184 protein-coding genes, 1 tRNA gene and 1 pseudogene (1 of these 186 running past the window's edge) are annotated in these 222304 nt (G+C 64.2%); 98 read left to right on the top strand and 88 right to left on the bottom strand.

Annotated features, from left to right (window positions below):
- Positions 1–150: 150 nt before the first annotated feature.
- The 3 genes from HXX15_RS17350 (at position 151) to HXX15_RS17340 (ending at position 2745) form a co-directional block, all read left to right on the top strand.
- Positions 151–1026, top strand: a complete 876-nt coding sequence (locus HXX15_RS17350; RefSeq protein ID WP_296517593.1) for a protein-glutamate O-methyltransferase CheR — start codon at positions 151–153, stop codon at positions 1024–1026.
- Between the two features lie 14 nt (positions 1027–1040).
- Entirely contained in the window at positions 1041–1367 is a 327-nt protein-coding gene (locus tag HXX15_RS17345; RefSeq protein ID WP_296517592.1) for a PilZ domain-containing protein, read from the top strand.
- A gap of 145 nt (positions 1368–1512) precedes the next feature.
- Positions 1513–2745: an EAL domain-containing response regulator gene (locus HXX15_RS17340; protein ID WP_296517591.1), complete on the top strand. Its 1233-nt coding sequence runs from the start codon at positions 1513–1515 to the stop codon at positions 2743–2745.
- A gap of 22 nt (positions 2746–2767) precedes the next feature.
- Here the strand turns inward: HXX15_RS17340 and HXX15_RS17335 are convergent, their stop codons facing one another.
- Both HXX15_RS17335 and HXX15_RS17330 read right to left on the bottom strand, forming a co-directional pair.
- Complete coding sequence (locus HXX15_RS17335; protein ID WP_296517615.1) at positions 2768–5356, bottom strand: hybrid sensor histidine kinase/response regulator; 2589 nt, start codon at positions 5354–5356, stop codon at positions 2768–2770.
- 11 nt (positions 5357–5367) lie between these two features.
- Positions 5368–6252 carry a tripartite tricarboxylate transporter substrate-binding protein gene (locus HXX15_RS17330; protein ID WP_366558594.1) on the bottom strand — a complete coding sequence of 295 codons (885 nt, stop codon included), beginning with the start codon at positions 6250–6252 and terminating at the stop codon, positions 5368–5370.
- A 444-nt stretch (positions 6253–6696) separates the two neighbouring features.
- Between HXX15_RS17330 and HXX15_RS17325 the strand changes: the two genes are divergently transcribed.
- Positions 6697–7329: a response regulator gene (locus tag HXX15_RS17325; protein WP_296517589.1), complete on the top strand. Its 633-nt coding sequence runs from the start codon at positions 6697–6699 to the stop codon at positions 7327–7329.
- 41 nt (positions 7330–7370) lie between these two features.
- On the opposite strand, the gene HXX15_RS17320 is transcribed toward HXX15_RS17325, so the two are convergent.
- Positions 7371–8153, bottom strand: a complete 783-nt coding sequence (locus tag HXX15_RS17320) for an SDR family oxidoreductase (protein WP_296517588.1) — start codon at positions 8151–8153, stop codon at positions 7371–7373.
- 121 nt (positions 8154–8274) lie between these two features.
- Complete coding sequence (locus tag HXX15_RS17315; RefSeq protein ID WP_296517587.1) at positions 8275–8790, bottom strand: CvpA family protein; 516 nt, start codon at positions 8788–8790, stop codon at positions 8275–8277.
- A 121-nt stretch (positions 8791–8911) separates the two neighbouring features.
- Between HXX15_RS17315 and HXX15_RS17310 the strand changes: the two genes are divergently transcribed.
- Positions 8912–9673: an SDR family NAD(P)-dependent oxidoreductase gene (locus HXX15_RS17310; protein ID WP_296517586.1), complete on the top strand. Its 762-nt coding sequence runs from the start codon at positions 8912–8914 to the stop codon at positions 9671–9673.
- A gap of 7 nt (positions 9674–9680) precedes the next feature.
- On the opposite strand, the gene HXX15_RS17305 is transcribed toward HXX15_RS17310, so the two are convergent.
- Positions 9681–11285 (bottom strand): choline dehydrogenase, encoded by a 1605-nt coding sequence (locus HXX15_RS17305; RefSeq protein WP_296517585.1) that lies wholly within the window; start codon positions 11283–11285, stop codon positions 9681–9683.
- Between the two features lie 81 nt (positions 11286–11366).
- Positions 11367–12800, bottom strand: coding sequence for a coniferyl aldehyde dehydrogenase (locus HXX15_RS17300; RefSeq protein WP_296517584.1), 1434 nt, complete (start codon positions 12798–12800; stop codon positions 11367–11369).
- A gap of 311 nt (positions 12801–13111) precedes the next feature.
- On the opposite strand from HXX15_RS17300, the gene HXX15_RS17295 reads away from it, so the two are divergent.
- A tRNA-Met gene (locus HXX15_RS17295) sits at positions 13112–13188 on the top strand.
- A 99-nt stretch (positions 13189–13287) separates the two neighbouring features.
- Here the strand turns inward: HXX15_RS17295 and HXX15_RS17290 are convergent.
- The 9 genes from HXX15_RS17290 to HXX15_RS17250 all read right to left on the bottom strand — a co-directional run bounded on the left by HXX15_RS17290 (position 13288) and on the right by HXX15_RS17250 (position 25948).
- The gene (locus HXX15_RS17290; RefSeq protein ID WP_296517583.1) at positions 13288–13974 is read right to left on the bottom strand and encodes a response regulator transcription factor; all 687 of its coding nucleotides are present in this window, start codon (positions 13972–13974) and stop codon (positions 13288–13290) included.
- Positions 13971–16691, bottom strand: coding sequence for a sensor histidine kinase KdpD (locus HXX15_RS17285; protein ID WP_296517581.1), 2721 nt, complete (start codon positions 16689–16691; stop codon positions 13971–13973). The genes HXX15_RS17290 and HXX15_RS17285 overlap by 4 nt, the downstream gene beginning before the upstream one ends.
- Before the next feature lie 31 nt (positions 16692–16722).
- A complete protein-coding gene (locus HXX15_RS17280; protein WP_296517580.1) occupies positions 16723–17337 on the bottom strand; it encodes a K(+)-transporting ATPase subunit C in 615 nt (204 codons plus the stop codon).
- Positions 17338–17347: 10 nt separating this feature from the next.
- The gene (gene kdpB, locus HXX15_RS17275) at positions 17348–19474 is read right to left on the bottom strand and encodes a potassium-transporting ATPase subunit KdpB (RefSeq protein ID WP_296517579.1); all 2127 of its coding nucleotides are present in this window, start codon (positions 19472–19474) and stop codon (positions 17348–17350) included.
- Between the two features lie 23 nt (positions 19475–19497).
- Positions 19498–21201: a potassium-transporting ATPase subunit KdpA gene (kdpA, locus tag HXX15_RS17270; protein ID WP_296517578.1), complete on the bottom strand. Its 1704-nt coding sequence runs from the start codon at positions 21199–21201 to the stop codon at positions 19498–19500.
- Positions 21202–21213: 12 nt separating this feature from the next.
- Complete coding sequence (locus HXX15_RS17265) at positions 21214–21303, bottom strand: K(+)-transporting ATPase subunit F (RefSeq protein ID WP_296517576.1); 90 nt, start codon at positions 21301–21303, stop codon at positions 21214–21216.
- 10 nt (positions 21304–21313) lie between these two features.
- Positions 21314–21463 carry a hypothetical protein gene (locus HXX15_RS17260; RefSeq protein WP_296517573.1) on the bottom strand — a complete coding sequence of 50 codons (150 nt, stop codon included), beginning with the start codon at positions 21461–21463 and terminating at the stop codon, positions 21314–21316.
- Positions 21464–21911: 448 nt separating this feature from the next.
- Positions 21912–25466, bottom strand: a complete 3555-nt coding sequence (locus tag HXX15_RS17255; RefSeq protein WP_296517571.1) for a molybdopterin cofactor-binding domain-containing protein — start codon at positions 25464–25466, stop codon at positions 21912–21914.
- The gene (locus HXX15_RS17250) at positions 25466–25948 is read right to left on the bottom strand and encodes a (2Fe-2S)-binding protein (protein ID WP_296517570.1); all 483 of its coding nucleotides are present in this window, start codon (positions 25946–25948) and stop codon (positions 25466–25468) included. Before HXX15_RS17250 ends, HXX15_RS17255 begins: the two co-directional genes overlap by 1 nt.
- Positions 25949–26283: 335 nt before the next feature.
- Between HXX15_RS17250 and HXX15_RS17245 the strand changes: the two genes are divergently transcribed.
- Genes HXX15_RS17245 through HXX15_RS17210 form a run of 8 tightly spaced genes read left to right on the top strand, consistent with a single transcriptional unit; the run spans position 26284 to position 34392 of the window.
- The gene (locus tag HXX15_RS17245; RefSeq protein WP_296517567.1) at positions 26284–27735 is read left to right on the top strand and encodes a 6-hydroxynicotinate reductase; all 1452 of its coding nucleotides are present in this window, start codon (positions 26284–26286) and stop codon (positions 27733–27735) included.
- Positions 27732–28643 carry a UPF0280 family protein gene (locus HXX15_RS17240; RefSeq protein WP_296517565.1) on the top strand — a complete coding sequence of 304 codons (912 nt, stop codon included), beginning with the start codon at positions 27732–27734 and terminating at the stop codon, positions 28641–28643. Before HXX15_RS17245 ends, HXX15_RS17240 begins: the two co-directional genes overlap by 4 nt.
- A gap of 33 nt (positions 28644–28676) precedes the next feature.
- Positions 28677–29261 carry an amino acid synthesis family protein gene (locus HXX15_RS17235; protein ID WP_296517563.1) on the top strand — a complete coding sequence of 195 codons (585 nt, stop codon included), beginning with the start codon at positions 28677–28679 and terminating at the stop codon, positions 29259–29261.
- A 25-nt stretch (positions 29262–29286) separates the two neighbouring features.
- Complete coding sequence (locus HXX15_RS17230; RefSeq protein ID WP_296517562.1) at positions 29287–30492, top strand: ABC transporter substrate-binding protein; 1206 nt, start codon at positions 29287–29289, stop codon at positions 30490–30492.
- A 54-nt stretch (positions 30493–30546) separates the two neighbouring features.
- Positions 30547–32430, top strand: a complete 1884-nt coding sequence (locus tag HXX15_RS17225; RefSeq protein WP_296517561.1) for an ABC transporter permease — start codon at positions 30547–30549, stop codon at positions 32428–32430.
- Complete coding sequence (locus tag HXX15_RS17220; protein ID WP_296517560.1) at positions 32427–33218, top strand: ABC transporter ATP-binding protein; 792 nt, start codon at positions 32427–32429, stop codon at positions 33216–33218. Before HXX15_RS17225 ends, HXX15_RS17220 begins: the two co-directional genes overlap by 4 nt.
- Positions 33215–33919 (top strand): ABC transporter ATP-binding protein, encoded by a 705-nt coding sequence (locus HXX15_RS17215; RefSeq protein WP_296517558.1) that lies wholly within the window; start codon positions 33215–33217, stop codon positions 33917–33919. The genes HXX15_RS17220 and HXX15_RS17215 overlap by 4 nt, the downstream gene beginning before the upstream one ends.
- A 17-nt stretch (positions 33920–33936) precedes the next feature.
- Positions 33937–34392, top strand: a complete 456-nt coding sequence (locus HXX15_RS17210) for a MarR family transcriptional regulator (protein ID WP_296517557.1) — start codon at positions 33937–33939, stop codon at positions 34390–34392.
- A 175-nt stretch (positions 34393–34567) separates the two neighbouring features.
- Here HXX15_RS17210 and HXX15_RS17205 read toward each other — a convergent pair whose 3' ends face one another.
- Positions 34568–35764 carry an amidohydrolase family protein gene (locus HXX15_RS17205; RefSeq protein WP_296517556.1) on the bottom strand — a complete coding sequence of 399 codons (1197 nt, stop codon included), beginning with the start codon at positions 35762–35764 and terminating at the stop codon, positions 34568–34570.
- A gap of 168 nt (positions 35765–35932) precedes the next feature.
- On the opposite strand from HXX15_RS17205, the gene pncA reads away from it, so the two are divergent.
- Positions 35933–36565, top strand: a complete 633-nt coding sequence (gene pncA / locus HXX15_RS17200; RefSeq protein WP_296517555.1) for a bifunctional nicotinamidase/pyrazinamidase — start codon at positions 35933–35935, stop codon at positions 36563–36565.
- 154 nt (positions 36566–36719) lie between these two features.
- Here the strand turns inward: pncA and HXX15_RS17195 are convergent, their stop codons facing one another.
- The 6 genes from HXX15_RS17195 to HXX15_RS17170 form a co-directional block, all read right to left on the bottom strand.
- The gene (locus HXX15_RS17195) at positions 36720–37472 is read right to left on the bottom strand and encodes an IclR family transcriptional regulator (RefSeq protein WP_296517612.1); all 753 of its coding nucleotides are present in this window, start codon (positions 37470–37472) and stop codon (positions 36720–36722) included.
- Positions 37473–37776: 304 nt separating this feature from the next.
- A complete protein-coding gene (gene ugpC / locus HXX15_RS17190; RefSeq protein ID WP_296517554.1) occupies positions 37777–38829 on the bottom strand; it encodes a sn-glycerol-3-phosphate ABC transporter ATP-binding protein UgpC in 1053 nt (350 codons plus the stop codon).
- Positions 38830–38916: 87 nt separating this feature from the next.
- The gene (locus HXX15_RS17185; RefSeq protein ID WP_296517553.1) at positions 38917–39777 is read right to left on the bottom strand and encodes a carbohydrate ABC transporter permease; all 861 of its coding nucleotides are present in this window, start codon (positions 39775–39777) and stop codon (positions 38917–38919) included.
- Entirely contained in the window at positions 39774–40613 is an 840-nt protein-coding gene (locus HXX15_RS17180; protein ID WP_296517552.1) for a sugar ABC transporter permease, read from the bottom strand. The genes HXX15_RS17185 and HXX15_RS17180 overlap by 4 nt, the downstream gene beginning before the upstream one ends.
- Before the next feature lie 96 nt (positions 40614–40709).
- Positions 40710–41915, bottom strand: a complete 1206-nt coding sequence (locus tag HXX15_RS17175; protein WP_296517551.1) for a sugar ABC transporter substrate-binding protein — start codon at positions 41913–41915, stop codon at positions 40710–40712.
- A 483-nt stretch (positions 41916–42398) separates the two neighbouring features.
- Entirely contained in the window at positions 42399–42908 is a 510-nt protein-coding gene (locus HXX15_RS17170) for a 2,4'-dihydroxyacetophenone dioxygenase family protein (RefSeq protein ID WP_296517550.1), read from the bottom strand.
- A 180-nt stretch (positions 42909–43088) separates the two neighbouring features.
- Between HXX15_RS17170 and HXX15_RS17165 the strand changes: the two genes are divergently transcribed.
- The 8 genes from HXX15_RS17165 (at position 43089) to HXX15_RS17130 (ending at position 52988) form a co-directional block, all read left to right on the top strand.
- Entirely contained in the window at positions 43089–44705 is a 1617-nt protein-coding gene (locus HXX15_RS17165; RefSeq protein WP_296517549.1) for a long-chain fatty acid--CoA ligase, read from the top strand.
- A 7-nt stretch (positions 44706–44712) separates the two neighbouring features.
- Entirely contained in the window at positions 44713–45219 is a 507-nt protein-coding gene (locus HXX15_RS17160; RefSeq protein ID WP_296517548.1) for a thioesterase family protein, read from the top strand.
- A 38-nt stretch (positions 45220–45257) separates the two neighbouring features.
- The gene (locus HXX15_RS17155) at positions 45258–46352 is read left to right on the top strand and encodes a glycerol dehydrogenase (RefSeq protein WP_296517547.1); all 1095 of its coding nucleotides are present in this window, start codon (positions 45258–45260) and stop codon (positions 46350–46352) included.
- Between the two features lie 310 nt (positions 46353–46662).
- Complete coding sequence (gene tcuA / locus HXX15_RS17150) at positions 46663–48153, top strand: FAD-dependent tricarballylate dehydrogenase TcuA (RefSeq protein ID WP_296517546.1); 1491 nt, start codon at positions 46663–46665, stop codon at positions 48151–48153.
- Entirely contained in the window at positions 48150–48563 is a 414-nt protein-coding gene (locus tag HXX15_RS17145; protein ID WP_296517545.1) for an aldehyde dehydrogenase family protein, read from the top strand. The genes tcuA and HXX15_RS17145 overlap by 4 nt, the downstream gene beginning before the upstream one ends.
- A gap of 145 nt (positions 48564–48708) precedes the next feature.
- Positions 48709–49929: an ABC transporter substrate-binding protein gene (locus HXX15_RS17140; RefSeq protein ID WP_296517544.1), complete on the top strand. Its 1221-nt coding sequence runs from the start codon at positions 48709–48711 to the stop codon at positions 49927–49929.
- A gap of 65 nt (positions 49930–49994) precedes the next feature.
- Positions 49995–50891, top strand: a complete 897-nt coding sequence (locus tag HXX15_RS17135) for an NAD(P)-dependent oxidoreductase (RefSeq protein ID WP_296517543.1) — start codon at positions 49995–49997, stop codon at positions 50889–50891.
- Positions 50892–51569: 678 nt separating this feature from the next.
- On the top strand, positions 51570–52988 hold the full coding sequence (locus HXX15_RS17130) for a TolC family outer membrane protein (RefSeq protein ID WP_296517542.1): 1419 nt from the start codon (positions 51570–51572) through the stop codon (positions 52986–52988).
- 28 nt (positions 52989–53016) lie between these two features.
- Here the strand turns inward: HXX15_RS17130 and HXX15_RS17125 are convergent, their stop codons facing one another.
- From HXX15_RS17125 to HXX15_RS17115, 3 genes are all read right to left on the bottom strand, one after another.
- The gene (locus tag HXX15_RS17125; RefSeq protein ID WP_296517540.1) at positions 53017–56130 is read right to left on the bottom strand and encodes a CusA/CzcA family heavy metal efflux RND transporter; all 3114 of its coding nucleotides are present in this window, start codon (positions 56128–56130) and stop codon (positions 53017–53019) included.
- Positions 56131–56163: 33 nt separating this feature from the next.
- The gene (locus tag HXX15_RS17120) at positions 56164–57408 is read right to left on the bottom strand and encodes an efflux RND transporter periplasmic adaptor subunit (protein WP_296517539.1); all 1245 of its coding nucleotides are present in this window, start codon (positions 57406–57408) and stop codon (positions 56164–56166) included.
- Between the two features lie 231 nt (positions 57409–57639).
- Positions 57640–58995, bottom strand: a complete 1356-nt coding sequence (locus tag HXX15_RS17115) for a carbohydrate porin (RefSeq protein WP_296517538.1) — start codon at positions 58993–58995, stop codon at positions 57640–57642.
- Between the two features lie 491 nt (positions 58996–59486).
- On the opposite strand from HXX15_RS17115, the pseudogene HXX15_RS23190 reads away from it, so the two are divergent.
- Together HXX15_RS23190 and HXX15_RS17110 are read left to right on the top strand one after the other, a co-directional pair.
- Positions 59487–59570, top strand: a pseudogene (locus HXX15_RS23190) (hypothetical protein); the annotation flags it as partial.
- A gap of 6 nt (positions 59571–59576) precedes the next feature.
- The gene (locus tag HXX15_RS17110) at positions 59577–60011 is read left to right on the top strand and encodes a hypothetical protein (protein WP_296517537.1); all 435 of its coding nucleotides are present in this window, start codon (positions 59577–59579) and stop codon (positions 60009–60011) included.
- 208 nt (positions 60012–60219) lie between these two features.
- Here the strand turns inward: HXX15_RS17110 and HXX15_RS17105 are convergent, their stop codons facing one another.
- The gene (locus tag HXX15_RS17105) at positions 60220–60579 is read right to left on the bottom strand and encodes a hypothetical protein (protein WP_296517536.1); all 360 of its coding nucleotides are present in this window, start codon (positions 60577–60579) and stop codon (positions 60220–60222) included.
- A 148-nt stretch (positions 60580–60727) separates the two neighbouring features.
- Positions 60728–61543, bottom strand: coding sequence for a transglutaminase-like cysteine peptidase (locus tag HXX15_RS17100; protein WP_296517534.1), 816 nt, complete (start codon positions 61541–61543; stop codon positions 60728–60730).
- A 444-nt stretch (positions 61544–61987) separates the two neighbouring features.
- Between HXX15_RS17100 and HXX15_RS17095 the strand changes: the two genes are divergently transcribed.
- From HXX15_RS17095 to HXX15_RS17070, 6 genes are all read left to right on the top strand, one after another.
- On the top strand, positions 61988–66547 hold the full coding sequence (locus tag HXX15_RS17095) for a cadherin-like domain-containing protein (protein ID WP_296517532.1): 4560 nt from the start codon (positions 61988–61990) through the stop codon (positions 66545–66547).
- A 136-nt stretch (positions 66548–66683) separates the two neighbouring features.
- Positions 66684–68441, top strand: coding sequence for a type I secretion system permease/ATPase (locus HXX15_RS17090; RefSeq protein ID WP_296517611.1), 1758 nt, complete (start codon positions 66684–66686; stop codon positions 68439–68441).
- Positions 68438–69748: an HlyD family type I secretion periplasmic adaptor subunit gene (locus tag HXX15_RS17085; RefSeq protein ID WP_296517531.1), complete on the top strand. Its 1311-nt coding sequence runs from the start codon at positions 68438–68440 to the stop codon at positions 69746–69748. The genes HXX15_RS17090 and HXX15_RS17085 overlap by 4 nt, the downstream gene beginning before the upstream one ends.
- A 50-nt stretch (positions 69749–69798) precedes the next feature.
- A complete protein-coding gene (locus HXX15_RS17080; protein ID WP_296517530.1) occupies positions 69799–72018 on the top strand; it encodes an adenylate/guanylate cyclase domain-containing protein in 2220 nt (739 codons plus the stop codon).
- Between the two features lie 133 nt (positions 72019–72151).
- The gene (locus tag HXX15_RS17075) at positions 72152–72286 is read left to right on the top strand and encodes a hypothetical protein (RefSeq protein ID WP_296517529.1); all 135 of its coding nucleotides are present in this window, start codon (positions 72152–72154) and stop codon (positions 72284–72286) included.
- A gap of 78 nt (positions 72287–72364) precedes the next feature.
- Positions 72365–73519: a DUF3095 domain-containing protein gene (locus tag HXX15_RS17070; RefSeq protein WP_296517528.1), complete on the top strand. Its 1155-nt coding sequence runs from the start codon at positions 72365–72367 to the stop codon at positions 73517–73519.
- A 25-nt stretch (positions 73520–73544) separates the two neighbouring features.
- On the opposite strand, the gene HXX15_RS17065 is transcribed toward HXX15_RS17070, so the two are convergent.
- Together HXX15_RS17065 and HXX15_RS17060 are read right to left on the bottom strand one after the other, a co-directional pair.
- Positions 73545–73988, bottom strand: coding sequence for a DUF2147 domain-containing protein (locus HXX15_RS17065; RefSeq protein ID WP_296517527.1), 444 nt, complete (start codon positions 73986–73988; stop codon positions 73545–73547).
- 143 nt (positions 73989–74131) lie between these two features.
- Entirely contained in the window at positions 74132–74656 is a 525-nt protein-coding gene (locus HXX15_RS17060; protein ID WP_296517526.1) for a GNAT family N-acetyltransferase, read from the bottom strand.
- Positions 74657–74769: 113 nt separating this feature from the next.
- Between HXX15_RS17060 and HXX15_RS17055 the strand changes: the two genes are divergently transcribed.
- The 4 genes from HXX15_RS17055 (at position 74770) to crcB (ending at position 79285) form a co-directional block, all read left to right on the top strand.
- Positions 74770–76011 (top strand): MFS transporter, encoded by a 1242-nt coding sequence (locus HXX15_RS17055; RefSeq protein ID WP_296517525.1) that lies wholly within the window; start codon positions 74770–74772, stop codon positions 76009–76011.
- A gap of 89 nt (positions 76012–76100) precedes the next feature.
- The gene (locus HXX15_RS17050) at positions 76101–78014 is read left to right on the top strand and encodes a caspase family protein (protein ID WP_296517524.1); all 1914 of its coding nucleotides are present in this window, start codon (positions 76101–76103) and stop codon (positions 78012–78014) included.
- Between the two features lie 140 nt (positions 78015–78154).
- Positions 78155–78751, top strand: coding sequence for a superoxide dismutase (locus tag HXX15_RS17045; protein WP_296517523.1), 597 nt, complete (start codon positions 78155–78157; stop codon positions 78749–78751).
- Positions 78752–78907: 156 nt separating this feature from the next.
- Positions 78908–79285 carry a fluoride efflux transporter CrcB gene (gene crcB, locus HXX15_RS17040; RefSeq protein WP_296517521.1) on the top strand — a complete coding sequence of 126 codons (378 nt, stop codon included), beginning with the start codon at positions 78908–78910 and terminating at the stop codon, positions 79283–79285.
- A 9-nt stretch (positions 79286–79294) separates the two neighbouring features.
- Here the strand turns inward: crcB and HXX15_RS17035 are convergent, their stop codons facing one another.
- Together HXX15_RS17035 and HXX15_RS17030 are read right to left on the bottom strand one after the other, a co-directional pair.
- The gene (locus tag HXX15_RS17035; protein ID WP_296517610.1) at positions 79295–79780 is read right to left on the bottom strand and encodes a CinA family protein; all 486 of its coding nucleotides are present in this window, start codon (positions 79778–79780) and stop codon (positions 79295–79297) included.
- Between the two features lie 17 nt (positions 79781–79797).
- Positions 79798–80700, bottom strand: coding sequence for a transcriptional regulator GcvA (locus HXX15_RS17030; RefSeq protein ID WP_296517519.1), 903 nt, complete (start codon positions 80698–80700; stop codon positions 79798–79800).
- Positions 80701–80833: 133 nt separating this feature from the next.
- On the opposite strand from HXX15_RS17030, the gene HXX15_RS17025 reads away from it, so the two are divergent.
- Both HXX15_RS17025 and HXX15_RS17020 read left to right on the top strand, forming a co-directional pair.
- A complete protein-coding gene (locus HXX15_RS17025) occupies positions 80834–81037 on the top strand; it encodes a DUF1127 domain-containing protein (protein WP_296517517.1) in 204 nt (67 codons plus the stop codon).
- 53 nt (positions 81038–81090) lie between these two features.
- Positions 81091–81708 (top strand): GNAT family N-acetyltransferase, encoded by a 618-nt coding sequence (locus HXX15_RS17020; RefSeq protein ID WP_296517516.1) that lies wholly within the window; start codon positions 81091–81093, stop codon positions 81706–81708.
- A gap of 7 nt (positions 81709–81715) precedes the next feature.
- Here the strand turns inward: HXX15_RS17020 and HXX15_RS17015 are convergent, their stop codons facing one another.
- Entirely contained in the window at positions 81716–82426 is a 711-nt protein-coding gene (locus HXX15_RS17015; RefSeq protein ID WP_296517515.1) for an SDR family NAD(P)-dependent oxidoreductase, read from the bottom strand.
- A gap of 28 nt (positions 82427–82454) precedes the next feature.
- Positions 82455–83453 (bottom strand): glutathione S-transferase family protein, encoded by a 999-nt coding sequence (locus tag HXX15_RS17010; protein WP_296517514.1) that lies wholly within the window; start codon positions 83451–83453, stop codon positions 82455–82457.
- Positions 83454–83546: 93 nt separating this feature from the next.
- Between HXX15_RS17010 and HXX15_RS17005 the strand changes: the two genes are divergently transcribed.
- Both HXX15_RS17005 and HXX15_RS17000 read left to right on the top strand, forming a co-directional pair.
- Positions 83547–85337 carry an acyl-CoA dehydrogenase family protein gene (locus HXX15_RS17005; RefSeq protein ID WP_296517513.1) on the top strand — a complete coding sequence of 597 codons (1791 nt, stop codon included), beginning with the start codon at positions 83547–83549 and terminating at the stop codon, positions 85335–85337.
- 55 nt (positions 85338–85392) lie between these two features.
- On the top strand, positions 85393–86481 hold the full coding sequence (locus tag HXX15_RS17000; protein WP_296517512.1) for a Zn-dependent alcohol dehydrogenase: 1089 nt from the start codon (positions 85393–85395) through the stop codon (positions 86479–86481).
- Between the two features lie 25 nt (positions 86482–86506).
- Here the strand turns inward: HXX15_RS17000 and HXX15_RS16995 are convergent, their stop codons facing one another.
- Both HXX15_RS16995 and HXX15_RS16990 read right to left on the bottom strand, forming a co-directional pair.
- Positions 86507–87001 carry a GDSL-type esterase/lipase family protein gene (locus HXX15_RS16995; protein WP_296517511.1) on the bottom strand — a complete coding sequence of 165 codons (495 nt, stop codon included), beginning with the start codon at positions 86999–87001 and terminating at the stop codon, positions 86507–86509.
- Between the two features lie 58 nt (positions 87002–87059).
- A complete protein-coding gene (locus HXX15_RS16990) occupies positions 87060–88532 on the bottom strand; it encodes an amidase (RefSeq protein ID WP_296517510.1) in 1473 nt (490 codons plus the stop codon).
- Positions 88533–88880: 348 nt separating this feature from the next.
- Here HXX15_RS16990 and HXX15_RS16985 point away from each other — a divergent pair, with 348 nt between their 5' ends.
- The 3 genes from HXX15_RS16985 to HXX15_RS16975 all read left to right on the top strand — a co-directional run bounded on the left by HXX15_RS16985 (position 88881) and on the right by HXX15_RS16975 (position 92103).
- On the top strand, positions 88881–89159 hold the full coding sequence (locus HXX15_RS16985) for a high potential iron sulfur protein (RefSeq protein WP_296517509.1): 279 nt from the start codon (positions 88881–88883) through the stop codon (positions 89157–89159).
- A 457-nt stretch (positions 89160–89616) separates the two neighbouring features.
- Positions 89617–91305, top strand: a complete 1689-nt coding sequence (locus tag HXX15_RS16980) for a cytochrome C (protein WP_296517508.1) — start codon at positions 89617–89619, stop codon at positions 91303–91305.
- A gap of 96 nt (positions 91306–91401) precedes the next feature.
- The gene (locus HXX15_RS16975; protein WP_296517507.1) at positions 91402–92103 is read left to right on the top strand and encodes an outer membrane beta-barrel protein; all 702 of its coding nucleotides are present in this window, start codon (positions 91402–91404) and stop codon (positions 92101–92103) included.
- Positions 92104–92201: 98 nt separating this feature from the next.
- On the opposite strand, the gene HXX15_RS16970 is transcribed toward HXX15_RS16975, so the two are convergent.
- The 4 genes from HXX15_RS16970 to HXX15_RS16955 form a co-directional block, all read right to left on the bottom strand.
- Positions 92202–93014, bottom strand: coding sequence for a hypothetical protein (locus tag HXX15_RS16970; RefSeq protein WP_296517506.1), 813 nt, complete (start codon positions 93012–93014; stop codon positions 92202–92204).
- A 104-nt stretch (positions 93015–93118) separates the two neighbouring features.
- Complete coding sequence (locus HXX15_RS16965; RefSeq protein WP_296517505.1) at positions 93119–94285, bottom strand: alpha/beta hydrolase; 1167 nt, start codon at positions 94283–94285, stop codon at positions 93119–93121.
- Positions 94286–94454: 169 nt separating this feature from the next.
- Positions 94455–95999: an acyl-CoA synthetase gene (locus HXX15_RS16960; protein ID WP_296517504.1), complete on the bottom strand. Its 1545-nt coding sequence runs from the start codon at positions 95997–95999 to the stop codon at positions 94455–94457.
- 239 nt (positions 96000–96238) lie between these two features.
- Entirely contained in the window at positions 96239–97411 is a 1173-nt protein-coding gene (locus HXX15_RS16955) for an acetyl-CoA C-acetyltransferase (protein WP_296517503.1), read from the bottom strand.
- Positions 97412–97542: 131 nt separating this feature from the next.
- On the opposite strand from HXX15_RS16955, the gene HXX15_RS16950 reads away from it, so the two are divergent.
- The 9 genes from HXX15_RS16950 to HXX15_RS16910 all read left to right on the top strand — a co-directional run bounded on the left by HXX15_RS16950 (position 97543) and on the right by HXX15_RS16910 (position 107928).
- A complete protein-coding gene (locus tag HXX15_RS16950; protein ID WP_296517500.1) occupies positions 97543–98208 on the top strand; it encodes a TetR family transcriptional regulator in 666 nt (221 codons plus the stop codon).
- Between the two features lie 425 nt (positions 98209–98633).
- Positions 98634–99392 (top strand): SDR family NAD(P)-dependent oxidoreductase, encoded by a 759-nt coding sequence (locus HXX15_RS16945; protein ID WP_296517498.1) that lies wholly within the window; start codon positions 98634–98636, stop codon positions 99390–99392.
- Between the two features lie 98 nt (positions 99393–99490).
- Positions 99491–100297 (top strand): enoyl-CoA hydratase-related protein, encoded by an 807-nt coding sequence (locus HXX15_RS16940; RefSeq protein WP_296517497.1) that lies wholly within the window; start codon positions 99491–99493, stop codon positions 100295–100297.
- Between the two features lie 54 nt (positions 100298–100351).
- Positions 100352–102226 carry an AMP-binding protein gene (locus tag HXX15_RS16935; RefSeq protein WP_296517496.1) on the top strand — a complete coding sequence of 625 codons (1875 nt, stop codon included), beginning with the start codon at positions 100352–100354 and terminating at the stop codon, positions 102224–102226.
- Between the two features lie 46 nt (positions 102227–102272).
- Positions 102273–103400: an acyl-CoA dehydrogenase family protein gene (locus HXX15_RS16930; protein ID WP_296517495.1), complete on the top strand. Its 1128-nt coding sequence runs from the start codon at positions 102273–102275 to the stop codon at positions 103398–103400.
- A 134-nt stretch (positions 103401–103534) separates the two neighbouring features.
- Positions 103535–104782 carry an acyl-CoA dehydrogenase gene (locus HXX15_RS16925; protein ID WP_296517609.1) on the top strand — a complete coding sequence of 416 codons (1248 nt, stop codon included), beginning with the start codon at positions 103535–103537 and terminating at the stop codon, positions 104780–104782.
- Between the two features lie 20 nt (positions 104783–104802).
- Positions 104803–106050, top strand: coding sequence for an acyl-CoA dehydrogenase (locus HXX15_RS16920; protein WP_296517493.1), 1248 nt, complete (start codon positions 104803–104805; stop codon positions 106048–106050).
- Positions 106051–106154: 104 nt separating this feature from the next.
- The gene (locus tag HXX15_RS16915) at positions 106155–106847 is read left to right on the top strand and encodes a nitroreductase (protein ID WP_296517492.1); all 693 of its coding nucleotides are present in this window, start codon (positions 106155–106157) and stop codon (positions 106845–106847) included.
- 148 nt (positions 106848–106995) lie between these two features.
- Complete coding sequence (locus HXX15_RS16910) at positions 106996–107928, top strand: 2-oxo acid dehydrogenase subunit E2 (RefSeq protein WP_296517491.1); 933 nt, start codon at positions 106996–106998, stop codon at positions 107926–107928.
- 35 nt (positions 107929–107963) lie between these two features.
- Here HXX15_RS16910 and HXX15_RS16905 read toward each other — a convergent pair whose 3' ends face one another.
- Positions 107964–108749, bottom strand: a complete 786-nt coding sequence (locus HXX15_RS16905; protein WP_296517490.1) for an enoyl-CoA hydratase/isomerase family protein — start codon at positions 108747–108749, stop codon at positions 107964–107966.
- Positions 108750–108791: 42 nt separating this feature from the next.
- Positions 108792–109904 (bottom strand): cyclic nucleotide-gated ion channel, encoded by a 1113-nt coding sequence (locus HXX15_RS16900; protein ID WP_296517489.1) that lies wholly within the window; start codon positions 109902–109904, stop codon positions 108792–108794.
- A gap of 301 nt (positions 109905–110205) precedes the next feature.
- Between HXX15_RS16900 and HXX15_RS16895 the strand changes: the two genes are divergently transcribed.
- From HXX15_RS16895 to HXX15_RS16885, 3 genes are all read left to right on the top strand, one after another.
- Positions 110206–110883, top strand: coding sequence for a cyclic nucleotide-binding domain-containing protein (locus tag HXX15_RS16895; RefSeq protein WP_296517488.1), 678 nt, complete (start codon positions 110206–110208; stop codon positions 110881–110883).
- Between the two features lie 38 nt (positions 110884–110921).
- Positions 110922–111794: a DUF6537 domain-containing protein gene (locus HXX15_RS16890; protein WP_296517487.1), complete on the top strand. Its 873-nt coding sequence runs from the start codon at positions 110922–110924 to the stop codon at positions 111792–111794.
- A gap of 293 nt (positions 111795–112087) precedes the next feature.
- Positions 112088–112492 carry a DUF3307 domain-containing protein gene (locus HXX15_RS16885; protein ID WP_296517486.1) on the top strand — a complete coding sequence of 135 codons (405 nt, stop codon included), beginning with the start codon at positions 112088–112090 and terminating at the stop codon, positions 112490–112492.
- 4 nt (positions 112493–112496) lie between these two features.
- On the opposite strand, the gene HXX15_RS16880 is transcribed toward HXX15_RS16885, so the two are convergent.
- Positions 112497–112976: a GNAT family N-acetyltransferase gene (locus HXX15_RS16880; protein ID WP_296517485.1), complete on the bottom strand. Its 480-nt coding sequence runs from the start codon at positions 112974–112976 to the stop codon at positions 112497–112499.
- A 109-nt stretch (positions 112977–113085) separates the two neighbouring features.
- On the opposite strand from HXX15_RS16880, the gene HXX15_RS16875 reads away from it, so the two are divergent.
- Positions 113086–113967, top strand: coding sequence for a haloalkane dehalogenase (locus HXX15_RS16875; protein ID WP_296517484.1), 882 nt, complete (start codon positions 113086–113088; stop codon positions 113965–113967).
- A 112-nt stretch (positions 113968–114079) separates the two neighbouring features.
- Here HXX15_RS16875 and HXX15_RS16870 read toward each other — a convergent pair whose 3' ends face one another.
- The gene (locus HXX15_RS16870) at positions 114080–114472 is read right to left on the bottom strand and encodes a hypothetical protein (RefSeq protein WP_296517482.1); all 393 of its coding nucleotides are present in this window, start codon (positions 114470–114472) and stop codon (positions 114080–114082) included.
- Positions 114473–114775: 303 nt separating this feature from the next.
- Here HXX15_RS16870 and HXX15_RS16865 point away from each other — a divergent pair, with 303 nt between their 5' ends.
- Together HXX15_RS16865 and HXX15_RS16860 are read left to right on the top strand one after the other, a co-directional pair.
- Entirely contained in the window at positions 114776–116992 is a 2217-nt protein-coding gene (locus HXX15_RS16865; RefSeq protein ID WP_296517480.1) for a sensor domain-containing diguanylate cyclase, read from the top strand.
- 155 nt (positions 116993–117147) lie between these two features.
- A complete protein-coding gene (locus HXX15_RS16860; RefSeq protein WP_296517479.1) occupies positions 117148–117558 on the top strand; it encodes a hypothetical protein in 411 nt (136 codons plus the stop codon).
- Positions 117559–117584: 26 nt separating this feature from the next.
- Here HXX15_RS16860 and HXX15_RS16855 read toward each other — a convergent pair whose 3' ends face one another.
- The 3 genes from HXX15_RS16855 to HXX15_RS16845 all read right to left on the bottom strand — a co-directional run bounded on the left by HXX15_RS16855 (position 117585) and on the right by HXX15_RS16845 (position 119233).
- Positions 117585–117902: a YkgJ family cysteine cluster protein gene (locus tag HXX15_RS16855; protein WP_296517477.1), complete on the bottom strand. Its 318-nt coding sequence runs from the start codon at positions 117900–117902 to the stop codon at positions 117585–117587.
- Between the two features lie 86 nt (positions 117903–117988).
- Positions 117989–118612 carry a pyridoxamine 5'-phosphate oxidase family protein gene (locus HXX15_RS16850; RefSeq protein ID WP_296517475.1) on the bottom strand — a complete coding sequence of 208 codons (624 nt, stop codon included), beginning with the start codon at positions 118610–118612 and terminating at the stop codon, positions 117989–117991.
- 69 nt (positions 118613–118681) lie between these two features.
- The gene (locus HXX15_RS16845; protein ID WP_296517474.1) at positions 118682–119233 is read right to left on the bottom strand and encodes a carboxymuconolactone decarboxylase family protein; all 552 of its coding nucleotides are present in this window, start codon (positions 119231–119233) and stop codon (positions 118682–118684) included.
- Positions 119234–119358: 125 nt separating this feature from the next.
- Between HXX15_RS16845 and HXX15_RS16840 the strand changes: the two genes are divergently transcribed.
- Positions 119359–120258 (top strand): LysR family transcriptional regulator, encoded by a 900-nt coding sequence (locus HXX15_RS16840; protein WP_296517472.1) that lies wholly within the window; start codon positions 119359–119361, stop codon positions 120256–120258.
- Between the two features lie 8 nt (positions 120259–120266).
- Here the strand turns inward: HXX15_RS16840 and HXX15_RS16835 are convergent, their stop codons facing one another.
- The gene (locus HXX15_RS16835; RefSeq protein WP_296517471.1) at positions 120267–120686 is read right to left on the bottom strand and encodes a PaaI family thioesterase; all 420 of its coding nucleotides are present in this window, start codon (positions 120684–120686) and stop codon (positions 120267–120269) included.
- A 97-nt stretch (positions 120687–120783) separates the two neighbouring features.
- Positions 120784–121218, bottom strand: coding sequence for a response regulator (locus tag HXX15_RS16830; RefSeq protein WP_296517469.1), 435 nt, complete (start codon positions 121216–121218; stop codon positions 120784–120786).
- A 202-nt stretch (positions 121219–121420) separates the two neighbouring features.
- Between HXX15_RS16830 and alkB the strand changes: the two genes are divergently transcribed.
- Both alkB and HXX15_RS16820 read left to right on the top strand, forming a co-directional pair.
- Positions 121421–122071 carry a DNA oxidative demethylase AlkB gene (gene alkB, locus HXX15_RS16825; RefSeq protein WP_296517467.1) on the top strand — a complete coding sequence of 217 codons (651 nt, stop codon included), beginning with the start codon at positions 121421–121423 and terminating at the stop codon, positions 122069–122071.
- An 88-nt stretch (positions 122072–122159) separates the two neighbouring features.
- Entirely contained in the window at positions 122160–123392 is a 1233-nt protein-coding gene (locus HXX15_RS16820; RefSeq protein WP_296517465.1) for an MFS transporter, read from the top strand.
- 16 nt (positions 123393–123408) lie between these two features.
- On the opposite strand, the gene HXX15_RS16815 is transcribed toward HXX15_RS16820, so the two are convergent.
- The 6 genes from HXX15_RS16815 to hpaH all read right to left on the bottom strand — a co-directional run bounded on the left by HXX15_RS16815 (position 123409) and on the right by hpaH (position 129860).
- Positions 123409–125034, bottom strand: coding sequence for a thiamine pyrophosphate-dependent enzyme (locus HXX15_RS16815; RefSeq protein ID WP_296517464.1), 1626 nt, complete (start codon positions 125032–125034; stop codon positions 123409–123411).
- A 25-nt stretch (positions 125035–125059) separates the two neighbouring features.
- A complete protein-coding gene (locus HXX15_RS16810; RefSeq protein ID WP_296517463.1) occupies positions 125060–125932 on the bottom strand; it encodes a fumarylacetoacetate hydrolase family protein in 873 nt (290 codons plus the stop codon).
- Between the two features lie 135 nt (positions 125933–126067).
- A complete protein-coding gene (gene hpaD / locus HXX15_RS16805; protein WP_296517462.1) occupies positions 126068–127051 on the bottom strand; it encodes a 3,4-dihydroxyphenylacetate 2,3-dioxygenase in 984 nt (327 codons plus the stop codon).
- 44 nt (positions 127052–127095) lie between these two features.
- Positions 127096–128637, bottom strand: a complete 1542-nt coding sequence (hpaE, locus tag HXX15_RS16800) for a 5-carboxymethyl-2-hydroxymuconate semialdehyde dehydrogenase (protein ID WP_296517461.1) — start codon at positions 128635–128637, stop codon at positions 127096–127098.
- A complete protein-coding gene (locus tag HXX15_RS16795; RefSeq protein WP_296517460.1) occupies positions 128630–129028 on the bottom strand; it encodes a 5-carboxymethyl-2-hydroxymuconate Delta-isomerase in 399 nt (132 codons plus the stop codon). Before HXX15_RS16795 ends, hpaE begins: the two co-directional genes overlap by 8 nt.
- A gap of 25 nt (positions 129029–129053) precedes the next feature.
- A complete protein-coding gene (gene hpaH, locus HXX15_RS16790) occupies positions 129054–129860 on the bottom strand; it encodes a 2-oxo-hept-4-ene-1,7-dioate hydratase (RefSeq protein WP_296517459.1) in 807 nt (268 codons plus the stop codon).
- Between the two features lie 189 nt (positions 129861–130049).
- Between hpaH and hpaR the strand changes: the two genes are divergently transcribed.
- The 18 genes from hpaR (at position 130050) to HXX15_RS16700 (ending at position 156828) form a co-directional block, all read left to right on the top strand.
- Positions 130050–130511, top strand: a complete 462-nt coding sequence (gene hpaR, locus HXX15_RS16785) for a homoprotocatechuate degradation operon regulator HpaR (protein WP_296517608.1) — start codon at positions 130050–130052, stop codon at positions 130509–130511.
- A 215-nt stretch (positions 130512–130726) separates the two neighbouring features.
- A complete protein-coding gene (locus HXX15_RS16780; RefSeq protein ID WP_296517458.1) occupies positions 130727–131872 on the top strand; it encodes an ABC transporter substrate-binding protein in 1146 nt (381 codons plus the stop codon).
- Positions 131873–132023: 151 nt separating this feature from the next.
- Complete coding sequence (locus HXX15_RS16775) at positions 132024–132899, top strand: branched-chain amino acid ABC transporter permease (RefSeq protein WP_296517457.1); 876 nt, start codon at positions 132024–132026, stop codon at positions 132897–132899.
- Positions 132896–134671, top strand: a complete 1776-nt coding sequence (locus HXX15_RS16770) for a branched-chain amino acid ABC transporter ATP-binding protein/permease (RefSeq protein WP_296517456.1) — start codon at positions 132896–132898, stop codon at positions 134669–134671. Before HXX15_RS16775 ends, HXX15_RS16770 begins: the two co-directional genes overlap by 4 nt.
- On the top strand, positions 134671–135414 hold the full coding sequence (locus HXX15_RS16765) for an ABC transporter ATP-binding protein (RefSeq protein ID WP_296517455.1): 744 nt from the start codon (positions 134671–134673) through the stop codon (positions 135412–135414). Before HXX15_RS16770 ends, HXX15_RS16765 begins: the two co-directional genes overlap by 1 nt.
- A gap of 12 nt (positions 135415–135426) precedes the next feature.
- Positions 135427–136515: a malate/lactate/ureidoglycolate dehydrogenase gene (locus HXX15_RS16760; protein ID WP_296517454.1), complete on the top strand. Its 1089-nt coding sequence runs from the start codon at positions 135427–135429 to the stop codon at positions 136513–136515.
- A gap of 154 nt (positions 136516–136669) precedes the next feature.
- Entirely contained in the window at positions 136670–137446 is a 777-nt protein-coding gene (locus HXX15_RS16755) for an aldolase/citrate lyase family protein (RefSeq protein WP_296517453.1), read from the top strand.
- Positions 137447–137688: 242 nt separating this feature from the next.
- Positions 137689–139212 carry a UxaA family hydrolase gene (locus HXX15_RS16750; RefSeq protein WP_296517452.1) on the top strand — a complete coding sequence of 508 codons (1524 nt, stop codon included), beginning with the start codon at positions 137689–137691 and terminating at the stop codon, positions 139210–139212.
- A 430-nt stretch (positions 139213–139642) separates the two neighbouring features.
- A complete protein-coding gene (locus HXX15_RS16745) occupies positions 139643–142915 on the top strand; it encodes a DUF2126 domain-containing protein (RefSeq protein ID WP_296517451.1) in 3273 nt (1090 codons plus the stop codon).
- A gap of 210 nt (positions 142916–143125) precedes the next feature.
- Positions 143126–145627: a circularly permuted type 2 ATP-grasp protein gene (locus tag HXX15_RS16740; RefSeq protein ID WP_296517449.1), complete on the top strand. Its 2502-nt coding sequence runs from the start codon at positions 143126–143128 to the stop codon at positions 145625–145627.
- A complete protein-coding gene (locus tag HXX15_RS16735) occupies positions 145624–146502 on the top strand; it encodes a transglutaminase family protein (protein ID WP_296517447.1) in 879 nt (292 codons plus the stop codon). The genes HXX15_RS16740 and HXX15_RS16735 overlap by 4 nt, the downstream gene beginning before the upstream one ends.
- Positions 146499–147686 carry an NAD(P)/FAD-dependent oxidoreductase gene (locus HXX15_RS16730; RefSeq protein ID WP_296517446.1) on the top strand — a complete coding sequence of 396 codons (1188 nt, stop codon included), beginning with the start codon at positions 146499–146501 and terminating at the stop codon, positions 147684–147686. Before HXX15_RS16735 ends, HXX15_RS16730 begins: the two co-directional genes overlap by 4 nt.
- Before the next feature lie 260 nt (positions 147687–147946).
- On the top strand, positions 147947–148390 hold the full coding sequence (locus tag HXX15_RS16725; protein WP_296517607.1) for a cache domain-containing protein: 444 nt from the start codon (positions 147947–147949) through the stop codon (positions 148388–148390).
- A gap of 41 nt (positions 148391–148431) precedes the next feature.
- Positions 148432–150138 carry a HAMP domain-containing methyl-accepting chemotaxis protein gene (locus HXX15_RS16720; protein ID WP_296517445.1) on the top strand — a complete coding sequence of 569 codons (1707 nt, stop codon included), beginning with the start codon at positions 148432–148434 and terminating at the stop codon, positions 150136–150138.
- A 73-nt stretch (positions 150139–150211) separates the two neighbouring features.
- Positions 150212–151594 (top strand): ethanolamine ammonia-lyase subunit EutB, encoded by a 1383-nt coding sequence (locus tag HXX15_RS16715; RefSeq protein ID WP_296517444.1) that lies wholly within the window; start codon positions 150212–150214, stop codon positions 151592–151594.
- Between the two features lie 273 nt (positions 151595–151867).
- On the top strand, positions 151868–153454 hold the full coding sequence (locus HXX15_RS16710; protein ID WP_296517443.1) for a B12-binding domain-containing radical SAM protein: 1587 nt from the start codon (positions 151868–151870) through the stop codon (positions 153452–153454).
- A gap of 4 nt (positions 153455–153458) precedes the next feature.
- Entirely contained in the window at positions 153459–154244 is a 786-nt protein-coding gene (gene eutC, locus HXX15_RS16705) for an ethanolamine ammonia-lyase subunit EutC (protein WP_296517442.1), read from the top strand.
- A gap of 217 nt (positions 154245–154461) precedes the next feature.
- Positions 154462–156828 (top strand): MMPL family transporter, encoded by a 2367-nt coding sequence (locus HXX15_RS16700; RefSeq protein WP_296517441.1) that lies wholly within the window; start codon positions 154462–154464, stop codon positions 156826–156828.
- Positions 156829–156900: 72 nt separating this feature from the next.
- Here the strand turns inward: HXX15_RS16700 and HXX15_RS16695 are convergent, their stop codons facing one another.
- Positions 156901–157401, bottom strand: coding sequence for a hypothetical protein (locus HXX15_RS16695; protein WP_296517606.1), 501 nt, complete (start codon positions 157399–157401; stop codon positions 156901–156903).
- A gap of 446 nt (positions 157402–157847) precedes the next feature.
- Here HXX15_RS16695 and HXX15_RS16690 point away from each other — a divergent pair, with 446 nt between their 5' ends.
- From HXX15_RS16690 to HXX15_RS16665, 6 genes are all read left to right on the top strand, one after another.
- Positions 157848–158081 (top strand): cysteine rich repeat-containing protein, encoded by a 234-nt coding sequence (locus tag HXX15_RS16690; protein WP_296517440.1) that lies wholly within the window; start codon positions 157848–157850, stop codon positions 158079–158081.
- Between the two features lie 217 nt (positions 158082–158298).
- Positions 158299–159177 carry a squalene synthase HpnC gene (hpnC, locus tag HXX15_RS16685; RefSeq protein ID WP_296517439.1) on the top strand — a complete coding sequence of 293 codons (879 nt, stop codon included), beginning with the start codon at positions 158299–158301 and terminating at the stop codon, positions 159175–159177.
- Positions 159174–160013: a presqualene diphosphate synthase HpnD gene (hpnD, locus tag HXX15_RS16680; protein WP_296517438.1), complete on the top strand. Its 840-nt coding sequence runs from the start codon at positions 159174–159176 to the stop codon at positions 160011–160013. Before hpnC ends, hpnD begins: the two co-directional genes overlap by 4 nt.
- The gene (gene hpnE / locus HXX15_RS16675) at positions 160013–161266 is read left to right on the top strand and encodes a hydroxysqualene dehydroxylase HpnE (protein ID WP_296517437.1); all 1254 of its coding nucleotides are present in this window, start codon (positions 160013–160015) and stop codon (positions 161264–161266) included. Before hpnD ends, hpnE begins: the two co-directional genes overlap by 1 nt.
- 70 nt (positions 161267–161336) lie before the next feature.
- Positions 161337–163301 (top strand): squalene--hopene cyclase, encoded by a 1965-nt coding sequence (gene shc, locus HXX15_RS16670; RefSeq protein ID WP_296517436.1) that lies wholly within the window; start codon positions 161337–161339, stop codon positions 163299–163301.
- Complete coding sequence (locus tag HXX15_RS16665; RefSeq protein ID WP_296517435.1) at positions 163298–164044, top strand: phosphorylase; 747 nt, start codon at positions 163298–163300, stop codon at positions 164042–164044. The genes shc and HXX15_RS16665 overlap by 4 nt, the downstream gene beginning before the upstream one ends.
- On the opposite strand, the gene hpnH is transcribed toward HXX15_RS16665, so the two are convergent.
- Complete coding sequence (hpnH, locus tag HXX15_RS16660; RefSeq protein ID WP_296517434.1) at positions 163973–165133, bottom strand: adenosyl-hopene transferase HpnH; 1161 nt, start codon at positions 165131–165133, stop codon at positions 163973–163975. The two genes, HXX15_RS16665 and hpnH, sit on opposite strands and share 72 nt — an antisense overlap.
- Before the next feature lie 51 nt (positions 165134–165184).
- Positions 165185–166129 (bottom strand): 4-hydroxy-3-methylbut-2-enyl diphosphate reductase, encoded by a 945-nt coding sequence (gene ispH / locus HXX15_RS16655; protein ID WP_296517433.1) that lies wholly within the window; start codon positions 166127–166129, stop codon positions 165185–165187.
- 296 nt (positions 166130–166425) lie between these two features.
- On the opposite strand from ispH, the gene HXX15_RS16650 reads away from it, so the two are divergent.
- Positions 166426–169014, top strand: coding sequence for an MMPL family transporter (locus HXX15_RS16650; protein WP_296517432.1), 2589 nt, complete (start codon positions 166426–166428; stop codon positions 169012–169014).
- On the opposite strand, the gene HXX15_RS16645 is transcribed toward HXX15_RS16650, so the two are convergent.
- Complete coding sequence (locus HXX15_RS16645; protein WP_296517605.1) at positions 168982–169629, bottom strand: DUF2147 domain-containing protein; 648 nt, start codon at positions 169627–169629, stop codon at positions 168982–168984. The genes HXX15_RS16650 and HXX15_RS16645 overlap by 33 nt on opposite strands.
- Before the next feature lie 103 nt (positions 169630–169732).
- Here HXX15_RS16645 and hpnO point away from each other — a divergent pair, with 103 nt between their 5' ends.
- Positions 169733–171124, top strand: coding sequence for an aminobacteriohopanetriol synthase HpnO (gene hpnO / locus HXX15_RS16640; RefSeq protein WP_296517431.1), 1392 nt, complete (start codon positions 169733–169735; stop codon positions 171122–171124).
- A 3-nt stretch (positions 171125–171127) separates the two neighbouring features.
- Here hpnO and HXX15_RS16635 read toward each other — a convergent pair whose 3' ends face one another.
- From HXX15_RS16635 to HXX15_RS16610, 6 genes are all read right to left on the bottom strand, one after another.
- The gene (locus HXX15_RS16635) at positions 171128–171895 is read right to left on the bottom strand and encodes an anti-sigma factor (RefSeq protein WP_296517430.1); all 768 of its coding nucleotides are present in this window, start codon (positions 171893–171895) and stop codon (positions 171128–171130) included.
- On the bottom strand, positions 171892–172395 hold the full coding sequence (locus HXX15_RS16630) for a sigma-70 family RNA polymerase sigma factor (RefSeq protein ID WP_296517604.1): 504 nt from the start codon (positions 172393–172395) through the stop codon (positions 171892–171894). The genes HXX15_RS16635 and HXX15_RS16630 overlap by 4 nt, the downstream gene beginning before the upstream one ends.
- Before the next feature lie 130 nt (positions 172396–172525).
- A complete protein-coding gene (locus HXX15_RS16625) occupies positions 172526–172855 on the bottom strand; it encodes a cupredoxin family copper-binding protein (RefSeq protein ID WP_296517429.1) in 330 nt (109 codons plus the stop codon).
- A 9-nt stretch (positions 172856–172864) separates the two neighbouring features.
- A complete protein-coding gene (locus tag HXX15_RS16620; RefSeq protein WP_296517428.1) occupies positions 172865–173800 on the bottom strand; it encodes a metallophosphoesterase in 936 nt (311 codons plus the stop codon).
- 139 nt (positions 173801–173939) lie between these two features.
- Complete coding sequence (locus HXX15_RS16615; protein WP_296517427.1) at positions 173940–174848, bottom strand: alpha/beta hydrolase; 909 nt, start codon at positions 174846–174848, stop codon at positions 173940–173942.
- On the bottom strand, positions 174845–176470 hold the full coding sequence (locus tag HXX15_RS16610; RefSeq protein ID WP_296517426.1) for a GMC family oxidoreductase N-terminal domain-containing protein: 1626 nt from the start codon (positions 176468–176470) through the stop codon (positions 174845–174847). The genes HXX15_RS16615 and HXX15_RS16610 overlap by 4 nt, the downstream gene beginning before the upstream one ends.
- A gap of 156 nt (positions 176471–176626) precedes the next feature.
- Here HXX15_RS16610 and HXX15_RS16605 point away from each other — a divergent pair, with 156 nt between their 5' ends.
- Positions 176627–177799 (top strand): M20 aminoacylase family protein, encoded by a 1173-nt coding sequence (locus HXX15_RS16605; protein WP_296517424.1) that lies wholly within the window; start codon positions 176627–176629, stop codon positions 177797–177799.
- Positions 177800–177817: 18 nt separating this feature from the next.
- On the opposite strand, the gene HXX15_RS16600 is transcribed toward HXX15_RS16605, so the two are convergent.
- Positions 177818–178633, bottom strand: coding sequence for an RMD1 family protein (locus HXX15_RS16600; RefSeq protein ID WP_296517422.1), 816 nt, complete (start codon positions 178631–178633; stop codon positions 177818–177820).
- 339 nt (positions 178634–178972) lie between these two features.
- Between HXX15_RS16600 and HXX15_RS16595 the strand changes: the two genes are divergently transcribed.
- Positions 178973–179473, top strand: coding sequence for a ferritin-like domain-containing protein (locus HXX15_RS16595; RefSeq protein WP_296517420.1), 501 nt, complete (start codon positions 178973–178975; stop codon positions 179471–179473).
- 110 nt (positions 179474–179583) lie between these two features.
- On the opposite strand, the gene HXX15_RS16590 is transcribed toward HXX15_RS16595, so the two are convergent.
- The 8 genes from HXX15_RS16590 to HXX15_RS16555 all read right to left on the bottom strand — a co-directional run bounded on the left by HXX15_RS16590 (position 179584) and on the right by HXX15_RS16555 (position 188023).
- Positions 179584–180813, bottom strand: coding sequence for an ABC transporter substrate-binding protein (locus tag HXX15_RS16590; RefSeq protein ID WP_296517419.1), 1230 nt, complete (start codon positions 180811–180813; stop codon positions 179584–179586).
- Between the two features lie 159 nt (positions 180814–180972).
- Positions 180973–182202, bottom strand: a complete 1230-nt coding sequence (locus tag HXX15_RS16585; protein ID WP_296517418.1) for an ABC transporter substrate-binding protein — start codon at positions 182200–182202, stop codon at positions 180973–180975.
- Positions 182203–182365: 163 nt separating this feature from the next.
- Entirely contained in the window at positions 182366–183601 is a 1236-nt protein-coding gene (locus HXX15_RS16580; protein ID WP_296517417.1) for an ABC transporter substrate-binding protein, read from the bottom strand.
- Positions 183602–183679: 78 nt separating this feature from the next.
- Positions 183680–184693 (bottom strand): branched-chain amino acid ABC transporter permease, encoded by a 1014-nt coding sequence (locus HXX15_RS16575; RefSeq protein ID WP_296517416.1) that lies wholly within the window; start codon positions 184691–184693, stop codon positions 183680–183682.
- A gap of 3 nt (positions 184694–184696) precedes the next feature.
- On the bottom strand, positions 184697–185575 hold the full coding sequence (locus HXX15_RS16570; protein WP_296517415.1) for a branched-chain amino acid ABC transporter permease: 879 nt from the start codon (positions 185573–185575) through the stop codon (positions 184697–184699).
- Between the two features lie 10 nt (positions 185576–185585).
- A complete protein-coding gene (locus HXX15_RS16565; protein ID WP_296517414.1) occupies positions 185586–186299 on the bottom strand; it encodes an ABC transporter ATP-binding protein in 714 nt (237 codons plus the stop codon).
- Positions 186296–187093, bottom strand: a complete 798-nt coding sequence (locus HXX15_RS16560) for an ABC transporter ATP-binding protein (RefSeq protein ID WP_296517413.1) — start codon at positions 187091–187093, stop codon at positions 186296–186298. Before HXX15_RS16560 ends, HXX15_RS16565 begins: the two co-directional genes overlap by 4 nt.
- A 60-nt stretch (positions 187094–187153) precedes the next feature.
- Positions 187154–188023, bottom strand: a complete 870-nt coding sequence (locus HXX15_RS16555) for an IclR family transcriptional regulator (protein ID WP_296517603.1) — start codon at positions 188021–188023, stop codon at positions 187154–187156.
- A 118-nt stretch (positions 188024–188141) separates the two neighbouring features.
- Here HXX15_RS16555 and HXX15_RS16550 point away from each other — a divergent pair, with 118 nt between their 5' ends.
- From HXX15_RS16550 to pimD, 5 genes are all read left to right on the top strand, one after another.
- Positions 188142–190238, top strand: coding sequence for a 3-hydroxyacyl-CoA dehydrogenase NAD-binding domain-containing protein (locus tag HXX15_RS16550; protein ID WP_296517412.1), 2097 nt, complete (start codon positions 188142–188144; stop codon positions 190236–190238).
- Positions 190239–190419: 181 nt separating this feature from the next.
- Entirely contained in the window at positions 190420–192099 is a 1680-nt protein-coding gene (gene pimA, locus HXX15_RS16545; RefSeq protein ID WP_296517411.1) for a dicarboxylate--CoA ligase PimA, read from the top strand.
- The gene (locus HXX15_RS16540) at positions 192096–193283 is read left to right on the top strand and encodes an acetyl-CoA C-acyltransferase (RefSeq protein ID WP_296517410.1); all 1188 of its coding nucleotides are present in this window, start codon (positions 192096–192098) and stop codon (positions 193281–193283) included. The genes pimA and HXX15_RS16540 overlap by 4 nt, the downstream gene beginning before the upstream one ends.
- A gap of 203 nt (positions 193284–193486) precedes the next feature.
- Entirely contained in the window at positions 193487–194677 is a 1191-nt protein-coding gene (gene pimC, locus HXX15_RS16535) for a pimeloyl-CoA dehydrogenase large subunit (protein ID WP_296517409.1), read from the top strand.
- A gap of 174 nt (positions 194678–194851) precedes the next feature.
- A complete protein-coding gene (pimD, locus tag HXX15_RS16530; protein WP_296517408.1) occupies positions 194852–195994 on the top strand; it encodes a pimeloyl-CoA dehydrogenase small subunit in 1143 nt (380 codons plus the stop codon).
- A gap of 197 nt (positions 195995–196191) precedes the next feature.
- Here the strand turns inward: pimD and HXX15_RS16525 are convergent, their stop codons facing one another.
- From HXX15_RS16525 to HXX15_RS16480, 10 genes are all read right to left on the bottom strand, one after another.
- On the bottom strand, positions 196192–198885 hold the full coding sequence (locus tag HXX15_RS16525; RefSeq protein WP_296517407.1) for a nitrate reductase: 2694 nt from the start codon (positions 198883–198885) through the stop codon (positions 196192–196194).
- Positions 198885–200498, bottom strand: coding sequence for a sulfite reductase subunit alpha (locus HXX15_RS16520; RefSeq protein ID WP_296517406.1), 1614 nt, complete (start codon positions 200496–200498; stop codon positions 198885–198887). The genes HXX15_RS16525 and HXX15_RS16520 overlap by 1 nt, the downstream gene beginning before the upstream one ends.
- Complete coding sequence (locus HXX15_RS16515; protein WP_296517405.1) at positions 200495–202252, bottom strand: NirA family protein; 1758 nt, start codon at positions 202250–202252, stop codon at positions 200495–200497. Before HXX15_RS16515 ends, HXX15_RS16520 begins: the two co-directional genes overlap by 4 nt.
- A 7-nt stretch (positions 202253–202259) precedes the next feature.
- A complete protein-coding gene (locus HXX15_RS16510) occupies positions 202260–203483 on the bottom strand; it encodes an FAD-dependent oxidoreductase (RefSeq protein ID WP_296517404.1) in 1224 nt (407 codons plus the stop codon).
- Positions 203480–203896 (bottom strand): globin family protein, encoded by a 417-nt coding sequence (locus HXX15_RS16505; protein ID WP_296517403.1) that lies wholly within the window; start codon positions 203894–203896, stop codon positions 203480–203482. Before HXX15_RS16505 ends, HXX15_RS16510 begins: the two co-directional genes overlap by 4 nt.
- A 124-nt stretch (positions 203897–204020) precedes the next feature.
- Positions 204021–204815 (bottom strand): ABC transporter ATP-binding protein, encoded by a 795-nt coding sequence (locus HXX15_RS16500; RefSeq protein WP_296517402.1) that lies wholly within the window; start codon positions 204813–204815, stop codon positions 204021–204023.
- 11 nt (positions 204816–204826) lie between these two features.
- On the bottom strand, positions 204827–205720 hold the full coding sequence (gene ntrB / locus HXX15_RS16495) for a nitrate ABC transporter permease (RefSeq protein WP_296517401.1): 894 nt from the start codon (positions 205718–205720) through the stop codon (positions 204827–204829).
- 59 nt (positions 205721–205779) lie between these two features.
- Complete coding sequence (locus tag HXX15_RS16490; RefSeq protein WP_296517400.1) at positions 205780–207090, bottom strand: CmpA/NrtA family ABC transporter substrate-binding protein; 1311 nt, start codon at positions 207088–207090, stop codon at positions 205780–205782.
- Between the two features lie 507 nt (positions 207091–207597).
- Entirely contained in the window at positions 207598–208764 is a 1167-nt protein-coding gene (locus HXX15_RS16485; RefSeq protein ID WP_296517399.1) for a CmpA/NrtA family ABC transporter substrate-binding protein, read from the bottom strand.
- Positions 208761–209345 (bottom strand): ANTAR domain-containing protein, encoded by a 585-nt coding sequence (locus tag HXX15_RS16480; protein WP_296517398.1) that lies wholly within the window; start codon positions 209343–209345, stop codon positions 208761–208763. Before HXX15_RS16480 ends, HXX15_RS16485 begins: the two co-directional genes overlap by 4 nt.
- Before the next feature lie 178 nt (positions 209346–209523).
- Here HXX15_RS16480 and glpK point away from each other — a divergent pair, with 178 nt between their 5' ends.
- Both glpK and HXX15_RS16470 read left to right on the top strand, forming a co-directional pair.
- The gene (glpK, locus tag HXX15_RS16475) at positions 209524–211026 is read left to right on the top strand and encodes a glycerol kinase GlpK (protein ID WP_296517397.1); all 1503 of its coding nucleotides are present in this window, start codon (positions 209524–209526) and stop codon (positions 211024–211026) included.
- 936 nt (positions 211027–211962) lie between these two features.
- Complete coding sequence (locus HXX15_RS16470) at positions 211963–212817, top strand: extracellular solute-binding protein (protein WP_296517396.1); 855 nt, start codon at positions 211963–211965, stop codon at positions 212815–212817.
- A 4-nt stretch (positions 212818–212821) separates the two neighbouring features.
- Here the strand turns inward: HXX15_RS16470 and metH are convergent, their stop codons facing one another.
- The 3 genes from metH to metF all read right to left on the bottom strand — a co-directional run bounded on the left by metH (position 212822) and on the right by metF (position 218066).
- Positions 212822–216682, bottom strand: a complete 3861-nt coding sequence (metH, locus tag HXX15_RS16465) for a methionine synthase (RefSeq protein WP_296517395.1) — start codon at positions 216680–216682, stop codon at positions 212822–212824.
- Between the two features lie 11 nt (positions 216683–216693).
- On the bottom strand, positions 216694–217095 hold the full coding sequence (locus HXX15_RS16460; protein ID WP_296517394.1) for an endonuclease domain-containing protein: 402 nt from the start codon (positions 217093–217095) through the stop codon (positions 216694–216696).
- A gap of 83 nt (positions 217096–217178) precedes the next feature.
- Entirely contained in the window at positions 217179–218066 is an 888-nt protein-coding gene (gene metF, locus HXX15_RS16455) for a methylenetetrahydrofolate reductase [NAD(P)H] (protein ID WP_296517393.1), read from the bottom strand.
- Positions 218067–218505: 439 nt separating this feature from the next.
- Between metF and HXX15_RS16450 the strand changes: the two genes are divergently transcribed.
- Positions 218506–219522: an LLM class flavin-dependent oxidoreductase gene (locus tag HXX15_RS16450; protein WP_296517392.1), complete on the top strand. Its 1017-nt coding sequence runs from the start codon at positions 218506–218508 to the stop codon at positions 219520–219522.
- A gap of 18 nt (positions 219523–219540) precedes the next feature.
- Here the strand turns inward: HXX15_RS16450 and HXX15_RS16445 are convergent, their stop codons facing one another.
- On the bottom strand, positions 219541–220401 hold the full coding sequence (locus HXX15_RS16445) for a prephenate dehydratase (protein WP_296517391.1): 861 nt from the start codon (positions 220399–220401) through the stop codon (positions 219541–219543).
- A gap of 19 nt (positions 220402–220420) precedes the next feature.
- Positions 220421–221161 (bottom strand): 3-deoxy-manno-octulosonate cytidylyltransferase, encoded by a 741-nt coding sequence (locus tag HXX15_RS16440; protein WP_296517390.1) that lies wholly within the window; start codon positions 221159–221161, stop codon positions 220421–220423.
- 223 nt (positions 221162–221384) lie between these two features.
- On the opposite strand from HXX15_RS16440, the gene HXX15_RS16435 reads away from it, so the two are divergent.
- The gene (locus tag HXX15_RS16435) at positions 221385–221936 is read left to right on the top strand and encodes a cytochrome c family protein (protein ID WP_296517389.1); all 552 of its coding nucleotides are present in this window, start codon (positions 221385–221387) and stop codon (positions 221934–221936) included.
- Positions 221937–222146: 210 nt separating this feature from the next.
- Positions 222147–222304, top strand: partial view of an extracellular solute-binding protein gene (locus tag HXX15_RS16430; protein ID WP_296517388.1) — the 5' portion only. 1738 nt of this gene lie beyond the right edge of the window; only the first 158 of its 1896 coding nucleotides appear in the window; its start codon is at positions 222147–222149; the stop codon falls past the right edge of the window.

Genomic DNA, 222304 nt, shown 5'->3' with positions numbered 1-222304 from the left:
TCCTCGACGTCGACCGTGTCCTCGAAATCGGAACCGCAAAATTGGCAGCATGACGGGCACGGTGAAACGAAATTCCGCGCGATTGCCGCGAAAAGCCTCGTTGCTCCTAACGCGCCTGCGATCGCCAGGAATTTCTCCAGGAAACAAACCATGACCCCCCTCGATTATGAGTATTTGCAGAAGCTGCTGAAGGAACGGTCGGGGTTGATGTTGTCGGCCGACAAGAAGTACCTGCTCGAGAGCAGGTTACTTCCGCTCGCGCGCAAGGCCGCAGTGCCTGGAATCAGCGAACTCGTGCAGAAGATGAGGGCCGGTTCGGAGGCGCTCATTCACGATGTCGTCGAGGCGATGACCACCAACGAGACCTTCTTCTTTCGCGACAAGACCCCGTTCGATCATTTCAAGGATTCGGTGATCCCCGAACTGATCCAGGCGCGCGCCGGCCGTCGCAGTCTGCGGATCTGGTGCGCGGCGGCGTCCACCGGGCAGGAGCCGTATTCGCTGGCGATGATCTTGAAGGATATGGCGGCGGCGCTGTCGGGTTGGCGTATCGAGATTATCGCGACTGATCTGTCGCCGGAGGTATTGGAAAAATCCAAGGCCGGGCTCTATACGCAGTTTGAAGTTCAGCGCGGCCTGCCGATCCAATCTCTGGTCAAGCACTTCAAGCAGGTCGGCGCGATGTGGCAACTCAATGCCGACACCAAGGCGCTGGTTCAGTTCCGCCAGTTCAACCTGCTGCAAGACTTCACGTCGCTCGGAAAATTCGACGTGATTTTCTGCCGCAACGTCCTGATTTACTTTGATCAGGCCGCCAAGACCGACATTTTCAACCGCCTGATGCGGGTCAATGAGCCGGACGGCTACCTTTTCCTCGGCGCCGCGGAGACCGTGGTCGGTCTCACCGACAGCTATCGGGTGTGTCCGAAGCGCCGCGGCGTCTACCTTCCGAACGCGATCCGCGCGCCCTCGATCGTTCCAGGGGCCGTCGGAGGAATCAAGGCCGTATCCGGCACGGGTCGGTAGAACTGGAATGTGTTATGGCAGCTGAAAATTCCGGGCCGGAACGGGTCACCTTCGGGCGTGGATACAACGTCTGGATCATGGCGATCGACGGTACCTGGCGTCGTAGTTGCGTGCTGAAGGCGATTTCCGCGATCGATGCTGAACTCGGCCTCGAAGGATCGATCGAGGGACTCAACCTGAAAGAGTTCTTTCTGCTGCTGTCCTCCACCGGTCTCGCCTATCGCCGTTGCGAATTGGTGAGGGTCAACGGCTCTGATATCGATGTCCGTTTCCTGAAGGCAAAGAGCAAGAACTCGAAGGCGGCCGGCGCGACCAAGCGGGACGAAAGCATTGATGCCTAATCTATGACGCGGCGGTAACTATCCTCGGCCGGAAGGCGACGAGTCGGGTTCCGGACAACGCTTCGTTCACATCACTCTGTGCAGAGTCGTGCGATCGCAGGATCGTACGCGCCCGGTCGAGGGGCATTTGAAGACGAGAACTCCGATGCTCGCACTCACTGACACTACGCCTGCCTATCGAGTCCTCATCGTCGATGACGATTTGATCCAGGGCGTGATCATCTGCGGTGTTTGCACAAGGATCGGTTACGAGGCGCGCTCCGTGTCGTCGTTCCAGGCGGCCGAACAGTTGATCCCGACGGAGCCGTTTGACTGCATCACCATCGATCTGTCGCTCGGCGATCGGGACGGTATCGGGTTGCTTCGGCTGATCGCCGGACTCGATCCGGTGCCGCGTGTGGTCGTGATCAGCGGCTGCGAGAGCCGGATCCTCAACGCCACCGTGCGGATGGCGCGCGCGGCCGGGATCTTCGACGCGATCTCGCTTCCCAAGCCGATCGACCTTGTTCTGCTGCGCGAAGTGCTGACGGCACGTTGCCAAGACGGCCATTCGCGGCGGCGATCGAACGATCGACAGAGGGTCGACATCACCGCTGAGCACCTTCAACAGGCCTTACAGCGCCGCGAGATCTATCCGGCATTCCAGCCCAAGATCCAGCTGTCGACCGGCAGGGTGGTCGGCTGCGAGGCTTTGGCGCGATGGGACAGCCCCGACTTCGGTTCGGTCGGCCCGGATGTCTTCATTCCGCTCGCCGAACAGGGCGGCTGCATCAAGGCAATGACCTGGCAGATGCTGCGCGATTCGATGGAAATGGCGCGGGCTTACATCGGCGCAGATTCGGATTTCGTGGTGGCAGTCAATCTCTCCGCGACGCTGCTGTCGGACGCCACGATTCCAGAGGAGATCGAGCGGCTGTTGAACGAGACCGGCTTTCCCGCCAAGTCGCTGATGGTTGAAGTAACAGAGACAATCGCAATGGCCGACGTATTCCGGGCGATGGACATTCTGTTGCGGCTGCGGATCAAGGGCGTCGGCGTGTCGATGGATGATTTCGGCACCGGCTATTCATCGATGTCGGCATTGGCAAGGATGCCGTTTTGCGAATTGAAGATCGATCGATCCTTCGTCAAGGACTGCCTGACCGATGCCGACATGTGGAAGGTGGTAGCGTCCTCCGTCGCGATTGCGCACGAATACAACATGAAGGTCGTTGCCGAGGGCATCGAGGACGTCGATACTTGGCAGGCTCTGGACGCCATCGGCTGCGATGTCGGTCAGGGATTCGAATTTTCCCGCGCGCTGCCGTTGGATGCGTTTGCCGCTTGGTATGACGCCTGGCACCTCCGGCTGAACGCGACCTTGGCGGCTCGGGGATAGCGTCCACCGAGGCGCGATGGCGTCAGGTCGAGAACTCGACCATGCGACGGTCAGCGCCGGGCTGGTCGTGCGCTGCCGCAAAGGCGAGCTTGATGCGTCCGACCAGAGCGAGAAAATCCTCGTCGCTTGCGTGCGGCGCGGTTTGCTCCAGTGCTCGCGCCAATTCGGCCAGTTGATCGAGCCCGAAGGTTCCAGCCGCACTCTTCAGGGAATGCGCTTCTCTCTCGATGCGGCGCCGATCCGTGCTGACGTGCAATGAGTCCAGCAGCGTGAGCCGAGCCCTGGTCTCCCTGACGAACACACCGAGGATTTCGAGAGTGGCGGTTTCGCCGATTTCCTGCAGCAGATGGTCGAAGGCCTTGCCGCCGACGAACAGTCGCGACGTTGGCGTTGCTGCTGGGTCCGGCGCGAGCGGCGGGGCCCCAGCGAGATCGTCGATGCGGGGCGCCAACTGATGATCCGGCAGCACGCGCAACAACGCCTCGACCAGGACCTTCTTGCGGACCGGTTTGGCGACATAGTCGTTCATCCCGGCTTCGCGGCAGGCGGTGGCGTCTTCGGCAAAGGCGTTCGCCGTGAACGCGATGATTGGCACGTTCGTCAGGTTGCCGCCATGAGCCCGGATCGCACGGGTGGCTTCCAGCCCATCCATCTCCGGCATTCGCATGTCCATCAAGATGACGTCGTAGCTGAAACGGGTGGCCGCGGTGACCGCCTCGGTTCCATCGCACGCCATGTTGGTCTGGATCGGGAAATCCTGCAGCATCCGCGCGGCGATCAAGCGATTGGTGGGATTGTCGTCGACGATCAGAACGCGGAGCGGGCGCCCGTATGCTTCGATCCGGGTTTTCAGTTCGACATGGACGGCCTGGTCGTCCATGTCCAAGGGCGCCGGTTGTTCGGAGATCGGCAGCGTCAGCGAGAACCGGAATGCAGAGCCGCTTCCGGGAGTCGAGACGACGGCGATCCGGCCGCCCATTTGCTCGATCAGCCGCTTGCAGATCGCAAGCCCCAATCCGGAGCCGCCGAAGCGGCGGCTGATCGAATTGTCCGCCTGGACGAAATCGTTGAACAGCGAATCGATCTTGTCCGCGGCAATGCCGATTCCGGTGTCTGTCACCGTCCATTGAATCGTCGCGCAGGTCTCATCGCGCGAGAGGCACTGTGAGGATATGGTGATTTCGCCTGCCGGGGTGAACTTGATCGCGTTTGAGATCAGATTGATCAGTACCTGTCGAATGCGACCGGCATCCCCCAGCAGCACCGGCGGAACCGCCGTATCGATCTCATTTCGGATCTTGAGATTTTTGGCGGCTGCGCGCGGTCCGATGATGCTGAGCGCGTTGTCTACCAAGGAATGGGACGAGAATGCGATCGATTCGAGTGACAGGCGACCGGCTTCCAGTTTGGAAAAGTCCAGGATATCGTCGAGAATCCCGAGCAGGTTATCACCGGCGTTGTGGATTCCGACGACAGCCTGGCGCTGCTCGGCATCGAGCTGGGTTTCCAGCAGATTGGTGGCGAGGCCCAGGACGGCATTCATCGGAGTGCGAATCTCGTGGCTCATCATGGCGACGAAGGTGGACTTGGCGGCGCTCGCGGCGGCCGCGGCCTCAGCAAAATGGTTCTGTTTGTTCCACCAGCGGGCGATGGCGAAGCTTCCGATCAACACCACCACGGCGCTGATCAGCGACATCGCGATCATCAGCGCCGCCATGTTTTGCCAATTGCGCAGCACGCTTTGCTCGGTTTGCGTGACGGTGACCATGGTCGGATAGTTCGGGAGCATTCGCGCCGAGCGAAGCCGCATCTTCCTGTCTGAGGTTCCGGGCTCGCGGAGGCTGCCGCCAGCGGCGAGCGCCCGCCGGCCAGCGCCCGATGATGCCTTGCCGATGTCTGCGGAGCGCGGGTAGCGCGCCAGCAAGGTGTCGTCATCGCGCACCAACGAAATCGATGTTCCGGTTCCAAGCGTTGTCGCGCCGAAGAAGTTTTCGAAATATTGCAGCGACATCGCGCCCAGCAATAGCCCCATGAAATGGCCATCGGGATCGTTCAGACGTCGGGCCAGATAGATATTCCAGGTGCCAGTGCCGCGGTTGTTCACGGGCGCGCTGACGAATGTCTCCAGATTGGCGTCGCCCTTGAGCGCCTGGAAGTAGTCCCGGTCCGAGACGTCGACGTCGGGAATCGGCCAATAGCGCGAGAAGTTGAGCAGCTTACCCTTGCTGTCGATCATCGTCACGGCATCGATCTGTGGCAGGCCGGTAATTTTTTCCTTCAGCAGGAAGTGAGTTTCCTGATCCGACATCATGGCCTGATAGGACGCGCTGTCGGTGACGCCCCTGCGGGCAAGATAGTCGCCCACACTCGACAGCACGAGGTCGAGCGACTTGAAGGAGCGATCGGCCTCCTCCGCCAGCGTCAGATTATAGCGTGTTAGATTGATCTCCGCCGTTTGCAGTGTGCTCTCGCGAAGGTTGCCTAGGAAGATGAGGTTGGTGCCGATGATGGTGGCGACCAGCGCAAAGCTAGTGAGGCTAAGAACGGCCAGGGATCGCTTCGGGTTGGGATGGGTGCGGGCGGCGCCGTTCAGCAGCGATGGATCTGTCATGAGGGGTTCTCTCAACGGCCGGTAACCGTCACCGAATGGGTGACCGGCATCCATTTGACGATTTCGCTGTTGACCAGATTTGTCAGGGCGCCCGGCGTGCGCCCGTCGGTGCCGGGGATCTCGCTTCCGAGTTCCAGCAATTGCTTGCGCGTTAGCGGATCGTCCAGCGCCTGGCCCAACGCGTCGTTCAATTGAGTGATGATCGTTGGCGGCGTCCGCTTCGGCGCGAACAGCGCGTTCCATGCAGACACTTGGAATGCCTCAAGTCCGGCCTCGGCCGCCGTCGGAACGTCGGGCAGAATTGGGCTTCGTTGCGGACTGGCGATCGCGAACGACTTGATCATACCGGCGCCAATCTGGGGCGCGGCGCTGACGATCTGGTCGCACATGTAATCGATCCGGCCGGCGATGAGCGCTTGCATTGCCGGGCCGGTTCCCTGGAAGGCGACCATCGCCGGATGGGCGTCGATGATCGAGTTGAACAACAGGCAGGTTGCGAACGAGACCGAGCCGAGTCCGGCATGCGCCATGGTGAGGGGAAATGCGTGGTCACGCAAATATGCGATGAATTCCGTGAGATTTTCTGCCGGGAGCTTCTTCCTGACCAGGATCAGCACCGGCATGCCGACGGCCATTCCGATCGGCTCGAAATCATGCGAAGGGCTGTAGCCAACGGTCGGATTCAGCGCCACCGCCGCGCCATGGGTACCCATGTGGCCCATCATGATTGTGTATCCGTCAGGCGTGGAGCGCATTGCGCGGATCGCCGCCGTGGTCCCTCCCGATCCGACCACGTTCTCAATGATGATCTGTTGGCCGAGCGTGGCTGCCATATGCCCGGTGACGATCCGGGCGACGATGTCGGTCGGCCCGCCCGCAGCGAACGGCACGATCACGGTGATCGGGCGCGACGGATACGCGGACTGTCCGAGGCTCGGGGGCGTGGTAAGCGCCAAGCCGAGCAGGCCGAGTGCGGCGATGCCAGCAGGCTGCATGACACGCCGTATCAAATTGATCACGGTGCGCGGGCCGATGCGGCTTGCGGTTCTTGCTCGAATCCGCTTCATGATGGTACTGCGGATTTGGTATAATAAGTGAAGCAATTACAAAGAGGGCGACTGCCCTCGATCGGTTTGAGTTCCGGGGTTCGATTTGGGATCAGATTGCTCACGGAGACATTCTTCCGCTAATCGACAGAGCTTGCTTCGCTCAAATTTCGTATGGCTTCGTCTCCTAATAATAGCGATCTCGGGTGTTGCGTTTAGTTAACACAAGACCTCGTAAAGTTACGCGGCAACCCAGAAAATGATGTATGATCAAGGTTCTGTTAGGAGCATTGGATGACTGAAAATCCGTCGGGACAAGAAATCTTTGTGGTCGATGATGATCCGGCAGTGCGGGAAACGCTGTCGATCGTCCTGTCGGCAGCGGGCTACCAATCGATTTGCTTTGCCGACGGCGAGGCGCTGCTGGCCGTGGCGCGAACCCGCAGCCCGGCCTGTATCCTGCTCGACGTGCATATTCCCGGCCGGTCGGGACTCGACATTCTGCAGGAGTTGCACGCCGAGGACTATCCCGCGCCTATATTCATGATTTCGGGAAAAGGCGATATCGCCATGGCCGTCAATGCCATCAAGAACGGCGCGCTCGACTTCATCGAAAAGCCGTTTCGTGGTAAGGAAATCGTAACCAGGGTTGAGGAGGCCATCTCGGCCTTTGCCCGCCGGCAGTCCGGCGGGATGACGGCGAAGGTGCCCTCGCTCAATTTTCCGGGACGGGAACCGTTAACGTTGCGCGAGCGCGAGGTGCTTGATCTGTTTTCATCGGGAAATACCAACAAGGAAGCAGGGCGACAGCTTGGCATTAGCCCGCGCACCATCGAGTATCACCGCGCCAACATCATGAAGAAGTTGGGCGCGCGGAACGCCACCGATCTGGTTCGGATCGTGATGGCCGCGGCGCCCAAATCCTGAATTTGGAATATCCGTGAATGACAGGAAGGTGAGCCTCGGTCCTACATCGTCCCCGGGAATGCGCCGCCATCGAGCAGGATGTTCTGTCCGGTGATGAAGCCGGCCTTGGCACTGCACAGAAACGCACAGGCCAGTCCGAACTCCTCCGGATCGCCGAACCGACCGGCCGGGTTTTCGCTTCGGCGCTTGTCCAGCAGCTCATCGACAGGCACGCCGGCGGCCTTTGCCTGGGCGGCCGAGACACCACGCAGGCGATCGGTATCGAACGGCCCCGGTAGCAGCGCATTGATGGTGACATTGTGCTTCACCGTCTTGCGCGACAGCCCCGCGACGAAGCCGGTCAACCCGCTGCGTGCGCCGTTGGACAGTCCGAGCACGTCGATCGGCGCCTTCACCGCGGCCGAGGTGATGTTGACGATGCGGCCGAATTGTCGCGCGATCATGCCGTCCACCGTTGCCTTGATCAGTTCGATCGGCGTCAGCATGTTGGCGTCGAGCGCCTTGATCCAGTCGTCGCGGGTCCAGTTGCGGAAATCGCCGGGCGGTGGACCGCCGGCATTGTTGATCAGGATATCGGGATCAGGGCAGGCCTTCAGGGCGGCAGCGCGGCCTTCCGGCGTGGTGATGTCGCCGGCGACCTCGTTGACCTCGATGCCGGGATAGGCCTGACGAATTGCCGCGGCGGTCGACGCAAGCGCCTCGGCGCCGCGCGCGGTGAGCGTGACATGGACGCCTTCCGCCGCGAGCGCCGTCGCGCAGGCCCGACCCAATCCCTTGCTGGACGCGCACACCAGCGCGCGGCGGCCTTTGATTCCAAGATCCACGTTTCACTCCCGATTTATTTCAATGCAGTGCCCATTGAGTGCGAGGCACTGTAGCCAATATCGGTCGGCGTGATAAGCCGACCCGACGCTGGAGAACCGGAATTTGTCCGGCGCCGATTTGCTAGATCCGGTGAGTGCTCTTCAATTGATCGATGTAGGCGGTAACCTCGGGCGGCAAGGATTTGACGCCGGTCTGCCCCGCGCGCGACAGCACCGGGCGTAGCTGCGAGCCGACCAGAAAGGCCGGCTGCCCGCCGGCCGGAATCAACTCGTCGAAAATCAGCACCATCATTACGGCGATCAGAAATACCCGGCCCGCGCCGAGCACCGCCCCCGCCAGCCGGTCTCCCCAACCGATTTCGTGTCCGATGATTTCGTTGACGGCCAGCCGCAACAGCGTTCCAAGTGCCATGCCGCTCATCAGGAAAATTGCAAACAGCATCACGGAATTCTGTACCGAGGGTTGGTCGGCAAAGCTGTCCATCTTCGGGGCAACCATCGACATGATCCAGACAGCGATCGGCATCGCCACCAGATAGCCGAGGATGGTGGCGGCGCTGCGCAGCAGCCCGGCCTGAAACCCCATCACGACGGCGAAACCCAGGCCGAGCGTGACGACGATATCGAAGCTGTTCATCGATTGATGTCCCGCTGTTGTGGGTCTCGCGGTATCGAAGATTCAATTCAAATTGGTTCGAGTTGGCGTCGTGTCGGATGCCCTGTATCAAGGGCGCAGGCGCAACATCAGGAAATTGGGCATGTCCGACATATTCGATGTCAGTAAAGAAACCATTCTGGTCACCGGTGCGTCGCAAGGGCTGGGTCGGCAGTTCGCGCGGGTGCTGGCCGGTCGCGGCGCCGGCGTGGTTCTCGCCGCGCGGCAGATCGAAAAACTGAAGCACCTCGAGCTGGAAATCCTCGGCAATGGCGGCCGCGCCGTCGCGGTGCAAATGGACGTCACTGATCTGGCTTCGACGGCGTCGGCGATCGACCGCGCCGAGGCGCAGCTCGGCCCGCTCAGCGTGCTGATCAACAATGCCGGAATCGCGGTGCAGAAGTTGGCAGTCGATCAGACCGAGGCGGATTGGGACGCGGTGATCAACGCCAACCTCAAGGGCGCCTATTTCCTGGCGACCGAGGTGGCGCGGCGGATGGTGGCGCGGCAGCAGGGCGGAAATATCGTCAACGTCGCCTCGGTGCTCGGCCTCAGCGTGATGAAGTTGCTGTCGCCCTACACGATTTCCAAGGCGGGGATCATCCAGGCGACCAAAGCGATGGCGCTGGAACTGGCGGCGAACGGGATTCGCGTCAACGCGCTGGCGCCGGGCTACATCGACACCGAGATGAACCACGAATTCTGGACGACGCCATCCGGCGAAAAGCTGATCAAGGGAATCCCGCAGCGCAGGGTCGGCGCCGAATCCGATCTCGACGGCGCGATCCTGCTGTTGGCCTCGAACGCGTCGCGCTACATGACCGGCAGCGTGATCACGGTCGACGGCGGTTTTCTGCTGGCGTAATCCCTACTCAGTTCGCCCGCATCTCGGCGCGGATCATGTCGGCAGCCTTCTCGCCGATCATGATGGTCGGCGCGTTGGTATTGCCGCCGATCAGCGTCGGCATCACCGAGGCATCGACGATGCGCAAGCCGCCCACACCGCGGACCTTGAGTTGGGGATCGACCACAGCGAGATCGTCGACGCCCATTTTGCAGGTGCCGACGGGGTGATACACGGTATCGACGCGTTCGCGCAGGATAGCGCGAATGTCGTCGTCGGTGCGGACATTCGCCGTGAACATGTCTTTCTGCTGCAGCGGTTTCAGCGCCGGTGTCTGCATCAGCCGGTGAGTGGTCTTGTAGCCTGCGACCATGGTCTCGAGATCGTCGGGGTCGCCGAGGAAATTTGGATCGATCATCGGCGGCGCCAGCGGGTCGGCGCTATGCAGCCCCACGGTGCCGCGGCTCTTCGGCCGCAACAGGCAGACGTGGCAGGAGAAGCCGGTGCCCCAGTGGCGTTTACGCCCGTGGTCATCGACCATCGCCATGCCGAAATGCAACTGGATATCCGGCACGTCGAGGTCCGGCCGGGTCTTGAGAAAGCCGCCGCATTCGGCAAAATTCGTCGTCAACGGGCCGCGGCCCTCGCTGCGGTAGCGGCCGATCGCCGCCAGCGTGCGGCCGATCCCTTTGAACGAAGTGCCGGTGAACCACGGGCTGTCGGACATATAGGAGAAAATGAAATCCGGATGGTCTTGTAGATTTTGACCGACGCCGGGCAGGTGATGGGTGGGCGCGATGCCGTGCTTGCCGAGCGCCGCGCCGTCGCCGACTCCCGACAGCTGCAACAGTTGTGGCGTCTGGAACGCGCCGGAGGCGACGATGACTTCGCGGCGGGCGCGAAGCTGGCGAAGCTGATCGGCTTGGCGATACTCGACGCCGACCGCGCGGCCGCCTTCAAACAGGATGCGGGTCGCCTGCGCCTGGGTTTCGACCCGCAGGTTCGGGCGTGTCGCCATGAACGGATGGACATAGGCGCGCGCCGCACTCCAGCGTTCGCCGTTCTGCTGGGTGAGCTGATAGAGGCCGAGGCCTTCCTGGTCCTCGCCGTTGAAATCCTCGCGAATCCTGAACTGGGCTTCGCGCGCGGCCTGCAAGAAAGTTTCGTGCACCGGATTGTCGGTGCGCAATTTGTTGACGTGCAGCGGGCCGTCCTGGCCGTGAAATTCGCCGTTGAATTCGGCGTTGTTCTCCGAACGCTTGAAGTACGGCAGCACGTCGGCGTAGGACCAGCCGGAATTGCCGAGCGCGGCCCAGTGGTCGTAATCGCTGCGGTGGCCGCGGATGTAGACCATCGCGTTGATCGCGGACGAGCCGCCGAGGCCCTTGCCGCGCGGCTGATAGCCGATCCGGCCGTTGAGGCCGGGCTGCGGCACTGTTTCGAAATGCCAGTTATTGAGCTTGCTCGGCACCATCAGGGACAGCGCATAGGGCGTCTTCACCACCCAATTGTCGCCGGTGCCACCGGCTTCCAGCAGCGCCACCGAGGTGCCTGCATCTTCCGACAGCCGCCCCGCGACGGCGCAGCCACCCGAGCCGCCGCCGACGACTATGAAATCGAATGTATCCACCATGGTCTGTCCTCCCCGGACGCTTCTTTTTGATCGCACCGACTCGTTGGCCGGGCGTCGTCGATCGATATTGCCGATCCTGACCTAAGACATCAATCTCAGCATCTTTCCAAGCCGTGCGATCTTGCCGCCATAGGGCGGATACAGATCGGCGAAGCGGTTGTAGGGCGAGCGATAGAACACCGGCTTCAGCTTGCTGAAGGTCCGGAAGCCCCATTCGCCATGATAGGCGCCGGTCCCGGAGGCGCCGACGCCGCCCATCGGCTGATTGATTTGGGCGAAATGCACCAGGCAATCGTTGACGGTAACGCCGCCGGAGACGGTGCGCGCCAGCACCTCGTCGCGCGCGGCGTCGTCGGTGCCGAACCAGTACAGCGCCAGCGGCCGGTCGCGGCCATTGATATAGGCGATCGGCTCCGCGGCGTCGTCATAGCCGACGATCGGCAGCAGCGGCCCGAAGATTTCCTCCTGCATGATCTTCATCTCGGAGGTGACGCCGGTCAAAATCGTCGGCGGGAATTTGCGCTGCGATTTCCAGGCGGCATCGTCGGGGGAGGCGGGCTGCACGATGCTGGCGCCATGCGCCTGCGCATCGGCGACGAGGTCTTGCAGCCGCGCATAGTGCCGGTCGGCGATGATCGAAGTGTAGTCCTTGTTGCCGGGATCGGTGCCGTACATTTTCCGCATGGCGTCGCGGACCTTGTCGGCGAACGGCTGCAACGAGGCGGACGGCACCAGGACGTAATCCGGCGCGATGCAGGTCTGGCCGGCATTGAGCAGCTTGGCATAGGCGATCCTTGCCGCCACCTCGTCGAGATCGGCGGAGCGATCGATGATCGCCGGTGACTTGCCGCCGAGTTCGAGCGTGATCGGCGTCAGATTGCGGCCCGCGGCCGCGGCGACCAGGCGGCCGACCCGGGTCGAGCCGGTGAACATCAGATGGTCGAACGGCAGAGCTGCGAACGCCTCGGCGATGTCGTCCTCGATACCGGTCACCAGCATTTCGGTCGGGTCGAACTTGGCGGCGATCACCTCCTGCAGCAGCGCGGCGAATCGCGGCGTCAACTCGCTGGGCTTGATCATCACCCGGTTGCCGGCTGCCAGCGCCGCCACCGCCGGCGCCAAGGTCAGCTGCAGCGGATAATTCCACGGCGCGATGATGCCGACCACGCCGAGCGGCTGCGGCATCAACCGGTTCTTCGCCGGCAGGAATTGCAGCTGGGTCGAAACCCGCTGCGGCGCCATCCAGGCTTTCAGGTGTTTTGAGGAGTGCTTGATCTCGGCCAGCACCGAGAGCGTTTCGGCGATCAGGGTCTCCACCGCGCAGCGATGGCCGAAATCGGCGGAAATCGCCTGCTCGAACCGGCTCTCATTGGCCTGGATCACGGCGCGAAGCCGCGCCAGCCGGTCCAGCCGCTCCGCCAGCGACGCCGGCTGAGCCTGCCGGGAGAGTTCGATCATGCGATGGAAGGCGTCGTGCAGGGCGTTGCGCCCATAGCTGCTCAGCGACTGGTCCATGTGCTTCCCGCCTGTCTTCGGTCAATTTCGGCTGAATTCAACCAATGACGCGATTTTGTCGATGTTTTCGCAGGAGCGAGCGCTTCCGGCAACGGGAGATTGCAACGCCGGGTTCCGGATTGCGATAATATCTTGAAAATCTTGCCGCCAGCCCTTTCCAAAGCGGGTCGGCGTTGGTACACACCCCTCGCACCGTGGGCTTTGGCCCGGGTAGCCTTCTCAGGAAGCCTCCGGAAGGATTGATCGGCGCCCTCGGGCGTTGGGTGGATTCGTTCGGTATCGGGTTCTTGCCAAGGCGTGCAATGGTTTATCGCGGGGTGGAGCAGCCCGGTAGCTCGTCAGGCTCATAACCTGAAGGTCATAGGTTCAAATCCTATCCCCGCAACCAAACTTTCTAAATGATATCAATGAATTAGCCCGCCGCTGGCGGGCTTCTTCATGCGTTGACAGGCAGTTCATTCCAGTGTCGCGTCTTTCAACTGCTGGATCATTCCGCCCGAAGCCGATAGCCGATACCTGTCTCGGTCAGAATGAACCGTGGACGTTCCGGATCTGGCTCGATCTTCTGACGTAGCTGCCTAACATAGACCCGCAGATATTGCGCGTCGGTCAATTCGTCCCACAATTCCCTGAGCAGGAAGCGATGGGTCAGCACCTTGCCGGCATGTTGCACCAGTACGCGCAGCAGGTCGTATTCCTTCGGTGACAGTTTGATCTCCCTGCCACCGACCTGGACGATGCGGCGCACCAGATCGACCGAGAGCTCGCCGGTCCGGAACACCGGGCGCTCGCCCTGGATCTGAAGCTGATGGCGTAGCGCGGCGCGCATTCGCGCCAGCAGTTCCTCCATTCCGAACGGTTTGGTGAGGTAATCATCGGCGCCGAGATCGAGTGCCTGGACCTTGCCGGCCTCATCGCCGCGGCTCGACAGCACCACGATCGGGACCGCGTCGTTGCGCGCCCGGATCATCCGCAACAGGTCGTGGCCCTGGATGTCGGGCAGCCCGAGGTCGAGGATGATCAGCGCCGGCGCCTGCGCCAGCAATTCCAACGCGGTCTTGCCGTTGGTGGCTTCCAGAACTTCGTAGCCCTGGGTGCTGAGCCCCAAGCGCAGTAGCTTGCGGATCGGCGGCTCATCGTCGATCACCAGCACCTTGATCGGGGTGGCGCTCATGCGGCGGTATCCAGCGCCGCGGTGGCCGCAGGCACCGGCAGCCGGATCGTTAGCACCGCGCCGCTGCGGTCGCTGCGGTTGGCCGCCGTGATCGTGCCGTGCATCGCCTCGACAAAGCCGCGTGAGATCGCGAGCCCAAGGCCGGTGCCGGCGCGGACATGGTCACCCTTCTGCGCGCGATAGAATTTGTCGAACACGCTGTCGAGATCGTCGGGCGGAATGCCAGCGCCCTCGTCGATCACCTGCAGTGTGACGCTGCCGTCCTGGCGGTGTGCCTTAATCGCGATCGTGGTGCCCTCCGGTGCGTATTTCGCGGCGTTGTCCAGAAGATTGAACAGCACCTGTTCGAACAAGACGGCATCAAGCTCCAGCATCGGCAGATTCGGTTCGATCTCCAGTTTGATTTGGTCTTGCGCCAAGATTTTGGCGGCGCGTCGCAGCGCGCTGCCGATAATGTCGCCGAGATCGTGCTTGGCGGTATTCGGCACGACCGCGCCAGCCTCAAGCTTGGTCATGTCCAAGAGATTGGCGATGAAGCGGTTGAGACGTTCGGATTCCTCGATGATGGTGGTCAAGAGATCGCTCTTTTCGGCGTCGCTGAGGCCGGACAGATCGCGCATGGCGGAGGCGGCGCCGAGCACCGAAGCGAGCGGCGTCTTCAGATCGTGCGAGATCGAGTTCAGCAGCGCCGAGCGCAGCCGGTCGGATTCCAGGTTGCGCTTGACGCGGTCGATGTCCTCGACCAGTTGCACCCGCTCGATCGCGAGCGCGCCCTGGTCCATCAGCGCGTCGAGCAGCCTGCGCTGGTCCGGCGTGAGCAGCGGCCCGGTGCGGTCGTCGTCGATGCCGATCACGCCGATCGGCCCGCGCCCGGTGCGCATCGGCAGGAACAATCGCTTGGCGCCAGGTAACGTATCGGAGCCGCGCCCGGCGGCGCGGTCGTTGTCCCAGGCCCAGTTCGCCGCGGCGAGGTCGGCCTTGTCCAACTGATCCTCGGGCGGATACCCAGCCTTCACCGTCAGCACACCGTCTTCGGGCAGCAGCAGCACCACCCGCACCTTCAGCATCAGCGCGGTCTGATACGCGGTCGCCCACAGCACGTCGTCGAGCGCTGCGGTTCCCGCGAGCTTGCGGCTGAACGCGTAGAGCGATTCGGTGGTGCGCACCCGCCCGGCCGCGGCCACCGCCTGGGTGCGCACGCGTGCCGCGACATTGGAGACCAGAAGCGCGATCAGCATGAACAGGAAGAATGCCGCGACATTGGTCGGCTCGGCGATCGTGAAGGTATAGACCGGCGGCATGAAGAAGAAATTGTAGCATAGCGATGCCGCCAAGCTCGCCAGCAGCGACGGCCACAGCCCGTAGCGCACTGCGGTGCCGACCACGGCGGTGAGAAATACCAGATCGACGTTTTCGATGCCGAAGAACGGCTCGATCAGTTCTGCGATGCCAAGCCCGATGGCGGCGAACAGCAGCGCCATCAGATAGGGCACCAATTCGAACGGCTCGTGGCGTTCGGCCGGGCGCAGCGTCGTGGTCGGCATCGGCTCGGCGGCGAGCGCGTCGCCGGCGATGACATGAACGCTGATATGACCGGCGCCGCGCACCAGTTCGTGCACGATCGAGCCGCGGATCAATTCGCTCCACCACGACCGCGGCGAGCGGCCGACGATGATCTGGGTGACGTTGTTGCCGCGCGCGAAGCGCAAGACGTCGTCGGCGACGCCGTGGCCGGCGCCGGGGATCGACAGCGCCTCGGCGCCGAGCGATTCCGCGAGCCGTAGGGTGTCGGCGAGCCGGTCGCGCTGCGCCTCGCTGAAGTGCAGGTTGCGGCTGGTCTCGATGTTGATTGCGGTCCAGGGCGCGCGCAGCCGGTCCGCCAGCCGCTTGGTGTAGCGCACCAGGCCGGCGGAGCGCGGCTCGTCGCTGACGCAGACCATGATCCGCTCGCCGACCGCCCACGGCCCGGCGATGGCGTTGGCCTGCATATGGGTCAGCAGTTGCTCGTCCACCCGCTCGGCGGTGCGACGCAAGGCGAGTTCGCGCAGCGCGGTGAGATTGCCCGGCGAGAAATAGTGCTCCAGCGCCCGCTCGGCCTGCTTCGGCACATAGACCTTGCCCTCGCGCAGCCGCTGGATCAGATCGTCCGGGGTGAGATCGACCAGTTCGATGGCGTCGGCGCGGTCGAACACCGAATCCGGCACGGTCTCGCGCACCCGGACATGGGTGATCTGCGCTACCACGTCGTTGAGGCTCTCGATGTGCTGGATGTTGACCGCGGTATAGACGTCGATGCCGTGGGACAGCAATTCCTCGACGTCGAGATAGCGCTTCGGATGGCGGCTGCCGGGAGCGTTGGTGTGGGCGAGTTCGTCGACCAGCGCGAGCTGTGGATGCCGAGCGATCAGCGCGTCGATGTCCATTTCCTCGAGCACATGGTCCTTGTAGTCGAGCCGGCGGCGCGGGATCACTTCAAGGCCGGCCAGCAGCGCCTCGGTCTCGGCCCGGCCATGGGTCTCGACGACGCCGACCACCACGTCGACGCCGGCCATCAGCTTGGCGTGGGCGCTTTGCAGCATCTCATAGGTCTTGCCGACGCCGGGCGCGGCGCCGACGAAGATCTTCAACCGCCCGGCGCGATTGTCCTCGCGCCGGGCGGTTTCCAGCAGCGCTTCCGGCGATGGTCGTTGATCGAGTTCGCGGCGCAAATTTGCCATGAGGCAATATAGTCTCCCGGCCGGCTCAAGCCTAGCGCGGCTCCTTGGAGGAGGCCGAGTCGAGCGCCAGATTGAGCGCCAGCACGTTGACCCGCGGCTCGCCGAGCAGCCCGGCAAGCCGACCTTCGACCCGCGCGGTGACGATCTGCCGGACGCGGTCTTCCGCCAGCCCGCGCGCCTTCGCCACGCGCGGCACCTGGAACAGCGCCGCCTCCGGCGAGATATCGGGATCGAGGCCGCTGGCGGTGGTGGTGACGAGGTCGACCGGCACCGCCGCAGACGGATTCTCCGCCTTCAGTTTGTCGACATCTTCCTTGACCCGGTCGATCAGCGCCTTGCTGGTCGGGCCGAGATTCGATCCGCCGGAGTTGGCGGCGTTGTAGGGCGCCGACACTGTCTTGCTGGCATCCGCGGGGTCCGGCGCCGTGGTTGCCGAGGGGCGGCCGTGGAAATATTTGTCGTCCTTGAATTCCTGGCCGATCAGCGCGGAGCCGATCACGGTGCCGTTGCGTTCGATCAGGCTGCCTTGCGCCTGGCTTGGAAACAGCACGCCAGCCGCGCCGGTGATGGCGAGCGGATAGAGCAGGCCGGTAATTAAAGTCAGCGCGAGCAGGATGACGATGGCGGGGCGAATTTCTCTTAACATGGGGTTCTCCTCAGACCAGGTGCAGGGCGCCGACCAGAAGGTCGATCGCCTTGATGCCAATGAACGGAATGACGATACCGCCGAGGCCGTAGATCAACAGGTTGCGCCGCAGCAGGGCACCGGCGCCGACCGCGCGATAGGCGACGCCTTTCAGCGCCAGCGGGATCAGCGCGATGATGATCAGCGCGTTGAAGATGATCGCCGACAAGATCGCGCTCTGCGGGCTGGCGAGCCCCATCACGTTGAGCACGCCGAGTTGCGGATAGAACGCCAGAAACATCGCCGGGATGATGGCGAAGTATTTAGCCACGTCGTTGGCGATCGAGAAGGTGGTCAGCGCGCCGCGAGTCATCAGCAGCTGCTTGCCGATCTCCACCACCTCGATCAGCTTGGTCGGGTTGGAGTCGAGATCGACCATGTTGCCGGCCTCGCGCGCCGCCTGGGTGCCTGTATTCATGGCGACACCGACGTCGGCCTGGGCCAGCGCAGGCGCATCGTTGGTGCCGTCGCCGCACATCGCCACCAGCTTGCCCTTGGCCTGTTCGTCGCGGATCAGCCGCAGTTTGTCCTCCGGCGTGGCCTGCGCCAGGAAATCGTCGACCCCGGCTTCAGCCGCGATGGCCGCCGCGGTCATCGGGTTGTCGCCAGTGATCATCACGGTGCGAATCCCCATCCGGCGAAGTTCGGCGAAGCGCTCGCGGATGCCGCCCTTGACGATGTCCTTGAGGTGGATGACGCCGAGCAGCCGGCCATCTTTGGCGACCGCCAGCGGCGTACCGCCCGCTTTCGCAATCTCGTCGGCGATCGTCTGGGTTTCGCGTGCTGCGTCGGACATGACGCCGGGCTGGATTGCACGCGCAGCATTTCCCGATTCGACGGAGCGGGTTTCACCGCCGCCGGCGATGTAATTCAGGATTGCATCCACCGCGCCCTTGCGGACCGAAGAGTGCCCGGCATCGACGCCGCTCATCCGGGTCTGAGCCGTGAACGGAATGAACGTCGCCGCAAGCTCGGCCATCTCGCGGCCACGGATGCCGTAGTTCTCCTTGGCCAACACCACGATCGAACGGCCCTCCGGGGTCTCGTCGGCCAATGACGCCAATTGCGCCGCCTCCGCCAATTCTTGCTCGGTCACGCCACGGACCGGACGGAACGCAGTCGCCTGCCGGTTCCCCAGCGTGATGGTCCCGGTCTTGTCGAGCAGCAATGTGTCGACGTCGCCGGCCGCCTCTACCGCGCGGCCGGACATCGCTAGTACGTTGAAGCGGACCAGCCGGTCCATTCCCGCGATGCCGATCGCCGACAGCAGCGCGCCGATCGTGGTCGGAATCAACGTCACGAACAGCGCCACCAGCACGATCACGGAAATCTGCCCGCCGGCGTAAGCCGCGTAGCTCGGGATCGTCACGGTCGCGAACACGAAGATGATGGTGAGCCCGGCGAGCAGAATGTTGAGCGCGATCTCGTTCGGAGTCTTCTGCCGTTCGGCGCCTTCCACCAGCCGGATCATACGATCGAGGAACGAATGGCCTTTCGCCGCCGTGATGCGCACCACAATCCGATCCGAAATTACCATGGTGCCGCCGGTGACGGCGGAACGGTCGCCGCCGGATTCGCGGATCACCGGCGCCGACTCGCCGGTGATCGCGGCCTCGTTCACCGAGGCGATGCCGTGGATCACTTCGCCGTCGCTCGGGATCATGTCGCCGGCTTCGACCAGCACGACGTCGCCCTGCTGCAGATGCTCAGCGGGCACGCCCTCGTACAATTCATAGTTGCCATCGATCAGCAGCCGCTTTGCCTTGGTATCGGTCAGGGCCTGGCGCAGCGTATCGGCCTGCGCCTTGCCGCGGCCCTCGGCGACGGCTTCGGCGAAATTGGCGAACAGCACCGTGAACCACAGCCACAGAATGATCTGGAAAGTGAAGCCGAGTCCGTCGCCGCCGCCGGTGAAGATGCTCTTGAGGAAGATCACGGTGGTCAGCGCGGCCACCACCTCGACCACGAACATCACCGGGCTCTTGATCATCAGCCGTGGATCGAGTTTGACGAATGCCGAACCGATGGCGGGGATCACGATCGCTGGGTCGAGCATCGCCGACGCCGCATTCCGCTTGTTGGTCTTTGCAATTTTCATCGAGGTCACTCCGTCAATTCCGTTCAGAACAGCGCGTTCGCGGTCATCGCCAGATGTTCGGCGATCGGGCCGAGCGCCAATGCCGGAAAGAAAGTCAGCCCGCCGATGATCAGGATGACGCCGATGACGAGGCCGACGAACAGCGGGCCGGTGGTCGGCAGCGTTCCCGCCGACGGCGGAACCGATTTTTTCGCCGCCAGCGACCCCGCAAGCGCCATCGCCGGGATGATCATGAAGAAGCGGCCGACGAACATCGCGCTGGCGAGCGTCAGGTTGTAGAAAAAGGTGTTGCCGCTGAGCCCACCGAACGCCGAGCCGTTGTTGCCGGTAGCCGAGGTGTAGGCGTAGAGCACTTCGGTGAAGCCGTGCGGTCCGGGATTGGCGATCGAGGCCACCGCCGAAGGCAGCACCACCGCGACCGCAGTCCAGCCCAGATACATCAAGGGCAACACCAGGATCGCCAGCATCGCCATCTTGACCTCGCGGGACTCGATCTTCTTGCCGACATATTCCGGGGTGCGACCGACCATCAGACCGGCGACGAAGATCGTCAGCACCACGAACAGCAGCATGCCGTAGAGACCGGCGCCGACGCCGCCGACGATGATCTCGCCGAGCTGCATGTTGATCAGCGGGATCATGCCGCCGAGCGCGGTGAAGCTGTCGTGCATGGCGTTGACCGCGCCGCAGGAGGCCGCGGTGGTGATCACGGCGAACAAAGCCGACGCGACGATGCCGAAGCGGACTTCCTTGCCTTCCATGTTGCCGCCAGTGAGCCCCAGCGCATTCAGGCCGGTGATGCCACTGGCTTCGGCCCAGTAGGTGATGCCGACGCCGACGACGAACAGCACGCCCATCACAGCGAGGATCGCCCAGCCCTGGCGCTGGTTGCCGACCATCCGGCCGAACACGTTGGTAAGGCCGGCGCCGAGCGCGAAGATCGAGATCATCTGCACGAAGTTCGACAGCGCGGTCGGGTTCTCGAACGGATGCGCGGCGTTGGCGTTGAAGAAGCCGCCGCCGTTGGTGCCGAGCATCTTGATCGCAACCTGCGAGGCCACCGGTCCGACCGCGATCTGTTGCTTGGCGCCTTCCAAAGTGGTTGCATCGACATAAGCGCCGAGCGTCTGCGGGATGCCCTGCCAGACCAGGAACAGCGCATAGACGATGCAGAGCGGCAGCAGCACATAGAGCGTGCAGCGGGTCACATCGACCCAGAAATTTCCGATGGTGCGCACCGAGGCGCGCGAAAATCCGCGGATCAGCGCGACCGCCAGCACGATGCCGGTCGCCGCCGAGAGGAAGTTCTGATGCGTCAGCCCGAGCATCTGCACCAGATAGGACAGCGTGCTCTCGCCGCCGTAATTCTGCCAGTTGGTGTTGGTGATGAAGCTGATCGCGGTGTTGAACGACAGGTCCTGAGCCACCGCGGACTGGTCCTGCGGGTTGTACGGCAGCAGCGCCTGCAGTCGCAGCAGCGCATACAGCACCAGGAAGCCGAACACATGGAACAGCAGCATCGCCACCGTATAGGTCAGCCAATGCTGCTCATGCTCTTCATTGATGCCGCCGGCCCAGTACAGCCCGGCCTCGACCGGGCGCAGGATCGGCGACAGGAAGGTCCGCTCGCCGTTGAACACGCGGGTCATGTACCAGCCGAGCGGCTTGGTCAGCGCGACGATGATCGCGCAGAACAGCAGAATTTGAATCCAGCCAATCAATGTCATGGGAGGCGCCTTTCAGAATCGCTCGGGACGCAGCAGCGCGTAGGTCAGGTAGATCAACAGCGCCGCAGAAACGATCCCGGCGAGCGTGTAATCGATTGTCATGGTGGTCTCCTCACAGCCATTCGCAGCCATAGGCGTAGCCGACCGACAGCGCGAACAGGCCGAGGCCGATCGCAAGCATGATGATGTCGAGCATGGGGCGCTCCTTGGGCTCGGTGATCGCAGGCTGGAACGGTGTGTCCGGTTGCCTGCTTGCCGACATTTGCCACTCGGCGTGTAGGCTTTCGAGAGGGAGGCGGGGGCGAAGTTATAGGAATTCTATAGGGGGCCGGCGACGGCGAACCCGGAGATCGGTGTCAGGAAGGCGGAACGCCGACAACCGCTGCTTCGAGCCAATGAATGAGGAAATGCTGCGTCTGAAACGATAACAAGTTGCTCGGCGCGATGCGCATGCTACTCGAGGCGAGTACCCCGGAGGCGCTTCGCGCCAGACATTCGGCCGAAAATTTCGTTCCTTCCGCTGAAAGTTCTGAATCTGGAGTGCGCTTCGGCGTGGGGTCTCGTGATCGATCGGCGCCTGGGTCAAAGCGTCCTATTCGAAAAGAATCAAAATCTAGAAGGGTCAACGCCCCGCAGATCGGGGCATATTTCATTCAGCACCCACATTCTATCGCGATTGACGCAGTGCGACCGGCACCCGCTTTCGCAGATCAATCGGATGCTGCTCGTCTGGCCTGATCCACCGCCGCATGCAGATCGACCCAGGGCCGCTTGTCCGGGGCGAAACGCTGCCGGAGATAGGACGCCAACTCGGCCACCTGGTCGTTGTTCAGGCTGTCCTTGAATGCCGGCATGTATCCGAGATCGCTGGAGACCGGGGATGCGATGCCGTGCAGAATGATCCGGATCAGGTTGCCCGGCGTGTCGCTGTGCAGATTACTGTTCAACGCGAGCGATGGCCGGCTGCCGAATAGCGCTGGTCCCCCGACTCGATGGCAAACCGCGCAGGCGCCTTCATAGAGCCGCGCACCGATCTGCGAAGCCGAGACCGTCCTTGTCCCCGTCGAGAGCTCAAGTTTGGAGGCCAGTTCGTCTTGGGCTGACGGAGTGATGGCGACGTCGTTGAACGAACTCAGGTAGACCGCCATGGCGCGAATATCATGCTCGGGCAGCCCTGCGAGCCCCCTCACCACCGGCGCCATCGGGCCCGCCGCGACGCCGTGAAAGCGGGATTCCCCCGTCCGCAGATAGGTGAACAGTTCGTCTTCACTCCAGGGGATCGGCGCGCGGGACAGCGACGTCAATGGCGGCGCTTCCCAGCCCTCGGCGAAGCCACCGGCCAGATAGGCGTTGGTCTTTTCCGCGCCGAATGCGTTGCGCGGCGAATGGCAAACGCCGCAATGGCCGAGGCCCTCGACCAGATAGGCGCCGCGATTCCACAGCTCGGATTTGGTCGGATCGGCTTCGAGCAATTCAGCCCGGTGGAACAGCGCATTCCATCCCGCCATCAGCGGGCGCCAGTTGAAGGGAAACCGCAGTTCGGTCGCGCGGTTTTCAGCGCGGATCGGGGTCTCGGCCATCAGATAAGCGTAGAGCGCCTGCAGGTCGGCGTCGTTGGTCTTGGCGAAATGCGAATACGGAAACGCCGGATAAAGCTGCCGGCCGTCGCGATGGATGCCGTCGCGCATCGCGCGCTCGAACGCCGGATAGGACCAGGCGCCGATCCCGGTTTCGGAGTCGGGCGTGATGTTGGTGCTGTAGATCGTGCCGAACGGCGTGGCGATGGCGCGGCCGCCGGCATTGACGACGCCGTTCGCCTGGGTGTGGCAGACCATGCAATTGCCGAGCGCGGCCAATTGCTGCCCTCGCGCGATCGTCGCGGCCGAATAGACCGACGGATCCGGCCGGGCCACCGGAGCGATCGACCGTCCCGGCAGCAGCGCTGCCGCGACGCCAATCGCCGCGACGGAAAGCGCGACGATGGTCGCTGCGACGCTGCGCCGCCCGACGAACGGATTGCGCCAGCGATCGTTCGGAGTAGGCGGTGCGGGCGCTGCGATCGGCGTTGCGGGGGGCGCCTGCTGCTCGTCGCCACGCAGTCCTTTGAGAATACGCTCCGGGGTGAACGGGGGCTCGCGAAACCGCACCCCGGTGGCGTCGAAGATCGCGTTGGCGATCGCCGCGGCGCTCGGGACCGACGCGGATTCGCCGACGCCGAGCGGCGGTTGATCCTGCCGCGGCAACATGAGCACGTCGATCTTCGGCACGTCCGCAAAGCTGATGATCGGGTAGGCGCCCCATTCACGGCTCGCGACCGCGTTGCGGCCGAACGACACCTCTTCCATCAGTGCGCGGCTGGTCGACTGGATGACGTTGCCATGGATCTGATGGCGGACCCCATCGGGGTTGATCATCAGGCCGGAATCCTGACCCGCCACAACGCGGGTGACGCTGACCTCGCCGGTCGCCTTGTTGACGGCGACGTCGGCGATCCAGGCCGACCATGCGGCGCCATAGCCCGGAAATTTACTGTGCACATAAAGCGCGTAGGCAAAGCCCCGCCCACGCACGATGTCACCCTCGGCAACAGGCTCTTGCCATACCGGACGCGGCACCCAGCCGGCGCGCTCGGCAACAGCGTTGACGAGATCGATCGCTCGGGAATCCTTCAAATATCTCAGACGATATTCGATCGGATCGACGCCGGCTTCGGTTGCCAGTTCGTCGATATAGGATTCATGGGCGAAGGTGTTCGGCAGCGCCGAGACGCCGCGAAGCCATGATGCGCGCACGATCGGCGGCATATCGTGGGCCACCACGCGCATGTTCTCGTAATCATAGGGCGGGATCGCGGTGCGGTCGCCCATTTCGAACACCGCCGGCGTTGGTGCGACGATGCCCGTGAGCAGCAGCGCCAGGGTCGGCGCGCCGTTCGACGGATAGCGCGTCGCAAAATCATAGCCGGCGACGCCGCCATCGGCGGTGAGCCCGCCATTGACGTCCATCAGTTGCGCGGTGCCCTTCGGCTCCCAGGCGTGCTCCTGTTCGCGGGTCAGCTGGACCCGGACCGGGCGTCCGACCGCGCGCGACAGCAGCACCGCGTCGGCGGTGACGTCGTCGGCGCAGTTGCGGCCATAGCAGCCTGCCGCTTCGAGTCGGACCACGTCGATCTCGGCTTCCGGCCGTGCCAACAGCAGCGCCAGATCGGTCCGCAGGAGGTGCGGGTTCTGCGTGCCGGACCAGACACGAACGCCGTCGTCGCGATAGTCTGCGACCGCGCAGGATGGCCCGATCGAACCGTGCATCTGGTAGGGCCAGATATAGGTCCGTTGCATCGGCGTCTCGGCCGCGGCGATGGCGGCGTCGACGTCGCCCTTGTCGATCAGGGTCCGCGGCGTCGACGGGTTGGCGCGCAGCGCGGTCGCGATGTCCTTCAAATCCGGCAGCGTTGGCGTTGGCTTCCAGCTGACCTTGAGTTGCGCCGCGGCCTTGACGGCGTTTTCCTCGCGCTCGGCGACGACGCCGACGAAATCGTCGACCCTGACCACGCCGACCAGCCCGGGGATGTGGCTGACCGAGGCCTCGTCGATCGCGATCAGGCTGGTGCCGACGAAGGGGCCGGCGTCGACCCCCGCATAGGGCGGGCGCACGACGCGGCCGTGCAGCATGCCGGGCACGCGCATGTCGTGGACATAGACCAGCTCGCCGGTGGCCTTCGCCGGCAGGTCGACGCGCGGCACCGACTGGCCGACAATGGCGTAGGACTCCACCGCCTTGACCTGGACGTCGTCCGACAGTTCCAGCCTGATGGTTTCGCCGCCGATCAACTCACCGTAGCTGACGCTGCGGTTGTCGCGTCCGCGAACCAGGCCATCTTCGATGGACAGATCGTCCACCGGCAGCTCAAGCCGTTGTGCGGCACGCGCCAATAGGAAATGCCGGGCTTGCGCTGCGGCGTTGCGCAGCGGAACGGCGGTGATTTGAATGGTTTCGCTGGCGATGGTCGCGCCCTGGTTGGGCACACGCGAGGTATCGCCGAGCACGACGACAACGCGCGCAAATGAAACGTCGAGTTCTTCGGCGACGATCTGGGCCAGCGCGGTGCGAATCCCCGTTCCGAGATCGACGTGACCGTTGAAAGCCGTGACCGCGCCGTCGGCGGTAATCTTGATGAACGTCTCGAAGCCGCCTGCGCCGGCCGAAGCGGCCGGACGGAAGACGGACAGCGATCCGGAATGCGAGCTGTCGGCAGCGGCTGAGGTCATCAACCCTGCGCCTCGACGGCATGACCGGCAGCCCGCATCACCGCGCGGGTGATTTCAATATGCGCGCCGCAGCGGCAAAGATTGTAGCGCAACGCTTCCAGAACCTCGGTTTCCGACGGATGGGAGGTGCGTAGCAGCAGCGCCTTCGCGGTCATGATCATGCCGTTTAGGCAATAGCCGCATTGCGCGGCCTGCTCGGTAACGAAGGCCTGTTGCACCGGGTCGAGGTGATCGCGTGAGCCGAGCCCCTCGAGCGTGACGATCGCGCGTCCGACGCAGCCTTCGATCGGGATCACGCAGGACCGCGCGGCAACGCCGTCGATCAACACGGTGCAGGCGCCGCATTCGCCGAGCCCGCAGCCGAATTTAGGTCCGTTCAATGCGAGATCATTGCGCAGCACATAAAGCAAAGCGGTGTCCGGGGCGGCCGCGACGTCATGCGTTTTGCCGTTGACGTTGAGGCGGATCGGCGGCTCCGTCATGCTTGTGGTCCAGGCTTGGCGTTTGCACTGCAATCAGTCGCGTTGTCTCGTCGGAAGATACCGTTTGTACACAAACGTGCAAGCGCGGCTGCCTGCGCAGAAGCCGCTGCCCGGTTTGTGAACAATCCGGCGAGGCAAATGAGCTATTATTCGGCAGTGGCTGGTCGCCGAACGCAAGCGGCTTGACAGCAACCGGCGCCGACCGCAACATCGTTCGTATACAAACAAGCTGCGGCGGAGCAGCCGCGAATCATCGAAGCCGCTCAACTACGTTTTCGACGCGTCGCTAACTATCTGGCCGTCCGGCAGATCGACGCCGGCCCGTGAGCTCGTTCATGTCGACCGAACCGACCGCTGCCGACGACAAGATCCGCTGCGACGCCTGCCCGGTGATGTGCTACATCAAGCCGGGGGCGGCGGGTGCCTGCGACCGTTACGCTAATCTCGATGGTCAGTTGGTGCGGGTCGATCCGCATATCCTGCTGCAGCGCACGGTGTCGCACGGCGGACGGCTGGTGCCGTTCCAGACCACAGGCGACTGGGATGGCAAGATCGTTCACGAGCCGCATATCTTCGTGACGGCGGTCGGCGCCGGCACCACCTATCCAGATTACAAGCCCGCGCCCTTCATCGTTTCTTCGGAGATCGACGGCGTCGACATGGTCACGGTGGTGACCGAGGGCATCTTCAGCTATTGCGGCGTCAAGGTGAAGATCGACACCGACCGCTATCTCGGACCCGAGACCGCGACGGTGCGGGCGCAGGGCGAAGCGATCGGCCATGTCACCACCAGCGAATACGGCTCGCAGATGCTGTCGCTGGGCGGCGTCCATCACCTCACCGGCGGCTCCAAGAAGGAAGGCCGCGTCACCTGCGATGCGTTGATGGATCTGAGCAATTGCAAGCCGGTCGAGCTGACGATCGATGGCGGCGCCACGGTGGTGGTGCAGGCTGGTCATGCTCCGATCGTCAACGGTGTTCACGAGGAACGGATGCGGGTCGGCTGCGGTTCGGCGACCATCGGGATGTTCGCCAAGCAATGGCAGGGCAAGGTCGATGAGGTGGTGGTGGTGGATGATCACATCACCGGGGTGCTCAGCGAGCACCAGGCCGGAAAAATGCTCGATATTCCTGACACCGGGATCAAAATGAAGGGGCGGCGGTCGACGCCGGGCCGCTATTTTCAGGTCGCCGAGCCCGGTACCGGTTGGGGCGGGACGAATATTTCCGATCCGCTCTCGGTGCTCGGTTCATTCGATGCGAAAAAGGCGCGCGCCGGCTTGACCATGCTGATGGTCAGCACGACCGGAGAACATGCCGCGTTCTACCAACTCGATGCGGCGCTGAAACCCGTCGAAAAGCAGATGCCGCCCGAATTGCAGGCGTCGGTCGAGCGAATCAAGGAGAATTGCGAGCCGGCGCTGTGCACCGTGCTGTTCATGGCGGGCGCCGGCGGATCGCTGCGCGCCGGCGTCACCGACAATCCGGTTCGGCTGACACGCTCGGTGAAGGATGCCCTGACCCGGGTCACCGCCGGCGGTGCGCCGGTCTATGTTTGGCCGGGCGGCGGCATCACCTACATGGTCGATGTCACCCGATTGCCGGCGCGTGCCTTCGGCTATGTCCCAACCCCGGCGCTGGTGGCGCCGATCGAGTTCACGCTGCGGCTGTCGGACTATGCGGCCCTCGGCGGCCACATGGATCACGTTCGTCCGCTGGCGTCGGTGAAGGACAATATCGAGATGCTGCAGATGCCTGCGTCCCCCAAGCCGGGAGAGTGGACGTGACAAGGACCCCGCAGATAAATTTTCTCGCCGACGGCAAGCGGCTGCATCTGCAGGATGGTCCAATTGATTTGATCATCGAAGCGAGCGGGAGCAACGCAGACGTTCACGCGGCGTATGGAGCCGCTATGCGCCGCTTCACTGGTCTGCTCGACGAGCTTTGCGCGGAACTGCCGCTGTTGCGCACCGCCGCCACCTCGACGCGGTGCCTGCTGCTAGGCTTGGTCGCGCGCCGCATGCATCATGCGGTGGCGTCGTTTGCCGCGGATGGCTTCATCACGCCGATGGCGGCGGTCGCGGGCGCCGTCGCAGAAGAGATCCTTGCGGCGATGACCGAGAATGCGCAACTTTCGCGCGCCTACGTCAACAATGGCGGCGACATCGCGCTGCATCTCGCCGGCCCCGAAAATTTTACGGTGGGCCTTGCCGACCGGCCGGACGTGCCCGGCTCGCTACGGACCATGACCATCGATGCTGATGACCCGACGCGCGGGATCGCGACCAGTGGCCGCCACGGCCGCAGTTTCTCGCTCGGCATTGCCGATGCCGTCACCGTGCTGGCGCGGGCCGCGTCGCAGGCCGACGCCGCAGCCACCGTCATTGCCAACGCGGTCGATTTGCCCGGACACCCTGCGATCCTCCGTTGCCGGGCATGCGATTTGCAGCCTGACAGCGATCTTGGCGCGCGCCTGGTCACCCGCGATGTCGGGGAATTGTCACGCGACGAGGTCGACGACGCACTCGAAGCTGGCGCCGCTCGCGCACGACAGCTGCTCGGCGCAGGATTGATCGAGGGCGCCGCATTGCGCTTGCAGGGCGAGCTGATTGGAGTGGGGACGAAAGCGATCCAAACGCCCGAATTTCGTCCGATACTCCGCCACTCGGCAGCGGAAGGCGTGATACATGTGTGAGATCGGCGGTATCAGGCAGCGGGGCGGACAACGATGAGCGCGGTCATACGCAAGATCGTCACGGTGGTCGAGGAGACCTATCTTGAAATGGGGCAGACGGTCGCACCACCGACCCGACGGGCGGCGGCCATAGCGGTAATCGAAAACCCGTTCGCAGGCAGGTACGTCGAGGATCTGTCGCCGCTGATTGCGATCGGCGAGGAACTCGGCGAGTTGCTGGCGCAGCGGGCGGTCGCGGCATTGGGAATCGACGGCGCCAAGGCGCAGAGCTACGGCAAGGCCGCCGCGGTCGGTGAGAACGGCGAACTCGAGCATGCGGCGGCGATCCTGCACCCCAAGATGGGCGCGCCGGTGCGCAAGGTGCTCGGCAAGGGCGCGGCACTGATTCCGTCGTCGAAAAAGCGGAGCGGGCCGGGGACGACGCTGGATATCCCGCTCGGCCACAAGGATGCGGCCTTCGTGCGCAGCCACTTCGACGGTATGGAAGTGCAAATCAATGACGCGCCGCGCGCAAATGAAATCATGGTGGCGGTCGCTGTCACCGACAGCGGCAGGCCGCTGCCGCGCGTCGGCGGATTGACGGTCGCAGAGATCAAGGGTGAAGACGGTCTACGCTAATTTCTTCAAACATCGGAGGGTACGGATGCGACGGAACGGACATTTCCTGGGTGCGGCACTGGCGGTGATGCTGTTCGGCATGGCGCAGCCCGCCATGGCGCAAAGCGAAATCAAGATCGGCGAGATCAACAGCTACTCGCTGTTGCCTGCCTTCACCGAGCCGTACCGCAAGGGCTGGCAGCTCGCGGTCGATGAAGTCAACGCCGCCGGCGGCATCGACGGCAAGAAGCTCGTTGTCGTCTCCAAGGACGACGGCGGCAAGCCCGCCGACGCGCTGACCGCCGCCAATGAACTGGTATCGAGCGAGAAGGTGGCGATGCTGACCGGCACCTTCCTGTCGAATATCGGCCTCGCGGTCAGCGACTTCGCCAAGCAAAACAAGGTGTTCTTCCTCGCCGCCGAGCCGCTGACGGATGCCGTCACCTGGGCCAAGGGCAACCGCTACACCTTCCGGCTGCGGCCCTCGAACTACATGCAGGCCGCAATGCTGGTCGAGGAGGCGGTCAAACTGCCGGCCAAGCGCTGGGCGACGATCGCGCCGAACTACGAATACGGCCAGTCCGCGGTGGCGGTATTCAAGAAGTTGATGTCAGAGAAGCGGCCCGATATCCAGTGGGTCGACGAGCAGTGGCCGCCGCAGGGCAAGATCGACGCCGGTCCGGTGGTGCAGGCGGTTGCCGCGGCGAATCCGGAAGCCATCCTCAACGTCACCTTCGGCGCCGATCTGGTGAAGCTGGTCCGTGAAGGTAACACCCGCGGTCTGTTCAAGGATCGCGCGGTGGTGAGCTTCCTCACCGGCGAGCCCGAATATCTCGATCCGCTGAAGGACGAAACTCCGGCTGGGTGGATCGTCACCGGCTATCCCTGGTACGACGTCAAGATGCCGGAGCACGCCGCCTTCCTGAAGGCATATCAGGCCAAGTACAATGACTATCCGCGGCTCGGATCGATTGTCGGCTACCAGACCATCAAGGCGGCGGCGGCGATTCTCGCCAAGGCCAAGTCGGAAGATCCGGAGAAGCTGATCGCGGCGGCCGAGGGCCTGTCGGTGCCGTCGCCGTTCGGCGAGATCACCTTCCGCAAGATCGACCACCAGTCGACGCTCGGCGCCTTCGTCGGCAAGACCGCGCTGAAAGACGGCAAGGGCGTCATGGTGGACTCGGTTTATCGCAAGGGCGCGGACTATCTGCCGAGCGACGCCGAAGTCGCAAAGCTCCGCCCTGCCGAGTGAATCATCAGCTGCGGGCGCTTCGGCGCCCGCAGTCTTCTCCCGCGTGGATTGCTGATGGCGTTTTATGTTGTCCAGTTCCTGACCGGCCTCGCCAGCGCGGCGTCGCTGTTTCTGGTCGCCTCGGGGCTGTCGATCATCTTCGGCGTCACCCGGATCGTCAATTTCGCCCATGGCGCGTTCTATATGCTCGGGGCCTATGTGGCGTTCACGCTGACCGAGCGGTTTTCCGGCGCGATCGGCTTCTGGGGTGGCGTCGTCGCTGCCGCCTTGATCGTGGCGGCGTTGGGCGTGCTGGTCGAGATGGTGCTGCTGCGGCGGATCTATCACGCGCCCGAATTGTTCCAGCTGCTGGCGACCTTCGGGCTGACCCTGATGGTCGAGGATCTGGTGGTGCTGATCTGGGGGCCGAGCGACCTGCTGGGCCGCCGCGCGCCCGGTTTCAAGGGCGCGGTGGATTTCTTCGGCCAGAACGTGCCGAGCTACGACCTGTTCCTGATCGGGCTCGGTCCGGTGGTGCTCGGCGCCTTGTGGCTCATCTTCCAGCGCACCCGCTGGGGCGTGCTGGTTCGCGCTGCGACCCAGGACCGGGACATGGTGGCGGCGCTCGGCGTCAATCAGAAATGGCTGTTCACCAGCGTGTTCGCGCTCGGGGTGTTTCTGGCCGCGGTCGGCGGCGCGCTGCAGATCCCGCGCGATGCGGTGCATCACGCGATGGATCTGCGGATCATCGTCGACGTCTTCGTGGTGGTGGTGATCGGCGGCCTCGGCAGTATCATAGGCGCCTTCGTGGCGGCGGTGCTGGTCTCGGAGCTGAACGCTTTCGGCATCCTGATCTTTCCGAAGATTTCCATCATCCTGTTGTTTCTGGTGATGGCCGCGGTGCTGATCGTCCGGCCATGGGGCCTTTTCGGCAAGCCGGAGGTCACCGCGCGCCGCACGCCCGGGCTCACCGTCAATCCCTGGCGGCCATTGTCATCGAAAGGGCGGCTGGCGGCGGTTACCGCGCTGCTGCTGGCGGCGACGTTGCCGCTGTTCGCGGGCAATTATGCGCTGACCGTCGGCTCGGAGATTGCGATCTTCGTCATCTTCGCCGCGAGCCTGCATTTCATGATGTCGGTCGGCGGTCTCGCTTCGTTCGGCCACGCCGCCTATTTCGGACTCGGCGCTTACGGCGTCGCGTTTCTGGCCAAGATGGCCGGTCTGCCGATGATCACCTGCCTGCTGCTCGGCCCGGCGCTCGCGCTCGCCGGCGCGGCACTGTTCGGGTTCTTTGCAGTGCAATTGTCCGGCGTGTATTTCGCGATGCTGACGCTGGCCTTCGCGCAGATCGTCTGGTCGATCGCGTTCCAATGGGTCGAGGTGACCGGCGGCGACAATGGTATTCTTGGCGTTTGGCCGGAAAAATGGGCGGCGAGTCCATCGCATTTCTATTGGCTCGCGATCGGCGTCGCCGCACTTGCGGTCGCCGTACTCCGAAACATCGTGTTCTCACCGTTTGGCTATGCGCTTCGGGCGACGCGCGATTCCCCTCGGCGCAGCGACGCGATCGGGATTGACGGCAAGCTGATCCAATGGACCGCCTTTGTGATTGCGGGCACCTTTGCGGGGATTGCGGGCGCGCTGTTCGCCTACCTTAAGGGAAGCGTGTTTCCGGACAGCCTCGGGATTTCGCTGTCGGTCGATGCGCTGGTCATGGTGCTGCTCGGCGGCGTCGAGACGGTGTCGGGCGCCGTGGTCGGCGCCATCGTCTACAAGGCGCTCAGCATCTTTCTGGTCAGCCAAACCGATCTGTCGAAGCTGATCCTTGGCGGGGTGATCGTGCTGGTGGTGATCGCGCTGCCAAAGGGCATCGTCGGAGTGCTGGAAACCATCAGGCAGCGCCGGCGGCCTCGTCCGGAGCCTCCGCTCCTCGCATCGCGGATCGGGACAGCGGAATGAGTACCGCGCCGAACTTGCTGTCGGTCGTCGACCTGGACAAGTCCTATGGCGGCGTCCATGCCGTGCGCGGCGTGTCGTTTGCGCTGAAGGCCGGCGAAATCCTGGCGCTGATCGGGCCGAACGGCGCGGGCAAGAGCACTTGCTTCGATATGCTGAACGGCCAGACCACGCCGAGTGCCGGCCGGATCAATCTGCTCGGCCAGGACACAACCTACAAGAAGCCGCGCGAAATCTGGCGGCTCGGTGTCGGCCGCACTTTTCAGATCACGGCGACGTTTCCCACCATGACGGTGCGCGAAAATATCCAGGTCGCGCTGGCGTCGTATGGCCGGCGATTGTTCAATTTCTGGGCCTCGATGCCGCGGCTCGCGCAGCAGGAGGCCCGCGATCTGCTGGAGCGGGTCGGGATGGCCGGCTACGCCGAGCGACCGTGCGGCGAGCTCGCCTATGGCGATCTCAAGCGGCTCGAACTCGCCATCGCGCTCGCCAACCAACCGAAGCTGCTGCTGATGGACGAACCGACCGCCGGCATGGCGCCGCGCGAACGCATTGAGCTGATGCGGCTGACGGCGTCGATCGCCCGGGAAAAATCGATCGGTGTCCTCTTCACCGAGCATGACATGGATGTGGTGTTCGAGCACGCCGATCGGATCCTGGTGCTGAATCGCGGCACATTGATCGCGGAAGGATCGCCCCAAGACGTTCGGCGCAACCCCGAGGTCCGCGCCATCTATCTTGGCGAAGGTCTCGTTTACGACGCGCGCCATCGCGAGGGGCAATCGGCATGAAGCTCTCGGTCGAGGGGCTGAACAGCTATTACGGCCCCGCCCACATCCTGTTCGATGTTGCGCTGGATGTGGGCGATGGCGAGGTGGTGGCGCTGCTGGGCCGCAACGGCGCCGGCAAGTCCACGACTTTTCGCTCCATCATCGGCCTGGTTGAGCAGCGCACCGGCCGCATCGTGTTCGAGGGCAGCGATGTGTCGGATCAGCCGACTCATGCGATCGTCAGTCGCGGCCTCGGCTATGTGCCGGAGGAGCGGCGTATCTTCACCGATCTGACGGTCGACGAAAATCTTGAGGTCGGCCGTCAGCCGGTCAGGCCCGGCGCGCCGCATTGGACCAGGGAAAAGCTGTTTTCACTGTTTCCGAATCTGGGTGAAATGCGCGGCCGCGCCGGCGGGAGCATGAGCGGCGGTGAACAGCAAATGCTGACGATCGCCCGAAGCCTGATGGGCAATCCGTCGCTGGTGCTGCTTGACGAGCCATCGGAGGGACTGGCGCCGAAGATCGTCGAGCAGATGGTCGATGCGATCCTGACCATGAAGGAGGCGGGCGTCAGTATGCTGGTCTCCGAACAGAATCTGCATTTCGCCAGGCTGATTTGTGACCGCGCCTACATCATCGAACGTGGCCGGATCTGCTTCAGCGGCACGATGCGCGAGCTAGACGAGCGGCCGGATATTCGCGACGCGCATCTAGCGCTGTAAAGGGGCTGCGCAAGACGATGAGCAGAAGCGTTTCGGCCAGATCTCGAATCAAGACATCGCGGCCTGCCTACGTTCTCGATGAGCAGATCGGCTTCATTCTCCGCCAGGTGTGGCAGCGCCACGCCGCCATCTTCGCGCGTGAAATCGGAACCGATTTGACGCCCACGCAGTGGGCGGCGCTGTCCAAGCTGAACGAGACCGCACCGTGCTCCCAGAATCAGCTCGGGCGGCTGACGGCGATGGATGTCGCCACCATCAAGGGCGTGATCGACCGCCTGACCGCCCGCGGCCTGACCGAGACAAGCCCTGACCCGGAAGATGGCCGCCGCCTGCTTGTCAGCCTGACACGCGCCGGTCAGCAACTCGCGGAAAAGGCCATTCACAACGCGCTCGCGATCACCAGGGAGACGCTAGCGCCGCTCGACCCGACGGAGCGCGAGACGCTGCTCGCGCTGCTGCGCAAGATGCGTTGAGAGCCTGCGTTCGTCATTGCGAAGAGCGTAGCGACGAAGCAATCCAGAAGCTCAGAGCCTGGCGCCCGTGGATTGCTTCGCGGAGCCTGTCATCGGGCCGGCGAAGCCGGACCCGGTGGCTCGCAATGACGAGCTCAAGGCATCGATCAATCGCACTCTTGCGAAGCGCTGCGTCTCAATGCCCGACGATCATCGGCACTTTGGTCGCCGGCGGCGTGTTGCGGCTGCGCTGGGTGCGGACGATGCCGTCGATGATGGTCATGCCGATGCCCGGAAGGTCGCCGAGTTGCACACTCTCAAGGATGGTCTTGCCTGCGGAGTGCTGGGCCCTGTCCATGATGACGAAGTCGGCGGAGCGTCCGACCTCGATCAGCCCACAGTCCAGCGCCCGCATCCGTGCGGTGTTGCCGGTGGCGAAACAGAACGCGAGTTCGGCGGGCACTTCGCCGAGCGACGACAACAGCGAGACCATGCGCAAAATGCCGAGCGGCTGAACACCGGAACCCGCGGGTGAGTCGGTGCCGAGGATCACCCGATTGAGGTCGCCCATCTCGCGCGCAATTCGCAATGTGTAGAGGGCCGACCGCTCGTTGCCATTGTGAACGAGTTCAAGGCCGCGCTTGCAGCCCTCGCAGATGCAGCGGATCTGGTCGTCGGGCAGGGCAGTATGGCCGCCATTGATGTGGCCGATCACGTCGGTGTCTGCCTCCAGCACGACGTCCTTGTCGATCAGGCCGGAGCCCGGAATTGACGGGCCGCCGGTATGGATCGTGCTCTGGATGCCGTATTTGCGCGCCCATCCGACCATCTTTCGCGCGGTCGGACCGTCCTTGACGCCGCCGAGGCCGACCTCGCCGAGCAGCTTGACGCCGGCCGCGGCCAGTTCCTTGAAATCCTCCTCGACCATTTCGCACTCGATCACCGGTGCGCCGGCATGGACCTTCACGCCTCCCGGGCGCAGCGTCCAGAACGCGCGCTGGGCAAAGATCGCCATCGCCTTCAACCCGACGACGTCGCGTGGGCGACCGGGCATGTGAACCTCACCCGCCGAGATCATCGTCGTCACGCCGCCGTGCAGGAAGCTGTCGATCCAGCCGATCTGGTTTTGCCGTGGCGTCCAGTCGCCGGCAACGGGATGGACATGGCTGTCGATCAGGCCAGGTGCGACGGTGGTGCCGTTGGCATCGACGACGGTCGTTGCGCCTTCGGTATCGACATCCTTGGCTCGGCCGATTGCGGTGATCTTGCCGTTCACCGCCACGATGGTGTCGGCGTCGAGAATCGGCTTTTCCAAGGCGCCGCTCAAGAGCAGGCCGATATTCCGGATCATCAGCTTGGTCGTACCGGCCGCCTGCGGTTCGTCGTGGGCCACGGAGTTTCCTCTGGATTCAGCGCCATCGCATAAGCCTATTTTGCGCGTACCTCGCAACTGGGATCAAGGTAGATTTTCGTTGGCACACAAACAATTGCGTTTTGTTTGATGGATGGCAGTTTCCGCTCCATTGCGCTAATTATGCAGATCTTCAAACGCAGGTGAGAAATGCCGATCCGAATCAACGACGACGATCTACTGTTGATCATCGATGTGCAGAACGATTTCTGCCCTGGTGGAGCGCTTGCAGTCGCCGACGGCGATGCCGTGGTTCCCGTCATCAATCACCTTGCCGAACAGTTTGCTCATATCGTGCTGACCCAGGACTGGCATCCGTCCGGTCACAGCTCCTTCGCCAGTTCGCATCCCGGCGCCGCTGCGTTTGAAGGCATCGCGATGCCTTATGGCCAGCAGACGCTTTGGCCTGACCATTGCGTACAGGGCACGCCCGGGGCTGCTTTTCATCCGAGATTGCAGACGGAGCGCGCGGAGATGATCATCCGCAAGGGGTTTCGTACCGAAATCGATTCCTATTCGGCGTTCTATGAAAACGATCGGCGCACGCCCACGGGATTATCCGGCTATTTGCGAGAGCGCAGCCTGCGACGAATCTTCCTTGCAGGGCTCGCGACCGACTTCTGCGTCTATTATTCCGCCGTCGACGCACGCCGGCTGGGCTTTGACGCCGTTCTCGTCGAGGCCGGGTGCAGGGCCATCGATCTGGCCGGCTCGCTTTCCGCCGCCTGGGTCGGGATGGAGGCGGCAGGCGTGCAGCGTGTCAACGACCTCGCCAAAGCCTGATTTTACGCAGTCCGCGTCGTCCGATTAGGCATCCCCCCGACCGCGACGATCTCCGTACTCAATTGCTCGATGGTCGTGCGGTGGCGCATCGCGGTCGGACGGGCCCGTGGCGATCGCTGCGCTTGTTCCGCAACTCGGCGTCGCAGTCGTCGCGTCATCGTGCGGAAGTAGTCGGCGGGCCGGAAACCGCTCTGGCACGCGCGTCATTGATCGCCAGTCGCGAAAGCTCGGCCGCGCTGTCGAGTAGCAGTTTCGTCATGCTGGCGATTGTTTGTTTCGTGAAGCGTTCGCGCGGCCCCGAGAGCGAGATTGCGCCGATCAGTTCATGCCCCATTCCGAAGACCGGTGCTGCGAGCGCGGCGCAGGACGGATCGCGCTCGCCATCGGAAAACGCCCAGCCCTGGCGGCGCACCGCGTCCAGGCTGGGATCCGCCTCGTCGGTGAAGCTGCGCAGAATCTTGCCGGCGGCGCCGCGATCCAGCGGCAGGACATCGCCGACATTGATGGTATCGAGGGTCGAATGGCCGGAATTGACCCTTTGAACACAGAGCCGCCGGTCGGCATCGAGAACGTGGAACGAGGCGCTCTCGGTGCCCTGGGCGACAAGCTTCCGCAGCGCGGCATCGATCGCGGCGTCGAGTTGAAAGGAATTCTTGTAGGCGATGCCGAGCCGAAATGCCGCCGGGCCGGGAGCATAGGCGCCATCCAGAGTTCGGCGGATGTAGCCGAAATCCTCGAACGAGCCGAGCAGCCGAAGGATCGTGCTCTTGTAGAGCCCGGTCGCTTCAGACAGCCGCGCCAGAGTCACGGGGATTTCAACGGTTTCGAACACCTTGAGGATGGAAAGCGCCCGCTCCAGCGCCGCGACTTTCAAGGGGCCCTGCTTCGGGCGCTTCTTCGCTTTCATGGTGTTCAACTATCATCCATCGAGACGTTACTGAGAGCCATCAGACCGTGGCAGACGGTCGATGTCGTGGGCCCGAATCAGAGAATCCCCATTCGACTTATTGCAGGACCTGAACAGGAGCCAAAGACAGGCATGCCGTTGCTGCGATCGACAACCGTCCGCCGGGCATCCGGTTCAGTACGGCTAGGTCCGCGCCCGACCTCGCCATTGGATTTGTCGCAGCTCCGGATGACCTGAACCCCGTCGGCGCCTCAAGGATCGGCAGCCCCGACCTGGCTGTCAATCCCCACCTAGCCCTCACATGCTAGAGCCGTTTGCCGCTGGCGGTGTCGAACACGTGAAGGTGCCGGGCCTCCACGCTCAACATGATGCTGTCGCCGGGACCCGCATTGGTGCGTCCTGCAATCACCACGCGGACCAATTCGCCCTGGATGCGCGCCGTGATCTGGGTTTCCGAACCTGTCGGCTCGACCACCGAGACCGTCGCCTGCCAGCCCGATTCGCTCAAGATCAGGTGCTCCGGCCGGACGCCCAGCGTGACTTGCCCCGTCAAGGGTTGCTGCGATCGAGGCAGGGCGAGCTCGACGCCGCCATCGAGCGTCAGCCGGTCGGGGCTGTGCACCTGCCCCGCAAAGAAATTCATCTGCGGCGAACCGATGAACGCGGCGACAAACAGGCTTTGCGGCTTGTCGTAAAGATCCAGCGGCTTGCCGGCCTGCTCGACCCTTCCTCCGTTCATCACCACGACGCGATCTGCCAGCGTCATGGCCTCGATCTGATCGTGCGTGACATAGACCGTCGTCGTCGCGAGCCGCTGGTGGAGCTCCTTCAATTCCGAACGCATCTGCACGCGGAGCTTGGCGTCGAGATTGGACAGGGGTTCGTCGAAGAGAAACACGTTCGGGTCGCGGACGATTGCGCGGCCCATCGCGACGCGCTGCCGCTGGCCGCCCGACAGCGCCCGCGGCTTGCGCTCGAGCAGGTGATTCAGGCCGAGGATTCGCGCCGCGTCCGCGACACGCCGGTCGATCTCCGCTTTCGGAAATTTCCTCTGACGGAGCGCGAAGGCCATATTGGCGCGCACGGTCATGTGCGGATACAGCGCATAGTTTTGGAACACCATGGCGATGTCGCGGTCCTTCGAGGGGACGTCGTTGATCACCCGGTCACTGATTGTGATCGTGCCGTCGGTGATGTCCTCGAGTCCGGCGATCATCCGGAGCAGGGTGGATTTGCCGCAGCCCGAAGGGCCGACCAGGGCGACGAACTCGCCGTCGGGAATGTCGATAGAGACACCGTGGAGCACCTCCAGCGTCCCGTAGGATTTACGCGCATTGTCAATTCGAACGCTACCCATGCGTGACCCCTTGTGGTCCGCGCGTCTGGAGCAGCGCGCGGGAGATTGTCGAGCAATTTGTGAACATCGAGGTGGCGCCGTGGTGGCTCACCCCTTGACCGCCCCGTCGGCCAGGCCCTGGATCAGCCACTTCTGAACCAGCATCGCGAAGATCACCACGGGGATGACGGTCAGCGTCCCGACCGCGGTCAACGCCCCCCAATTAGCGCCGTTGACCGTGTCCCCGGCGATGCCCGCGATCGCGACCGGAATGGTCGAAGCGTTGCGGCTGGTCAGCACGATGGCGAACAGCAGTTCCTCCCAGGCCAGGATCACGCAGAAGATGAGCGTCGACAGCAAGCCGGGCAGCGAGATCGGCACGATGATCTTGAAGAAGGCGCCGAAATGGCTGCAGCCGTCGATCATCGCCGATTCTTCCAGTTCCTTCGGCAGCGCCATGAAGAAACCGCGCATCAGCCACATCACGTAGGGAATCAGGAACGTGCAGTAAGCGAGGATCAGGATGATGTGCTTGTCGATCAGGCCGAGGCTGCGCCCGACCAGGAACATCGGCACGGCCAGCGCGATCGGCGGAACGCCACGCGACATCAGGATCAGCACGCCGATGAAGGTCGCTCCGCGAATCTTCAGGCGGGACAGCGCGTAGCCGGCCATCGAGCCCGCCACGATGGAGATGATCCCGGCGCCGAACGCAACGATCACCGTGTTCAGCATCTGATAGGGAATGATGCCGCGCTGCAGATAGGTGATGTAGGTTTCCAGCGTCGGCGTGAACAAGAACGTCGGTGGCGTCGTAAAGATGTCCCTCTGCTGCTTGAACGACGTCAGGATCATCCAGAACACCGGGAACAGGAACAGCAGCGAAGCGGTGATGCCGCCCGCTATGCGCAGCGACCTGCCGACGTGCGCCCTCCGGCGGCGTCCGGTCAACGAGACGGTGACGGTCAATGCATCTCCTCCAGCATGCGGCTGCCGCGCAGGAACAGCGCCGTCAGCACCATGGTCGCGATCAGCACGAGGACGGCCATGGCGGCGGATTCGGCGAATTTCAGCGAGTGGAACGCTTCCTCGTAGATGAACAGGTTGATGACTTGAGTCGAGGCGCCGGGCCCGCCATTGGTCGAGGCGAGCGCGATGTCGAACATCTTCACCGCGCCGAGCCAGCGGACGACGAAGGTGGCGGCGATCATCGGCAACAGCAGCGGAAGGGTGATCGACCACAGCGTCGTCCACCAATTCGCGCCGTCGATCTCGGCGGCCTCGAAGATGTCGCGCGGCAGCGCCAGGATAGCCGCCGTCGCGATCAGTACGATGAAAGGTGTCCAGCGCCAGGTGTCGATGATGACAATGGTCATCATCGCAAGCGTCGGATTGCCCAGCCAGTCATACGGACCGAGGCCGACGAAGCCGAGCGCGTAGTTGGTGAGGCCGTAGAGCGGATCGAGCAGCATGCGCCACACGCCTCCCGCCACCACGGGAGCTACCACCATCGGTATCAGAAACAGGGCGCGGATCACGCCGCGCCCCGTCCATTCGACGTTGACCAGATAGGCAATTGCAAAGCCCAGCACCATCTGCAGCGGCAGCGCCAGCCCCAGATAGATGCCCGTCACCTTGAGCGAGGCCCAGAAGCGCTCGTCCTGAAGCACTTCGGCATAGTTGTCCCATCCGACCCAGTTCGTCGCGGTGAACGTGCTGAGGTCCAGTTCCGAGAAGCTGATCTCGATCGTGTAGATGATGGGGTAGGCCAACATGGCCAGCAGGATCACGCTCGCCGGCGTCATGAACGCCCAGCGGCTGGCGAAATCCGCCAGCCTTTCGATGCGTGGATGCCGTGCGGACCCTTGGGTCGCTCGCAGAATAGCCATGAACGGTTGGTCCTATTTCAGAATCTTTTCGACCCTGGTCGAGGCGGTCTGCAGCGCGGCTTCCGGTGTCGCTTGTCCGGAAATAGCCGCCGCCACCGCATCCGCCAGCACCTGCTGAACGGCATCCGACTTCGGATGACGCAGGCGCCACATCTTGCCGGCCTCGGCGGTGTCGTATCCTTGCTGAAGCGCGGCGAACACCGGGACCAGCCAGTCGCTGTCGGGCTTGCTGGTCAGCGTGGATTTGCGGGCCGGGAAGCCGCCCAGCGTGTTGCTGTGCCAGCGTTCGCCCTCTCTCGAGCTGAACCATTGCAGCAAGGCCCACGCAGCTTCCTTGTGCGCGCTCTTGCTCTGGATGGTGCCGCTGGCAATGCCGCGATGCGCGCCGGCATGGGCGCTGCCGACCGGCATCACCTGGATCCCGACCTCTTCCGGCGTCAGCTTCGTGGTCTTCGGATCGACCGCGCTGTTGCGGTAGACGCTGCCCCACATGAAACTCGTCGCCGCCTGTCCCTGGCGGAAGGAGGAGAGGGCTTCGCTGTAGCCATGGCTGACGGAGCCGGGCGGGGCATATTTGAGCAGCTCGACATGGATCTTCAGCGCCTTGACGCCGATCTCGTCGTTGAAGGCGGGCTTGTTGTTGGCGTCGATCAGCTGGCCGCCGTAGGAATTGAAGATGGCCTGCCAGATCGTCGGAGTCAGCTGATCGCGCTTGAAATAGGTATCGATCGCCCACGCATCGACGGTGCCGTCGCCGTTGGTGTCCTGCACCAGCTTCGGAGCCTGCGCCAGATATTCGTCCCAGGTCAGCGCCGCTGTCGGCACCGGGAGGCCGGCTTTCTTGTATAATGTCTTATTGACGAACATCAGCAGCATGTTGGAGCGAAAGGGCACGCCGTACTGAATCCCCTTCCATTCAGTGGCTGCCAAGGGCGCAGCATTGAAATCGTCCCAGTCGTAGTCCTTGGCGGTCCAGGCGGCGGTTTCCTTGCGGAGATCGAGCAAGGCACCGGTCTGCGCGATCTGCGGAACCCATGGATCGTCGGCGACAATGATGTCGTAAACCGGTTCCACCGCCGTCGCATCGAGCATGATCTTTGCAAGCAACTCGGCATAGGGCACCGGGTCGATCGTGACATTGATGTATGGATAGGTCTTGTTGAATTCCGGGACCATGCCGGCTTGCCAGGCATTGGCATAGGCCGCATCGGCGATCATCCGGAGTTTTACCGGCTGCTCCGCGGTTCCGAGTCCTTTGGCGTCTGGCGCACCGAATGCGCGCGTGGCGATCACGGATGCCCCTGCGATCAAGACTGTACGACGTGACAATGGGCCGAGGCCCCGACGATTCTGCTGCATAGTTCCTCCCCTGTAATATTATGGCGCCCTGACCTTGCCGGAGCCTGCGTTCAGCGGCAGCATCGATGGCCGATCAGCAATCAGGTCACCTGAATGCCTACCGGATGCCTTCGGCCTGTCCACGAAACACAACCTGTCGGTGGCGGGTCGCCCCGAGATTTTCTTGGTCAACAACGCGCCGCCATTGTTGGCTCGGTTGCCGCTCGCAATGCTGGCGGGGCCGAAGTCCTGGCGCGGACTCAGATCACACTGGCGTGGCGCGTCAGCATGTGGTCGCTCGTTTGTCGGATCGGACGGCGTTCGCCTTCACTTGCGGGCGGGGAACCGTCCGTCGGCTCTTCGTTATCGAATGAACTGATTCACGAAATCGGCGCCGAGGCCGACCTTGATGTAGTGCGCGCGGCACAATTCGATGCGCTGGAAAACATCCGCGTAACCAGTGATGTCCCCCTTATCGTCGACGTAGAGCATCGACCCGTTGACGAGGAACCAGGTGATCATTTCCTCGACACCTTCGTCGATGACGAGCGTGTGGGTTTCGCCTGGCGGCTCGAACACGTAGCTGCCTTCGGTCGCAACCCAGTCGTGCTCCAGATAGCGCCATTGGCCCTTGATGACGTAGCCGTGAACCGGGGCCGGATGACGATGAACGCTGACCACGCCCGCCGCACGGACCCGCAGCAGGCTGGTCCAGTAGCCCTCGACCGTGTTCAGCAGCAGCGGACGAAACCAGACATTGTCGTGCAGAGGGACCCAGACGCGCTCGTCGTCAGGCTCCGCCTTGAGCACGATTTCCGGAATCATGCCCGCGGGCTGGCGCTCTGGCGGCACCGGTCTTGGAAACGCTTTCATCCCTCTGAACTCCTGTTCTTTTTAATTGAAGATCCGGGATGCGAATGCCGCTGCGGACACCCGGCAGACCGAACCACTTGACCTGCGTCTGCCGATAATCCAATTTACAGAACGCCGTTCTATTATCGCGTCGCGCGATTCAGTGTGTCAAGTTGATTCTTCGAAAGTCGGGAAAAGCGCATGATCGAGAGCCTGATGATGGACGAGCCGTTGCTGCTGTCGTCCATCATCGACTATGCCGCGAGCTACCATGGCGACACCGAAGTCGTTTCGCGCAGCGTTGCCGGCGAGGTGCACCGTTATGGCTATCGCGAGGCCTACGACAGAATGCGCAAGCTTGGTCGTGCGCTGCAGGGTGTCGGGCTGACGCAATCGGATCGCGTCGCGTCGCTGTGCTGGAACACGCACCAGCACTTTGAACTGTTTTATGCGGTACCCTGCGTCGGTGGCGTTCTGCATACAGTGAACCCTCGGCTATCCGAGGACCACGTCGTCTATATCGTCAACCACGGCGGAGCGAAGATCCTGTTGTTCGACAGCGGTTGCGCTGACCTCGTCGGCAGGATCCGGAGCCGCCTGAGCCATGTCGAAACCGTCGTCTACATCAATGACGGTCCTGCGCCGCTCGAGACCCAGGGGGCGTGTCTGGACTACGAAGCCCTGATCGCGGCGAGCGGCGCTCTTGCTGAATTTCCGACGTTCGACGAAAAGGCCGCGGCGATCCTGTGTTACACTTCAGGCACGACGGGTAATCCCAAGGGCGTGCTCTATTCGCACCGCTCCTTGGTGTTGATCGCGCTGGCCAGCATTGCGAAGGATTTCTTCGGCGGCTACCGCAATGGCGCGCTCGACGTCTACATGCCGATCGCCGGCATGTTTCATGCGACCGGATGGAGTTTTCCCCACACCGCTCCGCTGTGCGGCGCAAAGCTCGTGCTGCCCGGCCGGCAGCATGACCCCGCGGTGATTTGCATGCTGATGCAGGATGAACATGTGACGATCGCAGGGGCGGTGCCAACGGTGTTGCTGACGTTGTGCGACTGGCTGGATCGGAACAGCCAGAGCATTCCCAGCCTGCAGTCGCTGCTCACGAGTGGCAGCGCCGTGCCGCAGTCGCTGATCGAGCGCTGGGAACAGCGGCATGGCGTCAGTATCGTGCAGACCTGGGGCATGACGGAATCGTTGTGCTCAAGCAAGGGGAGCCTGAAGCCAGGCCTCGAACGCCTGTCGAAGGCCGAACAACTTGCCTACAAGGGTAAGTCGGGGCGTGCGTCCTGGGGCACGCGCTTGCGCCTTGTCGAGGAAGACGGCCGTCCCGTGCCGCACGATGGCGTCTCGGTCGGGGCCATGCAGGCGCGAGGCCCGTGGACCGCAAGCGGCTACTACAACGAGACCTCGAGCCCGTTGAGCCGAGACGGTTGGCTGGTCACCGGAGATATGGCGACGATTGATCCGGAAGGGTATATCGAGATCAAGGACCGCGCCAAGGACATCATCAAGTCCGGTGGCGAATGGATTTCCAGCGCCGAACTCGAAGAACTCGCGCTGACTTATCCGGGCGCCCGCTATGCCGCTGTGATCGGTATCCCGCATCCGAAATGGCAGGAGCGACCGCTGCTCGTGGTGCAGCAGCAGGACGATGAGATGCCGATCGACCCGGCGTCGCTGTTGAACTTCATCGGCGCCAAGGTCGCGAAATGGTGGATTCCGGAACGGGTCGAGGTGATCGCCGAAATGCCGCTGTCGGCGACCGGGAAGATACTGAAGACCGAACTCCGCAAGCTGTTTCCGGCATGAGCCTTCGATGACCGCTGCTCCTCCCGCCTCCCTCTCGCCCGATCACGGCCTGCTCGTTCATCGGGCTGCCATTGTCGATAATTGGGTCGACCATAACGGCCATATGAATGTCGCGGCCTATCTGACCGTGTTCGATGCCGCGATCTGCAAATTCTGCACGCAATGCGGGATCGGTCCCGACCGGATCGGAGAAACCGGAAAGACGGTATTCGTCAGTCAAGCCAATATCGTCTATCGGCACGAATTGCACCTCGGCAGTCCTATCCAGGTGCATTTGCGCATCCTCGCGCTCGGGACCGACCGCCTGCACGTCTACATGACAATGCAGGACGAACAGCATGGCCACCTTGCGGCGGCCAACGAGCAACTGCTGGTGTGTGTCGGGATCCAAACCCGTCGCCCGGCGCCATTGTCGACGGACGTCCACGAGACCTTCAAGGCGATCTTCGAGTCGCAAAAGCACCTTCCCGCTCCGCGCTACGCCGGCCGCGCCATTTCACTTCGTCACGACTGAAGATTGAGTTCCCTGCAATGACGGACAAAATCTCTGCGATGCCCATCAAGGTCATCGGTTTTCCCTCGCTTTATGTTCAGGGCCCGGGCGCTCTCGATCGGCTTGGCCCTTGTCTCGGCAGTCTGGCGGACGGCGGCGCGGTGGTCGCCCTGGTCGATCCCTTTGTGATGCCGCTGTTCAAATCCGTCGCCGCCGAACTCGGCGACAAGCATGGCATTCGAATGAACCTGTTGGCATTCACGGGTGAATGCACGCGTCGCGAGATCGACCGCCTGGTGGCTGCGATCGGCGACAACGCCTGCACCGCGATCGTCGGTGTCGGCGGCGGCAAGGCGTTGGATACGGCCAAAGCCGTAGCGCATGCGCTGTCGGTGTCGATCGTCATCGTTCCGACCATCGCTTCCAGCGACGCCCCCACCAGCCGGCTGATGGCGATCTACGACGAGAACCACAAGATTGTCGAAGTGCCGCTGCTGCGCCGCAATCCCGACGCGGTCCTCGTCGACACCTCGGTGATCAGGTCGGCGCCGCGCCGGTTCTTCGTCGCGGGAATCGGCGACGCCATCACCAAGAAATTCGAAGTGGCCGATTCGGTTGGCGCCGGCTTACCCAATTTCTTTCAGGGGGCGCCGACGCGGTTGGCGTCGCTGCTGGCGGAAAGCTGCTACCAGGTGATACGCACGGATGCAGTGGCGGCGATGGAAGTGTTCGATCTGGCGGTGCCGAGCGAGGTGGCGAATGCCGCGTTCGAACGCGTTGTCGAGGCGACCGTGCTGTATTCCGGTCTGGCTTTCGAAGGCGGCGGCCTGTCCATCGCCCATGGCATGTTGCGGGGCATCACCGCCTATCCCCAGACGCAACAAGCGCTGCATGGCGAATTGGTGGCTTACGGTCTGTTGGTCCAGCTCGCCGCGAACGGCTTCGCCGACGATGCCCTGCTCGAGATCAGGGATTTCCTCGTCAAACTCGGGCTGCCCGTTTGTCTCGCCGACATCGGGCTGCCCAATGGATCCGATAACGACATCCGCAACATTGCTTCGCTGACCTTCGAGGCACCTTACGTCGCCGCTCGCCATGAATTGGTCTCCAGGCAGCAACTGGCCGAAGCCATCGTCCGGGTCGAATCCTTGTGAGCAATCGACTTGAGGCGCGGGTGGTCACGCCGGAGCCCCCAACCTGTCCGACCTGGGACCAAATTGTTGGGCGCCAACGACGCAAAGTTATGATTCCGCGCGCACGCGATTGCCGCGCGTGTCGGCTGCTCAATGATCGGGTTTTGAATTCCGGCCGCTTGAGTTCGTCCCGGGAAGCGGTATACACAGCTGTGGATAAAAATAGAATAGCGTTCTGTTTTTAGGATATGCAGAGCCTGACCAGGCGGATTGTGGCTGAGGACATGCGCGGCGCGCCGGTGCCGCGCGAGGGAACATCGATAGGATCGTCATGAGCAAATACGATGTCGTGGTTGTGGGGGCGGGCAATGCCGCGATGTGCGCGGCACTCGCAGCGCGGGAATATGGCGTGAGCGTCGCGGTGCTGGAATGCGCGCCCGAGGGCGAGCATGGCGGCAATTCGACCTTTACCGCGGGCGCCATGCGGGTCGCCTACAACACGGTGGAAGATCTTTACGAATTGATGCCCGACCTGTCTGACAGCGAGAAAGAAACCACCGACTTCGGCACCTACAGCGAAGACCAGTTCTTCGACGACATGGCGCGCGTCACGCAGAACCGCACCGATCCCGATATGTGCGAACTGCTGGTGCGCCGCAGCCATTCCACCATGAAATGGATGCGCAGCAAGGGGGTACGTTTCGTGCCGATCTACGGCCGCCAGGCGTTCAAGGTGGATGGCCGATTCAAGTTCTGGGGCGGTTTGACCGTCGAGGCTTGGGGTGGCGGTCCGGGACTGGTCGAGGCGCTGCACACATCGGCCAAGCGCGAGGGCATCGACGTGATGTTCGAAACGCGCGTACTGTCATTGCTGACGAACGACGAAGGCGCCGTGACCGGTATGCGGGTCCGTCAGGGCGGCAAGTTGCGCGAGATCTCCGCGAAGGCCGTCATCCTTGCCAGCGGTGGGTTTCAGGCGAATGCCGAATGGCGCACGCGCTATCTCGGTCCGTCGTGGGATCTGGCGAAGGTGCGCGGGACGCGGTTCAACACCGGTGCCGGCATCCAGATGGCGCTCGATATCGGCGCGCGACCGACCGGCAACTGGTCGGGCTGCCACGCGGTTGGCTGGGATCGAAACGCCCCGGAGCATGGCGACCTCGCAGTCGGCGACGGCTTTCAGAAGCATTCCTACCCGTTCGGAATCATGGTCAACGCGAACGGCGAGCGCTTCGTCGATGAGGGGGCCGATTTCCGCAATTACACCTACGCCAAATACGGTCGGGTCATTCTCAATCAGCCAGGCCAATTTGCCTGGCAGATCTTCGATCAGAAGGTTGCCCATCTGCTGCGCGACGAATACCGCATTCGGCAGGTGACCAAGGTTCAAGCCGACACGCTGGAAGACCTGTCGAAGAAGCTCGATGACATCGATCCCGCGGGCTTCATGCGCACCGTCAGCGAATGGAACAGCGCCGTCACAACTGATGTTCCGTTCAATCCGAACGTCAAGGATGGCCGTACTACCAAAGGCCTTGGCATTCCGAAAAGCAACTGGGCCAATACGCTGGACAAGCCGCCCTATCTCGCCTTCGCGGTCACCTGCGGCATCACCTTCACCTTCGGCGGCCTGAAGATCACGCAAGCCGGCGAAGTCGTCAGCCTCGACGAGGCGCCGATCCCGAACCTCTATGCGGCCGGCGAACTGGTCGGCGGGCTGTTCTACTTCAACTACCCCGGCGGAACCGGTCTGATGGCGGGCGCGGTGTTCGGACGCCTCGCAGGCGATTCCGCGGGTGCGCGCGCGAAGGCTGGCCGATGACCCCGCAGCTGTTTCTCGTTGGCGACGAATGGATCGTTGGCGAAGGCAAGCCGCTGAAATCGGTCAATTCGGCGAATGGGCGGGTGAATTGCGAGATCGGCACCGCGAATGCGGCAGACGTCGGCCGCGCCGTGCAGGTGGCCGAGATCGCTCAGCGAAGGCCCGCATGGCGCGACATGAAACCACACGAACGCGCGCGACTGCTCAATCGCATCGCGCAAGGCATCGGCGACAATGCCGGCAGTCTCGCCGAAAATCACCCCTACAGGCAGCTCAGCATCTCGACGCCGTTCGGTGGTTTCAAGACCAGCGGCATCGGACGCGAGAAGGGCATTGGCGGCATGCGACTCTATCAACAGGTCAAGAGTCTCTATTGGAATCGCGACCAGCGGACGGCCGCGTGCGGTTAGACCGGAGACAGATAGCACCGCCGCGAGGCCCGGTGCGTCCGCGCCTCTGCGCAACAACGAATACCCGCTCGATGCCGCCGCCGCATCGCCAAGGGTAATAAGAACATCGGCGGCAAACAGAAAAACCAAAAAGGGAGGCAAAGTGATGACGTTCAAGATGGCGATCAAAATGAGATTGAACGCGGCGGCGCTCTTGCTCGCCGCTTCGGCGAGCATTGCGTCGGCGGCAGACGACGTCATCAGGATCGGAGTGCTGAACGATCAGTCAGGTGTGTTTGCTGATAACGGCGGCCAGGGGTCTGTTGCAGCAGCCAAGCTCGCGGCGGAGGAGTTCGGAAACGAGATTCTCGGCAGGAAGATTGAGATCATCTTCGCCGACCATCAGAACAAGCCGGACGTTGCGGCCGCTACCGCTCGCAAATGGTTCGACAATGAAGGCGTCGATGTGATCGCCGACGGCGCGGCGTCTTCGGCAGGCTTCGCGATCCTCGAAGTCGCGCGCCAAAAGAACAAGATCTTCGTCATCAGCGGCCCGGGCTCGTCCGATTTCACCGGCAAGTCCTGCTCGCCGACGAGCTTCCATTTCAATTACGACACCTATGCGCTGTCGAAGATGACCAGCGACGCCGTTACCCGCGGTGGCGGCAAGGATTGGTATTTCATCGCGGCGGACTACGCCTTTGGTCACGCTCTGCAACGGGACGCCACCAGGTTCATCGAGGCCGCAGGCGGCAAGGTCGTTGGCTCGGCTGCGCATCCACTCGGAACTGCCGATTTCGCGTCGTTCCTGCTTCAAGCGCAGGCCTCCAAGGCCAAGGTGGTCGGGCTCGCGACCTCGGGCGCCGACGTGCAAACCGCGATCAAACAGGCCGGCGAATTCGGCATTGTGCAGGGCGGTCAGAGTCTCGCCGGCCTCCTGGTCTTCATTACCGACGTGCACGCACTCGGGCTCAGGACGACGCAGGGCCTGCAGGTGACCACGTCGTTCTACTGGGACCTCAACGATCGAACTCGTGCCTGGTCGAAGCGTTACGCCGCGTTGATGGGCGGCAAGGTGGCCAGCATGGTGCAGGCCGGCGTGTACAGCGGCGTGCACCACTATCTCGCGGCAGTCAAAGCGGCGGGCACGACGGATCCTGCCGTGGTCGCTGCCAAGATGCACGAGCTGAAGGTCAACGACATGTATAACCAGGACGTCGCCGTCCGTGCCGATGGCCGAGTGCTTCACACCATGTACCTGGTGCAAGTCAAAACGCCGGAAGAGTCCAGGTACAAGTACGACTACTACAAGATCGTGAGCTCGCAGCCGGGCGAGCAGGTGTTCCGTCAGCTGGCCGAAGGCGGCTGTCCGCTCGTCAAGCAATAGACGCGAAGATGTCCGGGCGCGGCATGTCGCGCCCGGAATCAACGACATTCAGGGAGAAGGCGCGTATGCCAGATTTCATCGGCTTCATCGGTCTCGGCGTCATGGGTGAGCCGATCTGTCGCAATCTCGTGCGCAAAAGCGAGCGCGCCGTGGTTGCGTTCGATCTCGCGCAAGAGCCGCTGGCTCGGGTTGTGGCCGACGGTGCGAACGTCGCCGGCTCGGTTGCGGACGTCGTGCGCCAAAGCGCGGTGATCTTCCTGTGTCTGCCGAGTGCCCGCCACGTGCGCGCGGCCTTCGATGGCGAGTCGGGCATTCTGAGCGCGGTCCAGCATGGACAGATCGTGGTCGACCTCGGAACGTCGGCGGTGGATCTGACACGCGAATTCGCGCGACGGCTCGAGGAGAAAGGGGCAGCCTGGATCGATGCGCCGATCGCGCGAACCCGACAGGCCGCGCAGGACGGTACGTTGAGCGTGATGGTCGGCGCCTCGCCGGAGCAGTTTGCCGGCATCGAACCGCTGATCCGCCATTTCGCAACCGAGGTGACGCTGTGCGGCGGCACGGGTGCGGGACAAATCACCAAGATCCTCAACAATATGGTGCTGTTTCAGACGGTCAACGCGCTGGCTGAAGTGGTGGCGATCGCCAGACGCAGCGGAGTCGAACCCAGGCTGTTGCTGGAAACCCTTTCCAAAGGTTCGGCGGACAGCTTTGCGCTACGGAACCATGGCATGAAGGCGATTGTGCCAGGCGAATTTCCGCTGCGCGCGTTCTCCACCGAGTACGCGTTGAAGGATCTGTCCTATGCGCTCGATCTTGCCGCGCAGGTGGGCATCAAGCCGCGCGGCGCAGCGCTCGTCGGCGCCATCTTTCAGGAAGCCATCGACAGTGGGATGGGCGACGCATATTTTCCGGTGATCGCGACTCTGATCGATCCGTCGGGGGCGGCGGCCAAGGAATAGCCGCCGTGCGCTGAGGCAGAAACCGGTCGCTGCAATGGACGGCGGCGCGAAATATCCGGAGGTAGAATTGTCGGTGGGTCATCCGAACGTGAACGCAAACACTTCGGCGCCGAACTGAGAAGTTCGATTGCGAACATTCTGTCGACGATAGGTTCTGGGTGTCTTGTCAGTTGGTGCGGGCGCTTTTCCAAGCCTGCGCCGTAGCGCTGCTCGTCGAGGTCGATTCGGTGGGCATCCCCGGGCGGCTCTTTGTCGACTCCATGAGAGGGAATTCGGAAAGGCCAATCTGAGTGGCTTTATTTCAAAATCATGGTTTTGTCCCGATTTGAAGCCGGCGGCCAACGGGAAGCGTGGGTTTATGGCCATGGTCTCGGGCTCGGTGATTGCCCGAGGATGCGAAGGCTCGGCAGACAGCTGCAAGCGATGCCCGTATGGACAATTCCCTTTACGCAGCAGCTCTCGCAAGGAATGCTGGTCATCGCCGTTCGAAAATTGAGCCGTGCCCGTCCCCGCAGCCAATTCCCTGCGTCTCGCCTCAGCGCAGCCGGCTTTGCGATGCATCATCGAATGATTCGAGCGGAATAGGTTTTGATCCCAGCTCTGTCGCGCATTGATGTCAGGCCGTGTATGAGTTGCTAAATGGGGATCTGAGTGGATTTCCGGGTGACTGTGGGGCAGATGGTTCGGCAAGCCAGGAGCGTTGGTCTGGACAAGGAGCGGGTGCTTCGGTGGGGCGTGGGGACATGCTTGGCCGCCGCTATCGGACTGTTTTCGGTTGCGGCGCGAGCCGAAACCATTCCGGAAGCCTTGGTCAAGGCCTATCAGTCCAACCCGCAGCTCAATGCCGAGCGGGCGCGGCAACGCGCCACCGATGAAAACGTCCCGCAGGCGCTGGCGGGCTACCGACCGCAGATCATCGCCAGCCTGAGCGCGGGCATGCAGGCGGTGCGCAACCTGCTTCCGGATAATTCGATCCAGACCGCAAGCTTGAAGCCCTGGACGATCGGGGTGACGGTGACCCAGACGCTATTCAATGGCTTCAAGACCGCCAATAGCGTCCGGGTCGCCGAGTTGCAGGTGCAATCAGGCCGCGAAGCGCTGCGCAATGTCGGGCAGGGCGTACTGCTCGACGCCGTGACAGCCTACACCAATGTGCTGGCGAATCAGGCGCTGGTCGAGGCACAGCGGGCGAATGTCGCGTTTCTGCGAGAAACCCTGGGGATAACCCAGAGACGCCTCAGCGCCGGCGACGTCACGCCGACCGATACCGCGCAGGCCGAAGCGCGGCTGAGCCGAGGTCTTTCGGATCTGAACGCCGCCGAGGTCAATCTCGCGGTCAGCGAGGCGACTTATGCACAAGTGATTGGCAACTCGCCGGCGCGGCTCAGCCCGGCCGAGCCGGTGGACCGGCTGTTGCCGCACAGCCAGGATGAGGCGATCGCGCTGGCCTTCAAGGGGCATCCTGCGGTGGTCGCTGCCGGCTTCGACGTCGACGTCGCGTCGACCACCATCCATGTGGCTGAAAGCAGCCTCTATCCGACCATCACGCTGCAAGGCAGTGCGAGCCGCAGCGGCGAGTCGGATCTGACCCTAGGTACCAAACGCACCGACCAGGTGGGTGTGGCCGGACAGATCACCGCGCCGATCTATGACGGCGGCACAACCGCATCCCAGACCCGCCAGGCCAAGGAACTCGCCGCGCAAAGTCGACTTGTGCTGGACCAGGTGCGCAATCAGTCGCGCACCGCGGCGGTTGGCGCCTGGGTCGCAAACGAAGGCTCCAAGATTGCCGTTAGCGCTTCCAAGTCGGAGGTTCGCGCGGCGACCGTCGCGCTGCAAGGCGTCCGGCGGGAAGCGGAGGGCGGCCAGCGCACCACGGTCGACGTCCTGAATTCGCAGCAGGATCTGATTTCGGCGAAGGCGCGGTTGATCGGCGCGCAGCGTGACCGCGTGATCGCGTCCTACACGCTGCTCAGCGCGATCGGCGGGCTGGATGTCAGAACCCTCGGGCTGAATACGCCCGACTACCTGCCCGAGGTGCACTACCACCAGGTGCGCGACGCCTGGCACGGCCTGCGGACACCGTCGGGACAGTAGCATCGCCGCGCGCTGCAGGTTGCGGGCTCTATCGCCCACGCCGCGAAAAATATGAGATCAGCACCGGCAGCGTCAGCAGGATGACGAACGGTGCCAGCATCATCCCGGTCACCACCACCACCGCCAGCGGTTTCTGCACCTGCGAACCGATTCCCGAAGACAACGCCGCAGGCAATAATCCGACGCCCGCAATGATGCAGGTCATCAGCACCGGTCGGATCTGAAGTTCGCCGGTACGGATCACCGCGCGCGCGCGGTCGACGCCTTCGTCGATCAAGTGGTTGTATTGCGACAGGATGATGATGCCATCCATCACCGCGATCCCGAACAGCGCGATGAAGCCGATCGCGGCGGAAACACTGAACGGAATGCCGGTGATCAAAAGTCCCAGCACGCCGCCGAAGATCGCAATGGGGATCACGCTCATCGCGAGCAGCGTGTCGATCACCGAGCCAAAATTCAGCCAAAGCAGGATCGCGATCAGCATGAGGCTGATCGGCACCACGATCGAGAGTCGCGTGATCGCGTCCTGCAGATTGCCGAATTCGCCGACCCATTCCACCCGCGATCCCGACGGCAGCGGCACCTGTGCGGCGACCTTCTCCTGCGCCTCCTTGATGGCGCCTCCGAGGTCGCGTTCACGCACCGAGAACTTGACCGGCAGATAGCGCTCCTGCTGTTCGCGGTAGATATAGGCCGCGCCGGACACCAACGTAATCGAGGCAACCTCGCTCAGCGGAATTTGGGTGATGCCATTGGGGCCCGGCGCGCCGATGCGCAGATTTTGAATCGCCTCGGCGCTGCGGCGATATTCCGGCGCTAGCCGCACAATGATCGGAAAATGGCGATCGCTGCCCGGCTCGTAAATGTCACCGGCGGTATCGCCGCCGATCGCGACGCGGATGGTGGCGTTGATATCGCCGGGCGTGAGCCCGTAACGTGCCGCCCGTGCCCGATCGATGTCGATCTGGATCGTGGGCTGGCCCAGCGAGGTGAACACCGACAGGTCGGTCACGCCGCGCACGGTCGAAAGCACCGCCTTGATCTTGTTCGCAGTGGCGGTGAGGGCGACGAGATCATTGCCGTAGAGCTTGATCGAATTCTCGCCCTTCACCCCGGACACCGCCTCCGCGACGTTGTCCTGCAGATATTGCGAAAAGTTGAATTCGACTCCGGGGAATTTATCTTGCAACTGGGACAGCAGGCGGGCGGTCAATTCGTCCTTGTCGTGCGAGCCGGGCCATTCGCCGACCGGTTTCAGCGGTGCAAAGAATTCCGCGTTGAACAGGCCGGCTGCGTCGGTGCCGTCGTCCGGGCGGCCATGTTGCGACACCACGGACTCGACCTCCGGGAAGGTTCGGATCAGTTTTCGCATCTCATTGACGTAACCATTGCCTTCCTGAAGCGAGATGGTGGGCGGCAGGGTCGCGCGAATCCAGAGATTGCCTTCTTCCAGCTTCGGCAGGAATTCGAGGCCGAGCAGGCGAACAAAAATCACCGTCATAATCACCAGGCCGGCCGCGCCGGCCATGATCAGCTTGCGATTGCCGACCGCCCAGTGCAGGGCTGGAGTGTAGAGCCGGTGCACCCACAGCACCGCCCAGGTCTCGGTTTCCTTGACGTGCGACGGCAGGATCAGTGCGCTCAGCGCTGGCGTGACGGTGAACGTTGCCAGCAATCCGCCGGCCAGTGCATAGGCATAGGTCCGCGCCATCGGTCCGAAAATGTGGCCTTCGACACCGCTCAGGGTGAACAGCGGCAGGAACGCGGCGATGATGATGGCGGCGGCGAAGAAGATCGATCGCGATACGTCGGTGGCGGCGCCGAGGATGGCGTTGCGCTTGATGTCCATCGCGGCGTCGGACACGATCCCGCCCTCCGCCGGCAGGGCGGAGGTGAGCGACAGCCGGCGGAAGATCGCTTCGACCATGATCACCGTCGCATCGACGATCAAGCCGAAATCGATCGCGCCGACCGACAGCAGATTGGCGGACTCCCCGCGCAGCACCAGGATGATGACCGCGAAGAACAGCGCGAAGGGAATCGTCGCGCCGACAATCAGCGCGCTGCGCAGGTCGCCCAGAAAAACCCACTGCAACATCACGATCAGCAGAATGCCGACCACCATGTTGTGCAGCACGGTCCTGGTGGTGACGTCGATCAGGTCCTTGCGATCGTAGATGCGTTCGATCCGCACACCCGGCGGAAGGATGCTGGAGGCGTTGATCGAAGCCACCATCTGCTCGACCCGCGCGATGGTCGGCGAGCTTTGCTCGCCGCGGCGCATCAGCACGATGCCTTGCACGATGTCGTCGTCCTGATCGATCCCGGCGATGCCAAGCCGCGGCTTTTCGCCGATCGTGACGGTCGCGATATCCTTGACCAGAACCGGATTGCCGCCGCTCTGCGAAACCATGGTCGAAGCGAGGTCGTCGATCGAGCGGATCAGCCCGACGCCGCGCACCACGGCGGATTGCGCGCCGATATCCACGGTATTGCCGCCGACATTGATGTTGGAGTTGCTCACCGCCTGCAGCAATTGCGGCAACGTCAGCCCGTAGGCGATCAGCTTGTTGAAGTCGACCTGCAGTTCGAAGGTCTTGGTCTTGCCGCCCCAGCCGGTGACGTCGATCACGCCGGGAACCGCGCGGAACCGGCGCTGCAGCACCCAGTCCTGCAGCGTCTTAAGATCGAGCACGCTGTAGTTCGGGGGGCCGACCAGCCGGTAGCGAAAAATCTCGCCGATCGGACTGAGCGGCGAAATGCCCGGTTGCGCGCCGCCGGGGAGGGGCGGCAGTTGCGACAGTCGGTTCAGCACCTGCTGCAGCGCTTCATCGTAGGTGAAGTCGAACGAGAACTGCAACTTGATATCGGACAGGCCGTACAAAGAAATGGTGCGCATCGTGCGCAGGTTCTTGATGCCGGCGACCTGGGTCTCGATCGGAATCGTGATGTAGCGCTCGATCTCTTCCGACGACAGCCCCGGACTTTGCGTCACGATGTCGACCATCGGCGGCGTCGGATCGGGATAGGCCTCGATATTGAGCTGGCGGAACGCGATCAGGCCGCCGATCAAGACCGCGGCGAAGATGACCACCATCAGGACGCGGTGGCGGAAGGCAAATGCGACGAGACGATCCATCCGGGTCCGATCTTGAATAGGCCAGGATGGGAATTAGCTGCCGGATGCGGCGCGGTCAATGAACAGGCTGCCCCTGGTGACGACGCTCTCGCCGGGACTGAGATTGCCTTTCACCTCGACCAGGCTACCATTGGCCAATCCAGGCTTGATCTGGCGCAGCTCGATGGTCTTGTCTTCGTGCGCCACCCAAATCCGGACCTGGTCGCCCTCGTAGATCAGTGCCTGTTTCGGCACGCCGACTGCCGGATGATCGGCTGCGGAATAGATTGTGACGTTGGCGAACATCTCCGGCTTCAACAGCCCGTCGGAATTGTCGATGGTGGCGCGGACCAGAAGGCGCCGGGTAACCGGATCGATCGCCGCCGAAACATAGTCGATGCGCCCGTTCAATTCTCGGCCCGGCAACGCCAGCACGCTGAACGAGATCTGCTGTCCCGCCGCGATCGTGGACGCTTCGGTCTCGCGAACGAAGGCAGTGAGCCAGACGGTGGACAGATCGCCGATCACGAACACTGGGTCGCTGGCCCCAGCACTGACATATTGTCCGGGACCGATCTTGCGCTGGACCACGGTGCCGGAGATCGGCGCGAAGATCGTGGTTTCTGGATTGATGCGACCTCTTTCCTGAAAAGCGGTGATGGCCTCCTCGGTCAGGCCAAAGATGCGGAGCCGGTTTCGCGCGGCCTCGAGTGCTGTCGTCGATGAGCGCAGATCGTTCTGCGCCGCGATCAGGGCGGCCTGAGTCTGCTGGTAGTCCTTCAGCGGCACGGCCTTGCCCTCGAACAGATCCCTGGCCCGTTTGTCTTGGAGTTGCGCCAGTTCGAACTGCGACTTCGCCTTGTTCAGCCCCGTGGCTGCGGCGACGAAATCATTCTGCGCCTGCACAGTATCGGCCGCCTCGATCACGAACAGTGCCTGGCCCTGCGTCACGCGATCTCCAGGCCGCGCCAGCAGCTTCGTCACCCGCCCGGCATAGGGGGAGAACACCGGCGTCGAGCGGTCCTCATCGACCGCGATCTTGCCTTCGGTGACGTGTTCGGCGCGGAAGGTGCGGTCGAGGACGGGTTCGATGGTCAGGCTGGCCCATTCGGCCGGCGTTGGCGTATAGCGCTGCTGGCCCTTGCGCGACTGGCTGGAGACGTCGGAATTGCGCCGCGGTGCCTCGGCGGTGGGCAACAATTCAAATGCCAGCGCCGCAACAAGCCCGGCCGCGCCGACGGCAAGAACCCGGCGCTTCATCGTAATCTGTTGGAATCGTTTTGCTAACTCTTTCGGCATGGCGCCTTTTGCTGACTCGGATTGGCCCGCACGGACCGTTCGAATGGTTGCGCTTATATTACCCAATTGAAGATGCAAAGCGGTTAAAATCCGAGCATGATCGGGCATTTTCCGACCGGGACCCGAGCAGATCGGGACCGCGGTCTTGCACATCCGACCAGCGAATTGGATCAGGCGCTTGGCGCTGTGGGCGTTCGCCGGCCGGCCCGACCGGAAGCCGGATATTGCCGGTCAGAACAGCCAGATCGAGCGAACGCCGGTCACGATTGCGTTTCGGCTGGCGTCGCCAGCGGGATGCCAAACGTAGGTCAGCACCGGCTGCATGGTCCAACCCGGAACCATCGTGGCGCTATAGGACAGTTCCAGATTGGCCTCGAAATCCCGAACAAATCCGGGCGTGCCCGACAGGATTCGGTCGAGATCGAAACTGCGGACGCTGTCGGAGAAACGCGCATACATGAAGCTTGCGCCGAACTTGTCGTCCGGCCGTCCCGGCACCATACCGGCGAAAACCAGCCCGCCATCGACAAAGAAGTCGATCAGGTTGCGATCGGACGGGCTGAACGACACCCGGCTGAACACCGAGACGCCGCTGTCCGCCGCACCGCCTGCCGGACGATAAAGCTGCTGCTCGATCACGCCATAGAGGCCGAAATTTCCCTGTCGCGTCGCCGGCACGCCGGTTCCGGCGGTTGCGCCGAGCAGGGTGCCGTCATTGCCAAAGCGCAGGTCGTTGAAGTCTCCAAAATGGCCCCAAGCGCCAAGCTTGAGCGCCCGGGCCAGACCGGTGTCGTCCTTGCCCTGGTTGGCGCGGAATTGCGCCTCGGCGATCACCAAAGCGGGGTCGCGGACGCGAAAATTCAGGCCATAGCGATTGCGGAGTTGCTCGTCGCCGTTTCCGGGCCCGGCCGGATCGCCGTTGAACACCGCGAGCAAGAGCGAGACGTTGGCGTTCGGGTCGGCTTTGAATCGCACGCCGGGCGTTGAAAGCGGGTAGGCCGGACCGCCGCTCGGCAGGTTGGCGGCCGTGATGGTCGCCCAGTCGCTCTGCAAGAACATGAAGCTGAGGCTGCTGAAGAAGAACTCGGAATCGGCCGCGAGCTGCCCCGCGCGGACGCTGGCCTTGCCGTCCCAGAATTTTTGCTCTAGCCACAGTTCGGACAGTCGGGTAGCCGGGACCGCTTCGATCGCCGCGATCGTATTGATGCCGCCGACATAATCGCGCCGGATGCGGCCGGTGTTGTGGATCTGAAAGACGTTGGCGTAGAAGCTGAGTCCCTGCCAGTTCGCCAATTTCTCAAGATCGACCGTCATATTGTATTCGAGCTTGCCCTGATCCACGGTGCCGCGGCGAAGCCCACCGCTGACATTGGCCAGCAGATCGTTGGTATAGATGAAGTTGTAAGTGATGCCGTGGCTCGCCAACCATTTGCGCATGCCGGTTGGATCGCCGTTGTCCGGCAGGCTGGTTGCGATCGACGGCGCCGTGATGCCGTTCTGGTCCGGGCCGTCGGCTAATGCCGGGGCGGCAAATCCGAGTACGGCAAGGCAGAGGCCCAAACCTACCCGCCCAATGCCGAACAACATGCTTGCACCTTTTCGCTCGGAACGGGATTCGAATCGAGGGCGTTTCTGCGGACGATTAATCGCGATCACCTCAGTCTCCGCACGGCACCAGCCAGTGTGCACAAGTGGCGCAACAAGCAATAGCTGGCGCAGGCAACGTAGCCATGACATCGATAGTCCCCTCAACCCATCGACCAATTCGGTCAAACTCGCGGACAACAAGTAGGCCGGCAGAGATTGGCGTCAACTATAATAATTTTAGAGTGTCGGCAGATCGGAAAGCGTCAAATCAAAGCTGTGTCGTGCGTCGTGCAATTCTGCGGCGGGCTATTGCCAACCCTTGATAATGCGCACAACGGACAAGCAGCCCCTGCGCGGCCTTTGAATTGACTTTCAATTCGGTTGAGATAATGGCGCGCGAAAGCGTTGGCAGTCTGGCGTGAAGCGCATGGACACGTCCGAATTGTGCAAGAACGCCAGCGTGGCCGGCGATTTCCTGAAGATGCTGTCGAATAGGTCGCGGCCGATCATCCTGTGCAAGCCCGCGGGGCGAAAAGTCCGTTTCGGAGCTGGCCGAGGTTCTCCACGGGCGGCAGCCGACGGTGTCGCAACAACTGGCCCGTCTCCAGAGCGAGCGCCTGATGCATGCCCGCCGCGACGGACAGCAGGTGTTCTACACCCTGCCCAGCGAACAGGTTCGCGGCCTCATCCTGGCCCTGCACGTGACTTTCTGCCGGAAGGCGAAAAGTCGGGCGAAGGTCGGCGTCTTGCCGAGGCCCGCGCGAAACGTCATCGAACTGCGAAGGGCCGCGCAGAATCGCTGGCTGGCAGGGGATCGTGACCTCAAGCCGTCATCGAATCGCGCGGTCGGTGTCACTGCTGAGGATCACCGAAGCAGCGGCCTTGATCGGCGCGCGGGACGCGACCAGCGACGTATCCGTGCGCGCGTGAATGCCGACCAGAACGATCACGATGGTCAAGGATGCCGCGAGACTGACGATCTTCAAATGCGTTGCGCGATCGGCGGAATGAAGTGAGTGAGACACGGCACACCCTCGCAATATAACTCTTACGGGAGAGTAGCCATGCCGGAGCAGCGCGCAACGCGAGGTTGATTTTAACCTAACCGGTCAACGTTACTTGCGGCGGCGAATTGCGATTTTGGCGTTTAGCTGCCGTTAGCCGTTCCCCGGAAATGTTGTTTCAAGTCGGGAGCTTTGCTGCCGGTGGTCGCCAGATTGCGCCTCAATCGTGCGGCAGGATCTGATAGGTGGTGGAATAAGGCTCGACGCGCAGCGAGGCGTGGGCGATCAGTCCGATTTTCGCGGTCGGCGCCTGCTGCAGATCACCATTCGGGCCGCGGTGGACATTGTATTGCCACGCCGTCATGTCGCCCCTTTGCGCCAGAGCGTGGGCAACCGCGCCGCCATCGCTGCCGCCGAGTACTTTCAATTCGTCGGCCGACAACCCGATCACGATCTCGTCCTTGATCGTGGTGACCTTGAAGAGCTGCATCCGGTTCTCCTGAGCCACTGCGCCGGTGCCGGTTGCGATGATGAGTCCCATCGCGGCGCCGTAACTCACGAGATCACGTGACGAAATCATCCCTACATCCGGTTGTTCGAGAGGGACGATCCGAGCAGCGCGGCGGTGGTGTTGCGGCGCCAATGTGATCGGTTGGTCGCGCCGAACCGCAATGAGGTTCATGATGACGACGAAATGGATTGCGGTCGCGACGTCGTTCGCAATGCGGTTATCGAGACATGCCTTGCGAGCCCGGCAGGCCAGCGGTCACGTCGAGGTCGGAGACCGACGCCGGTTGGGCCTGCGGACGGTTGATCTCCACCGCCGGCGATCTGGTAGCCGTCATGTCCAGATATTGCCTGACACCGGTTTGATCGATCGAAAACATCGGCTGAATGCCTTCGAGCCGGTTGTCTTCGAGCATCACCAGTCGCTGATTGTCGAGGATCAGCCAATGTCCGTCGAGGCGGGCCGCGACCACCGCATGGTCCTGCGCGCGACGCGCGTCGTGCAGGATCGTCAGCCGCAGATCGTTGAGTTCGATGCCGGCGGTCCGTAACGCGACCAGCTTCGCGATCGCGTAATCCTCGCAGTCTCCCGCTCCCTTGGCCAGCGTAGCCAATGGCGAACTCCACACGTCGACGTCGCCGTACAGCGCCAGATCGCTGGCCGGCCTGATCGCCAGATTGATGGCGCGATTGATATGGCCGAGGCGCGCCCGCCCCCGGAGCGGCGCGGCGCTGTCGACGATCGCCAGAAATTGCAGCGCTGCTGTAGACTCACAGCGTGCGCGATCCTCCTGGCAAAGTGCAAGCACCAGCCCCTCCGCCTCGATTTCGCGCGCGACGGTCCGCCATTTTTCCTGCAATGCACCATCCGGCAATGCCGAAGTCGGACGCCCGAAAGGGTCTGAGCCGCCGCCCTCCATCGATCCGGCCGGATGGATCGGGCCGGCGACGGCGGCTGTTGCCGGCAGCGCCAACAATGCCAAAGCGCAGATAACGCTGCGCACGCGGCGCGCGCGCGAAAGGCCGAAACTCAACATCTGACGCCCCCGTCCGGGCATCGGCCTGGCGGATTAGCCAGCGCGTGACCGGATCAATTGGGAGCGAGGATGGGTGGGCGAGCTTTCGAAACCGCTTAACCGGGCCGGGCACTTGAAATCGCGATGAATCCGGCCAGACCGAATTCGTTCAAATTTGAAATGATGCGACTTTGGCGAGCAACAGGCGCTGCCGCGGGACTCTCCGGCCGCGAAGCGGGTGGGCCCCCCGGGGTAACCCGGGCAAGATCAGCCAGGGAGGGCGTCCAGAGGGCAGAAGCACGGGAAATCGGGGGGCCGGCGAATAAACCATAGCAGAGCGATTTCGCCGGTTTGGCCGGTCACGGCGAATATTTGCGGAATGCGACGCTATCGCATTGAACCAACCAATGGTAACAAGACACTCAATTTATTGAGAGACTTTTAACCCTATTGCGGGATGGCATTTTGAATTTCGCTGAAACGTTTGACTCGCAGTTTTCGCTGCTCGGGCCGGGCGCGCATCCCGGCACGACGTCCGGTATTGATTCCGTGACCCACCATGGGCCATCCGACGCTATCATTGTCGGGGATGCGTATCTGCTGTTTTCAGGCGACTATTCGAGATCCGGCGCCAATCTGGTGATCTCCGACCGCGATCACGATCATCGTGTGGTCGTTCAGGATTATTTCAAAGGGCATAGCCGGGCGGCGCTGGCGTCGCCGGATGGCGCGCGCCTCTCGCCGCAGGTTGTCGAGGCGCTGACCGGCGAAGTCCAGGTCGCCCAGGCCGGTGCCGACGCGTCGGCCGCCAAGGTTATCGGCCACGTCACCAAGCTCGCCGGCAGTGCGACCGCGATCCGCAACGGCGTCGCGATCCAGCTCAACATGGGCGATACGGTCAACAAGGGCGACGTCGTTCAGGCAGGCGCGAATTCATCGCTGGGGCTGACCTTCATCGACGGCACCGTGTTCGGTCTGTCGTCGAATGCCCGGATGGTGCTGAACGAGATGGTGTACGATCCGAACGGATCGTCGAATTCGTCGCTGCTCAGCCTGGTTCAGGGCACCATCACCTTCGTCGCCGGAGAAACCGCGAAGCACGGCGACATGAAGGTCGATACCCCGGTCGCCACCATGGGCATTCGCGGCACCGCGGTGCTGGTTGAAATCGGCTTCGAAGTGCCCGGGCAGGGTGGCGCGCCGCCGGTCAAATTCCAGGTGCTGGTCGAGCCGGGCAATCACGTCGGCGAATATGTTCTGTATAGCAAGAGCGACCCGACCGTGGTGATCGGGACTGTCAACAGCGCTGGGCAAGTCACGACGGTGACGGGGGCGGAGAACGTCTCGACGTCGCAGGCTCCGACGCTGACGCCGCTCGCGCAGGAAATCATCGGCTTCACGCTGCAGCAATATTTCCCGAACTACGTCCCCAACGCCAATCCGCAGTCGAATTCACCCGGCACCGGATCGACGCCAGGCAATCCGGTTCCCGGAACCTCCAATCCCGAGCCGCTGAAATTTCAGCCGCTGCCGGATCTGCCGATTGGCCAGCCGACGACCGTTCCCATCAATTTGCCGGACGGCACGCCGGGCGCACCGTTCGTCAATGTGACCATCACGCGCTTGAACACTGCGCCCGCAGTCGTCGTGAAAACGGTCACCGACGCGACTAATTTCCACATCGGGGATCAGGTGACCATCACCGACCCCGACAGCACCGATCCTGTTTTCCTCGATGTGATCGTGCCCTATGTCCCCGGCAGCGGCCGAATTGTATCCGCCGTAGGTCCGTCCAATAGCCCCGCAGGGGTCGACCTGGCCGCTCTGGTGACGATCGACCGGGCAACCGGCGCCGTCAGCTACGATCCGACCAGCTTTGCCTTTCTTCGTGACGGACAACATGTCCAGGTCACCATTGCGTTCGACAGCCGATCCGGGCCGGACACCGTTCACGAAAGCCTGACCCTGACAATCGACGGGGTCAACGATGCCCCGGTGCTCACCAGCGCCAACGTGGTAGTGGCCGAGGGCGGCACCGTGATCCTCGGGCCGGCGAATTTCCACGTCACTGATCCTGATAGCGGCAGCTTCACCTTCACCGTTTCGAACGTCACCCATGGCAGCTTCCAGACCAGCACCGACGGCGTGCATTGGAGCGACGCGACGATCTTCACCAGCGCCGACCTCAATGCGGGTCATGTCCGCTTTGTGCATGATGGCAGCGAAGTCGCGCCGACCTTCTCGGTCCAGGTCGACGACGGCGAGAGCACTCATCACCTCGGCAACTTGATCGACGGCACCGTCGATTTCACCAACGTGAACGATGCCCCGGAGATCACCTCAGCTTCGGTTGCGGTGAAAGAAGGCGGCACGGTGGTGCTGGCGTCGTCCGATTTCAGCGTCACTGACCCCGATAGCACCAGCTTCACCTTCACCGTTTCCAACGTCACCCACGGCAAATTTCAGGTCAGCACCGACGGAGTGAACTGGAGCGACGCGACGACTTTCACCAGCGCCGATCTCGATGCGGGCCACGTCCATTTTGTGCACGATGGCGGCGAAGTTGCGCCGACCTTCTCGGTCCAGGTCGATGACGGCGCCAGCGTCAATCACCTCGGCAATCTGATCGACGCCACCGTCGATTTCACCAAAGTCAACGACGCGCCGAAGATCACCAGCGCCAGCCTGACGGTGGCCGAGGGCGGCACCGTGACCCTGGGGGCCGCGAATTTCAGCGTCACCGACCCCGACAGCACTAGTTTCACCTTCATCGTCTCCAACGTCACCCATGGCTGGTTCGAGGTCAGCACCAACGGCGTGAACTGGAACTACACTACCAGCTTTACCAGTGCCGATCTCGATTCCGGTCATGTCCGCTTTGTCCATGATGGCAATGAGGTGGCGCCGTCTTTCTCGGTCCAGGTCGATGACGGCGCCAGCGTCAATCACCTCGGCAACCTGATCGACGGCACCGTCGCTTTCACCAATGTCAACGATGCGCCGGTGATTACCAGCGCCAGCCTGACGGTCGCCGTAGGGGGCACCGTGGTGCTGACCCCGGACGATATCAACATCAGCGACCCCGACAACACCAGCTTCGCTTTCACAATCTTGAGTGTCGCCAATGGCCGGTTCCAGGTCAGCACCGATGGCGAGAACTGGAGCGACGCGACGACCTTCACCAGCGCCGATCTCAATGCACGTCACGTCCGCTTTGTGGATGATGGCAGCGAAACCGCGCCGACCTTCTCGGTCCAGGTCGACGACGGCCAGGGTGGCACTGCGACCCAGACAGTGACCGTGACCCTGTTCGCCAATGTGTGGATCGGGCGCGATGGCGGCGATTGGAGCAACCCCGATAACTGGAGCCTCAGTCACGTTCCGACCGGGTCGGAAGTCGCATTCTTCAACACAAACGCGCGGGTCCACCTCAGCCACGATGTGGACGTCGCAGGTTTGCATCTGACCGGCGGCAAGACGCTCACTTTGGACGGTACGCATTCGCTCGACGTCACGGACAGGCTCGTCAATGACGGCAGCATTGTGCTGCTGTCGGGCACCACGCTCGAACTGAGCGGCGCGGTTGAGAATCAAGGAACCATTGTTGTCGACGAACAATTCAGATTCCCCTCCGGGGCGACCCTGCTGATCGACGGCTACGTAACCCTTGAAGGCCATGGCATCGTCACCCTTGATGGGGTTTCCGACACCATCACCGGCCGGTTTTCCTGGTTTCACTTGGCAACGCTCGTAAACACTGACAACACCATCAACGGATATGGCGATCTCGGCGGCGGTCATTTGAACCTGATCAACGGGATTGGCGGGACCATCGCTGCGACTAATCCGTACCATAGTCTGACCATCGACACCGGCTTCGGATCGTTCACCAACGATGGCCTTGTCATATCGGATGCGAACGGTGGACTCGAAATCCTGAGCGACGTCATCAATACCAACCACGGCAGGCTGGAAGCGCATCGAGGCACCCTCACCGTTGATGGTGCTGTCCCCGGTGGTGGTCAAGCGCTGATCGACGGAGGGACGCTCGAATTCGGCGGCCGATCCGATGCCGACGTTGTGTTCTCGGGTACCAGCGGCGACACCCTGCTGCTCGACCGCAGCTCACACTTCACAGGCTCGATCGGCGGTTTCGGTAATGGAGATGCCATCGATCTGTCCAGTATCGCACCGTGGCAGATTCGAATCCTTCAGAACCACGGTGTGCTCGAAGTTCACTATGGCGTTGGCCGGAACGACTACTTTACGATCACCGATCCTGCGATGCTGAACCACCTGGCGGTGAGTTCGGACCACCATGGCGGTACCGAGATCGACTGGATCAACCACGCGCCGTCGATCGATACTTCCAATGTCCATCTCTCGCGGCTCAACGGCACGACCGTGATTAGCGGCCTGTCGGTAACGGATATCGACGCGGCTTCGGAGGAATCCTACCGGGCGGATGCGACCAGCCTGACTGGCAGTATCTCTCCGGCCCATCAGACAGGGACGCTTTCGACAATCGACGGCGACCTGGAAAATGGCTTCAGCTACACGCCGGGAATCGGTTCGGTTGGCAAGGTCGCGGTCAGCGTGACCGACAGTTTCGGCGCTACCGACAGCGTGAATTTCATTTTCAGCACCTCGCAGGCTCCAGTTTCCACGCCGCTGACCCTGAACGGCACGTCGGGGAGGGATGTCATCTTCGCCACCAACCACCAGGACACATTGACTGGCGCGGGCGGTATCGACCAGTTCGTGTTCGCGGCACATTCGGGGAGAGACACCATCACAGACTTCACCCCGGGCCAGGATACGATCGAGCTCGATTTCAACCCCGACACGCATCAAGATTTCCGGGACTGGCTCTCCCATGCTGCGCATTCTGCCGGCTCTCATGGCCAGGACACGTTGATCACGTTCGACGGTTCGGACACCCTGCTGCTCAAGAACGTCTCAGTCTCGAACCTGCACGTCAGCGATTTCATCGTCCATTCGGGCGGCTCCGGCCAGGTGTCGTGACCCACGCCGGGATTAACCTTGACTGACCGACGGCCTGCACAAACGGTTCCGCGGGTGAAATAGTGACGATCGAGGCCAGCAAGGCGGCGTCCACCGGCTGCGCGCCCCGCTTTCGGGAGTGATCAAAGCTTTGACCATGCAGCGCGCGCAGCCACGCTATTCGAGCCATTCGCCGCGGTCCGAGCTCGGCGATGCGTTGGCGGCCTGCCGCGGCGCCTTTGTCGGCGTCGGGCTGATGAGCTGCATGATCAACGTGCTGTACCTCACCGGCTCCTTCTTCATGCTTGAAATCTACGACCGCGTGCTGCCGAGCCGCAGCATCCCGACCCTGGTGGCGCTGGTGATCCTGGCGGGCGGGCTCTATGTCGGCCAAGGCATCCTCGAACTGATCCGAGGGCGCATCCTGGTCCGGATCGGCACCGCGCTCGACGAGACCTTGAGCGGCCGGGTGTTCGAGACCGTGGTGCGGCTGCCGCTGGTGGCCGGCGGTCGAGGCGAAGGTCTGCAGCCGCTGCGCGATCTCGACAATGTCCGGTCGTTTCTGTCCGGCATGGGGCCGAGCGCGCTGTTCGATCTGCCATGGCTGCCGCTATATCTGGCGATCTGTTTCGCCTTCCACACCCTGATCGGTGTCACCGCTTTGGTCGGCGCGGTAATCCTGGTGCTGCTCACCATTCTGACCGAATATCTGACCCGCGCGCCGTCGCGCGAGGCGACCGCGCTGGCCATTCGGCGCAGCGATCTCGCCGCCGCCAGCCGGCGCAACGCCGAAGTGCTGGTGGCGATGGGCATGGCTGGGCGGCTGACCCGGCTGTGGTCCGACGCCAATCTGCGCTATCTGGCGGGCAACCGGCGCACCAGCGACGTCGCGGGCGGCCTCGGCGCGGTTGCCAAGGTGCTGCGGATGACGCTGCAATCGGCGGTGCTCGGCGTTGGCGCTTACCTGGTGATCGAGCAACAGGCGACTGCGGGTATCATCATTGCGGGCTCAATTCTCAGCGCCCGTGCATTGGCACCGGTCGATCTGGCGATCGGCAACTGGAAGAGCTTCGTCGCCGCGCGACAGAGCTGGCAGCGCCTGAACAACCTGCTGCGCACCCTGCCGCCGCGACGCGATCCCACCCAATTGCAGCCGCCCACCAAACGCCTGCTGGCCGAGAACGTCAGCGTTGTGCCGCCGGGCGAGCAGAAGCTCGTGGTTCACGACGTCACTTTCGCGCTGGAGGCCGGCAATGGCCTCGGCATCATCGGCCCGAGCGGATCCGGCAAGTCGTCGCTGCTGCGCGCGTTGGTAGGGGTCTGGCAGCCGGCGCGGGGACACGTCCGGCTCGACGGCGCGGCGCTCGAACAATGGTCGTCCGATCAGCTCGGCCGCCATGTCGGCTATTTGCCTCAGGACGTCGAGCTGTTCGCCGGGTCGGTGGCCGAGAATATTAGCCGGTTCGATCCCGACGCCAGCTCCGACGCGATCATCGCGGCGGCGCGACAGGCCGGCGTGCATGAGATGATTGTCACCATGCGCGACGGGTACGACACCCAGATCGGCGAGAATGGTGGCGTCCTGTCCGCCGGCCAGGCGCAGCGGATCGGGTTGGCACGCGCGCTTTATGGCGATCCGTTCCTGATCGTGCTGGATGAGCCGAACTCGAATCTCGATACCGATGGCGATGATGCGTTGACCAAGGCGGTCCGCGCGGCGCGGCAGCGCGGCGCCATCGTGGTGGTGGTCGCGCATCGGCCGATCGGGATCGAGGGCGTCGATCTGCTGCTGGTGATGAAAGAAGGACGAATGCAGGCGTTCGGTCCGAAGGAGACCGTGCTTGGCCAGGTCCTGCAGCGCGGCACACCCGCGCCGATGAAGATCGTCGCCGATGGCGGAGTTGCCAAGCCATGACCGGCGTTTCCGCAAGCGGGCCGCGACGTTCAATCCGGCTGCACCTTCTCGTCGGCCTCGTGGTGGTCGCGATGCTCGGTGGCGGGCTGGGCGGCTGGGCGGCGACCGCGCTGATTTCCGGCGCGCTGATCGCGCCGGGCTCGGTCGTGGTCGATTCCAACGTCAAGAAGGTCCAGCACCCGACCGGTGGCGTGGTCGGCGAACTGCGCGCGCGCGACGGCGATCTGGTGAAGGCAGGCGACGTCGTGGTGCGCCTCGACGACACCGTCACCAAGGCCGGCCTCGCCATCGTCACCAAGAGCCTGGACGGTTTGTGGGCACGTGCCGCACGGCTGCAAGCTGAACAGCAAGGATCGGAGAAAATCGTCTTTCCGAAAATGCTGCTCGATCGGGCCGACGATCCTGACGTCAAGGCGGTCATTGCCAGCGAAACAAAATTGTTCGACGTGCGTCTGACCGGTCGGGTCGGGCAGAAATCGCAATTGCGGGAGCGGGTCGGGCAGCTCAATGACGAAATTGCCGGCTTGATCGCGCAGGAGCAGGCCAAGGACAGCGAAATCGCGTTGGTCCAGCAGGAGCTGGTCGGCGTGCGGCTGCTTTATCAGCAGAAGCTGGTGCAGATTTCGCGGCTGACCACGCTGGAGCGCGATGCGGCGCGGCTGACCGGCGAGCGGGCGCAATTCAAGGCAGCGCGCGCCCAGGCCAGAGGCAAGATCACCGAGATCGAACTCCAAATCATCCAGATCGACAAGGACCTGGTGAGCGAGGTCTCGAAGGACCTGCGCGAGACCAATGACAAGATCGGCGAGTTCGTCGAGCGCAAGGTCACCGCCGAGGACCAACTGCGCAGGATCGACATCCGCGCCCCGCAGGACGGCATGGTGCTGCAATCGACGGTGCATACCGTCGGCGGCGTAATCACCGCCGGCGACGCCATCATGCTGATCGTACCGCAATCCGACAGCCTGTCGGTCGAGGCGAAGGTCAATCCGCAGGACATCGACAAGCTGCAGATCGGCCAGAAGACGCTGCTGCGGCTGTCGGCCTTCAACCAGCGCACCACGCCGGAACTGAACGGCGTGGTCAGCCGGGTGTCGCCCGACACCACCGTCGACCAGCGCACCGGGCAAAGCTATTACACCATCCGGGTATCGATGCCGCCCGACGAAGTGGCGCGGCTGGGCGAAGTTAAGCTGATTCCGGGGATGCCGGTCGAGGCCTTCGTGCAGACCGGCGAGCGCACCATGCTGGCCTATCTGATCAAGCCGCTGTCCGATCAGCTGATGCGCTCGTTCCGCGAAAAGTAGCGCGACGCGCCGAGGCAACCAGAGCCAGCCAGAACAACCGGATCGGGATGATGCTGAGGCGATTGAAGAGGCTGGCGCGACGCTTCGGCTATGCCAGGGCATTATGCGTCGCGTTGTTGATCGCCCTGACGGCGGTGCGGATCGCCGATCCCGCACCGATCGAGGAACTCCGCGTCAGGTCGTTCGATGCGTTTCAGGTGCTCAAACCGCGGCTCAAGACTGTGCGGCCGGTCGCCATTGTCGACATCGACGAGAAAAGTCTGGCGCGGTTCGGGCAATGGCCCTGGCCGCGAACCCGGATCGCGGATCTGGTCAACGCGCTGAACCGGATGGGCGCGGTGGTGATCGCGTTCGATATCGTGTTCGCCGAGCCCGACCGGCTCAATCCGGCCAGTGCTGCCGACAGCATCCCCGGTCTCGACGATGATACCAGGGCCAAGCTGCGCGGGCTGCCGAGCAACGACCAGCTGTTCGCCGACGCGATCCGGCACGGACGGGTAGTGCTCGGTGAATCGGGACTTCCCTATGTGATCGCCAAATTCAATGCGGAGCTGCCGTTGACCGGCCTGGCGATGCTCGGCGGCGAGCCGCAGCCATTCCTGCTGACCTTTCCCGGTCTGCTGCGCAACATCGATGTACTTGAAACCGCAGCCAGAGGACGCGGCCTGTTCACGATCAGGCCGGAACGCGACGGCATCGTCCGGCGGGTGCCGGTGATCATGCAGGCGCAGGACGCCACGATGCCGTCGCTGAGCTTTGAAATGCTGCGACTGGTGACCGGGACCGATACCATCTTCGTCAAGTCAGATCGCGCCGGCATCAAATCGGTCGGAGTCCAAGGCTTCGAGATTCCGACCGACCGCAACGGCCAATTATGGGTGCATTTCGCGCGGCGCGATCCGACGATCTACGTCTCGGCGGCCGACATCCTTGACGGCACCGCGCCGCCCGCGGCGGTCGCGCGCAAGCTGGTGCTGATCGGCACCTCCGCGGTCGGCCTGCTCGACGTCAAGACCACGCCGCTCGATCCGGCGTTGCCCGGCGTCGAGGTGCACGCCCAGGTGCTGGAAAGCTCGTTGACCCGCGCGGTGCTGTCGCGACCGAACTACGCGATCGGCGCCGAATTGTGCGCGGCGGCGCTGCTCGGGATCACGGTGATCTGGCTGGCCCCGCTGCTGAGCCCTTTGGTGCTATTTCTGTTCGGGTTTGCTCTCGCCGCCTCGGCGGTGGGTGCGTCCTGGTACTTCTACTTGCAATATCGGCTGCTGATCGATTTCACCTATCCGCTGTTCTCCAGCCTGATGATCTACCTGACCCTGGTGTTTGCGAGCTATGTCCGCGAGCAGTCGCAGCGGCGCCGGATCCGCTCCGCCTTCGGCCAGTATCTTTCGCCGGCGCTGGTCGAGCAGCTGGCGCAGTCGCCGGAAAAGCTGGTGCTCGGAGGCGAGGAGCGGGAAATGACCATCATGTTCAGCGACGTCAGGGGGTTCACGACGATTTCGGAATCCTACAAGCACGATCCGCAGGGACTCACCGCGCTGATGAACCGGTTTCTGACGCCGCTCACCAACGCCATCCTCGATCGCAAGGGGACCATCGACAAATACATGGGCGACGCCATCATGGCGTTCTGGAACGCGCCGCTGACCGACACCGCGCATCAGGTCAACGCCTGCAACGCCGCGCTCGACATGCTGGAACGGATCGACGCGCTCAACCGTACCCGCGAACACGAGGCGGCGAGCGGCGGCCACGTCTACATTCCGATCAATGTCGGCGTCGGCCTGAATACCGGGACCTGCGTCGTGGGCAATATGGGATCGAATCTGAGGTTCGACTATTCGGTGCTGGGCGACAGCGTCAATCTGGCGTCGCGATTGGAGGGGCAGTCCAAGACCTACGGATTTCCGATCGTCGTCGGATCGAAGACCGCGCTGGCGGTCAAGGACAGTTTCGCCATTCTCGAGCTCGACTTCATCACCGTGAAGGGCAAGAAGGAGCCGGAAGTGGTCTATGCCGTGGTCGGGCGCGAGGAGATGGCGCATTCGGCCGAATTCCAGAGATTGCGTAACCTGACCATCGAGATGCTGGCGAACTACCGCAGCCGCAATTGGGACGGTGCCATGGAGGCGATCGAACGGGGCCGCATCGCCGACGCCGCCGGCCAATTCGCCACGCTGTTCGATCTCTATGTTGCGCGGATCGACGGGTTTCGGCAAAATCCGCCGCCAGAGGATTGGACCGGCGTCGAGGCCTTGCTGGCGAAGTGACGCATCGCGCTCGATCGGCGGGTTGATCTGGCGGCGCCAGTTCTGATCTAAGCATCCTGGGGGCAGGCGTGGATCGGCGTGACGATCGGCTGGGCCTCGGACGATCCTTGTTGCGAAACCGGAAGCTTCACCATTGAAATCGCTCGGTGCGATATTCCTGCTGGCCCTGGCGGTGTTTGCGTTCGGGTTGTATTCGGACATCACCATGACGCGTTGCGTTCGTGGTACGTTCATGGCGGCGCTGGGCCTGTGCGCGCACAGCGAGTGAGTTTCGTCGGACTTTCCCGCAACCAATTCCGTCGCCGTCCGTATCCGTACGGTGATCCAACTGGCTAGTCTGGGAATCATGAGCGTCGGCGGCGACAGCGAAACCTTCTACCAGAGCATTGCGGTGTTCCGCGGCTTTCGCAGCCTGATGGACCCGTCGCTGTATTCGGCCTTGCCGGACGACTGGACGATCGGCGTCGCCGACATCGTCGAATCCACCAAGGCGATCGCCGCGCAGCGCTACAAGGCCGTCAACATGGCCGGCGCGGCGGTGATCGCGGCGGTGACCAATGCGCTCGAGGGCCGCGATTTCCCGTTTGTGTTCGGCGGCGACGGCGCCAGCTTCGCGGTGGCACCCGGCGACCTCGAAAGCGCGCGCGAGGCGCTCGCCGCGACCGCCGCCTGGGTCAACGACGATCTCGACCTCAGGATGCGGATCGCGCTGGTGCCGGTCGCCGCAGTGCGCGCGCAGGGGCTTGACGTCCGGGTCGCACGCTACGCGCCGTCGCCGAACGTGTCCTATGCGATGTTCTCCGGCGGCGGCCTCGGCTGGGCCGAGCGCGCGATGAAGCGCGGCGAATTCGCGCTGCCGGCGGCGGCGCCCGGCGCGCATCCGGATCTGACCGGACTGTCCTGCCGGTTCGAGGAAATTCCCTCGGCGCAGGGAGTGATCGTGTCGGTGCTGGTGGTGCCGTCGCCGCAAGCCGATCCAGTCGGGTTTCGCGGCGTGATCGAAGATGCGATCGCGCTGGTCGAGCGCAGCCCGGATTCCGGCCGCCCGGTGCCGTCAGGCGGTCCGCCAAGCCGATGGCCGCCGGTCGGGCTCGACTATGAGGCAAGAGCCGCACGCGGCGGGCCGCTGTTGGTTCGGCGCGCAGCGTTGCTGGCCTATACGCTGCTCGCCTATCTAATCATGCGCTTCGGCATCAGCATCGGCGGTTTCGTACCGAAAACCTACGTCCAGCAAGTCGTGGAAAATTCCGACTTCCGCAAATACGACGATGGCCTGCGGATGATCCTGGACTGCACGCCTGAACTGGCCGATGCGCTGGAGCAATTGCTGTCCGCCGCAACGGCGAAGGGGATCGTGCGCTATGGGCTGTTCCGTCAGGACGCCGCGATGATGACCTGCTTCACGCCGTCGGCGCTGCGCAGCGACCACGTGCACTTCATCGACGGCGCCCGCGGCGGCTACGCGTCGGCGGCGCTCACCCTGAAGGCGATGCCGGCCTGAGCCGCGCTGCGGCGCGACCAGGCTCTCAACGCCCGGCGCGGGTCCAGCTCTCGCCGCCGCAAAGCGCGCCGACGCAGCCCTCGACCTTCAATGTCGATGGGCCGGCGACCGAGATGTTGCTGGCATAGGTGTTGCCGTCATCGGCGTTGTAGATGTGCCCTGACCATTTGTTCGGGCCGGCGGGCTTCATGTCGCCGAAGATCCGCAGGCCGATGATCGGTCGCTTCGCGAGCTTGGGATTCGAATTCTTGTCGTCGATCTGGGGCTTTCCGGTCGCCGGGTCGATCGGATCTCTCAGCCAGACCACGGTCCCGCAGATCGCTCCGCCACAGCGGCTGACGCGCACCTTGGCATCGCCGGCCTGTGTCAGCCAGGTGCCATGCGGACTGGCAGCGCTCTGCGCCATCGCGGCAGGCGCGGCCAGCAAGGCCAACAAGCTCGCCAGGATCAGACCGGGTCGGGCAATCATTCAAACCTCCAAACGTCCTTTGACCGGCCGTGCTTTTCGAAGCACGCGGCGTGTTCTCGTCTGGATAGCAAATGAGTGGATTTGTGCAATGCCGCGAGGCGAACAAAGCGCGCAAACCCGTTCGCCAGACGGCGGCGCAGGGGTCACCAGGGCAATCCGCATAGGTCGATGACGCCTTGCCGCGGCGCGCGCCGCAGATCGAAGACGTGCGGCGCGATCGCGTCGAACCGGACCCGCTCCCCAGCCTGCTCAGCATAGACCTCGCCGAGAAACGGCGTCCAGCCGCGATCGTCGTAGAACGCGGCGTTCTTCGGCTCGCAGAACAACAGCGCGAAATCCATCGCGCCTTCGTCCTTCAGGGTCTGGATTGCCGCATTGAGCGCGACGCTGGCAAAGCCGCGCCGGCGGCAATCGGCGCGGGTCAGCACGCCGCCGATTCCGCCGACCCGGACCCGACGCTCGTTCCATTTCGCCTCGCGGCGATACAGTCCGACGTGGCAGCCGATGCCCTGCGGCGTCTCGATCAGCACCCACAACTCGGCATGGGCGAAGGCGATGCCGGCCCAGGGCAGGGCAGCGACGACGTCGGGTGGCCACACCGCGTCGAACAGCGGCTTGGCCCGCGGCCACGATGCGTCGCCCGACAGGATCTCGATCTCGATGCTCATTGGTCACGACCCCTGCGCCGGGCGCATCCCATCGATACCCGCCGGATGGATGGAAAGTCTCCGATTCCAGTGTAAAGGAGAAACAAATTTTCATCCGGCGGGGAAGCGACTCGATGACGGCAGCCCAACTCAGCAGCTTCCAGCGCTGGTCGATCCTGATCGGCGCGGCTGTGATGCTCAGCCTGGCGATGGGCATGCGGCAAAGCTTCGGGCTGTTCCAGCCGTCGGTGATCCGCGATATCGGAATCACCAGCGCCGACTTTTCGCTGGCGACGGCGTTGCAGAATGTGGTCTGGGGCGTCTCGCAGCCGATGGTCGGGATGTTCGCGGACCGCTACGGCGCGCGTTACGTGATGCTGACCGGCGTGTTGGTCTACGCCGCCGGCTTGGTGCTGATGATGGTGGCGACCTCGGCGCTGGTGTTCACCCTCGGCGCCGGCCTGTGCGTCGGGTTGGCGCTGTCCTGCACCGCTTCGAGCATGACCATGACGGTGACCTCGCGCACGGTGTCGGCCGCCAAGCGCAGCGTCGCGATGGGCGCGGTGTCGGCGGCGGGCTCGCTCGGACTCGTGATCGCTTCGCCCTTGGCGCAGACGCTGATCACGACGGCGGGTTGGCAGATGGCCCTGATCGGCTTCCTCGGCCTGGTCGCGGTGATGCTGCCGTCGGCGTTGTTCGCCGGCCGCGCCGACAAGATCGAGATCGAGAAGGCCGACGACATCGAGGAGACGCTCGGCACCGTGGTGCAGACCGCGCTCGGCCATTCCGGCTTCGTGGTGCTGGCGATCGCGTTCTTCGTCTGCGGGCTGCAGCTGGTGTTCATCACCACGCATCTGCCGAACTATCTCGACATCTGCGGGCTCGACCCCTCGCTCGGCGCCACTGCGCTGGCCATCATCGGCCTGTTCAACGTGATCGGTTCCTACGCCTGCGGCTGGCTCGGCGGGCGATTTCCGCGGCAATATCTGCTCGGCGGCGTCTACATCGTGCGCTCGCTGGCGCTCGCCGCCTATTTCTATTTTCCGGCCTCGGCCGCCTCCACCATGGTGTTCGCCGCGGTGATGGGCTCGCTGTGGCTCGGCGTGATTCCGCTGGTCAACGGCTTGGTGGCGCAGCTGTTTGGGCTGCGCTACATGGCGACGCTGACTGGGATCGCCTTCCTCAGCCATCAGGCGGGATCGTTCCTGGGTGCCTGGGGCGGCGGCGTGATCTACGACAAGCTCGGCAATTACGACCGGGCCTGGCAGGCGGCGGTGTTGATCGGGCTGATCGCGGGCTTCGTGCAGATGCTGATGAATGTCCGCCCGCCGCTGCGCCGGGAGCCGATTGGTGGCGCCGTGACGAGCGCGGTGTAATCGTATTGCCGGTTGCAAAGTCGGCGCGAGGCGCCTTGTGATCGATTGCGTCGCTGATATGATCCCTCGATTTGCATTCGGGGGCCGCGGTGCGTTCGCTGGCTGGTATTTTCATAGCGTTTCTAGTGATCTCGTTCGGCGGTCAGCCAGCACTGGCTGCCAAGCGAGTCGCGCTGGTGATTGGCAACTCCGCCTATCAAAACGTCGCGCCGCTGACCAATCCTGTCAAAGATGCCGGCGCGATTGCCGAGATGTTCAAGACGGCAGCGTTTGACGTCGTCGAATCGCGCCGAGACGTGAAGAACGCCGAATTGCGCCGTGCCCTGCGTGACTTCACCGAAAAATCGCGCGATGCCGATATCGCGGTGATCTACTACGCTGGTCATGGCCTCGAGGTGGACGGCTTGAACTACCTGATTCCGGTAGACGCCGTGCTTGAGCGCGATACCGATGCCTATGACGAGGCCATCGCGCTCGACCGGATTCTTCAGACGATCGAGCCGGCCAGACTGCTGCGCCTCGTCATTCTGGATGCCTGCCGCGACAATCCGTTCACGAAAGGCATGAAGCGAACCCTCGTATCCCGCGCGCTGGGACGGGGGCTTGTCGGTGTAGAGCCTAGCCGACCGAATACCTTGGTTGCGTTCGCCGCTAAGGGAGGCTCCACCGCCTCGGACGGCGATAGCAAGAACAGCCCGTTCACGGCGGCGCTGCTTAGTCATCTCACGACCCCCGGCCTTGAACTTCGCAAGGCCTTTGGTCTTGTCAGGGATGAAGTGATGCGGACCACCGGCAACAGGCAGGAGCCTTTCGTTTACGGCTCGCTGGGCGGCGCCGATGTCGCGCTGGTGCCGGCTCAGGCGCCTTTGGTACAGAGCGGAAACAACGCTGACATTCGCCGCGACTACGAACTGGCGGAGCGGGTTGGAACCAGAGAGGCGTGGGACTTCTTCGTGGCGGCCTATCCGTCTGGCTTCTACGCTGATCTCGCCAAGGCGCAGCGCAACAAGCTCGCTGCCGAAAACGTGCGCCTGATCGCGACCGAGAAGGCGCGCATTACCGCCGAAGAGCAGGCCAAATTGGCTGCGGAAGGCGCGAAGACCAGAGAGCAGGCGAAAGCTGCAGCGCAGGCCAAGGCCGCCGAAGAGGCGCGCCTTGTTGCGGAAAAGAGGAAGGCGCTTGAGGAGGCGAGGCTGGCGGAAATCGAACGCGCCAGGGCCGCGGCGCAGGCGAAGGCTACGGCAGATGCCAGTATGGCGGCGCTGCGAGCGAGGGCAGCGGACGATGCGAAGGCCGCGGAGAATGAACGGGTCCGGATTGCGGAGGAGGCAAAAGTCAGACTTGCGGCCGAACCGGCAAGAGCCGCCGAGATCAGAGCTGCCGCTGACAAGCCGGTCGGGTCGCTCGCCGCGCTGACGTCGAATGATCGCGCCGGTGATGCCGCGCCGGACAGGCCTGCAGCCGACGAAATTCCTCGCCTGTTGCAATACGAATTGCGTCGGGTCGGCTGCAGCACCGGCGCCGTCGATGGCAACTGGGACGCTGTTTCACAAAAATCACTACAAGCGTTCAATAGGCATGCGGGCACCAAACTTGAGGTCAAGATCGCGAACCTCGACGCGCTCGATGCGGTTCGTGGCAAGACCGGCCGGATATGTCCGCTGATTTGTGATCGCGGCTTCAGGGCCGACGGCGACAACTGTGTCAGGATCACCTGCAAGGGAGGATTTGAGCTCGGTGACGACAACACCTGCGAACGAGTCAGGCCAGCCAGGCCGTCGGCCCGAGCACGAAAGTCTGTCCTCACCGCCGAACCTAAGGGTCGGCCCCCGCAACCGGCCGTCGAACGCCGGCCTGACACACCGGCGACGGGAGTCAGCAAGCACGATATTGCAGCCCTCTATGCGCAATGCAGGAGGCAGGCCAAAGCAGAAGGCGGACGCGGGCGCGCGCTCAGTTTCGCCAGATTGGATGGCTGCGCGCGCAACGGCGGCAGGCTCTGAAAGCCATCGCGGGCGCTGGCGTGCTTGCATCTGTGGAATCCGCTGATGACTTCTACATGCAATAGATATTGGGAACCGGGACGGAACCTTCTATAAAGGTTCTCGTTAAGCGACGTCCCCCATTTTTGCGGAAAACACTCATGACCTTCACGCTTCCCGATTTGCCATACGCCTACGACGCGCTCGCGCCCCATATGTCGAAGGAAACGCTGGAATATCACCACGACAAGCACCATCAGGCCTATGTCACCAACGGCAACAATCTGCTGAAGGGCACCGAATTCGAGGGCAAATCCCTCGAGGACATCGTCAAGGGCTCGTTCGGCAAGAACGCCCCGCTGTTCAACAATGCCGGCCAGCACTTCAACCATCTGCACTTCTGGAAATGGATGAAGCCCAATGGCGGCGGCGACAAGCTGCCGGGCCGGCTGGCGAAGAAGATCGATGAGGATCTCGGCGGGCTGGAGAAGTTCAAGACCGATTTCGCCGCCGCCGGCGTCGGCCAGTTCGGCTCCGGCTGGGCCTGGCTTTCGGTCAAGAACGGCAAGCTCGAAATCTCAAAGACGCCGAACGGCGAGAATCCGCTGGTGCACGGCGCCACGCCGATCCTCGGCGTCGACGTCTGGGAGCATTCCTATTATATCGATTATCGCAACCGCCGCCCGGATTATCTCAAGGCGTTTGTCGATCATCTGGTGAACTGGGAGTATGTCGACGAGCTGTTCTCCAAGCTCTGATCGCCATTGCCAATTTCGAGGGGCGGCCGCATCGCGCGGTCGCCCTTTTTCTTGTCGCAATCGATCTTGCAGTCAACGATGGCTTGCGGCAAAACCCATTGAAGATGTCGTCTGTCAGCGGATCGCCTGCGCGATCCCGCCGATCCGGAGAACAGGGTGCAGAGCTATCTTCTGGTGTTTTTCGGCGGCGGCCTCGGTGCGATGCTGCGCCATTTCGTCAATATCCTCAGCGCGCGCACGCTCGGCACCGCGTTTCCGTACCACACCTTCCTGATCAACATCACGGGTTCGATCGTGATGGGCCTGATCGCCGGCTATCTTGCATTCAAGGGCGAGGCGTCGCAGCCGTTCCGGCTGTTCCTGATGACCGGCATTCTCGGCGGCTACACCACCTTCTCGGCGTTCTCTCTTGATGCCGCGCTGCTCTATGAGCGCGGCGAAGTGGGGCTGGCGGCGCTCTATGTGCTGGGCTCGGTGGTGCTGTCGATCGCCGGGCTGTTCGGCGGCCTCACCTTGGTTCGCCATCTGACCTGAGCGTTGGCTTCATCGCTGCGACAGATGATGCAACAGGAAGGTCAGAGCGGTGCTGGCGAATGCGCGCATATTGTCTAGCCGGTCGGCGCTGCCGGTTTCCAGCGTCATCGCCGCCTGCGTCGGCCCCGCGATCGCGATGCAACTGTGGCCGGCGGCATCGCCGTAACGGTTGCCGGTCGGCCCGGTGGCGCCGGTTTCCGACAGGCCCCAGTCGCAGGCAAACCGGGTGCGGATCTGGCTGGCCAACAATTGCGCGTAGGGCTCGGATGCCGAGCGCAGTCCTTTCATGTCCGGGTCGGGAATATCCATCAGGATTCGGCGCGCCTCACGGGTATAGACCACCGCGGAGCCGAGAAAATACGCTGAGGCGCCGGGCACGGCAAGCAGCGCGGCCGAGATCAGCCCGCCGGTCGAGGATTCCGCGACCGCGATGGTTTGGCGTTGCGCGATCAGCTTGATGGCCACTTTTTCGGCCAGCGGCACCAGTTCCTGCATCATCGGAGGTCTCCCTGTTAGCCGTTGCTGCTTGAGATCGAGGCCGTCAGCCATTGTCGGAACGCCGACAGTTTCGGCGAATCCGCGTTCGCCTTGGGCGACACCAGATAGAATCCCCATTCATCCGGCAACTTGATTTTGAACGGCACCACCAGCCGGCCCTTGGCGATGTCGCTCTCCACATAGGAGGTGCGGCCCATCGCGACGCCGAGCCCATCGATCGCCGCCTGCACGGTCATGAAGATCAGATCGAACGACAGCCCCGGGAGCTTCGACACCGTGGGCGGCTGCCCCGCCGCGGTCAGCCACAGCCGCCAGTCGTCGTCGTAGCCGCCGCTGGTATGAAGCAAGGTGTGTTCAGCCAGGTCCTGCGGACATTTCAGCGGCTTTCCACCCTTGAGCAGCGCCGGGCTGCACACCGGAAACAGCTGATCGGCCATCAGCCAGTCGGCACGCAGGCCCGGCCATTGGCCGCGGCCATAGCGGATCGCGGCGTCGACGTCGCCGCTCTTGAAATCGACCAATGCCCGCGAAGTGGTGATGCGTACATCAATGCCAGGATGCGCCTCCTGGAACGCGGACAGTCGCGGCATCAGCCACTTCGCCGCCAGCGAGGCCAGCGTGCTGACGGTGAGCACGTTATCGTCGCCCTTGCGCAGCAACCGGTCGGTGGCCAGCCGCAGATCGTTGAATGCGGCGCGGATGCCCGGCAGGTAGTCGCGCGCCTGCGGTGTCAGCGCCAGCGCGCGATTCTGCCGGACGAACAACCGGACTCCGAGTTCGTCCTCCAGCCGCTTGATCTGATGGCTGATCGCGGTTTGGGTGACGTTCAGTTCGGCTGCGGCCTTGGTGAACGACAGATGCCGCGCAGCCGCCTCGAACGCGCGCAAGCCATTGAGCGACGGAAGCCGCGCGGTCATGTCGGCGACGGCCCGATCTTCAAGAGATCATTTTGCATGAGATAATTTCATATCAAACGGGACAAAGTGTCGTTTGTCGCAATGCAATATTGCGACGATATTTGCTATCAGAAATTAGTTTCTGGAGCCGATTATGTCCATATGCTCAGACCACTCGATGATAAATTATCATGACCTCAGCTTCCTCGGCCGCTTCCGCGCGGTGCTTCACACTTGGCGCGATCGGCAGCGGCAGCGGCAGGAATTGGCCCGTTTCACCGAGCGCGACCTGCACGACGTCGGACTGTCCTGGAGCGAGATGGTTTACGAAATCGAGAAGCCGTTCTGGCGCGCCTGATCGCGTGCGGTGCCTGGCACCAGTCACGACAATCGGAATCACGGGAGCGTTCGGTGTTCGCGTTGAATCTCGCCAACCTTGGGCAATACACCGACGTGGTGCGGTTGCGGACCGGAGCGGCGCTGTCGCTACGGTTCGCCGAACCTGGAGACGCCGACGCGCTGCAGGACTATTTCCGGTCGCTGTCGAGCAGCTCGCGCTACAATCGCCTGATGGGCGCGGCTCCCGAACTGCCGCAGACCCAGCTGGATAAATTCGTCCGCGCCGGCGAGGGTGGCAGCTACTCGGTGCTCGCCACCGTGACGGTCGGGGATGACGACGCGATCGTCGGCGAGGCCCGCTACGCTTACCAAGCGGAATCGGCGAGTCTGGAATTCGGCGTTTCGGTCGACGATCGCTGGCACGGCAACGGCATCGGCGCGGCGTTGTTGTCCAATCTGGAATGCCGGGCCGCGGCGTTCGGCGCCTGCCGGCTGTTCGGTGATACGCTGCGCTCCAACGGTGCGATGCTGGGCCTGGCGCGCAAGCTGGGTTTTTCCTTTAGCCACACGCCCGGCGACTGGCGGCAAGTGCGCCTGGAAAAGCCGATCCTGTATGCGCCGAAGGAAATTCCCTGCGTGAGCTGGCGGCTCGCAGCGACCGCGATGCCGAGCCCGTCCACGCTGCGGTGACCGGCAGCTAGAACTTCTCGACCCAGGGCCGCAGCTCAAGCTCCCAGCTCCAGGCGCTGCGCGGTTGCTGCAGCACGTTCCAGTAGCTCAGCGCGATCGCATCGGGATCGAGCATCGAATCCGGCTTTTCGGGGGGCTCCATCCGCTCCGGCCGCGTGGTGCTGCGGATGCCGCCGTCGATCACGAAATGCGCGACATGGATGCCCTGCGGCGACAATTCGCGCGCCATCGATTGCGCCAGGCCGCGCAGCGCGAATTTGCCCATCGCGAACGGCGCCGATTGCGCATAGCCCTTGACGCTGGCCGACGCTCCGGTGAACAGGATCGCGCCATGCGCCTGCGGCAGCATCCGGCGCGCCGCCTGCTGCGCCACCAGAAAGCCACCGAAGCCGCTGACCGCGATCGCCTGCGCGACATCCGCCGCCACCAGATCGACAAAGGCGCCGCGGGCGCGGCCGCTGGCGTTGTAGACCACGACGTCCGGCGCGCCGAACTCGCGTTCGACCAGTCCGAACAGCCGCTCCACGGCCTCCGGATCGGTGGCGTCGCAGGCGTGGGCCTTGGCGCCGGCGTCGGTGCAGATCGCGCCGAGCTTGTTGATGTCGCGGGCGGCGAGCGCGACCTTGAGGCCCTCGCGGGCGAACAGCCGCGCCAGCGACGCGCTGAGGCCGTCGCCAGCGCCGACGATCAGCGCCGTCTTGTATTTCGGAATCTGCATCGACGATTTCCTTTCACGGTTTCACCCGTCAGCCGCGCAATCCGGCGAGGCATCCAGCCGCTTCCAGCACCGGATCGAGCGCGGTTTTGTCGGGCACGGCAGCATAGCGCGCGCGCAACGCGGCCAGCGAGCGCGCGTGATATTTCTGCGGCTTCTGGGTCCAGACCTGGTCGCCAAGAGTGACGCTGAATTCCTCCTGCTTGTCGGTCAAAGCCTTCTCATTGGCCAGCGTCCACGGCATGAATTGTCGGCCGACATGATTGGTCAAGATCGGCATCAGGGTCGGCGCCAGCGTCGCCCAGGATTCGAATTCGCCCTCGGCGCGCGGCCACAGCATCCGGTGCACCCAGTCGAGCAGATGCGGCGCGTTGCCGCCGATCAGCGCGCCCGCGGTGGGATCGGTCCACATTTCATAGATCTGCCCCCACAGCCCGAAGTTGCCGAACGCCGGGCGGCCGCCGAACAGATAGGGCCGCGTCGCCAGATGATCGTTCAGCAGCCTCATGATGTCGAGGAAACCGGCCTCGATCTGCGGCGCGGTCATCGCGTTGGAGCCGACGAACCAGACCCGATCGGTCATCCGCGCGCGGACCTGCTCAGTGCCGGCGGCGTGCTCGGGCTCGCCCGCGGTAGGCGCGCGCATCCGCGCGATCCGTCCGGCCGAACTGATCTGGTCGACATCGCGGGCCCAGCGAAAATGGAACATCCACTTGTTGCCCCATTCGTCGCCGAATTCCTCGAGCAATGCCGAGATGAATCCGGTGACCGGATCGGCGGGATGGATCGAAGGCTCGGGATGCAGCTTCTCGATGGCATCGATGATCGGCGTGGAATCCTGAATGCCAATTCCGTCAGGTGAAATGACCAGCGGGATGATCGGCATTTTGGCGTGCTGCTCGAATTCGGCCTGGCTGGCGGCGTTGCGCAGCACCCATTGATGCGGAATTCCCTTGTAGCGAAAATACGACCGCACCTTGACCGAGTAAGGCGACATTTCAGCGCCAAAAATACGATAGACTTCGGTCAATAGATTATCCTCCGATTGCATTTATGGGTGGCTTTGTGGCTCACTCTGTCGGACAGACTTATAGCATCCGAACAGAACAAATAAGAGTTGCAAATGTTGGCAGGAAACACACGCGATCCGGCGCCGTCGTCGGATATTCAAGGCGGCGCCAATCTGATCGCGCCCGACACTTCCGGAATGAATTTCTACCGCGCCGATCCGGCGCTGACTGATCTATTGAGGATCCATCTGCCCGCCGCGCTGGTCCGCCACATCGAGCCGCATCTCGACCGGCTAGGCAGCCTGTGCGGTGGCCCGCTCGACGAGGCTGCAAGGCTCGCCGACCGTAACGTTCCGGTGCTGCATCACCGCGACCGCTTCGGTCGCGATGCGCAATATGTCGAATATCACCCGGCCTATCGCGAGCTGGAGCGCGCCGCGTTCGGCGAATTCGGCATCCACGCGCTGTCGCATCGCAAGGGCATCATGGGCTGGCCCGACACCTATCCGGTAGTGGCGAAGCATGCCTTCACGTTTCTGTTCAACCAGGCCGAGTTCGGCATGGGTTGCCCGATCAACGTCACCGATGGCGCCGCCAAGCTGCTGTCGACCTACGGCGATGCCGCGCTCAAAGAAAGATATCTCGATGGTCTGACGCAGACGGATATCACCAGGCTGACCCAGGGCGGCCAGTTCATGACCGAGAAGGAGGGCGGCTCCGACGTCGGCACGCTCGCCACCACGGCGGTGCAGGAGGGTGATAACTGGCGGCTGAGCGGCGAGAAATGGTTCTGCTCCAACGCCGACGCCGAAATCGTGATGCTGCTGGCGCGCCCGGTGGGCGCCGGCCCCGGCACCAGGGGCGTCGGACTGTTCCTGATGCCGCGCCATCTCGATGACGGCTCGCCCAATCACTATCGGATCGTGCGGCTGAAGGACAAGCTCGGCACCCGCTCGATGGCGTCGGGTGAAATCAAGCTGGAAGGCGCGATCGCCTTTTCGGTCGGCCGACTCGACCGCGGCTTCGCGCAGATGGCCGAGATGGTGAATTCGTCGCGGCTGTCGAATGGCGTCAAGTCGACCGCTTTGATGCGACGCGCGCATCACGATGCGATGGCGGTGGCGCGTGGTCGCGTGGTGTTCGGAAGTCGCATCGTCGATCTGCCGCTGGCGCGGCGGCAGTTGATGAAGATCATGCTGGCGACCGAACAGGCGCTGTCGATGAGCTTCCTCACCGCCGATGCGCTCGATCGCGCCGAGGCCGGCAGCCAGGACGCCGCAGCCTTGCTGCGGATTCTGACTCCGACCTTGAAGTTTCGCGCCACGCGCGATGCGCGCAAAGTCTGCGGCGACGCCTTGGAGATGCGCGGCGGCATCGGCTATGTCGAGGAATTCGCCACCGCGCGGCTGCTGCGCGACGCGCATCTCGGCTCGATCTGGGAAGGCACCGGCAATATCGTCGCGATCGACGCGCTGAAGCGCGCGGTCGGCCGCCACGGCGCGGAATCGGCGCTGGCCGCCGATCTGCATGCGCGGCTCGACGACGCGGCCAGCGTGCCGCAAGCCTGGCGCGACCGGCTGCGCGGCCTGGTTGATCGCGCCATCGGCTTCGCCCGCGAGGTCGCCAGCCGCGCCGATCATGAAGCCGACGCTCGCCGCGCCACCAGCACGCTGTATCACGTTGCAAGCGCAGTAACGTTGGCCTGGGAAGGCGCGCGGATCGACGCGATGCGCGGCGATGCTCGCCGGGTGCTGCTGTCGCGGCTGGTGGTCGATCATCGGCTCAATGCGCCGGATCCGTTTGCGCTGAGCAATGGCAATACTGAATTTGCTATCGCCGAACATCTGCTCGGTGATGGCCCCGCGAACATGAAGGAAATCGCCGAGTTATTGACGGCGGCCTAACCGCCGCGCAACGATCAAAGAGCAATCAAGAAGACCGCAACAAGGGAAACCGCCAATGAAGGCCGCCGTGCTCCACGAAGTCAACAAGCCGCTCGTGATCGAGGATGTCAGCGTGCAGAAGCCTGGGCCTCGCGAGGTGCTGATCCGCACCACGGTGGCGGGGCTGTGCCATTCCGACCTGCATTTCATGGAGGGGCTGTATCCGCATCCGCTGCCGGCGGTGCTCGGCCATGAATCGGCCGGCGTGGTCGAGCAGGTCGGCTCCGACGTCACTTACGTGCAGCCGGGCGATCACGTCGTGACTTGCCTCTCGGTGTTCTGCGGCACCTGCGACAATTGCTCGACCGGGCGGCCGGTGTTGTGCACTGACACCACGGTGAAGCTCTTGCCCGGCGTGTCCAATCGGCTGAGCTGGGCGCGCTCGGAGAAGCTCCACCAATTCCTAAATCTTTCATCGTTCGCCGAGCAGATGCTGGTGCACGAGAACGCCATCGTCAAAATCCGCCGCGACATGCCGCTCGATCTCGCCGCGTTGATCGGCTGCGGCGTCATCACCGGCTTCGGCGCGGTGGTGAATACGGCCAAGGTCGCGCCGGGCGAAACCGTGGCGGTGATCGGCTGCGGCGGCGTCGGCATGGCGTCGATCAACGGCGCCGAGATCGCCGGCGCTGGCCGTATCATCGCCATCGATACCAACCCGGCGAAATTGCAGCTCGCCACCAAGCTCGGCGCCACCGATATCGTCGATCCCGCCAATGGTGACGTCGTGCAGCAGGTGCGCGATCTCACCAAGGGCGGCGTCAATCATGCGTTCGAGGTGCTCGGCCGCAAGGAGACCGCCGAACAGGCCTTTGCGATGTTGGCGCCGGGCGGCACCGCCACCATCGTCGGGATGATTCCGTTCGGCCAGAAGATCGAACTGCACGGCTTCGATTTCCTGCGCGAGAAGAGAATCCAGGGCTCGTCGATGGGCTCGAACCATTTTCGCGTCGACATGCCGCGGCTGGTCGAATTCTATCTGCGCGGCCGGCTGCACCTCGACGACTGGATTTCGGCGCGGCTGAAGCTGTCGGAGATCAACGAAGGCTTCGCGGCGATGAAGGCCGGCAAGACCGTGCGCAGCGTGATCATGTTCGACTCGTAGCAACCGCGAGGCTGCGCCGCGCCAGTCAGCGCAGCGCGGCCTCGACTTCGGGCGCGAGCGACGCGGCGAGGCTGCGATAACCTTCCGGGGTGAGATGCTGACCGTCGGGCTGATGCGGCAGCCCGTGCAGCATGTTGTTCGGCAGCATGATCAGCCTGATGCCGCGCGCCGACACCTTGGCGCGGATCGCCTCGATATTGGCGCCGGTGTCGCTCTTTCCTTTGCGCCGGTCGTTGCCGCCGGGCTGCAGGATCACCGCGACGGTGTCGCGGCCGAGCAGGCCGTCGAGCCGCGCCAGCATGTGGTCGGTGGTGTCGCCATTGATGCCGGCATTGACGATCCTGACCGAACGACCCTTGGCGCGCAGCATCGCCTGCAACTGCTCCGGGTAGGCCTGGCTGCGCGCCACGCCCTTGCCGAAGGTGTTGCTCGCGCCCAGAGCGACCACCGTCGCGGCGAGCGAAGGTGTGGTCACGCTGACGGCCAGGGCGGCGATCAAGCTCAGGGCGCTCAGTCTCATCTCGTGCTCCGGCAGCCGGCGCAAGGCGCGCCGGCAGAGGATCGTCCGGCGTCGCCGATCAGTCAATCAGCGCCGGCGGTGGCTTGAACCCGCCGAATTCACGCTCGATCAACTCGGCCAGCTTCAGCGGCGTGCGGTCCTCGAGCCAGGGGCCGACGATCTGCACGCCGATCGGCAATCCCTCCGGCGACATCGCCACCGGGATCGCGGTCGACGGCAGGCCGGGTAGCGTCGCGATGCCGGGCCATACCAGCTGACTGGTGTAAGGGTGCTCGACACCGTCGATGATGATGCGACGTGCCTCCTGCGGCTCGCTGTGGTCGTGCGGATAGGCCGGCGTCGGCATCACCGGGCAGATCACTGCGTCGTATTGCTCGAACAAGGCGCGCCACTGCGCGCGCAGGCCGGTGCGGGCGCCGTCGTCGATCAGCCAGTCGCGGTGACCGAGCGTGATGCCGCGGAGCTGCTCGGCGGCAAGGCTGCGATCCTTGGGGTCGAGCCGCGCGGCCTCGGCCTGCGCGCCGGCATAGATCTCCGATGGGAAGCCCACGGCGAGGAACGACATCAGCATGCGGACATAGAGCCGCGAGGTCTCGGCGAGGTCGGGCAGCAGAGGCGTCTCGCGGGTCACGGTGACGCCGGCCTTGCTCAGTCCGGAGGCGAGCGCCTGCAGCGCCTGGCGCACGTTGGCGCCGGTCGGCAGCAACGGATGGTTGTCGAGCAGCAGCACGCGAAAATCCTTCAGCGCGGTGTGCCGCGGCGCCGGCAGCTCCAGCCGGTAGGCTATGCCGTCGAAGATCGGGTCGGGTCCGGCGATGACGTCGAGCAGCAGCGACAGATCGGCGGCCGAGCGCGCCATCGGTCCGATTACCGAGAGATCGCGGTTCGACGGCAGCGGCGGTAGCGGCGGCGGGGTGTGGCCGCGCGCCGGGCACAGCGCGAAGGTCGGCTTGTGGGCGTAGATGCCGCAATAATGCGCCGGCACCCGCAGCGAGCCGCCGATGTCGGAGCCGAGCGACAGCGCGCCGTAACCGGCGGCGAGCGCCGCGGACGATCCGCCGGACGAACCGCCGGGCGTGCGGCCGAGATCGAACGGGTTGTTGGTGGTGCCGTAGATGTCGTTGTAGCTCTGCCAGTCGCCGAGCCCGATCGGTACATTGGTCTTGGCCAGGACCACGCCGCCGGCCGCCTTCACCCGTTGCACCGCCAGCGCATCGTCCGCCGCGATGAAATTCTTCTGCGGCGGAAATCCCCATGTTGTCGGCGTGCCGGCGAGGTTGAACGACTCCTTGATGGTCATCGGAATGCCGAGCAGCGGTTCGCGCCCGCCGCGCGACAGCGCCAGATCGGCGGCGCGCGCGCTCTGCAGGCCGCGCTCGAAATCGCGAACACAGATCGCGTTGATGTTCGCGTCGTAGCGTTCGATGCGGTCGATCGCGTCCTTGGCCAGTTCGACTGCGGAGACCTTCTTGGCTCTCAGCGCGGCGTTGAGTTCGGTCGCGGTTGAGAAGCTTGAATGCAATTCGGCCAAGTCATGATCTCCGTTGCGGTGGTTGCCGCCCGTGCGACAAATCTGCGCGAATGATTATCACTCGCGCGGACCAACCAATCGGACGAATGATTACCAAACGCTGACAAGCGGCTGCAGCAAATTGTCGCAGGCGCGCTGCGGCGGTAGTTTTTTGATCTGAATCATAGATGCAGCATCGCCGCAAATGATGAGTTTGAAGCGTGCTTCGGTTCGTATCGATCGACCGCGGCCAGAAGTAGCCGTTTGCGAAATTGAAACTGCGCAAATCCGGTCGAGTTTGTTTGCGCAGTCCGTCGTACGAAGCAGACGACGTCTTCAAAAAATTCATCACCGAATTGGGAGGAAGTTATGACAAAAATCACGCGTGAATTGTCGGCATCGATGACCCGGCGCGGGTTGTTCAAGGCCGTCGCTGGTACCGCCGGGGCAGTGGCCCTCGTCGGTCTGACCAGCAACGAAGTGCTCGCCGCCAAGATGACCAAGCAGGCGGCCAACTACCAGGCGACGCCGAAAGGCGGTCAGACCTGTGCCAAGTGCCAGAACTTCACGGCGCCGAGCAATTGCTCCCAGGTCGACGGCCCCGTCAGCCCGAATGGCTGGTGCACTTTGTTCAACGCGAAGGCCTGATCATCAGCGTGCTGGGCCTCGGCCCAGCACCGCATCAACCGGTTGCTTTCAGAACTGAGGCATTTCGAGCGCGCGAGGCCGCTGTTGAGTTCTGGAATTCCAGCTGTTGCTACGGTCGTCGCTGCGACACAGGCAATCGCAAATCCGGCAGATGAATTATTGGTGCTTAATGTCGGATGGACGACGTATTAAATCATTATGGTAATTTGATACTTGCGAACTACTCGTAACTGATTTGCGTCTAGGCTTATATCGGTTGTTGCCGGCAAGACACATCGGGAAATATATCTGACAATGTTGCCGTGAACTACCAATCTGGACAATTGCGCAGACTTGGTAGTTGTTAGTTAATGTACCAGTGCCGTCGCCGCGGATTCGGATTCGGCGGGTGGCTGCAGCGGCGCGGTGAGTAATGCGGCGTTGGGAGGAGCGAAGATTGCGCATTGGGGGCGGTGCCATGCTGTTAGGTCGATGTCTTGGGAAGACCATTGTCGGCGTCATAGGTGCTCTGGCGGTGGGTCTGCTGGCGTCGGCCACGCTGGTGGCAACCACGCAATCCGCGCAGGCCTTGCCGATTTTTGCGCGACAGACCGCGCAGCCTTGCGGCAATTGTCACACCGACGTGCTCGGGCTGACGCCGTTCGGTCGCCGCTTCAAGCTCGGCGGCTACACGCTGGGCGGTGGTCCGTTCCGCAAGACGCTGTTTCCGATCCCGCCGTCGGGCAAGGTCTTTCCGACCGTGGACGATTTCCGCAGCGTCCTGGTGCCCGGCGTCGCCGCCGCGAAGGACGCGACCGCCGAATTGCGCTCCTATGCGGCGCAGACGGCTGGCCAAGATAACGCCGGCCCTCAAAACAACGGCAAGAAGACCACGACGGCCCCGCAGCAGGCGATCAACAATGCGTTCGCTGCCGTTCAGCAGGCCGATGAGGAAAAGGGCTGGTATCCGCCTCTCGCCGTCATGCTGATCTCCGGCTACACCCACACCCAGGCGGCGGATCCGAATTGGCAGCCCGGCGTCAACCACTGGAAGGCGAACGACAATGTCGGGCTGGCGCAGGCCAGTTTGTTCGGCGGCGGCGCGATGAGCGACAATGTCGGCGTGTTCGCCCAGCTGACCTATGGCTTCCCGGCGATCGACGCCGCAAAGGGAACGTGGGGCTGGGACAATGTCGACCTGCGCTACGCCAGTACGTTCCAGGTCGCCGGCACTGACGTGCTGTTCGGCATCACCGCGCATAACAATCCGACCGTGCAGGATGTCTGGAACACGGCGCCGGCCTGGACCCATCCCTATTTCACCACCCAGCTCGGCTTCACCGGGCCGGCCACCTCGACGGTGATCGACGGTCAATATGGCCAGCGCGTCGGCGGCCTCGGCACCTACCTGTTCATCAACGACATGCTGTATCTGGAAGCCACCGGCTACAAGACGCTCGGCGTCGCGGCGGCGACCCGGTTGGGTGCGGATCCGCTCGGCAGCCTCGGCCAGATCGCCGGCATCGCTCCCTACGGCCGCATCGCGCTGGAGCAGCGCTTCGGCGATCACAATCTGATGGTCGGCGGCTTTGCCAGCCGGTTCGAGATTGCTCCATGGTCGGTGGCTGGCGTTCCGGTTCCCCTCGATCTGACCGGCGCTATCGCGGCGTCGCCCTATGCGATCACCAACAAATACACCGACATCGGCGTCGACACCCAGTATCAGTACCGCGGCGACAATTTCTGGGTGATCCTGAAAGGCGCCTATATCCGCGAGCAGCAGCGCTACGACGCCGGCTATGTCGGAGCATCGACGCCCGCGAACCTGAGCGACTCGCTCAATACGTTGCGGCTCAGCTCGACCGTGGCGATTGGCGGTGACAACCGCGTGGTGGCGACCGGACAATATTTCCGGACCTGGGGATCGCCCGACGCCGGCCTGTACGGGCCGACATTGACGGACCCGAACTGGGGAATCGTTCCCGATACCACGGGCTTCATGGCCGAACTCGCCTATCTGCCGTTCGGCACCAGTCGGGCGCCATACTGGCCGTGGTTCAATGCACGGCTGGGCGCCCAGTACTTCTACTACACCAAGTACAACGGCGACACGCTGACCCAGCATAACAAGAACACGTTCATTCTCTACTCGACGATCTTGTTCTGACGGGATCGAACGGCGGCGCCTCCATCCAAGGCAGGCGCCGCAAAGCGGCGACATGGATAGCAAGGACGCTCGGGTGGGCGAGCTCAGGGGATCGACATGAAATCAGCTTTGTGGGGTGCGGGTCTGCTGGCGTTGGTTGGGGCGTCTCCGGCGTTGGCCGCCGACCTGCCGGTGAAGGCCGCGCCGGTCGCTTCCGTCTATGACTGGACCGGCTTCTATATCGGCGGCAATGCCACCATCATCCACGCCGACAAGCGCTGGGACTATCTCGGGCCGCTGTTGCCGACCGGTCCCGACGGCAATCAAAGAATTGACGGCGCCTTTGGCGGCGTCCAGGCGGGCTTCGACTATCAGGTCGGCAGCTGGGTGCTCGGCCTCTCGGCGCAGGGTGATTGGGGCGAGGCGCGGGGCAGCGCTGCCAGCCTGCTGTTCCCCGGCGTGCAAACCAACCGCTCGCTGATCAATGCGTTCGGCCTGTTCGGCGGCCGGCTTGGTTACGCGCTGAATAACGTGCTATTTTACGGCAAGGGCGGCGTCGGCGGGGTCCACGACAAATACGACGTCTTCGACACCGGCACCGGGCTGACCCTGGCGACCGCCTCGGAAACCCGCTTTGGACCCTCGGCTGGATTTGGCTTCGAGCTGGCCTTCTCCGAGCACGTTTCGATCGCCGGCGAATACAACCATGTGTTCCTCGGCCGCCGCGACCTGGTGTTCTCGACCGGCGACATCTACCGGATCCGCCAGGATCTCGACGTCTTCGCCGTGCATTTGAACTATCGCTTCAACGGGCGGTAGGGATTGAGGATTTCGCGGGGCCGACTCCGCGTCGACGCCCCGTCTGGTCTCTCTCGTGACTTGGAGCTCCGGTCCAACCGGAGCTTTTTTGTTGCGCGCTATCCGCCGCCGAAATCCTGCGGCTTGAAGTCGAGGTCGAGCACCTTCCATTCCTGGTATTTGCCCGCCGGCAACATGCTGTAGGGCTGACATTTGGTGAGCGCGTCGATCGCGCCGCGCATCAGCGCCGGGCCCTTAGCTGAGGCGCTGGCCTCGATCAGATCGGGAGGCCGCGCCAGCCGTCCATCCGGCGTCAGCGACACCCGCAGCACGATTCTGACCGTGTCGCTGGGCGACAGCGCCGCCGGCAGCGGTGCGCAGGATTTCAGGTGTCGCCGCAACGCCGCGACATTGTCGGCGCCGATATTGGCCTGGGTTTCCGCTGGCGCGTCGAAGTCGGTGTTGGGCGGCAAGCCGAGCAACACGGAATATTTGACGGTGACGTCGGGCTCCTGCGGAATCGCCGGCGGCAACGCGGGGGCGACGGCCTGCTGTGGCGCGGCTGCTGCTTGGGGCGCGGTTTGCGCCTGGGGCGCCGGCTTCGCGGGCGGCGCGGCGGACGCCTTTGGCTGCGGTCGCTTTTCCGGCTCGGCCGGTGGCGGTGCCGGTTGAGGCGGCGGCACGGGCGGAGCCGCCTCGGCGAACGAGGGTTTCGCCGGCGGTTCGATGATCGGCGGCGGCGTTGGCGGTGTCGCTTCGGGGGCCGGGGGCGGCGGCGCCTCCTCCGGCGTCACCACGTCGACCGCGATCGTCTCGACCTGTTCCGCGGCAAACGGATGCACCTCGGCCATCAACAGTACCAGGCCGAGCAGTGCCAGATGTGCGATGGCCGACGCGGCGGCCCCCGAGCGGATCAGCAATCGCGGTGTCATCGGTGCGTGGTCGAGATCGCAAAGCCCATATCGAGCAGCATAGCCCGCGGCACCGGGCGGTGGACTCTTTTTCTTGCCGCCGTCCGCCCTGCCGGCGCTCTGGATCAGGACCGGGCGGCCGCGCCGTTGTCCAGGAACCGCAGCAGCAGCCGGCTGACCTCGTCCGGCTGCTCCTGCTGCACCCAGTGGCCGGCGCCGTCGATCAGATCGCAGCCGATCATGTTGCTGCAGGCGGTGCTCTGCATCGCCTCGAACGCGCCCGGGCGCTGATATGTGCCCCAATCCTGTAAGCCAGCGATGAAGCAGGACGGCACGTCGATGCTGCGGCCGGCATAGGTTTCATGCTCGGCGGTGAACGCGCCGGATGTGCCGCAGCGATACCATTGCAACCCACCCTGAAATCCGGTGCGGGCATATTCGGCGCTGTAGACCGCGAGCTCATGGTCGGGCAGCCAGCGACAGGCGGCGATCTCCGCGGCCGTCGGCATTTCCTGCGCGACGGTCTGCGCCATGGTTTGCGCCAGGTCCATCACATAATAGGTCGGCATATTCGCCAGTTCGGCAGCGGTCCAGCCCTCGAGCGGATAGGGCGCATTGCCTGTCCAGTCGGCGCTCTTGTAATGATAATAGCCGCGCAGGAAATCATGCACGCCCTGCGGCGCGTGCTGCATGTCGGCATTGGCCTCGCGAGTCGAATAGTACCATTGGTAATGCTTGCGCGGCCGCGGCAGCGCCGCGAGGTCGCGATGCACCGGATCCTCCGGCGTCGGCTGCCGCGGCGCATCGACGGTGGCGAATGGCAGCGGCGGCGGCCCGGAGAACGGCGCGCTCATCAGCGCCACCGAGCGAAACACGTCGGGCCGCACCAGCGCGCACCACGCCGCCACCGATGCACCGAAATCATGCCCCACTACGGCGTCGACACTGCGATAGCCGAAAGCCGCGACAACACCGAGCGCGTCGCGTACCAGATTGAGCAGCCGGAACGAGCAGAGATCACCGTCGTAGTCGGCGTCCCAGCCGGTGGTGCGGCCATAGCCGCGCTGGTCCGGCGCGATCACGTGATAGCCCGCCGCCGCCAGCCGCGGCAACACCTTGCGCCAGCTATAGGCCAGTTCCGGAAAGCCGTGCAGCAGCAGCACGCAGCGCCGGCCCTTGGTCTCGAAGCCGGCCTCCAGCACGTGGACGCGCAAGCCGTTGATGCCATCGACATAGCGCGCGCGGATGCCGGGCGGGAGAGGGATGGGGCCGATCGTTCCGGTATCGGTCACGCTTGTGGTCTTCCCATTGAATGCGTCGTTCCGGGGCGCGCGTAGCGATAGCTGCGAGCGAACCCGGAACCTTGCGCAGGACGCCGGCGCATTGGTCTGCAGCGAGATTCCGGGTTCGCTCGCCCAAGGGCTCGCGCCCCGGAATGACGGCTGGAGGCGACGCGTCTGTTCACGCCGCCGCGGATTCCTTCTTCGGCCAGTAGCGATCCTTCAGATGTCGCTTCACCAGCTTGCCGGTTGGGGTGCGCGGCAGTTCGGCTTCGAAGTCGATGCTCTTCGGGCATTTGATCGGCGACAGATGCTTGCGGCAGAACACGATCAGTTCGTCGGCAAGCGCCTTGTCGGCGCGCGCACCGTCGCGCACCTGTACCACGGCCTTGACCTCTTCGCCCATCTCCTCGTTCGGCACGCCGAACACCGCGACGTCGGCGACGTCGGGATGGGTTAGCAGCACGTCCTCGGTCTCCTGCGGATAGATGTTCACGCCGCCGGAGATGATCATGTAGCTCTTGCGGTCGGTGAGATAGAGAAAACCCTCGGCGTCGAGATAACCGACGTCGCCGAGCGTCGACCAGCCGCGATCGTTGTAGGCGCGCTTGGTCTTGTCCGGATCGTTATGATAGCTGAACACCGGCGCATCGGCGAAGTACACTGTGCCGATCTCGCCGACCGGCATTTCCTCATCGTTCTCGCCCAAAATCCTGACCTTGCCGACCACGGCGCGGCCGACGGTGCCGCGATGGGTTAGCCATTGCTGCGAGTTCGACACCGTGACGCCGTTGCCCTCGGAGCCGGCGTAGTACTCGATCAGGATCGGCCCCCACCATTCGATCATCTTGGCCTTGACGTCGACCGGGCAGGGCGCGGCGGCATGGATCGCGCCTTTCAGCGAGGAGACATCGTAGCGCTTGCGGACCTCCTCGGGCAGCTTCAGCATGCGGACGAACATCGTCGGCACCAGCTGCGACTGGGTGACCTTGTACTTCTCCACCAGCCGCAGAAATTCCTCGGCGTCGAAATTCTCCATGATGATCGAGGTGCCGCCGAGCGTGATCGCCATCATGTTGAAGCGCAACGGAGCCGCGTGATACAGCGGCGCCGGCGACAAATAGATGCTGTCGGCGCTCATGCCGCACATGTCGGCGCACAGGATTTTCAGGAACGGATTCGGCAGCTCGATCGGGTTGCCTTCGAAGGCGCGCTTGATGCCCTTGGGTCGCCCGGTGGTGCCGGACGAATACAGCATGTCGTAGCCGGCGACCTGATCGGCGATCGGCGTGGTCGGCTGCGCGGCGGCCTCGCGGTCCCAGGAGCGGAAGCCGGGCAGCGGCTCGTCGACCATGAAGAAAGCCACGCCTGGCGACGCGGCGATCAGCGGCGCGATGGCGTCGCCGCCTTTCGGCGAGGTGATCACGACTTTGGCGCCGCAATCCTTGACGATGTAGGCGATCTCGTCCGGGGTCAGGTAGCGGCTGATCGCGGTGTAGTACAGCCCGGCGCGTTGCGCCGCCCAGCAGATTTCCATGAACGCCAGTCGGTTCTCCATCAACAGCGCGATGTGATCGCCGGCATTCAGGCCGAGCGCGCGGAACAACTGCGCACCCTGGTTCGACAGTTCGTCGAGCTGGCGATAGGTGATCGCCTTGCCGGAGTCCGCCATCTGATAGGCGATCTTGTCGGGCTGGGTCTTGGCGTAGATCGACGGATGGGTCATGGGCGTTCCTCTTGGGCGATGAAGGCGGATTGGTCCGCTCGATTTGTCGTTGGTGATTTTGCTGGATGGTGGCGTAGCGCTCAACCCGCCCCGCGATACCTTAAAGGAGCCCGCGGCACAATCTGCGCCTCATGGCGAGCAGCGCGCCAGCTGGCGCGCGTCTCGAACCATGAGGATGATCGGCCCCATCCTTCGAGACGCGCGCAAACGCGCGCTCCTCAGGATGAGGATATCGTGCGTCAGAGCCGCTCGACGATGGTGACGTTGGCCATGCCGCCGCCTTCGCACATGGTCTGCAGGCCGTAGCGCTTGCCGCTCTGCTGCAGCGCGTGCACCAGCGTGGTCATCAGCTTGGTGCCGGAGCCGCCGAGCGGATGGCCGAGCGCGATGGCGCCGCCATTGACGTTGAGCCGCGCGGGATCCGCGCCGGTGGCCTTCAGCCACGCGGCCGGCACCGAGGCGAAGGCCTCGTTGACCTCGAACAGGTCGATGTCGTCGATCTTCATCCCGGCCTTCTGCAGCGCGCGTTCGGTAGCCGGCAGCGGCGCTTCCAGCATGATCACCGGATCGCCGCCCATCATGGTCATGTGATGGATCCGCGCCATCGGCTTGATGCCGAGTTGCTTCAGCCCGCGCTCATTGACCACCAGGACGCCGGAGGCGCCATCGCAGATCTGGCTGGCGGAGGCGGCCGAAAGCCGGCCGCCTTCCTGGATCAGCTTGACGCCGCGGATGCCGTCGAGCGTGGCGTCGAACCGAATGCCTTCGTCGATCTGATGGGTGTCGGTCGAGCCGTCGGCGCGGGTGATCTGCAGCGGAATGATTTCGTCCTTGAACCGGCCGCCCTGCGTCGCCGCGATCGCGCGCTGATGGCTCTGATAGGCGAACTGGTCGAGTTCGTCTTTGGTCAGCCCGTATTTCTCCGCCATCATTTCCGCGCCGGTGAACTGACTGAACTGGATATTGGGGTAACGCTGCTCCATATGCGGGCTCTTGTAGCTGCCGAGCCCGGCCTTGGCGGCGAGGATGCTGGGCGAGCCCATCGGCACCCTTGTCATGCTCTCGACGCCCGACGCGATCACGATGTCCATGCTGCCAGACATCACCGCCTGGGCGGCGAAATGCAGCGCCTGCTGCGACGAGCCGCACTGCCGGTCGATCGAGGTTCCGGGAACGCTTTCCGGCAGCTTTGACGCCAGCACCGCGTTGCGGGCGATGTTCACCGACTGTTCGCCACCTTGGCTGACGCAGCCCATGATGACGTCCTCGATTTGGTCAGGATTGGCGCCGGAACGCTCCACCAGGGCATCGAGCACCGAGGCTGCGAGATCGGCCGGATGCCAGCCAGCGAGCCGGCCTCCCTTGCGGCCGCCGGCGGTCCGTGCGGCGGCGACGATATAGGCCTCAGCCATGAGCGTTCTCCCGGTTTTTCTGTGATTTGCTGGTAGGCGGATGCGTCGGATTTAAGGGACGGGGCAGGATTTAGTCAATCAATCAATTAAACCCTTGAGTGATGGCCGGCCATGCGCTATCTGCGACGCCGATGGCAGCGCATTTGAACCTCTCGTCAGCGGTCCGGGTCCCGGCCGGCAAGAACCAGACCGCCGACAAACTGTTGGTGGCGGCCGGCGAACTCATGATCGAACACAATTCGATCGAGATCTCGCTTGCCGACATCGCGCAGAAGTCCGGCGTCAACGCCGCGTTGGTGAAATATCATTTCGGCAACAAGGAAGGCCTGCTGCTGGCGCTGCTGGCGCACGACGCCGCCAACGAGACCGCCCAGCTCAATTATCTGCTGGCGCAGCCGATCTCGTCGACCGCCAAGCTGAAGCTGCACATCGCCGGCATCATCAAGGCGTATTATCAGTTCCCCTATATGAACCGGCTGATCCACTATCTGCTGCACGAAAGCAGCGAAGAGGCCGCCGATGAAGTGTCGAAATTCTTCGTCGGACCGCTGCTCGAATTCCATCGCCGGCTGCTGGAGGAAGGCGTGGCGGCCGGCGAGTTCCGCCCGGTCGACCCGGTGCTGTTCTACACCAGCCTGATCGGCGCCTGCGATCACCTGTTTTTCGGACGGCACGCGATGTCGCGCGCGGTCGGCGTCGGGCCGATCACCGATGAAGTCTGCCGCGATTATATCGCGCACATGGACCAACTCATCCTCGGCGGCCTGTTGCTGCCGAAGCCAGCGACCGCCGGATGATGCAGGAATAACAAGAAGAAGAAACGGCCCAAGGACAACTGAAGACGCGAAGGCTCAACAAGAAAATACCGGGAAACGCCCAAGGATAATTCCGAACAATAACAAGAAACGTCCAAGGACCAGTTTTGGACCTGCCCGCAAGAGGCAGGCGAAAGAAACTTCAGGCGATGCCCAAGGACTGACTGAGCTCAACAAGAAAATATCAGGAAGCGCCCAAGGATTGGTTTGAGAATCGGATTAAACAACAACCCGGAACACCGGGGAAACGCTCAAGGACCAGTTTTAAGACCAAAAACCATCGGGAAACGCCCAAGGATCTGCTGTAAGGTTCGGCCAGCGAACACGGCTTCAAGAACCGGCAACAGCGCCGACTTGAGCACCAGTTTCAAGAACAAGCGAAAACGCCCAAGGAAAGGGATTGTACAATGCAGTTGAAAGACGTCTCCGTTCTCGTCACCGGCGGAGGGTCGGGGCTCGGCGCCGCGACCGCGCGCGCGATGGCTGCCAAGGGCGCCAAGGTCGCCGTGCTCGACATGAACAAGGACAATGCCGAGAAGGTGGCCGCCGAGATCAACGGCGTGGCCTGCGTCGGCGACGTTTCCGAGGAAGCCCCAGTCAAGGCCGCGATCGAAAAGGCCGAGGCCGCCAACGGCACGATTCGCGTGCTGGTCAATTGCGCCGGCATCGGCGGCGCGATCAAGACCGTCGGCAAGCAGGGCGCCTATCCGCTCGATCACTTCTCCCGCATCATCAAGGTCAACCTGATCGGCACCTTCAACTGCATTCGCCTCGTCGCCGAGCGCATGCAGAACGCGCCGACCATCGGCGAGGAACGCGGCGTCATCATCAACACCGCCAGCGTCGCGGCCTATGACGGCCAGATCGGCCAGGCCGGCTATTCGGCCTCGAAGGGCGGCATCGTCGGCATGACGCTTCCGGTGGCGCGCGATCTCGCCTCGATGAAGATCCGCGTCATGACCATCGCGCCGGGCCTGTTCCTGACTCCGCTGCTGATGGGCTTGTCCGAAGAAGCGCAAAAGAGCCTCGGCGCCCAGGTGCCGCATCCGGCGCGGCTCGGCGATCCCAGCGAATACGCCATGCTGGCGGTGCAGATCGTCGAGAACCCAATGCTGAACGGCGAGACGATCCGGCTCGACGGCGCCATCCGCATGGCGCCGCGGTAGTTCTCCGAAGCGATTTGCCCCTCTCCCCTCGTGGGAGAGGGTGCAACACCAACCGCCGCCACCGGCGGGACGAACAACAAAAGTCCGGGAGAGCGTGCGTGACCCAACCGCTGCTGATCGACCACGCCGACGGCGTCGATTGGGTGACGCTGAATCGACCCGACAGCCTGAATGCGCTCAATCCCGAACTGATCGACGCATTGAACGTTTACTTCGGCCAGTTGCAGCGCAATCGCGATACCCGCATCGTCGTACTGAAGGGCGCCGGCAAGAATTTCTGCGCCGGCCTCGACCTCAAGGAGGCGATGGCGCGCCGCGCCACCCGGCAGGAGCCGCCGGGCGTCACCGAATCTTTGGACTCCCAGCGGCGGATCGCCGACATCGTGATGCTGATGCGGCGCTGCCCACAGCCGATCATCGCCTTGGTGCATGGCGCCGCGGCCGGCGGCGGCTTCGCGCTGGCGCTGGCGGCGGACATCCGCATCGCCGGGCGCTCGGCGCGGATGAACTGCGCCTTCATCAAATTGGGTCTCGGCGGCTGCGACATCGGCACCAGCTATTTCCTGCCACGGCTGGTCGGTGTCTCGGTGGCGTCCGAACTGATCCTGACCGGCCGCTTCATCGGCGCCGAACGCGCGCTGATGGTCGGGCTGGTCTCAGAGCTGGTCGAGGACGACCAGCTCGACGAGGCCGCCGCACCCTTCATCGACGCGATGCTGGCGGCGTCGCCGATCGGGCTGCGGCTATCGAAGGAATGCCTCAACATGGCGGTCGATGCGGGATCGATCGAGCAGGTGATTGCGCTGGAAGACCGCAACCAGGTGCTGTGCTCGCGCTCGGAGGATTTCGACGAGGGCATCAGCGCGTTTCTGGAAAAGCGCAAGCCGGTCTATATTCGACGCTAGAACCAGAAGATTTCGATCGGTCCGAGAAGAGACCGCGACAACGGGAGACGCCAGATGAGTCCAAGCGCCGCCGCCGTGCTGGAAAAACCCGCCTTTCGCAAGATCGACTGGCTGCCGCGCGACATCGCCGTCGAACGCCGCCCCGATGGCGTGATCGTGCTGAAATCGAATTTCCCGCTGAAGGATTACGAGCCGCATATCCCGGCCGCGCTGGCGCGGTGGGCGGTGGAGCGACCGGAGCGGACTTGGCTGGCGCAGCGCACCGGCGCCGAGCGGCAATGGCGCAAGCTCAGCTATGGCGAGGCCAAACGCACCGTCGACGCGCTGACCCAGGGCATCCTCGATCTCAAGCTGCCGCCCGGCCGGCCGGTGGCGATCCTGTCGGGCAATTCGATCGAGCACGCGCTGATGACGATGGCTGCGATGCAGGCGCGGATTCCGGCGGCGCCGGTGTCGCCGGCCTATTCGCTGATGAGCCACGACCACGTCAAATTGAAGTACCTGTTCGATCTGGTGAAACCGGCGTTGGTGCTGGTGCAGGATGCGACGGCGTTCGCGAAAGCGCTGCACGCGCTCGATCTCACCGGCGTCACCGTGGTGCATGTCGCCAACCCGGTCGACGGCATCGACAGCATCGCCTTCGCCGATCTAGCTGCGACGCCGGTGACCAGCGAGGTCGCGGACTCGATCGCGCGAATCACCCCCGACACTGTTGGCAAATTGCTGTTCACCTCTGGCTCGACCGGGATGCCGAAGGCGGTGATCAATACTCAGGCGATGATGTGCGCCAACGCCGCGATGATGATGCAGGTGCGGCCGCGCGATCCGAACGCACCGCAGGCGACCTATCTCGACTGGATGCCGTGGAACCACACCATGGGCGGCAACGCGCTGTTCAATCCGGTGCTGATCGAAGGCGGCACGCTGTATATCGACGACGGAAGGCCGATGCCCGGCCTGATCGACGAGACGCTGCGCAACCTCAAGGAAATTTCGCCGACCTACTACGCCAATGTGCCCGCCGGCTATGCGGCGCTGGCGGCGGCGATGGAGAAGGACGACGCGCTGTGCCGCAGCTTCTTCAAGAATCTCGGCCTGATGGCCTATGGCGGTGCGCGGCTGCCGGACGATCTGTTCGACCGGATGCAGGCGCTGGCGGTGCGCGCCACCGGCGAACGCATTGTATTCTATACCGGCTACGGCTCGACCGAGACCGCGCCGACCTCGACCGGGACCTATTGGGACACCGAGCGAGTCGGCTTGATCGGGCTGCCGTTCCCCGGCGTCGAGCTCAAGATGATCCCGATCGGCGATAAATACGAATTGCGGCTGCGCGGCGTCAACGTCACGCCCGGCTATTTCGGAAGACCAGACCTCACCGAAGCCGCGTTCGATGAGGAGGGTTTCTACAAGATCGGCGATGCTGGCGTGTTCGTCGATCCCAACGATCCGGTGCAAGGCATCATCTTCGCCGGTCGCGTGGTCGAGGATTTCAAGCTGATGACCGGCACCTTCGTGCATGTCGGCTCATTGCGCACCGACGCGATCGCCGCCGCCACGCCGGTGATCCAGGATGCGCTGGTCGCGGGCCAGGACCGCCCCTTCGTCGGCCTGCTGGCCTGGCCGAACCTGCACGCGTGCCGGCAGATCGTCGGCGATCCGGAGGCGACTTACGACGATGTGGTGAAGCATCCTTTGGTGCTGGCGGCGCTCCGCAGCGGCTTGCAGGCGCACAACGCGGCGACCGAAGGTGCCAGCTCGATGCGGATCGCGCGTGTCATGCTGATGACCGAGCCGGCCTCGATCGACGGCAACGAACTCACCGACAAGGGCTACATCAACCAGCGCGCCGGCCTTGAGCGCCGCGCCGATCTGGTCGCGCGGCTCTATGCCGAGCATCCGGATCAGGACGTGATGGTGCTGCAGTGAAACATACGAATATTCAAGCCTTCAACATCAACACGAGTACACGCCCATGAATTTCGATTTCTCCGACGACCAGAAGCAGTTGCGCGATCAGGCCCGGCGGTTTCTCGCCGAAAAATGCCCGCCGAAGGCGGTGCGCGCGGTGCTGGAGGGCAACGCCGATTATGACCGCGAATTGTGGAAGGGCCTCGCCGAGATGGGCTTTCTCGGCGTCGCGATCCCGGAGGAATTCGGCGGCGCCGGCGCGGGCCATCTCGAGCTCTGCGTGATCGCCGAGGAGATCGGCCGCGCGCTGGCGCCGGTGCCGTTCGCCTCCACTGTGTATCTGGCCGCAGAGGCGTTGATGCTGGCGGGCAGCGAGGCGCAGAAGCGCAAATGGCTACCGGCGATTTCGTCGGGCGAAGCGATCGGCACGCTGGCGCTGTTCGAGGGCACCGGCAATCCGTCGCCGCAGGCAATCAAGCTGGTGGCGTCGAACGGCACGCTGACCGGCGTGAAGAAGCCGGTACCGGACGGCGCGATCGCCGATTTCGCCATCGTCGCGGCGCGCACCGGGTCGAGCGGGCGCGAGACCGACATCTCGCTGTTCCTGGTCGATCTGAAGGCCGGCGGCGTCGAGGCGAAAGCGTTGCAGAATGTCGATCCGTCGCGCCAGCAGGCCGAACTGACCTTCAAGAACTGCAAGGCCGAGCCGCTCGGCCCCGCCAATGAGGGCTGGAGCATTTTGTCTCGCGTGCTCGACCGCGCCGCGGTGCTGATCGCGTTCGAACAGGTCGGCGGTTCCGACCGCGCGCTGGAGATGGGCCGCGACTACGCACTCGACCGCATCGCCTTCGGCCGGCCGATCGGCTCTTTCCAGGCGGTCAAGCACCTGCTCGCCGACATGTATGTCTCGGCCACGCTAGCGCGCTCGAATTGCTACTACGGGGCCTGGGCGCTTTCGACCAACGCTTCGGAATTGCCGGAAGCGGCGGCGGCGGCGCGGATCAGCGCGACCCAGGCGTTCCAGCATTGCTCCAAGAACAACATCCAGGTCCATGGCGGCATGGGCTTCACCTGGGAGTTCGACTGCCATCTGTACTATCGGCGCTCCAACGCGCTGGCGCTGTCGCTCGGCAGCCTGTCCTATTGGGAAGACACCTTGATCGACCGGATGCGCAAGAAGAACGCGGCTTAGCCTCATCCTGAGGAGCCGCGCGACGCGCGGCGTCTCGTAGGATGAGGCGGCCTCATGGTTCGAGACGCGCGCCAGGGCGCGCTCCTCACCATGAGGGACAACAGAGCGTGCAAGATCACAGACAGGCCGACCAGATGAATTTCGACGACACCCCGCAGGAAGCCGAGTTCCGCGCCAAGGCGCGGGCCTGGATCGCCGCCAACGCGCCGAAGCAGTATGAAGCCGAGCTGAAGAAGGCTTCGCTCGGCCGGCTCAAGCTCGACGGCGCCAATGTGCTCGATGTCGCCAAGGCCTGGCAGAAGAAGAAGGCCGAAGCCGGCTGGGCGGTGCCGCACTGGCCGAAGGACTATGGCGGCCGCGGCGTCTCGCCGATCGAGCGGGTGATCTGGCAACAGGAAGAGGGTGTGTTCGGCAAGCTCGGCGCGCTTTTCATCATCGGGCAGGGGATGTGCGGGCCGACCATGATGGCCTACGCCACGGAAGAACAGAAGCGGCACTATTTGCCGCCGCTGGCGTCAGGCGAAAACATCTGGTGCCAGTTGTTTTCCGAACCCGCCGGCGGATCCGACGTCGCCGGGCTGCGCACCCGCGCGGAGCGCGATGGCGACGATTGGATCATCAATGGCCAGAAGATCTGGACCTCCGGTGCGCATTATTCCGACTACGGCATCCTGATCACCCGCAGCGATCCCACTGTGCCCAAGCACAAGGGGCTGACGATGTTCTTCCTCGACATGCGGAGCAAGGGCGTCGAGATCAAGCCGATCAAGCAGGCCAACGGCAATTCCGATTTCAACGAGGTGTATTTCACCGACGTGCGGATTCCGGACAGCCAACGGCTCGGCGCGGTGAACGACGGCTGGAACGTGTCGCTGACCACGCTGATGAACGAGCGGATGTCGATTGGCGCCAATGTCGCCACCGGCTTTCCGGAACTGTTCGAGTTCTGCAACAATTTGATGCTGGAGGACGGGCCCGCGATCGACGACCGCGCGGTGCGCAGCAAGCTGGCGAGCTGGGCGGTGCGCGCCAGCGGCTTGAAGTACACCAGCTTCCGCGCGATCTCGGCGCTGTCGCGGGGCGAACGCCCGGGGCCGGAGAATTCGATCGGCAAGCTGGTGGCAGGATCGATGATCCAGGACGTCGCGACCTATGCGCTCGATCTGCAGGGCGCCGCCGGCATGCTGACCGGAGCCGAGGATGCGGAGGTTGCCGGACGATTCCAGGCGATGCTGCTGCGCTCGCCGGCCACCCGCGTCGAGGGCGGCACCGATGAGATCCTGCGCAACATCATCGCCGAGCGCGTGCTCGGCCTGCCCGGCGACATTCGCGTCGACAAAGACGTGCCGTTCAACAAGATTCCCACCAAGGGGCGGGCGTAAGCCCCCAAGGAGAACCCGCCATGAATTTCGATGACACCCCGCAGGAAGCCGCGTTCCGCGCCGAGGCCCGCAAATGGATCGACGCCAACGCGCCGAAGGAGTTTGAGGCTGAGCTGACCAAGGCACCGCTCGGCCGCATCAGCCTGAAGCACGCCGACATCGTCGAGGTCGGCAAGGCCTGGCAGAAGAAGAAGGCCGAGGGCGGCTGGGCCTGTCTGCACTGGCCGAAGGACTACGGCGGCCGCGGCGCCACCCCGATCGAGAAGGTGATCTGGCAGCAGGAGGAGGGCATCTACGGCAAGCTGACCTCGCCGTTCCAGATCGGCGAGGGCATGTGCGGCCCGACCGTGATGGCGTTCGGCTCCGAGGAGCACAAGCGGCACTTCCTGCCGAAGTTGGCGTCGGGTGAGAACATCTGGTGCCAGTTGTTCTCCGAGCCCGCCGGCGGTTCCGACGTCGCCGGCCTTCGCACCCGCGCGGAAAAGGACGGCGACGGCTGGATCGTCAACGGCCAGAAGATCTGGACCTCCGGCGCACACTACTCCGACTATGGTTTGCTGATCACCCGCACCGACCCCAACGTGCCCAAGCACAAGGGGCTGACGATGTTCTTCCTCGACATGAAGAGCGAAGGCGTCGAGGTGAAGCCGATCAAGCAGGCCAACGGCATGCAGGAATTCAACGAGGTGTTCTTCACCAATGTGCGGATTCCGGACAGCCAGCGGCTCGGCGCGGTCGGCGACGGCTGGAACGTGTCGCTGACCACGCTGATGAACGAGCGGATGTCGATCGGCGCGCGGCTCGCCACCGGCTTTCCGGAAATCTTCGAATTCTGCAGCAACCTGATGACCGAGGACGGGCTGGCGATCGACGATCGCGCCACCCGCTCGAAGCTGGCGAAGTGGGCGGTGCAGGCAAGCGGGCTGAAATACACCAGCCACCGCGCGGTGTCGGCGCTGTCGAAGGGCGAACGGCCGGGGCCGGAGAATTCGATCGGCAAGCTGGTGGCGGGCAGCATGATGCAGGACATCGCGGCCTACGCGATGGACCTTGAGGGTGCAGCCGGAGTGTTCAACGATCCGGCGGTCGCCGAGGCCGGCGGACAGTTCCAGGCGATGCTGCTGTCGTCGCCGTCGATGCGGATCGCCGGCGGCACCGACGAGATCCTGCGCAACATCATCGCCGAGCGGGTGCTCGGCCTGCCCGGCGACATCCGGGTGGACAAGGACGTGCCGTTCAACAAGATTCCGACCAAGGGCAGAGGGTAGTCGATCGTTGCAGACGCCGTGCACTTTCCTCTTCCGTCTCCCCGCACGCGGGGAGAGGTCAGGACGCCGGCGCGTTTGAACGACGATGCAAGGACGAATTTTCGATGACAACCGACCACACCGCCCCGATCGACGTGCTCGAAGACTTGCTGGCGCAGCGTTATTCTTGCCGCGCCTTCAAGCCCGACCCGGTGCCGCGCGCCACCATCGAGCGTATCCTCAATGCGGCGCAGAAGACCGCGTCGTGGTGCAATAGCCAGCCCTGGCAGGTGACGATCACGTCGGGCGAGGCGACCAAGAAGTTTCGCGACGTGATGTATGGCGCGGCCTCCAGCGGCGCGGCGCCGAGCGGCGACTTTCCGTTCCCGCGCGAATATAAGGGCGTCTATCAGGAACGCCGCCGCGAGAGCGGCTTCCAGCTCTACAACACGCTCGGCATCGCGCGCGGCGACAAGGCGGCCTATGCCAGGCAGGCGCTGGAGAATTTCAACTTCTTCGGCGCGCCGCACGTCGCGATCATCACCACCGACGAGGCGCTCGGCGTCTATGGCGCGATCGACTGTGGTGGCTATGTGACGAGTTTCATGCTCGCCGCGCAGGCGCTGGGCCTTGCCACCGTGCCGCAGGCGGCGCTGGCATTTCATGCTGCCGTGGTGCGGAAACACTTCGGCATGGCCGACGATCGCCGCATGGTATGCGGCATCTCGTTCGGCTATCCGGATCGCGAGCACAAGATCAACAACTACCGCACCAGCCGCGCCGGCCTGGGCGAGGTGGCGACCTTCGTCGACGAGTAGCCGCCCGGGCCGCATCCGGCCAGCCCTCGTCACGGCCCGGCGGCGAGCGCCTTGATTGAGGTCAAGGTAAGCCGCGTCCTTGCACGATACTGGTGCGGACCGGCTTGTTTCGCTCCGTCCGCAACACTCGGCTCGTGTGACAGCTCCAATGAGCAATTTCGCAGTTGGCGAGGTCCTGGAGTTCGATCTGCAGCGCAAGGTAGTTGCTCACATGACGTCCGCGTCATGGCGCAACGCGCCTCACGTGAGCTTCATCTATGAGCCGGACATTACCGATTTTTACGCTGTATTCAGGACAATCGCAGCCGAGCGTCTGGCGAGAGCCGATCAGCCAAGGAAGATTTCATTCAATACGATCCTGCTGAAGGCCTTGGTGGAGGGGTTGTTGGCAGCGCCAAAGCTCAATTCGCTGATTGAATTTGATGCGGCTACCGGAAGCGGTCGCCTGCAAATGTGCCCGGACATCAATATTTCCTTGCCGTGGTTCACGCCGGACGGCCGAACCATCACGCCAGTCATCGCCCATGCCGAAGCGATGTCGCTCGACGCAATGGCGGATGCCATAGCCAAGCTGGCGCGAAAAATAGATCAGACGAATATCGATGAAATGCTTCTCGACGCGATCGCTGCGAAGACCGCGGATGACATTAAGAAATTTCATCTCGGTACGATCTGGCGAGTCCTCAATTTGGCCATTCGCGGTCGAAAAACCCCACGCCTCCGGGGCGAAGAACGCAAACGATACTACCGACTGTCCGAGGATGTTCGCCTGTCGAGGAAAGACATTATGAACGGGACGGTGACGATTTCAAACATCGGATCACTTTACCGCGAACAACGCGGATACCTCGGCCTGCTTGAACTCGTCCCGCCGCAGGTCTTGGCGATCGGCGTCGGTGCCGTTCAGGACAAGCCAGGACTATTCGTCGATCAAGCCAAGGGCCAGCAAATTGGAATTCGGAAGTTCATTCCTATTTGCCTTGTGTTTGACCACAGGGCATTCGATTTTTTTGCCTTGGTGCCCTTGCTGAAGAGATTGGACACGATCTTTGCCGGGCCTGAGGAAGCATTCGGTTGGTAGCGACCTTCCGGACCGTTGGCTAAGGCTGGCCTTGTTCAAAACCGCGGCGCGCGCTTATCCTTGAACGCCGCGATGCCCTCCTTGATCTCGGGCCCGCGCATGCTGGTGCGAGCGCGGGCGTCGGCGGCCTCCTCATCGAAGGCGCCGCGGGCAAATTCGTTGATGGCGCGCTTCATCCCGGCCATCGCCTGCGGCGCGTTGCCGGCCAGAACGTCAGCCAGCGCGTCGACCTCGTCGTCGAGTTGCTCGATTGGCACCAACGCGGTGAGATAGCCGATCCGCAACATCTCGTCGGCGTCGATCTTTTGCGCGGTGAGGAACAGCTTCTTGGCGTTGTTCAGCCCGAGTCGGGTGACGTAGCGCTTGATGCCGCCCGGGTAGTAATGCAGCCCGAGCCGGGCCGCCGGCATGAACATTTCGGCGCTGTCGACGCCGATCCGGAAATCGCAGGCCAGCGCCAAATCGGTCGAGCCGCCATAGACCCCGCCATTGAGCCGGCAGATCGTCGGGAGTTTCAGGTCCTCGAGCCGGTTGGCGACGGCCTCGAACGCCGATCCGGACGGTTCGCCCTCGGGCACGCTGGCGGCGCGTTCGGCGATCTTGCCGAGGTCGAATCCGGCCGAGAAGGCGCGGCCGGTACCGGTCAGCACCAGCACCCGGATCGCGGCGTCGGCTTCGATCCGATCGAACAGGCGCAGCAGGGCGGCGAGATCGTCCGGCTGCAACCGGTTCAGATGCTTCGGTCGGTTCAGGCGAATGGTGGCGCGGGCGCCGTCGATGCTGAGCACGGGCGTGCTCGCGGTGTCCGCCGTGTCCGACATGGTGGTCTCTCCCTTGATCTTATCAACGACGCAACGCGCCGATTAGTTGTTCTCCGCGATGCGCCGCTTGGCTTCGGCGTCGATGGTGACGGCGAGATCCGGATGCCGCGCCATCAACATGCGGAAATCGGCCAGATCGAGCACCAGCAGCCGTGAAAGCTGTGTGGTGGTGATATCGGCCGAACGCAGCGAGTTGCCGAGCAGCGCCATCTCGCCGAAAAACGCGCCCTCGCCGAGCCGGATCTTCCTGCCCGGCAATTCGACCTCGACCTCGCCGCTGGCGATGAAATACATGCAGTCGCCGTGATGGCCCTTGCGGATGATCGTGGTGCGGGTCGGCAGTTCGATCATGCGCAGCATCTGAGTGACGTCGGCGATCGCGGCGGCGCCGAGCGACGCGAAGAACGGCACCCGGCTGACCGCCTCCCAGGTTCGCAGGAAGTTGTCCCGCCGGGTTTCGGCGGCGAAGGCGGTGGCCAGAATGCCGGTCCACAGCCCGAACACGCCGAGGCCGGAGATCATCACCAGCCCCGCCACCAGCCGTCCCAGCGGCGTCACCGGCACCACGTCGCCATAGCCGGTGGTGGTCAGGGTGACGACCGCCCACCACAGCGTCGCCGGCAGGCTGCCGAACGCGACCGGCTGGCCGTCCCGCTCCAGCGCGTAGACCGCGACCGAGGCGAGGAACAGCACCATCACGAACAGCACCAGCACGCTGACCAGCGGCCGCGCTTCCAGCACGATGACGCGGCGCAGCTGCCGCAATCCCGGAATTCCAGGCACGATCTTCAGCAGCCACAGTACGCTGAACAGCCAGGCGGATTTCGGATCGACGCCGAACCCCATCGCCAGTGGCACCGCGACCGCGGCGGCGGCATCGACCAGCCCGCGGGCCGACGCCACATAGTGCCAGCCGCGCCCGGCGCGGAAGCCGCGCCACAGCCGGATCAGCCATTCCATCGCGAAAAAGGCCAGGCAGACCCACAGCAGGGAATCGACCCAGTGATGCGTGGCTTCGTAGGCGGGGTCGACCGTCAGCACCAGCAGCATGGCAAGGCCGGTCGCCACGGCTAGATAGGCGACCCGGGTGACGCCGCGGCCCGCGGTCGCGGCCAGAAACTGCGAGAATACAGCGAACACGGACGGCTCTGACACTTTCTGGCGTGGGCCTGACGGAGAATCCCGACGCAGCAGGAGGGGCGCTCGACAGCCATGGCATACGCGATCGTCGGGGCAAAGTGCCCGCGCCGCCCTGAGCCGTCAACCGCAGCGCGTCGTCGCGCTCGAATACCGCAACGCGGGACATTTGCCGAGGATCGATTATAATTCCGTGGGCTTCCCCGGATATCAGGGGGCGGCGAGGCGGCGACGAATACTCTGAGATCCGTCACGCGGCGATGCCGCGTGCTCCGATATTTCGACCGAACGTTTGACTCAGGAATATGGTTGGTTCCCCATGGATGCGTCACAGCTTGCACAGCATGCCGGAACAGCAGGCACCCTGTTCGCGACGGTGTTCGTGGTGGCGACCTCGACGATGCGGACGATGATTCCGCTGCGGGTGTTCGGCATTCTCACCAACGTTGTGCTGATCGCGACCTCGATCCCGACTCACAATTATCCAACGATGGTCCTGCACGCCGTGCTGCTGCCGCTCAACGCGTACCGGCTGCACGAAATGCTGCAACTGGTCCGCGACGTGAAGAAGTCGGTGAACGGCGACCTGTCGATGGAATGGCTGAAGCCGTTCATGACCGAGCGGATATGCGAGGCTGGCGAGGCGTTGTTCTACAAGGACGAGAAGGCCGAAAGCATGTTCTACATCGTCAGCGGCCGCTTTAGATTGGTCGAATCCGGCATCGAGCTTCCGGTCGGCGCCATTGTCGGCGAACTCGGCATGCTGTCGCCATCCAATACGCGAACCCAGACGCTGGAATGTATCGAAAGCGGCACCGTGCTCGGCGTCAGCTACAGCAAAGTCGAGGAACTCTACGTGCAGAATCCGGAGTTCGGATTCTATTTTCTGCGGCTCGCCAGTGCCCGGCTGTTCCAGAATATCGGACTGCTGGAAGAACGTCTGGAGAAAGCGTCGGCGCCGACCCCGGCTGAAGCCGTGGCCAGCGATCGGGTGTAGAACGGCGAGGGATCATCGTGGCAGGATATATCGATGCGATGCGATCCACGCTCGCCGAGTTGCTCGGCGAGCGCGACATCGCGGTTCCGCTTTCGATCGACGGCCTGCCCGAGGCGGTGAAGCCGGTGGTCGAAGACGCCAAGTCGCAACTCATCACGTATCAGGGCCCGGGCTACGCGCAGCTTTATCTCGATCGGCTGCGGCGCTTTGCCGGGCGCAGGGGTGTCGATGACGCCCTGCTGATCGAGATCGCGCGGCTGATGGCGGCGCGGATGTGCTACGAGGACGCGATCCGGATCGCGCAATTGACGCTGGCCGAGGCCGGTGTCGGCAAGACGGGGCCGGCGGCCCGCGGCATCGACAAGAAATACCGCTTCCGGCTCGACGAACTGGTGTCGGCCCTGCCCGAAATGGTCGCGGACCCGGTGTTGAGTGTCCTCGAATATATCGGCTGGCTGCACATGCCGGTCAAGGTGCGTTTCAACGCGACCAGCCTCCTCGGGATACGCCGATTGAAGATCGAGTCGTGGCTGCGGCGCTGGCGGCTGTTGTCGGTGCGCTATCCGAAGGAGCGGGCCTGGGTCGAGCGCTGGCTGCACATGATCGACCGCTGCCTGACCAAGCAGCCGCAGGCCGTTGCTGAAATCGTGCAGACCGCGACCATGGTGCAGGGCTATGGCACGGGCTATCGGCAGGGACTGGCGGACTGGCATCTGATCATCGATCAATTGGCCAAGCCCACCTTCGATGGCGCGCTGCCGTTGAAAGATCTCGCTGGCGCGATCGTCGAGGCACGCGCCGCGGCGTTGCCGGACCCGCGGCAGGCCGCGCTGAAGCGCAAGATCGCCGCGATCAGGACGGCGGCGATGGCCGAGGAGCAGCTCGGCGCTGCTTCGGATCTGGAGAGCTAAATGCCCCGCAACTGGTTACGGGTTACCGGTGGGCGGCGGCACCCGGGTAGCCGCAAAACCGGTTTGACCGCAAGAGGCAAACTTGTCACAGCGCTTGATTGTTGGTGGATTCCGGGGCCTGCCGCCACGTGCATTCCCGATCTGGAAATGTCATAAACGAAAAAATGCCGGCCAAGCCTTGAGTGGCTTGCAAGGCTCAGTGCCTGTTGGGAGGCTCGGGAGAGCATGTCGGCAAGTCGTTCGCCGGTTCTTCCTTTCGATGCTCCCGTCAGGTCCAAGCAAAGGGCGTCCGCTTGATTTTTCCCGCTTTGTCGTCGTCAGTTGCCGTCGGTGCGCTGGTCGGATGGATGCTTGTGCTCACGGCGAAGCACGTCGTTGCGGATTTTTTCCTGCAGAATTCATGGATGGCGCTGGGCAAGGACCAGAAGTCCGACTGGGCGCTGCCGCTGCTGGCGCATTGCGGCGTGCATTTGCTGCTGACGACGACGCTGATGCTGATGCTCGCGCCGCGGTTCTGGTTCGTCGGCCCGATCGATTTTGTGATTCATCTCGCGATTGATCGCGCCAAGGGATTTTGCGTCGCGACCTTCAACGTCACCTATCAGCACCAATGGTTCTGGTGGCTGATCGGGACCGATCAGGCGCTGCATCATCTCACCGGTTTCGGGCTGTCGATCTTCCTGGCGGTGAACGGCTGAGCTTTCAGACCGCAGCGGCGGCGGCCTTGCTCCAGACCGTGAGATCGTCTGTTCCGACGCCGTGCTCGATCGCGGTCCAACCGAGTCTGCCGTAAAATCCGCTTCGTGCCGGCCGCGCGCAGAGATAGACGCGCGTCATCCCCAACGCGAAGCAATCGCCGGCGGCGCGGTCGACCAGCGCCGCGCCTACGCGCAATCCCCGATGCGCGGGATCGACCCATACCGCCGCCACCCACGGAGTGAATTGCGGCCGCTCGGCAAGATCGTGCGCGATCGCCGAGGCGGTGCCGAGGAATTTGTCTTCGTCGTGCGCGACGAGAGCAAATGGAATTGGCGCCGGATTGATGTTGTCGCGCAGCCGATGGGAAATTGAGCTCGCCGGATAACCGCGCGGCTGCCACCATGCCCGCCAGATCCGGTCGGAGACGGCGTCGAAGAATTCCGGCCGCTGCCGCAGATCGGAGATCGTGAAAGCGTTCGTCATTCGCAAATTCCATGTTGCGGCATGACGCTTGTCCCGTCGGCCGGAAACCCTTGCGTGGCCGATTGCACCCGGCCAGACCGCGCGGCAAGGTGAGCGCGGAGGAACGCCGATGACCGATACCCCGCTACAAAAACAAAACGTCACCGTACGCGGTCGCCGGATGGCCTATCACGCGCGCGGCGAAGGAGCGCCGGTGCTGTTGCTGCACGGCAATCCGACTTCATCCTATCTGTGGCGCGATGTCATCCCTGAACTGGAAGGGCTCGGCCGGCTGATTGCGCCCGACCTGATCGGCATGGGCGATTCCGACAAGCTGCCCGACCCGGGTCCTGACAGCTATCGCTTCACCACCCATCGCGACTATCTCGACGGCCTGATCGATGCGGTGGTCGGTCCGACGGAGTCGGTGTTTCTGGTGATCCACGACTGGGGCTCGGCGCTCGGCTTCGACTGGGCGAACCGGCACCGCGACCGGGTATTGGGGATCGCCTATATGGAAGCCATCGTCAGGCCGATCGCCAGCTGGGACGACTGGAGTCCGTCAGCCACGCCGGTGTTTCAGGGCTTCCGCTCCGACAAGGGCGAGGCCATGATCTTCGAGCGCAACCTGTTCGTTGAACGGGTGCTGCCCGGATCGGTGCTGCGCAAACTCACCGACGCCGAAATGGCGGAATATCGCAAGCCGTTTGCGCGCCCGGAGGATCGCTGGCCGACCCTGACCTGGCCGCGACAAATTCCGATCGGCGGCGAACCCGCCGACGTCGCCGCGATCGTCGCCGATTACGCGCGATGGATGGCGCAGAACGAGATTCCGAAACTGTTCATCAACGCCGATCCCGGCGCCATCCTGATCGGCGCGTCGCGCGAATTCTGCCGAAGCTGGAAAGCCCAGACGGAAGTCACCGTGCCCGGCTCGCATTTCATCCAGGAGGATTCCGGACCCACGATCGGCCGCGCGATAGCGCAGTGGATCAAGACCGTTCGATCCTGAGCACGGTTGCATTCCGAACGGCAGCTTACCCAAACCGGCGAATGGCAATCGCGGGATTCAAGGCGTCCTCGCGGAACGCAGACCGCGCATCCTCAAGTCCGGAACCGGTGCTTCACGCGCTGCGGCGTTCATCGGACGACGGGTTCTTGATCGTGACCTCGGCTTCTCCCGAGGGCAACTGCGATCCGAACTCACTGCCCGCGCGCATCACCTGCTGCTGGAACGCCAGGCCGTCTTCCATTAGACGCGCCAGCGCGCCATTGAACCAGTCCTGATACTCGCGCAGCGCGTCGAGCGGCGTGGCGGCTTCGCCCATGCGCTTGGCGGCGCCCAGAGCGGCCTGGGTTCCGGTATGGCGTCGCACAAACCAACCGTCGGCAAACTCCTTCATGCCGTTGAGCACACTCTCCTCGCTCTCCCAAAACTTCATGCTGACCGGCGCATAGGTCTTCAATGCCACCGTAGGCTGCAACATGTTCGGGAATGACGTCACGCGTTCACTCATGGCAATTCTCCCTGTGGTGGTTGAGTTGCAATCACTCTCGCAGTGGTCGTTGCCAGGATAAGTTTGGCGACGATGTGCCGATGTTCAATATTGGCCAATCAGCAAGATTTGATTCACCACGACAGAATTGCGGAACCGGTCGGCTGCGACGGTACCTCGTAGCTAACGCACCGCTGGTAGTCCTACTGGGGGGCAAATTAACTCGAACGGGTGAGACCGATACTACGCTTGGTAGCGAGTACAGGTGATTTCCGTCTGGCATGCCGTCTGCACCAAGGTCGATAGCACAATATGCGAGAGAATATGGCTGCGTTCCTTGAAAGCCAGTTGGACTTCATCTTCTTCTTCTACGGCCTGGCGTTCATCCTGCTCGGCGCCGTCTGCCTCTCGATTGCCAAGGAACCGCGCGGCCGAGCGGTCGGGCTGGTGCTATTCGGCGGCTTCGGCCTGATCCACGGCTTTTCCGAATGGCTCGACCTCGCCGCGCTGATCGTCGGCGACTCGCCGCTGTTCGCGAACATCCGCGTCGGATGCATGACCGTCTCCTACATGTTCCTGCTCGAATTCGCGCGGGTGGGCGCGGTCCGGCTCGGATATCGGCTGCCGGGCGGCTGGATTCACCTCCCGCTGCTTTGCATCGTGGTGATCGGCGGCATTGTGGGCGACCTGGCGACGGCGAATGCGCTGGCGCGCTATGCGTTCGGATTGCTCGGCGCGATCGGCAGCGCGCTGGTGATGCTCGAGCGGGCGCAGCAACGAGCGACGCTGGTCGGTCCGCTTACCAAGATCGCCGCAGTGATGCTGATTGTCTATGGCGTCGCCGCCGGATTCATCGTTCCGGAAGTGCCGTTCTGGCCCGCGAATATCATCAACCAGACCTCCTTCATGAAGCTCACCGGCATGCCAATTCAGCTGGTACGCGGGCTGATCGCATGCACATTGGCGGTGCTGATCTGGGGGATCTGGGGACAATTGCTGATTAAATCGGTCGATTCCGCGCGCTACACCGAATATCTGCGCCGGCAATTCATCGGCACGCTGGTGGCCCTGGCGGCGATCTTTGTCGGCGGCTGGATGCTGACCGATTTTCTCGGCGGGATCTACCGCGACGACGTCCAGGAGGAAGCCAGGGGCGACAACGATCTGCTTGCAAGCCGCCTGGCCGGCGAGACCTCGGCGGTGCGGGCGATGGCGAAAGCGCTCGCTGGGGTTCCGGCGGTGTCGGCGATGCTGAGCGGCGCAGGGCCGAAGGAAAGCGCCGACGCGCAACAAGCGCTGGAACTCGACGTCGAGGCATCGGGCGCGGTGCTCGGACAAATCCTGGACCGCAGCGGCCAGGCCGTTGCATCGTCCGAGCCGCGGGAATTCGCATTGCTGGGCACGCCGAACCAGAGTGCAGCACCGTGGTTCGAACAGGCAATGAACGGAACGTCCGGCCATCAGTTCGAATTCGATTCCGTCAGCGGCCAGCGTATCTATTACGCAAGCCAGCCGGTGCGATCTTCGGACGGCGCGATCGTCGGGGCGGTGGTCCTCAAGAAGTCACTGGATGCTCTCGATCTCAATCTGCAGGGGTTTGATCGAGCCTTCTTCTTCGTCAACGCCGATGGCGTGGTGCTGCTGACCAATCGCAATGACGAGTTCAAGCGGCCGCTGTGGCCGACGGCTGCAAGGCCCAAATTGGCACTCACCGAGCAATTCGGAGCGCCTGCGCGGCCGACGATGCTGGAGCGGGAGGTCAAGACCTCGGCCTGGACGAAATTCGACGGCCGGCGCGGCTTTGTGCTGCGCACGCCGGTCGAGCACAGCGAATGGTCGATGGTGATCGTGATTCCGGTGTCGGGAATGTTCGCCAGCCGGTTCCTGGGCATTATCATCACGCTGCAGTTCGCGATCACCACGCTGTTCTATTTTTTCGGCCGGGAACACGGCGTTCGCGACAATATCGAGATGGTGCGCCGGCTGGAATTGCAGCAGCGCGCGGACAACCTGCAGGTTCAGGCGACGACGGATCCGTTGACGGGAGTCTACAACCGGTTGAAATTCGATGAAGAACTGCTCAAGGAAATTGAGCGCGCGCGCCGCTACGCAACGCCGCTGACGCTGACGCTGTACGACGTCGATCACTTCAAGGAAGTTAACGACGCCTATGGTCATCAGGCCGGCGACCGCGTCCTGATTGAGCTGTCGGCGATCGTATCGCATGGAATCCGGCAGTCCGATCTTCTGGCGCGCTGGGGCGGCGAGGAGTTCGTCGTCCTGCTACCGGGGACCGATGCGCTGCAGGCAGGCGTCGTCGCGGAGAAGCTGCGCGGCATGATTGCGGGAAGGTCATTCGACGAAATCGGCACTATTACCTGCTGTTTTGGCGTCGCCACCTACGCCGCGGGCGACACCGCGGCGACGTTGGTCGCCCGCGCCGACAACGCGCTGTACCGCGCCAAGATGAACGGCCGCAACCGGGTGGAGCTCGATACGCCCATGGTGGACGGGGCCGACCTGGCGCCGCTCGGCTCCTGACCGCTGTCCTCGATCTATCCGGACAGGTTCTCCGCAGAATGCGTCGCGCCTGTCTGATTCGCGGCTCCTATTCAAGACCATTTGGTGGCATCGGGAGGTGTGGTTAACTCCTCGTTAACGAATTGCATTGCATGCTGCTGCATTGGAGAGCGCCCATGTGGTCGAGCCGCGAAGCATTCGAGAATGACTTTTGTCCGGTCCGCGAGGATCTGCTCGGTGAAATGTATCGGGCCAATGAGAATGGCCTTCCGCAGCTGGTGGAGAGCGTGTCGTCCGAGGTGAGGGCGATGTTGGCACTGTTCTGCTACCGCCGCAGCCATCTGCACTCGCTGGCGCTGACAATCGCGGCAAGCTGCGACGAGCGCGAATTGATCCAGCTCGGCGGCCGCGTCGGTTCGACGTTGTACGCGCAGTCGCGCGAGACCGCGACAGCTCGCCCGGCCCAGTCATCATCCTACGGCAATCGCAAGCCGATCACGCTGTCGACCACGCCGCTTAGCAGCGTCGCGCCGCTCGAGAACGATCTCGACGACGACAACGATCTCGCCCAGGCGGCGACCGGCTGATCGGGCGGATCTCGTTCTTCCTGATTTCAGAGCAGCGGCAGGCCGAATTTGCGCCGCGCCATCGCGCATTCCGGATCGCCCGGCATGCAGGTGCGGCAAACCTCCGGCCGAACGGCATAGATGCTGCACGCCGTCGCCACTCCGATCTTGCCGGTCAGCGCGCCGCAGCGCTCACCCTCGCAGCGCATTCCCGATAGCCGATCATTGACCAATGAAACCGGGATCAGGTCGAGCGCGGCGTCGTCCTCAATGGTGAAGCGCGGCCAGTTGGCCGAATAGGCGCAGCAGGCGCCGCAGCCCTGGCACGGGCTGGCCGGTTCCGATGCGGTCGCGATCATTGTCATCGCATCATTTTAGCGCGGCCTTGCGGTTTTCGATACGGCATTTTCCGGCGATGGCGAGGTCAGCCGACCCGCGCATGGCTGCGAATTCAGTCAGCGAGCCTGCCGGTTGCCGTCATCAGCGCCGCTTCCAGTTCGGCGATCCGCGCGTCGCGTGACGCCAGCGCTGTGGCGACGTCGGCGGCGTCGAATTTCTGCGGGATGTGCTGCGGACAATTGGTGTCCCAGGCGCTGATCTTGAACACGATCACCTGTTCGGGCCGCGCCTTGTAGCCCTCCGGCATCAGCGATTGCAGCAATTCCGGGTCGTCCTCGACCACGCGCGCCTCGCCCCAGATCTTGATGCGGCGACGATGCGCATAGTCGATCAGGAAGATATTCGCCTTCGGATTTTCTCCGAGATTTCCCTGCGTGATGTATTGCCGGTTGCCGCTGAAATCGGCGAATGCCAGCGTGTTCGAATCGAGAATTCGGATGAAGCCGGGCGGTCCGCCGCGGTGCTGGATGTAAGGCTGGCCATCGGCGCTGGCGGTGGCGAGGAACATGCTGGTCTGCGCCGCCAGAAACGTGGCGAGCTCGCCATCGACCTCGGTGCGCCAGCCACCGTTCTCCTCGACGCGGGCATAGGCCTTGCGCGATCCCTTGCGGGCCTGGATCGCCTTCACCGCGGGCGTGAAGGCGACGTCGCTGGAATACACAGTGCTATCCGACATCGCCGTCATCTTTCGATCATCGACTGCAAAGGGGACGCGCCGCCAATGGAGGGCGGCGCGTCGGTTCGATCAGGCCGCGGCCTTTGCGGTCACCACCGGGAAGTCGATCTCGGTCTTGAAGGCTTCGTTGACGTAGTTGGTCAGGGTGTTGAGCGCGACGTGCAGCACGATCTCGATCAACTGCGCGTCGGTGTAGCCGGCCAGCCTGACGGCGCGCAGATCGTCGTCGGAGACCTGACCGCGCGCATGCACCAGCTTGGCGGCCAAGCGCACCGCGGCATCGGCCTTCGGGTCGGTCGAGCCGCCGTTGCGATTGGCGGCGATCTCGGCCTCGCTCAGCTTCGCCAGGTTCTTGCCGAGATAGCTGTGCGCCGACAGGCAGTAATCGCAGCCGTTGATCTCGGCCACCGCCAGCGCGATGCGCTCGCGGGTCGGCGCGTCCAGCGTGCCCTTGCCGAGCGCGCCGTTGAGGCCGAGATAGCCTTCCAGCGCGGCCGGGCTGGTGGCGACCAGCCGGAACAGGTTCGGAACCACGCCGAGCTGCTTCTTGACAGCGTGCAGCAGCGGCTGCGCGGCTTCGGGGGAGGCTTCGATCGAGGCGGGGACCGGGATACGGGACATGCTGGCTTTCCTTGGGTTGCTTGGGGGAGCGACGCTCTCCCGACGCCGCGGACCATGCTCCACCTTCGAATTTGGGGCAATTATCGATCTTGACACTTCATTGTTGCGATATATGAAATAGTGCCATGGACCGCCTCGACGCCATGGCCGCCTTCGTCGCGGTTGCCGACCTGCAGGGCTTTGCGCCGGCCGCGCGCAAACTCGGGCTGTCGCCGTCCGGCGTCACCCGGCTCATCGCCGCGCTCGAGGACCGGGTCGGCGCGCGGCTGCTGCAGCGGACCACGCGCTCGGTGACGCTGACCGATATCGGCGCGCGCTATCTCGAACGCGCCCGCCGGATCCTTGCCGATGTCGAGGAGGCCGAGGCGTCCGCCGGCGCGGAGCGGACCCTGCCGAAGGGTCGGCTGGTAGTATCGGCGCCGGTGGGCTTCGGCCGGATTCACGTCACCCCGCTGATGTCGGCCTATCTGAAGCGCTATCCGGAGGTCAGCGGCGAATTGCGGTTGTCGGACCGGATGATCAATCTGGTCGAGGACGGCATCGACTGCGCGGTCCGGATCGGGCATCTGCCCGATTCAAGTCTGGTGGCGCGTGGTTTCGGGCAGATGCGGCGCATCGTGGTGGCGTCGCCGGACTATCTGAGCCAGCGCGGCGTGCCGGCCACGCCGGCGGCGATCGCCGCGCACGACACCATTCAGTTCGGCGCGCTCGCCGCCAGCCCGGACTGGCGCTTCGTCGAGGCCGGCCGTGAGATCCGCGTGCCATGCACGCCGCGCTTCACCAGCAATGTCGCCGACGCCGCGATCTGGCATGCCGAGCAGGGCGGCGGGCTGACCCGCGTGCTGGCCTATCAGGCCGCCGACGCGATCAAGGCCGGCCGGCTGCAAATCGTGTTGGCGGATTACGAGGTGCCGCCGCTGCCGATCCACATCGTCTATCCGACCTCGCGGTTGTTGTCGGCAAAGGTCCGCGCCTTCATCGATCTGGCGGGCGAGACCTGCGACTGGCAGTTCGCGACGCGCTGAAGCAGCGCTTATTCCTTCTGCTTCACCACGCTGAAAGTGGCATTGGCGCGGGCGCAGCGCACGCCGTCGACGGTGACGAAGCATTGCGCGAAGCACAGCGTGCGGCCGGCCTTGATCACCTCGGTCTCGACTTGCAGCCATTGCCCGATTTGGGCCGGGCCGATGAAATCGATCGATAGGCTGGCGGTGACTAGCCGCGAGCCGTCTCCGAGTTTAACGCCGCAGCTCAGCCCCATCGCGTTGTCGGCCAGCGAGGTGATCAGCCCGCCATGGGCCAGCCCGCGCGAATTGGTGTGTGGGGCGGCGAGCCGCAGCCCGATGATTACGGCGTCCGGCGTTCGCTTCGAATAGATCGGCTCCCACGGGTCGGTCAGCGGGCTTTGGCGGAAATGTCGGGCGAACCCGTCGGGAATCTCGGTGATCGTCATCAATCCCCCGGTTGCGCGCCTCCGCGCTGATTTCGGAATTGATCACGAACGGCCGGCAATGGCCAGCAAGCGATGTCGCAATGCCACGCGACCAGTCTCAGGGATCGCGAAGTTCGAGCCGGTCCGCGCTGAAGACGCTGTCGACGACCTTGGCCTCGTTCAGGCATTCTCTGACCACGAACAGTAAGGCCGCCGAGGTGAACGGCTTGCGCAGGCAGCGCCAGGCGCCGAGTTCGATCGCCATGCTGAGAAAATCCGGGGCGAGCCGATCGGTTTCGGCGAAGGCGTAGCCGGAGATCGCGACCAGCGGCACCTTGGGCGCGCGCTGGTGGAAGATCCTGACCGCCTCGAAGCCGTGCATATGCGGCATAAAAATATCGACGATCATCAGGTCGAAGCTCGCGCCGGCGAGTGCCTGCAGGCCGGTATCCGCGCCGTCCGCGGTGGTCACTTCGTAACCGTTGCGGCTCAGCAGCGCACTGATCGATGCACAGACCGACGGTTCGTCGTCGACAACCAGAATGCGCGACATGATGGCCTCCGTGGGGGCTGGTCAGACGCTATCGACACAAAACGAGTCCGGACGGTTCAGCGGGGGCGGACTGCCGCGAATCACGCTTACAATCAGTATCAATCGACGGTTGCAGCTTCGTCCGCCCTAAATGATACATAGGCGGCTGAAAATCATTGAGACCCAATCTCAACTGGGATGTGACGCAGGTGCAACCGAAGCGATGAACGATTTGTTCGATAGCCTGCCCGACCTCCGCCCCGTGCGAGAGCAGATCGCGGAAGGTGCCGTGCTGCTGCGTGGATTGGCGCGGGACGGCGAAGCCGACCTGATTGCCGCATTGCGGGACGTCGTTGCTTGCGCGCCGTTTCGTCATATGCAGACGCCGGGCGGCCATCGGATGTCGGTGGCGATGACCAATTGCGGCGCGGTCGGTTGGGTCACTGATCGCAGCGGCTATCGCTATGCCGCCACCGATCCCGACAGCGGCCAGCCGTGGCCGGCGATGCCGGCGCCGTTGCGCGATCTGGCGTTGCGCGCGGCTGTGCAGGCCGGCTTTCCCGGCTTCGATCCCGACGCCTGCCTGATCAACCGCTACCGGCCGGGTGCCAAAATGGCGCTGCATCAGGACAAGGACGAGCAGGATTTCGGCGCGCCGATCGTCTCGGTGTCGCTCGGGCTGCCGGCGACATTCCTGTTCGGCGGCATGGCGCGCAGCGATAAGCCGCTGCGGTTGGCGCTCACCCATGGCGACGTGGTGGCGTGGGGCGGCCCGGCGCGGCTGGCCTATCACGGCGTGGCTCCACTGAAAGACGGCACGCATCCGCTGCTCGGACCGCAGCGCATCAACCTGACGTTTCGCAAGGCGCGCTGAGCGGCGTTGTTGTCCCTCCTTGCACGAGTGAGCGCGGCTTTCCATCGCGGCATTCGCCGGTTTAAGCTGGCGCCGATCGAGGGGCCGCATGACTGAAAAAGCAGACGAGACATCCGCCGCCGGCGCCAACCGCTTCGGCGTCTATCTGGCGGTGCTGCAACTGGTGTTCACGCTGGGCTGGACCGTCTATGTGGTCTATCTGCCGAAGCTCGCCGCGCAGGTCGGGATCGCGCCATCCACGGTGCTGCTGATCCTGATGCTCGATCAGGCGATCTTCACCGTCACCGACACCGCGATGGGGATCGCGGCGGACCGGCTGGCGCCAATCGTCGGCCGGCTCGGCGTGTTCGTTGGCGCGGTGACGGCGCTGTCCTGCGCGGCGTTTGTCGCACTGCCGTTCGTCGCCGGCAATGGTCCGGTGGCGCTGCCTGTGTTCATCGCCCTGATCGTGACCTGGGTGGTCACCTCCTCGGCGCTGCGGGCGCCGCCGCTGACGCTGCTCGGCAAATACGGCGCACGACCGAAACTTCCGTTCCTTTCGGCGCTGGCGATGCTGGGCTACGGCCTGGCCGGCGCGGTGTCGCCCTATCTCGGCGTGGTACTACGCGATCAGGATCCGCGGATTCCGTTCGCGATCTCCAGCGGGGTGCTGTTTCTCGTCGCGCTGTCGCTGTCACGGGTCGAGCGCGGCATGGCGCAATCGGTGTCGGTGCCGGCGAAAGTGGCGGCGGACACCAAATCACTCGGCCAAGTGCCGCTGCTGTTCATCGCCTCGATGGTGATCCTGGCGCTGGGCTACCAGTTCCACTTCAGCGTCAACAGCGCGCCGTTCTTCCTGCGCTTTGCCAAGCCCGCCGATCTGCAATGGTTGATGCCGGTGTTCTGGATCGGGTTCAACATCGCGATGTTTCCGGCCAGTGTCGTCACCAAACGCCATGGCGGCCTGATCGTGATGGGCGCCGCCGGGCTGCTGGGCGCGCTGGCGGTGCTCGGCGCCGAGCAGGCCGGCAGTCTCAACATGCTGATCGTGACGCAATTCATCGCCGGGGCGGCGTGGGGCTGCATGCTGATGAGCGCGGTGTCGGCGGCGCTGGCGATCGGCGAGACCGGCGCCGAAGGCAAGGTGGTTGGCCTCGTGTTCTCGGCGCTGGCGCTGGCGACCTTCGCGCGGATCGCCGCGGTCGCCGGCGGTCTGCAGAAACTGCCGGAGTACGAGCCGCTGCTGCGCTGGGCGCCGGTGGCGTGCTGGGCGGTCGCCGGCTGCGGCCTGCTGGTGCTGGCGGCGTCGCGGCTGCGCGCGCGGCAGGCGCGGACGGTGTAGCTGGGCGTGACGACCTCTACGGTCGTGCCGGATGGATGAATGGCCACGGGCTCGACTCGGAATCCTTCGGCACCTCGATTGCGATCAGATACGGCCCGCCATCGGCCAGCGCGGTTTCCAGTGCCGCCTTGAACTGGTCCGGCGCAGTGACGCGCGCGGCGCCGACGCCGAAGGATTGCGCCAGCCTGACGAAGTCCGGATTGGTCAGATCGGACGCCACGGCGCGGCCCTCGAACAGATTGACCTGATCGCGCCGGACATTGCCATAGGCGCTGTTGTTGAACACCAGCGTCACCACGCCGATCTTGTACTGTACGGCGGTGGCGAGTTCCTGCACGGCGAACATGAAGCCGCCGTCGCCGGTGATCGCCACCACGGCGCGATCTGGATGCGCCACCTTGGCGCCGAGCGCGGTGGGAAAGCCGCTGCCGAGCGTGCCCTGATAGCCCGACGTGATGAAGGTGCGCGGCTGATAGATCGGAAAGCCGTACCACGAGGCGAAGCCGACCTGCGACAATTCGTCGGTGACGATGGCGTCGTCGGGCAGCACCTCGCGCAGGATCTTCAGATAGGCCATCTGCGGCTGCACCGACTGGATCTGCTTCGCGGCCAGCGCCGAGGCCTCGCGGATTTCGCCGCGCCGCGTGGTGGATTTGGTATAGCCCTGCTTGCGCACCGCGGCGGCGAGGTCGCGTGTGCCGGCTTGGGCGTCGGCGATCACGGCGGCGTCGGGGGTGAAGCGCCGCATCTCGGCGGGATCGATATCGATGCGGATCGATTTCTGCCCGTCCGGCCGATACGGCCAGCGCGACATCGTCGCCAGCTCCATCCTGGTGCCGATGCCGATGATCAGATCGGTCTGCGGCCATAGGTGATAGGCGGCGGCGAAGGTCAGCCCGAGTTCATGTGCGTTGCTGACAATGCCGCGGCCGGAGCGGAACGCCACCACCGGCGCGTCGATCAGTTCGGCGAGGTCGAGGATCTCGTCCGCCGCATCGATCGCGCCGCTGCCGACGAAGATCATCGGTGCGTTGCTGGCGGCGACCAGCGCGGCGGCCGCCTTGATGCGGTCCGGATCGGGCTGCGGCGCCGCGAACCGCGCGAACGGCGTGGACGCCGCGACCGCGGCGCGCTGGGTGAAGACGTCCCACGGCATTTCCAGCGCCACCGGGCCGCGTCGGCCGCTCAGCATCTCCTGGAATGCGCGCGACACCTTGGTCGGCGCGTCGTCAGGATAGTCGATCCGGTCGGCCCATTTGACGAAGCTGCGCAGCGTCGCCAACTGGTCCGGCATTTCGTGCAGATGGCCGCGGCCCTTGCCGAGAAACGCCGTCGGCACCTGCCCGGTGAGGCACAGCACCGGCTCGTTGCAGCCGAACGCGGTCAGCATCGCCGCGCCGGCGTTGAGCACGCCGGGGCCTGGCACGACGCTGAACACGCCCGGCCTGCCGCTGGCGCGGGCATAGCCGAACGCCATGTAGCCGCAGGCCTGTTCGTGGCGGGCGCCGACCACCTTGAGCTGCGCCTTGGCGAAGCCGTCGAACAGCCCGTAGATCTGCGCGCCTGGCAGGCCGAACACGGCGTCGACGCCGTGCGCCTTGAGGCCCTGAACGATCGCTTCGCCGCCGGTCAGTGCAGTCATCGGACTTCCAATCGTTGAATCGAGTTCACGCGGTCTCGTCGATCACGCCGTTGCGCAGCACGCCGATGCCGTCAGCTTCGACCTCGACGACGTCGCCGGGTTTGAGATAACGCGGCGGATCGAACCGCGCGCCAGCGCCGGTTGGCGTCCCGGTGACGATGACGTCGCCGGGGACCAGCGTGGTGAACGTCGAGATATAGTGGATCAGATAACGGAAGCCAAAGATCATTCGGCTGGTACGATCGTCCTGCCGGGTCTCGCCATTGACGCGGGTGGTGAGGCGGATATCGGCGATCTGCGCTGCGTCGGTGTAGGGCACCAGCCACGGCCCGAGGCTGCCGGTGCAATCGAAATTCTTGCCTTGCGTGACGTTGAATTTGGCGTGCCGCACCCAGTCGCGAATGGTGCCCTCGTTGCACAGCGTCACCGCGGCGATGTGGTCGAGCGCCGCGGCTTCCGCGATGTGTCGCCCGGCCTTGCCGATGATCAGCACCAGTTCGCCCTCATAGTCGAGCTGCGGTGAGGCGCGCGGCCGCACCAGCGGCGCCTCATGGCCGACAAAGGAGCGCGGCGTTCGCATGAACATGCTGGGATATTTCGGCGCCTCGGAGCCGTCCTTGTATTCGGCGTTGCGGTCCGGATAATTGACGCCGATGCAGATGATCTTGTCAGGCGACGGGATCGGCGGCTGCCAGGCCACCGCGTCAGGAGCAAAATCCGGCGCCAGCTTCGCCGCCTCATCGGCCAGCCGCGTCAGCGCACCGGCGGCGATCACGTCACGCAGCGTCGGATAGGTGGCGGCGTGACGTGCCGACAGATCGACGATGCCACCATCGACCACCGCGCCGTAGCGCGTGATGCCGTTGACCGTGAACGTCGCGAGGCGGTAAGGGGGCATAGGGGGGTCCTGTTGGTGGGCGTCATCACCCGCGGAAGCGGGTGACCCGGTGTTCCAGAGCGCCCAGGTTCGGCATTGACGTTTCGAAATACTGGGTCGCCCGGTCAAGCCGGACGATGACGTCGTAGCGTGGCGTCAATCCGCGATCCTCACATCGGCGACGAACAGCGGTTCGCGCACCTCCTGGCCGAGGAACGGCGAGCCCTGCTCGAACCAGGACCGCGGCGCCGGCGCGCCCCACAGCGTTTGCCGGCGCGGGTCGCGCAGCGACCAGCGCAGCGGCTCGTGGTCGTGGTCCATGGTCTGATAGTCGCTGGAATAGAGTTCGACGCGGTGGCCGTCGGGATCGCGGACATAGAGAAAGAACGCATTGGAAATGCCGTGGCGGCCGGGGCCGCGCTCGAGGCTGGTCAGCAAGCCACTCGACGCCATCACGTCGCACAGATGCAGGATGTTCATCGGGTTCGGCACCCAATAGGCTAAGTGGTGCAGCCGCGGGCCGCGGCCGTTGGTGATGGCGAAGTCGTGGACATTGCCCTTGCGCTGCATCCAGGCCGCGGCGATCCGACCTCCTTCGCCATCCTCTTCGGCATATTCGGTCAGGCGAAAGCCCAGCCGTGCGTAGAAATCGACGGTGTCCTGCACCTCGGCGGCGAACACGTTGAAATGATCGAGCCGTTGCGGGTGGCAGCCCTTGTACAAATCATAGCGGCGCAGCAGATGCGGGCGCTTCTCCATGCTGGCGCAGAATTCCAGCCGGAACCCGAACGGGTCGGTGACGTGCAGGGTGCGGCCCTGGAACGGGCGCTCGACGAAAGAGTACAGCACGCCGTTTTCGGCGAAGAAGCTGCCGGCCTTGTCGAGGTCGCTCTCGTCGCCGACCCGAAAGCCGAGCCGGGCGCAGGCCGGCGTCGCCGCCTTGCGCAGCACCAGCGAGTGATGCTGATGCTCCTCACTGCCGCGCAAGTACGCGCTCGTATTGTCGCGGTCCTCGACATGCAGGCCGATGATGTTCTCATAGAACGCGACGCTGGCGCCGAGGTCGGCGACGTCGAGCACGACATGGCTGCAGCGGATGATGTTGAACGGCGGATCGAAGATATGTTGCGGCACCGGCATGGATATTTCCTGAAACTATCTCGGCTGTTGTTGATTGATGCGTTTCACGTCGAGACCCCCAGCCGTTGGATCTTGTGCGTGCCGCGCGCCAGCGCGACATGTTTGGTTTCCATGTAGAAGTCGAACGAATAGTCGCCGCCGTCGCGGCCGATGCCGGAGGATTTCATGCCGCCGAACGGGGTCGGCAGATGGCGGACGTTTTCCGAATTCAGCCAGATCATGCCTGCCTCCAGCGCGTCGGCGACGCGCAGCGCGCGGCCCATATCGGCGGTCCAGACATAGCCGGTGAGGCCGTATTGCACCGCGTTGGCGATCTCGATCGCCTCGCGCTCGTCGCCGAACGGGATCACGGTGAGGAAGGGACCGAACACTTCTTCCTGCGCCACCCGCATCTCGCCGCGCGCGCCGGTCACCAGCGTCGGCTGCACATAGTGGCCGCCGCCGGGGCCGGCGAACGGCGCGCCGCCGACCGCGATGGTGGCGCCGTCCTGCCTGGCGATCTCGAAATAGGAGCAGACCTTGTCGAGGTGGCGCTGATGGATCAGCGGGCCGATTTCGGTATCGGGATCGAGCGGATGGCCGACCTTCAGCGCGCGGACCCGCGCCGTCAGCTGCTCGATGAATGTGTCGGCGATGCTCGACTGGATCAGCAGCCGGCTCGACGAGGTGCAGCGCTCGCCGTTCAGCGAGTAGATCATGAACACCACGGCGTCGAGCGCGCGCTCCAGATCGGCGTCGTCGAACACGATCACCGGATTCTTGCCGCCGAGTTCGAAATGCACCCGCTTCAGGGTCGGCGCGCCCTGCGCCATAATCGCGGCACCCGTGGAGGTCTCCCCGACAAACGCGATCGCCTTGATGGCGGGATGTTCGGTCAGGGCCTTGCCAGCATCCTCGCCGAAGCCATGGACCGTATTGAGCACGCCATCGGGCACGCCGGCGTCCTTGACGATCCGCGACAACAGGTCCGCGGTGACGGGCGACCATTCCGCCGGCTTGTGCACCACAGTGCAGCCGGAGGCGAGCGCGGGCGCGATCTTCCAGGTCGACAGCATGAACGGCGTGTTCCACGGCGTGATGATCCCGACCGGGCCGATCGGCACCCGGGTCGAGACGTTCCAGTGCTCGTCGCTCGGCATATTGCGGCCGTCGCGTGCTTCCATGCATTTGTCGGCAAAGAAGCGGAAATTCTCGGCGCCGCGGATCGCGGCCTTGGCCATGAAACGATGCGGCTGCCCGGTGTCGATGCATTCCAGCACGGCGATATCGTCGGCGCGCGCTTCGATCGCGTCGGCGACGCGATGCAGCAGTTTCTTGCGGCTCGCCGCCGGCATGTCGCGCCAGGATTTGAACGCGCGTTGCGCGGCTCTTGCCGCGCGGTCGATGTCGTCTGCGTTGCCACGCGCCACCTGCGCCACCACGCTGCCGTCGATTGGCGAGGTGGTCTCGAAAACCTCGCCGGACGTCGACGGCAAGATCTCACCGTCGATGAGATGGCCGATGGCGTCGGCATTGAGTTGCTTCAACAGTGGCGCGGCGCGGTCGCGATTGGCGGCAAAGGCCGCGGCGGTATCGGCTTTAGCCATGTCGGGCCTCGGCAACCAGCAGATCATGGATGCTGTTGCGTTTCCAGCTGGTTTCCTTGTCGTTGACCTGCATGTCGAACGACAGCGCGAATCCCTCGTCGGCGAACAATGGATCGAGAAAATGCGACAGTTTTTTGAAGATGTGTTCGCCGGCCTTCTTGCGCGCGGCGAGGTCGCGGCCTTCGCCGAGCCGCAGCAGCATCGCCAGAAAGTTCAGGCCGTCACGGCCGTCGGCGATGGCGTAATATTCGCAGCGGATGGCGCGGACGCGGATGCCGCCGAGCGCAAACAGCCCGGTCTCGACCGCCGCCGCGCGCACCTCCTCGACGACATCGGCGATATCGACCAGGTCTTCCAGATCGGCGGAATATTCCAGAGTGAAGTGGGGCATGGCTCACATGTCTCAGTTGAAGAATTCAGCCGAAGTAACAACTCACTGTCCCGTAGGGACCATAGTCGGCCTGAATCGTGTCGCCTTTGCGGGCTTCGATCGGGCGGATGAACGAACCGGCCAGCACCACCTGGCCCGGCTCCAGCGCCAGGCCTTGCGGCGCGATCTTGTTGGCGAGCCAGGCCACCGCGGTCGCCGGATGATTCAGGACGCCGGCGGCGAGGCCGGTTTCTTCGAGCTGGCCGTTCTTGTACGCCAGCGCGCCGATCCAGCGCAGATCAGCGTCGAGCGGGCGCAGCGGCCGGCCGCCGAGCACGATTCCCGCATTGGCCGCGTTGTCGGCGATGGTGTCGAAGATTTTTCGCGTCGCTTTGGTCGCCGGATCGACCCGCTCGATGCGGGTATCGAGAATTTCCAGCGCCGGCACCACAAAGTCTGTCGCATTGAGTACATCGAAGATGGTGCAATCCGGGCCGGCCAGCCGCTGCTTCATCACGAACGCCAGTTCGGCCTCGATCCGCGTGGCGATGAAGCGGTCGGTCGGCACCACGCCGCCGTCGGCGAAGAACATGTTGTCGAGCAGGACGCCGGAATCCGGCTCGTTAATGGCGAGCGCGCTCTGCATCGCCTTCGAGGTCAGCCCGATCTTGTGGCCGCGCACGAGAAGGCCTTCGGCCAGCTTGATCTCGATCCAGGCTTTCTGAATGGCGTAGCTATCCGCGATGGTGATCGCCGGATGATCCTGCGACAATTGCCGGATCTGGACCTTGGTCTGTTCCGCGCGATGCAGCCGCTCGGCCGCGGCGCGGATCTCGCTGTCAGTCAATGCCATCTCGGGTCCGTCGCTGTCGCGGAAAGTTGTTGCGCGGCAAACTGATTAACATGTTAAATGATCCGGCTCCAACCGAAACCTGTCTTGCTGCGATGCAAAAGGTTGCGGCGACACAGCGGGTGCACCGAGGCGGGCGGCATGGCGGCGGCGAAAAAACAGCCAGGCGGGCGCGGCGGCAAGCGCGCGCCGATGCGCGAATTCTCGCGCTCGCTGCCGATGCTGCTGCTGCGCGGCCGCGAGGCGGTGATGCGGCATTTCCGGCCGTCGCTGCGGGCGCATGGCTTGAGCGAGCAGCAATGGCGGATCCTGCGAGCGCTGGCTTCGGTCGACGACATTGAGGTCACCGATCTGGCGCGCACCGCCTGTCTGCTGGCGCCCAGCCTGTCGCGGATGCTGCGCGATCTCGAAGCCCGCCGGCTGATCGAACGCCGGGTGCCGAAGGCCGATTTGCGTCGCGGCATCGTCTCGATCACCCCGAAGGGGTTGAGGCTGATCGAAACCGTGGCGCCGTCCTCGGAGGCGATCTATGCCGAGATCGCCAGACGCTACGGCGCCGGCAAGCTCGCCGAATTGCAGGAGATGCTGCGTGGGCTGGAAGCCAGCCTGCAGGCGATGCCGATCGCCGGTGGTGAGGCGGATGGGGAGGACTAACACCGCCTTGGTTAGCTCCCTGCTTGGGCAAAACAATACGTCGGGGAATATCTCCAATGCAGCGCTGTTCATCAGCAATGGAACACGAAGCCGGATCGTCGCGCGGTACCGATCGGCTTTGAGCGAGAGGCCATAGACAGCCGCGCGATTTTTCGATCAAATCAAGCAAGTGAAAGCAGGCCGGCGACAAAGTCCGGCCGCCACGGGAGGATTGAATGAAGCTCACGAGACGCGATTTCGCGGCCGGCCTGGCCATTGGTGTGACCGCCCCCTACGTGATCGGCAGCGCGCGCGGGCAGGGCGCAACCCTCAAGATCGGAATGTGCGCGCCGATTACCGGCCCTGCGGCGGAAGCCGGCAAATACGCCACCGGCGGCGCCAAGCTGGCGCTGGAGGCGGTCAACAAAGCCGGCGGCGTGCTCGGCAAGCAGCTCGAACTGGTGATCGAAGACGACCAGACCACCAATCCTGGCATCGTGCTGGCGTTCTCCAAGCTCGCGGCGCAGCCCGACATCGTCGCCTTCCTCGGCTCGATCCGCTCGACCCAGGTGCACGCGATGGCGCCGGACGTCTTGAAGCTCGGCAAGCCGGTGATGTTCGGCGGCACCGATCCGAACCTGACCAAGCTCGGCAATCCCTGGCTGTTCCGGTTCCGCCCTAACGACTCCTATTCCGGCCGGGTGATCGCCGATTACGGCGTCAACACGCTGGGCAAGAAGAAGTGGGCGGTGCTGCACTCCACCGACGCCTTCGGCACCGCCGGCGGCAAGGCGCTCAGCGACGCACTGGGAAAACTCGGCGCGCCGCCGGTGCTGGATCAGGGCTACGCCAACCAGAGCCAGGACTTCACCCCCGTGGTGCTGGCGATCAAATCCTCGGGGGCCGACATCCTCGGCTCCTACTTCACCTTCGAGAACGACCTCGGCATCTTCGCGCGGCAATTGCGCCAGCTCGGCGTCACCATTCCGTGGGTCGGCTCGCCCTCGATCGTCAACGTCACTGCGCTGAAGCTCGCCGGGCCGGCGCTGTACGGCACCTACGGCGTCGCTGACTACGCCGAGGATTCCAGCCCCGGTTCGAAGAAATTCGGCACCGCCTATCGCGAAGCCTACAAGGTCGCCCCTGACAATCAGAGCTCGTGGCCCTACGACGCGGTCACCGTGCTGGCTGCGGCGATCAACAAGGCAGGCAGCACCGACCCGCAGAAGATCCGCGAGGCGATCATCTCGATCAAGAAGTTCCCCGGCGCCGAAGGCGAATACAATTTCGACGACAAGGGCGATGGCCTGCACGGCTACAACATCGTCAAGAACGACAAGGGCAACATCGTCTTCGACAAGCACATCGAGTTCACCGACTGATCGCGCACGGTGCCGAGTTTGATTGGAGCTGCGCGGCCGTTGCTCCCTCTCCCCGCTTGCGGGGAGAGGTGAGGTCCGTGCTCACAACTGACGTCCCAACCAAAATGCAAGGTTCGCTTGCCCTCGCAATGACGAATCGGAGCTGCTGCTGATGGACCTCGCCTTACAATTGCTGTTCACCGGGATCGGGATCGGCGCGGTCTATGCGCTGGTCGCGCTCGGCTTCGTGCTGATCTTCCGTGCCACCAACGTCGTCAATTTCGCGCAAGGCGAGTTCTCGATGGTGGCGGCCTATCTGATGGTGGTGTTCGCGGTCGATCTCGGCTGGCCGTACTGGGTCTCCTTCCTTTGCGCGCTGGCCGGGATGGCACTGCTCGGTGCGATCTTCAATCTCGGTGTGTACTATCCGCTGCGTCACCGTACCTTTTTGCCTGTGATCATCGCCACCATCGGCGCCTCGATCCTGATGGCGAACTCGGTGCTGGCGATCTACGGCCCGCAGCCGCAGGTGCTGGAGGGCTGGTTCGAAACCCCCGGCATCCAGCTCGGCCCGGTCTATCTCGACAGCCAGTATCTGTTGATCATCGCGGTGACCTGCGTGCTGGTGGCGTTCAACTACTGGTTCTTCGAACACACCATGGTTGGCAAGAAGCTGCAGGCGACCTCGCAGGACAAGGAGATGGCCTCGCTGCTCGGCATCTCCGTGTCCACCATGATCATGATCACTTTCATCTATTCGGCGGTGCTCGGCGGCCTCGCCGGCATCCTGGTGGCGCCGATCCTGTTCGTCTCGATCCAGATGGGCTCGACCATCGCGCTGAAGGCATTCGCCGCCACCATCATCGGTGGCTTCGGCGACGTCACCGGCGCGATTATCGGCGGACTGTCGCTCGGCATCATCGAGACCTTCGGTGCAGCGTATATTTCCGTGCCGTACAAGGACGCCTTCGCCTTCCTGGTGCTGGTGCTGTTCCTGGTGTTCCGACCCCAGGGCATCTTCGGCGAACGCGTCGCGGAGAAAGCATGAGCGCCAGCGACAACATGCCGATCGCCGTCATCACGCCGCGCGCCAAACCGCTGCTGCTGCGGCATCTGCCGTATTTCATCGGCGCCGCGATCGTGGTGGCGCTGGCCGCGACCATGAGCTTCGACGGCTACATCCTCAACATCCTGATGCAGGCGACCACCTTCGCGATCGCGGTGTTCGGGCTCTCAGTGGTGCTCGGCCTGTGCGGCCAGATCAATCTCGCTCAGGCCGCGTTCTTCGGCTTCGGCGCCTATGCGGTCGGCATCGGCACCACCGACTTCCAGATGAGCTACTGGCTCTGTCTGCTGGCCGGCTGCGTCATGGCGCTGGTCGCGGGCGCCATCCTCGGCGCTTCGACGCTGCGGCTCGGCGGCCATTACCTCGCGATGGTGACGATCTCGTTCCAGCAGATCGTCACTTTGGTGATGATCAACGCGATCTGGCTGACCCACGGCCCCGACGGCGTCGGCAAGATCGGCCGTCCGGCGCTGTTCCAGACCCAGCAATCCTATCTCGCCTTCTGCGTCGCGACGCTGGCGCTGATCGGCTATTTCGTCTGGCATCTGCCGGATACGCGGCTCGGCCGCGCGATGCGCGCGGTGCGCGACAACGAACTCGCCGCCGGTGTCGCCGGCATCGACGTGTTCCGCACCAAGGTCTACGCCTTCGCGATCTGCGCGGTGCTGGGCGGGCTCGGCGGCGGCCTGTTCGCCGGCGGCTTCGCCTATATCAGCCCGGACCAGTTCTCTTTCGCGGAATCGATCGTGTTCCTGACCATGTCGCTGCTCGGCGGCGTGGCGTCGCCGATCGGCTCGGCGATCGGCACCGGCCTGCTGATCCTGATCCCCGAATGGCTGCGCTTCCTGAAGAGCGTGCCGGGGCTTTATCTCGCGATTTACGGTCTGTCGGTGATCCTGATCATCCGCTTCATGCCGGACGGCATCTGGGGCTTCGTCAATGTCGCCACGCAGCGCTGGCGCGCCAAGGCGCGAGTCCACGCCGCCGGTCCGCCGCTGCAACTCGCGCCCGGCAAGGTTGGCGGCGAAATCGTGCTGGAAGTTACCGGGCTGTCGAAATATTTCGGCGGCCTGAAAGCGGTCGACAATGTCGACATCGCGGTGCGCCGCGGCGGCGTCCACGCGCTGATCGGGCCGAACGGCTCCGGCAAGACCACCACGCTGAACGTGCTGTCCGGGCTCTATCACGCCACCGCCGGCAAGGTGATGCTCGACGGCACCGACATCACCGACATGCAGCCGCATCTGCGCACTGCCGCCGGACTCGGCCGCACCTTCCAGAACATCCGGCTGTTCCGCTCGATGACCGCGTTGGAGAACGTGGTGATCGGCGCCGAGCGGCCGGGCAATGCGCTGGTCGACACCAGCGAGGACGCGCTGACCCAGCGCGCGATGTCGGCGCTGGCCTTTGTTGGCCTCGGCCTGCGCGCCAACGAATTGATCTCCTGCTTTTCCTACGGCCATCAGCGGCTGATCGAGATCGCGCGTGCGCTTGCCGCCAATCCGACGCTGCTGCTGCTCGACGAACCGGCCGCCGGCCTGAATTCCAGCGAGAAGCTCGAACTGCATGAACTCCTCAAGCGGATCGCGGCGCAAGGCCTCACCATCCTGATCATCGATCACGACATGACACTGGTCTCCGAGGCGGCGCAACATATCACCGTCTTGAATTTCGGACGCCGCATCGCGGACGGCGAATCGATGGCGGTGCTGCGCCATCCCGACGTCGTCTCCGCCTATCTGGGGACCGAATAATGCCGCTCCTCGAAATCCGCGACCTGATCGTGCTGTATGGCGAGATCGAAGCGCTGCGCGGCGTCTCGCTCAGCGTCGAGGAAGGCCAGGTGGTGACGCTGCTCGGCGCCAACGGCGCCGGCAAGTCGACCACGCTGCGCGCGATCTCCGGGTTGGCGAAACCCGCAGCCGGCGAGATCCTCTATCAGGGCCAGTCGATCGTCGGGCTCGGCCCCGAGGCGATCGTGCGGATGGGCATCAGCCACGTGCCGGAAGGCCGTCGCGTGTTCCCCGGCCTGACGGTGAAGGAAAACATCATGCTCGGCGCCTCCAATCGCCGCGCCAAGAAGTCCGAGCTGTCGCGCGAGGCGGATGCGATGTTCGACCTGTTTCCGGATATTCGCGCGTTTTCCAACGCGCTGGGCTGGACACTGTCGGGCGGACAATTGCAGATGGTGGCGGTGGCGCGCGGCCTGATGGCGAAGCCACGGCTGTTGCTGCTGGACGAGCCGTCGCTCGGCCTGGCGCCGGTGATCGTGCAGGCGGTGTTCCGGATCATTTCGGAAATCCGCCGCACCACCACGGTGCTGCTGGTCGAGCAGAACGCGCGGATGGGATTGTCGGTGGCCGATTACGGCTATGTTCTGGAAACCGGACGCATCGTGCTCGGCGGCAAGCCGGACGAATTGTGGGGCAACGAGGCGATCGCCGCCGCCTATCTGGGCGGCCATGCCAAGCAAGCCGCGACCGCGGCCAACGTATAAGAAACGGACAGCATGGTTACACTGCAAGTCGAGAGACTGATCGATTTCGTCGCGGACGTCTTTGCGCATACCGGCTCTTCGGACGCCGAATCGCGGCGGATCGCCACCTATCTGACCACCGCGAACCTGACCGGTCATGACAGCCATGGCGTGATACGGGTGCCGGTCTATGTGCGCTGGCGCAATGCCGGCGCGGTGGTGCCGGACCAGATCGTGGATGTCCCGGTTGATACGCCGTCGCTGGCGGTGATCGACGGCAAGTTCGGCTATGGCCAGACCGTCGGCCCGCAGGCGGTGCGGATCGGGATCGAGAAGTGCAAGGCCAATGGGCTTTCGGCGATCGCGTTGCGCAATGCCGGCCATATCGGCCGGGTCGGCGACTGGGCCGAAATGGCCGCGGCCGAAGGGCTGGTGTCGATCCATTTCGTCAACGCCGCCGGTTCGATTTTGGTGGCGCCCTATGGCGGCGTCGAGCGACGGCTGTCGACCGCGCCGTATTGCGTCGGAATTCCGCGGCCCGGGCAGGACCCGATCGTGCTGGATTTCGCCACTTCGATCGTCGCCGAAGGCAAGGTGCTGGTGGCGGCGCGCGGCGGCAAGAAGCTGCCGGCCGGCGCGCTGGTCGACGCCGACGGCACGCTGAGCGAGGACCCGGCGGTGCTGTATGGACCGTACGAGAAGGACGGCCCGATCAACCACGCCAATGGCAGCGGTGCGATCCGCGCCTTCGGCGAGCACAAGGGTTCCGGCCTGGCGCTGATCTGCGAATTGTTGGGCGGTGCGCTGACCGGCAACGGCGCCACCAGGCCGGACCGGCATATGACCAACGGCATGTTCGCGATCTATGTCGATCCGAAACGGATCGATCCCGACAATTTCTTCGACGGCGAGGTCAAGCGCTACATCGATTACTTCAAGGCCAGCAAGCCGATCGCCGGCACCGAGGCGGTGCTGATCCCGGGCGATCCGGAGGCGAAGACCCGCGCCGAGCGCACCGCGAACGGCGTGCCGCTGCCCGACGACACCTGGGCGGCGATCGTCAAGACCGCGCGCGAGGTCGGCGTCACCGAACGCGCGGTGCAGACCGCTACGGCGGCGTGACACCGCACCCACGCCCTCATCCTGAGGAGCGCGCTCTTGCGCGCGTCTCGAAGGATGAGGTGTTCGGCCTCATGGTTCGAGACGGCGCTGCGCGCCTCCTCACCATGAGGGACTAGCTTCGTATTTGCATCATAAAGAAAAGGACCGGCAGACTATGGCCAACAACGTCAAGAAAATCTGGGCCTCCGGCAAGGTGGTGGTCAATGCCTGGCTGGCGATCCCGTCCGGCTTCTCCGCCGAGGTGATGGCGCAATGCGGCTTCGACAGCGTCACCGTCGATATCCAGCACGGCGTGCAGGACTATCAGTCGATGGTGTCCTGCTTTCAGGCGATGAACGGCCATCCGGTGACCCCGATGGTGCGGGTGCCGTGGAACGAGCCCGGCATCATCGGCAAGGTGCTGGACGGCGGCGCCTATGGGGTGATCTGCCCGATGGTCAACACCAGGCAGGAAGCCGAGAACTTCGTCTCCTATTGCAAATATCCGCCGCGCGGCACCCGCAGCAACGGCCCGATCCGCGCCGGCATGTACGGCTCGGGCGGCAGCTATCAGGACACGGCCAACGCCGAGACGCTGTGCATTCCGATGCTGGAAACCCGCACCGCGGTCGAGAACATGGAATCGATCCTCGACGTCGAAGGCATAGCCGGCGTCTATGTCGGGCCCTCCGATCTCGGCTTCTCCTACGGCCTGGTGCCGAAGCTCGACCGCGAGGAGCCGGAGATCCTCAAGATCTACGACAAGCTGATCAAGGAATGCGACAAGCGCGGCATCTACCCCGGCATCCATTGCTCCGGCCCGGTCGGCGCCGCGAAAAATATCGGCATGGGCTTCAAGCTGGTGACGCTGCTCAACGACAGCGGCATCATGGCCACCGCCGCCAAGCAATGGGTCGGCGAGACGCGGAAGAACTCGGGCGGCAAAGCGTAGCGCAAGCCGTGGCGAGGCGTAGCGTAAGGCGTCGGAATGGCTTGCATCGTCGGCGCCGCTTGACTCATCGTCATCGCCCGGCTTGACCGGGCGACCCAGTCTCCCAGAGCGTGGGAGTTTCTCTCCGCTGCCGAAACGAAACAGTAAGGCCGGGCTTACTGGGTCGCCCGGTCAAGCCGGGCGATGACGTGGTACGCGCTGCGCCGTTGCGGAATACTTGCCGAGCATTCAAGGAGCCCACCATGTCCGTATCCACCACGATCCGCCTGCATCCCGACGACGCCGTACTGATCGCGCGGACCACGCTGTTGCCCGGCATCGCGGTCGCCGATGGCGTCACCACCAGCGAGCGGATTCCCGCCGGCCACAAGGTGGCGATCCGGCCGATCGCAACGGGCGAGCCGATCCGGCGTTACGGCCAGATCATCGGCTTTGCGACGCAGGCCATCGCGCCCGGCCAGCATGTGCATACGCAGAATTGTGGGATGGGCGATTTCGCCCGGGACTACGCCTATGGGGTCGACGTCAAGCCGACGCCGAACTTCGATCTGCCGGCCACGTTCGACGGCATCGTGCGCGGCGACGGCCGCGTCGCCACCCGCAACTACATCGGCATTCTCACATCGGTGAATTGCAGCGCCCACGTCGCCAGCATGGTCGCCGATGTATTCAAGAAGAGCCCGTTCAGCGGCCACAATCCGCTGGCCGACTTTCCCAACGTCGACGGTGTGGTGGCGCTGACCCACAAGACCGGCTGCGGCATGACCCAGGACGAGCCGTTGCGGATTCTGCGCCGCACGCTCGGCGGCTATGCGCGGCATGTGAATTTTTCCGCGGTGGTGGTGCTGGGGCTGGGCTGCGAGATCAACCAGATCGGCGGCTTGATGCAGGAGCAGAAGCTCGCCGGCCGCTTGCGCGAACTCGAGATCCAGGAACTCGGCGGCACCCGCAAGAGCGTCGAGGCCGGCGTTGCCTTCGTACGCGAGGCGCTGACCGATGCGAACAATGTGAGACGCGAGCCGGTGTCGGCGAGTGAGCTGACGGTTGCTTTGCAATGCGGCGGCTCCGACGGTTACTCCGGCATCTCCGCCAATCCGGCGCTTGGGCAGGCCAGCGATCTGTTAGTCCGTCACGGCGGCACTGTGATCCTGTCGGAAACGCCGGAGACCTACGGCGCCGAGCATCTGCTGACCCGACGCGCGGTGTCGCGCGAGGTCGGCGAGAAGCTGGTCGCGCTGATGCGCTGGTGGGAGGATTATTGCGCGCGCGAGGGCGCCGAGATGAATGCCAATCCGTCGCCCGGCAACAAGGCCGGCGGCCTCACCACGATTCTGGAAAAGTCGCTCGGCGCGATGGCGAAGGCGGGCAGCACCAACCTGGTCGACGTCGTGGGTTATGCCGAAGCCATTACCAAGAAGGGCTTCAACTTCATGGATACGCCGGGCTACGACCCGGTGGCGGCGACCGGGCAGGTCGCCGGTGGCGCCAATCTGGTCTGCTTCACCACCGGGCGCGGCAGCGTGTTCGGCTGCAAGCCAGCGCCGTCGATCAAAATCGCCACGAACACGCCGATGTTCCAGCGGATGGAAGAGGACATGGACATCAATTGCGGCACCATCCTCGACGGCGACGAGACCGTCGAGCAATGCGGCCAGCGCATCTTCGACCTGATGCTGAAGACCGCATCGGGCGCACCCACCAAAAGCGAGAACTTCGATTTCGGCGGCGCCGAATTCGCCCCCTGGGTGCAAGGCGCGACGATGTAGGTTCTCATCCTGAGGGACCAAGTGAGTCCCTCATCCTGAGGAGCGGCCCCTTGGCCGCGTCTCGAAGGATGAGGCCGGTTCACCTGAGGGGGCCACCATCCTCATGGTTCGAGACGGCGCTGCGCGCCTCCTCACCATGAGGGACCGTGCCGTGCGATCCTGCGACAAGTCATTCCGGGGCGCGAGGCCGCAGGCCGAGCGAACCCGGAATCCTGCCGCGGGTATATGGCCAGCGGCGCTCGCCGCAAGATTCCGGGTCCGCTCGCAGCTTCGCTGCGCGCGCCCCGGAATGACTGCTTTGGCCGATCGTCTCCCCGGAATCGTCGCCCGAAAACCGCCCGCATCGCGGGCAAATCTTGCCCGTTGTTAGGGCTTGCTCTGCATCTGCTCCGGTGTTCTGCTCAAAAATAATGCTGGAGTTACCCCGCCTGTGTCGATCTTCGTCGCGCTACACCACGTCACCCATTACAAATACGACCGTCCGATCGACCTTGGCCCGCAGACCATCCGATTGCGCCCGGCGCCGCACACCCGCACGCCGATCCTGAGCTATTCACTCAAGGTCACGCCGGCCAACCACTTCGTCAACTGGCAGCAGGATCCGCAGGGCAACTGGCTGGCGCGCTTCGTGTTTCCGGAGAAGGCGACGGAGCTGAAGATCGAGGTCGACTTCACCGCCGAAATGACGGTGATCAATCCGTTCGATTTCTTCGTCGAGCCGTCCGCCGATTCGTTTCCCTTCACCTACAGCAAAGACCTGAAGATCGAGCTCGCGCCCTATCTGGCGACCGAGCCGCCGGGGCCGCTGTTCGCGGCCTACCTGGCCGAGATTCCGCGGCAGGCGCCGAGCACGGTGAATTTCCTGGTCGAGCTCAACGCCAAATTGCGCGACCGGATTCGCTACATCATCCGGATGGAACCGGGGATCCAGACCCCGGAGGAGACGCTGGCATCGGGCGCGGGCTCGTGCCGCGATTCGGCCTGGCTGTTGATCCAGACGCTGCGCCATCTTGGCCTCGCGGCGCGATTCGTCTCCGGCTATCTGATCCAGTTGCGGCCCGACATCGCGCCGGTCGATGGGCGGGTCGAGGTCGAGAACGATTTCACCGATCTGCACGCCTGGGCCGAGGTCTATTTGCCCGGCGCCGGCTGGATCGGCTTCGACGTCACTTCCGGGATGCTGACCGGCGAGGGCCACATCCCGGTCGCCGCCACGCCGCATTACCGCTCGGCGGCGCCGATCTCGGGCGCGGTCGGTTTCGCCGAGGTCGAATTCGCCTTCGAGATGAAGGTGAAGCGAATCCGTGAGGCGCCGCGCATCACCAAGCCGTTCTCCGACGAATCCTGGGCGCGGCTTGACCGGCTCGGAGAGCAGGTCGACTCCGATCTGAAGGCGCATGACGTCCGCCTCACCATGGGCGGCGAGCCGACCTTCGTCTCGATCGACGATCTCGAATCGCCGGAATGGAACATCGCCGCGGTCGGCCCGACCAAGCGCGGGCTGGCCGACGATCTGATCCGGCGGATGCAGAAGCGGTTCGCGCCGGGCGGCCTGTTACATTTCGGCCAGGGCAAATGGTATCCGGGCGAGAGCCTGCCGCGCTGGGCGTTCGGCCTTTACTGGCGCAAGGACGGCGTGCCGATCTGGAAGAACCCGGAGCTAATCGCCCGCATGGAGGGCGAGCGCCCGGTCAAAATCGACGAGGCCGAACGCTTCGCCGAAGGCACCGCGCGGCGGCTCGGCATCGGAACCGACTACGTGCTGCCGGCGTTCGAGGACCCCGGCCACTGGCTGCAGAAGGAAGCCGGCCTGCCGCCCAATGTCGATCCGACCGACAGCAAATTGTCGGATCCGGAAGAACGCGCGCGGATGGCGAGGGTGTTCGATCAGGGCCTCAACGTGCCGAAAGGCTTCGTGCTTCCGATCCAGCGCTGGAATGCCGAGGCCGATCGTTGGCGCAGCGAGCGCTGGAAATTCCGCCGCGGCAATTTGTTTCTGACGCCCGGCGATTCCCCGCTCGGGCTGCGGCTGCCGATCGCCTCGCTGCCCTATGTCGCGCCCGAAGACTATCCCTACATCGTCGAGCAGGATCCGATGGAGCCGCGCGATCCGCTGCCGGACGGCGCGGAGGCGAAGCCGGACGGCAAATCGCCGCAGCAGCGCGAGAAGGTCGCGCGCCGTGCCGCCCCGGTGCGCACCGCGATGTCGATCGAAATCCGCGACGGCATCCTATGCGCCTTCATGCCGCCGGTGGAAAAGCTCGAGGACTATCTCGAACTGATCGCGGCGGTGGAGGCCACCGCCGAAGAGATGAAGGTTCTGGTTCACATCGAGGGCTATCCGCCGCCGTTCGACCCGCGCGTCGAGGTGATCAAGGTGACGCCCGATCCCGGCGTGATCGAGGTCAACATTCATCCGGCGCAAAGCTGGCGCGAGGCGGTCGACACCACCTTCGGACTTTATGAGGAAGCCGCCCAGGTCCGGCTCGGCGCCAACCGCTTTCTGATCGACGGCCGCCACACCGGCACCGGCGGCGGCAATCACGTTGTGGTCGGCGGCAGCAAGCCGGAGGATTCGCCGTTCCTGCGCCGGCCCGATTTGCTGAAGAGCCTGGTGCTGTACTGGCAGCGGCGTCCGTCGCTGTCCTACATGTTCTCCGGCATGTTCATCGGTCCGACCAGCCAGGCGCCGCGGATCGACGAGGCCCGCCACGATGGGCTGTACGAACTGGAGATTGCGCTGGCGCATGTGCCGAAGCCCGGCACCAAGGCGCCGCTGTGGCTGACCGATCGATTGTTCCGCAACATCCTGGTCGATATCACCGGCAACACCCACCGCGCCGAAATCTGCATCGACAAGATGTATTCGCCGGACGGCGCCACCGGCCGGCTCGGCCTGGTGGAATTCCGCGCGCTCGAAATGCCGCCGGACCCGCGGATGAGTCTCGCGCAGCAATTGCTGATCCGGGCACTGATCGCCAAATTGTGGCGCGAACCCCAGCAGGGCAATTTCGTGCGCTGGGGCACCACGCTGCACGACCGCTTCATGCTACCGTTCTTCCTGTGGGAGGATTTCAAGGGCGTGCTCGCCGAGCTCGGTCAGTCCGGCTATCCGTTCTCGCCCGAATGGTTCGAGGCGCAGTTGGAGTTTCGCTTCCCGGTGTTCGGCAGCGTCTATCATGGCGGCGTCACGCTGGAAGTCCGGCAGGCGCTGGAGCCGTGGCATGTGATGGGCGAGGAAGGCTCGGCCGGCGGCACCGTGCGCTATGTGGATTCCTCGGTGGAGCGGCTGCAGCTGAAAGCCGAAGGCTTCGTCGAGGGTCGCCACGTCATCACCTGCAACGGCCGCGCGCTGCCGATGACGCCGACCGGCCGCTCCGGCGAAGCCGTCGCGGCGGTGCGGTTCAAGGCGTGGCAGCCGGCGTCGGGTCTGCATCCGACGATTCCCGTGCATGCGCCGCTGGTGTTCGACATCGTCGACCGCTGGAACGGCCGCTCGCTCGGCGGCTGCGTCTATCACGTCGCCCATCCGGGCGGCCGCGCTTACGAGACCAAGCCGGTCAATTCCTACGAAGCCGAAGCGCGGCGGCTGGCGCGCTTCCAGGACCACGGCCACACCCCGGGATGGATCGATCCGCCGCGCGACGAACGCTCGCTGGAATTCCCGCTGACCCTCGATCTGCGGCTGCCGCTGTCGCATTGAGCGGCCCGCTCTGGAATCCCCCGGCAACGCTGTCAAGCGGCTGGCGCAAGTCGTGCGCGCGTCATTTGGTGCGGGGATATTGCCGCCAAACCGCTCACGCTGGGGCGGATCATGGGCTAGGGTGGCGATCCAGATGTTCTGTCCGCGACCAGGCGTGGCGGTCGGGACGTCTGATTCACCGCAGCATCGGAATTTTCGGGAGTCCAGTTCATGGCGGGAGACGCCGCCCAGGGCAGCAAGATTCGTCCGCGCGATCGGAAGGTCGCGCAGTGGACGCGCGACTATGTCCGGCTGCCCGGAATTCCCGACGAATTCATCGGCGCGGACGGTGCGCCGCGCGGAGTCTGGAGCCGGTTTCTCGAGGCCTTCGCGACGTTGTCGCCGGCCGACGTCGAGCGGCGGTTCGGCTCCGCCGACCGGCATCTGCGCGAGGCCGGCGTCACCTATCGGGCGCCCGGCGAATCCACCGACCGCGCCTGGTCGCTGAGCCATGTGCCGCTGCTGATCGACGACGTCGAATGGCAGCAGATTTCCGCCGGCATCGCGCAACGGGCGACGCTGCTGGAGCGGGTGCTGCACGATCTCTATGGCGAGGGACGGCTGGTCGCGGAAGGCGCGGTGCCGGCCGCGGCGATCGCCGGCAGCGCCGAATATCTCCGCGCGGTCTGTGGGGTCCCGCCGCCGGGCGGCCGCTATCTCTACCTGTACGCCGCCGATATCGGCCGCGGCCCCGACGGCCGCTGGTGGGTGCTCGGCGACCGCACCCAGGCGCCGTCCGGCGCCGGCTATGCGCTGGAGAACCGGCTGGTGCTGTCGCGCGCCTTCACCGATCTCTACAAGTCGATGAATGTCGAGCGGGTGGCGCCGTTCTTCGAGGCGTTTCGCGACGCTCTGCGCGCCAGCGCCGATCGCGACGAGCCGCGGATCGGGCTGCTGACGCCGGGCACCTTCAGCGAGACCTATTTCGAGCACGCCACGCTGGCGCGCTATCTCGGCTTCCTGCTGGTCGAGGGCGACGACCTCGCGGTGCAGGGCGACCGTGTCCACATCCGCACCGTCGCCGGGCTGAAGCGGCTCGACGTGCTGCTGCGGCGGGTGGATTCCAATTCGCTCGATCCGCTTGAGCTCGACGCCTCCTCGCAGCTCGGCGTGCCGGGCCTGATCGATGTATTGCGCAAGAATGGCGTGGTGATCGCCAACATGCCGGGCTCCGGCGTGATCGAGGCGCGCGCGCTGTTGGGTTTTTTACCGAATCTGAGCCGTCGCCTGCTCGGCGAAGACCTCAAGATGCCGCATATCGCGACCTGGTGGTGCGGACAGAATGCCGCCCGCGAGGAAGTGCTGGCGCGGCTCGACGACTTCGCGATCGAAGGCGCTTATGGCGGAAGCGTGCCGGGATTTCCCGGTAACGGCCCGGTGCTCGCGGCGGATCTGTCGGCCGCAGACCGCGACCGGCTGCGCACCGCGATCGGCAATCGCGGCATCGACTATGTCGGGCAGGAACTGGTGCGGCTGTCGACCACGCCGGTGTGGGACAACGGCAAGCTGGCGCCGCGGCCGTTCGTGCTGCGGGTGTTCGCCGCCGCGACCGCGAACGGCTGGACCATCATGCCCGGCGGATTTTGCCGGATCGCCGAGCGGCTGGATTCGCGGGCAGTCTCGATGGGCCAGGGCGCCAGCGCCGCCGACGTCTGGGTGGTATCCGACAAGGCGGTCTCGACCGCCTCGCTGCTGCCGGCGGTGGATACGGTGCGGATCCGGCGGATCGCAGGCTGGGTGCCGAGCCGCGCCGCCGACAATCTGTTCTGGCTCGGGCGCTATCTCGAGCGCGCCGAGTCGACGCTGCGGCTGGTGCGGGCGCTCAGCGTGCCGCAGCGTGACCCCGGCAAGGGGCCGCTGCACCAGTCGATCGACCGGATCCAACGGCTGCTGATCACCTGGGGCGCGACCTCGCTCGGGGCGCGATCGCAGCCGGCGAAGATCGCGATCGATGCGCTGCAGGGCGAGGAGGATTTCGGCTCGGCGCTGTCGCTGGTGCGAGCCGCGCAGCGCACCGCGACCTCGTTGCGCGAGCGGCTTTCGCCGGATGCCTGGCAGGTCATCACCCAGATGTCGGATCGTCTCGCGCAGAAGGTCGACGACGAAGACGGCGTCGTCAGCGCCGCCGAATTGACCCTGCAGGAACTGGCGAGCTTCGCCGGGCTCGCCCAGGAAAACATGAACCGCGCCGCCGGCTGGCGCTTTCTCAAGATGGGACGCCGCGTCGAGCGCGCCATCAACACCACGCGCTTCGCCCGCCAGTTCGCGCAGGACGACGCCAGTGGCGAGGATCTCGACATCCTGCTGACGCTCGGGGACTGCCAGATCACCTATCGCTCGCGCTATCTGCTGGCCCCGCTGCTGGCGCCGGTGCGCGACCTCGTCGTGCTCGATCCCTACAATCCGCGCTCGGTGGCGTTCCAGGTGCAGGCGTTGAACGATCATATCGGCAGCCTGCCCGCCCTGAAGGAGGACGGATTGATCGAGCGGCCGCAGCGGCTCGCGGTGGCGCTGCAGGCGATGCTGACGACCGCCGAGGCGTCCGCGCTCGACGCCAAGTCGCTGTTCGCGCTGGAGCAGGACCTGCTGACGCTCGCCGATGCGATCGGCTCGCACTACTTCCCGCACGGGGCGAGTGCGATGCGGCCCGAAAAGCTCACGGGGCTTGCGTGATTTACGACATCCGTCACGTCACCACTTACAGCTACAGCAGCCAGGTCAGTTTCGCGCGGTGCTCGCTGCGGCTGAAGCCGCTCAGCGACGCCGGTCAGCGCTTGATCTCGCACAGCGTCGATATCAAGCCGCGGCCGGCAAGCCGCGCCAGCCGGGTGGATTTCTTCGGCACCGACACCGAATGCATCCTGATCGAGGTCCCGCATCGGCTGCTGCGGATCGATAGCCGCTCACGGGTCGATGTGAGCCGCAAGGCGCCCGCCCGCGACGGCGGCAGCCCGGGGTGGGAAAGCGTGCGCGAGGCGGCGTTCGATTCATCCAGCCTCAGCGCCGGGGCGCCGATCGGCTATGTGTTCGCCAGCCCGCTGGCGCCGATCCAGGAAGCGGTCACCCGCTATGCGGTGCAGAGTTTTCCGCCGGGGCGCGGCATTCTCGCCGGCGCCGTCGACCTGATGCACCGGGTCCGCACCGAGTTTAAATACGACGCCAAGGCGACGGTGATCTCCACGCCGCTGCAGGAGGTGTTCGAGAAGCGCCACGGCGTCTGCCAGGACTTCGCCCATGTGATGATCGCAGGACTGCGCGGGCTCGGCTTGCCGGCGGCCTATGTCAGCGGCTATCTGCGCACCTATCCGCCGCCGGGCCAGCCGCGGCTGCAGGGCGCCGACGCCACCCATGCCTGGGTCTCGGTGTGGTGCGGCAACGAGACCGGCTGGATCGGGTTCGATCCGACCAACGATATCCTGGTCGAGCAGGACCACATCGTGCTCGCGGTGGGACGGGATTTCTCGGACGTTTCGCCGGTGGATGGCGTCATCGTCGGATCGCGCAAGCAGAAGCTCGCGGTGGCGGTGGACGTATTGCCGGTCGAATGAGCAAGCCTAACGCCTACGACGTCATCGTTCTCGGCGCCGGCGCCGCCGGCCTGATGTGCGCCGGCGTTGCCGGCCAGCGCGGCCGTTCGGTGCTGCTGATCGAGCAGGGCAATGCGCCGGGCGAAAAGATCAGGATCTCCGGCGGCGGCCGCTGCAACTTCACCAATCTGCACACCGGACCTGCGAACTTCCTATCGCAGAATCCGCGGTTCTGCGTCTCCGCGCTGGCCGGCTACACCCAGCAGGATTTCATCGCGCTGGTCGAAAAATACCGGATTGCGTATCACGAAAAGACCCGCGGCCAGCTGTTTTGCGACGGCTCGTCGCGGCAGATCGTCGACGTGCTGATGCAGGAGTGCCGGGCCGGCGATGTGCAGCTGCGGTTCGGCATTCGCAGCCCGGCGATTGCGAAGGACGCCGACGGATTCGTGCTGACGACAGAGCAGGGCGTCTTTCGTGCCCGCTCGCTGGTGATCGCCACCGGCGGCCCGTCGATTCCAAAAATGGGCGCCAGCGGATTCGGCTACAAGGTGGCGGAGCAGTTCGGCTTGAAGATCGTGCCGCCGCGCGCGGCTCTGGTGCCGCTGACATTTGCCCCGGATCTGCTGCCGCAATTTTCCGAACTGTCCGGCATCGCGGTCGATGCCGTCGTTAGTTGCGGCAAGGCGAGCTTCGACGAGGCGCTGCTGTTCACCCATCGCGGGTTGAGCGGCCCGGCGATCCTGCAGATATCATCGTACTGGCACGAAGGTAGCGAGATCGTCATCGACATGGCGCCTACGGTCGATCTGCTGGCCGAATTGAAACGGCTGCGCCGCGATCATCCCAGGCAGGAACCCGCGACCGCGCTGACCGAATTTGTGCCGAAGCGGCTCGCGCAGGCGATCGCCGACCGAACCACGGGTCCGCTTCGTCTCGCCGATGCATCCGACAAACTGTTGCAACAACTCGCGGCAGCGGTGAAGGAATGGCGAGTCCGGCCTAATGGGACCGAGGGTTTCCGCACCGCAGAGGTCACGCTCGGCGGCGTCGATACCAGTGAATTATCATCGAAGACATTTGAATCAAAGGCCGTGCCCGGTCTTTACTTCATCGGCGAAGTCGTCGACGTCACCGGCCAGCTCGGCGGCTTCAATTTTCAATGGGCGTGGGCGTCCGGCCACGCGGCAGCGCAGCACGCTTAGTACAAATCTGGCAGGTTACTGTGTGGGATCTTCGTTGACGATGCGATCGGTGAGCGATGGTATCAGGTAGCGTCTCGGCCCTTCGTCGGTTCCGATTAGCATAACTATCAAGCCGGCTTCGGGAACTCACGTAATAACCCTAGGTGGTTGTTAACCGATGGTTCGCGTTTTCGTGCGAGCTTTCATCGCGTCGGCGACCGCTCGGTCGCGCGTTCCAAATTCCTGGAGATTTGCACGTGGGCATTTCGATTTCGAAAATCATGGTCGTCGCCGCGGCGGCGGTATTGACCGCTTCCGTTGTCCCCGCCGCCGCCGAAAACGCCAGCAAGGATGATGCGATCGCCATGGTCAAGCAGGCGGTGACGCTGATCAAGGCGGAAGGCGGCGACAAGGCCTATCCGACGATCAGCGACAAGGCCGGTCCGTTCGTCAAGGGCGACCTCTACGTCGTCGTCTATCAGCTCGACGGCAAGGTGCTGGCGCACGGCTCGAACGCCAAGTTCATCGGCAAGGACCTGATCGACGCGCAGGATGTCGACGGCAAGCTTTACGTCAAAGAGCGGGTCGAGCTGGCCGCCAAGCAGCCGTCGTTCTGGCAAGAGTACAAATTCGTCAATCCGGTGACCAAGAAGGTCGAGCCGAAGGAAATGTACTGCGAAAAACTCGACAACACCGCGGTGTGTGCAGGCATCTACAAGCTGTAAGCGTCGTCGTCGATCGCCTTAGCGCGCATTGAAAGTCAGCTATGAGTCGTTGGATCAAGAGCGTCGGCCTGTCCTGGAAGGTGCAGCTGGCGCCCGCATTTCTCGTCGTCGTGCTGATCGGCCTCGGCGCCTATGCGCTGCATGCGCTGCGGCTCAATCAGGCAAGCGTCGACGCGCTGATCGCGGGCCCGGTACGGCAGTCGGAACTGGCCGCCGAGCTTAACTCCGCGGTCTGGACCGCGCATGCCAAGCTGTATCGCCTCGCGGCGACAGCGGCGAACGAAACCGACCAGAACAAGCTCGCCGCCGTCTCCAAGGAAGCGTTGGCGGCCGCGGCGAAGGTTCCCGATGCCTTGACGGCGATCGAAACGTTTCATGGCAGCGCGGCGATCAATCCCGCCGCGTTTCAAAAACTGAAAGCCGCTGTGACCGGCTATCTCAAACAATCGAAGAACGCGATCGAGATGGCGGACGGCGATGCCGGCTCGTCGATGATGTTCATCAAGAGCGCGGAACGGCACTTCGGCGAAATCGAGAAGCTGACCGATGAGTTGACGCTGGCCAGCAGCGAGAGCAGGGACCGCGAGGTTGCGCGCGCCGGACTGCAGCTCGATCAGCAGCAATTGACGCTGTCGGTGATCCTGCTGGTGGCGGCAGTCGCGGGTATTCTGGTTTCTCTGCTGGTGGGGCGCAATATCTCTCGCCCGGTGGTGGCGATGGCGCGCGCCATGCGCGAACTCGCGAGCGGAAATTTCAGCGTGCAATTGCCGGGGCTCAACCGCCTCGATGAGGTCGGCCAGATGGCGCGCGCGGTCGAGGACTTCAAGGTCCACGCTTCCGCCAAAGCCGAGCGCGAGCATGCCGATCGCGAGCAGAACGAGCGCCAGGCCGCGCTGGCGCGCCGCGCCGAACTGCATCAGCTTGCCGACAGCTTCGAAGCCGCGATGGGCAGCATCATCGAACACGTCGGCACGGCGTCCGGCGAACTGGAGACTTCCGCCGTCGGGCTGGCGAAGAGCAGCGCGGCGACCCAGCAGCTCTCCACCGTCGTGGCGGCGGCGTCGGCGGAGACGTCGCACAACGTTCAGGCCGTCGCTTCGGCGACCGAACAGATGGCGGCCTCGGTCAACGAGATCGGCAGGCAGGTCCAGGAATCCGGCAGCATCGCTGCGGAGGCTGTCGAGCAGGCCCGCAAGACCGACGAGCGGATCGCCAAACTGGCGCTGGCGGCGAGCCGGATCGGCGACGTCACCAAATTGATCACCGCGATCGCCGGCCAGACCAATCTGCTGGCGCTCAACGCGACCATCGAATCGGCGCGCGCCGGCGAGGCCGGCAAGGGCTTCGCGGTGGTCGCCCAGGAGGTCAAGGCGCTGGCGGCGCAGACCTCGAAGGCCACCGATGAAATCAGTCTGCAGATCGCCGAGATGCAGGCGGCGACCGAGGACTCGGTCGCTGCCATCAAGGAGATCGGCGGCACCATCGGGCGGATCTCGGGCATTGCCTCGACCATCGCCTCCTCAGTTGAGCAGCAGGGTGCTGCCACCCGAGAAATCGCCCGCAGCGTTCAGCAGGCGGCGGTCGGCACCAATCAGGTCGCCAACAGCATCGGCGACGTCAACCGCGGCGCGGCCGACACCGGTTCGGCGTCGTCGCAGGTGCTGTCGTCCGCGCAGATGCTGTCCAGCGAGAGCAACCGTCTCAAGGCCGAGGTGGTGAAATTTCTTGCGACCGTGCGGGTCGCCTAACCGAGTGCCGGATGGTAATTTGCGGTGAGCCGCATCGCTCCGCACGGGTGCGGGGCGCGGCGCCGGGAGCGCCATGATCTATCGCCACGCCATCGGCAACGTGTCCTTTGCGTTCGACGATCTGCGCGACCTGTTGGCCAAGGCCACGCCGCCGCGGTCCGGCGATCGACTGGCGGGTGTCGCCGCCTCCAGCGCTGAACAGATGGTCGCCGCCCGAATGGCGCTGGCGGATCTGCCGCTGACGCAATTCCTCAGCGAAGCGGTGGTGCCGTACGAAGACGACGAGGTCACCCGGCTGATCGTCGATAGTCACGACGCCGCCGCCTTTGCCGCGGTCGCGGCGCTGACCGTCGGCGGCTTCCGCGACTGGCTGCTGTCGGATGCGGCGACGCCTGCGGTGCTGGCGCGTCTTGCGCCCGGCATCACCCCGGAAATGGCGGCGGCGGTGTCGAAACTGATGCGCAATCAGGACCTGATCCTGGTGGCGAAAAAATGTGCGGTGATCACCCGGTTTCGCAACACCATCGGACTACCGGGCCGGCTCAGCGCGCGGCTGCAACCGAACCATCCATTCGACGACGAAAGGGGGATCACCGCCTCGATCCTCGATGGGCTCGTGCTGGGGTCGGGCGACGCCTGCATCGGCATCAACCCCGCCAGCGACGATCCCGTGGTGCTCGGCAATCTGGTGCGGCTGCTCGACGACGTCATCGTGCGGCTGCAGATTCCGACCCAGAGCTGCGTGCTGACCCACGTCACCACCACGATCAAGCTGATCGAGCAGGGCTGTCCGGTCGATCTGGTGTTTCAATCGATCGCCGGCACCGAGGCCGCCAATCGCAGTTTCGGCATCGACCTGGCGATGCTGGGCGAGGCCCGGCAGGCCGGGCTGTCGCTGCGGCGCGGCACCATCGGCGACAATGTGATGTATTTCGAGACCGGGCAGGGCTCGGCGCTGTCGGCCAATGCCCATCACGGCGTCGATCAGCAGACCTGCGAGGCGCGGGCCTATGCGGTGGCGCGGGCGTTCGATCCGCTGCTGGTCAACAGCGTGGTCGGCTTCATCGGGCCGGAATATCTCTATGACGGCAAGGAGATCATCCGCGCCGGGCTGGAAGACCATTTCTGCGGCAAGCTGCTCGGCCTGCCGCTCGGTGTGGACATCTGTTACACCAACCATGCCGAAGCCGATCAGGACGACATGGACACGCTGTTGACACTGCTCGGCGCCGCCGGCGTCAGCTTCATCATGGGCGTGCCGGGAGCCGACGATGTCATGCTGAATTACCAGTCGACCTCGTTTCACGACGCGCTCTATGTCCGCGACCTGCTCGGGCTGAAGCGGGCGCCGGAATTCGACGACTGGCTGGTGCGCGCGGGGTTGGCGGGCGCGGATTTTCGGCTGGCCGGGAGTGATGGGCTGGTGCCGGAATTTGCCTCCCGGCTGATCGCCTGACGCGCTGCCATGCGCCGCTGGCCCGGTGCCCTGCCGCAATCCGGCAGCTGCCGCCACAATCTTGAAGAAATTGTAGCCCAGCCTTGTACATCGTGGTTACATTGTGCGGCGCGGCTGCAACACTTGGGCATGGTTTTCTGACAAAGATGGAACGGCCTTGTGTCTTAACGGTTACAGCCGGCCTATCTGTTTTTCGCCGCCCTTCGAACCGCTCGGGATGATCCGGAAACCAAGGGAATACGGGTTCTATGAATCATTCGCAGAGGATGTCCGATGAGAGCTGAATCCAGTCTGAGTAGCCGTCGCATCCTGTGCGTTTTCCCGCGTTACACCTCCTCGTTCGGCACCTTCGAGCATGCCTATCCGCTGACCGACAACGTCCAGGCGTTCATGCCGCCGCAGGGCCTGCTGGTGATCGCGGCCTATCTGCCCGAGGAATGGTCGGTGCGCTTCGTCGACGAGAACATCCGGCCGGCGACGGCTGAGGATTTCGAATGGGCGGAGGCGGTGTTCGTCAGCGGCATGCATATCCAGCGTCAGCAGATGAACGATATCTGCCACCGCGCCCACGGTTACGGTCTCGCGGTGGCGATCGGCGGACCCTCGGTCAGTGCCTGCCCGGATCATTATCCGTCGTTCGATTATTTGCATGTCGGCGAACTCGGCGACGCCACCGATCAGTTGATCGCGCGGCTGGCGCATGATCCGTCGCGGCCGCCGCAGCAGGTGATCCTGACCACGGAAGACCGGCTCGACATGACGCTGTTTCCGATTCCGGCCTACGAGCTGGCGGAATGCAGCCGCTATCTCCTGGGCAGCGTTCAGTATTCCAGCGGTTGCCCGTATCAATGCGAATTCTGCGATATTCCAGGGCTGTACGGCCGCAATCCGCGTCTGAAGACGCCGGAGCAGATCGTCATCGAACTGGACCGCATGCTGGAATGCGGCATTCGCGGCTCGGTGTATTTCGTCGACGACAATTTCATCGGCAACCGCAAGGCCGCGCTCGACCTGTTGCCGCATCTGATCGAATGGCAGAAGCGCACCGGATTCGAGATCCAGTTGGCCTGCGAGGCGACGCTCAACATCGCCAAGCGGCCGGAAATCCTCAAGCTGATGCGCGAGGCGTATTTCACCACGATGTTCTGCGGTATCGAGACCCCGGATCCGGTGGCGCTGAAGGCGATGCAGAAGGACCACAATATGATGGTCCCAATCCTGGAGGGGGTGCGCACCATCTCCAGCTACGGCATCGAGGTGGTGTCCGGTATCATCCTCGGGCTCGATACCGACACCCCGGAGACCGGCGAATTCCTGATGCAGTTCATCGAGCAGTCGCAGATTCCGCTGCTCACCATCAACCTGTTGCAGGCGTTGCCGAAGACGCCGCTGTGGGACCGGCTGGAGAAGGAAGGCCGGCTGATCCACGACGACGGCCGCGAATCCAACGTCGACTTCCTGATGCCCTACGATCAGGTAGTGGCGACGTGGCGCGACTGTATGGCGCGCGCCTACGAGCCGGAAAAGCTGCTGGCGCGTTATGAATATCAGGTGCAGACGACCTATCGGAACCGCCTGCATCCGCCAGCGTCGCCGCAGCGCGCCTCGAAAGCCAACATCAAGCGCGGCCTGACCATCCTGCGCAACGTGCTTTGGCAGATCGGCGTGCTCGGCGATTACAAATGGGCGTTCTGGAAATTCGCCGCGCGCCGGCTGATTCGCGGTGACATCGAGAACCTGCTCAGCGTGATGCTGGTCGCGCATCATCTGATCGTGTTCGCCCGCGCCGCCTCGCGCGGCAGTGTCAACGCGTCGAACTATTCGGTGAGATTGCGCGAGGCGTCGGTGCCGGCGGAATAGCACGATGAATCCGCCCGCGACTTCGCTTCGCTCAATGCGCGATCTGCAGCGTCTGACCCCGGCGCGGGTCGCGCTGGGCCGCACCGGGGTCAGTCTGCCGACCGAGGCCCTGCTGGAATTCACGCTGGCCCATGCCCGTGCCCGCGACGCCGTCCATGCCGAGTTCGACAGCGGCAAAATCGCCGCCGGGCTCGCTGTGCTGGGATTGACCGCGCTGCCGGTGGCGAGCCGCGCGCGCGGGCGGAAGGATTATCTGGCGCGCCCCGATCTCGGGCGACAGCTCGACCCGGCGTCGCGCGAGGTGCTGGCGGGTGGTTCTGGCCGGTGCGATCTGGCTCTGATGATCGGCGACGGGCTGTCGCCGGTCGCGGTGCATAGCCATGCGCTGGAGGTGGTTCGCCAACTGATGCCGCGATTGTCCGCGGCAAACATTGGCGTCGGTGCGGCCGCGGTAGCGACTGGCGCGCGGGTCGCATTGGGCGACGAGATCGGCGCGCTGCTCGGCGCCCGCGCCATCCTGGTGCTGATCGGCGAGCGGCCGGGCCTGTCCGCCCCGCACAGTCTCGGCGCCTATCTGACGTTTGCCCCCAGGCCGGGGCGCACCGACGCCGAGCGCAATTGCGTGTCCAATATTCATGCCGCGGGGATCGGACACGACGAGGCCGCTTTCAAGATCGCTTGGCTGGTCCGCGAAGCGCTGTCGCGGCAGCTCTCCGGCGTGGCCCTCAAGGACGAAAGCGGAATCGTTGGGGCGTCCTGCGGCCTCGGTGAACTGACCGGGCCAGCATGACGTCACGCCGATTGATGAGCCCGATGGTTCGCGCGCAAGCTCGCGATGTTGCGTCGCGGGACGCGCTTGCGAGGACTCACGCAGACCTGCTACACACCCGGCGGTCACGGTTTTGTCGCGTATTTTCAAGTAATAGCGCAGATCCGGCGCGCTCCTTTGTCTTATTCGCGCCCGGGATCTATTCGATACCGAGCGAGCCGACAGGACTGGACCGCGCATGTTGAAGAAGAACGACGCCCCCGCCGACATCGAGCAGTCGAAACGGCGGTCGGTGAGCATCGCCTTCGGTCTCGAGCGTCTCGGGCTGATCGCGGTTCGCGCACCGATCCTGTCCTGCATCATTCTCGTCGTGCTGGTGGTCGCCGCCGTGTTCGGGATCCAGCGCATCAAGATCGACGATTCGCTGAGCCAGTTGTTCCGCTCCGACACCAAGGAGTATCGGCAATACGAGCAGGTGACCAAGCGGTTTCCCTCCACCGAATACGACGTGCTGGTGGTGGTCGAAGGCAAGACGCTGCTGGAGCGCGCCAATCTGGAAAAGATCCGCGATCTGGTCACCGACCTGCAGCTGGTTGACGGCACCCGCGGCCTGATCTCGCTGTTCTCGGCGCGGCAGGCCCCGGCGCCCGGCAAGTTGCCGGCGGCGCTGTTTCCGCAGGAACTGCCGGAGGGCGCCGACTACGACAAATTCATCGAGACGGTGAAGGCCAACGAGATCATCCGCGGCAAGTTGCTGTCCGAGGACGGCACGCTGGCGCTGATCGTGCTGTCGCTGGAGCCTGCGATCGTCGGCAACAACAAGCTCAACAAGACCGTCACCGAAATCCGCAAGATCATGGCGGAGGATCTCGCCGACACCGGGCTGTCGAAGCAATTGTCCGGCGTGCCGGTGATGCAGCTCGAGATCCGCAACGCGGTCGAGCGTGACGGCTTGATCTACAACGTCGCCGGGATTCTGGCGGGCTGCCTGATCGCGATCCTGTTCTTCCGCAAGATTTCCTTCATGATCGTGGCGGCGTTCCCGCCGCTGCTCGCGATCCTGCTGGCGCTGGGCGTGCTGGGCTGGGCCGGTTTCAGCCTCAACATGTTCCTCAACGTGATGACTCCGCTGATCATGGTGATCAGTTTCTCGGATTCGATGCAGCTGACTTTCGCGGCGCGCGACCGGCTATTGGCGGGCGAGGATCGATTCTCGGCGTTCCGCAATGCCGTGCTGGTGGTCGGCCCGGCCTGCGTGCTGACCCACGCCACCGCCGGCATATCCTTCCTGGCGCTGCAATTCTCCGATTCCGACCTGATCCGCGCCTTCGGCGAGGCCGGGCTCGCCGCCACCATCATCGCGCTGATCGCGGTGCTGTCGCTGGTGCCGGTGTTCGGCGTGCTGCTGGTCCGCCACGAAGAAGTGTTCGCCGCCAAGTTCAAGACCGCGGATGCCGGGGTCAACGCGCTGCGGCAGTTCTGCGCCTGGATCGCGGTGCGGATGGTGGGCCGCCCCGGGCTGTTCAGCCTGATCGCGGTGATCCTGGTCGGCGGGCTCGCCGTCGTCTATGCCAATCTGGAGCCGCGCTACCGGCTGGCCGATCAGGTCCCCGACAAGCAGCAGGCGGTAGAGGCCTCCGGCCGGCTCGACGCCAAGCTGACCGGCGCCAACCCGATCGACATCCTGATCGAATTCCCCAAGGGGCAGACGCTGTATTCACCGGAAACCCTGCAGACCATCGCCGACGTGCACAGCCTGGTCGAGAAGCAGGCCGGCGTCGGCAACGTCTGGTCGCTGGAAACGCTGCGCCGCTGGCTGGCCGAAAAGGCCGGCAGCAGCGACGTTGCCACGCTGCAGGAATATGTCGGCGTGATCCCGGAGCATCTGGTGCGGCGCTTCATCTCGGCCGATCAGACCGCCGTGGTGGTGTCCGGGCGGGTGCCGGATCTCGATTCCAGCCGGATCCTGCCGGTGGTGGACAAGCTCGACGGCTCGCTGAACGACGTGCGCAAGGCGCATCCCGGCTACGAGATCGCGGTCACCGGGCTGTCGGCGATCGCGGCGCGCAACAGCGCCAACATGATCCAGAAGCTCAACCACGGCCTGACCATCGAATTCGCCCTGGTGGCGATCTTCATCGGGCTGGCGTTCCGCTCCGTGGTGGTGATGTTCGCCTGCATCCTGCCCGGCATCTTCCCGGTGGTGCTGTCCGGTACGGTGCTGTGGGCACTGGGGGAGGGGCTGCAATTCGCCAGCGTGGTGGCGCTGACGGTGTCGTTCGGCCTCGGGCTCAGCGCCACGATCCACTTCCTCAACCGGCTGCGGCTGGAGACCACGCCGGGAACCAACGCCGCGCTCGCGGTCGAGCGCGCCACCGTGCTGGTCGGACCGGCGCTGATCCTGACCACGGTGGTGCTGGCCTGCGGCCTGGTGGTGACGGTGTTCTCGGACCTGCCGTCGCTGCGGCTGTTTGGCTGGCTCAGCGCGTTCGCGATGGTGGCGGCGCTGGTGGCCGACCTGTTCATCCTGCGGCCGACCGCGATGTGGCTGATCAATACGGCGGAGCGGCTGCGCGGCGGCAAACGCGAGAAGCCTGCGCAATAGGCGAGAATCTTTGGCAAAATAAACCCCTCGGATCGAATCGATCCGAGGGGTTTTCGGTTCGGGCCGGTCGCCCTATCCCTTGACCATGCTGATATTCACGCCGCGGATCTCGCCCTTGGAACTGATCTGAACGGATTGCTTGTTGCCCCGGGTGATCAGGGTCAGGTTGGCGGCGAATCCCGCCGCCTCGACGAACACCTCGATCTGGCCACCACCGGCGGTGCCCTGAAGATCACCGTTAATGTTGCGGCTGGACTCGGTCCAGCGCCCGGAGATGCGGTCGCCCTGGCTCACCACATTGCTGCTGAGCTCGAATTTGTAGCTATCGCTGGCGCAGCGCAACGACAACGACAGTTCCTTACCGCCACCGCCGGCCGTGTAGTTTGCCCGGCAGCGCAGCCGCTCCTTGCTTCCATCCGATAACGACACCGTTCCGGCGCCGGACCAAGCGCCGGAGAATCCGGCAAATGGGCCGGACTGCGCATGGCTCGCCGATGCCGACAGCAGCATCGCCGCGGCGATGCCTGCCGCCTTGAGCGCATGCGTTGAAAACGTGGAACGAAGCAGTCTCATTCTCGCAACCCCTGAATAAGAAATCCCGGCACGACGGCCTCGTCGCATCAGCTATTTAGTCTCGACACGGAACGGTAGGTTCAATTCTAATAATAAAGTCGATTGATGCGAACGCAATGACAGCCGCCGCAACTGCTGCGATTCGGCAAATCTTGGTTGAATGCAGGCGACTTGTTGTTCCGACGAATCTGGTCGAATTGTATCAATTCGCAGTCCGCGGGACACCAGGATCGTCGATCGGAGCGAGATTTTATCGAATTTCGGATTTTCGGCCAATGGCTCCGAGCATAACAGCGCCGGGGAACGATTCGAGCCAACGTAAATTTGGCCGCAATTGCGAGCGCAGTTGTAATTCGCCATGGTCGATCCGGGCGGTCGCCCGATCATGCGCCGGATGCCGGCGTGATCGACAATGCAATCTCCAATCGCCGAACTGAAAGAATACAATGCCGAAAATCTTCGTAGCTCTCGCCCTGCTGTTCGTCTCAATGTCCACCGGCGCTTTCGCGCAACAGCGCAGCGGCACGCAGCAGGAGCAGCAGGCCTGCTCGCGCGATGTCTCGCGTCATTGCCGCAAGGTGATGGATCAGGGCGATTTCGTCGTGCTGGCGTGCCTCAAAGAAAACCGTGAAAAACTGAGCTCCGCGTGCAACCAGGTGCTGCTCACCCACAACCAGTAGGCCGCCGGCCACCGCTGCCGGGTTCCCGGGGAGTCGCCAGGCGAGCGTCCACGGCGGTATCGCGGTGAGCCGGGTCCTGTCGGGTTTCCCGAAAGACCGGTCGATATCGTTGGTTTAGCCGACGGATTTCCCTTATATGGCGTCGTGATCGATCCCCGCCGTCCGGTGGCTGGATCGCGCGTCGCCCGTTTATGACCACACCAGTACAGCAGTGCCGATGACCTCCGCGAACGACTTGCGCTCCGGGAAGACCCACCGGGACGAGAATTTCCCGGTCGCGTCGTGGATCATTCATCCGCGGCACCGGGGGCTGATTCTCGCCTTCTACAATTTCGTCCGCACCGCCGACGACATCGCCGATCACGCCTCGCTCGATGGCGCCGCCAAGCTGTCCTATCTCGACCTGCTGGAAGCCGAGTTGCTCGGGCAGGGCGACAGCCAGCCCGAGGCGGTCAATCTGCGCCGCGCGCTGGCCGAGCGCGCGATGCCGCCGCGCCACGCGCTGGACGTGTTGACCGCCTTTCGCATGGATGTCACCAAGCTGCGTTACGAGAACTGGGACGAAGTGATCCACTATTGCCGCTATTCGGCGATGCCGGTGGGGCGGTTCATGCTCGACGTCCATGGCGAGAGCACATCGACCTGGGCGGCCTCGGACGCGCTGTGCGCGGCGCTTCAGATCAACAATCATCTGCAGGATTGCGGCAAGGATTATCGCGACCTCAACCGGGTCTATCTGCCGCGCGACACGCTCGAAGCCGCCGGCGCCGATGTTGAAGCGCTCGGGCAGACGCGCTCGTCGCCGGCGCTGCTGCAATGCTTGCATGCGCTCGCAGCGCGCAACGAGGGCCTGCTGGCGCAGAGCATATCGCTCGGTGCCGAAGTGAAGGATCTTCGGCTCGGACTGGAAATTTCCGTGATCCAGGCCTTCGCCGACAAGATCGTTCGCCTGCTGAAGCTCCGCGATCCGCTGAGCGAACGGGTGCATCTGAAGCCGATCGAGTTGCTGGCGCAGAGCGCCGGCGGCATCGCCTCGGAGCTGGCGCGCCGCATGATCGGCCGGCGGCCGCTGTCGAATCCGGCGCCGCGCGCATGAACCATCAATCATCGACCGCGCCGGCGGAACATCAGGGCGTTGCGCATGGCAGCTCGTTCTACGCCGCGATGCGGATTTTGCCGCGCGCGCAGCGCGAGGCGATGTTTCAGGTCTACAGCTTCTGCCGCTACGTCGACGATATCGCCGATTCCGACGGGCCGCGCGATGAGCGGCTGGCGGCATTGCAGCAATGGCGCGAGGACATCGACGCGCTGTATCGCGGCGAGCCGCCGGCGCGACTGCGCGACTATCAGGAATCGCTGCGCGAATTCGGCCTGAAGCGCGAGGATTTTCTCGCCATTATCGACGGCATGGAAATGGATGTGCCGGCGGAGATCAGGGCGCCCGACGAAGCCACGCTGGATCTGTATTGTGATCGCGTTGCCTCCGCGGTCGGTCGGCTGTCGGTGCGGATCTTCGGCCTGCCCGAGGCCGACGGCATCGAGCTCGCGCATCATCTTGGACGCGCACTGCAATTGACCAATATCCTGCGCGACATCGACGAGGATGCCGGGATCGGCCGGCTGTATCTGCCGCGCGAAGGTCTGCTGCGCGCCGGCATCACCAGCACCGATCCGTCGGTGGTGACGCAGCATCCGGCGCTGACGCTGGTGTGCGCGCCGCTGGTCGAGCGCGCGCAGGCGCATTTCAAGGCCGCCGACGCGGTGATGAATCGCAACCTTCGCCGCGTGGTGCGGGCGCCGCGGATCATGTCGAAATACTATCACTCGATCCTGCAATTGCTGATCGCGCGGGGCTTCGCGCTGCCGCGCGCGCCGGTCCGGCTCGGCAAGGCGTCGCGGATCGCGATCCTGCTGCAATACGCGATCATCTGATGCCCGGAACCGTCCACATCATCGGCGCAGGCGTGTCGGGGCTTTCGGCCGCGATCCGACTTGCCGACGCCAACGTCAAGGTTCAGGTCCACGAGGCGATGCAGCAGGCCGGCGGCCGCTGCCGGTCCTATTTCGACGCCGCGACCGGGTTGACGATCGACAACGGCAATCATCTGCTGCTGTCGGGCAACCGCGCCGCGGTCGGCTACGCGCGTTCGATCGGCACCGAAGCCGGGCTGGTCGGGCCGCCAAGCGCCGAATTCCATTTTGTCGACGTCGGCACCGGCAAGCACTGGCAGCTCAAGCTCGGCGATGGCCGGCTGCCGCTGTGGGTGCTCGACCAAGGCAGCCGCGTGCCGGACACCAGCCTGCTCGATTATTTAGCATTGATGCCGCTGATCTGGGCATCGCCGAACCGGCTGATCGGCGACACCATCAAGTGTGAGGGCACGCTGTATCGGCGGCTGGTGCAGCCGTTGCTGCTGGCGGCGCTCAACGTCGATCCGCCGGAAGGCTCGGCCGGGCTCGCCGGCGCCGTGGTGCGCGAGACCTTGCTGGCGGGCGGCCAGGCCTGCCGGCCGCTGATCGCGCGCGACGGCCTGAGCGCGGTGCTGGTGGAGCCCGCGGTCGAGAAGCTGCGAAACAGCGGCGCCGGCGTTCATTTTGGCCATGAGCTGCGCGGGTTCGCGAGCGCGGGCGACCGTCTCAGCGAGCTGAATTTCGGCGACGACGCCGTGGCGATCGGGCCCGATGACGCAGTGGTGCTGGCGGTGCCGCCGCGCCCGGCGGCGGCGCTGCTGCCGGGGCTGCAAACGCCGGGCAAATATCGCGCGATCGTCAATGCGCATTTCCGTTTCGCGCCGCCGGCCGGGCTGCCGGCGCTGACCGGGGTGATCGGCGGGCTGGTCGAATGGCTGTTCGCCTTCCCGAACCGGTTGTCGGTCACCATCAGCAATGGCGATCGGCTGGTCGACCTGCCGCGCGAGCAGCTGGCGCTGTCGATCTGGCAGGAAATCTGCAAGATCGCCGGCATCGAGGCCGAGCTGCCGCCGTGGCAGATCGTCCGCGAGCGCCGCGCCACCTTCGAGGCGACGCCGGAGCAGAATGCGCTGCGTCCCGGGCCGGTCACCCGTTACAAAAACCTGTTTCTCGCCGGCGACTGGACTGATACGGGGTTGCCGGCCACCATCGAGGGCTCGGTGCGGTCCGGCAACCGCGCGGCCGACCTCGTTCTGGTGATGCGTCAGGCCTGATCCCGGGCAGGCCACGGCGCCCGACCCGACCTAAGACCTAGCGTATGAGCGTGGAGTGATAGCGAACAAGATGGAATCCGGCATTTACAATTCAGCATCCGCGGGCGGCGATCCGCTCGAGGCCAGCATCGCGGCGGCGCGCCAGGCGTTGCTGAGCCACCGCCAGCCCGACGGCCATTGGGTGTTCGAACTCGAGGCCGATTGCACCATTCCGTCCGAATACGTGCTGCTGCGACACTATCTCGGCGAACCGGTCGACGCGGCGCTGGAAGCCAAGATCGCGGTCTATCTGCGCCGTACCCAGGGCGCCCATGGCGGCTGGCCGCTGGTGCAGGACGGCGACTTTGACATGAGCGCCAGCATCAAGGCGTATTTCGCGCTGAAGATGATCGGCGACGACATCGACGCGCCGCATATGGCACGGGCGCGCGAAGCGATGCGGTCGCGCGGCGGCGCCATCCACGCCAACGTGTTCACTCGCTTCATGCTGTCGATGTTCGGGATACTGACTTGGAACAGCGTGCCGGTGCTGCCGGTCGAGATCATGCTGCTGCCGATGTGGTCGCCGTTCCATCTCAACAAGATTTCCTACTGGGCGCGCTGCACCATCGTGCCGCTGATGGTGCTGGCGGCGCTGAAGCCGCGCGCGATCAATGCGCTCCAGATCGGCCTCGACGAACTGTTCCTGCAGGACCCGAAGTCGATCGGCATGCCGGCGAAGGCGCCGCACCAGAACTGGGCGCTGTTCAAGCTGTTCGCCAGCATCGACGCGGTGCTGCGCGCGCTGGAGCCGTATTTTCCGAAACGGCTGCGCGCCTATGCGATCCAGAAAGCGGTCGACTTCGTCGAGGAGCGTCTGAACGGCGAGGACGGTCTCGGCGCGATCTACCCGCCGATGGCCAATACGGTGATGATGTACAAGGTGCTGGGCTATCCGGAGGATTATCCGGGGCGCGTCATCACCCGCAGGGGCATCGACAAGCTGCTGGTGATCAACGACGACGAAGCCTACTGCCAGCCCTGCGTGTCGCCGGTGTGGGACACCTCGCTGACCTGCCACGCGCTGCTGGAGGCCGGCGGCGCGGAGACGGCCCTGCCGGTGAAGCGCGGACTAGACTGGCTGTTGCCCAAGCAGGTGCTCGACCTCAAGGGCGACTGGGCGGTGAAACGTCCCGACGTCCGCCCCGGCGGCTGGGCGTTCCAGTACAACAACGCCCATTATCCCGACCTCGACGACACCGCCGTGGTGGTGATGGCGATGGACCGCGCCCGGCGCGAGATCCCCAATCCCGACTACGACAACGCAATCGCGCGCGGCCGCGAATGGATCGAGGGCATGCAGAGCCGCGACGGCGGCTGGGCCGCGTTCGACGTCAACAATCTCGAATATTATCTCAACAACATCCCGTTTTCCGACCACGGCGCGTTGCTCGATCCGCCGACCGAGGACGTCACCGCGCGCTGCGTCTCGATGCTGGCGCAGCTCGGCGAGACCGTCCAGAGCAGCAAGGCGGTCGCCGACGGCGTCGCCTATCTGCGCAACACCCAGCTGGCGGAAGGCTCGTGGTACGGTCGCTGGGGCCTGAACTACATCTATGGCACCTGGTCGGTGCTGTGCGCGCTCAACGCCGCCGGGGTCGACCATCAAGACCCGGCGATGCGCAAGGCGGTGGAGTGGCTGGTGTCGATCCAGAACGCCGATGGCGGCTGGGGCGAGGCCGCGACCAGCTACCGGCTCGACTACCAGGGGTTTGAGGCCGCCCCGACCACCGCCTCGCAAACGGCATGGGCCTTGCTTGCCTTAATGGCCGCGGGCGAGGTCGGGCATCCGGCGGTGGCGCGCGGGGTGGAGTACCTGAAAAGCACACAGACCGAAAAAGGTCTTTGGGATGAGCAGCGCTACACCGCAACGGGCTTTCCGCGGGTATTTTATCTGCGTTATCATGGCTACGCAAAGTTCTTTCCGCTCTGGGCGTTGGCGCGGTATCGAAATTTGAGGAGCACCAACAGCAAGGTGGTAGGGGTCGGAATGTGATTTTGGGGGCAGGGGGCGAATCGTCCGCGGTCAATTCAATTGATCCGCGGCCGATACTGGTTGTGACTGGTCTGGTTCAGGAAGCCAGGATCGCGGCGGGACCCGGATTGACGGTGATCTGCAGCAGCAGTGATCCGATGCAATTGCGGATGCTGCTGGAGGTGTTCGACCCGGCCACGGTACGCGGAGTTGTCAGCTTCGGGGTCGCCGGCGGGCTCGATCCCAGGCTGAAATCCGGCGATGTGGTACTGGCCACCGAAGTTATGGCGGGCGCCCGGCGCTGGGACGCAGCGACCGATCTCAGCGAGGAACTGCTCGGCGGGGCTGATTTCGAACGTCAGCGGATCGTCCGTGGCGGACTGGTCGGCGTCGAGCAGGTGGTCGGCGAACGCGCCGCCAAGGCCGCGCTGCATTCCGAGACCGGCGCCGCCGCGGTCGATATGGAAAGCCATATCGCGGCCGCCTACGCGTTCGATGCGGGCCTGCCGTTCGCGGCGCTGCGGGTGATCAGCGATCCCGCCAACCGCGCGTTGCCGAAGCTGGTGGCCACCGCGGTCAAGCCAAATGGCGGCATCGACCTGCGCAAGGTGTTGCGCGGCGTCGCCCGTAACCCGGCGTCGATCCGGTCGCTGGTTTCGACCGGGATTGACTTCAACCGTGCCTTGCGCAGCCTACGCGGCTGTCGGGGCTTTATGCTTGACGGCATTCTGGGCAGCGGCGGCTTCGTCGCTGCGGATCTCTGACAGCCGTTTCTGCACTTCCGACGAGAAGATGTACTGCGCCGGGCGCTGGTGATCGAGATTGATCTCCGGCGCCATCGGCCCTTCGGTACGGATGCCGCGAATCGCGACCCAGAGCGCTTTCAACGGATTGACCAGCGAGGCATTCGCGGCGGTCGGCTCGTAGCCGCAATGCGCCATGCAGTCGGCGCATTTTTCGTATTTGCCGGTGCCGTAGGTCTCCCAGTCGGTGGTCTCCATCAATTCCTTGAAGGTCTTGGTGTAACCCTCGCCGAGCAAATAGCACGGCTTCTGCCAGCCGAAGATGTTGCGCGCCGGCATGCCCCAGGGGGTGCACTCGTAGGACTGATTGCCGGCGAGGAAATCCAGGAACAGGCCGGAATGCATGAAGTTCCACTTCTTGCCCTTGCCGAGCGCGAACACGTCGCGGAACAGCTTCTTGGTCTTGGTGCGGTTCAGGAAGTGCGCCTGATCTGGCGCGCGCTCATAGGCGTAGCCCGGCGACATCGAGACGCCGACGCCGAGCTCGGTGGTGAAATCCATGAACTTGGCGATGTCCTCGGCGGCGTGGCCGTCGAAGATCGTGGCGTTGACGTTGACGGCGAAGCCCTTGGCCTTGGCCGCCTTGATCGCCTTGACGGCGCGATCGAAGGTGCCGACCTGCGACACCGCCTTGTCGTGGTGGTCGCGCATGCCGTCGAGATGCACCGAGAAGAACAGATAGGGCGACGGCTCGAACAGATGCAGCTTCTTTTCCAAGAGCAGCGCGTTGGTGCACAGCGACACGAACTTCTTGCGTGCCACCAGGCCGCGCACGATCTCGCCGATCTCGCGATGGATCAGCGGCTCGCCGCCGGGGATCGCCACCATCGGCGCGCCGCATTCTTCGGCGGCGTCCCAGCATTCCTGCGCCGTCATCCGGCGGTCGAGAATGGCATCGGGATAATCGATCTTGCCGCAGCCGACGCAGGCCAGGTTGCAGCGAAACAACGGCTCGAGCATCAGCACCAGCGGATAGCGCTTCCGGCCGAGCATCTTCTGCTTCACCAGGTAGGCGCCGATCCGGATCTCTTTAAAAAACGGGATTGCCATTACGAGTTTCTCTTTCAAACCAAATCTTCAGACACATCAAACCAGCGCGGTTCAGGCCGAGGCCAGCTCCGCAGGCAGCACGAATTCGATATTCTCTTCCCGCCCGGCCAGCACCGACACCGTGACCGGGCCGATCCGGCGCAACGCTTCGATCACGTCGTCGACCAGTACTTCGGGAGCCGAGGCGCCCGCCGTGATGCCGACCGCCTTGGCGTCCTTCAGCCACTCCGGATTGAGCTCGCTGCCGTCCGCGATCAGATAGCTCGGAATCCCGACCTCGGTCCCGATCTCGCGCAGCCGGTTCGAATTGGAACTATTGTTGGCTCCGACCACGAGAATGACATCGACGAGCTTGGAGAGGTCTCTTACCGCGGATTGGCGATTTTGTGTCGCATAGCAGATATCCCGGATGTCCGGGCCCTGAATGTCGGAAAACTTCCGCTCCAGCGCGACGATAATGTCCTTGGTGTCGTCGACGCTCAGCGTGGTCTGGGTGATATACGCCACCGGGGTGTCGGCCGGCAGCGTCAGCGCGGCGACCTCGTCGACATTCTGTACCAGCAGCACCGGACCCGAGACCTGTCCCATGGTTCCGACCACTTCGGGATGACCGGCGTGGCCGATCAGGATCAGGGCGCGGCCCTTCGACATGTAGCGCTTGCCCTGATTGTGGACCTTGGTCACCAGCGGGCAGGTGGCGTTGAGCACCGGCAGGCCGCGCGCGGCTGCCTCTTCCTCGACGCTCTTGGCCACGCCATGGGCGCTGAACACGGTGACCGCCTTCGGCGGCACCTCGGACAGGTTCTCGACGAAGATCGCGCCCTTGGCTTTCAGGCTTTCCACGACGTATTTGTTGTGCACGATCTCGTGCCGGACATAGACCGGCGGGCCGTATTTCTCTAGTGCGCGCTCGACGATCTCGATCGCGCGAACGACGCCGGCGCAGAAACCGCGGGGCTGGGCGAGAAAAACTTGGAGCGGCCGAACGTCAGACAAGGGTCACCACACTCATGATTGCACTCCGTCTCCGGGATTATTGGCAATTTTCGCGCCACGATCCAACCGGTATTGCCGCACCTGAGACCTCGGAGCGCTGGATTGGCGGATCAGAACGCCCTTGGCAATCGGCTTCGGTGAGATTACTTCCGGCCACGACATCCCGCCGAGGTCCCCATTAAGCCATTTTGCCGAGTTCTTGAAGGCAAGACTATCGAGGCTAACTAGTTCAATGCGGGAACCCGAGCCAGAGCGGTCGCATTTTAGGCAAGCCGGAAGCAATAGAAAGTGAAATTGTGCTGACAAATGTCGTCGTATCCATTGTCAAAGCTTGCACCCGTTTTGCGACTTTTACTTTACTGATCGGCATAGTTCTTGCGGTCGCCGCCGGCTTCTACACGTCGCGGAACTTCGGGATCAATACCGACATCAATCGGCTGATCTCGCCGGATCTGGACTGGCGCCAGCGCGATATCGCGTTTGACAAGGCGTTCGATCAGGAACGCCTGATTCTGGCCGTGGTAGATGCGCCGACGGCGGAATTCGCGGGCGCCGCCACCGCCGTGCTCGCCGATAAATTGTCTAGCGATAGCAAAGCCTTCTCGTCTGTCCGCCGGCTTGGCGCGGGGGATTTTTTCGACAAGAACGGGCTGCTGTTCCTGTCCTCCCCGGAGGTCGCGAGCCTGACCAGCCAATTCGGGTCGGCGGCCCCGCTGATCGAGATCATGGCCGGCGATCCGAGCCTGCGCGGGCTGACCGCAGCGCTGGAGACCGGGCTGCTCGGCCTGAAACGTGGCGAATTCACCCTGGACGGCACCGAACGGCCGTTTTCGATGCTGGCCCAGACCGTCGAAACCGTGCTGAAGACCGGTTCCGCAATGTTTTCCTGGCGCGAACTGGTCAGCGACAAGCCGCTGACCGACTCTGACCGCCGTTCCTTCATCGAAATCAAGCCGATTCTGGACTTCCAGGCGCTGGAACCCGGCAAAACCGCCACCGACGCGATCCGGCAGGCGGCCAAGGACCTCAATCTGGCCTCCGACTTCGGTGCGCGGGTCCGGCTGACCGGGCCGGTCCCGATCGCCAATGAGGAATTTGCCACGGTTCAGGAGGGCGCCATTGTCAACGGCATCGGCACAGTGCTGGTGGTGCTGGTGATTCTGTGGCTGGCGCTGCACTCGCCCAAGATCATTTTCGCGGTGTTCGTCACTTTGTTCGTCGGGCTGTCGATCACCACCGCGGTCGGTCTGTTGATGGTCGGCTCGCTCAGCCTGCTGTCGATTGCCTTCGCGGTGCTGTTCGTCGGGCTGGGGGTCGATTTCGGCATCCAGTTCAGCGTGCGCTATCGCTCAGAACGCTACAAAAGCAACGATCTCGTGGTGGCGTTGGTGAAGGCCGCCGAGTATTCGGCGATCCCGCTGTCGCTGGCGGCGATGTCGACCGCGGCGGGTTTCTTGTCGTTCCTGCCGACCGCCTACAAGGGCGTCTCCGAACTCGGCATGATTGCCGGCGCCGGCATGATGATCGCGTTCTTCTCCAGCATCACGGTGCTGCCGGCGCTGCTCAAGCTGCTCAACCCGGCGGGCGAGAAGGAACCGCTGGGCTACGCTTTTCTGGCGCCGGTCGATCACTTCCTGGAAAATCATCGGGTCGCGATCGTGGGCGGGACGCTGGCGCTGGCGGTTGCCGGCCTGCCGCTGCTGTATTTTCTGCAGTTCGATTTCAACCCGATCAATCTGCGCAATCCGAAGGTCGAATCGATCGCGACCTTTCTCGATCTGCGCAAGGATCCGAACACCGGCGCCAATGCCGTCAACGTGATGGCGCCGTCGGAAGACGCGGCCAGAGAGGTCGCGGCCAAGCTCAACAAACTGCCAGAAGTGTCGCGCACGATGTCGCTCGACACCTTCGTGCCCGACGATCAGCCGGCTAAATTGAAGCTGATCAAGGAGGGCGCCAAGCTTCTCGAGCCGGCGCTCAATCCCGGATCGATCGATCCGGCGCCGACCGATGCCGAAAACATCGAAGCGCTGAAGGGAACTGCGGTCAGCCTGCGTAAGGCGGCCGGCGAAGACAAAGGCCCCGGCGCCGCGGCCTCGCGGCGATTGGCCGATGCGATTTCCCGGCTTGCCGAATCGAACCAGACGACTCGCGACAAGGCCCAGGCGGTGTTCGTGACGCCGCTGCAACTGGCGCTGACCCAACTGCGCAATTCGCTGCAGGCCGAGCCGGTGTCGCTGCAGAGCCTGCCGGACGACATCGTGTCGGCGTGGAAGACCAAGGAAGGTGCCTTCCGTGTCGAGGCGCTGCCGCGCGGCGATCCGAACGACAACGAAACGCTGCGCAAATTCGCCGCAGCCGTGCTGAAGGCCGAACCCAAGGCGGTCGGTGGCCCGGTATCGATTCTGAAGTCCGGCGACACCATCGTCTCGGCCTTCATCCAGGCCGGGCTGTGGGCGCTGCTTTCGATCTCGCTGCTGCTGTGGCTGGCGCTGCGCCGGATCGGCGACGTGCTGCTGACGCTGGTGCCGCTGCTGGTGGCCGGCGCGGTGACGCTGGAAATCTGCGTGCTGATCGGGCTGCCGCTCAACTTCGCCAACATCGTGGCGCTGCCGCTGCTGCTCGGCGTCGGTGTCGCGTTCAAGATCTATTACGTCACCGCGTGGCGGGCGGGACACACCAACCTGCTGCAATCGGCGCTGACTCGGGCGATCTTCTTCAGCGCGCTGACCACCGCGACCGCATTCGGCAGCCTGTGGCTGTCGAGCCACCCTGGCACCGCCAGCATGGGCAAGTTGCTGGCGCTGTCGCTGGTCACCACGCTGGCCGCGGTGCTGCTGTTCCAGCCGGCGCTAATGGGCAAGCCGCGCGATCTCGGGGAGTAGACAGATATCGCCGACCGGATCGGCGGCCGGCAGCGCAGTCGGCCTCTGGCCGACCGTGTTCGGCATCCCGGCGGGCGGCACGGCTGTCCTTGCTGCGGGTTCGGACAGGCCAGCTTTAGCCATATGGCTGTTCGGCGTCGCCCTGGTCCCGGCCGGGCTGTTGGAGGGACTGCTGGGGATCGGGCCTTTGACCCTGGTCCAGGTCTCGCTGCCGCACAGGAAACCGAGCAGGCACCCCTGGATCTCTAGTCGGTCGGGACCGGCGACCTTGATCGAAGAGTCATAAATCTTGCCGTCCTTGGCGTTATAAACCGTGCCGTCCCATTGATCAGCGCCCGGCTTCTTCTTCATGTCGAACAGAATCGCCATTCCGAGCGTCGGCCGGCTGACTTTCGCAGGGTCGGGATTGTTCTTGTCGTGCGCTCCGGGTATTTTTTCCCAGACGACCGCCCCCCACATGCTGCCATGGCACTCCGCGACCCGGATGTCGGCCACCGCGTCGGCGACCCGCCAGTCGCCGGTCGGGTCGGAGGCCAGTGCCGGGGCGAGGCCCACTGAGCAAAACAGTCCGCATAGCAGCAAAGCGCGCGTGGTATTTCGTAGCCGCTGCAACATGGTTCCAACCTGTGTTAAGGGCAATTCGCGATGTTGCAGGGTCATTACGTCGCAATGCATGTTTTCAGTTGACGACAGACCCAACAAGCGAAGTATGTAACTGATGCTATATCCGAATTTAGACGTTTCCGAGATCTTCATGGAGCGGCAGTCGCAGCGCAGCTCGATGCATGCGCGCCATCTCAATGAACAACTCGTCCGGGTGTTGAAGACCATCGGCTACGATGTCGGTTTCCAGAGCGGCCGCGGCCAATATCTGTTCGATCGCGACGGGGCGCGCTATCTCGATCTGCTCAGCGGTTTCGGGGTGTTTGCGATCGGCCGCAATCACCCGGTGTTGCGCGAGGCGCTGAAAAGCGTGCTCGACAGCGATCTGCCCAATCTGGTGCAACTGGATGTCTCGACGCTGGCCGGCGTGCTGGCGGAACGGCTGCTGGAATATGTGCCGTATCTGGACAAGGTGTTCTTCGCCAATTCCGGCGCCGAATGCGTCGAGGCCGCGATCAAATTCGCGCGCTGCGCCACCGGCCGCACCGGCATTGTGCACTGCCACCACAGCTACCACGGCTTGACCTATGGGGCGCTGTCGCTGACGGACGATCCGAACTTCCAGAGCGGGTTCGGGCCGCTGCTGCCCGACTGCACGACGATTCCGTTCAACGATCTCGACGCGCTGGAAAAGGCGCTGTCGACCCGTCAGGTCGCCGCCTTCATCGTCGAGCCGATCCAGGGCAAGGGCGTCAACATGCCCAGCGACGAGTTCCTGCCGGGCGCCGCGGCGCTTTGCCGTCGCTACGGCACGCTGTTGGTGGCCGACGAGATCCAGACTGGAATGGGCCGCACCGGGCGTTTTCTCGCGGTCGAGCACTGGAACGTCGAGCCCGACATGGTGCTGCTGTCGAAGGCGCTGTCCGGCGGCCACGTCCCGGTCGGCGCGCTGCTGACCCGCAAATATATCTTCGACAAGGTCTTCAACCGGATGGACCGTGCCGTGGTGCACGGCTCGACCTTTGCCAAGAACGATCTGGCGATGGCGGCCGGCATCGCCACGCTGGAAGTGCTGAAGCACGAAAAGCTGATCGAGACCGCCGCCAAGCGCGGCGCCGAACTGCGGCTGGCGCTGACCCGCATGGTGCCCGGCTACGAGCTGATGAAAGAGGTTCGCGGCAAGGGGCTGATGATCGGCGTCGAATTCGGCCCGCCGAAATCGCTGCGGCTGAAGGCGTCGTGGACCATGCTGGAGACCGCCAACAAGGGGCTGTTCTGCCAGCTGATCACCGTGCCGCTGTTCAAGGACCACAAGATCCTGACCCAGGTGTCGGGCCACGGTAGCCATACCATCAAGCTGCTGCCGCCGCTGACCATCACCGAGGAAGACTGCAGCTGGATCGAAACCTCGTTCGATTCCGTGATCGCCGACAGCCACAAAGTCCCCGGCGCGATCTGGTCGCTCGGCAAGACCCTGGTCGACAACGCGGTGCGCAAGTCGGCCTAGCCGTCATCCCGGATTGGCAGTTCGCATCGCCGATTCGAACTTGTCGCCGAACTCGGACAATTCGTCGGCCGCAACGTCGCTGACCGCCCAGAAATTCAGCCCCCGATCGCGCCAGCGCCTGATGTTGAAGCCCTGTACGGTTTCGATCTTTGATGCCTGGCGTTCGCTGCTCGCGGTCTGCGCCACGAACAGATTAATGACATGGATCCGGCGCCGGTACACGATCGCGCCGATCGCGCGGCCGTCGACATAATCCAGCCGTCCGCCGATCAGGGTGAAGCCCTGCGCGGTCAGATCGATCACCGGCGGCGAGACGTCGAGGCGGCCGTTGAACCACGGTTTCACCGTGTGCTGGTCGCTGGACAGTACATCGGTGAGGTGCCCGGCCTGCAACGAGCGCAGATGCGCGGAGACCACCTCGGACATGATGCGCTGCTCGTCGTCGGCGCGAAGCACCATCACGACGATCCCGGTCGCGGCCATTGCCGACAGCGCCGAGCCGAACGCAAAACCCTTCAGCACCGCGCGGCGGCTGGCCGCGCGCGGTTGCGGTTGCGGCAGCGCGGCCGCGATGCGCTGGCGCAGCGCCGAAGGTGCCGCGAAATGCGGCTCGCTCGCCACGATGGCGCTGGTCATGTCGCGATAGGCGCGCAGCTGTGCGGCGCAACGCGGACAGGTTTCGAGGTGCGCCTCGACCTCGCGGCTGTGGCTGGCGTCGAGTTCGCCGTCGAGCAGCGCGTGCAGCAGAATTTCGGCCTCGTCGCAGGTCATGGCATGCGCTCCTGTTCGGCGGTCCAGGCGGCGCGCAGCAGCGCGCGGGCGCGCGACAGCCGCGACATCACGGTGCCGACCGGGGCAGCGACGATATCGGCGATCTCGCGATAGGACAGATGGTGGATTTCGCGCAGCACGATCGCCTCACGAAACGCCGGCTCGAGTTCGGCGACCAGGCGGCGGATGGTCGCCGCATCGAACCGGCGCAGCAGTTGCACTTCCGGCGTCGCCTCGGTCTCCTGCCACAGCGGCGCGGCGCGTTCGGCCTCGTCGTGTCGATCGTCGATCGCGGTGGTCGGCGACGTCGCGCGCCGCGCGTGTTCGGCGTTACAGACGTTGCGCAGGATCGCGAACAGCCACGGCTTGAACGCGGGACCGCGGTAGCTGTGAAAATGCTTCAGCGCGCGCAGGTAGCATTCCTGCACCGCGTCCTCGGCGTCATTGGCGTCGCGCAGCAGGTAGCGCGCCAGCGTATAGACGTCGTCGAGCAAAGGCATCGCGGCGTCGCGAAAACGCCGGGCCTGATCGAGATCGTCATCCACGGCTGTCACCGGCGTCGCCTTTTCAATTGTGGACCGGCCGATGCGAGGCATCGGCCGGTCCAGTGTGATGGCCTGATTTGGCTTGTCACTCAACCTTGATCGTCCCGGTCATATGGGGATGCAGCGAACAAAAATACTTGTAGTCGCCCGCTGTCGCGAAAGTGAATGAGTAGCTGTCGTCGGTATCGAGCGTTTTCGACTTGAATTTGCCGGCTGACACCACGGTATGCGGAATGTCGTCGTGGTTGGTCCAGGTCACCGTCGAGCCGACCTTCACCGTGAGCTGCGCCGGGGCGAAGGTGAAATTGTCGATTGTCACTGACACGGTCTCGCAGCGCACGGCCGAAATCTGCGACGCCATGAACGCGGCGACGGCGCAGCGGATCGCGAGATGGCGTATTGTTGCAATTGTCATCATCGCACCTCAGCTCTGTAACGGGGTGTCGATGATCGCCAGGCGCTGCTGCCCCGGCTTGAACACGATGCTGGCGGTGCCGAGCAGGCTGCGGAGCTTGTCGTCGGCGACCTTCATCGGGCCGGGCGAGGGTGCGGTGCCGGGCGCCGGCTGCGGAAACGCGGTCGAACGCGCGGTGTGGAAGGTGACGTTGCCCTCGACCTTCTGCATCACCTGATGGATGTGGCCGTTCAGCACGGTGACCGAGCCAAAACCCTTCAGATAGTCGAGCGCGCGGGCGCCGTCCGCGGTGCCCCAGCCCCACTCCGGATACACCGTCCATAGCGGGATGTGGGCGAACACCACGATCGGGGTGGATGTCGATCTGCCGCGAAGGTCGTCTTCCAGCCATTCGAGTTGGTCGGCGCCGAGATTGCCAAGCCCGCCGGCCTTGAGGTCGACGACGTTGACGAGGCCGATGAAGTGCACGCCATTGGCGTCGAACGAGTACCAGCCGGCGCCCTTGGTGCCGCGGCCGTAGCGTTCGCGATAGAGCTTGATTTCTTCGTCAATCATGTCGTGCTCGCCGGGGACGTAGTGCACGTCGAGCTTGGCCTGCGAGATGATGCGCTCGGCATCGTCGAATTCTGCCGCCTTGGCGAGATGCGTGATATCGCCGGTGTGGATCATGAAGGACGGCTTCGTCGGCATCGCCTTGATCTTGCCGATCGCTTCCTCGAGCGTGCCGATCGCGTTGGGATTGGCCGGCTTGCTGAAGCCGACATGGCTGTCGCTGATCTGCAGGAAGGAGAATCCGACCGGCTCCGCGGCCTGCGCTTCGCCGACCAGCCCCAGCGCCCGCGGCACGCCGCCCGACACCGTCCACAGCACGCCGGTGCCGGCCCAGGTCATGCATTCCAGCATCTTGCGGCGGCTGACGCCGTCGTGGTGATCGTGATCGCTCATGGCCACTCTCCCGCGACCCTTGATTGGGTCTCAGGGACTGGATCGGGCAGGGCGGGGGTTTATTCCCGGGCGGGGCCGACAAAGCCGACGCCCGGGCGATGACGATGTCGTGACGACGCCGTCTCCGGCGCGCCGCACCTTAGCGCGCTGCGGTCTCGAATTCTTCCAACGCGGCGATCAGTAGCTCGGGCGCCTCCTGGGCGACGCAGTGGCCGACGCCGTCGAAAGCGCAGCGGCTCGCGGCCGGGATCAGCGCAGCGGCGCGGGCCGCCATCTCCTTGTAGATCGGCCACGACTGTTCGGCGGTGGCGATCCGCACCGGACAGTCGATCTCGGCGAGCCAGCCGAACGGATTGCCGCCGTCGTCGTCGGCATAGACCTGCTCGATCGCCTGGTAAATCGGCAGCAGCAGCGCGGCTTCGATCTCCGGCCGGCACAGCAGCCGCACCCGTCCATCGGGCAGCGGTTCGAAACCGTGCCGGATGTAGGCGCGCAGCGCCGGTTCGGTCCATGGCGCGAAGGCCGGCGCCGCGCGAAAGCGTTGCAGCGCCGCCTCGGCGCTGGCGAATTCGACCTGACGGCGCAGCACGCCCTGCACCGTGGCCGTGCCCTGGTCGCTCAGCCGCGCGCCGTCGCCGGGATGCGCGGTCGGCGTCATCACGGTCGGCTCCATCACGAATAGCCGGGCGAAGCGTTCGGGCTGCAGTTTGGCGGCGAGCAGCAGGTCGGTGGCGCCGGCGCTGTGGCCGATGCCGTAGATGCCGGTCAGCTGCAACGCCTTGATCGCCGCGCACAGGTCCGACGCAAAATCCAGGAAGTGATAGCGATCAGCGATCGGCTTGTCGCTGGCGCCGTGGCCGCGGCGGTCGAGCGCATAGACCGTGTATCTGCTGGTCAGCGCATTTGCGATCTCGTCCCAGACCTCGGCAACGAAGCCGGTTCCGTGCAGCAGCAGCGCCGGCGGCCTGCGCGGGTCGGCCTCACCCCATCGCACCAGCGCAAGCCGCAGCCCGGCGGTTTCGACCCAAATGCGATGCCGTTCGGTCATGACAGCCGGGAATCTTCGAGCAGCATCGAGGCGCCCTTCTCGGCGATCATCGCGGTCGGCGTATTGGTATTGCCGGACGTAATCGTCGGCATCACCGAGGCGTCGATCACGCGCAGCCCGCCGATGCCGAACAACCGCAGCCTCGCGTCGACCACGGCCAGCCGATCGCTCGGCAACCCCATTTTTGCGGTGCCGACCGGATGGAAGATGGTGGTGCCGATATCGCCCGCGGCCTTGGCCAGCGCGGCGTCGTCGTCGCCGACCGTGGGGCCGGGGAGATATTCCTCGGGATGATAGCGCGCGAGCGCTTGTTGATGCATCAGCCGGCGCGTGGCGCGGATCGCGTCGGCGGCGACGCGGCGGTCGGCGTCAGTGGTGAGGTAATGCGGCGCAATCGACGGCGCAGCATCGGGCGCGGCCGACTTGATCTTGATCTCGCCGCGCGAGGTCGGACGCAGATTGCAGGCGCTGACCGTGATTGCCGGAAAGCGGTGCAGCGGATCGCCGAACTTGTCGAGCGACAGCGGCTGGACATGAAACTGGATATTGGCGCGCTCCTGGCCCGGGTCGGAGCGGGTGAAGATGCCGAGCTGCGACGGCGCCATGGTCAGCGGCCCGCGCCGCCGCAGCGCGTAGTCGAGCCCCATCAGCGCCCGCCGCGGCAGCGAATGATAGGTCTCGTTCAGGGTGCGGACGTTGGCGACTTTGTAGATCGCGCGTTGCTGCAGATGGTCCTGCAGATTGCGCCCGACGCCGGGACGATCCAGCACGGTGTCGATGCCGAGCGGCGCCAGCCATTCGGCAGGCCCGATCCCGGAGCGGTGCAGCACCTGGGTGGAGCCGATCGAGCCGGCGCACAGCACCACCTCGCGCCGCGAGCGGACTTCGACGATCTCGCCGCCCTGGATGAAGCGGACGCCGACAGCGCGGCCGTGCTCGACGATCAATCGATCGACCAGCACGTTCTTTTCCAGCCGCAGATTGGGGCGGTGCAGCGCCGGCTTCAGAAAGCCCCGCGCCGATGACCAGCGCCGGCCGCGCTTCTGATTGACGTGGAAATAGCCGACGCCTTCATTGTCGCCGGTGTTGAAATCGCGGATCCAGGGAATCCCCATTTGCTCGGCGGCGTCGCCGACGGCGTCGAGGATCGGCCAGGACAGCCTTGCCGCTTCAATCCGCCAGCCGCCGCCCGTGCCGTGAAGCGCGCTGTCGCCCAAAAAATGATCTTCCAGCCGCCGGAATGCGGGCAGCACATCGTCCCAGCCCCAGCCGGCGAGCCCGAGCTGGCGCCAGTGGTCGTAATCGGCGGCCTGGCCCCGCATCGAGATCATGGCGTTGATGGCCGAGCAGCCGCCGATCACCTTGCCGCGCGGATAGGCCAATGAACGACCGTTGAGACCGGGCTCGGGTTCGGTGCGGAACATCCAGTCCGAGCGCGGATTGCCGATCGCGAACAGATAGCCGACCGGGATATGGAACCAGATCCAGTTGTCGCTGCCGCCGGCCTCCAACAGCATTACCCGGTGCGCCGGGTCGGCCGAGAGCCGGTTGGCGACGATGCAACCTGCCGTTCCCGCGCCGACCACGATGTAATCGAACTCGCCCTCGATCCGTTGCGCCATCCCTGCCACCCGCTTTTTTTGCACCGCCGACGCGGTGTCGGCAACGCTTAGCGGTGGGTTCGGTCGCTGTACAGTTGCCTTGCAGCCGGTATTGGGCGGATGGCACGGGTCGTGCTAGGCTATCTCAACTGGTTCTCTCACCGAGATGTAGGCCCCATGCCCGTAATCAACCGCGTCGCCGATCTGCAGCCCGACATCATGGCCTGGCGCCGCGATATCCATGCCCATCCCGAACTGATGTACGACGTCGACCGCACCGCGGCCTTCGTGGCGGAGCGGCTGCGGGAATTCGGCTGCGACGAAGTCGCCACCGGGCTCGGCCGCACCGGCGTGGTCGGCGTCATCAAGGGCCGCAAGCCCGCGGCGGACAGCGACGTCAAGGTGATCGGAATGCGCGCCGACATGGACGCGCTGCCGATCGAGGAAGCCACCGGGCTGGATTACGCCTCGACGGTTCCCGGCAAGATGCACGCCTGCGGCCACGACGGCCACACCGCGATGCTGCTCGGCGCCGCGCGCTATCTGGCCGAGACGCGGAATTTCTCCGGCGACGCGGTGGTGATCTTCCAGCCGGCGGAGGAGGGCGGCGCCGGCGCCGCCGCGATGATCAAGGACGGCCTGATGGACCGGTTCAAGATCGACCAGGTCTATGGCATGCACAACGGTCCCGGCATCCCGATCGGGTCGTTCGCGCTGAAGGCCGGCCCGGTGATGGCCTCGACCGATTCGATCGATATCCGGATCGAGGGCGTCGGCGGCCACGCCGCGCGGCCGCACAAATCGATCGATTCGGTGCTGGTCGGCGCGCAGCTGGTTGCGGCCCTGCAGTCGATCGTCTCGCGCACCGTCGATCCGCTGGAATCCGCGGTGATCTCGATCTGCGAGTTCCACGCCGGCAATGCCCGCAACGTAATCCCGCAGACCGCGGAACTCAAGGGTACGGTGCGGACGCTGACCGCCGAGGTGCGCGACCTGGTCGAGAAGCGAGTTCGCGAGGTGGTTTCCGGGGTGGCGCAGATGACCGGCGCGAAAATCGATCTCGAATACGAGCGCGGTTATCCGGTGGTGGTGAATCACGCTGCGCAGACCGCGATTGCACAGAAGATCGCGCGCGACGTCGCCGGCGACGCCAATGTCCACGACATGCCGCCGCTGATGGGCGCCGAGGACTTCGCCTACATGCTGGAAGCCCGCCCCGGCGCTTTCATCTTCCTCGGCAACGGCGACAGCGCCGGGTTGCATCACCCGGCCTACAACTTCAACGACGACGCCATCGTGTTCGGCACCTCGTATTGGATCAAGCTGGTCGAGACCACGCTGGCGGCGTGAGCATCGGCGCTGGCGATGTTAGTGGCCCCGACCCGCGAAGATCTGATAGAAGGTCATCACGATCTCGAATGCGATCAGCAGCACGACGATCAGTTCGAGACGGAGCGAGCGTCGTGTATCGATGATGTCCGCCAGCGTGTTGGCGGTCTCGGCGATCACCGCGAGCTTCTGGTTGAGCGCATCGACGCGCTCCTTGAGTTCGTACTCGTCTTCGAGGCGGGCGTAGAGCCGTTCCAGATCGGGACGATCCCACAGCGCGTCCGGCTTTTCGGTGATGGCGACGCGTCCGGACAGCCGGTGCTGCACCAGTAGCGCGTTTCCGATCAGCTTCAGAACGCCCTTGCGATCGCGGCGGGTTCGGCCGTGGTCGGCCAATTCCCTGGCAAAGGGTTCGATCACCTCGAACACCTTGGCCACTTCTCGCTCACCATGCGCGAGCACGACGCTCTTTGCCAGTACGTCGGCAACCACCAGCAGTCGCTCCGCCGACATTTCCTTGACATGGATCGGGCCTCCGGCCGGGACCTGATCGAGCCTGTCGTTCGCTAGTTCGATGATCGCGGTCTCCTCCTCATAGACCGCGAGCTTGCCGCCGATCCGGGAGGCCAGACTCTCCATGAATTTGGCCTCCTCGGTGGCGGACAAACCGACGAGAACCGCAACGCCGTAGCGAAACAGCACCGCGACGCCGTTGACTCCGACCTTGATCGCGAGCGGAACGGCCGAAAGCACCTCGGCTTCGAAACCCGCGGTGTTGATCCGGTCCCCGACATGAAGCGCGTGGGCGGCCACCCGGTTGCCGACATCGAACGAAACAAACGTCAGGTTCTTCATCATCGCCATCCGATACCGACGCGCCGAGACAAAATGTGAGCCGATCCGTCTGGCTGCGCGTCCAAGAACAGCAGTCGCCTCGGCCGGAAATCCAGATTTCGGATCGTAGCTCGATTGTTTTGGTCATCACAAGTCGCGGTTCCCTGGGCTCAGGAACCGACCCGTGACGCAGAATTTCGCAGGACCGCGGCGCAACGTCGGGCGACACCAACGACAGCCACTTGCATGAGTCCGAATCCGGACCTGGCGCCGAGATGCTTTGTTCGCAGCAGCGCGGAACCTCGACATAAATTTTGCGTTGAGCCGCGGGAATACACCCACAACGCAATGGAGCGCATCATGGCCGCCGCGAAGGATAAGGACCTCAATGATCTTTTCCTCGATACCCTCAAGGATATCTACTTCGCCGAAAAACAGATTCTGAAAGCGCTGCCGAAGATGGCGAAAGCCGCCACCTCCGACAAGCTGCGCGCCGCGTTCGAGAAGCATCACGGCGAGACCGAAGGCCAGATCGAACGCCTCGAGCAGGTGTTCGAACTGATCGACAAGCCGGCGCGGGGCAAGACCTGCGATGCGATCATGGGCATCCTCGACGAGGGCAAGGAAATCATGGACGAGTACAAGGGCACCGAGGCGCTCGACGCCGGGTTGCTCGCGGCGGCGCAGGCGGTCGAGCACTACGAGATCTCGCGCTATGGCACCCTGAAGCAGTGGGCCACCCAGCTCGGCATGAAGGACGCGGTGAAGCTGCTCGATGAGACCCTGCAGCAGGAAAAGAAGACCGACGTATCGCTGACCGCGCTTGCGGAGTCCGCGATCAATATCGCCGCCGCGGCGTAGCAAGCGTCGGTCGCCGGTCGCGAAGAGACGACCATCGACATTGCATGAAAAAGACCCGGACGCGATCAGCGTCCGGGTCGATGTCGTGAATCGTCACGATCAGCGCGGCGTCAGCCGCCGACGTCGGCGCTGATCACGTCGCCGAACAGCTCCCACTTCTCGCCCTGGAATTTCATCAGCTGTAGCTGGCTGATCGGCGCGAAGTCGGAGTCGCTGGTATTGATTTTGATGCCCGGTAGCAGCATTTCGGTCCTGAAGTCCTTCAGGCTGGCGGCCTGTTTCATCACGTTCTCGCGGGTGAGATTGTCGCCGCACTGCTTGAGGACCTGGACCAGGGTCTGCGCCACGCCGTAGCCGGTGACGATGAAACTGTCGAGCTTGTTGCCTTCGGGAAAATCCTTCTGAAGAAACGCGAGAAATTCCTTCATTCCGGGATCGTTGTCCCATTGCGTATCGGCGACGTCCTTGAGGTACGACGCCGAAATAACGCCCTGTCCATTCTCGAAGCCGGCCGGCTTCATTACGCTGCCGATCGAGCTGGAGACGTTGTTGAGGAAGTGCAGGGGCTTCCAATCGATCTCGGCGTTCTTCTTGATCGCCTGCGCGGCGAATTTCGGCGTCGTGATGTTGACGAAGATGTCGGCGCCGGTTGATTTCAGCTTGACAATGTGGCTGTCGACGGTCGGCTCCGAGGTCTCGTAGCTCTCCTCCAGCACGATCATCGAGGCCGCCTTGGCGCCGAGGCCATCCTTCAAGCCTTTCAGATAATCTTTGCCGTAGTCGTCGTTCTGATACAGCACAGCGATCTTTGAATTGGGGTGGTTCTTCAGGATGTATTTGGCGTAGATCTGGGTCTCGGACTGGTAGTTCGGCTGCCAGCCCATGGTCCAGGGAAAGTTTTTGGGGTCGTTCCACTTGGTCGCGCCGGTGGCGACGAAAAGCTGCGGCACTTTCTTGGTGTTCATGTATTTGTGGATTGCTGAATTCGGCGGCGTGCCGAGCGAATTGAAGACCAGCAGCACCTCGTCGCTTTCCACCAGCTTGCGGGCCTGTTCCACCGTCTTCGGCGGGCTGTAGGCGTCGTCGTAGCTGATGAAGTTGATCTTGCGGCCGTTGATGCCGCCGGCGGCGTTGATCTTCTTGAAGTAGGCTTCCTCGGTCTTGCCGATCACGCCGTAGGCGGACGCCGGTCCACTGTAGGGCATAATGTTGCCGATCTTGATCTCGGTATCGGTGGCGCCGGTGTCGTATTTCTTTTGCGCGAACGCGCCGCTCGCGGCCGCGAGGCTGACGGCGAGGGCCGCCGTGACGGCAAGCGCATGCGATCGAAGTGCAGGCATTTCGGATCTCCCTGTTGGTATTGATTGTGTTGTTGTTGTTGTTGTTCTTGGAAGCCAAGCTTCGCGTACCATTCAATACCTTCCGTATCCGCACGGCAAGAAAAAGCCCCCTGCGACCGTGTCGCAGGGGGCTTTGCATTGCAGCAAAGTCGGCTGGAACTACCCGCCGGTCTCGGCGCTGATCACGTCGCCGAACATCTCCCACTTGCCGCCCTTGAACTGCATCATTTGCAGCTGCTCGATCGGGGCGAAGTCGGTGGCCGAGGTGTTGAGCTTGATTCCCGGCAGCACCGTGTCAGGCACGAAATCCTTCAGCGCCGCCGCCTGCTTCATCACGTTGTCGCGGGTCAGATTGTCGCCGGCCTGCTTCAGCACCTGCACCATGGTCTGCGCCGCGGTGTAGCCGTAGACGATGTTGGTGTCGGAGACGTTGGCGCCGGGCATATGCTTGTCGACGAAGGCGAGGAACTTCTTCATCCCGGCGTCGCCGGCCCATTGGCTGTCAGAGGCGTCCTTCAGATAGGTTGCCGACAGCACCCCTTCGGAGGCCTCCAGGCCGGCCGGCTTCATCACCGCGCCGATCGAGATCGAGACGTCGGTCATCACATGCATCGGCTTCCATTCCAGCTCGGCCAGCTTCTTGATCGCCTGGGCGGCGAATTTCGGCGTCGAGATGTTGACGAAGACGTCGGCGCCGGTGCCCTTCAGCTTGACGATATGGCCGTCGATCGAGGGCTCCGAGGTCTCGTAGCTTTCCTCGGCGATCAGGATCTTGGAAGTCTTGTCGCCGAACACTTCCTTCAGACCGGCGACGTAGTCCTTGCCGAAATCGTCATTGGCGTAGAACACCGCGACCTTGGCGTCGGGTTTCGCCTTCAAGATGTATTTGGCGAAGATTCGCGCCTCGACCCGGTAGCTCGGTTGGAAGCCCATGGTCCAGGGGAAATCTTTCGGATCGTTCCACTTGCTGGCGCCGGTGGCGAGGAACAGCTGCGGCACCTTCTTGGCGTTGTGATACTTCTGCACCGCGTTCTGCGTCGGCGTGCCGAGCGCGTTGAATACCAGCAGCACCTCGTCGCTCTCGATCAGCTTGCGCACCTGCTCCACCGTCTTCGGCGGGCTGTAACCGTCGTCGTAGGAGATGAAGTTGATCTTGCGGCCGTTGATGCCGCCGGCGTCGTTGATCATCTTGAAATAGGCGTCCTCGGTCTTGCCGATGATGCCGTAGGCGGAAGCCGGGCCGCTATAGGCCTCGACATTGCCGATCTTGATTTCGGTGTCGGTCGCGCCGGTATCGTATTTCTTCTGTGCCAGCGCCGCGCCGCTGGTGCAGGCGATCAGCAATGCTGCGGCAGAAAGGGTGGCCAGTCTCGACCTCGAGGAACGCATGTTGGGGAGTCTCCTGATCCTTGGGATTTCACCGCCTCTTGAGATCGGGCGGATGTCAGGGGATTGAATACCGTTTACAAATGCACGGCAACAAAAAGCTCCCGGCAATTTCGTTGCCGGGGGCTGATTATTTGAGCGGCGCGCCGGCTGGCCGGCGGCGACGTCAGTTGGCGGTGGCGTCGGCGCTGATGATGTCGCCGAACAGCTCCCACTTCTCGCCCTTGAACCGCATCATCTGCAACGAGCTGATCGGTGCGAAGTCGGTGGCGGAGGTGTTGATCTTGACGCCCGGCAGCAGGGTGTCGGTGGTGAAGTCCTTCAGGCTGGCGGCCTGTTTCATGACGTTGGCGCGGGTGAGGTCGTTGCCGCACATCTCCAGCACCTTGTGCAGGGTCTGCGCGGCGCCGTAGCCGTAGACCAGGTTGCTGTCGATCCTGTTGGCGTCGGGCAGGTACTTGTCGACGAACGCCGCCCACTTCTTCATGCCCGGATCGTTCTTCCACTGTTCGTCGGAAGCGTCCTTGCCGTAGTTCGCCGACAGCACGTCCTGCGCCGCCTCGAATCCGGCGGGCTTCATCACGCTGCCGATCGACGACGAGACGTTGGCGACGATCTGCAACGGCTTCCAGCTCAGTTCGGCGATCTTCTTGATGGTCTGGGCCGCGAATTTCGGCGTGGTGATGCTGATCACGACGTCCGGGTTGAGCGACTTCAGCTTGACGATGTGACTGTCGACGGTCGGCTCCGAGACCTCGTAGCTTTCCTCGGCGATCAGCATCGTCGCGGCCTTGGCGCCGAGCCCGTCCTTGATCCCTTTCAGGTAATCCTTGCCGAAATCGTCGTTCTGATACAGCACGGCGATCTTGGCGTCGGGCTTCTCCTTGAGCAGGAACTTGGCGTAGATCTGGCCCTCGCTCTGGTAGCTCGGCTGCCAGCCCATGGTCCAGGGGAAGTCCTTCGGGTCGTTCCATTTGGTGGCGCCGGTGGCGACGAACAGCTGCGGCACCTTCTTGGCGTTGAGGTATTTCTGGATCGCCGAATTCGACGGCGTGCCGAGCGGGTTGAACACCAGCAGCACCTCGTCGCTCTCCACCAGCTTGCGGGCCTGCTCGACGGCCTTCGGCGGGCTGTAAGCGTCGTCATAACTGATGAAGGTGACCTTGCGGCCGTTGATGCCGCCGGAATCGTTGACCATCTTGAAGTAGGCTTCTTCAGTCTTGCCGATCATGCCATAGGCCGATGCCGGGCCGCTATACGGCATGATGTTGCCGATCTTGATCTCGGTGTCGGTGGCGCCGGTGTCGTACTTCTTCTGGGCGAGCGCACTGCCGCCGGTGGCAGCGAAAGCAATGACCGCCGTCGAAATCGCGGCGATTCTTAGTTTTTGGATAGAAAGCATAAGGTCTCCTTGGCTGGGTTTTTCGCTGGCTTCTCGCGAAGCCAGGTCACTTTTGGATCAGGTTACTTTTGGATCAGCTCACTTGTGGATCAGCTTGTTGATCCAGTGCTGGGATAGGTAGGCGATCTGTCGCGCGCCGTGCGGCAGAACGAAGATGATGACGATCAGGATGGCGCCGAACACCGCGCCGGACAGGCCCTTGGAGACGCTCTCGGCGATGTTGGGCACGAACACGATAAAGGCGGAGCCCGCCAGCGAACCCGGCAACCAGCCGACGCCACCGACCACCATGCCGAGGAACAGCGCGATCGCCAACTGGATGGTGTAGCTGTCCGGCGCCACGAACTGCACCGCAATCGCGCCGAGGCCGCCGGCGACGCCGGTGATGCCGGCGCTGATGCCGAACGCCAGCGTCTTGTACAGCGCCACGTCGACGCCCATCGCCGAGGCCGCGATCTCGTTGTCACGGATCGCCATCATGGCGCGCCCGGAGCGCGATTTCAGCAGATTGACCGAGAACACGTAGATCATGATCGAGATCACAAGCGTGAAGTAATACAGCCACATGTCCTGCGACATCGGCAGCCCGAACGGCGCGTCGGGTTTGGTGACCACCAAGCCCTGGACGCCGCCGGTCCAATGCTCGAAATAGCCGAGCTTGAGCAGTTGCGGCATCGCGGTGGCGAGCGCGAAGGTCGCCAGCGCCAGATACACTCCGGACAGCCGCAGCGCGGGCTGGCCGAACACATAGCCGAAGGCGAAGCAGATCACGCCGGCAATCGGCAGCGTCAGCGCGTAGTTGACGTTGAAATGCTCCATCAGGATCGCCGACGTATAGGCGCCGACCGCGTAGAACGCGCTCTGGCCGAGCGAGAACTGGCCGCTGCCGCCGGTCAGGATGTTCAGCGCCAGCACGGCGATGGCGTAGATCAGCCACATCGTCATCTGGAAGATGATGAAGTTCTTCGCGAACAATGGCGCCGCGATCAGCAGCACCAACACCGCGACCGAGGCGTAGCCGCCCAGCGCGATGTACTTCTTCGGAGTGGCCTCGACCGGCGTGACGTCGACGATTTCCTGCAATGCGCTCATGGTTCAGACTCGCTTGACGATGGCACGGCCGAACAGGCCATTGGGTTTGACGACCAGCACGGTGATGATCAGCGCCAGCGCGATCGGCAGCTTCAGTTCGTTGCCCACGCCCGGGATGTAGGTTCCGGCGAGGTTTTCGAAAATGCCGACCAGGAAGCCGCCGACCACCGCGCCGAACGGGCTGGTGAGCCCGCCGAGCACCGCGGCGGCGAAGCCGTAGATCAGCACCCCGCCCATCATGTTGGGCTCCAGGAACACCACCGGCGCGATCAGCATGCCGGCGATCGAGCCTATCGCCGCCGCCATGCCCCAGCCCAGCGCCACCATCCAGGAGGTGTTGATGCCGACCAGTCGCGCGGATTCCGGCAGCGTCGCTGCGGCCCGCATTGCCAGCCCCACCCGGGTGAACTGGAAGAAGAAGTAGAGCAGCAACAACAGCACCAGGGTGACGCCGATCATCCCGGCCTGATGGGTCGAGATCAGCTGGCTGCCGAGGAACGGCGAGGAACCGAACGGGGTCGGGAACTGCTTGATGGTGAAGTCCCAGGTCAGGCCCGCGACCGAGTTGATGATCGCGAACAACGCGATGAAGCCGGCAACGTGGGTCAGGATCGGCGCGTTGGCCAGCGGTTTGAACAGCGCGCGTTCGATGATGACGCCGCCGGCGAAGGACAGCGCCAGCGTGGCGAGGAAGGCCCACCAATACGGCACGCCCCATTGCATCAGTTGCCAGGCGATGAAGGTCGAGAACATCGCCATTTCGCCCTGGGCGAAATTGAGGTGATCGATCGCCTGGTAGATCATCACCACCGCCAGCGCCATGCAGGCGTAGATCGCGCCCGTGGCAATGCCGGCCAGAATTTGATTGGTCAAGAGTTCCATGGCCGGCTCCTCAATAGCCCAAATAGGATTTGCGGACGTCTTCGTTGTTGGCGATGTCGTCGGCGTTTCCGGACATCACGATGCGCCCGGTTTCAATCACGTAGGCCTGGTCGGCGAGTTCCAGCGCGAGCTGGGCATTTTGCTCGACCACGAGGATAGTGACCTTGTCCTCGCGGTTGATTTTGCCGAGGATCCGGAACAGGTCGCGCACGATCAGCGGCGCGAGGCCGAACGACGGCTCGTCGAGCAGCATCAGCCGTGGCCGCAACATCAGCGCGCGCGCCACCGCGAGCATCTGCTGCTCGCCGCCGCTCAGCGTGCCGGCCTGCTGGGTGTGGCGTTGCTTCAGCACCGGAAAATGCGCGTACATCCGCTCGATGTCGGAAGTCACCGCGGCGCGGTCCTTGCGGGTGATGGCGCCGAGCTGCAGGTTCTCATCCACCGTCATGGTGGTGAAGGTGCCGCGGCCCTGCGGCACGTGGGCGATGCCGAGCCGCACGATGTTTTCGGTGGAGCGCCCGGACAGCGGCTTGCCCTCGAATTCAATCGATCCGGTGGAGCGCACCATGTTGCAGATCGCGCGCAGCGTGGTGGTCTTGCCGGCGCCGTTGGCGCCGAGCAGGGTGGTCAGACTACCCTCGTTGAGACCGAATTCGAGACCGTGAAGCGCCTGGACCTGGCCGTAATAGGCCTTGAGATCCCTGATATTGAGCATCGCGGTCATGAATCTTTGCTCCCCAGATAGGCTTTGATGACATCCGGATCGGCCTGAACCTGGGCGGGCGTTCCTTCGGCGAGCTTGCGGCCGAAATTCAGCGCCACCACGTGGTCGGCGATCGACATCACCAGCCCCATGTGGTGCTCGACCAGCAGCACGGTGACGCCGCGATCGTCGCGGATGCGGCGGATCAGATCGCCGAGGACGTAGACCTCCTCGTGGTTGAGACCGCCGGCGGGTTCGTCGAGCAGCAGGATCTTCGGCTGCGCGGCCAGCGCGCGCGCCAGCTCGACGCGCTTCTGGGTGCCGAACGGCAGCCCGGCGACGGTGGTATGGGCGACGTCGCGCAGATCGAGATAGCCGAGGATTTCGTCGACCCGCTTGTTCAGCGCGGCCTCGCCGTTGCGCACCCAGGGCAGTCGCAGCGAGTCCGAAATGATGTCGCTGTTAGTGCGCGAATGGGTGCCGACGCGGACGTTATCGAGCACGGTGAGATTGGGGAACAAGGCGACGTTCTGGAAGGTGCGGCCGATGCCGATCTCCGCGATCCGGTGCGGCGGCCGGGTCAGAATGCTTTCGCCATCGAGCAGAATGTCGCCCTTGCTCGGCTGATACAGCCGCGACAGGCAGTTGAACAGCGTGGTCTTGCCGGCGCCGTTCGGGCCGATCAGTCCGAGAATCTGGCCCTGCTGCATATCGAACGATACGCCGTTCAACGCGATGATGCCGCCGAACACGACGCTGACGTCGTGCACCGCGAGCAACGGAGATTGCTCCCTCTTCAACTGAGCCTGCGTCATATGCCGCGGCCCTGCAGCGGGCGGCTTCGGCCTGGCGCGCACGCCGGCTCATGACGACGGCTATCTGATCCCCTCGACCACACGGGCAACTTTCCCTCCTGGTTTTGTTTTCTTGTTGTCTGTTTTTTTTGATTGCGGCGCCGCCGTTCCCCCGAGCGCTGCCTCGATGCTCCTTACCATCGCCACGAGGCGAGGTCCAATGTCGTTCAGCAGCCGATCTTCCGTGAAGCGGAATGCCGGCGCGCCACAATTGAACGCGTAGGGACCGGTACCGTCGTTGAGCGTCAGCGGTACCCCCACTGCGTGCACGTCGTCCTGCCACTCGCCCGCCGATATTGCGAAGCCGTGCTTGGCGACCATCTCGTCGGCGCGTTCGATACCCTCCTTCACGCGCGGCCAGCGGCTGCCGTAATGTTCGCGAAGTTCCCGCATTAACGCAGCGCGTTCCTCGCCCTGCAACGCGGTGATATAGGCGCGTCCCATCGCCGTCGTTGCGATCGGGATCCGCGAGCCGACGTCGAGTTGCACCCCGACGGTGAGGCTCGAGCGCGCCTGGCCGACATAGATCATGCTGAGGCGATCGCGGGCGCCGACCGCGACCGCGCCGCCGGTCTGCTGCATCAATTCGTCGCGGAACGATTGCGACAGATGCCGCACCCCGAGATTGGCCAGCGCGGCATAGCCGAGCGACATCGCCGCCGGCGCCAGCTGATACTTCTCGAACCGCGGAACCTGTGTAAGATAGCCGAGCTTGGTCAGGGTGTAGGTCAGCCTCGAAATGGTCGGCTTGGGCAAGTTGGTACGGGCCGCGATCTCTTGATTGCCAAGAAGCCCGTCATTGGGACGAAATGCGCGCAGCACATCGAGACCGCGGGCCAGCGCGACGACGAAACTGCGATCGGTCGCAGGCTTTTTGGCTGAGCGTTTCATTCCCTGCACGATTGATTTCGTTGACAAGCGACGCTCTTCAAAATAACCCTCCCTGTCAAGATGTGGAATTAAATTTCGCAGTGCGAAATAGACAAAAACAGAGCCCCGGGAGATCTGCATGAGCGAAGTTGTCACGCGTGAAAGCCATGATGCTGTTGCCGTCATCACGGTTAACAGCCCCCCGGTCAACGCGCTGAGCGCGGCTGTTCGTCGCGGCATCCTGGAGAACGTCAACGCCGCGGTCGCCGACCCCGCCGTTGCGGCGATCGTGCTGACCTGCGCGGGCCGCACTTTCATAGCCGGCGCCGACATCACCGAATTCGGCAAGCCGCCGCAGCCTCCCGGATTGAACGAAGTGATTGCCGCGCTGGAGAATTCGCCGAAGCCGACGATCGCGGCGATCCACGGCACCGCGCTCGGCGGCGGGCTCGAAGTTGCGCTTGGTTGTCATTTCCGCGTCGCCACCAAGGACGCCAAGCTCGGCCTGCCGGAGGTCAAACTCGGGTTGTTACCAGGCGCCGGCGGCACCCAGCGCTTGCCGCGCGCGGTCGGTCCCGAATTGGCGGTGAAGATGATCGTGGTCGGCGATCCGATCGGCGCGGCGGAAGCATTGAAGAACGGATTGATCGAGGAGATCGTCGAAGGTCCCGCCGCCGGCGGCGTGGCGTTCGCGCGCAAGGTACTGGCGGAAAAGCGGCCGCTGCGCCGTTTGCGCGACGACGATTCCAAGCTCGCGGCGGCGAAGGCCGATCGTTCGATCTTCACCAACGCGGTCGCGGCCTTGACCAAGAAGGCCCGCGGCCTCGAAGCGCCGTTCGCCGCCGCCGACGCGGTCGGCGCCGCGATCGATCTTCCGTTTGACGAGGGCCTGAAGAAGGAACGCGAAGGCTTCATGAAGCTGCTGACCAGCGACCAGTCGAAGGCGCAGCGCTACGCGTTCTTCGCCGAGCGCGAGGCGGCGAAGGTCTCCGGCGTGCCGGAGGGCACCAAGCCGCGTCCGGTCGAGCGCGTCGCCATCATCGGCGCCGGCACCATGGGCGGCGGCATCGCGATGTCGTTCGCCAATGCCGGCATCCCGGTGACGCTGATCGAGACCGGCGAGGAGCAGCTGAAGCGCGGCATGGGCATCATGCAGAAGAATTACGAAGCCACCGCGGCGCGCGGCGGCATTCCGGCCGATGCGCCGGCGAAGCGGATGGCGCTGATCACCGGCGTGGTCGGGCTGGAGCACGTCAAGGGCGCCGACCTGATCATCGAGGCGGTGTTCGAAACCATGGCGGTGAAGAAGGAAGTGTTCACCGCGATCGACGCCTATGCCAAACCCGGCGCGGTGCTGGCCTCCAACACCTCGTATCTCAACATCGACGACATCGCCGCGGTGACCAAGCGTCCGCAGGACGTGCTCGGCATGCACTTTTTCTCGCCGGCCAATGTGATGAAGCTGTGTGAGATCGTCCGCGCCGCCAAGACCGCGCCGGACGCGTTGCTCACCGCGGTGTCGATCGCGCGCAAGATTGCCAAGGTGCCGGCTGTGGTCGGAGTTTGCGACGGCTTCGTCGGCAACCGGATGCTGGCGCAGCGCGGCAAGCAGGCCGAAAAGCTGCTATTCGAGGGCGCGCTGCCGCAGCAGGTCGACGCGGTGGTCACCAAGTTCGGCATGCCGATGGGTCCGTTCGCGATGGGCGATCTCGCCGGGCTCGATATCGGCTGGCGCTCGCGGCAGGATCGCGGCATCAAGTCGCCGATCGCGGACGCGCTCTATGAAGCCGGTCGTCACGGCCAGAAGACCCAGAAGGGCTACTATAAATACGAGGCCGGCTCGCGCGCGCCGCTGCCCGATCCGGAAGTCGAGACCCTGATCGACAAGACGCTGCAGACGCTCGGCCTGAAGCGCCGCGTGGTCAGCGATGACGAGATCCTCGAGCGGATGATGTATCCGATGATCAACGAGGGCGCGCGGATCCTGGAAGAGGGGATCGCGGCGCGTCCGAGCGACATCGACGTGATCTGGCTCTATGGCTATGGCTGGCCGATCTATCGCGGCGGCCCGATGTTCTATGCCGACCAGGTCGGCCTCAAGCACATCGCCGAGCGGCTGTCGTACTACGCCAAGGCGACCAACGATCCGTCGCTGGAACCGTCGCCGCTGTTGGCGCGCCTCGCCGCCGAAGGCAAGACCTTCGCCTCGCTGACCCAGCTGGCGAAGGCGGCGTGATGGCTTCGCAGCAGATCGGGCAGGTGGCGCCAACTGCTCCCCTCCTTGCGGGGAGGGGTCGGGGGTGGGGGGCCACGCGCCGCTGTGCCGGTGGCTTACCCGCCTCCCTGACCCTCCCCCGCAAGGGGGGAGGGAACGGAAACGCTGTGCCCGGTTCGCAATTCGAGCGAGTCCTGCGCCCATGACCCATCCCGGCGAGCAGTTCTATCCCGACGGCGTGCGCTGGGATGCGCCGATCGCACGCGGCACGGTGCCCGGTCTGTTGTCGCAAGCGGCGAAGGATTTCGGCGCACGGCCGGCGATCGAATTTCGCGACCGCCCGATCAGCTACACCGAGCTCGAAGCGATGGCGGAGGTCGCCGCTGCGGCGTTTCTGCGCGCCGGCTACGGCCGCGACACCTCGGTGGCGCTGTTTCTCGGCAACTCGCCGGATCACCCGGTGAATTTCTTCGGCGCGCTGAAGGCCGGCGCGCGCGTGGTGCATCTGTCGCCGCTCGACGGCGAACGCGCGCTGTCGCACAAGCTGCGCGACTCGGGCGCGCGGATTCTGGTCACCAGCGATCTGGCGACGTTGCTGCCGACCGCGTTGAAATTTCTCGACGACGGTCTGCTCGATCGGCTGATCGTCTGCGCCGATGACCATTGGGGCGCGGTCGGCAATCCGCATACTCCGCTGCCGGACAATCCGCGCATCGTTGCTTTCGCGGCATTCTGCGATGGCGCCAAGCCGCCGGCGGCGTGGCCTTCGATCGATCCCGACGATGTCGCGTTGCTGCAATACACGGGCGGCACCACCGGCCTGCCGAAGGGCGCGATGCTTAGCCACGGCAATCTCACTTCGGCGGTCTCGATCTACGATGTTTGGACCGCCAACGGCAGGGCAGATCGGAACACTACCGAGCGTGTGATCTGCGTGCTGCCGCTGTTCCACATCTACGCGCTGACCGTGATCCTGCTGCGCTGCATCCGGCTCGGCGATTTGATCTCACTGCATCAGCGCTTCGATGTCGCCGCGGTGTTTCGCGACATCGAGGAGAAGCGCGCGACGTCGTTTCCAGGCGTGCCGACGATGTGGATCGCGCTCGCCAACGATCCGTCGCTGGAGCGCCGCGACCTGTCGTCGCTGACGATGGCCGGCTCCGGCGGCGCGCCGCTGCCAGTCGAGGTCGCCAGGATCTTCGAGCGCAAGACCAAGCTGAAATTGAAGAGCGGCTGGGGCATGACCGAGACCTGCTCGCCCGGGACCGGCCATCCGCTGGAGGGGCCGGACAAGCCCGGCTCGATAGGGCTGATGCTGCCCGGCATCGAGATGGACGTGGTCTCGCTCGACGATTCGACGAAGGTGTTGCCGCCGGGCGAGGTCGGTGAAATCCGAGTTCGCGGACCCAACGTCACCAAGGGCTACTGGAACCGGCCGCACGAGACCGCCGAAGCCTTCGTCGGCGACCGTTTCCTCACCGGCGATATCGGCTATATGGACAGAGACGGCTATTTCTATCTGGTCGACCGCAAGAAGGACATGATCATCTCCGGCGGCTTCAACGTCTATCCGCAGATGATCGAGCAGGCGATCTATGAACATCCCGCGGTGCAGGAAGTGATCGTGATCGGCGTTCCCGACGCCTATCGTGGCGAGGCGGCGAAGGCCTTCGTCAAGCTGCGCGCCGGCGCCGCGCCATTCGGCGTCGAAGAACTGCGCGCGTTCCTCACCGGCAAACTAGGCAAGCACGAGTTGCCCGCGATGCTTGAATTCGTCGACGAGTTGCCGCGCACCTCGGTCGGCAAATTGTCGCGCCACGAACTACGTAATCAGCAGCCACAAACCGAACAACAACAACTCGCAACAGGAATTCGCCCATGACTGACGCCGTCATCGTTTCCACCGCACGCACGCCGATCGGTAAAGCCTATCGCGGCGCCTTGAACGCCACCGAGGGCGCCACCTTGCTCGGCCATGCCATCGAGCACGCGGTGTCGCGCGCCAAGCTCGATCCGAAAGAGATCGAGGACGTGGTGATGGGCTGCGCGATGCAGCAGGGCGCCACTGGCGGCAACATCGCCCGCAAGGCGCTGCTGCGCGCCGGGCTTCCGATCACGGTCGCCGGCACCACCATCGACCGGCAATGCGCCTCGGGCCTGCAGGCGATCGCGCTGGCGGCGCGTTCGGTGCTGTTCGACGGCGTCGAGATCGCGGTCGCCGGCGGCGGCGAGTCGATCAGCCTGGTGCAGAACGATCACGCCAACAAGTTCCACGCCGTCGATCCCGAACTGATGAAGATCAAGGGCGACGTCTACATGGCGATGCTCGACACCGCCGAACTGGTCGCCAAGCGCTACGGCATCTCGCGCGAGCGCCAGGACGAGTATTCGCTGGAAAGCCAGCGCCGCACCGCCGCGGCGCAGCAGGGCGGCAAGTTCAACGACGAGATCGCGGCGATCACCACCAAGATGGGCGTCGCCGACAAGGCCACCGGCGAGGTGTCGTTCAAGGACGTCACGCTGTCGAAGGATGAAGGTCCGCGCCCCGAGACCACAGCCGAAGGTCTCGCCAGCCTGAAGGCCGTGCGCGGCGAGGGCTTTGCCATCACCGCCGGCAATGCCAGCCAGCTCTCCGACGGCGCCAGCGCCACCGTGGTGATGAGTGACGCGCTTGCCGCCAAGAAGGGTCTGAAGCCGCTCGGCATCTTCCGCGGCTTTGTCTCCGCCGGCTGCGAGCCGGATGAGATGGGGATCGGCCCGGTGTTCGCGGTGCCGCGGCTGTTGAAGCGTCACGGCCTGTCGGTCGGCGACATCGATCTGTGGGAGCTGAACGAAGCCTTTGCGGTCCAGGTGCTGTATTGCCGCGACAAGCTCGGGATCGATCCGGAGAAGATCAACGTCAATGGCGGCGCGATCGCGGTCGGTCATCCCTACGGCATGTCGGGCGCCCGGCTTGCCGGCCACGCGCTGATCGAGGGCCGCCGCCGCAAGGCGAAATATGCGGTCGTCACCATGTGCGTCGGCGGCGGCATGGGCTCCGCCGGCCTGTTCGAGATCGTGCACTGAGGGTTTTGAACAGAGCCCGACATGGGCGCTGACTTCACCTCTCCCATAGGGAGAGGTCGACCGGCGAAGCCGGGCGGGTGAGGGGTTCTTTGCTAACGAGAGACCGTACCCCCTCACCCCAACCCTCTCCCTATGGGAGAGGGGGCGCGCTGCCGATGTCGCAAGGTAATGATAATACTGAACCGAATTAAAAGGAGGGTCCGATGGATCTGAGCTTCAGCAAGGAAGAAATAGCGTTTCGCGACGAAGTGCGGACCTTCTTCAAGGAGAACGTCCCCGCGGCGACACGGCAGAAACTGATCGAGGGCCGTCACCCCTCCAAGGACGAGATGGTGACGTGGTGGCGGATCCTGAACAAGAAGGGCTGGGGCGTCTCGCACTGGCCGAAGGAATATGGCGGCACCGGCTGGACGTCCGTGCAGCACTACATCTTCAACGAGGAATTGCAGATGGCGCCAGCGCCGGCGCCGCTCGCCTTCGGCGTCTCGATGGTCGGCCCGGTGATCTACACCTTCGGCAACGAGCAGCAGAAGAAGCAGTTCCTTCCGCGCATTGCCAGCGTCGACGACTGGTGGTGCCAGGGCTTCTCCGAGCCCGGCTCCGGCTCCGATCTGGCCTCGCTGAAGACCAAGGCTGAGAAGAAGGGCGACAAGTACATCGTCAACGGCCAGAAGACCTGGACCACGCTGGCGCAATACGCCGACTGGATCTTCTGCCTGTGCCGCACCGACCCCGTGGCAAAGAAGCAATCCGGCATCTCCTTCATCCTGATCGACATGAAGTCGAAGGGGATCACGGTGCGCCCTATCCAGACCATCGACGGCGGCCACGAGGTCAACGAAGTGTTCTTCGACGACGTCGAGGTGCCGGTCGAGAATCTGGTCGGCGAGGAGAACAAGGGCTGGGACTACGCCAAGTTCTTGCTCGGCAATGAGCGCACCGGAATTGCCCGGGTCGGCGTCTCCAAGGAGCGGATCCGCCGCATCAAGGAACTGGCGTCGCAGGTGGAGTCCGGCGGCCAGCCGATCATCCAGGATCGCAAGTTCCGCGAAAAGCTGGCGCTGGTCGAGATCGAATTGAAGGCGCTCGAGCTGACTCAACTGCGCGTCGTCGCCGACGAACACAAGCACGGCAAGGGCAAGCCCAATCCGGCGTCGTCGGTGCTGAAGATCAAGGGTTCGGAAATCCAGCAGGCCACCACCGAACTGCTGATGGAAGTGATCGGCCCGTTCGCCGCACCCTACGACATCCACGGCGACGAGGGTAGCAACGAGGCAATGGACTGGACCGCGCAGATCGCGCCTTCCTACTTCAACAACCGCAAGGTCTCGATCTACGGCGGCAGCAACGAGATCCAGCGCAACATCATCACCAAGGCGGTGCTGGGGCTGTAGCGCTAAATCGTCATGGCCGGGCGGCAGTGCGAAGCAACGCTTCGCGCTGCCTGTCCCGGCCATCCACGTTCTTTCTTTCGCGCAGCCGTGGATGGCCGGGACAAGCCCGGCCATGACGCGGAAAGGTTGGCGCAACTACATGGACGCCGAACGGGTTAGCAGGGGAACAACAAGATGGATTTTGATTTGTCGGAGGAGCAGCGGCTTCTCAAGGAGAGCGTCGACGGGCTGTTGAAGACGGCCTACGATTTCGACAGTCGCAAGAAATACGCCGCCGAGAAGGGCGGCTGGAGCAAGGCGGTGTGGAGCAAGCTCGCCGAGCAGGGCCTGCTCGGTCTGCCGTTCTCCGAGGACGACGGCGGCTTCGGCGCTGGCGCGATCGAGACCATGATCGTGATGGAAGCGCTCGGCAAGGCGCTGGTGCTCGAGCCCTATCTTGCCACCGTGGTGCTCGGCGGCGGCTTTTTGCGACGCGGCGGTTCGGCTGAACAGAAGGCCGCGTATCTGCCCGGCCTGATCGACGGCAGCAAGACCTTCGCCTTCGCGCAGTTGGAAAAGAACTCGCGCTACGATCTCGGCGACGTCGCGACCTCGGCGAAGAAGAGCGACAAAGGCTGGGTGATCGACGGCGAGAAATTCGTGGTGCTGAACGGCGAGAACGCCGACACTTTGGTGGTCACCGCGCGCACCAAGGGCGGCCAGCGTGATCGCGATGGCGTCGGCGTGTTCCTGGTGCCGGGCAATGCCAAGGGCGTCTCCCGGAAGGGCTATCCGACCCAAGACGGCCAGCACGCTGCCGACATCACCTTCACCGGCGTCGAGGTCGGCGCCGATGCGGCGATCGGCGATCCGGCGGGCGGCCTGCCGCTGATCGAGCAGGTGGTCGACGACGCCCGCACGGCGATCTGCGCCGAAGCGGTCGGCGCGATGGACGAGTCGCTGCGCTCGACCGTGGAATATCTCAAGACCCGCACCCAGTTCGGCGTGCCGATCGGCAGCTTCCAGGTGCTGCAGCATCGCGCCGCCGACATGTTCGTCGCGGTCGAGCAGGCCCGCAGCATGGCGATGTTCGCCACCATGGCGGTGGATTTCGACGATCCGAAGGAACGCGCCAACGCCATCGCGGCGGCGAAGGTGCAGGTCGGCCAGTCACTGAAATTCGTCGGCGAGCAGGCGATCCAGCTCCATGGCGGCGTCGGCATGACCATGGAGTACAAGATCGGCCACTACTTCAAGCGGCTGACCATGATCGAACGCACCTTCGGCGACAGCGACTATCTGCTCGCCAAGGTCAGCGACGCCGGCGGGCTGGTTTAGCGTCCTCTCGCGCACTGCGCTGCGGTCATCCCTCCCTTTTGCGGGGAGGGTCGGCCGAGCGAAGCGCCGAGGCGCAGCGTCGGCGTGCAACGGAGGTCGGGGTGGGGGGGCGACGAGTCGTAGTGCCCGCGTCACTCCCGCCCGACCGGCCTTCGGCCGGCCACCCTCCCCACAAGGGGGGAGGGAAAAGAATGCACTCATGCCGTCGTCGCCACCTTCGCCGCGCTGGCGATCTTGCGCAGCTCCGGCAGGCATGAGCCGCAATTGGTGCCTGCGCGCAGCGCCACGCCGATCGTCTCGGCGCTGGTCGCCTCGCCACTTTCGATCGCGGCCCGAATGGTGTTGAGGCCAACGCCGAAGCAGGCGCAGACCACGGGGCCGGGGTCGGCGAGGCCGGATGTGGATTTGCCCGACAGCGCCGCGCGGCGCTGCGCATCTCCCAGCGCTTCGGATTCGAACAGCGCCTTCACCGCGTCCCATTGCGGCGCGGCCTCGGCCGGGCCGACAAACAGGCAGCCGACCATGCGGCCCTCGACAAAGGCCGCGACGCGAACGCTCTGCCGCGGTTCATCGACATATTCGGCCAGCTCGACATCGGCGCCGAACATCGCAGCCGCGCATGCGCGCCATGCCGCCGGCGGATCGTTGCTGGCGAACAGCAGGCCGCTGCCGCTGCCGACAGCGACGCGCGACCACCAGGTGCCGTCGGGTAGCGTCAGTTTGTGTCGCGCCAGCGCGAAACCACGAAACGCGAATGACAGCGGCGCGATCGCGCAGGGCGTCGCCTTGGCCTCGGGCTGCCCCGACAGCGGATCGGTCGCCGGCGTCACCAGCTCGCCGACCCGCGCGCTGGAGGCGGTGGCATTGCTCCAGTGGATCGGCGCGAACAGTGAGCCCGGCCGCTGGCCGTCGCTGAGCACGACCTTGAGCACGCATTTGCCGTAGCCGGTCGTCAGTTGTGCGAAACCGCCATCGCTGAGGCCAAAGGCTTCGGCATCGCGCGGATGCAATTCGACGAACGGCTCGGGCAGATGCGCGCCGAGCCGTGGGCTCAGGCCGGAGCGCGTCATGGTGTGCCACTGGTCGCGGATTCGGCCGGTGTTCAGCGTCAGCGGAAACTCCGCGGAAGTCGCCGCGCGCGGCGCTGGCGGCTGCGGCGCGATCAGCCGCGCCTTGCGATCCGGCGTGAAGAAGCCGCCGTCGGCGAAGAAGCGCGACTCGCCCAGCGGCTGTCCGGCGCGCGCCGGCCATTGCACCGGATCCAATGCGTTGAATTGCTCTTCGCTCAGCGCGGCCAGCGCGCCGAGGTCGAAATCGCGCGCGCCATTGTTCTCGAACGCCGACAATGCGGCGTGTTCGCGGAACACGTCGCCGGCGGAGTCGTAGGTGAAGGCGTCGGCGAATCCCATCCGCTGTGCCACTTGGCTGACGATCCACCAGTCCGACCGCGCTTGCCCGGGAAGCGGCAGGAACGGCCGCTGCCGCGAGATCCGCCGCTCCGAATTGGTGACGGTGCCGTCCTTCTCGCCCCATCCGGCGGCGGGCAGCAGCACATGCGCGCCGCAATTGATGGAGTCGTTGCTGGCGACGTTGTCGGAGATCACCAGCAGGTCGAGCTTCTGGAGCGCCGCGCGCACAGCGCCTGCGCGCGGCAGCGACACCGCCGGGTTGGTCGCCATCACCCACAGCGCCTTGATCTCGCCGCGCGCGATCGCCTCGAACATCTGCACCGCTTTGTGGCCCTCGCGCTGCGCCATGTTCGATGCGCGCCAGAATCGGCCGACGCGATCGATGTTGTCGCGCGAAAAGTCCATATGGGCGGCGAGCTGGTTGGCGAGCCCGCCGACCTCGCGGCCGCCCATCGCGTTGGGTTGCCCGGTCAGCGAGAACGGTCCCATCCCGGGCTTGCCGATCCGGCCGGTGACGAGGTGGCAATTGATGATGGCGTTGACCTTGTCGGTGCCCTGCGCGGACTGGTTGACGCCCTGCGAATAGCAGGTGACGACTTTTTGGGTGGTGCGAAACAAGTCGAAGAAGCGCGCGACGTCGGCCTCGGCAATGCCGGCGGCACGCGCGGTCGCGGCGAGGTCCGGCGCGATCTCGCGGGCGCGCACCAGCGCTTCGGTCAGGCCGGTGGTGTGGGCCTCGATGTAGTCGTAGTCGAACGCCAGCGCGTCGGCGAGATGCACCAGCAAGCCGCTGAACAGCGCTGTGTCCATGCCGGGCGCGACCGGCAAGAACAGATCGTCGTCCTCCACCGTCGCGGTGCGGCGCGGATCGATCACCACGATCTTCGCACCGCGTGCGCGCTTGTTGGCAAGCATGCGCTGGTAGAGCACCGGATGGCACCAGGCGGCATTGGAGCCGACCAGCACGATCAGGTCGGCCTCGTCGAGGTCGGCATAGCTGCCCGGCACGGTGTCGGTGCCGAAGGCGCGACGATGGCCGGTGACCGAGGACGCCATGCACAGCCGCGAATTGGTGTCGACATTGCCGCTGCCCAAAAATCCCTTCATCAGCTTGTTGGCGACGTAGTAATCCTCGGTCAGCAATTGCCCCGACAGATAGAACGCCACCGAGTCCGGGCCGTGCTTGGCGATAGTCTCCGCAAAGCCGCTCGCCACCGCGCCGATCGCTTCGTCCCACGTTGCCTGTGCCAGCGCGCCGTCGGGTTGCCGCAGCATCGGATGCAGCAGCCGCGTCTCCAGCGTAAGCGTCTCGCCGAGCGCCGAACCCTTCGAACACAGGCGTCCGTAGTTCGCCGGATGGTCCGGATCGCCGGCGATGGTCGCACCGCCCTGGCCGTCGGGCCGGGCCAGGATGCCGCAGCCGACGCCGCAATAGGCGCAGGTCGTGCGTACCGCCGGCGGATGCTGCGGCAAGGCGTTCATCAATAGACGTCCTGCTGGTAGCGGCCATGCTTCTTCAGATCGGTGACGAAGGCGATGGCTTCGGCCTGGCTGCGCGCGCCGTGCTGCGCGACGATATCGACCAGCGCCAGTTCGACGTCTTTGGCCATCCGCTTGGCGTCGCCGCAGACATACAGAATGGCGCCGTCGGTCAGCCACGACCACAGGTCGCGGCCGACTTCGCGCATCCGGTCCTGCACGTAGATCTTCTCGGCGCTGTCGCGCGACCACGCCAGCGTCAGCCGCGTCAGCACGCCGGAAGCCTTCATCGCCTTTAGCTCGTCCTCGTAAAAGAAGTCGGTGGCGGAGCGCTGATGGCCATAGAACAGCCAGTTGCGGCCCGGCGCTTCGATCGCCATCCGCTCGTGCAGGAAGGCGCGGAACGGCGCCACGCCAGTGCCGGGGCCGATCATGATGATCGGCACGTTGGGATCGGCCGGCAGTGCGAAATTATGCGCCTTCTGCACATAGACCTTCACCGCGTCGCCGGGCGCGACGCGTTCGGCGAGGCCGGTCGAGCAGACCCCGAGCCGCCGCCGGTTGCCGATCTTGTAGCGCACGGTATCGACCGTCAGCGTCACCTGTCCGGGCACGGTCTTCGGCGACGACGAGATCGAATACAGCCGCGGCTGCAACGGGTCGAGCGCCTCGATCAGCGCTTCCGGATCGGGCCGGATGCCGGGGAATTTTTCCAGCGCCGCCAGCACGTCGAGCGTGGCGGCGTCGCCATCGGGGTCCTCGCCATTGGCCAGCGCGCGGGCCTTCTTCCGCTTGTCGCCGCCGGTGATGTAGGAGATCAGCTGGAACAGCATGTCGGGCGCCGGCGACAGCGATACGCCGTCGGTCAGCGTCTGGCGCAGGGTGCGGTCGCCGATCGGAAAATCCGGCGGCGCGGCGAGCGCCTTGATCACCAGATCGACCAGCGTCGGGTCGTTGCTCGGAAACAACCCGAACGAATCGCCGACCACGTAGTCCATGCCGCTGTCGGCGAGGTCGAATTCGACGTGCCAGGTCTCCTTCTCGGAGCCGGGCTTGTTGAGGCGCTTGCGCGACAGTACCCGTGCGGTCGCCGGATTGTCGCGCGAGGTGCCGGCCGGCGGCAACACGGCGACCGGCGCGGCGTCGCGCGACGGCGCGCTCGCGGCGGCCGGTGTGGCGCCGATCTGCTCGGCCAGCGCCTTCACCATCCTTGTGGTGTCCTTGCCGCCCGGCACGCACAGGTTCAGCCGTGTCTCCTTGCCGGCGAAAATCGCGCCGGAGTAGTTCCTGCAATCGTAGCCGCACTGGCCGCAATCCTGCTGCGCCATCGCGGCCATCAATTTCCAGCGCAGCGGTTTTTGCTCCGCCATCTGCATCCGGTCGGCGATCGGCAGGGTCTGGTCGTGCCACGGCGCGCCGCCGTCATCGTCGTCGTTGCCGGCCGGCGCGCCGCCGAGCAGGGCAGCGGCCTGATCGCTCGACAGCGCGGTGATGCCGCTGCCGTCGAGCGAGACGAGGCCGGCGAAGAAGCCGTTGAGCCAGGCGCGCTGCTCGTCGGAGAACGGCGCGGTGTCCGGCACCAACGAGGGGATCGGCGGCGGCAGGGTCATGGTCATGCCATCGCCTCCACGGCGAACAGTTCTTTCAGGGTGGCGACGTCGTGCCGCCGGGTGAACGCCAGAAAGGTTTCGTCGGGCGAAGACCGCCGCGCCAGATAGACCTGCAGTATCTGCTCGACCATGCGCGGCGCGTCGGTGGCTTTGACGTCGCGGAAAATCTCGGCGCCGATCGTAGCGCCCTCGCCAAAACTGCCGCCGAGATGGATGTGGTAGCCGTCGACGGTTTCCTCTTCGGAGACCTCCACCCTGGCGCCGATCATGCCGATGTCGCTGATGTAATGCTGCGCGCAGGAATGATGGCAGCCGGTGAGGTGGATGTTGACCGGGGTGTCGAGCGCTACTCGCGGCTCGCACCATTGCGCGATCTGCTCGGCATTCTCCTTGGTGTGCGCGGCGGCGAAGCGGCAGCCGGTGGCGCCGGTGCAGGCGATCAGCCCGGCGCGGATCGCACTGGCGGCGATCGAGAGGCCGATCTGTTCGACCGCGGCCTTGACCAGCGCGACGTTGCTATCGGGTACGCCGCTGATCAGCAAATTCTGCCACACCGTGAGGCGAATCTCGCCGTCGCCAAGATCCTGCGCGATCTTCGCCAGCGCCCGCATCTGATCCGAAGTCAGCCGCGCCAGCGGCAGCAGCACGCCGATCCAGTTCAGCCCGTCCTGCTTCTGCCGATGCACGCCGATATGCGCGGAGCGGTCCTGCGCCGGCCGCGGCAGCGCCGCCTCGGCCGCAACGCGCAGCAATTTGCGGCCGAGCCTGTCCTCGACCAGGCCCAGAAATTTCTCGAAGCCGAAGGCGTCGAGCACGTATTTCAGTCGCGATTTGTTGCGGTCGGTGCGGTTGCCGTGTTCGATGAACACCCGCACGATGGCGTCGGCGACCTGCGTGGCCTGATCGGGCCGCACGATCACGCCGGTGTCGCGGGCGAAATCCCTGTGGCCGGTGATGCCGCCGAGCGCGAGCCGGAACCACACGCCGGGCTCGGCGCCGAACCCGTCCTTGATCTCGACCGCCTGGAACGCGATGTCGTTGGTGTCTTCCAGCGTCGGAATCGCGCCGCCGCCGTCGAAGGCGACGTTGAACTTGCGCGGCAAGCCGTACAGCGCTCGCTCGTTGAGAATATGGAAATGCCATTCGCGGGCGTAGGGCCGGGTGTCGAGCAGCGCCTGCGGGTCGATCCCCGCGGTGGCGTCGCCGGTGACGTTGCGGATGTTGTCGGCGCCGGAGCCGCGCGTCCACAGGCCGAGGCTCTCGATGCCCTCGAGCAACGTGACCACGTGCTTCGGTTCGATCTCGCGCAGCTGCAGATTGGCGCGGGTGGTGACGTGGGAATAGCCGCCGGCGCAGGAATCGGCGAGCTCGGCGAGCCCGGCCATCTGCCAGGATTTCATGATGCCGTTGGGAATCCTTAAGCGGCACATATAGGAATTCTGCGTCGGCGCGACATAGAACAGCCCGTAATAGCGCCAGCGGAAGTTGTCGGCCGGCTTCGGCGTCGCGTTGGCACGCGCCTGCTGCTTCAGCCGCGCATGGGCGTCGAACGGATGCTCCTCGCGCTTCCATTTCTCCTGATCGACCAGCTTGCCGCCGGCCGCGGTGACGCGGTCCTGCGTGGCGATGTGGATGGCATCCGGACCCGTCGGCGCGTTGGTGCTGGCGGGCAGGGTGCCTCGCGCGGCGCGCGCCGCGGTGACGCCGGAGGCGAAGCCTTCGAGATAGCGCTTCTGGTCGATGCTGAATTCGCTGCCCATTATCGCCTCACGCCGCCAGCACGGGAGAACGCTCGGCCAGCGCGCGGCCGAACATGATGACGTCGCGGATCGCCGCGATCGATTGGCCGGAGCGGATCAGGTCGAGATACCACAGCCCGTCGGCGGTATCGCCGAACAGCACCGCGCCGACCAGACGGTCGTCGGCGATCACCAGCTTCTTGTAGGAGCCGACGCCGGGATCGGACAGCACGATTTGTTCGGTGCCCGGCGCACCGATGAAGTCGCCGGCGGAAAACAGGCTGACGCCCGATACTTTCAGATTGGTCGCCAGCACGCTGCCGTGATAGGCGCCGTCGCGGCCTGCGAGATGCGACGCCAGCGCGCGGGCCTGCTCATAGGCCGGCTCGACCAGCCCGTAGCAATTGCCGCGATGCTCGGCGCATTCACCGATCGCATAGATCCCGGCCTTGCTGGTCTGCAGATGATCGCCGACGACGATGCCGCGCCCGATTGCCAGATCGGCGCTGCGCGCGAGTTCGACATTGGGACGAATGCCGGCGGCGACCACGACGAGATCGGCGTCGATCCGGCTGCCGTCGGCGAAGCTCACCGCCTCGACCCGGTCGGTGCCGATGATGCCGGTGGTGTCGGCGCCGAGATGCACCGCGATGCCCTTGTCCTCGACCGCGCGCTTCAGCATCATCGCGGCGCGCGGATCGAGCTGGCGCTCCATCAGCCGGTCCATCAAGTGCACCACGCTGACATCGGCGCCGGCCTTGGCGAGGCCATAGGCGGCTTCCAGCCCGAGTAAGCCGCCGCCGATCACCACCGCCTTCTTGTGACCGGCCGCCGCTTGCTCGATCGCGACGACATCGGCGAGATCGCGAAACGTCAGCACGCCGGGCAGCGCCATGCCGGGCACGTTGAGCCGGATCGGCTTCGAGCCGGTTGCCAGCACCAGTTTGGTGTAGGGCAGCGTCGCACCACTGGCGAGCTTCACGCGCCTGATATCGGCGTCGATCGCGGTCGCGGTCTGGCCGTACAGCAGCGTCACGCCGCGGTCGCGCCACCACTGTGCCGGCCGCAATTCGATCTCGGCGCGGGAGACTTCCTTCGCCAGCACCGAACTCAGCAGCACGCGGTTATAGGCCAGACGCGGCTCCTCGCCGATCACCGCGATGGCGTAGCGGCCGAGCGCGGATTTGGCGAGTTCCTCGACCAGCCGCACCGCCGCCATGCCATTGCCGATGATGACGAGGGATTCGCTCATGCCGGAACGCCGTAGGCTTCGGAGATCATGTAGCCGGACAGCGTCGTGTAGGCCGCGGTCCAGGCGCTCGCGAGCTCCGGAGTCCAGCCGTCGCCCAGCCCTTGCTCCAGCGTCCACAGCAGCGCCGCGCCGACCGGCGTGTAGTGCTCGGCCTTGACGCCGTAGTCGACATGCAGTTTGGCGAGGCGACTGGCGGCCGGCAGGATCGCTTCGAGATTGGTCAGGCCGCCGACCACCACCGCCAGCGTGCCCATCAGCTTCTTGCCCTGTTCCCGGATGTCGCCGTGAAACATAGGCTTCACTTCGGGCGCGATCTCGAACAAGCGGCCGTAGAACAATGCCGCGGCCTGTTCCGAGATCGGCGCAACCTTCGAGAAGCTTTGCTGAACCAGCTTGATTTCGTCGGGGGTCACTAGATTCTCCTTGTTCCTTGAATCAGGCCATGAGTTTCGTCATTGCGAGGAGCGAAGCGACGAAGCAATCCAATGCTACGGGGTTAAGAGCTGGATTGCTTCGCTTCGCTCGCAATGACGAAGGCTACGCCGCCTCCACAAAGCGGTGCCGCTCGTAGAGGAACTCGAGCACGCGTTTGCGGCATTTCAGATAAAGCGGGTCGGTCGCCAGATCGAGCCGCTTGCGCGGCCGCGTCAACGGCACGTCGAGGACCTCGCCGATGGTGGCGCTGGGGCCGTTGGTCATCATCACGATGCGATCCGACAGCAGCACCGCCTCGTCGACGTCGTGGGTGATCATCACGATGGTGTTGCCGAGCTTCTGGTGTAGCGCCATCACCGAGTCCTGCAGATGCGCGCGGGTCAGCGCGTCGAGCGCGCCGAACGGCTCGTCGAGCAGCAGCACCTTCGGCTCCATTGCCAGCGCACGCGCAATGCCGACGCGCTGCTTCATGCCGCCGGAGATTTCCGACGGCCGCTTGTCCTTGGCGTGCGTCATCTGCACCAGATTGAGATTGTGCAGGATCCAGGCCTCGCGCTCGGCCTTGCTCTTCGACTTGGCGAACACCTTGTCGACGCCGAGCTGGACGTTCTGGTACACGGTCAGCCACGGCAGCAGGCTGTGGTTCTGAAACACCACGGCGCGATCGGGGCCGGGCGAATTCACCTCGCGGTCTTCCAGCAGCACGCAGCCGATCGACGCGCCGGTCAGGCCGGCGATGATGTTGAGCATCGTCGACTTGCCGCAGCCGGAATGGCCGATGATCGAGACGTATTCGCCGCGTGCGATGTTGAGGTTGATGTCCTTCAGCACCTCGGTGGTGGCATTGCCGCGGGTGAAGGTCTTGTCGATGTGATCGAGCTTCAGATATGGCTTCATGACAGGTCCCTTCAATTCGCCGAAGTGCCGTGGGTGACGAGATACCCGAGCCCCGCGATGGCGCGGTCGAGCACGAAGCCGATGATGCCGACATAGAACAGCGCCAGGATGATCTCGCTGATGTGCGAAGAGTTCCAGGCATCCCAGATGAAGAAGCCGATGCCGACGCCGCCGATCAGCATCTCGGCCGCGATGATCGCCAGCCAGGATAGGCCGACGCCGATCCGCAATCCGGTGAAGATGTAGGGCGCCGCCGAGGGCAGCATGATCTTCCAGAAGAACTCCAGCGGATTGAGCTGCACCACCGCGGCGACGTTGCGATAATCCTGCGGGATGTTGCGGATGCCGACCGCGGTGTTGATGATGATCGGCCAGATCGAGGTGATGAAGATCACGAAGATCGCCGAGGGCTGGCCGTCACGGAATGCGGCCAGCGCCAGCGGCAGCCAGGCCAGCGGCGGGATCGTCCGCAGCACCTGGAACAGCGGATCGAGCCCGCGCATCGCCCACACCGACTGGCCCACGAGGGTGCCGAGCGCGATGCCGGCGATCGCCGCCAGCGAATAGCCGTAGGCGACGCGCTGCAGGCTGGCGGACAGATGCCAGAACAGCCCCTTGTCGATGCCGCCATGATCGAAGAACGGATCGAAGATCAGTTCCCTGGTGTCCTTGAAAACTTTCGACGGCGGCGGCAGCGTCGAGCCGGCGCGCCGGCACACCAGTTCCCAGAACAGCATCAACAGCGCCAGCACGATCAGCGGCGGGATCACCCGGACCGCGGTGGCGCGCGCGATCTTGAGAAATCTGTCGGCGCGCGGCGCTCGCTTCGGCCGCATCGCCACCACGGGGGCGGCCGTGGTCGGCAGCATTTTCACGTTGTCGGGACTGATCGCTGGCATCGTCATCGGGTGCATCTCCGGGTGATGTGGGGAGCGGACCGCGCGCGAACGCGGTCCGCCGTGCGTTACGCTTCGATGCGCTTGATCGTCAGCGACTTCAGATAGGCCGCGGGATTTTCCGGATCGAACACCTTGCCGTCGAAGAAGGTCTCCTTGCCGCGCGAGGTCGACGCCGGGATATCGGCGGCCGCGACGCCTAGCGCCTTGGCCGCGTCGCGCCAGATATCCTCGCGGTTGACCTTGCCGACCAGCGTCTTGGAGTCGAAGTCCGGCGCGTATTTGCCCCAGCGGATGTCCTCGGTCATGAACCAGAGGTCGTGGCTCTTGAACGGATAGGAAGCGTGGTCGCTCCAGTACTTCATGATGTGCGGGCTGTTCTCGACCACCTTGCCGGTGCCGTAGTCGAACTTGCCCTTGGAGCGATCGGCGATGTCCTCGACCGGGCAGTTGATCCACTGCCGCCGGCCCATGATCGCGGCGAGTTCGTCCTTGTTTTCCATCTTGTCGGCCCATTGCTGGGCTTCCATCACCGCCATGGTGATAGCCTGCGCGGCCTTCGGATATTTGTCGACGAAGGCGGCGCGCATGCCGAGCGATTTCTCCGGATGCTTGTTCCAGAGCTCGCCGGTGGTGACGGCGGTGTAGCCGATCTCCTGATGCACCAACTGGCCGTTCCACGGCTCGCCGACGCAGAAGCAATCCATGGTGCCGACCTTCATGTTGGCGACCATCTGCGGCGGCGGCACCACGATGGTTTCGATGTCCTTGTCGGGGTCGATGCCGCCGGCGGCGAGCCAGTAGCGGATCCACAGATCGTGGGTGCCGCCCGGGAACGTCATCGCCGCCTTGATCGCTTTGCCGGAAGCCTTCTTCTTTTCCAGCGCGACCTTGAACGGCGAGGAATCGACGCTGAGCTTGAGGTCGGCATATTCCTTCGCCACCGAGATGCACTGCCCATCGAGATTGAGCCGCGCCAGGATGTACATCGGGGTCGGCTGATTGTTCTGCGTCACTTTGCCGGAGGAGATCAGATACGGCATCGGGGTCAGGATATGGGCGCCGTCGATGCCGTTGCCTTCGGAGCCGAGCACCAGATTGTCGCGCGTGGTGCCCCACGAGGCCTGCTTCTGCACCTCGACGTCGGGCATGCCATGCTTGGCGAATAAGCCCTTGTCCTTGGCGACGAACAGCGGACCGGCGTCGCTCAGCGCGATGAAGCCGAGCTTGGCGCCGGTGACTTCCGGCCCCGCGCCTTGCGCGAAGGCGCCGGCGGGGAAATTCAGTTTCGCGGCGGCGAGCAGTGCCGCGGTGCCGGCGCCGGCCTTCAGGATCTGGCGGCGGCTGAGTTTTCCCGTGCTGTCCTTCGTGTTCGTCATCGGTGCGATGTTCCCTGTTGTGGTCGCGTGACCGGTTGTGCCGTGGTTCGCCGTGTCGTCTTCGAGGGCTGAAAACAAAAAAGCCGCAGCCTGGACACCGCATGGCGGGCACCCAGGACAGCGGCATTGCTGTCAGATCATCGATAATGGTCGGGCACCGTGAGGCGCCGTCGACAAGTTATGATGCGAGTTTCATGCCAATCATTTGCAGGTCAAAATAATCTTTGTATTTTAGATGGTTGGTAAAATAATGCGGTCTAGCTGCGCGGCTGCTGCGGCCCACCAAGCGCGACCGCCTTGGGCAGTCTGACTCCAAAATGTGCAATGCAACAAAATCGGGCAGGGGTGTTTTGCTGGCGCGGCGATGCGCCTCAGAATCGAAAAACCGTCATTCCGGGGCGCGAACAGCTTCAGCTGTGAGCGAGCCCGGAATCTTGCTCCACGACGTGCTGCAAGATTCCGGGTTCGCTCGCCCAAGGGCTCGCGCCCCGGAATGACAATGGCCTTTCAACGCCGGATCTTGAACCCCGCCAAATATCCGGCGATGTCGTCCGGGTCGAACGCCGCGCCGGTGAATTCGCCGACGCCATCGGCCGGTTCGGACGCCGGCAATGGCGCGGCGGTGGCGCCAAGCGCGGCGTCGTAGAGATCGGGCCGGCAAACCGCACGGGCGGCTTCGAGCAGGTCGGCCGACAGCGGCGCCTGGCCCCAGCGCACCATCTGCGCGTAGTACCACGCCGCCTGCACCGGATCGGGTCGCGCGGCGCCGTTGCGGCCGACCAGCAGATAGCGGTCGGTGGAGCGAATGCTGCCGTCCGGCGCTACCTTCAGGCGGCCGTCGAGCGTGCGTCGGATCAGTTCGGGCGTCACCTCGATGCGGCCCGGCGCGGTCAGCAGCGCGCAGACCTCGTCGCGGTTGGCCTCAGCCTCGATGAAATCGGCGGCGCGGATATGGGCGCGCACCAGCCGCGCCAGCAGGTCGGGATGCTCCGCCGCCCACGGCGCTCGCACCGCCAGCAGCTTTTCGGCGGCGCGCTGGAACAGCTCCGAGGTGAAATGCAGGATGTGGCCGATGCCGAGATCGATCGCCACCGAATTCCACGGCGCGCCGACGCAGAAGCCGTCGAGATGCTTGCTGGCGAGACTCTCGACCATGTAAGGCGGCGGCAGCACCACCAGGCGGACGTCTTCGTCGGGATCGACGCCGCCGGCGCCCATCCAGAACCGGAGATCGTAATTGTGGCTGGAGAACGGAAACGTCATGCCGAAAGTCAGCGGCTCCAGCCCGGCGGCCTTGCGCGTCGCCACCACCCGCGCCAGCGCCTGCGCCGACACCATCGGATCGGTGACGTCGCCGTCGGCGGCCGCCGCGATCGCCGCATGCAGCGCCGGCGACACCGTGATGGCGTTGCCGTTGACGCCGAGCCCGAACGCCGAGATCACCGGCACCTTGACGTGGCCGATGCCGAGGCTGGAGGCGATCGCCATCGGCGCCAGCAGGTGGGCGGCGTCGAAGATGCCGATATTGAACTTGTCGCGGACATTGGCCCAGGAGATCTCGCGCACCAGCTCGACCTCGAGTCCCTCCGCGACGCAAAACCCCTTGTCGACGGCGACGATCAGCGCCGCCGCGTCGACCAGCGGGATGAACCCGATCCGCAAGCGCGTACTCATTTCAGGATCTCCGACGCGGTGACCACCGACTGGGCGATCTCGGCGATCTTCTTTTTCTCGTTCATGGCGGTGGTCCGCAGCAGGATGTAGGCCTGCTCCTCGCTGAGCGCCTTGGCCTTCATCAGAATGCCCTTGGCGCGGTCGATCACCTTGCGGTCTTCCAGCGCATTGCGGGCGCGGTCGAGTTCGCCCTCCAGCCGCGCGAAGGCGTTGAAGCGCGAGATGCACAGGTCGAGGATGTGCTTCATCCGCTCCTTTTTCAGCCCGTCGACGATATAGGCCGAGACCCCGGCGTCGACCGAGGCCTGGATCGAGGCACTGTCGCTCTGGTCGACGAACATCGCGATCGGCCGCTTCACGATCCGGCTGACCTGGAACATTTGTTCCAGCATGTCGCGGCTCGGACTTTCGAGGTCGATCAGGATCACGTCGGGGTCGATCTCGTAAACCCGCGCCAGCAGATTGGTGGTGGCCGCCAGATGCATGATCTGCGTCATGCCGGCCTCGCGCAGCCCCTCGGTGAGGATCGCGGCGCGTACCGGGTTCTCGTCGACGATGACGATTTTCAGTGACGGGTCCATCGGCGGCGAAGGTACTTTCGTCCGGTGTCGGTCATAGCCAGAAACCACAGTCCGGCGGTAATTTGAAGGACTTTCATTGTGCAGCACGGTAGCCGCGCTGCCGATATTGACGGCGCTGGCGCGATCGGGTGGTGTCGGTCAAAACCGTCGCTCGATCCACCTTCCGGGAAGAAACCTCATGTCATTCGTGCTGGCCATCGATCAGGGCACCACTTCGTCGCGCGCGATCCTGTTCCGTGGCGATATCTCGATCGCCGCCTCGGCGCAGCAGGAATTCCCGCAGCATTTCCCGGCCTCGGGCTGGGTCGAGCACGAGCCCGAGGACATCTGGGTCTCGACGCTGGCGACCTGCCGCGAGGCGATGCAGAAGGCCGGCGTCAAAGCCTCCGAGATCGCTGCGATCGGCATCACCAATCAGCGCGAGACCACGGTGGTGTGGGACCGCGTGACGGGGCAGGCGATCCACCGCGCCATCGTCTGGCAGGACCGCCGCACCGCCGAGATCTGCGCCGCGCTGAAAGCCGACGGCCATGAGCCGATGGTCTCGGAAAAAACCGGGCTGATCGTCGATCCGTATTTTTCCGGCACCAAGGTGGCGTGGATTCTCGACCACGTGCCGGAGGCACGCGCCCGCGCCGAGCGCGGCGAATTGTTGTTCGGCACCGTCGATTGCTATCTGCTGTGGCGGCTGACCGGCGGCCGGGTCCATGCCACCGACGCCACCAACGCCTCGCGCACGCTGCTGTTCAACATCCATTCCGGCGAATGGGACCGCGATCTGTTGCAGCTGCTGCGGGTGCCGCGCTCGATGCTGCCCGAGGTGAAGGACTCGTCGCATCATTTCGGCGACAGCGAGCCGGAATGGTTCGGAGGCAGCATCGCGATCCGCGGCATCGCCGGCGACCAGCAGGCCGCCACCATCGGCCAGGCCTGCTTTTCGCCCGGCATGATGAAATCGACCTACGGCACCGGCTGCTTTGCCTTGCTCAACACCGGCTCGACGCCGGTGGCGTCGAAGAACAAGCTGCTCACCACCATCGCCTATCAGCTGGCGGGAAGCCGCACCTACGCGCTGGAAGGCTCGATCTTCGTCGCAGGCTCCGCGGTGCAATGGCTCCGCGACGGCCTGCACATCATCAAGGAGGCCGCCGAGACCGGCCCGCTCGCCGACCAATCAGACTCTTTGCAAAGCGTCTATCTGGTGCCGGCCTTCGTCGGCCTCGGCGCGCCGTACTGGAATCCGCGCGTCCGCGGCGCCTTGTTCGGGCTCACGCGCAACACCGGCCCGGCCGAGTTGGCGCACGCCGCGCTGGAGAGCGTGTGTTACCAGACCTACGACCTGTGGGCCGCGATGCGCGCCGACTGGCCCGACGCCGACGCGGCCTCGACGGTGCTGCGCGTCGACGGCGGCATGGCCGCCTCCGACTGGACCATGCAGCGCCTCGCCGATTTGCTCGACGCCCCGGTCGATCGCCCGATGATCGCCGAGACCACAGCGCTAGGGGCCGCGTATCTCGCCGGACTATCAGCTGGCGTCTATCCGGAGCCGGCGAAATTCGCCGACAACTGGCGACTCGAGCACCGCTTCAAGCCGGCGATGAGCGCGGCGACACGGGAGCGCAAACTGGCGGGATGGGGCAGGGCGGTGAAGGGGGTGCTGGCGAGCGACGAGGGGGAATGACAACTTAGCATTCATTGATCGGCGTTCGAAATCAATAGTTCTGCTCAGAAACGATTCGTCGCAATGCTCTGCAGCGCGCGTAGCCCGGATGGAGCGCAGCGCAATCCGGGGACGCAGCAATTGCCGAGGTGTTGCCCCGGATTGCGCTGCGCTCCATCCGGGCTACAGGTCGTCCTGAAAAAGAAACGTCACCTGCTTATCCCCGGTCCCAAAAACTCGCTTATCATGTGCCTGTCCCGCCTCACTGAGAGGGGCGGCTCGCGATCGTCACGGTCTGCGGGGCGGGATGCGGTGGACGCTTTCGGCGTCGGCCGGGAGGGTTTTGCGGGATCGGCCGCAAACCGCCCGGTAGACGACGCGCCGAGGCGGACGAACCGAAGTCGCGTGGTCCCGGCGTCGCGATGCTGACGCCATGTGGAAGCGGAGGCTCCGCGCTTTGCCGAAAGCGGAGATCTCTCAGCCGAAACGAGCGGTGACGAAAACAGCCGTCCACCGGGGAGAGCGCGAACGAGGTGTTAACCCACCGCGCGCGGAACGCCGGATGATTCCGGTGTGACCGTGGTTTCGAACTCGTGCGCTTTTTGCTTTGCGCACGAGGCCGCGGGTGCATCGGGCACCCGGCGTTCCGCGCGCCCTCGTCTAGGAGGGCGGGGACGTTCACCGCAAAACCCGGGCGTATCGCGCCGCGGGAATAGATGCGCATGTTTGAAAATGGTGTGGCTGTTTGAAATTCGAATCGGCGATCGTTTGGAGCCTGATGGTGGATAGCTCTGTTCACCTCGTCCCGCGTGAGAGGGCACCGCTGCAAGGTCGGTTTCGGTCTGGCGCCGGCGCGCAATCCCTTTGCCGTCGGCCGCCGTCGTGATTGACTGCGGCGCCGGCCTCGACGCCGGCGCGCCGCAAGGCGTCAAAGCAGCAAGCCGATGGGAGATATCAATGCGACAAGCGAACCGTGCGCCGCTGCGCGTCATGCTGATGCTGGCCGCGCTCGCGCTGCCAGGCACGGCTTGGGCCGGCGCAATCGAGGTGTTTCACGCCGATTCGCTGGCCGGGCCGATGCGGACGCTGAAGCAGGCATTCGAGGCCAAGAATCCCGAGGTCACGCTGAAACTGACACCAGGCACCTTGAAGCAGCTCGCCGAGCGAATCCTGAAAGGCGAGGTTTGTGACGTGTTCGCGCCGTCGTCGCCGGCGGTGGTCGAACAGGACCTGCTCGGCAAGACTGTCGCCGGCTCGGATCGGATCGCGGCGTCCTGGTACGTGGTGTTCTCCGGCAACGAGATGGTGGTGATCACCGCGAAGGGCAATCCGCTCGGCATCGGTCAGATCGCCGATCTGGCGAAGCCCGGCATCAAGCTGGCGCGGATCGCTGCGGAAAAGGATCTCGCCACCGCGCGCACGGTCGAGTTTCTCAGCCGCGCCGCGGCGCTCGAGGGCCATCCGGAGCTGGCGAAGACCATCATCGATGCTGCAAGCGCGACGGCGTCGGTGCCCGACACGGTGCGCGCTGTGAAGGACGGAACTGCCAGTGCCGGCGTGGTGTATTATTCCGCCGCGGTGGCGGCGAAGAACGACCTCGAGATCGTTCGCTTTGCCGACAGCGTCAATATGAGCGAGGCGATCCGCAACGCCGCGCTGGTGCCGGGCACCGCGGCGAATCCGAAAGAGGCGACCGCCTTCGTGCGCTTCCTGCTGACGCCGGAAGCGCAGACCCTGCTGCAGGACACCGGCCAGCCGCCGGTGGTGCCGGCGCTGTTCAAAGGCGAGGTGCCGGCGGAGGTCAGAAGCTGAATCTCTATTTCGCCCCCACCGCCTGCTTACGCCAGGCCAGGTGCACCGCGCAGGTACAGCCGGGCGGATGCGACGCCAGCGCCGCATCGTTGGCGGGCGGCGCCTCCGGCGCCAGCGGCGGCATCGGCTCAGTCGCGGCCGGGATATAGTTCAGCACCGGCGCCAGCCAGCGTTCGGCCTCGGCGACGTCCCAGCCCTTGCGCATCGCATAGTCCTCGACCTGGTCGCGCTCGATCTTGCCGACGCCGAAGTAAGCGCTCTGCGGATGGCTGAAATACAGCCCCGACACCGAGGAGCCCGGCCACATCGCGTAGCTCTCGGTCAGCTTGACACCGGCGCTGGCTTCGGCGTCGAGCAGGCGGAACAGCGTCGCCTTCTCGGTGTGGTCGGGCTGCGCCGGATAGCCTGGCGCCGGGCGGATGCCCTGATATTTTTCGAGGATCAGGTCGTCGGTGCCGAGCCGCTCGTCCGGCGCGTAGCCCCAGAATTCGGTGCGCACGCGCTGGTGCATCCGCTCGGCGAAGGCCTCGGCGAGGCGATCCGCCAGCGCCTTGCACAGGATCGAGGAGTAGTCATCATTGGCCTGTTTGAAGTTGTCGGCGATGACGTCCTCGCCGATCCCGGCGGTGACCACGAAGGCGCCGATGTAATCGGGCACGCCGGTCGACAGCGGCGCGATGAAGTCCGACAACGCGGCGTTGGCGCGGCCCTCGCGTTTCTCCAGCTGCTGCCGCAGCGTATGGAAGGTCGCGATCGGCGTGGCGCGGCGCTCGTCGGCATAGACCGCGATGTCGTCGCCGACCGCATTGGCCGGCCAGAACCCGATCGTCGCCTTCGCGGTGAACCAGTTCTCGGCGACGATCAGATCCAGCATCGCGCGGGCGTCGGCATAGAGCGCGCGCGCGGCCTCGCCGACCTTGGCGTCGTCGAGAATCGCCGGGAAGCGACCGGCGAGCTCCCAGGTCTGGAAGAACGGCGTCCAGTCGATGCAGTCGGCAAGCTCGGCGAGCGGATAGTCGCTGAAGGTCCTGGTGCCGATGAAGGCGGGCTTGGTCGGCCGCGCCTGCGCCCAGTCGATCTTGGTGGCATTGGCGCGGGCATCCGACAGCTTCAGCCGCTTCTTGTCGGCCTGGGCGCGGAAATGCGCCGCGGAAATCTTCGCGTAGTCGGCGCGAATCTCCGCCACATAGGCCTCGCGCCTGTCCGGCGACAGCAGCGAGGACGCGACGCCAACGGCGCGGCTAGCGTCGTTGACATGCACCACCGGCCCCGCGGGATAGTTCGGGTCGATTTTCACCGCGGTATGGACCCGGCTGGTGGTGGCGCCGCCGATCAGCAGCGGCACGCTGAGCCCCTGGCGCTGCATCTCGGAGGCCAGGAAGCTCATCTCGTCGAGCGACGGCGTGATCAGGCCGGACAGACCGATGATGTCGGCGTTCTCCGCCTTGGCGGTCTCGATGATCTTCGAGGCCGGCACCATCACGCCGAGGTCGATCACCTCGAAATTATTGCACTGGAGCACGATCGCCACGATGTTCTTGCCGATATCGTGGACGTCGCCCTTCACGGTGGCGATCACGATCTTGCCGGCGTTCTTGCGGCCGTCGCCGACGATGCCGGCTTTGAGGTTGTCGGCCTTCTCCTGCTCCATGAACGGCATTAGATAGGCCACCGCCTGCTTCATGACGCGGGCCGATTTCACCACTTGCGGCAGGAACATCTTGCCGTCGCCGAACAGGTCGCCGACGATATTCATGCCGGCCATCAGCGGGCCTTCGATCACATGCAGCGGCCGCTCCACGGTCAGCCGCGCCGCCTCGGTATCGGCGTCGATATATTCGGTGATGCCGTGCACCAGCGCGTGGCTCAGCCGCTTCTCCACCGGCCAGTCGCGCCAGGCGAGATCCTGTTCCTTGGACTGCTTCTCCTGGCCGCGGAATTTTTCCGCCAGCTGCAACAGCCGCTCCGACGCGCCGGGGTCGCGATTGAGGATGACGTCCTCGCAGGTTTGGCGCAGTTCGGGATCGATGTCGTCATAGACGATCATCTGCCCGGCATTGACGATGCCCATATCCATGCCGGCCTTGATGGCGTGATACAGGAACACCGAATGCATCGCCTCGCGCACCGGCTCGTTGCCGCGGAACGAGAAGGAGAGGTTGGAGACCCCGCCGGAAATATGCGCGTGCGGCAGGTTGGCGCGGATCCAGCGCGTCGCCTCGATGAAGTCGACGCCGTAATTATTGTGCTCCTCGAGCCCGGTGGCGATGGCGAAGATGTTGGGATCGAAGATGATGTCTTCCGGCGGAAAATTCAGCTGCCCGACCAGGATGTCATAGGCGCGTTTGCAGATCTCGGTCTTGCGCGCAAAGGTGTCGGCCTGGCCCTGCTCGTCGAACGCCATCACCACAACCGCCGCGCCGTGACGCCGCGCGATCTTCGCCTCAGCGATGAATTTGGCTTCGCCTTCCTTCATCGAGATCGAATTGACCACCGGCTTGCCCTGGACGCATTTCAGCCCGGCCTCGATCACGGCGAATTTGGACGAGTCGACCATCACCGGGACGCGGGCGATGTCGGGCTCGGCGGCGACGAGGTTGAGGAACGTCACCATCGCGGCCTCGGAATCCAGCAGCCCTTCGTCCATGTTGACGTCGATGATCTGGGCGCCGTTCTCGACCTGGTCGCGCGCCACTTGAAGCGCAGCGTTGTAGTCGCCGGCGGTGATCAGCTTGCGGAATTTCGCCGAGCCGGTGACGTTGGTGCGCTCGCCAACGTTGACGAAGGGAATCGCCGGCGTCAGTTCGAACGGCTCGAGGCCGGAGAGCCGCAGCCGCGGCTCGATGGTGGGCACGACACGCGGCTTGTAGGGCGCGACGGCGGCGGCGATCGCCGCGATATGATCCGGCGTGGTGCCGCAGCAGCCGCCGACGATATTGACCAGACCATCGCGGGCGAATTCGCCGATGAGCCGCGCCATGAATTCCGGGCTCTCGTCGTACTGGCCGAATTCGTTGGGCAGCCCGGCGTTCGGATAGGCGCAGACCAGCGTGTCGGCGACGCGGCCGATGTCGGCGATGTGGGTGCGCAGATCCTCGGCGCCGAGCGCGCAGTTGAAGCCGATCGTCGCCGGGCGGGCGTGCCGTACCGAATTCCAGAACGCTTCCGGCAATTGTCCCGACAGCAATCGGCCGGATTTGTCGGTGATGGTGCCGGAGATCATGACGGGCACGTCGATGCCGCGCGCCTCGGTGATTTCCGCGATGGCGTACAGCGCCGCCTTGGCGTTGAGCGTGTCGAAGATCGTCTCGACCAGCAGCAGATCGGCGCCGCCGTCCAGCAGACCGTTGATCTGCTCGCCATAGGCGATGCGCAGATCGTCGAACGTCACCGCGCGATAGCCGGGATTGCCGACGTCGGGGGAAATCGAGGCGGTCCGGTTGGTGGGGCCGATCGCGCCGGCGACGAAGCGCGGCTTGCCGTCCTCGGCTTCGACGCGGATCGCAGCGTTGCGGGCCAGCCGTGCGCCTTCGCGGCTCATCTCGTAGGCGATCGACGACAGATCGTAATCGGCCTGCGCGATCGAGGTCGAGGAGAAGGTGTTGGTGGCGACGATGTCGGCGCCGGCGCGCAGATATTGCGCGTGGATATCCTCGATCGCCTGCGGCTGGGTCAGGATCAAGAGGTCGTTGTTGCCACGGAGGTCGCGATGAAAATCCTTGTAGCGTTCGCCACGAAACGCGGCTTCGTCGAATTGCAGCTGCTGAATCATGGTGCCCATCGCGCCGTCGAGCACGAGGATGCGTTCGGCGGCGCGCGCGAGCAGGGCGGTTCGGGCAGCGGAGGAATTTTGGGAAGCAATCATTTTCAATATACTCAGCGCGACTCCCTCTCCCCACCGGGGAGAGGGTTGGGGTGAGGGGGATCGAACGCATGCGGCCTGATCGTCCGGGCAATCGTTTCAAGCACACCGCCGATGTTCGACAGCATGTCAGTGTTCCAGAACCGAACGACCAGATAGCCCATCGCGGACAGCAACTCTGTTCGCGCGGCGTCGCTCTCGATCTGCTGCCCGTGTTGTCCGCCGTCGAGTTCGACGATCAGACGGGCTTCGGGGCAACAGAAATCCACGACAAATCTGTCGATCGGAAACTGGCGCTTGAATTTCCATCCACCAAGCTGGCGATTGCGGAGACGCTGCCACAGCAACGTCTCCGCCTGCGTTGGCTGGCGCCTCAGGCGCCTGGCAGTTGGTGTTTGAGCCGAGCGAACGATCATTGGCGTTCGTGCCCCCTCACCCCGACCCTCTCTCCATGGGGGAGAGGGGGCGCGCCGTGCGCTTGGGGAATTCAGTTGCAAACTCATGCTGCTTTCCGGGCGCCGTTCGGGCGCAGCCCGAGCAGATGGCAGATCGCGAACACCAGGTCCGCGCGGTTCATGGTGTAGAAATGAAAGGTGTCGACGCCGTGCTTGGCGAGGTTCTGCACCTGCCCGGCGGCGACTGCCGCGGCCACCAGCTTGCGGGTCTCGGCGTCGTCGTCGAGGCCTTCGAATTTTTCCGCCAGCCAATCCGGCACCGTGGTGCCGGCGCGGGTCACGAAGGCGCGGGCCTGCTTGAAATTGTGCATCGGCATGATGCCGGGCAGGATCGGGATGGCGATGCCGCGGGCGCGAACCCGGTCGAGATAGCGGAAGTACAGATCGTTGTCGAAGAACACCTGGGTGATGGCGCGGGTCGCGCCGGCATCGATCTTGGCTTGCAGCGCGTCGAGATCGACGTCGAAACTGGCGCTCTCCGGATGCTTCTCCGGATAGGCCGACACCGTGACGTCGATATCGGGAAAGCGCTTCTTGATGCTGGCGACCAGCTCGGCCGAGGTCTTGTAGCCGTCGGGATGCGGCACGTAGGCGGTGCCGATCCCGGTCGCGGGATCGCCGCGCAGCGCCACGATATGGCGCACGCCGGCCTCGTGATAATGCGCCACCACGTCGTCGACCTCGCCGCGCGAGGCGCCGACGCAGGTCAGATGTGCAGCGGGAGTAAGGTCAGTTTCCTTCAGCAGTCGGACGATGGTGGAGTGGGTGCGCTCGCGGGTCGAGCCGCCGGCACCATAGGTCACCGAGACGAAATTCGGCGCCAGCGGCGCCAGCCGGCTGATCGACTCCCAGAGGCTGCGCTCCATCTCGTCGGTCTTCGGCGGAAAGAACTCGAAGGAGATCGCCGGCAGTCGGTGCGGCACGTCGCTCATGTCACCTCAAGCTCCAGGCTGGCTACGAACTCGGCGGTTCGGCTGCAAAATCGCCCCCGCGACCGAGCAATTGGGTCTAGGACGGTCTCGTTAAATTAGGCCGAACCGCCCAGACCGGCCAGCCCATCCGTGCGAAATTACAATGGGAAATTGCCCAACTTATCTTAAATGATCGAAATTTTCGGATGTCTGTGATGGTATAGTGGGTAAATGGAGTGAAGTTCTCTCCAAATATTCGGTCTTATAGGTAGAATATATCGCGAAATCGACGCGAATGAGGAGGTAACTCGGAATGGGCTACATCAAATAAAAGATTCAAATACATTTTCTGCCCATCGCGCCCGGAGGCCCGGCGACCGTCCCGCGGCGATGAAAAAGGCGGGTATGCCCTGCGCGAAAGTACCATTGCCTCCGGCAGTCTGCGCCCTAACTTGGGTGGATGATCCCACTTTCCATCCTCGACCTCTCGATGGTCACCACCGGAACCCCGCCCGCCGCGGCGCTGCGCAACTCTATCGATCTGGCGCGCCACGCCGATGCACTCGGCTATGTCCGCTACTGGCTGGCCGAGCATCACAATCTGTCGTCGGTGGCGAGCCCCGCGCCCGACATCATGATTGGGCAGATCGCCGCGGTCACCAAGCACATCCGAGTCGGATCCGGCGGCGTGATGCTGCCGAACCACGCTCCGCTGATGGTGGCCGAACGGTTCAAGATGCTGGAAGCGCTGTTTCCGGGCCGGATCGATCTCGGCATCGGCCGCGCGCCCGGCACCGATCAGGCCACCGCGCATGCGCTGCGGCGCCGGCTCGAAGTACGCGAGGGCGATGATTTTCTCGAACGGCTGCAGGAGCTGACGCTGTGGGAGACTCGCGGTTTCCCGCCGGGCCACCCCTATAACAACGTCATCGCGATGCCCAACGATGTGCCGCTGCCGCCGATCTGGCTGCTCGGCTCCAGCGACTACTCCTCCGAATTGTCCGCGCAGGTCGGGATGGGTTTCGCGTTCGCGCATCATTTCGCGTCCTTCGACGCCGCCGACGCGCTGGTGCATTACCGCGCGCATTTCAGGCCGTCGCGCTGGCGCAGCACGCCGCACGGCATCCTGGCAGTGGCGGCGGTGGTCGCCGAGACCGACGACGAGGCTGAGCGGCTGGCGAGTTCGATGGATCTCAACCGGCTGCGCCGCGACCGCGGCCAGTATTCGCCGCTGCCCAGCGTCGAGGAGGCGCTAGCCTATCCCTATACGGACAGCGAGCGCGCCTCGATCGCGCGCAATCGCGACAAATTGTTTGTCGGCAGTCCGGCTACGGTGCTCCAGATGTTGCAGCCGATGATTGCCGCGAGCCAGGCCGACGAGTTGATGGTGATCACCGCGGTGTATGATCATGAAGCGCGCAAGCGGTCATACAGCATGCTGGCAGATGCATTCCAGCTGCAGCGGGCGGCGGCGTAACAGGAGTCGTAGAGCCGGTCAGTCCGACGTCTCGCTGAACGTCGCGCGGAAAGGATGGCCGGGATAGACGCCGACAATGCGGAATTCGCGCGAGAAGAATTTCAGTTCGTCCAGCGCGAAGGCGAGGTTGCGGTCCTCGGGATGGCCGTCGACGTCGGCGTAGAATTGCGTGGCGAAGAAATTGCCGTCCACCATGTAGCTTTCCAGCTTGGTCATGTTGACGCCGTTGGTGGCGAAGCCGCCCATCGCCTTGTACAAAGCGGCCGGCAGGTTGCGCACCCGAAATACAAAAGTCGTGACCAGCGGGCCGGAGCCCTGCGGCGCCCAGCGCGGCTCGCGCGCCAGCACCACGAAGCGCGTGGTGTTGTGGGTCTCGTCCTCGACGTCCTCGGCGAGGATCTCAAGGCCGTAGATCTTGGCGGCAAGCCGCGAGGCGATCGACGCGCAGCTCTTGTCGCCGCGCTCGGCCACCAGGCGGGCCGAGCCCGCGGTGTCGCCGGCGACGATCGGCTTGAGGCCGAATTTGCGGATGATCCGCCGGCATTGTCCGAGCGCGTGAACGTGGCTCTCCACGGTCTTGATGTCGGCGAGCTTGGCCCCTCGCGGCGCCATCAGCTGGTGGCGGATCGGCAGGAACCATTCGCCAACGATGAACAGGCCGGATTGCGGCAGCAGGTGATGAATGTCGGCGACGCGCCCGGCCACCGAGTTCTCGATCGGGATCATGCCGAGATCGGCCTCGCCCGAGGCGATCGCGGCCAGTGCGTCCTCAAAAGTGGCGCAGGGCAGGGCCTCGGCGGCCGGATAGGCGTCGGCGATAGCGATATGGGAATTGGCGCCCGGCTCGCCCTGGAATGCGATTTTCATGGTCTTGGTCATGGCGCCTTGTAGCAGTCGTTCAGCGCTTTGCCAGTATCTGGCGCGCGGTTTCGAGGTCGGCCGGGGTGTCGACGCCGCGCGGCACGGTGTCGACGATGCCGACGTCGATCCGCATCCCGGCCTCGAGCGCGCGCAATTGTTCGAGTTTCTCGCGCTGTTCCAATGTCGAAGGGGCCAGGCCGACGAATCGCTCCAGCGCCGCGCGGCGATAGGCGTACAGCCCGATATGGTGGTAGCGCGGCCCGTCGCCCCAGGGCGCGGTGGCGCGGGTGAAATACAGCGCCCGCAACCGCTGTGGCCCCAGCGGCGAGCCGATCACCTTCACCACGTTGGGATTGGTGCTCTCTTCCTCGGTGTGGATTTCGGCCGCCAGCGTCGCGATGTCGACCGCGGGATCGGCCAGCGGCGCCAACACGGCGCCAATATTTTCCGGCTGGATGGTGGGGAAATCGCCTTGCAGGTTGATCACGGTCTGGATCGTCCTGCCAGGGTCGAGAGTCTGTAACGCCTCGTAGATCCGGTCCGAGCCCGAGGGGTGATCGGCGCGCGTCATCACTGCTTCGCCGCCATGCGCGCGCACGATGTCGGCGATTTCCGGGGTGTCGGTGGCCACTGCGACCCGGCCGATCGCCGCCGCCTCGGCGCGGCGCAGCACGTGCACGATCATCGGCAGGCCGGCGATGTCGAGCAGCGGCTTGCCCGGCAGTCGCGTGGCGGCCATCCGGGCGGGGATCAGGACGAGGGTCTGGGTCTCAGTCATAGGTACAGGATCTGGACCCGGCTGTGCAAAATCAGGCTGACAGCAGAGCCCGAATCGGGGCGGTATCAGGCTGCTGAAGGTATGGAAACGCGCCGCATTTATACGGGTTGCCAGAGCAGCGGCAAACCGTTATCTGATCGCAACTAAAGTCTAGTTGCGAATGCCTACGATACTTAATCCGAAGCCAGGCCAGCTGGCCTTACCGATCCGGAGCCGGACCGACATGGACTCCTTCGAACTCAATAAAGTGCTCGGCGCCATTCTCGGCACTTGCCTCGTCCTGCTGGTGTCGAATTTCGCCGCACAGGCGATTTTCACCCCGTCCAAGGCGGGCAAGCCCGGTTTTGAAATCGCCGTGAAGGAAGCGGCACCGCCCGCCGGTAAGGACTCAGCCGCAGCCGCGCCGTCGGAGCCGATCGAGAAGCTGCTGCAGACCGCGTCGGTGGAAAAAGGCATGGGAGCCGCCAAGAAGTGCGCGGCCTGCCACACCTTCGAGAAGGGCGGCCCCAACCGCGTCGGTCCGAACCTCTATGGCATCGTCGGCCGTGATCGCGCCGCCGAGCCAGGGTTCAATTACTCCGCCGCGATGAAGGCCAAGGGCGGCAAATGGACCTATGAAGAGCTGAACCACTTCGTTGCCAATCCGAAGGGCTACGTCCCGGGAACCGCGATGGGCTTTGCAGGCATCGCGAAGGACAGCGAGCGCGCCGATGTCATCGGCTACCTCCGCACGCTGGCTGACAATCCGCAGCCGCTGCCCACGGCGTCGAAATAGCTGCCGTTTCCCGTCCTCATCGATTCGTTCAACGGCCAGGTTTTCCTGGCCGTTTTCTTGTGCGCCTGCCCGTTCGGGGATCGGGACGTTTCGCCGCGACGGGCGCCCGGGACGGGGTGATATCGTCGCAAAAATCCGGCATAGTCGGTCGAATCCTCGCCTTATATTCAGCCTCTACTCGCGATCCGATCCGAACAGGAATTCAGCACCTTGGCCATTACCCGACGAGATCTCCTTCAAGGCGGCGCCCTGGCGGCAGCCGCCCCGGCGCTGGGACTTGGGTCCGGCTTCTCCATCGCGGCCACGACCCCGACGCGTGCCGCCGGCGAACCGGTCTGGCGGCACGGCCTGTCGCTGTTCGGCGATCT

The organism is Rhodopseudomonas sp., from assembly GCF_013377015.1.
In the GTDB taxonomy this organism is placed as follows: Bacteria; Pseudomonadota; Alphaproteobacteria; order Rhizobiales; family Xanthobacteraceae; genus JARJEH01.
Note: the sequence above shows the minus strand (reverse complement) of the source record. Positions and strands in the feature narration are given on the sequence as shown.

Coding starts and splice junctions, on each gene's coding strand:
- HXX15_RS17160 (WP_296517548.1), top strand. CDS start 44,713: ATGACCGCTGCTCCTCCCGCCTCCCTCTCGCCCGATCACGGCCTGCTC.
- metH (WP_296517395.1), bottom strand. CDS start 216,682: ATGATTGCTTCCCAAAATTCCTCCGCTGCCCGAACCGCCCTGCTCGCG.
- HXX15_RS17305 (WP_296517585.1), bottom strand. CDS start 11,285: ATGGTGGATACATTCGATTTCATAGTCGTCGGCGGCGGCTCGGGTGGC.
- HXX15_RS16565 (WP_296517414.1), bottom strand. CDS start 186,299: ATGACCGCGATGCTCAATATCAGGGATCTCAAGGCCTATTACGGCCAG.
- eutC (WP_296517442.1), top strand. CDS start 153,459: ATGAATCCGCCCGCGACTTCGCTTCGCTCAATGCGCGATCTGCAGCGT.
- glpK (WP_296517397.1), top strand. CDS start 209,524: ATGTCATTCGTGCTGGCCATCGATCAGGGCACCACTTCGTCGCGCGCG.
- HXX15_RS17035 (WP_296517610.1), bottom strand. CDS start 79,780: ATGCAGGAACTGGTGCCGCTGGCCGAAAAAGTGGCCATCAAGCTGATC.
- HXX15_RS17250 (WP_296517570.1), bottom strand. CDS start 25,948: ATGACGGAGCCGCCGATCCGCCTCAACGTCAACGGCAAAACGCATGAC.
- HXX15_RS17005 (WP_296517513.1), top strand. CDS start 83,547: ATGTTGGCAGGAAACACACGCGATCCGGCGCCGTCGTCGGATATTCAA.
- HXX15_RS16515 (WP_296517405.1), bottom strand. CDS start 202,252: ATGGGCAGCGAATTCAGCATCGACCAGAAGCGCTATCTCGAAGGCTTC.
- HXX15_RS17350 (WP_296517593.1), top strand. CDS start 151: ATGACCCCCCTCGATTATGAGTATTTGCAGAAGCTGCTGAAGGAACGG.
- kdpA (WP_296517578.1), bottom strand. CDS start 21,201: ATGACATTGATTGGCTGGATTCAAATTCTGCTGTTCTGCGCGATCATC.
- HXX15_RS16920 (WP_296517493.1), top strand. CDS start 104,803: ATGAATTTCGATGACACCCCGCAGGAAGCCGCGTTCCGCGCCGAGGCC.
- HXX15_RS17325 (WP_296517589.1), top strand. CDS start 6,697: ATGACTGAAAATCCGTCGGGACAAGAAATCTTTGTGGTCGATGATGAT.
- HXX15_RS16715 (WP_296517444.1), top strand. CDS start 150,212: ATGATCTATCGCCACGCCATCGGCAACGTGTCCTTTGCGTTCGACGAT.
- HXX15_RS17255 (WP_296517571.1), bottom strand. CDS start 25,466: ATGACCTCAGCCGCTGCCGACAGCTCGCATTCCGGATCGCTGTCCGTC.
- HXX15_RS16500 (WP_296517402.1), bottom strand. CDS start 204,815: ATGAAGCCATATCTGAAGCTCGATCACATCGACAAGACCTTCACCCGC.
- HXX15_RS16490 (WP_296517400.1), bottom strand. CDS start 207,090: ATGACGAACACGAAGGACAGCACGGGAAAACTCAGCCGCCGCCAGATC.
- pncA (WP_296517555.1), top strand. CDS start 35,933: ATGCCGATCCGAATCAACGACGACGATCTACTGTTGATCATCGATGTG.
- HXX15_RS16810 (WP_296517463.1), bottom strand. CDS start 125,932: ATGCCCCCTTACCGCCTCGCGACGTTCACGGTCAACGGCATCACGCGC.
- HXX15_RS16925 (WP_296517609.1), top strand. CDS start 103,535: ATGAATTTCGACGACACCCCGCAGGAAGCCGAGTTCCGCGCCAAGGCG.
- HXX15_RS17100 (WP_296517534.1), bottom strand. CDS start 61,543: ATGTTGAGTTTCGGCCTTTCGCGCGCGCGCCGCGTGCGCAGCGTTATC.
- HXX15_RS16605 (WP_296517424.1), top strand. CDS start 176,627: ATGCCCGTAATCAACCGCGTCGCCGATCTGCAGCCCGACATCATGGCC.
- HXX15_RS17135 (WP_296517543.1), top strand. CDS start 49,995: ATGCCAGATTTCATCGGCTTCATCGGTCTCGGCGTCATGGGTGAGCCG.
- HXX15_RS16615 (WP_296517427.1), bottom strand. CDS start 174,848: ATGACCGAACGGCATCGCATTTGGGTCGAAACCGCCGGGCTGCGGCTT.
- HXX15_RS16690 (WP_296517440.1), top strand. CDS start 157,848: ATGCCGAAAATCTTCGTAGCTCTCGCCCTGCTGTTCGTCTCAATGTCC.
- HXX15_RS16445 (WP_296517391.1), bottom strand. CDS start 220,401: ATGACCAAGACCATGAAAATCGCATTCCAGGGCGAGCCGGGCGCCAAT.
- HXX15_RS17155 (WP_296517547.1), top strand. CDS start 45,258: ATGCCCATCAAGGTCATCGGTTTTCCCTCGCTTTATGTTCAGGGCCCG.
- HXX15_RS16620 (WP_296517428.1), bottom strand. CDS start 173,800: ATGAGCGATCACGATCACCACGACGGCGTCAGCCGCCGCAAGATGCTG.
- HXX15_RS17180 (WP_296517552.1), bottom strand. CDS start 40,613: ATGACGCCGGCGAGCGTGATCCTGCTGGCCATGTTGGCCTACCCCATC.
- HXX15_RS17265 (WP_296517576.1), bottom strand. CDS start 21,303: ATGACAATCGATTACACGCTCGCCGGGATCGTTTCTGCGGCGCTGTTG.
- HXX15_RS17225 (WP_296517561.1), top strand. CDS start 30,547: ATGGCGTTTTATGTTGTCCAGTTCCTGACCGGCCTCGCCAGCGCGGCG.
- HXX15_RS17335 (WP_296517615.1), bottom strand. CDS start 5,356: ATGACAGATCCATCGCTGCTGAACGGCGCCGCCCGCACCCATCCCAAC.
- HXX15_RS17175 (WP_296517551.1), bottom strand. CDS start 41,915: ATGATCGCCGATGCGGCCTATGCCAATGCCTGGCAAGCCGGCATGGTC.
- ntrB (WP_296517401.1), bottom strand. CDS start 205,720: ATGACGATGCCAGCGATCAGTCCCGACAACGTGAAAATGCTGCCGACC.
- HXX15_RS16955 (WP_296517503.1), bottom strand. CDS start 97,411: ATGGCTGAGGCCTATATCGTCGCCGCCGCACGGACCGCCGGCGGCCGC.
- HXX15_RS17080 (WP_296517530.1), top strand. CDS start 69,799: ATGCTGAGGCGATTGAAGAGGCTGGCGCGACGCTTCGGCTATGCCAGG.
- HXX15_RS17210 (WP_296517557.1), top strand. CDS start 33,937: ATGAGCAGAAGCGTTTCGGCCAGATCTCGAATCAAGACATCGCGGCCT.
- HXX15_RS16480 (WP_296517398.1), bottom strand. CDS start 209,345: ATGGACCCGTCACTGAAAATCGTCATCGTCGACGAGAACCCGGTACGC.
- HXX15_RS16945 (WP_296517498.1), top strand. CDS start 98,634: ATGCAGTTGAAAGACGTCTCCGTTCTCGTCACCGGCGGAGGGTCGGGG.
- HXX15_RS16870 (WP_296517482.1), bottom strand. CDS start 114,472: ATGAGTGAACGCGTGACGTCATTCCCGAACATGTTGCAGCCTACGGTG.
- HXX15_RS16585 (WP_296517418.1), bottom strand. CDS start 182,202: ATGCGTTCCTCGAGGTCGAGACTGGCCACCCTTTCTGCCGCAGCATTG.
- HXX15_RS16755 (WP_296517453.1), top strand. CDS start 136,670: ATGGCCAACAACGTCAAGAAAATCTGGGCCTCCGGCAAGGTGGTGGTC.
- HXX15_RS16740 (WP_296517449.1), top strand. CDS start 143,126: ATGGCGGGAGACGCCGCCCAGGGCAGCAAGATTCGTCCGCGCGATCGG.
- HXX15_RS17000 (WP_296517512.1), top strand. CDS start 85,393: ATGAAGGCCGCCGTGCTCCACGAAGTCAACAAGCCGCTCGTGATCGAG.
- HXX15_RS16865 (WP_296517480.1), top strand. CDS start 114,776: ATGGCTGCGTTCCTTGAAAGCCAGTTGGACTTCATCTTCTTCTTCTAC.
- HXX15_RS16845 (WP_296517474.1), bottom strand. CDS start 119,233: ATGTCCCGTATCCCGGTCCCCGCCTCGATCGAAGCCTCCCCCGAAGCC.
- HXX15_RS16710 (WP_296517443.1), top strand. CDS start 151,868: ATGAGAGCTGAATCCAGTCTGAGTAGCCGTCGCATCCTGTGCGTTTTC.
- HXX15_RS17170 (WP_296517550.1), bottom strand. CDS start 42,908: ATGAAAGCGTTTCCAAGACCGGTGCCGCCAGAGCGCCAGCCCGCGGGC.
- HXX15_RS17230 (WP_296517562.1), top strand. CDS start 29,287: ATGCGACGGAACGGACATTTCCTGGGTGCGGCACTGGCGGTGATGCTG.
- HXX15_RS16580 (WP_296517417.1), bottom strand. CDS start 183,601: ATGCTTTCTATCCAAAAACTAAGAATCGCCGCGATTTCGACGGCGGTC.
- HXX15_RS17025 (WP_296517517.1), top strand. CDS start 80,834: ATGTCCATATGCTCAGACCACTCGATGATAAATTATCATGACCTCAGC.
- HXX15_RS16560 (WP_296517413.1), bottom strand. CDS start 187,093: ATGACGCAGGCTCAGTTGAAGAGGGAGCAATCTCCGTTGCTCGCGGTG.
- HXX15_RS17235 (WP_296517563.1), top strand. CDS start 28,677: ATGAGCGCGGTCATACGCAAGATCGTCACGGTGGTCGAGGAGACCTAT.
- HXX15_RS16795 (WP_296517460.1), bottom strand. CDS start 129,028: ATGCCCCACTTCACTCTGGAATATTCCGCCGATCTGGAAGACCTGGTC.
- pimA (WP_296517411.1), top strand. CDS start 190,420: ATGACCCATCCCGGCGAGCAGTTCTATCCCGACGGCGTGCGCTGGGAT.
- alkB (WP_296517467.1), top strand. CDS start 121,421: ATGAACGATTTGTTCGATAGCCTGCCCGACCTCCGCCCCGTGCGAGAG.
- HXX15_RS16895 (WP_296517488.1), top strand. CDS start 110,206: ATGGATGCGTCACAGCTTGCACAGCATGCCGGAACAGCAGGCACCCTG.
- HXX15_RS17105 (WP_296517536.1), bottom strand. CDS start 60,579: ATGATTTCGTCACGTGATCTCGTGAGTTACGGCGCCGCGATGGGACTC.
- HXX15_RS16610 (WP_296517426.1), bottom strand. CDS start 176,470: ATGGCGCAACGGATCGAGGGCGAGTTCGATTACATCGTGGTCGGCGCG.
- HXX15_RS16910 (WP_296517491.1), top strand. CDS start 106,996: ATGAGCAATTTCGCAGTTGGCGAGGTCCTGGAGTTCGATCTGCAGCGC.
- HXX15_RS17165 (WP_296517549.1), top strand. CDS start 43,089: ATGATCGAGAGCCTGATGATGGACGAGCCGTTGCTGCTGTCGTCCATC.
- HXX15_RS17120 (WP_296517539.1), bottom strand. CDS start 57,408: ATGCCGAAAGAGTTAGCAAAACGATTCCAACAGATTACGATGAAGCGC.
- HXX15_RS16450 (WP_296517392.1), top strand. CDS start 218,506: ATGATCCCACTTTCCATCCTCGACCTCTCGATGGTCACCACCGGAACC.
- HXX15_RS16750 (WP_296517452.1), top strand. CDS start 137,689: ATGTCCGTATCCACCACGATCCGCCTGCATCCCGACGACGCCGTACTG.
- HXX15_RS16995 (WP_296517511.1), bottom strand. CDS start 87,001: ATGAGACTGAGCGCCCTGAGCTTGATCGCCGCCCTGGCCGTCAGCGTG.
- HXX15_RS17065 (WP_296517527.1), bottom strand. CDS start 73,988: ATGATTGCCCGACCCGGTCTGATCCTGGCGAGCTTGTTGGCCTTGCTG.
- HXX15_RS16950 (WP_296517500.1), top strand. CDS start 97,543: ATGGCAGCGCATTTGAACCTCTCGTCAGCGGTCCGGGTCCCGGCCGGC.
- HXX15_RS17145 (WP_296517545.1), top strand. CDS start 48,150: ATGACCCCGCAGCTGTTTCTCGTTGGCGACGAATGGATCGTTGGCGAA.
- HXX15_RS16550 (WP_296517412.1), top strand. CDS start 188,142: ATGAGCGAAGTTGTCACGCGTGAAAGCCATGATGCTGTTGCCGTCATC.
- HXX15_RS16835 (WP_296517471.1), bottom strand. CDS start 120,686: ATGACGATCACCGAGATTCCCGACGGGTTCGCCCGACATTTCCGCCAA.
- pimD (WP_296517408.1), top strand. CDS start 194,852: ATGGATTTTGATTTGTCGGAGGAGCAGCGGCTTCTCAAGGAGAGCGTC.
- HXX15_RS16830 (WP_296517469.1), bottom strand. CDS start 121,218: ATGTCGCGCATTCTGGTTGTCGACGACGAACCGTCGGTCTGTGCATCG.
- HXX15_RS16600 (WP_296517422.1), bottom strand. CDS start 178,633: ATGAAGAACCTGACGTTTGTTTCGTTCGATGTCGGCAACCGGGTGGCC.
- HXX15_RS17340 (WP_296517591.1), top strand. CDS start 1,513: ATGCTCGCACTCACTGACACTACGCCTGCCTATCGAGTCCTCATCGTC.
- HXX15_RS17115 (WP_296517538.1), bottom strand. CDS start 58,995: ATGTTGTTCGGCATTGGGCGGGTAGGTTTGGGCCTCTGCCTTGCCGTA.
- HXX15_RS16815 (WP_296517464.1), bottom strand. CDS start 125,034: ATGACTGCACTGACCGGCGGCGAAGCGATCGTTCAGGGCCTCAAGGCG.
- HXX15_RS16765 (WP_296517455.1), top strand. CDS start 134,671: ATGCCGCTCCTCGAAATCCGCGACCTGATCGTGCTGTATGGCGAGATC.
- HXX15_RS16905 (WP_296517490.1), bottom strand. CDS start 108,749: ATGTCGGACACGGCGGACACCGCGAGCACGCCCGTGCTCAGCATCGAC.
- HXX15_RS16975 (WP_296517507.1), top strand. CDS start 91,402: ATGAAATCAGCTTTGTGGGGTGCGGGTCTGCTGGCGTTGGTTGGGGCG.
- HXX15_RS17030 (WP_296517519.1), bottom strand. CDS start 80,700: ATGACCGCGCGGCTTCCGTCGCTCAATGGCTTGCGCGCGTTCGAGGCG.
- HXX15_RS17215 (WP_296517558.1), top strand. CDS start 33,215: ATGAAGCTCTCGGTCGAGGGGCTGAACAGCTATTACGGCCCCGCCCAC.
- HXX15_RS17045 (WP_296517523.1), top strand. CDS start 78,155: ATGACCTTCACGCTTCCCGATTTGCCATACGCCTACGACGCGCTCGCG.
- HXX15_RS17055 (WP_296517525.1), top strand. CDS start 74,770: ATGACGGCAGCCCAACTCAGCAGCTTCCAGCGCTGGTCGATCCTGATC.
- HXX15_RS16760 (WP_296517454.1), top strand. CDS start 135,427: ATGGTTACACTGCAAGTCGAGAGACTGATCGATTTCGTCGCGGACGTC.
- HXX15_RS16590 (WP_296517419.1), bottom strand. CDS start 180,813: ATGCCTGCACTTCGATCGCATGCGCTTGCCGTCACGGCGGCCCTCGCC.
- HXX15_RS16880 (WP_296517485.1), bottom strand. CDS start 112,976: ATGACGAACGCTTTCACGATCTCCGATCTGCGGCAGCGGCCGGAATTC.
- HXX15_RS17345 (WP_296517592.1), top strand. CDS start 1,041: ATGGCAGCTGAAAATTCCGGGCCGGAACGGGTCACCTTCGGGCGTGGA.
- HXX15_RS16510 (WP_296517404.1), bottom strand. CDS start 203,483: ATGAGCGAATCCCTCGTCATCATCGGCAATGGCATGGCGGCGGTGCGG.
- HXX15_RS16935 (WP_296517496.1), top strand. CDS start 100,352: ATGAGTCCAAGCGCCGCCGCCGTGCTGGAAAAACCCGCCTTTCGCAAG.
- HXX15_RS17220 (WP_296517560.1), top strand. CDS start 32,427: ATGAGTACCGCGCCGAACTTGCTGTCGGTCGTCGACCTGGACAAGTCC.
- HXX15_RS16470 (WP_296517396.1), top strand. CDS start 211,963: ATGCGACAAGCGAACCGTGCGCCGCTGCGCGTCATGCTGATGCTGGCC.
- HXX15_RS17125 (WP_296517540.1), bottom strand. CDS start 56,130: ATGGATCGTCTCGTCGCATTTGCCTTCCGCCACCGCGTCCTGATGGTG.
- HXX15_RS16850 (WP_296517475.1), bottom strand. CDS start 118,612: ATGTCGGATAGCACTGTGTATTCCAGCGACGTCGCCTTCACGCCCGCG.
- HXX15_RS16625 (WP_296517429.1), bottom strand. CDS start 172,855: ATGACAATTGCAACAATACGCCATCTCGCGATCCGCTGCGCCGTCGCC.
- HXX15_RS16540 (WP_296517410.1), top strand. CDS start 192,096: ATGACTGACGCCGTCATCGTTTCCACCGCACGCACGCCGATCGGTAAA.
- HXX15_RS16980 (WP_296517508.1), top strand. CDS start 89,617: ATGCTGTTAGGTCGATGTCTTGGGAAGACCATTGTCGGCGTCATAGGT.
- hpnO (WP_296517431.1), top strand. CDS start 169,733: ATGCTATATCCGAATTTAGACGTTTCCGAGATCTTCATGGAGCGGCAG.
- hpnD (WP_296517438.1), top strand. CDS start 159,174: ATGAACCATCAATCATCGACCGCGCCGGCGGAACATCAGGGCGTTGCG.
- HXX15_RS17315 (WP_296517587.1), bottom strand. CDS start 8,790: ATGAACAGCTTCGATATCGTCGTCACGCTCGGCCTGGGTTTCGCCGTC.
- HXX15_RS17195 (WP_296517612.1), bottom strand. CDS start 37,472: ATGAAAGCGAAGAAGCGCCCGAAGCAGGGCCCCTTGAAAGTCGCGGCG.
- HXX15_RS16700 (WP_296517441.1), top strand. CDS start 154,462: ATGTTGAAGAAGAACGACGCCCCCGCCGACATCGAGCAGTCGAAACGG.
- HXX15_RS17285 (WP_296517581.1), bottom strand. CDS start 16,691: ATGGCAAATTTGCGCCGCGAACTCGATCAACGACCATCGCCGGAAGCG.
- HXX15_RS17085 (WP_296517531.1), top strand. CDS start 68,438: ATGACCGGCGTTTCCGCAAGCGGGCCGCGACGTTCAATCCGGCTGCAC.
- HXX15_RS16575 (WP_296517416.1), bottom strand. CDS start 184,693: ATGAGCGCATTGCAGGAAATCGTCGACGTCACGCCGGTCGAGGCCACT.
- HXX15_RS16725 (WP_296517607.1), top strand. CDS start 147,947: ATGGTCGTCGCCGCGGCGGCGGTATTGACCGCTTCCGTTGTCCCCGCC.
- HXX15_RS16645 (WP_296517605.1), bottom strand. CDS start 169,629: ATGTTGCAGCGGCTACGAAATACCACGCGCGCTTTGCTGCTATGCGGA.
- HXX15_RS16695 (WP_296517606.1), bottom strand. CDS start 157,401: ATGAGACTGCTTCGTTCCACGTTTTCAACGCATGCGCTCAAGGCGGCA.
- tcuA (WP_296517546.1), top strand. CDS start 46,663: ATGAGCAAATACGATGTCGTGGTTGTGGGGGCGGGCAATGCCGCGATG.
- hpaH (WP_296517459.1), bottom strand. CDS start 129,860: ATGGCATTGACTGACAGCGAGATCCGCGCCGCGGCCGAGCGGCTGCAT.
- HXX15_RS16525 (WP_296517407.1), bottom strand. CDS start 198,885: ATGAACGCCTTGCCGCAGCATCCGCCGGCGGTACGCACGACCTGCGCC.
- HXX15_RS16630 (WP_296517604.1), bottom strand. CDS start 172,395: ATGCCTTTGCTCGACGACGTCTATACGCTGGCGCGCTACCTGCTGCGC.
- HXX15_RS16930 (WP_296517495.1), top strand. CDS start 102,273: ATGAATTTCGATTTCTCCGACGACCAGAAGCAGTTGCGCGATCAGGCC.
- HXX15_RS16860 (WP_296517479.1), top strand. CDS start 117,148: ATGTGGTCGAGCCGCGAAGCATTCGAGAATGACTTTTGTCCGGTCCGC.
- HXX15_RS16555 (WP_296517603.1), bottom strand. CDS start 188,023: ATGAAACGCTCAGCCAAAAAGCCTGCGACCGATCGCAGTTTCGTCGTC.
- HXX15_RS16720 (WP_296517445.1), top strand. CDS start 148,432: ATGAGTCGTTGGATCAAGAGCGTCGGCCTGTCCTGGAAGGTGCAGCTG.
- HXX15_RS16440 (WP_296517390.1), bottom strand. CDS start 221,161: ATGACTGAGACCCAGACCCTCGTCCTGATCCCCGCCCGGATGGCCGCC.
- HXX15_RS17090 (WP_296517611.1), top strand. CDS start 66,684: ATGCAGCGCGCGCAGCCACGCTATTCGAGCCATTCGCCGCGGTCCGAG.
- HXX15_RS17310 (WP_296517586.1), top strand. CDS start 8,912: ATGTCCGACATATTCGATGTCAGTAAAGAAACCATTCTGGTCACCGGT.
- HXX15_RS16460 (WP_296517394.1), bottom strand. CDS start 217,095: ATGATCGTTCGCTCGGCTCAAACACCAACTGCCAGGCGCCTGAGGCGC.
- metF (WP_296517393.1), bottom strand. CDS start 218,066: ATGAGCGACGTGCCGCACCGACTGCCGGCGATCTCCTTCGAGTTCTTT.
- hpnC (WP_296517439.1), top strand. CDS start 158,299: ATGACCTCCGCGAACGACTTGCGCTCCGGGAAGACCCACCGGGACGAG.
- HXX15_RS17280 (WP_296517580.1), bottom strand. CDS start 17,337: ATGTTAAGAGAAATTCGCCCCGCCATCGTCATCCTGCTCGCGCTGACT.
- HXX15_RS16775 (WP_296517457.1), top strand. CDS start 132,024: ATGGACCTCGCCTTACAATTGCTGTTCACCGGGATCGGGATCGGCGCG.
- HXX15_RS17015 (WP_296517515.1), bottom strand. CDS start 82,426: ATGCAGATTCCGAAATACAAGACGGCGCTGATCGTCGGCGCTGGCGAC.
- HXX15_RS16595 (WP_296517420.1), top strand. CDS start 178,973: ATGGCCGCCGCGAAGGATAAGGACCTCAATGATCTTTTCCTCGATACC.
- HXX15_RS17130 (WP_296517542.1), top strand. CDS start 51,570: ATGGTTCGGCAAGCCAGGAGCGTTGGTCTGGACAAGGAGCGGGTGCTT.
- HXX15_RS17070 (WP_296517528.1), top strand. CDS start 72,365: ATGAGCGTCGGCGGCGACAGCGAAACCTTCTACCAGAGCATTGCGGTG.
- HXX15_RS16485 (WP_296517399.1), bottom strand. CDS start 208,764: ATGAGTACGCGCTTGCGGATCGGGTTCATCCCGCTGGTCGACGCGGCG.
- HXX15_RS16890 (WP_296517487.1), top strand. CDS start 110,922: ATGCGATCCACGCTCGCCGAGTTGCTCGGCGAGCGCGACATCGCGGTT.
- HXX15_RS17260 (WP_296517573.1), bottom strand. CDS start 21,463: ATGTCGGCAAGCAGGCAACCGGACACACCGTTCCAGCCTGCGATCACC.
- HXX15_RS16520 (WP_296517406.1), bottom strand. CDS start 200,498: ATGACCATGACCCTGCCGCCGCCGATCCCCTCGTTGGTGCCGGACACC.
- hpaR (WP_296517608.1), top strand. CDS start 130,050: ATGCGCGAATTCTCGCGCTCGCTGCCGATGCTGCTGCTGCGCGGCCGC.
- HXX15_RS16570 (WP_296517415.1), bottom strand. CDS start 185,575: ATGGAACTCTTGACCAATCAAATTCTGGCCGGCATTGCCACGGGCGCG.
- HXX15_RS16840 (WP_296517472.1), top strand. CDS start 119,359: ATGGACCGCCTCGACGCCATGGCCGCCTTCGTCGCGGTTGCCGACCTG.
- kdpB (WP_296517579.1), bottom strand. CDS start 19,474: ATGAAAATTGCAAAGACCAACAAGCGGAATGCGGCGTCGGCGATGCTC.
- HXX15_RS16970 (WP_296517506.1), bottom strand. CDS start 93,014: ATGACACCGCGATTGCTGATCCGCTCGGGGGCCGCCGCGTCGGCCATC.
- HXX15_RS16960 (WP_296517504.1), bottom strand. CDS start 95,999: ATGACCCATCCGTCGATCTACGCCAAGACCCAGCCCGACAAGATCGCC.
- pimC (WP_296517409.1), top strand. CDS start 193,487: ATGGATCTGAGCTTCAGCAAGGAAGAAATAGCGTTTCGCGACGAAGTG.
- shc (WP_296517436.1), top strand. CDS start 161,337: ATGGAATCCGGCATTTACAATTCAGCATCCGCGGGCGGCGATCCGCTC.
- HXX15_RS17290 (WP_296517583.1), bottom strand. CDS start 13,974: ATGAGCGCCACCCCGATCAAGGTGCTGGTGATCGACGATGAGCCGCCG.
- HXX15_RS17300 (WP_296517584.1), bottom strand. CDS start 12,800: ATGGACCAGTCGCTGAGCAGCTATGGGCGCAACGCCCTGCACGACGCC.
- ugpC (WP_296517554.1), bottom strand. CDS start 38,829: ATGGGTAGCGTTCGAATTGACAATGCGCGTAAATCCTACGGGACGCTG.
- hpnE (WP_296517437.1), top strand. CDS start 160,013: ATGCCCGGAACCGTCCACATCATCGGCGCAGGCGTGTCGGGGCTTTCG.
- HXX15_RS17060 (WP_296517526.1), bottom strand. CDS start 74,656: ATGAGCATCGAGATCGAGATCCTGTCGGGCGACGCATCGTGGCCGCGG.
- HXX15_RS16730 (WP_296517446.1), top strand. CDS start 146,499: ATGAGCAAGCCTAACGCCTACGACGTCATCGTTCTCGGCGCCGGCGCC.
- HXX15_RS16915 (WP_296517492.1), top strand. CDS start 106,155: ATGACAACCGACCACACCGCCCCGATCGACGTGCTCGAAGACTTGCTG.
- HXX15_RS16875 (WP_296517484.1), top strand. CDS start 113,086: ATGACCGATACCCCGCTACAAAAACAAAACGTCACCGTACGCGGTCGC.
- HXX15_RS16820 (WP_296517465.1), top strand. CDS start 122,160: ATGACTGAAAAAGCAGACGAGACATCCGCCGCCGGCGCCAACCGCTTC.
- HXX15_RS16770 (WP_296517456.1), top strand. CDS start 132,896: ATGAGCGCCAGCGACAACATGCCGATCGCCGTCATCACGCCGCGCGCC.
- hpnH (WP_296517434.1), bottom strand. CDS start 165,133: ATGGCAATCCCGTTTTTTAAAGAGATCCGGATCGGCGCCTACCTGGTG.
- HXX15_RS16435 (WP_296517389.1), top strand. CDS start 221,385: ATGGACTCCTTCGAACTCAATAAAGTGCTCGGCGCCATTCTCGGCACT.
- HXX15_RS16985 (WP_296517509.1), top strand. CDS start 88,881: ATGACAAAAATCACGCGTGAATTGTCGGCATCGATGACCCGGCGCGGG.
- HXX15_RS16780 (WP_296517458.1), top strand. CDS start 130,727: ATGAAGCTCACGAGACGCGATTTCGCGGCCGGCCTGGCCATTGGTGTG.
- HXX15_RS17140 (WP_296517544.1), top strand. CDS start 48,709: ATGACGTTCAAGATGGCGATCAAAATGAGATTGAACGCGGCGGCGCTC.
- HXX15_RS17245 (WP_296517567.1), top strand. CDS start 26,284: ATGTCGACCGAACCGACCGCTGCCGACGACAAGATCCGCTGCGACGCC.
- HXX15_RS16635 (WP_296517430.1), bottom strand. CDS start 171,895: ATGACCTGCGACGAGGCCGAAATTCTGCTGCACGCGCTGCTCGACGGC.
- hpaD (WP_296517462.1), bottom strand. CDS start 127,051: ATGCCGGTGCCGCAACATATCTTCGATCCGCCGTTCAACATCATCCGC.
- HXX15_RS16855 (WP_296517477.1), bottom strand. CDS start 117,902: ATGACAATGATCGCGACCGCATCGGAACCGGCCAGCCCGTGCCAGGGC.
- hpaE (WP_296517461.1), bottom strand. CDS start 128,637: ATGGCTAAAGCCGATACCGCCGCGGCCTTTGCCGCCAATCGCGACCGC.